216 protein-coding genes and 1 pseudogene (2 of these 217 cut by a window edge) are annotated in these 222,727 nt (G+C 67.0%); 117 read left to right on the top strand and 100 right to left on the bottom strand.

The annotated features are described in order from the left end of the window. Window positions 1-340: the 5' portion of a RusA family crossover junction endodeoxyribonuclease gene (locus ACI2KI_RS01330; protein ID WP_312064324.1), read on the bottom strand. It extends 11 nt beyond the left edge of the window; only the first 340 of its 351 coding nucleotides appear in the window; its start codon is at window positions 338-340; its stop codon lies beyond the left edge, outside the window. A gap of 103 nt (window positions 341-443) precedes the next feature. Between ACI2KI_RS01330 and fumC the strand changes: the two genes are divergently transcribed. Together fumC and ACI2KI_RS01320 are read left to right on the top strand one after the other, a co-directional pair. Beyond that, on the top strand, window positions 444-1,835 hold the full coding sequence (gene fumC, locus ACI2KI_RS01325) for a class II fumarate hydratase (RefSeq protein ID WP_404617096.1): 1,392 nt from the start codon (window positions 444-446) through the stop codon (window positions 1,833-1,835). Window positions 1,836-1,840: 5 nt separating this feature from the next. Continuing rightward, window positions 1,841-2,158, top strand: a complete 318-nt coding sequence (locus ACI2KI_RS01320) for a hypothetical protein (protein WP_404617094.1) — start codon at window positions 1,841-1,843, stop codon at window positions 2,156-2,158. Between the two features lie 6 nt (window positions 2,159-2,164). Here ACI2KI_RS01320 and ACI2KI_RS01315 read toward each other — a convergent pair whose 3' ends face one another. Further along, the gene (locus ACI2KI_RS01315) at window positions 2,165-2,557 is read right to left on the bottom strand and encodes a YccF domain-containing protein (protein ID WP_404617092.1); all 393 of its coding nucleotides are present in this window, start codon (window positions 2,555-2,557) and stop codon (window positions 2,165-2,167) included. Window positions 2,558-2,656: 99 nt separating this feature from the next. Next, window positions 2,657-2,890 carry a DUF2171 domain-containing protein gene (locus ACI2KI_RS01310; protein WP_404617090.1) on the bottom strand — a complete coding sequence of 78 codons (234 nt, stop codon included), beginning with the start codon at window positions 2,888-2,890 and terminating at the stop codon, window positions 2,657-2,659. An 87-nt stretch (window positions 2,891-2,977) separates the two neighbouring features. Here ACI2KI_RS01310 and ACI2KI_RS01305 point away from each other — a divergent pair, with 87 nt between their 5' ends. Then, window positions 2,978-3,571 (top strand): glutathione S-transferase family protein, encoded by a 594-nt coding sequence (locus tag ACI2KI_RS01305; RefSeq protein WP_404617088.1) that lies wholly within the window; start codon window positions 2,978-2,980, stop codon window positions 3,569-3,571. Further along, complete coding sequence (locus ACI2KI_RS01300) at window positions 3,571-3,753, top strand: DUF4169 family protein (protein ID WP_404617086.1); 183 nt, start codon at window positions 3,571-3,573, stop codon at window positions 3,751-3,753. The genes ACI2KI_RS01305 and ACI2KI_RS01300 overlap by 1 nt, the downstream gene beginning before the upstream one ends. A gap of 114 nt (window positions 3,754-3,867) precedes the next feature. Here the strand turns inward: ACI2KI_RS01300 and ACI2KI_RS01295 are convergent, their stop codons facing one another. Beyond that, window positions 3,868-4,788, bottom strand: coding sequence for a DMT family transporter (locus tag ACI2KI_RS01295; protein WP_404617084.1), 921 nt, complete (start codon window positions 4,786-4,788; stop codon window positions 3,868-3,870). 142 nt (window positions 4,789-4,930) lie between these two features. Between ACI2KI_RS01295 and ACI2KI_RS01290 the strand changes: the two genes are divergently transcribed. From ACI2KI_RS01290 to ACI2KI_RS01280, 3 genes are read left to right on the top strand one after another with little or no spacing between them, the layout of a single operon-like run. Next, complete coding sequence (locus ACI2KI_RS01290) at window positions 4,931-5,341, top strand: YbaY family lipoprotein (protein WP_404617082.1); 411 nt, start codon at window positions 4,931-4,933, stop codon at window positions 5,339-5,341. A gap of 3 nt (window positions 5,342-5,344) precedes the next feature. Next, window positions 5,345-5,581 (top strand): ribbon-helix-helix domain-containing protein, encoded by a 237-nt coding sequence (locus ACI2KI_RS01285; RefSeq protein ID WP_105563465.1) that lies wholly within the window; start codon window positions 5,345-5,347, stop codon window positions 5,579-5,581. After that, window positions 5,578-6,297, top strand: coding sequence for an SIMPL domain-containing protein (locus tag ACI2KI_RS01280; RefSeq protein ID WP_404617080.1), 720 nt, complete (start codon window positions 5,578-5,580; stop codon window positions 6,295-6,297). Before ACI2KI_RS01285 ends, ACI2KI_RS01280 begins: the two co-directional genes overlap by 4 nt. Before the next feature lie 12 nt (window positions 6,298-6,309). Here ACI2KI_RS01280 and ACI2KI_RS01275 read toward each other — a convergent pair. Together ACI2KI_RS01275 and ACI2KI_RS01270 are read right to left on the bottom strand one after the other, a co-directional pair. Then, a pseudogene (locus ACI2KI_RS01275) lies at window positions 6,310-6,648 on the bottom strand (DUF488 domain-containing protein); the annotation flags it as partial. Window position 6,649: 1 nt separating this feature from the next. Then, window positions 6,650-6,964: a hypothetical protein gene (locus ACI2KI_RS01270; protein WP_404617078.1), complete on the bottom strand. Its 315-nt coding sequence runs from the start codon at window positions 6,962-6,964 to the stop codon at window positions 6,650-6,652. A gap of 148 nt (window positions 6,965-7,112) precedes the next feature. Between ACI2KI_RS01270 and ACI2KI_RS01265 the strand changes: the two genes are divergently transcribed. Continuing rightward, the gene (locus ACI2KI_RS01265; RefSeq protein ID WP_404617076.1) at window positions 7,113-9,452 is read left to right on the top strand and encodes an ATP-dependent helicase; all 2,340 of its coding nucleotides are present in this window, start codon (window positions 7,113-7,115) and stop codon (window positions 9,450-9,452) included. Here ACI2KI_RS01265 and ACI2KI_RS01260 read toward each other — a convergent pair. After that, a complete protein-coding gene (locus tag ACI2KI_RS01260) occupies window positions 9,449-10,609 on the bottom strand; it encodes a low temperature requirement protein A (RefSeq protein WP_404617074.1) in 1,161 nt (386 codons plus the stop codon). The two genes, ACI2KI_RS01265 and ACI2KI_RS01260, sit on opposite strands and share 4 nt — an antisense overlap. A gap of 155 nt (window positions 10,610-10,764) precedes the next feature. Between ACI2KI_RS01260 and parE the strand changes: the two genes are divergently transcribed. Continuing rightward, the gene (gene parE / locus ACI2KI_RS01255; RefSeq protein WP_404617072.1) at window positions 10,765-12,864 is read left to right on the top strand and encodes a DNA topoisomerase IV subunit B; all 2,100 of its coding nucleotides are present in this window, start codon (window positions 10,765-10,767) and stop codon (window positions 12,862-12,864) included. Here the strand turns inward: parE and ACI2KI_RS01250 are convergent. From ACI2KI_RS01250 to ACI2KI_RS01215, 8 genes are all read right to left on the bottom strand, one after another. Then, complete coding sequence (locus ACI2KI_RS01250) at window positions 12,861-13,289, bottom strand: molecular chaperone DnaJ (RefSeq protein WP_313103418.1); 429 nt, start codon at window positions 13,287-13,289, stop codon at window positions 12,861-12,863. The two genes, parE and ACI2KI_RS01250, sit on opposite strands and share 4 nt — an antisense overlap. A 7-nt stretch (window positions 13,290-13,296) precedes the next feature. Beyond that, the gene (locus tag ACI2KI_RS01245) at window positions 13,297-14,145 is read right to left on the bottom strand and encodes a division plane positioning ATPase MipZ (protein WP_292082612.1); all 849 of its coding nucleotides are present in this window, start codon (window positions 14,143-14,145) and stop codon (window positions 13,297-13,299) included. Window positions 14,146-14,240: 95 nt separating this feature from the next. After that, window positions 14,241-14,882 carry an SPOR domain-containing protein gene (locus tag ACI2KI_RS01240; protein WP_404617070.1) on the bottom strand — a complete coding sequence of 214 codons (642 nt, stop codon included), beginning with the start codon at window positions 14,880-14,882 and terminating at the stop codon, window positions 14,241-14,243. Between the two features lie 69 nt (window positions 14,883-14,951). Then, window positions 14,952-15,713: a chorismate mutase gene (locus ACI2KI_RS01235; RefSeq protein ID WP_404617068.1), complete on the bottom strand. Its 762-nt coding sequence runs from the start codon at window positions 15,711-15,713 to the stop codon at window positions 14,952-14,954. Window positions 15,714-16,104: 391 nt separating this feature from the next. Further along, a complete protein-coding gene (locus ACI2KI_RS01230) occupies window positions 16,105-16,677 on the bottom strand; it encodes a prephenate dehydratase domain-containing protein (RefSeq protein ID WP_404617066.1) in 573 nt (190 codons plus the stop codon). Then, window positions 16,674-18,044 carry a class II 3-deoxy-7-phosphoheptulonate synthase gene (locus tag ACI2KI_RS01225; RefSeq protein ID WP_292082607.1) on the bottom strand — a complete coding sequence of 457 codons (1,371 nt, stop codon included), beginning with the start codon at window positions 18,042-18,044 and terminating at the stop codon, window positions 16,674-16,676. Before ACI2KI_RS01225 ends, ACI2KI_RS01230 begins: the two co-directional genes overlap by 4 nt. A 60-nt stretch (window positions 18,045-18,104) precedes the next feature. Then, on the bottom strand, window positions 18,105-19,163 hold the full coding sequence (locus tag ACI2KI_RS01220) for an enoyl-CoA hydratase/isomerase family protein (protein ID WP_404617063.1): 1,059 nt from the start codon (window positions 19,161-19,163) through the stop codon (window positions 18,105-18,107). Then, window positions 19,160-20,296 (bottom strand): isobutyryl-CoA dehydrogenase, encoded by a 1,137-nt coding sequence (locus ACI2KI_RS01215; RefSeq protein WP_313103410.1) that lies wholly within the window; start codon window positions 20,294-20,296, stop codon window positions 19,160-19,162. The genes ACI2KI_RS01220 and ACI2KI_RS01215 overlap by 4 nt, the downstream gene beginning before the upstream one ends. A gap of 262 nt (window positions 20,297-20,558) precedes the next feature. On the opposite strand from ACI2KI_RS01215, the gene hemB reads away from it, so the two are divergent. Continuing rightward, entirely contained in the window at window positions 20,559-21,563 is a 1,005-nt protein-coding gene (hemB, locus tag ACI2KI_RS01210; RefSeq protein WP_404617060.1) for a porphobilinogen synthase, read from the top strand. A gap of 172 nt (window positions 21,564-21,735) precedes the next feature. Here the strand turns inward: hemB and ACI2KI_RS01205 are convergent, their stop codons facing one another. Together ACI2KI_RS01205 and ACI2KI_RS01200 are read right to left on the bottom strand one after the other, a co-directional pair. Then, a complete protein-coding gene (locus tag ACI2KI_RS01205) occupies window positions 21,736-22,230 on the bottom strand; it encodes a flavin reductase family protein (RefSeq protein WP_404617058.1) in 495 nt (164 codons plus the stop codon). Window positions 22,231-22,297: 67 nt separating this feature from the next. Next, window positions 22,298-22,900 (bottom strand): DUF922 domain-containing protein, encoded by a 603-nt coding sequence (locus tag ACI2KI_RS01200; protein ID WP_404617056.1) that lies wholly within the window; start codon window positions 22,898-22,900, stop codon window positions 22,298-22,300. 113 nt (window positions 22,901-23,013) lie between these two features. Here ACI2KI_RS01200 and ACI2KI_RS01195 point away from each other — a divergent pair, with 113 nt between their 5' ends. Continuing rightward, the gene (locus ACI2KI_RS01195) at window positions 23,014-23,913 is read left to right on the top strand and encodes a flagellar motor protein MotB (protein ID WP_404617054.1); all 900 of its coding nucleotides are present in this window, start codon (window positions 23,014-23,016) and stop codon (window positions 23,911-23,913) included. Between the two features lie 111 nt (window positions 23,914-24,024). Then, window positions 24,025-24,762 carry an arginyltransferase gene (locus tag ACI2KI_RS01190; RefSeq protein ID WP_404617052.1) on the top strand — a complete coding sequence of 246 codons (738 nt, stop codon included), beginning with the start codon at window positions 24,025-24,027 and terminating at the stop codon, window positions 24,760-24,762. A 162-nt stretch (window positions 24,763-24,924) separates the two neighbouring features. On the opposite strand, the gene ACI2KI_RS01185 is transcribed toward ACI2KI_RS01190, so the two are convergent. The 3 genes from ACI2KI_RS01185 to parC form a co-directional block, all read right to left on the bottom strand. Beyond that, window positions 24,925-25,941, bottom strand: a complete 1,017-nt coding sequence (locus ACI2KI_RS01185; protein WP_404617050.1) for a M48 family metallopeptidase — start codon at window positions 25,939-25,941, stop codon at window positions 24,925-24,927. A gap of 6 nt (window positions 25,942-25,947) precedes the next feature. Continuing rightward, on the bottom strand, window positions 25,948-26,517 hold the full coding sequence (locus ACI2KI_RS01180; protein WP_404617048.1) for a LemA family protein: 570 nt from the start codon (window positions 26,515-26,517) through the stop codon (window positions 25,948-25,950). Window positions 26,518-26,607: 90 nt separating this feature from the next. After that, a complete protein-coding gene (gene parC, locus ACI2KI_RS01175; protein WP_404617046.1) occupies window positions 26,608-28,821 on the bottom strand; it encodes a DNA topoisomerase IV subunit A in 2,214 nt (737 codons plus the stop codon). A gap of 112 nt (window positions 28,822-28,933) precedes the next feature. On the opposite strand from parC, the gene ACI2KI_RS01170 reads away from it, so the two are divergent. Both ACI2KI_RS01170 and ACI2KI_RS01165 read left to right on the top strand, forming a co-directional pair. Then, on the top strand, window positions 28,934-30,004 hold the full coding sequence (locus tag ACI2KI_RS01170) for an NAD(P)H-dependent flavin oxidoreductase (protein ID WP_404617044.1): 1,071 nt from the start codon (window positions 28,934-28,936) through the stop codon (window positions 30,002-30,004). Window positions 30,005-30,068: 64 nt separating this feature from the next. Next, window positions 30,069-31,799 carry a cytochrome c biogenesis protein DipZ gene (locus ACI2KI_RS01165; RefSeq protein ID WP_404617042.1) on the top strand — a complete coding sequence of 577 codons (1,731 nt, stop codon included), beginning with the start codon at window positions 30,069-30,071 and terminating at the stop codon, window positions 31,797-31,799. On the opposite strand, the gene recO is transcribed toward ACI2KI_RS01165, so the two are convergent. Together recO and ACI2KI_RS01155 are read right to left on the bottom strand one after the other, a co-directional pair. Then, window positions 31,796-32,527, bottom strand: coding sequence for a DNA repair protein RecO (gene recO / locus ACI2KI_RS01160; protein ID WP_404617040.1), 732 nt, complete (start codon window positions 32,525-32,527; stop codon window positions 31,796-31,798). The two genes, ACI2KI_RS01165 and recO, sit on opposite strands and share 4 nt — an antisense overlap. Beyond that, window positions 32,527-33,006 (bottom strand): nuclear transport factor 2 family protein, encoded by a 480-nt coding sequence (locus ACI2KI_RS01155; RefSeq protein WP_404617038.1) that lies wholly within the window; start codon window positions 33,004-33,006, stop codon window positions 32,527-32,529. The genes recO and ACI2KI_RS01155 overlap by 1 nt, the downstream gene beginning before the upstream one ends. Window positions 33,007-33,266: 260 nt before the next feature. On the opposite strand from ACI2KI_RS01155, the gene ACI2KI_RS01150 reads away from it, so the two are divergent. After that, window positions 33,267-33,707: a VOC family protein gene (locus ACI2KI_RS01150; RefSeq protein WP_404617036.1), complete on the top strand. Its 441-nt coding sequence runs from the start codon at window positions 33,267-33,269 to the stop codon at window positions 33,705-33,707. A 114-nt stretch (window positions 33,708-33,821) separates the two neighbouring features. Beyond that, on the top strand, window positions 33,822-35,330 hold the full coding sequence (locus ACI2KI_RS01145; RefSeq protein WP_404617034.1) for an acetyl-CoA hydrolase/transferase family protein: 1,509 nt from the start codon (window positions 33,822-33,824) through the stop codon (window positions 35,328-35,330). 44 nt (window positions 35,331-35,374) lie between these two features. On the opposite strand, the gene ACI2KI_RS01140 is transcribed toward ACI2KI_RS01145, so the two are convergent. The 12 genes from ACI2KI_RS01140 to folK all read right to left on the bottom strand — a co-directional run bounded on the left by ACI2KI_RS01140 (window position 35,375) and on the right by folK (window position 46,341). Further along, a complete protein-coding gene (locus tag ACI2KI_RS01140; RefSeq protein ID WP_404617032.1) occupies window positions 35,375-36,616 on the bottom strand; it encodes a serine hydrolase domain-containing protein in 1,242 nt (413 codons plus the stop codon). 17 nt (window positions 36,617-36,633) lie between these two features. Then, window positions 36,634-37,587, bottom strand: a complete 954-nt coding sequence (gene era / locus ACI2KI_RS01135) for a GTPase Era (protein WP_292082589.1) — start codon at window positions 37,585-37,587, stop codon at window positions 36,634-36,636. Beyond that, window positions 37,584-38,297 carry a ribonuclease III gene (gene rnc / locus ACI2KI_RS01130; RefSeq protein WP_312061994.1) on the bottom strand — a complete coding sequence of 238 codons (714 nt, stop codon included), beginning with the start codon at window positions 38,295-38,297 and terminating at the stop codon, window positions 37,584-37,586. Before rnc ends, era begins: the two co-directional genes overlap by 4 nt. Next, complete coding sequence (gene lepB / locus ACI2KI_RS01125) at window positions 38,297-39,223, bottom strand: signal peptidase I (protein ID WP_313103562.1); 927 nt, start codon at window positions 39,221-39,223, stop codon at window positions 38,297-38,299. Before lepB ends, rnc begins: the two co-directional genes overlap by 1 nt. Window positions 39,224-39,280: 57 nt before the next feature. Further along, window positions 39,281-39,682, bottom strand: a complete 402-nt coding sequence (acpS, locus tag ACI2KI_RS01120; protein ID WP_404617029.1) for a holo-ACP synthase — start codon at window positions 39,680-39,682, stop codon at window positions 39,281-39,283. Further along, the gene (locus ACI2KI_RS01115) at window positions 39,679-40,437 is read right to left on the bottom strand and encodes a pyridoxine 5'-phosphate synthase (protein WP_404618897.1); all 759 of its coding nucleotides are present in this window, start codon (window positions 40,435-40,437) and stop codon (window positions 39,679-39,681) included. The genes acpS and ACI2KI_RS01115 overlap by 4 nt, the downstream gene beginning before the upstream one ends. Before the next feature lie 658 nt (window positions 40,438-41,095). After that, window positions 41,096-41,680: an orotate phosphoribosyltransferase gene (pyrE, locus tag ACI2KI_RS01110; protein WP_404617027.1), complete on the bottom strand. Its 585-nt coding sequence runs from the start codon at window positions 41,678-41,680 to the stop codon at window positions 41,096-41,098. A gap of 47 nt (window positions 41,681-41,727) precedes the next feature. Next, window positions 41,728-42,507, bottom strand: coding sequence for a TIGR00730 family Rossman fold protein (locus ACI2KI_RS01105; RefSeq protein ID WP_404617025.1), 780 nt, complete (start codon window positions 42,505-42,507; stop codon window positions 41,728-41,730). Window positions 42,508-42,535: 28 nt separating this feature from the next. After that, window positions 42,536-44,689 carry a bifunctional (p)ppGpp synthetase/guanosine-3',5'-bis(diphosphate) 3'-pyrophosphohydrolase gene (locus tag ACI2KI_RS01100; protein WP_292083356.1) on the bottom strand — a complete coding sequence of 718 codons (2,154 nt, stop codon included), beginning with the start codon at window positions 44,687-44,689 and terminating at the stop codon, window positions 42,536-42,538. A 188-nt stretch (window positions 44,690-44,877) separates the two neighbouring features. Next, entirely contained in the window at window positions 44,878-45,237 is a 360-nt protein-coding gene (gene rpoZ, locus ACI2KI_RS01095) for a DNA-directed RNA polymerase subunit omega (RefSeq protein WP_292082582.1), read from the bottom strand. 93 nt (window positions 45,238-45,330) lie between these two features. After that, window positions 45,331-45,750, bottom strand: a complete 420-nt coding sequence (locus ACI2KI_RS01090) for a cupin domain-containing protein (protein WP_312062002.1) — start codon at window positions 45,748-45,750, stop codon at window positions 45,331-45,333. A gap of 51 nt (window positions 45,751-45,801) precedes the next feature. Next, window positions 45,802-46,341: a 2-amino-4-hydroxy-6-hydroxymethyldihydropteridine diphosphokinase gene (folK, locus tag ACI2KI_RS01085; RefSeq protein ID WP_404617023.1), complete on the bottom strand. Its 540-nt coding sequence runs from the start codon at window positions 46,339-46,341 to the stop codon at window positions 45,802-45,804. Window positions 46,342-46,371: 30 nt separating this feature from the next. On the opposite strand from folK, the gene ACI2KI_RS01080 reads away from it, so the two are divergent. Continuing rightward, window positions 46,372-46,950 carry an NYN domain-containing protein gene (locus ACI2KI_RS01080; RefSeq protein ID WP_404617021.1) on the top strand — a complete coding sequence of 193 codons (579 nt, stop codon included), beginning with the start codon at window positions 46,372-46,374 and terminating at the stop codon, window positions 46,948-46,950. Next, window positions 46,950-47,594, top strand: coding sequence for a uracil-DNA glycosylase (locus ACI2KI_RS01075; RefSeq protein WP_404617019.1), 645 nt, complete (start codon window positions 46,950-46,952; stop codon window positions 47,592-47,594). The genes ACI2KI_RS01080 and ACI2KI_RS01075 overlap by 1 nt, the downstream gene beginning before the upstream one ends. Window position 47,595: 1 nt before the next feature. Here ACI2KI_RS01075 and ACI2KI_RS01070 read toward each other — a convergent pair whose 3' ends face one another. Continuing rightward, complete coding sequence (locus tag ACI2KI_RS01070; protein ID WP_404617017.1) at window positions 47,596-48,813, bottom strand: N-acetylmuramoyl-L-alanine amidase; 1,218 nt, start codon at window positions 48,811-48,813, stop codon at window positions 47,596-47,598. Window positions 48,814-49,266: 453 nt separating this feature from the next. Between ACI2KI_RS01070 and ACI2KI_RS01065 the strand changes: the two genes are divergently transcribed. Genes ACI2KI_RS01065 through ACI2KI_RS01055 form a run of 3 tightly spaced genes read left to right on the top strand, consistent with a single transcriptional unit; the run spans window position 49,267 to window position 54,258 of the window. Further along, window positions 49,267-51,969: an Rne/Rng family ribonuclease gene (locus ACI2KI_RS01065; RefSeq protein WP_404617015.1), complete on the top strand. Its 2,703-nt coding sequence runs from the start codon at window positions 49,267-49,269 to the stop codon at window positions 51,967-51,969. Between the two features lie 54 nt (window positions 51,970-52,023). Then, complete coding sequence (locus tag ACI2KI_RS01060) at window positions 52,024-53,436, top strand: M48 family metalloprotease (protein ID WP_404617013.1); 1,413 nt, start codon at window positions 52,024-52,026, stop codon at window positions 53,434-53,436. 30 nt (window positions 53,437-53,466) lie between these two features. After that, window positions 53,467-54,258, top strand: coding sequence for a thioredoxin domain-containing protein (locus ACI2KI_RS01055; RefSeq protein WP_404617011.1), 792 nt, complete (start codon window positions 53,467-53,469; stop codon window positions 54,256-54,258). A 56-nt stretch (window positions 54,259-54,314) separates the two neighbouring features. On the opposite strand, the gene ACI2KI_RS01050 is transcribed toward ACI2KI_RS01055, so the two are convergent. The 4 genes from ACI2KI_RS01050 to ACI2KI_RS01035 form a co-directional block, all read right to left on the bottom strand. Further along, window positions 54,315-56,009 (bottom strand): tetratricopeptide repeat protein, encoded by a 1,695-nt coding sequence (locus ACI2KI_RS01050; RefSeq protein ID WP_404617009.1) that lies wholly within the window; start codon window positions 56,007-56,009, stop codon window positions 54,315-54,317. A gap of 84 nt (window positions 56,010-56,093) precedes the next feature. Beyond that, window positions 56,094-56,882 (bottom strand): thiazole synthase, encoded by a 789-nt coding sequence (locus ACI2KI_RS01045; protein ID WP_404617007.1) that lies wholly within the window; start codon window positions 56,880-56,882, stop codon window positions 56,094-56,096. A 182-nt stretch (window positions 56,883-57,064) separates the two neighbouring features. Next, window positions 57,065-57,262, bottom strand: coding sequence for a sulfur carrier protein ThiS (thiS, locus tag ACI2KI_RS01040; protein WP_292082571.1), 198 nt, complete (start codon window positions 57,260-57,262; stop codon window positions 57,065-57,067). Between the two features lie 130 nt (window positions 57,263-57,392). Continuing rightward, on the bottom strand, window positions 57,393-57,965 hold the full coding sequence (locus ACI2KI_RS01035) for a hypothetical protein (RefSeq protein ID WP_404617004.1): 573 nt from the start codon (window positions 57,963-57,965) through the stop codon (window positions 57,393-57,395). Between the two features lie 83 nt (window positions 57,966-58,048). On the opposite strand from ACI2KI_RS01035, the gene aroQ reads away from it, so the two are divergent. From aroQ to aat, 4 genes are read left to right on the top strand one after another with little or no spacing between them, the layout of a single operon-like run. Further along, window positions 58,049-58,504, top strand: a complete 456-nt coding sequence (gene aroQ, locus ACI2KI_RS01030) for a type II 3-dehydroquinate dehydratase (protein WP_404617002.1) — start codon at window positions 58,049-58,051, stop codon at window positions 58,502-58,504. A 40-nt stretch (window positions 58,505-58,544) separates the two neighbouring features. Beyond that, the gene (gene accB / locus ACI2KI_RS01025; RefSeq protein ID WP_404617000.1) at window positions 58,545-59,042 is read left to right on the top strand and encodes an acetyl-CoA carboxylase biotin carboxyl carrier protein; all 498 of its coding nucleotides are present in this window, start codon (window positions 58,545-58,547) and stop codon (window positions 59,040-59,042) included. 8 nt (window positions 59,043-59,050) lie between these two features. Continuing rightward, window positions 59,051-60,403 (top strand): acetyl-CoA carboxylase biotin carboxylase subunit, encoded by a 1,353-nt coding sequence (accC, locus tag ACI2KI_RS01020; protein ID WP_292082567.1) that lies wholly within the window; start codon window positions 59,051-59,053, stop codon window positions 60,401-60,403. 6 nt (window positions 60,404-60,409) lie between these two features. Then, complete coding sequence (gene aat / locus ACI2KI_RS01015; protein WP_404616998.1) at window positions 60,410-61,105, top strand: leucyl/phenylalanyl-tRNA--protein transferase; 696 nt, start codon at window positions 60,410-60,412, stop codon at window positions 61,103-61,105. On the opposite strand, the gene ACI2KI_RS01010 is transcribed toward aat, so the two are convergent. Together ACI2KI_RS01010 and ACI2KI_RS01005 are read right to left on the bottom strand one after the other, a co-directional pair. Next, complete coding sequence (locus tag ACI2KI_RS01010) at window positions 61,072-61,761, bottom strand: DUF2155 domain-containing protein (RefSeq protein WP_292082565.1); 690 nt, start codon at window positions 61,759-61,761, stop codon at window positions 61,072-61,074. The genes aat and ACI2KI_RS01010 overlap by 34 nt on opposite strands. Continuing rightward, window positions 61,758-62,150 (bottom strand): NADH:ubiquinone oxidoreductase subunit NDUFA12, encoded by a 393-nt coding sequence (locus ACI2KI_RS01005; protein WP_292082563.1) that lies wholly within the window; start codon window positions 62,148-62,150, stop codon window positions 61,758-61,760. Before ACI2KI_RS01005 ends, ACI2KI_RS01010 begins: the two co-directional genes overlap by 4 nt. Before the next feature lie 218 nt (window positions 62,151-62,368). Between ACI2KI_RS01005 and ACI2KI_RS01000 the strand changes: the two genes are divergently transcribed. From ACI2KI_RS01000 to ACI2KI_RS00990, 3 genes are all read left to right on the top strand, one after another. Then, window positions 62,369-65,032 (top strand): TSCPD domain-containing protein, encoded by a 2,664-nt coding sequence (locus tag ACI2KI_RS01000; protein WP_404616996.1) that lies wholly within the window; start codon window positions 62,369-62,371, stop codon window positions 65,030-65,032. A gap of 59 nt (window positions 65,033-65,091) precedes the next feature. Then, entirely contained in the window at window positions 65,092-65,583 is a 492-nt protein-coding gene (locus ACI2KI_RS00995) for a pentapeptide repeat-containing protein (protein ID WP_404616994.1), read from the top strand. A 65-nt stretch (window positions 65,584-65,648) separates the two neighbouring features. Then, window positions 65,649-66,563: a pentapeptide repeat-containing protein gene (locus tag ACI2KI_RS00990; protein ID WP_404616992.1), complete on the top strand. Its 915-nt coding sequence runs from the start codon at window positions 65,649-65,651 to the stop codon at window positions 66,561-66,563. A gap of 72 nt (window positions 66,564-66,635) precedes the next feature. Here the strand turns inward: ACI2KI_RS00990 and aspS are convergent, their stop codons facing one another. Beyond that, entirely contained in the window at window positions 66,636-68,465 is a 1,830-nt protein-coding gene (aspS, locus tag ACI2KI_RS00985) for an aspartate--tRNA ligase (RefSeq protein ID WP_404616990.1), read from the bottom strand. A 175-nt stretch (window positions 68,466-68,640) separates the two neighbouring features. Between aspS and ACI2KI_RS00980 the strand changes: the two genes are divergently transcribed. The 3 genes from ACI2KI_RS00980 to ACI2KI_RS00970 are packed head-to-tail and all read left to right on the top strand — an operon-like array spanning window position 68,641 to window position 73,100. Beyond that, the gene (locus ACI2KI_RS00980; protein ID WP_292082558.1) at window positions 68,641-69,318 is read left to right on the top strand and encodes a DnaA ATPase domain-containing protein; all 678 of its coding nucleotides are present in this window, start codon (window positions 68,641-68,643) and stop codon (window positions 69,316-69,318) included. 48 nt (window positions 69,319-69,366) lie between these two features. Continuing rightward, window positions 69,367-71,598 (top strand): RNA degradosome polyphosphate kinase, encoded by a 2,232-nt coding sequence (locus ACI2KI_RS00975; RefSeq protein ID WP_404616988.1) that lies wholly within the window; start codon window positions 69,367-69,369, stop codon window positions 71,596-71,598. Further along, window positions 71,598-73,100, top strand: a complete 1,503-nt coding sequence (locus ACI2KI_RS00970) for a Ppx/GppA family phosphatase (RefSeq protein ID WP_404616986.1) — start codon at window positions 71,598-71,600, stop codon at window positions 73,098-73,100. Before ACI2KI_RS00975 ends, ACI2KI_RS00970 begins: the two co-directional genes overlap by 1 nt. 165 nt (window positions 73,101-73,265) lie before the next feature. Here the strand turns inward: ACI2KI_RS00970 and rnd are convergent, their stop codons facing one another. Beyond that, window positions 73,266-74,417, bottom strand: coding sequence for a ribonuclease D (gene rnd, locus ACI2KI_RS00965; protein ID WP_404616984.1), 1,152 nt, complete (start codon window positions 74,415-74,417; stop codon window positions 73,266-73,268). An 81-nt stretch (window positions 74,418-74,498) separates the two neighbouring features. On the opposite strand from rnd, the gene purM reads away from it, so the two are divergent. Beyond that, a complete protein-coding gene (gene purM, locus ACI2KI_RS00960) occupies window positions 74,499-75,536 on the top strand; it encodes a phosphoribosylformylglycinamidine cyclo-ligase (RefSeq protein WP_292082553.1) in 1,038 nt (345 codons plus the stop codon). Window positions 75,537-75,603: 67 nt separating this feature from the next. Here the strand turns inward: purM and ACI2KI_RS00955 are convergent, their stop codons facing one another. Next, window positions 75,604-77,196, bottom strand: a complete 1,593-nt coding sequence (locus ACI2KI_RS00955; protein WP_404616981.1) for a S10 family peptidase — start codon at window positions 77,194-77,196, stop codon at window positions 75,604-75,606. Window positions 77,197-77,364: 168 nt separating this feature from the next. Between ACI2KI_RS00955 and purN the strand changes: the two genes are divergently transcribed. Both purN and ACI2KI_RS00945 read left to right on the top strand, forming a co-directional pair. Further along, the gene (gene purN / locus ACI2KI_RS00950) at window positions 77,365-77,955 is read left to right on the top strand and encodes a phosphoribosylglycinamide formyltransferase (RefSeq protein WP_404616979.1); all 591 of its coding nucleotides are present in this window, start codon (window positions 77,365-77,367) and stop codon (window positions 77,953-77,955) included. Window positions 77,956-78,086: 131 nt separating this feature from the next. Beyond that, window positions 78,087-80,153: a M13 family metallopeptidase gene (locus ACI2KI_RS00945; protein WP_404616977.1), complete on the top strand. Its 2,067-nt coding sequence runs from the start codon at window positions 78,087-78,089 to the stop codon at window positions 80,151-80,153. Window positions 80,154-80,236: 83 nt separating this feature from the next. On the opposite strand, the gene ACI2KI_RS00940 is transcribed toward ACI2KI_RS00945, so the two are convergent. Continuing rightward, on the bottom strand, window positions 80,237-80,446 hold the full coding sequence (locus ACI2KI_RS00940) for a glycine zipper 2TM domain-containing protein (RefSeq protein ID WP_404616975.1): 210 nt from the start codon (window positions 80,444-80,446) through the stop codon (window positions 80,237-80,239). Between the two features lie 124 nt (window positions 80,447-80,570). Beyond that, on the bottom strand, window positions 80,571-80,990 hold the full coding sequence (ndk, locus tag ACI2KI_RS00935; RefSeq protein WP_292082548.1) for a nucleoside-diphosphate kinase: 420 nt from the start codon (window positions 80,988-80,990) through the stop codon (window positions 80,571-80,573). Between the two features lie 104 nt (window positions 80,991-81,094). On the opposite strand from ndk, the gene ACI2KI_RS00930 reads away from it, so the two are divergent. The 3 genes from ACI2KI_RS00930 to ACI2KI_RS00920 all read left to right on the top strand — a co-directional run bounded on the left by ACI2KI_RS00930 (window position 81,095) and on the right by ACI2KI_RS00920 (window position 83,685). Beyond that, window positions 81,095-82,978 carry an ABC-F family ATP-binding cassette domain-containing protein gene (locus ACI2KI_RS00930; protein WP_404616973.1) on the top strand — a complete coding sequence of 628 codons (1,884 nt, stop codon included), beginning with the start codon at window positions 81,095-81,097 and terminating at the stop codon, window positions 82,976-82,978. Next, entirely contained in the window at window positions 82,975-83,223 is a 249-nt protein-coding gene (locus ACI2KI_RS00925; RefSeq protein ID WP_404616971.1) for a DUF2164 family protein, read from the top strand. The genes ACI2KI_RS00930 and ACI2KI_RS00925 overlap by 4 nt, the downstream gene beginning before the upstream one ends. A 69-nt stretch (window positions 83,224-83,292) precedes the next feature. Continuing rightward, window positions 83,293-83,685, top strand: a complete 393-nt coding sequence (locus ACI2KI_RS00920) for a hypothetical protein (protein ID WP_313103801.1) — start codon at window positions 83,293-83,295, stop codon at window positions 83,683-83,685. Window positions 83,686-83,691: 6 nt separating this feature from the next. Here ACI2KI_RS00920 and ACI2KI_RS00915 read toward each other — a convergent pair whose 3' ends face one another. From ACI2KI_RS00915 to ACI2KI_RS00900, 4 genes are read right to left on the bottom strand one after another with little or no spacing between them, the layout of a single operon-like run. Next, window positions 83,692-83,985, bottom strand: coding sequence for a hemolysin (locus tag ACI2KI_RS00915; protein WP_404616969.1), 294 nt, complete (start codon window positions 83,983-83,985; stop codon window positions 83,692-83,694). Window positions 83,986-84,007: 22 nt separating this feature from the next. After that, window positions 84,008-84,319 (bottom strand): hypothetical protein, encoded by a 312-nt coding sequence (locus ACI2KI_RS00910; RefSeq protein WP_404616967.1) that lies wholly within the window; start codon window positions 84,317-84,319, stop codon window positions 84,008-84,010. Between the two features lie 17 nt (window positions 84,320-84,336). Beyond that, window positions 84,337-84,798: a DNA polymerase III subunit chi gene (locus ACI2KI_RS00905; protein WP_404616965.1), complete on the bottom strand. Its 462-nt coding sequence runs from the start codon at window positions 84,796-84,798 to the stop codon at window positions 84,337-84,339. A gap of 27 nt (window positions 84,799-84,825) precedes the next feature. Next, on the bottom strand, window positions 84,826-86,301 hold the full coding sequence (locus ACI2KI_RS00900; protein ID WP_404616963.1) for a leucyl aminopeptidase: 1,476 nt from the start codon (window positions 86,299-86,301) through the stop codon (window positions 84,826-84,828). Between the two features lie 154 nt (window positions 86,302-86,455). On the opposite strand from ACI2KI_RS00900, the gene ACI2KI_RS00895 reads away from it, so the two are divergent. From ACI2KI_RS00895 to ACI2KI_RS00860, 8 genes are all read left to right on the top strand, one after another. Then, window positions 86,456-87,589 carry an LptF/LptG family permease gene (locus ACI2KI_RS00895; RefSeq protein ID WP_404616961.1) on the top strand — a complete coding sequence of 378 codons (1,134 nt, stop codon included), beginning with the start codon at window positions 86,456-86,458 and terminating at the stop codon, window positions 87,587-87,589. Continuing rightward, entirely contained in the window at window positions 87,586-88,689 is a 1,104-nt protein-coding gene (lptG, locus tag ACI2KI_RS00890) for an LPS export ABC transporter permease LptG (RefSeq protein WP_404616959.1), read from the top strand. Before ACI2KI_RS00895 ends, lptG begins: the two co-directional genes overlap by 4 nt. A gap of 40 nt (window positions 88,690-88,729) precedes the next feature. After that, window positions 88,730-91,162 carry an LPS-assembly protein LptD gene (locus tag ACI2KI_RS00885; RefSeq protein WP_404616957.1) on the top strand — a complete coding sequence of 811 codons (2,433 nt, stop codon included), beginning with the start codon at window positions 88,730-88,732 and terminating at the stop codon, window positions 91,160-91,162. Window positions 91,163-91,286: 124 nt separating this feature from the next. After that, window positions 91,287-92,633 carry a peptidylprolyl isomerase gene (locus ACI2KI_RS00880; RefSeq protein ID WP_312062066.1) on the top strand — a complete coding sequence of 449 codons (1,347 nt, stop codon included), beginning with the start codon at window positions 91,287-91,289 and terminating at the stop codon, window positions 92,631-92,633. After that, window positions 92,630-93,646: a 4-hydroxythreonine-4-phosphate dehydrogenase PdxA gene (gene pdxA, locus ACI2KI_RS00875; RefSeq protein ID WP_404616955.1), complete on the top strand. Its 1,017-nt coding sequence runs from the start codon at window positions 92,630-92,632 to the stop codon at window positions 93,644-93,646. The genes ACI2KI_RS00880 and pdxA overlap by 4 nt, the downstream gene beginning before the upstream one ends. A 9-nt stretch (window positions 93,647-93,655) precedes the next feature. Then, the gene (gene rsmA, locus ACI2KI_RS00870; protein WP_404616953.1) at window positions 93,656-94,465 is read left to right on the top strand and encodes a 16S rRNA (adenine(1518)-N(6)/adenine(1519)-N(6))-dimethyltransferase RsmA; all 810 of its coding nucleotides are present in this window, start codon (window positions 93,656-93,658) and stop codon (window positions 94,463-94,465) included. A gap of 8 nt (window positions 94,466-94,473) precedes the next feature. Then, window positions 94,474-95,631, top strand: a complete 1,158-nt coding sequence (locus ACI2KI_RS00865) for a pyridoxal phosphate-dependent aminotransferase (RefSeq protein WP_404616951.1) — start codon at window positions 94,474-94,476, stop codon at window positions 95,629-95,631. 36 nt (window positions 95,632-95,667) lie between these two features. After that, a complete protein-coding gene (locus ACI2KI_RS00860; RefSeq protein WP_404616949.1) occupies window positions 95,668-96,717 on the top strand; it encodes a L,D-transpeptidase in 1,050 nt (349 codons plus the stop codon). A gap of 47 nt (window positions 96,718-96,764) precedes the next feature. Here the strand turns inward: ACI2KI_RS00860 and gmk are convergent, their stop codons facing one another. The 9 genes from gmk to ACI2KI_RS00815 form a co-directional block, all read right to left on the bottom strand. Continuing rightward, on the bottom strand, window positions 96,765-97,406 hold the full coding sequence (gene gmk / locus ACI2KI_RS00855; protein WP_404616948.1) for a guanylate kinase: 642 nt from the start codon (window positions 97,404-97,406) through the stop codon (window positions 96,765-96,767). Further along, the gene (locus tag ACI2KI_RS00850; RefSeq protein WP_404616945.1) at window positions 97,396-98,292 is read right to left on the bottom strand and encodes a YicC/YloC family endoribonuclease; all 897 of its coding nucleotides are present in this window, start codon (window positions 98,290-98,292) and stop codon (window positions 97,396-97,398) included. Before ACI2KI_RS00850 ends, gmk begins: the two co-directional genes overlap by 11 nt. After that, a complete protein-coding gene (gene mltG / locus ACI2KI_RS00845) occupies window positions 98,289-99,482 on the bottom strand; it encodes an endolytic transglycosylase MltG (RefSeq protein ID WP_404616943.1) in 1,194 nt (397 codons plus the stop codon). Before mltG ends, ACI2KI_RS00850 begins: the two co-directional genes overlap by 4 nt. Window position 99,483: 1 nt before the next feature. Then, the gene (gene fabF, locus ACI2KI_RS00840) at window positions 99,484-100,764 is read right to left on the bottom strand and encodes a beta-ketoacyl-ACP synthase II (protein ID WP_404616941.1); all 1,281 of its coding nucleotides are present in this window, start codon (window positions 100,762-100,764) and stop codon (window positions 99,484-99,486) included. Window positions 100,765-100,882: 118 nt separating this feature from the next. Further along, window positions 100,883-101,122 carry an acyl carrier protein gene (locus ACI2KI_RS00835; RefSeq protein WP_105564338.1) on the bottom strand — a complete coding sequence of 80 codons (240 nt, stop codon included), beginning with the start codon at window positions 101,120-101,122 and terminating at the stop codon, window positions 100,883-100,885. 183 nt (window positions 101,123-101,305) lie between these two features. Continuing rightward, on the bottom strand, window positions 101,306-102,046 hold the full coding sequence (gene fabG / locus ACI2KI_RS00830; RefSeq protein ID WP_404616939.1) for a 3-oxoacyl-[acyl-carrier-protein] reductase: 741 nt from the start codon (window positions 102,044-102,046) through the stop codon (window positions 101,306-101,308). 19 nt (window positions 102,047-102,065) lie between these two features. Continuing rightward, window positions 102,066-103,010 carry an ACP S-malonyltransferase gene (fabD, locus tag ACI2KI_RS00825; RefSeq protein WP_404616937.1) on the bottom strand — a complete coding sequence of 315 codons (945 nt, stop codon included), beginning with the start codon at window positions 103,008-103,010 and terminating at the stop codon, window positions 102,066-102,068. A 90-nt stretch (window positions 103,011-103,100) separates the two neighbouring features. Next, window positions 103,101-104,534 carry a fibronectin type III domain-containing protein gene (locus ACI2KI_RS00820; RefSeq protein WP_404616935.1) on the bottom strand — a complete coding sequence of 478 codons (1,434 nt, stop codon included), beginning with the start codon at window positions 104,532-104,534 and terminating at the stop codon, window positions 103,101-103,103. A 93-nt stretch (window positions 104,535-104,627) separates the two neighbouring features. Next, the gene (locus tag ACI2KI_RS00815; protein WP_404616933.1) at window positions 104,628-105,917 is read right to left on the bottom strand and encodes an Nramp family divalent metal transporter; all 1,290 of its coding nucleotides are present in this window, start codon (window positions 105,915-105,917) and stop codon (window positions 104,628-104,630) included. A 236-nt stretch (window positions 105,918-106,153) separates the two neighbouring features. Here ACI2KI_RS00815 and rpsF point away from each other — a divergent pair, with 236 nt between their 5' ends. The 8 genes from rpsF to alr all read left to right on the top strand — a co-directional run bounded on the left by rpsF (window position 106,154) and on the right by alr (window position 113,938). Further along, on the top strand, window positions 106,154-106,534 hold the full coding sequence (rpsF, locus tag ACI2KI_RS00810; RefSeq protein ID WP_292082521.1) for a 30S ribosomal protein S6: 381 nt from the start codon (window positions 106,154-106,156) through the stop codon (window positions 106,532-106,534). Window positions 106,535-106,545: 11 nt separating this feature from the next. Further along, on the top strand, window positions 106,546-106,824 hold the full coding sequence (gene rpsR / locus ACI2KI_RS00805; RefSeq protein ID WP_105564333.1) for a 30S ribosomal protein S18: 279 nt from the start codon (window positions 106,546-106,548) through the stop codon (window positions 106,822-106,824). A 1-nt stretch (window position 106,825) separates the two neighbouring features. Further along, window positions 106,826-107,410, top strand: a complete 585-nt coding sequence (gene rplI / locus ACI2KI_RS00800; protein WP_292082520.1) for a 50S ribosomal protein L9 — start codon at window positions 106,826-106,828, stop codon at window positions 107,408-107,410. A gap of 364 nt (window positions 107,411-107,774) precedes the next feature. Continuing rightward, complete coding sequence (locus tag ACI2KI_RS00795) at window positions 107,775-110,171, top strand: TonB-dependent receptor plug domain-containing protein (protein WP_404616931.1); 2,397 nt, start codon at window positions 107,775-107,777, stop codon at window positions 110,169-110,171. Then, window positions 110,165-110,809 (top strand): DOPA 4,5-dioxygenase family protein, encoded by a 645-nt coding sequence (locus tag ACI2KI_RS00790; protein ID WP_404616929.1) that lies wholly within the window; start codon window positions 110,165-110,167, stop codon window positions 110,807-110,809. Before ACI2KI_RS00795 ends, ACI2KI_RS00790 begins: the two co-directional genes overlap by 7 nt. A 64-nt stretch (window positions 110,810-110,873) precedes the next feature. Beyond that, window positions 110,874-111,239 carry a hypothetical protein gene (locus tag ACI2KI_RS00785; protein ID WP_404616927.1) on the top strand — a complete coding sequence of 122 codons (366 nt, stop codon included), beginning with the start codon at window positions 110,874-110,876 and terminating at the stop codon, window positions 111,237-111,239. A gap of 114 nt (window positions 111,240-111,353) precedes the next feature. Continuing rightward, a complete protein-coding gene (locus tag ACI2KI_RS00780; RefSeq protein WP_404616925.1) occupies window positions 111,354-112,850 on the top strand; it encodes a replicative DNA helicase in 1,497 nt (498 codons plus the stop codon). A 50-nt stretch (window positions 112,851-112,900) separates the two neighbouring features. Then, the gene (gene alr / locus ACI2KI_RS00775) at window positions 112,901-113,938 is read left to right on the top strand and encodes an alanine racemase (protein WP_404616923.1); all 1,038 of its coding nucleotides are present in this window, start codon (window positions 112,901-112,903) and stop codon (window positions 113,936-113,938) included. 3 nt (window positions 113,939-113,941) lie between these two features. On the opposite strand, the gene ACI2KI_RS00770 is transcribed toward alr, so the two are convergent. Then, entirely contained in the window at window positions 113,942-114,583 is a 642-nt protein-coding gene (locus ACI2KI_RS00770) for a YIP1 family protein (RefSeq protein ID WP_404616921.1), read from the bottom strand. Between the two features lie 161 nt (window positions 114,584-114,744). Between ACI2KI_RS00770 and radA the strand changes: the two genes are divergently transcribed. The 6 genes from radA to ACI2KI_RS00740 all read left to right on the top strand — a co-directional run bounded on the left by radA (window position 114,745) and on the right by ACI2KI_RS00740 (window position 120,807). Then, on the top strand, window positions 114,745-116,118 hold the full coding sequence (gene radA / locus ACI2KI_RS00765; protein WP_404616919.1) for a DNA repair protein RadA: 1,374 nt from the start codon (window positions 114,745-114,747) through the stop codon (window positions 116,116-116,118). Between the two features lie 34 nt (window positions 116,119-116,152). Further along, the gene (locus ACI2KI_RS00760) at window positions 116,153-116,689 is read left to right on the top strand and encodes a CvpA family protein (RefSeq protein WP_312063608.1); all 537 of its coding nucleotides are present in this window, start codon (window positions 116,153-116,155) and stop codon (window positions 116,687-116,689) included. 80 nt (window positions 116,690-116,769) lie between these two features. Continuing rightward, window positions 116,770-118,275, top strand: a complete 1,506-nt coding sequence (gene purF, locus ACI2KI_RS00755; protein WP_404616917.1) for an amidophosphoribosyltransferase — start codon at window positions 116,770-116,772, stop codon at window positions 118,273-118,275. A 6-nt stretch (window positions 118,276-118,281) separates the two neighbouring features. Next, window positions 118,282-118,623, top strand: coding sequence for a VOC family protein (locus tag ACI2KI_RS00750; protein ID WP_312063607.1), 342 nt, complete (start codon window positions 118,282-118,284; stop codon window positions 118,621-118,623). A gap of 49 nt (window positions 118,624-118,672) precedes the next feature. Then, window positions 118,673-119,434 carry an SDR family NAD(P)-dependent oxidoreductase gene (locus ACI2KI_RS00745; RefSeq protein WP_404616915.1) on the top strand — a complete coding sequence of 254 codons (762 nt, stop codon included), beginning with the start codon at window positions 118,673-118,675 and terminating at the stop codon, window positions 119,432-119,434. Window positions 119,435-119,532: 98 nt separating this feature from the next. Further along, window positions 119,533-120,807, top strand: coding sequence for an O-antigen ligase family protein (locus ACI2KI_RS00740; protein ID WP_404616913.1), 1,275 nt, complete (start codon window positions 119,533-119,535; stop codon window positions 120,805-120,807). A gap of 104 nt (window positions 120,808-120,911) precedes the next feature. Here ACI2KI_RS00740 and der read toward each other — a convergent pair whose 3' ends face one another. The 6 genes from der to ACI2KI_RS00710 form a co-directional block, all read right to left on the bottom strand. Continuing rightward, on the bottom strand, window positions 120,912-122,537 hold the full coding sequence (gene der, locus ACI2KI_RS00735) for a ribosome biogenesis GTPase Der (RefSeq protein ID WP_312063603.1): 1,626 nt from the start codon (window positions 122,535-122,537) through the stop codon (window positions 120,912-120,914). Between the two features lie 31 nt (window positions 122,538-122,568). Further along, a complete protein-coding gene (locus tag ACI2KI_RS00730) occupies window positions 122,569-123,990 on the bottom strand; it encodes a PQQ-binding-like beta-propeller repeat protein (RefSeq protein WP_404616911.1) in 1,422 nt (473 codons plus the stop codon). Window positions 123,991-124,013: 23 nt separating this feature from the next. Beyond that, window positions 124,014-124,793 (bottom strand): tetratricopeptide repeat protein, encoded by a 780-nt coding sequence (locus ACI2KI_RS00725; protein WP_404616909.1) that lies wholly within the window; start codon window positions 124,791-124,793, stop codon window positions 124,014-124,016. A 145-nt stretch (window positions 124,794-124,938) separates the two neighbouring features. Then, window positions 124,939-125,364: a hypothetical protein gene (locus ACI2KI_RS00720; RefSeq protein WP_404616907.1), complete on the bottom strand. Its 426-nt coding sequence runs from the start codon at window positions 125,362-125,364 to the stop codon at window positions 124,939-124,941. Continuing rightward, complete coding sequence (locus ACI2KI_RS00715; RefSeq protein WP_404616905.1) at window positions 125,354-125,911, bottom strand: RNA polymerase sigma factor; 558 nt, start codon at window positions 125,909-125,911, stop codon at window positions 125,354-125,356. Before ACI2KI_RS00715 ends, ACI2KI_RS00720 begins: the two co-directional genes overlap by 11 nt. A 24-nt stretch (window positions 125,912-125,935) precedes the next feature. Then, complete coding sequence (locus ACI2KI_RS00710) at window positions 125,936-126,547, bottom strand: DUF6249 domain-containing protein (RefSeq protein WP_404616903.1); 612 nt, start codon at window positions 126,545-126,547, stop codon at window positions 125,936-125,938. Between ACI2KI_RS00710 and ACI2KI_RS00705 the strand changes: the two genes are divergently transcribed. Together ACI2KI_RS00705 and ACI2KI_RS00700 are read left to right on the top strand one after the other, a co-directional pair. Continuing rightward, window positions 126,546-127,040 (top strand): hypothetical protein, encoded by a 495-nt coding sequence (locus ACI2KI_RS00705; protein ID WP_404616901.1) that lies wholly within the window; start codon window positions 126,546-126,548, stop codon window positions 127,038-127,040. The two genes, ACI2KI_RS00710 and ACI2KI_RS00705, sit on opposite strands and share 2 nt — an antisense overlap. 10 nt (window positions 127,041-127,050) lie before the next feature. Then, window positions 127,051-127,290 (top strand): DUF2188 domain-containing protein, encoded by a 240-nt coding sequence (locus ACI2KI_RS00700; protein ID WP_292082501.1) that lies wholly within the window; start codon window positions 127,051-127,053, stop codon window positions 127,288-127,290. Here the strand turns inward: ACI2KI_RS00700 and ACI2KI_RS00695 are convergent. Beyond that, a complete protein-coding gene (locus ACI2KI_RS00695; protein WP_404616899.1) occupies window positions 127,287-127,640 on the bottom strand; it encodes an ArsC family reductase in 354 nt (117 codons plus the stop codon). The two genes, ACI2KI_RS00700 and ACI2KI_RS00695, sit on opposite strands and share 4 nt — an antisense overlap. A 124-nt stretch (window positions 127,641-127,764) precedes the next feature. Between ACI2KI_RS00695 and ACI2KI_RS00690 the strand changes: the two genes are divergently transcribed. Continuing rightward, on the top strand, window positions 127,765-128,118 hold the full coding sequence (locus ACI2KI_RS00690; protein ID WP_404616897.1) for a hypothetical protein: 354 nt from the start codon (window positions 127,765-127,767) through the stop codon (window positions 128,116-128,118). 24 nt (window positions 128,119-128,142) lie between these two features. Further along, window positions 128,143-128,790 (top strand): glutathione S-transferase family protein, encoded by a 648-nt coding sequence (locus ACI2KI_RS00685; protein ID WP_404616895.1) that lies wholly within the window; start codon window positions 128,143-128,145, stop codon window positions 128,788-128,790. On the opposite strand, the gene ACI2KI_RS00680 is transcribed toward ACI2KI_RS00685, so the two are convergent. Then, window positions 128,787-130,106 (bottom strand): Hsp70 family protein, encoded by a 1,320-nt coding sequence (locus ACI2KI_RS00680; protein WP_404616893.1) that lies wholly within the window; start codon window positions 130,104-130,106, stop codon window positions 128,787-128,789. The two genes, ACI2KI_RS00685 and ACI2KI_RS00680, sit on opposite strands and share 4 nt — an antisense overlap. A gap of 111 nt (window positions 130,107-130,217) precedes the next feature. On the opposite strand from ACI2KI_RS00680, the gene ACI2KI_RS00675 reads away from it, so the two are divergent. The 8 genes from ACI2KI_RS00675 to ACI2KI_RS00640 all read left to right on the top strand — a co-directional run bounded on the left by ACI2KI_RS00675 (window position 130,218) and on the right by ACI2KI_RS00640 (window position 139,497). Continuing rightward, window positions 130,218-131,393 (top strand): DNA cytosine methyltransferase, encoded by a 1,176-nt coding sequence (locus ACI2KI_RS00675; protein WP_404616891.1) that lies wholly within the window; start codon window positions 130,218-130,220, stop codon window positions 131,391-131,393. A gap of 276 nt (window positions 131,394-131,669) precedes the next feature. Next, window positions 131,670-132,704, top strand: a complete 1,035-nt coding sequence (locus tag ACI2KI_RS00670; RefSeq protein ID WP_404616889.1) for a UDP-glucuronic acid decarboxylase family protein — start codon at window positions 131,670-131,672, stop codon at window positions 132,702-132,704. Between the two features lie 71 nt (window positions 132,705-132,775). Continuing rightward, window positions 132,776-134,209 carry a glycosyltransferase family 2 protein gene (locus ACI2KI_RS00665; RefSeq protein WP_404616887.1) on the top strand — a complete coding sequence of 478 codons (1,434 nt, stop codon included), beginning with the start codon at window positions 132,776-132,778 and terminating at the stop codon, window positions 134,207-134,209. An 11-nt stretch (window positions 134,210-134,220) separates the two neighbouring features. Further along, window positions 134,221-135,357 (top strand): NAD-dependent epimerase/dehydratase family protein, encoded by a 1,137-nt coding sequence (locus tag ACI2KI_RS00660; RefSeq protein ID WP_292082490.1) that lies wholly within the window; start codon window positions 134,221-134,223, stop codon window positions 135,355-135,357. A gap of 92 nt (window positions 135,358-135,449) precedes the next feature. After that, window positions 135,450-136,175: a cellulose biosynthesis protein BcsS gene (bcsS, locus tag ACI2KI_RS00655; protein ID WP_404616884.1), complete on the top strand. Its 726-nt coding sequence runs from the start codon at window positions 135,450-135,452 to the stop codon at window positions 136,173-136,175. 202 nt (window positions 136,176-136,377) lie between these two features. Further along, window positions 136,378-137,484, top strand: a complete 1,107-nt coding sequence (locus ACI2KI_RS00650) for an endo-1,4-beta-xylanase (RefSeq protein ID WP_404616882.1) — start codon at window positions 136,378-136,380, stop codon at window positions 137,482-137,484. A 127-nt stretch (window positions 137,485-137,611) separates the two neighbouring features. Further along, window positions 137,612-139,123, top strand: coding sequence for an HWE histidine kinase domain-containing protein (locus tag ACI2KI_RS00645; RefSeq protein WP_404616880.1), 1,512 nt, complete (start codon window positions 137,612-137,614; stop codon window positions 139,121-139,123). Beyond that, window positions 139,120-139,497: a response regulator gene (locus ACI2KI_RS00640; protein ID WP_292082485.1), complete on the top strand. Its 378-nt coding sequence runs from the start codon at window positions 139,120-139,122 to the stop codon at window positions 139,495-139,497. Before ACI2KI_RS00645 ends, ACI2KI_RS00640 begins: the two co-directional genes overlap by 4 nt. On the opposite strand, the gene ACI2KI_RS00635 is transcribed toward ACI2KI_RS00640, so the two are convergent. The 5 genes from ACI2KI_RS00635 to ACI2KI_RS00615 are packed head-to-tail and all read right to left on the bottom strand — an operon-like array spanning window position 139,498 to window position 147,457. Next, window positions 139,498-141,084 (bottom strand): phytoene desaturase family protein, encoded by a 1,587-nt coding sequence (locus tag ACI2KI_RS00635; RefSeq protein WP_404616878.1) that lies wholly within the window; start codon window positions 141,082-141,084, stop codon window positions 139,498-139,500. Window positions 141,085-141,120: 36 nt separating this feature from the next. After that, window positions 141,121-144,594, bottom strand: coding sequence for a class I SAM-dependent DNA methyltransferase (locus ACI2KI_RS00630; protein WP_404616876.1), 3,474 nt, complete (start codon window positions 144,592-144,594; stop codon window positions 141,121-141,123). A gap of 57 nt (window positions 144,595-144,651) precedes the next feature. After that, window positions 144,652-145,866 (bottom strand): imidazolonepropionase, encoded by a 1,215-nt coding sequence (gene hutI / locus ACI2KI_RS00625; protein ID WP_404616874.1) that lies wholly within the window; start codon window positions 145,864-145,866, stop codon window positions 144,652-144,654. Continuing rightward, entirely contained in the window at window positions 145,863-146,753 is an 891-nt protein-coding gene (locus ACI2KI_RS00620) for an agmatinase family protein (protein ID WP_404616872.1), read from the bottom strand. Before ACI2KI_RS00620 ends, hutI begins: the two co-directional genes overlap by 4 nt. 5 nt (window positions 146,754-146,758) lie before the next feature. Then, window positions 146,759-147,457, bottom strand: a complete 699-nt coding sequence (locus ACI2KI_RS00615) for a UTRA domain-containing protein (protein WP_404616870.1) — start codon at window positions 147,455-147,457, stop codon at window positions 146,759-146,761. Window positions 147,458-147,546: 89 nt separating this feature from the next. Between ACI2KI_RS00615 and hutU the strand changes: the two genes are divergently transcribed. The 3 genes from hutU (at window position 147,547) to ACI2KI_RS00600 (ending at window position 151,429) form a co-directional block, all read left to right on the top strand. Then, window positions 147,547-149,211 (top strand): urocanate hydratase, encoded by a 1,665-nt coding sequence (gene hutU / locus ACI2KI_RS00610; protein ID WP_404616868.1) that lies wholly within the window; start codon window positions 147,547-147,549, stop codon window positions 149,209-149,211. 4 nt (window positions 149,212-149,215) lie between these two features. Continuing rightward, window positions 149,216-150,748 (top strand): histidine ammonia-lyase, encoded by a 1,533-nt coding sequence (gene hutH / locus ACI2KI_RS00605; RefSeq protein ID WP_404616866.1) that lies wholly within the window; start codon window positions 149,216-149,218, stop codon window positions 150,746-150,748. 198 nt (window positions 150,749-150,946) lie between these two features. Continuing rightward, the gene (locus ACI2KI_RS00600; protein ID WP_404616864.1) at window positions 150,947-151,429 is read left to right on the top strand and encodes a hypothetical protein; all 483 of its coding nucleotides are present in this window, start codon (window positions 150,947-150,949) and stop codon (window positions 151,427-151,429) included. A gap of 22 nt (window positions 151,430-151,451) precedes the next feature. Here ACI2KI_RS00600 and ACI2KI_RS00595 read toward each other — a convergent pair whose 3' ends face one another. The 3 genes from ACI2KI_RS00595 to ACI2KI_RS00585 all read right to left on the bottom strand — a co-directional run bounded on the left by ACI2KI_RS00595 (window position 151,452) and on the right by ACI2KI_RS00585 (window position 155,162). Then, window positions 151,452-152,213, bottom strand: a complete 762-nt coding sequence (locus tag ACI2KI_RS00595) for a peptidase (protein WP_404616862.1) — start codon at window positions 152,211-152,213, stop codon at window positions 151,452-151,454. Window positions 152,214-152,275: 62 nt separating this feature from the next. After that, complete coding sequence (fni, locus tag ACI2KI_RS00590; RefSeq protein WP_404616860.1) at window positions 152,276-153,307, bottom strand: type 2 isopentenyl-diphosphate Delta-isomerase; 1,032 nt, start codon at window positions 153,305-153,307, stop codon at window positions 152,276-152,278. A gap of 19 nt (window positions 153,308-153,326) precedes the next feature. Further along, entirely contained in the window at window positions 153,327-155,162 is a 1,836-nt protein-coding gene (locus ACI2KI_RS00585) for a PPC domain-containing protein (protein WP_404616858.1), read from the bottom strand. Window positions 155,163-155,257: 95 nt separating this feature from the next. On the opposite strand from ACI2KI_RS00585, the gene folD reads away from it, so the two are divergent. From folD to ACI2KI_RS00560, 5 genes are all read left to right on the top strand, one after another. Next, entirely contained in the window at window positions 155,258-156,181 is a 924-nt protein-coding gene (folD, locus tag ACI2KI_RS00580; protein ID WP_404616856.1) for a bifunctional methylenetetrahydrofolate dehydrogenase/methenyltetrahydrofolate cyclohydrolase FolD, read from the top strand. Between the two features lie 90 nt (window positions 156,182-156,271). Then, entirely contained in the window at window positions 156,272-156,976 is a 705-nt protein-coding gene (locus tag ACI2KI_RS00575; RefSeq protein WP_404616854.1) for a LemA family protein, read from the top strand. Window positions 156,977-156,986: 10 nt separating this feature from the next. Continuing rightward, a complete protein-coding gene (locus ACI2KI_RS00570; protein ID WP_404616852.1) occupies window positions 156,987-157,838 on the top strand; it encodes a TPM domain-containing protein in 852 nt (283 codons plus the stop codon). After that, window positions 157,838-158,536: a TPM domain-containing protein gene (locus tag ACI2KI_RS00565; protein WP_404616850.1), complete on the top strand. Its 699-nt coding sequence runs from the start codon at window positions 157,838-157,840 to the stop codon at window positions 158,534-158,536. The genes ACI2KI_RS00570 and ACI2KI_RS00565 overlap by 1 nt, the downstream gene beginning before the upstream one ends. A gap of 44 nt (window positions 158,537-158,580) precedes the next feature. Next, a complete protein-coding gene (locus ACI2KI_RS00560) occupies window positions 158,581-159,321 on the top strand; it encodes an endonuclease/exonuclease/phosphatase family protein (protein ID WP_312065480.1) in 741 nt (246 codons plus the stop codon). Here the strand turns inward: ACI2KI_RS00560 and ACI2KI_RS00555 are convergent. After that, window positions 159,306-160,778, bottom strand: coding sequence for a phospholipase D-like domain-containing protein (locus ACI2KI_RS00555; RefSeq protein WP_404616848.1), 1,473 nt, complete (start codon window positions 160,776-160,778; stop codon window positions 159,306-159,308). The two genes, ACI2KI_RS00560 and ACI2KI_RS00555, sit on opposite strands and share 16 nt — an antisense overlap. A gap of 155 nt (window positions 160,779-160,933) precedes the next feature. On the opposite strand from ACI2KI_RS00555, the gene ACI2KI_RS00550 reads away from it, so the two are divergent. The 3 genes from ACI2KI_RS00550 (at window position 160,934) to ACI2KI_RS00540 (ending at window position 164,545) form a co-directional block, all read left to right on the top strand. Then, a complete protein-coding gene (locus tag ACI2KI_RS00550; RefSeq protein WP_292082464.1) occupies window positions 160,934-161,116 on the top strand; it encodes a hypothetical protein in 183 nt (60 codons plus the stop codon). A gap of 148 nt (window positions 161,117-161,264) precedes the next feature. Beyond that, window positions 161,265-163,835 carry a tipN gene (locus tag ACI2KI_RS00545; protein WP_404616846.1) on the top strand — a complete coding sequence of 857 codons (2,571 nt, stop codon included), beginning with the start codon at window positions 161,265-161,267 and terminating at the stop codon, window positions 163,833-163,835. Window positions 163,836-163,951: 116 nt separating this feature from the next. Next, the gene (locus ACI2KI_RS00540; protein WP_312065483.1) at window positions 163,952-164,545 is read left to right on the top strand and encodes a hypothetical protein; all 594 of its coding nucleotides are present in this window, start codon (window positions 163,952-163,954) and stop codon (window positions 164,543-164,545) included. Here the strand turns inward: ACI2KI_RS00540 and ACI2KI_RS00535 are convergent. After that, window positions 164,542-165,702: an MFS transporter gene (locus tag ACI2KI_RS00535; protein ID WP_404616844.1), complete on the bottom strand. Its 1,161-nt coding sequence runs from the start codon at window positions 165,700-165,702 to the stop codon at window positions 164,542-164,544. The genes ACI2KI_RS00540 and ACI2KI_RS00535 overlap by 4 nt on opposite strands. Window positions 165,703-165,752: 50 nt before the next feature. Here ACI2KI_RS00535 and ACI2KI_RS00530 point away from each other — a divergent pair, with 50 nt between their 5' ends. After that, window positions 165,753-166,124: a DUF423 domain-containing protein gene (locus tag ACI2KI_RS00530; RefSeq protein ID WP_404616842.1), complete on the top strand. Its 372-nt coding sequence runs from the start codon at window positions 165,753-165,755 to the stop codon at window positions 166,122-166,124. A gap of 31 nt (window positions 166,125-166,155) precedes the next feature. Continuing rightward, window positions 166,156-167,130, top strand: a complete 975-nt coding sequence (gene pip / locus ACI2KI_RS00525) for a prolyl aminopeptidase (protein WP_404616840.1) — start codon at window positions 166,156-166,158, stop codon at window positions 167,128-167,130. Window positions 167,131-167,286: 156 nt separating this feature from the next. Here the strand turns inward: pip and ACI2KI_RS00520 are convergent, their stop codons facing one another. The 7 genes from ACI2KI_RS00520 to ACI2KI_RS00490 all read right to left on the bottom strand — a co-directional run bounded on the left by ACI2KI_RS00520 (window position 167,287) and on the right by ACI2KI_RS00490 (window position 174,863). Then, window positions 167,287-167,766 (bottom strand): DUF6173 family protein, encoded by a 480-nt coding sequence (locus tag ACI2KI_RS00520; RefSeq protein ID WP_404616838.1) that lies wholly within the window; start codon window positions 167,764-167,766, stop codon window positions 167,287-167,289. Between the two features lie 28 nt (window positions 167,767-167,794). After that, window positions 167,795-168,952: a rod shape-determining protein RodA gene (gene rodA / locus ACI2KI_RS00515; protein ID WP_292082458.1), complete on the bottom strand. Its 1,158-nt coding sequence runs from the start codon at window positions 168,950-168,952 to the stop codon at window positions 167,795-167,797. Beyond that, window positions 168,949-170,955, bottom strand: a complete 2,007-nt coding sequence (mrdA, locus tag ACI2KI_RS00510) for a penicillin-binding protein 2 (protein WP_312065474.1) — start codon at window positions 170,953-170,955, stop codon at window positions 168,949-168,951. Before mrdA ends, rodA begins: the two co-directional genes overlap by 4 nt. Next, complete coding sequence (locus ACI2KI_RS00505) at window positions 170,952-171,470, bottom strand: hypothetical protein (RefSeq protein WP_312065473.1); 519 nt, start codon at window positions 171,468-171,470, stop codon at window positions 170,952-170,954. Before ACI2KI_RS00505 ends, mrdA begins: the two co-directional genes overlap by 4 nt. Then, a complete protein-coding gene (gene mreC / locus ACI2KI_RS00500) occupies window positions 171,467-172,660 on the bottom strand; it encodes a rod shape-determining protein MreC (RefSeq protein ID WP_404616836.1) in 1,194 nt (397 codons plus the stop codon). The genes ACI2KI_RS00505 and mreC overlap by 4 nt, the downstream gene beginning before the upstream one ends. 116 nt (window positions 172,661-172,776) lie before the next feature. After that, window positions 172,777-173,817 (bottom strand): rod shape-determining protein, encoded by a 1,041-nt coding sequence (locus ACI2KI_RS00495; protein WP_292082454.1) that lies wholly within the window; start codon window positions 173,815-173,817, stop codon window positions 172,777-172,779. 332 nt (window positions 173,818-174,149) lie between these two features. Continuing rightward, window positions 174,150-174,863, bottom strand: coding sequence for a TVP38/TMEM64 family protein (locus ACI2KI_RS00490; RefSeq protein ID WP_292082453.1), 714 nt, complete (start codon window positions 174,861-174,863; stop codon window positions 174,150-174,152). Between the two features lie 121 nt (window positions 174,864-174,984). On the opposite strand from ACI2KI_RS00490, the gene ACI2KI_RS00485 reads away from it, so the two are divergent. Both ACI2KI_RS00485 and ACI2KI_RS00480 read left to right on the top strand, forming a co-directional pair. Beyond that, a complete protein-coding gene (locus ACI2KI_RS00485; RefSeq protein WP_404616833.1) occupies window positions 174,985-176,190 on the top strand; it encodes a pyridoxal phosphate-dependent aminotransferase in 1,206 nt (401 codons plus the stop codon). Window positions 176,191-176,289: 99 nt separating this feature from the next. Beyond that, window positions 176,290-177,516, top strand: coding sequence for a hypothetical protein (locus tag ACI2KI_RS00480; protein WP_404616831.1), 1,227 nt, complete (start codon window positions 176,290-176,292; stop codon window positions 177,514-177,516). On the opposite strand, the gene ACI2KI_RS00475 is transcribed toward ACI2KI_RS00480, so the two are convergent. Beyond that, a complete protein-coding gene (locus tag ACI2KI_RS00475) occupies window positions 177,513-178,487 on the bottom strand; it encodes a polyprenyl synthetase family protein (protein ID WP_404618895.1) in 975 nt (324 codons plus the stop codon). The genes ACI2KI_RS00480 and ACI2KI_RS00475 overlap by 4 nt on opposite strands. A 143-nt stretch (window positions 178,488-178,630) precedes the next feature. On the opposite strand from ACI2KI_RS00475, the gene ACI2KI_RS00470 reads away from it, so the two are divergent. Continuing rightward, the gene (locus ACI2KI_RS00470) at window positions 178,631-179,401 is read left to right on the top strand and encodes a tRNA1(Val) (adenine(37)-N6)-methyltransferase (protein WP_404618893.1); all 771 of its coding nucleotides are present in this window, start codon (window positions 178,631-178,633) and stop codon (window positions 179,399-179,401) included. Between the two features lie 191 nt (window positions 179,402-179,592). Continuing rightward, window positions 179,593-180,204, top strand: a complete 612-nt coding sequence (locus ACI2KI_RS00465; RefSeq protein ID WP_404616829.1) for a TIGR02466 family protein — start codon at window positions 179,593-179,595, stop codon at window positions 180,202-180,204. Between the two features lie 38 nt (window positions 180,205-180,242). Here the strand turns inward: ACI2KI_RS00465 and ACI2KI_RS00460 are convergent, their stop codons facing one another. Further along, on the bottom strand, window positions 180,243-180,485 hold the full coding sequence (locus ACI2KI_RS00460; protein ID WP_404616827.1) for a hypothetical protein: 243 nt from the start codon (window positions 180,483-180,485) through the stop codon (window positions 180,243-180,245). A 165-nt stretch (window positions 180,486-180,650) separates the two neighbouring features. On the opposite strand from ACI2KI_RS00460, the gene ACI2KI_RS00455 reads away from it, so the two are divergent. Continuing rightward, entirely contained in the window at window positions 180,651-181,565 is a 915-nt protein-coding gene (locus ACI2KI_RS00455; RefSeq protein ID WP_404616825.1) for an alpha/beta hydrolase, read from the top strand. On the opposite strand, the gene ACI2KI_RS00450 is transcribed toward ACI2KI_RS00455, so the two are convergent. Continuing rightward, the gene (locus ACI2KI_RS00450; protein ID WP_404616823.1) at window positions 181,562-183,070 is read right to left on the bottom strand and encodes a serine hydrolase; all 1,509 of its coding nucleotides are present in this window, start codon (window positions 183,068-183,070) and stop codon (window positions 181,562-181,564) included. The two genes, ACI2KI_RS00455 and ACI2KI_RS00450, sit on opposite strands and share 4 nt — an antisense overlap. A 178-nt stretch (window positions 183,071-183,248) precedes the next feature. On the opposite strand from ACI2KI_RS00450, the gene ettA reads away from it, so the two are divergent. The 7 genes from ettA (at window position 183,249) to metH (ending at window position 192,460) form a co-directional block, all read left to right on the top strand. Next, the gene (gene ettA, locus ACI2KI_RS00445; RefSeq protein ID WP_404616821.1) at window positions 183,249-184,916 is read left to right on the top strand and encodes an energy-dependent translational throttle protein EttA; all 1,668 of its coding nucleotides are present in this window, start codon (window positions 183,249-183,251) and stop codon (window positions 184,914-184,916) included. A gap of 98 nt (window positions 184,917-185,014) precedes the next feature. Beyond that, window positions 185,015-185,944 carry a 2-hydroxyacid dehydrogenase gene (locus tag ACI2KI_RS00440; RefSeq protein WP_404616819.1) on the top strand — a complete coding sequence of 310 codons (930 nt, stop codon included), beginning with the start codon at window positions 185,015-185,017 and terminating at the stop codon, window positions 185,942-185,944. A 115-nt stretch (window positions 185,945-186,059) separates the two neighbouring features. After that, window positions 186,060-187,022: an ArsR/SmtB family transcription factor gene (locus tag ACI2KI_RS00435; protein ID WP_404616817.1), complete on the top strand. Its 963-nt coding sequence runs from the start codon at window positions 186,060-186,062 to the stop codon at window positions 187,020-187,022. Further along, on the top strand, window positions 187,022-187,996 hold the full coding sequence (gene metF, locus ACI2KI_RS00430) for a methylenetetrahydrofolate reductase [NAD(P)H] (protein ID WP_404616815.1): 975 nt from the start codon (window positions 187,022-187,024) through the stop codon (window positions 187,994-187,996). The genes ACI2KI_RS00435 and metF overlap by 1 nt, the downstream gene beginning before the upstream one ends. Next, window positions 187,997-189,103, top strand: a complete 1,107-nt coding sequence (locus tag ACI2KI_RS00425) for a homocysteine S-methyltransferase family protein (protein WP_404616813.1) — start codon at window positions 187,997-187,999, stop codon at window positions 189,101-189,103. It begins immediately after the preceding gene. 10 nt (window positions 189,104-189,113) lie between these two features. Next, window positions 189,114-189,794: a class I SAM-dependent methyltransferase gene (locus tag ACI2KI_RS00420; RefSeq protein WP_404616811.1), complete on the top strand. Its 681-nt coding sequence runs from the start codon at window positions 189,114-189,116 to the stop codon at window positions 189,792-189,794. After that, window positions 189,794-192,460, top strand: coding sequence for a methionine synthase (metH, locus tag ACI2KI_RS00415; RefSeq protein ID WP_404616809.1), 2,667 nt, complete (start codon window positions 189,794-189,796; stop codon window positions 192,458-192,460). The genes ACI2KI_RS00420 and metH overlap by 1 nt, the downstream gene beginning before the upstream one ends. A gap of 126 nt (window positions 192,461-192,586) precedes the next feature. Here metH and ACI2KI_RS00410 read toward each other — a convergent pair whose 3' ends face one another. After that, complete coding sequence (locus ACI2KI_RS00410; protein ID WP_313412922.1) at window positions 192,587-195,742, bottom strand: TonB-dependent receptor; 3,156 nt, start codon at window positions 195,740-195,742, stop codon at window positions 192,587-192,589. A gap of 239 nt (window positions 195,743-195,981) precedes the next feature. Between ACI2KI_RS00410 and ACI2KI_RS00405 the strand changes: the two genes are divergently transcribed. Beyond that, a complete protein-coding gene (locus tag ACI2KI_RS00405) occupies window positions 195,982-196,383 on the top strand; it encodes a TIGR01244 family sulfur transferase (protein WP_292082438.1) in 402 nt (133 codons plus the stop codon). A 228-nt stretch (window positions 196,384-196,611) separates the two neighbouring features. Continuing rightward, window positions 196,612-197,538, top strand: a complete 927-nt coding sequence (locus ACI2KI_RS00400; protein WP_404616806.1) for an MBL fold metallo-hydrolase — start codon at window positions 196,612-196,614, stop codon at window positions 197,536-197,538. On the opposite strand, the gene ACI2KI_RS00395 is transcribed toward ACI2KI_RS00400, so the two are convergent. After that, complete coding sequence (locus ACI2KI_RS00395; RefSeq protein WP_404616804.1) at window positions 197,535-198,230, bottom strand: DUF1499 domain-containing protein; 696 nt, start codon at window positions 198,228-198,230, stop codon at window positions 197,535-197,537. The two genes, ACI2KI_RS00400 and ACI2KI_RS00395, sit on opposite strands and share 4 nt — an antisense overlap. A 17-nt stretch (window positions 198,231-198,247) precedes the next feature. Beyond that, entirely contained in the window at window positions 198,248-199,879 is a 1,632-nt protein-coding gene (locus tag ACI2KI_RS00390) for a long-chain-fatty-acid--CoA ligase (protein WP_404616802.1), read from the bottom strand. Between the two features lie 271 nt (window positions 199,880-200,150). Here ACI2KI_RS00390 and udk point away from each other — a divergent pair, with 271 nt between their 5' ends. Continuing rightward, on the top strand, window positions 200,151-200,795 hold the full coding sequence (udk, locus tag ACI2KI_RS00385; protein WP_404616800.1) for a uridine kinase: 645 nt from the start codon (window positions 200,151-200,153) through the stop codon (window positions 200,793-200,795). An 87-nt stretch (window positions 200,796-200,882) separates the two neighbouring features. Beyond that, window positions 200,883-201,497 (top strand): TetR/AcrR family transcriptional regulator, encoded by a 615-nt coding sequence (locus tag ACI2KI_RS00380; RefSeq protein ID WP_404616798.1) that lies wholly within the window; start codon window positions 200,883-200,885, stop codon window positions 201,495-201,497. 9 nt (window positions 201,498-201,506) lie between these two features. Here the strand turns inward: ACI2KI_RS00380 and pdxH are convergent, their stop codons facing one another. Then, window positions 201,507-202,169, bottom strand: a complete 663-nt coding sequence (pdxH, locus tag ACI2KI_RS00375) for a pyridoxamine 5'-phosphate oxidase (protein ID WP_313105571.1) — start codon at window positions 202,167-202,169, stop codon at window positions 201,507-201,509. A gap of 143 nt (window positions 202,170-202,312) precedes the next feature. Between pdxH and ACI2KI_RS00370 the strand changes: the two genes are divergently transcribed. From ACI2KI_RS00370 to ACI2KI_RS00345, 6 genes are all read left to right on the top strand, one after another. After that, window positions 202,313-203,050: a DnaJ C-terminal domain-containing protein gene (locus ACI2KI_RS00370; RefSeq protein WP_404616795.1), complete on the top strand. Its 738-nt coding sequence runs from the start codon at window positions 202,313-202,315 to the stop codon at window positions 203,048-203,050. Window positions 203,051-203,060: 10 nt separating this feature from the next. Then, window positions 203,061-204,146: a chorismate synthase gene (gene aroC / locus ACI2KI_RS00365; protein ID WP_404616793.1), complete on the top strand. Its 1,086-nt coding sequence runs from the start codon at window positions 203,061-203,063 to the stop codon at window positions 204,144-204,146. Between the two features lie 211 nt (window positions 204,147-204,357). Further along, entirely contained in the window at window positions 204,358-205,053 is a 696-nt protein-coding gene (locus ACI2KI_RS00360; RefSeq protein WP_404616791.1) for a pirin family protein, read from the top strand. 208 nt (window positions 205,054-205,261) lie between these two features. Continuing rightward, window positions 205,262-205,534, top strand: a complete 273-nt coding sequence (locus ACI2KI_RS00355) for a hypothetical protein (protein ID WP_404616789.1) — start codon at window positions 205,262-205,264, stop codon at window positions 205,532-205,534. Window positions 205,535-205,615: 81 nt separating this feature from the next. Next, the gene (locus ACI2KI_RS00350) at window positions 205,616-206,392 is read left to right on the top strand and encodes a hypothetical protein (protein ID WP_404616787.1); all 777 of its coding nucleotides are present in this window, start codon (window positions 205,616-205,618) and stop codon (window positions 206,390-206,392) included. A gap of 101 nt (window positions 206,393-206,493) precedes the next feature. Continuing rightward, window positions 206,494-207,087: a DJ-1/PfpI family protein gene (locus tag ACI2KI_RS00345; RefSeq protein WP_404616785.1), complete on the top strand. Its 594-nt coding sequence runs from the start codon at window positions 206,494-206,496 to the stop codon at window positions 207,085-207,087. A 226-nt stretch (window positions 207,088-207,313) separates the two neighbouring features. Here the strand turns inward: ACI2KI_RS00345 and ACI2KI_RS00340 are convergent, their stop codons facing one another. The 3 genes from ACI2KI_RS00340 to queC form a co-directional block, all read right to left on the bottom strand. Then, window positions 207,314-207,667 carry a hypothetical protein gene (locus ACI2KI_RS00340; RefSeq protein WP_404616783.1) on the bottom strand — a complete coding sequence of 118 codons (354 nt, stop codon included), beginning with the start codon at window positions 207,665-207,667 and terminating at the stop codon, window positions 207,314-207,316. Between the two features lie 85 nt (window positions 207,668-207,752). Then, complete coding sequence (queE, locus tag ACI2KI_RS00335) at window positions 207,753-208,388, bottom strand: 7-carboxy-7-deazaguanine synthase (RefSeq protein WP_404618891.1); 636 nt, start codon at window positions 208,386-208,388, stop codon at window positions 207,753-207,755. Then, a complete protein-coding gene (gene queC, locus ACI2KI_RS00330; protein WP_404616780.1) occupies window positions 208,385-209,104 on the bottom strand; it encodes a 7-cyano-7-deazaguanine synthase QueC in 720 nt (239 codons plus the stop codon). Before queC ends, queE begins: the two co-directional genes overlap by 4 nt. Window positions 209,105-209,312: 208 nt before the next feature. Here queC and ACI2KI_RS00325 point away from each other — a divergent pair, with 208 nt between their 5' ends. The 6 genes from ACI2KI_RS00325 (at window position 209,313) to ACI2KI_RS00300 (ending at window position 213,616) form a co-directional block, all read left to right on the top strand. Further along, a complete protein-coding gene (locus ACI2KI_RS00325; RefSeq protein WP_404616778.1) occupies window positions 209,313-210,929 on the top strand; it encodes a response regulator in 1,617 nt (538 codons plus the stop codon). Between the two features lie 120 nt (window positions 210,930-211,049). Then, window positions 211,050-211,535, top strand: coding sequence for a PaaI family thioesterase (locus tag ACI2KI_RS00320; protein WP_404616776.1), 486 nt, complete (start codon window positions 211,050-211,052; stop codon window positions 211,533-211,535). Beyond that, the gene (locus ACI2KI_RS00315) at window positions 211,532-211,939 is read left to right on the top strand and encodes a PaaI family thioesterase (RefSeq protein ID WP_404616774.1); all 408 of its coding nucleotides are present in this window, start codon (window positions 211,532-211,534) and stop codon (window positions 211,937-211,939) included. The genes ACI2KI_RS00320 and ACI2KI_RS00315 overlap by 4 nt, the downstream gene beginning before the upstream one ends. Before the next feature lie 112 nt (window positions 211,940-212,051). Beyond that, entirely contained in the window at window positions 212,052-212,399 is a 348-nt protein-coding gene (locus tag ACI2KI_RS00310; RefSeq protein WP_292082419.1) for a hypothetical protein, read from the top strand. A 128-nt stretch (window positions 212,400-212,527) separates the two neighbouring features. Next, the gene (locus ACI2KI_RS00305) at window positions 212,528-212,923 is read left to right on the top strand and encodes a hypothetical protein (protein WP_404616772.1); all 396 of its coding nucleotides are present in this window, start codon (window positions 212,528-212,530) and stop codon (window positions 212,921-212,923) included. Window positions 212,924-212,980: 57 nt separating this feature from the next. After that, window positions 212,981-213,616: a helix-turn-helix transcriptional regulator gene (locus ACI2KI_RS00300; RefSeq protein WP_292082417.1), complete on the top strand. Its 636-nt coding sequence runs from the start codon at window positions 212,981-212,983 to the stop codon at window positions 213,614-213,616. A 119-nt stretch (window positions 213,617-213,735) separates the two neighbouring features. On the opposite strand, the gene ACI2KI_RS00295 is transcribed toward ACI2KI_RS00300, so the two are convergent. Together ACI2KI_RS00295 and ACI2KI_RS00290 are read right to left on the bottom strand one after the other, a co-directional pair. Then, window positions 213,736-214,215 (bottom strand): SH3 domain-containing protein, encoded by a 480-nt coding sequence (locus ACI2KI_RS00295; RefSeq protein ID WP_312062332.1) that lies wholly within the window; start codon window positions 214,213-214,215, stop codon window positions 213,736-213,738. A gap of 265 nt (window positions 214,216-214,480) precedes the next feature. Then, window positions 214,481-216,151, bottom strand: coding sequence for a lysine--tRNA ligase (locus ACI2KI_RS00290; RefSeq protein WP_404616770.1), 1,671 nt, complete (start codon window positions 216,149-216,151; stop codon window positions 214,481-214,483). 112 nt (window positions 216,152-216,263) lie between these two features. On the opposite strand from ACI2KI_RS00290, the gene ACI2KI_RS00285 reads away from it, so the two are divergent. Beyond that, window positions 216,264-216,743 carry a hypothetical protein gene (locus ACI2KI_RS00285; protein ID WP_404616768.1) on the top strand — a complete coding sequence of 160 codons (480 nt, stop codon included), beginning with the start codon at window positions 216,264-216,266 and terminating at the stop codon, window positions 216,741-216,743. An 84-nt stretch (window positions 216,744-216,827) separates the two neighbouring features. Here ACI2KI_RS00285 and ACI2KI_RS00280 read toward each other — a convergent pair whose 3' ends face one another. Beyond that, entirely contained in the window at window positions 216,828-217,394 is a 567-nt protein-coding gene (locus tag ACI2KI_RS00280) for a MaoC family dehydratase (RefSeq protein WP_404616766.1), read from the bottom strand. Here ACI2KI_RS00280 and queA point away from each other — a divergent pair. From queA to tgt, 3 genes are all read left to right on the top strand, one after another. Continuing rightward, window positions 217,393-218,484, top strand: a complete 1,092-nt coding sequence (gene queA / locus ACI2KI_RS00275) for a tRNA preQ1(34) S-adenosylmethionine ribosyltransferase-isomerase QueA (RefSeq protein WP_404616765.1) — start codon at window positions 217,393-217,395, stop codon at window positions 218,482-218,484. The genes ACI2KI_RS00280 and queA overlap by 2 nt on opposite strands. Continuing rightward, window positions 218,481-218,948, top strand: coding sequence for a hypothetical protein (locus tag ACI2KI_RS00270; RefSeq protein ID WP_404616763.1), 468 nt, complete (start codon window positions 218,481-218,483; stop codon window positions 218,946-218,948). The genes queA and ACI2KI_RS00270 overlap by 4 nt, the downstream gene beginning before the upstream one ends. Window positions 218,949-219,153: 205 nt before the next feature. After that, window positions 219,154-220,269 carry a tRNA guanosine(34) transglycosylase Tgt gene (gene tgt, locus ACI2KI_RS00265; protein ID WP_404618889.1) on the top strand — a complete coding sequence of 372 codons (1,116 nt, stop codon included), beginning with the start codon at window positions 219,154-219,156 and terminating at the stop codon, window positions 220,267-220,269. On the opposite strand, the gene ACI2KI_RS00260 is transcribed toward tgt, so the two are convergent. Further along, window positions 220,266-220,832: a hypothetical protein gene (locus ACI2KI_RS00260; protein ID WP_404616761.1), complete on the bottom strand. Its 567-nt coding sequence runs from the start codon at window positions 220,830-220,832 to the stop codon at window positions 220,266-220,268. The two genes, tgt and ACI2KI_RS00260, sit on opposite strands and share 4 nt — an antisense overlap. Window positions 220,833-220,885: 53 nt before the next feature. Next, entirely contained in the window at window positions 220,886-221,218 is a 333-nt protein-coding gene (locus tag ACI2KI_RS00255) for a hypothetical protein (RefSeq protein WP_404616759.1), read from the bottom strand. A gap of 329 nt (window positions 221,219-221,547) precedes the next feature. On the opposite strand from ACI2KI_RS00255, the gene ACI2KI_RS00250 reads away from it, so the two are divergent. Beyond that, on the top strand, window positions 221,548-222,727 hold the 5' portion of the coding sequence (locus ACI2KI_RS00250; protein ID WP_292082408.1) for a site-specific integrase. 143 nt of this gene lie beyond the right edge of the window; the window shows 1,180 of its 1,323 coding nt (coding positions 1-1,180); it begins with the start codon at window positions 221,548-221,550; the stop codon falls past the right edge of the window.

Here is a 222,727-nt window from a genome sequence, read left to right as displayed (position 1 = left end):
GGAAGACCCGGATCATGATCCGTTCGCGCTCGCCTTCATGGCGCTCGACCAGCAGGCGCGCGACCTGGCTGTCGTCGTGGAACAGATAGCCCTTGATGGCGTCCAGCAGGGCCTTGGCTAGGTTGTCCAGGTCCATCCACGGCGCGTCCCCGACGTGCTCCATGGTGATCTCAACGACATAATCACCCCACGCCGGGCGGGCGCTCCACTCCTTGCGGAAGAATTCATAGGCCAGCGGCTTGTAGTATTTGGCCTGGGTAGTCAGGCCGTCGATGGTGATTTCCACCGTGTCGCCGACCTCGCGTCCGCGCACCTTTCCCGTGCCGATCCAGCCTTCCACGCGCGCCTTGCTCCCTTAGCCAATGGTCGGGCCGCCTTGCCCCGTCGTGTCCGCGTGCTACACCGCCCGGCATCTTCCCGCCACGTCTGAGAACGAGCCCGCGATGAGCAACGTCCGCATTGAAACCGACACCTTCGGCCCCATCGAGGTCGCCGCTGATCGCTACTGGGGCGCTCAGGCGCAGCGCTCGCTCGGCAACTTCAAGATCGGCTGGGAAAAGCAGCCCCTGCCGGTCGTCCGGGCCCTGGGCATCGTCAAGCGCGCCGCCGCCGAGACCAACCGCGATCTGGGCAAGCTGGACGCCAAGCTGGCCGAGGCCATCATCGCCGCCGCCAATGAAGTGATCGAAGGCAAGCTGAACGACCACTTCCCGCTGGTCGTCTGGCAGACGGGGTCGGGCACCCAGTCGAACATGAACGCCAACGAGGTGATCTCGAACCGCGCCATCGAGATGCTGGGCGGCGAGATGGGCTCCAAGACGCCGGTCCACCCCAACGACCACGTCAACATGAGCCAGTCGTCCAACGACACCTATCCGACGGCCATGCACGTCGCCTGCGCCGAGCAGGTGGTCAACGACCTGCTGCCCGCGCTGAAGCACCTCCACGCCGCCCTGGACGCCAAGTCCAAGGCCTGGGCCCACATCATCAAGATCGGCCGCACCCACACCCAGGACGCCACGCCCCTGACCCTGGGTCAGGAGTTCGGCGGCTATGCCCAACAGGTCGCCAACGGCATCGAGCGCATCGAGCAGACCCTGCCCAAGCTGATGGAACTGGCCCAGGGCGGCACCGCCGTCGGCACCGGTCTGAACGCCCCGGTCGGCTTTGCCGAAAAGGTCGCAGAGAACATCGCCGCCATCACGGGCCTGGCCTTCACCACCGCCCCGAACAAGTTCGAGGCCCTGGCCGCCCACGACGCCATGGTCTTCAGCCACGGCGCCATCAACACGGTGGCCGCCTCGCTGTTCAAGATCGCCAACGACATCCGCTTCCTCGGCTCCGGCCCGCGTTCGGGTCTGGGCGAACTGGCCCTGCCGGAAAACGAGCCGGGCTCGTCGATCATGCCGGGCAAGGTCAACCCGACCCAGTGCGAAGCCCTGACCCAGGTCTGCGCCCAGGTGTTCGGCAACAACGCCGCCCTGTCGTTCGCCGGTTCGCAAGGCCACTTCGAGCTGAACGTCTACAACCCGGTCATGGCCTACAACTTCCTGCAGTCGGTCCGCCTGGTCGCCGACGCCGCCATCAGCTTCACCGACAACTGCGTCGTCGGCATCGAAGCCCGCGAGGACAACATCGAGCGCGGCCTGAACAACTCGCTGATGCTGGTCACCGCCCTGAACGGCAAGCTGGGCTACGACACCTGCGCCAAGATCGCCAAGACCGCCCATAAGAACGGCACCACCCTGCGTCAGGAAACCGTCGGCGGCGGCTACCTGACAGACGCCGAGTTCGACGAAGCCGTCCGCCCCGAGAAGATGATCTCGCCGGGCTGAGGATCATGAGCAAACGCCACGTCCTCATCGCAACTGTCGCCGCTATCGGTCTGAGCGGTTGCGATGGGACGTGGCCGAAGCCGCAAGGCAGCGACAGGGCATGGCCGATGTTGCAAGACACCTGCGACTACGACGAGATCGCTTCTACGGCCATTAAAGAGCGCTATCCGTGGTTCGTCCCGCCCGGTAAGCTGGCTTCCACTCAGTATCAGGACGTTATCATCGCCTTCTACCCGCTGCCCCACGTGATGCCCGGCGGCACCGCGCACGCCACGGTCGGTGTCCGCGACTGCAAGATCAAAGAGGTCTGGATCACCCAGTAGCCACGGCTACCTGTCCCTGATCGACCGCCCTACCGGCGCCAGCGACAGCTTGGCCAGTTCGACGTTCTTCAGCGCAAACGGGATGCCGATCAGGCTGACGAACTGCGGCACAGCGATCAGGATATGGGCCAGGGCGATGTACCAGCCGGCCAGCACCAGCCAGATCACGTTCAGCCCGACGCCCAGACAGCCGACGCCCAGATCGGCCGGGTTGGGCTCACGCCAGACGATCTCTCGCCCGAACGGCCAGAAGGAATAGCTGGCGATCCGCCAGGCCGAAAACGCCCACGGCAGGCCCACCACCGTCAGGGCCAGCAACAGCCCGCCGAACAACCAGGCCACACCCGAGGCGAAGCCGCCCAGGACGAACCACAGCAGGTTCAGGATCAGTCGGATCAAGGTCGTCTCCCCATGCGCCACGCGGCGCAACGTCCCTGATATGGCCAAAGGCCCCGCCTGTGACAGCGGGGCCCGGGTGAATTCGCGGTAAGGCGAAGCCTAGTGCTTCACGACCCAGCGCGCCTTGGCTTCATCCTTGGTCATGCTCAGGTGAACGTGCTCGTCGACATGATCGACCCAGCTGACCGGGATCATGTGATGCTTCAGGCCGGAGCCGAGGTCCATCTTTGCCAGCTCGATCTGATCGCCCATCACATGGTCCACGCGACCGACATGCTTGCCGTCCGAACCGACGACTTCCAGATGTTCCTTGATCATCGAGGTGTCTATCATGACGCTCTCCATTGCTGTTCGAGGTCAGGGTGAAACGGCCCGCGCCACGAACGGGTTCATCACAATCGCCGTCCAAGGGAGTTCACGATGTCGCTGACCGTCCATCACGCGCCCCAGTCCCGCTCCACGCGCCTGCTCTGGCTGCTGGAGGAATTGGGCGCCGACTATGACATCCACTACGTCGACATTGAGCGACAGGGCGGCCACGGCCACGCCGATCCGACCAACCCCCACCCGCTGAAGCAGGCGCCCGCCGTCAGCGTCGACGGCCAGTTGCTGATCGAGTCGGTGCTGATCTTCCTCTTCCTGACCGACCGCTTCCCCGCGGCGAAGATGGCGCCCAGCCCCAATGATCCCCGCCGCGCCGAGTATCTGTCGTGGCTGGGCCTCTACAACAATGTGCTGGAAAGCGTCCTAACCTCCGGCCCGCCCGATAGCTGGAATGATCTGAGGAAGGCCGGGTACGCTGCTCTGGACCAGCGCTGGCGCGCCGCCATCAAGGACGGCGGCTACATCCTGGGCGAGTTCTCGGCGCTCGACATCCTGTTCGGCAGCCTGCTGCAATGGTTCCGGGGCGCCATGCCGCCGGGAGAACCCTATGACGCCTATGCCCAGCGCATCGGCGGTCGTCCGGCCCTCAAGCGCGCCTGGGCCAAGGACAGCCCCGAGGGCCACGTCTGATGGGCGAGGTCGTCAATCTGAACAAGGCGCGCAAGGCCCGCGACAAGGCTGACGCCAAGCGCGCGGCCGACGCCAACCGCACCGCCTTCGGCCGCACCAAGTCCGAACGCCTGACGACGCAGAAAGAGCGCGACCGCGACGCCGCGCGCCTGGACGGCCACAAGCTGGACGAGCCGGAGTAGACCCTCTCCTCCCGTCATCCCGGCCGTAGCGTAGCGAAGAGCCGGGACCGCCACAGACGCCGCCGCTTGATGCGGTCCCGGATAGCCCTACGGGCTTTCGGGATGACGCTTCGCCTAGGCCGCCGACCGCTTCGGCGCCCGGATCAGGAACAACTGCCCCGCCAGCACCAGCGCCAGCCCGACAAAGGCGATCCAGCCGAACTTCGCCCCTTCGAACAGCACCGACACCAGCATGGCGATCGGCGGCGTCAGCGCCGAGATATAGCTGGCCAGCGCATAGCCGCGCGCGCGGGCGATGGTGAAGTACAGGCCAAAGGCGATCACCGAGCCAAACAGCGACAGATACAGTAGCGAGATGACATAGGCCGGGCTCCACGCCACCGACCACGACACCCCGGTCGCCAGGCCATAGAGCGCCAGCGCCCCCGTGCCGTAGGCCATGGCCCAGGCCGTGCCGGGCAGGACCTGAGCCCCCGCCTGCTGCCCCTTCCAGGCGAACCAGTTGCCGAAGGCCGAGGCCACCACGGCGATGACGGCGAAGGTCACGCCCTCGACCGCGTGCAGGCCCAAGCCCGCGCCCATGACCTCGCCGCCCGACAGGACCGCCACCCCGATCACCCCCATGCCCGCACCCAGCCAGGCCGCCGGCGCTGCCTTCTGCTTGGAGGCCACGCGGAACAGGATCAGGTTGAGGAAGGCCAGGGCAGCGAAGATCACCGCCACCACGGCCGAGGCGATCTTCTCCTCCGAGGCATAGACGAAGGCGTAGCTGATCGCGAACGAGAACAGCCCCTGCCCCATGGCCATCAGGTGCTGCGGCCGCGTCATGGCCAGCCGCCCGCCCGTCGCCTTGACCACCAGGGCCAGCACCACGGCGGCGATAGCGAAACGCATCACCACCGACACCACCGCATCGACCGCGCCCAGCTGGAAGGTGATCGCATACCAGGTCGTGCCCCAGATCAGGGCGCAGACGCCGATCCCGCCGATTGCCAGAGCAGCCGGAGACAGAGAGCTTTTTGCAGACTGGGTCACAGGCGGGGCCTCAAGGCGACTCAACGGAAACGAAACCGGAACCCCCGTTATCATCGGTTTTCGAACGGCGCCGCCATGATCTTGCAGCCTTATGCCTTCATTGGGCGTTCTGCTAAGCTACACCCTCAAAGGACACTCCGTCATGCGCTTCCTCCCGCTGATCGCCCCGCTCGCCCTCGTGGTCGCCGCCTGTTCCAGCATGCCGGGCGCCGAGAGCGCCACGACCCAGGTCGACGTCACCGCCGCCTATCGCGAGCGTATCATGCTGCCGCCCGGCCATGTGCTGACGGTCAAGGTCGAGGATGTCAGCCTGATGGACGCCCCCGCCCGCGTCATGGCCGAAACGACGATGCCTCTGGAAGGCCGCGCCCCACCCTACGCCGTCACCCTGTCGGTGCCGAACGCGCGGATCGATCCACGCCACACCTATGCCGTCCGCGCCGAGATCCGTGACCCGGCCGGCGCCCTGCGCTTCACCACCGACACCCGCCATTCGGTCCTGACCAACGGCGCGCCCAATACGGCGAACATCATGATGGTCGGCGTCCGTTAAACCGTGAGCAGCCTCGCCAAGCGATCCGTCCTGCTGTCCGGCCACGCCACCTCGGTGGCGCTGGAGCCGGAGTTCTGGGCCGTGCTGGACGCTATCGGGGCTGAACTGAACCTCGGCCGCGCCGCTCTGTTGATCCGTATCGACGCCTGGCGCGGCCGTCGTCCCCTCGCCTCGGCCTGCCGGGTTCTGGCCTTGCAGTGGGCCGGCGGCGACCGCAGCTTCGCCGGAGAAGACGCATGACCACGGACAGCCGCCTGATCCCCGCCGCCGTCTTCGGCGGCCTTCTGGCTGTCGGCCTGATCGGTGGCGGCGCCCTGATCGGTCAGGGCGTGGTCAACGCCCGCGCCGGCGACCGCTCCGTCACCGTGCGCGGTCTGGCGGAAAAGGACGTGAAGGCCGATCTGGCCGTCCTGCCAATCCGCTTCACCGCCTCGGGCGACGTCCTGTCCGAGGTCCAGGCCCGCATCGACGGCGACCTGGCCATCGTGCGCCAGTTCCTCAAGGCCCAGGGCTATCCCGACACCGCCGTCGATCTGGGCCAGCTCGGCGTCGCCGACACCCGCTCACGCGAATACGCCAGCCAGACCGGCGGCCCGCGCTTCATCCTGACCCAGACGGTGATCGTGCGCACCAATGACGTGGATCGGGTCCAGACCACCACCCGCAACCTGAATGACCTGGTGCGTCAAGGCGTGGTGCTGCAGGACTTCCAGGGGCCGTCCTACATCTTCACCAAGCTCAACGACGTGCGTCCCGCCATGATCGCCGAGGCCACGGCCGCCGCCCGCACCGGCGCCGTCCAGTTCGCCAAGGACTCCGGCGCGCCCTTGGGTCCAATCAAGTCGGCCGGTCAAGGCTCGTTCGAAATCCTGCCACGCGACAGTTTCGGCGACGAAGCGACCTCGCTGAACAAGAAGGTCCGCGTCGTCACCACCATCAGCTATCGGCTGAAATAACCCGGCCAGATAGTCCGCCCGCACCACGGCGTCATTGTGCGCCTCGTCCCGCGCGCCATAGACCAGAGTGGTCCTGCCCTTGCGGATCACGTCCCTCAGTTGCTCGACCGCTTCGTCGTTGGGGGCAAGTTCGGCGCGATAGCGCCGCCGGAACTCGTCCCACCGCTTGGGATCATGGCCGAACCATTGGCGCAGGGCTGTGCTGGGCGCGACCTCCTTCAGCCACAGATCGACCGCCGCCTTCTCCTTGTTGACGCCGCGCGGCCACAGGCGATCGACCAGCACGCGCCGCCCGTCGTCAGGCGAGGCGGCTTCATAGGCCCGTTTCAGGATGACTAGGCTGGCGGGCACGTCACCCCTGCGGTTCCGGGCTGCTCGGCGCGGTCACGGTCGGCGGCTCGGCCGGTCGCGGCACATCCGGCAGGCGCGGCGCTTCCGGCAGCTTGGGCGCCGGGACATTGATGTCCAGGTTGACCTCTGGCGCTTCCGGCGCGGCGGGCGGGTTCCCGCCCGAGTAGAGGAACCAGCCGATCACTGCGACAGCCACGACCAGCCCCCCGATAATGAAAGCAAGCAGCCCGCCTCCGCCCTTTCGTTCAGGGCTCGCGGTGTTGATCGTCGTCTGATGCACGACGCGTTCCGGCGGCGGGACATTGGGATCCGTCATTCGCAGGCTCCTCATCGCTTCGCTAAGGCCGAATGAACGGCGGTCAGGCTTGGCGGTTCCCGAAAGCCATTTTCCATCGGGGCCTGACTTTGGCCTCTGTGCTGCTTATGTTCTCCTCCGAATCCGCCTTGCGTGAGCCGCTTATCCAGTGACCGACCTGCCCGCCCCCCGCATTTCCGACCTCGCGCGCGGCCAGTCGCCGCAAGGCGCGGCCGATTACCTGTCCGGTCTGAACCCCGAACAGAGGCTGGCGGTCGAAACGACCGAGGGGCCGGTCCTGGTCCTCGCCGGCGCCGGCACCGGCAAGACCCGCGTCCTGACCACCCGTCTGGCCCATATCCTGGCCACGGGCCGGGCCAAGCCCTGGGAACTGCTGGTCGTCACCTTCACCAACAAGGCCGCGCGCGAGATGCGCGAGCGCATCACCCACTTGATAGGCCCCTCGGCCGAGGGCCTGCGCTGGCTCGGCACCTTCCACTCGGTCGCGGCCCAGATCCTGCGCCGCCATTCGGAATTGGTCGGGCTGAAGTCCAGCTTCACCATCCTCGATACCGACGATCAGGAGCGGCTGCTGAAACAGCTGCTGGAAGCGGCCAATATCGACACCAAGAAGCACACGCCCAAGTCGCTGGCCCACCTGATCGACCATTGGAAGAACCGCGGCTGGACGCCCGAGAAGCTGCCGCCGAGCGAGGACTTCGCCGACGGCAAGGGCCACGCCCTCTATGCCGCCTATCAGAGGCGGCTGGCCACGCTGAACGCCTGCGACTTCGGCGACCTGCTGCTGCACAACCTCACCATCCTGTCGCAGCACGCTGATCTGGCTGAGGAATATCGTCGTCGCTTCCGCTACATCCTGGTGGACGAGTATCAGGACACCAACGTCGCCCAGTACCTGTGGCTGCGGCTGCTGACTTCCTCGACCGGCAATGTCTGCTGCGTCGGCGACGATGATCAGTCGATCTACGGCTGGCGCGGGGCCGAGGTGGACAACATCCTGCGCTTCGAGCGCGACTTCCCCGGCGCGAAGATCGTCAAGCTGGAGCGTAACTACCGCTCGACCAAGCATATTCTGGGCGCCGCCTCGGCTCTCATCTCGACCAATCAGGACCGACTGGGCAAGACCCTGTGGACCGAGGACGACAGCGGCGACAAGGTGCGCGTGCGCGGCGTCTGGGACGGCGAGGCCGAGGCCCGCCTGATCGCCGACGAGATTGAAACCGCCCGCAAGCAGGGCATGAAGTACAGGGACATGGCCGTCCTGGTCCGCGCCTCCTTCCAGATGCGGGCCTTCGAAGAACGCTTTGTCATGCTGGCCGTCCCCTATCAGGTCATCGGCGGCCCCCGCTTCTTCGAGCGCGCCGAGATCCGCGACGCCCACGCCTATCTGCGCCTGATCCAGTCCGAGGACGACGATCTGGCCTTTGAGCGCATCGTCAATGTGCCCAAGCGCGGCATCGGCGACACCAGCGTTCAGAAGATCCTGCACATCGCCCGCGAGAACGGCGTCTCGGCCATGCAGGCGGTCCGCCATCTGATCACGACCGACGAGCTTCAGGCCCGCACTCGCACGCCCCTGGCCAACTTCGTGCGCGACCTCGACCGCTGGCGCGATCTGGCTAGCATGGGCACGCCCCACTGGCAGGTGACGGAAACCCTGCTGGACGAGAGCGGCTACACCGATATGCAGAAGGCCGACCGCACAAGCGGCCAGACGCGCCTGGACAACCTCAAGGAACTGACCCAGGCCATGCAGGCGTTCGACACGCTGCAAGCCTATCTGGAGCATGTCTCACTGGTCATGGACCTCGACCGGGCCGCGCCCGAGTCCGAAAGCGGCGCAGTACAGATCATGACCCTGCACGGCGCCAAGGGGCTCGAGTTCCCGCTGGTCTTCCTGCCGGGCTGGGAGGAAGGCGTCTTCCCCAGTCAGCGCAGCATCGACGAGAAGGGCATGAAGGGCCTCGAGGAGGAACGCCGACTGGCCTACGTCGGCGTCACCCGCGCCAAGCGCGACGCGCGCATCAGCTTTGCCGCCAACCGTCTGGTCTATGGCCGCTGGACCTCGCAGCTGCCCAGCCGCTTCGTCGACGAACTGCCCCTGGCCCACGCCGATCCGCAGTCCGACACCGGCTACTATGGCGCTTCGACCGGCATGAAAGAGGCCAAGAGCCGCTGGGACGATACCCCCTCCTTCGGCAGCGGTTACTCGAGCCCAGGCTGGAAACGCGCACAGAGCTTCACCTCCAGCCAGCCGGCGCGTTCCGCATCCACGCCTGCCCGCAAGGCGGTTATCGAGGGCGACGGCCGCCTGATCGCCACCGCCGTCCCCAAAGCCGGCTCCAACTGGTCGCGCGGTGACCGCGTCTTCCATCAGAAGTTCGGCTATGGCGCCGTTCGCGCGATCGAGGGCAACAAGCTGGTCGTCGCCTTCGACAAGGCAGGCGAGAAAAAGGTCATCGACAGCTTCGTAGAGAAAGCTTCCTAAGCCTTCTTTTCGCGGCCCTCGACAGACTCCCAGATCGCAGCAAGCACCAGAACAACCGTCGACACCAGAGTGAGAACCAGGGGTTGCAACAGCGGAGAGACCCCAGCTGCCGCCGCCAGCAAGCCTATGCCCGCCACGCGCGGCCAGGCGATCCTGCCCCAGATCGCCAGGATCGACAGACTGGTCCCCAGCAGGAACAGCAGCGGGCCGCCGAGCAGCACTGCAGTTGTCGCCATGGTCGTGGCCCCCAGCGGGTGCGCCAGCGCCAACTCGTCGCCGACCGCCGTCACCACGATCCCCGCCACCACGATGATCGGACAATAGGTATAGACCCGACGCGCGATCGCGCCGGGATCGGAGGCGTGAACAAAGGTCTCTGCCGCCGCTTCGTGCGCCTCGTTGAAGAACAGCCACCACATGGTGATCGCCGTGGTCAGGGCAGAAGCGAAGGCGACCACGACCGGCGGCGTCCAGGTCAGGTTCGCGAATGTCGCCCCGGTGACGACGATCGACTCGCCCAGGCAGATAATGACGAACAGCCCGACTCGCTCGGCCAGATGCGCGCCCTCGACATCCCACTCCGCCGTGTTGGAGCGCCCCAGTCCCGGCACGACGTAGCCGACCGCCGGCGCGGTGAACTCCAGCAGCAAGGCGACCAGCCAGATCAGCAGCCGCGTCTGCCCCTCCGCCAGCCCGCCGCCGATCCAGAAGATGGCACCCAGCAGCGACCAGGCTGAAATTCGCAGGAAATTCGCCTTCTGCATCGGCGAGCCGCGCACGGCCCACAGGGTGAACAGGCTGCGCCCTACCTGAATGGCCGCGAAGGCGCAGGCGAAGGTCAGCCCCTTGTCGCCAAACGCCTCCGGCAGCGAGGTCGACATGACCAGGCCCGCCGCCATAAGGCCGAACAGCATCAGCCGCACCGGCCCGCGCTCAGGGTCCAGCCAGTTGGTGATCCAACTGGTGTCGATCCACACCCACCACACCGCCGCCAGCAGGATCGCTGCCTCCAGCGCCCCCAGCGGCGTCAGATGCGCCAGCAACAGGTGACTGACCTGGGTGATGGCGAAGACGAAGACCAGATCGAAGAACAGCTCGACGAAGCCGACCTTGGCGTGTTCACCCGCCCTGCGGGCGCGCATCAGGCTGGCGTTCATGGTCGGCTCCGGGGCGTCGTTTCCGTCAAGCTTGCGACCATCGGTCTTGTGCGTCCAGCCAATCAGTGAATAGCGGGTGTAAAAGGTCGCAAAGCTTGCCCCGGCGCGGCGCGGGGCCTACCTGTCCGGTCCCCGAATCATCGCAGACTGCGTAGATGGCTGACCTTTTCTCCACGCTCGACGACGCTGAACCCACCCAACCGAGCGTTCCTGAAAAAGCGCCCGCTCCTGCGCCGGTCGCAGCGCCCGCGCCCGCGCCGGCGCCCGTCGCGCACGAGCCCAAGATCGAACTGGCCAGCCACGCCAGCACGGCGACAGCGGCCGCCACCGGCTATTCGGCCTCCTCGATCGAGGTGCTGGAGGGGCTGGAGCCCGTCCGCAAACGCCCCGGCATGTATATCGGCGGCACCGACGAGCGCGCCCTGCACCACCTCTTCGCCGAAGTCCTCGACAATGCGATGGACGAGGCCGTCGCCAAGCACGCCAAGCTGATCACCGTCGATCTGGACGCTGAGGGCTTCCTGTCGGTCCGCGACGACGGCCGCGGCATTCCCGTCGACCCGCACCCCAAGCACCCCGGCAAGTCGGCGCTGGAAGTGGTCATGACCGTGCTGCACTCGGGCGGCAAGTTCTCGGGCAAGGCCTATGAGACCTCCGGCGGCCTGCACGGCGTCGGCGTCTCGGTTGTCAACGCCCTGGCCGAACAGCTGGACGTCACGGTCTGGCGCGACGGCTTCGAATGGCGTCAGTCCTTCAGCCGCGGCCACGTCCTCGGTCCCATCCAACAGGTCGGCCCCTCGAAGAAGAAGGGCACCCTGATCCGCTTCAAGCCGGACGAGCAGATCTTCGGCGTCGGCGCGGCCTTCAAGCCCGCCCGCCTGTTCCGCATGGCCCGCGCCAAGGCCTATCTGTTCCGCGGCGTCGAGATCAAATGGACCTGCGCGGCGGACCGCATCACGGACGCCACGCCCGAACAGGCCCTGCTTCATTTCCCCGGCGGTCTGGCCGACGCCCTGGCCGAGCGCGTGGGCGAGCTGGAGACCGTCACCCCCGTCTTCGCCGGCCGCGCCGAGCGCAAGGGCGAGGCGGGCGCGCTGGAATGGGCCGTCACCTGGTCGCCCATCGGCTTCGGCGACGCCGACAGCTTCATCGGCTCCTACTGCAACACCGTCTCGACCCCCGACGGCGGCACGCACGAGGCGGGCTTCCGCGCCGCCCTGGTCAAGGGCCTCAAGGCCTACGGCGAACTGATCAACGAGAAGCGCGCGGCCCAGATCACGGCCGAGGACGTCATCGCCAACGCCGGCGCCCTGATCTCCATCTTCATCCGCAACCCGGAATTCCAGGGCCAGACCAAGGACCGCCTGTCCTCGCCCGAGGGCCAGAAGCTGGCCGAACAGCTGCTGCGCGACCCCTTCGACCACTGGCTGACCGAAAGCCCGAAGCAGGCCAACGCCCTGCTCGGCTTCGTCATCGACCGCGCCGAGGACCGCCTGCGTCGCCGCAAGGACAAGGAAGTCCAGCGCGCCGCCGCCACCCGCAAGCTGCGCCTGCCCGGCAAGCTGTCGGACTGCAGCCGCCAGGCCGCCGAAGGCACCGAACTCTTCATCGTCGAAGGCGACTCGGCCGGCGGCTCGGCCAAGCAGGCGCGTGACCGCACCACCCAGGCCATCCTGCCCCTGCGCGGCAAGATCCTGAACGTCGCCTCGGCCACGGCGGACAAGCTGCGCGCCAACGTCGAACTGTCGGATCTGGCCCTGGCCCTGGGCGTCCAGCCGGGCAGCCGCTTCAACATCGAGGACCTGCGCTACGACCGCATCGTCATCATGACCGACGCTGACGTGGATGGCGCCCACATCGCGGCCCTGTTGATCACCTTCTTCTACCGCTCCATGCCTGAGACCATCCGTCAGGGTCGCCTCTTCATGGCCCTGCCGCCGCTCTATCGGATTTCCGCTGGCCCCTTGTCGGAGTACGCCCGCGACGACGCTCACCGCGACGAGCTGCTGGCCACCGTCTTCAAGGGCAAGAAGGTCGAGATCGGCCGCTTCAAGGGCCTGGGCGAGATGATGGCCTCCCAGCTGAAAGAGACCACCATGGATCCGAAGAAACGGACCCTGGCCCGCGTCTCCTTGCCCGACAGCGAGGAAGAGATCGAGGATCTGGTGGAGCGCCTGATGGGCCGCAAAGCCGAGGCCCGCTATCAATTCATCCAGGACAACGCCCGCTTCGCCATGGCGGATCTGGACGTCTAGGACTTCAACAGGCGGTCGCGTGCGGCGTTGACGCGCGCGGCCAGCCCCTCCGTCCCGCCTTGGTCAGGATGCGCCCGCGCCATCAGGCGGCGCCAGGCGGCCTGAACCTCTTGCGGCGTCGCATCGGCGGACACGCCTAGAATGGCCCGCGCCTCGGCTTCGGAAAGCCGTTCAGCCACAGGCGCGCGCGGCGGCACGGTGCGCACCCGCGACTGCACCGCCAGCCAAAGCCCGGCCCCCGCCATGCCCACGGCCGCCAACCAGACCCCGCGTGACGCAGCCAGAACCGCCCCTCCGAACAGGGCCGTGCTGAGGATGGTCGCGGAAATGCGCCAGTGGCCGCGCCGCGCGCGCTCGGTCTGACGGCCCAGCCGCACCAGCGCCCAGACCGCCACGGCGGCCAGCGCCAGCCAGATCAGGCCCATCAGGAAATCAGGCCGCCGCCGCGTCCAGCGGAGCCAACGATCCGCCCGCCGCGTCGTCCAGACCCATGGCCTGCATCAGATTGCGCATTTCCTGACGCGCGGCGACGTGGGCCAGCGACACCGACACGGGGCGGATGTCGTTTGACAGGTCGGCGACCGTCAGGCCGAAGGGGAACAACTCGCGATAGATGACCCGGTCGCGCAGACCCGGCCCGACGCGGAAGCCGACGCGCTTGGCCAGCTTCATCATCCGTTCTTCCAGGCGGCGACGGTTGCGCGCCTCGGCCACGGCCAGACGGTTGGTGACGACGATCCAGTCGATCGTCACCTGACGCCCCTCGGTGATGGCGCGATGCTTGCGCGCCTCCCAGACGCTCTCGGAATAGATGGAGGGCTTCTTCAGCTCCAGCGTCACCGGATCGACCTCGCCCAGCAGGTCGAAGTCGACAAAGCTGTCGTTCATCGGGGTGACGATCTGGTCGGCGCGGCCGTGCGCGGCGCGCGACAGGGCGGTGTCCCCGCCAGGGGTGTCGATCAGGATGACGTCGGCCACGGCCTGCGCTTCGGCATAGGCAGCCTCGAACTTCGCCAGTTGCTCGGCCTCATCGGCCTTGGCCAGGGCCTTGCCGTCGCCCATGTCGGGCACGATCGGCAGGGGCAGGTCATGGCCGTTGGCCGCCGTCCAGGCGGCGCGGTTCGAGAAGAAGCGCTCCATCGACCGCTGGCGCAGGTCCAGATCGATGATGGCGACCTTCTTGCCCGCGTGCAGCAGGCCGGTGACGATGTGAATGGCCAGGGTGGACTTGCCGGCCCCGCCCTTTTCATTGCCGATGACGATGACCTGAGGCTGCGCCATGTTGGACCCCGATGTTTCGACGGCCGCGACTCAAGCGGTCGCGATCCATCCCAGACCCCTAGATCGGGCCAAGGGCGTCAGTCGTCAACGAAACCTTAAGCCGCGCCTGTGGACGACGCCGCCTCTGCGGCCCGCACGCACCACGGGTCGGACGCCGCCGCGCGTTCGCACAGCGCCTTGGCCTCAGCCGATCCGGCGCGAACCTTCAACCGGACCAGACGCCGACCATTGACCTCGACCGGCTCGAAGACCGGGTTCAGGCCCTTGCTCCCCTGCCCCAGACGCTCCCACGCCGCCTGGGCCGAAGCCTGACTGGCGTAGGCGCCCAACTGGATCAGGACGGCGGGCGCGGGCGAGGCGGCGACTGCGACGGGCCGCGACGGCCGGACCTCAGCCCGCTGTGCGGCCTGCACCTCCGCCGGTGCCTCGGGATCATGAAAAACAGCCGGCATGGCGGGCAAGACAGCCGCAGCCTTGGCCGTCAGCCCGTCGCAAGCGTCCCAGAGTTGATGCGGCGTCAGAAGCTCGACCTTCAGCGGACGAAGCCCCGCCTCCTCGGCGTTGCGCGGCCCGGCGGGCTCGTGTCCGGCCTCAGGCCTGGCCGACAAGGGAATGGCGGCGATGCTCTCGGCCACGCCCTCGAAACGGTGGGGATCCGCCTCCGCCATGCCGCAGCCGGCCAGCAGCGCCGCAAGGGCGCCGACCGATCCGAACCGCGGGATGACGGAAGCGTTCATGCCGTCATGCTGAACCCAGTCTTTTGAGACAGGGTTGAGGAACAGGCTTAACGCCCGTTCACACCTTCATCAGCCGATGGCGCCGACGCAGCCTTCGACGTCGCCCGGCGCCACGTCGGCGTCGGTCAGGGCCAGGGTCCAGCCGTGGTTGGTGTTCAGGCCCCAGCGCCGCGCGCCCGAGCCGTCGCCGGCGTCGCCGCCGACCGTCACCACCACGCGGCGGCCCGTCGGCAGGGCCGGCGGATCAATCTTGCCCACGGCCAGCGAGGTCGGGGTCTCGCCGCCGTAGCCGTCGAAGACGCTCAGCATCGACCACTCGCGACGCAGACCCATCCACCAGGCGTCCTCGGTGTTGATGGACAGCACCGACACGCCATGACCTTCGGCGGCGTGGGCCAGCGCGGCCTGAGGATCGCGCACCAGCTTGATGTCGGCGGCGGCGCCGAAGCGCAGACGGGCGCCGTCCACAGCCTTGGACGGGTCGATGGGGGCCCAGACGTGGACCTGCAGGCGGCCCTGACGGGCCAGCCCCCAGCCGACGATCTCGCGCCACAGGTGCTCGACCGCCTCGCGGTTTTCCGGTTCGCACTGCTTCAGGACCCGGGCCTGAACGGCCTGTTCGCGGTCGGGACGCAGCTTGGTGTGGGGACCGGTCGGCGCGTCCTTGGCCTTGCCGACCTGGGCGGCGACGGCCAGACGGCGCTCGAACAGTTCAAGGATCTGGTCGTCCAGGCTGTCGATCTCGGCGCGCAGGGCGGCCAGCGCCTTCTGCTCGGGCGACAGTTCGGCGGTTTCAGCGGGCCAGACTTGCTGGATGTTGGATTGCGGCATGGGATTGGGCTTTCGGCATGGAATTTCGATGGGAGATCGCGTCCGCCGAACATCAGGCAGGGACGCGTGCAGGGGCCGCTCAGGAGAAGCGGTCGCCAGCGAGACTGTCAGGGTTGGTTAGAAGCCCGACGCCTCAGCCGGCGTATCGAAAGCCGTAATAGCCGTAGCCAAAATAGAAGCCGGCCACCGCGCGCGTGGTGGTTTCAAGGGTCAGTTGTGCGCGCAGCGAGGACATGAATCCGGTCCGGTTTCAGGATCAGGGTCGATCCGATCAGACCTTAAAGACGCAAACTTCGTGCGCGGTCAACCTTCAGAGCGAAATCGGTTCGAATGTTTTCACATTCGAACCCGGATATCCGCGCCAGAATTATCCGAAAGCCTGTTTCGCCGATCAGGCTTGAGGGGCCGTGAACAGGACAAATCGCGTCCGGTTGTCGCTAGAATCCTGCAGATCGTTGCGCAGGACCGTCAGGCCGTAAACCTCGGCGGCACGGGCAGGCGCCACGGCGGCGCGGGTCAGGTCCTCGGCCTCGGCCACGGCGGCGGCGGCCCCGCCTGTGTCAAACACCTCGACCGGGGTGATCCGCATCTCCCCCAAGGCCTTGGAGCATTGCTGCAGGGCGACCGGATGGCTCTCGGCCGTCCTGATGTCCGACAGCCGAGCGTCCGGCAGGCCCAGCAGGGCCAGCCGGATCGGCCGCCAGGCCTCGCTGACCACCGTCAGTCCCGCCTCGCGCACGAGGGTGGCGGCGGGCTCGACCACGCCGATGGTCGAGTTCTCGACCGGGATCAGCGCCGACTGGCAGTCGCCCGACAGCAGGGCCTCGATGGCCCCGGCGAAGGTCTCAAAGCCGACCGCCTCGTCCCACGGGCGCAGGTCGAGGCAGGCTTCATGGCTGAAGGCGCCGGGCGCGCCCTGATAGGCGACGCGGCCCGGCCCTTCGTCTTCGGTCGGCGTGGTCACGCGGCCTCGGCGCGGGCCTGACGCCCGGCCTTGAGGCGCTCGGCGACCAGGAAGGCCAGCTCCAGCGCCTGATCCGCGTTCAGGCGCGGGTCGCAGTGGGTGTGATAGCGGCTCGACAGGTCGTCCTCGGTCACCGCCTGGGCGCCGCCCAGGCATTCGGTCACGTTCTGGCCGGTCATCTCCAGGTGGACGCCGCCGGGGTGGACGCCCTCGGCCTCGGCAACGTCGATGAAGGTGCGAACCTCGCCCATGACGCGGTCGAACGGCCGGGTCTTGTAGCCGTTGGCGGCTTTCAGGGTATTGCCGTGCATCGGGTCGATCGACCAGATGACGCGCTTGCCCTCGGCCTTCACCGCCCGCATCAGGGCCGGCAGTCGATCGCCAACCTTGTCGTGACCGAAGCGGCCGATCAGGGTCAGACGGCCCGGAACATTGTTCGGGTTCAGGGCGTCGATCAGCGGCAAGATGTCTTCCGCCGTCATGGTCGGTCCGCACTTGACCCCGATGGGGTTCGAGATGCCGCGCATGAACTCGATATGCGCCCCGTCCAGCTGACGGGTGCGCTCGCCGATCCACAGCATGTGGGCCGAGGTGTCGAACCACTCGCCCGACGACCCTTCCAGGCGCGTCAGCGCGCTCTCGACGTTCAGCAGCAGGGCTTCGTGGCTGGTGAAGACCTCGACGCGCGACAGGTCGGGATGGGTCTCGGGCGTGACCCCGACCGCTTCCATGAAGGCCAGGGCCTCGGTGATCTTGTCGGCCAGTTCGCGGTAGGCCGCGCCCGCGCCGTTGTCGGCGAAGCCCAGGGTCCAGCGATGGATGTTGTACAGGTCGGCATAGCCGCCGCCGGCGAAGGCGCGCAGCAGGTTCAGCGTCGAGGCCGACTGGTTATAGGCCTTCAGCAGACGCTGCGGATCGGGCACGCGCTCTTCTGCGGTGAAGCCCATGCCGTTGATGATGTCGCCGCGGTAGGACGGCAGCTCGACGCCGCCGATCTCTTCCAGCGGGGACGAGCGCGGCTTGGCGAACTGACCGGCGATGCGGCCGACCTTCACCACCGGCTTGCGGCCGGCGAAGGTCAGGACCACCGCCATCTGCAGGATCAGGCGGAAGGTGTCGCGGATATTGTCGGTCGAAAACTCCTTGAAGCTCTCGGCGCAGTCGCCGCCCTGAAGCAGGAAGGCGTTGCCCGCCTCCACCTGCGCGAGATGCTGGGTCAGTTTGCGGGCTTCGCCAGCAAAGACCAGGGGCGGCATGGCCCGCAGCTCGTCTTCGACACGGGCCAGTTCGGCCATGTCAGGATAGTCCGTCGGCATATGCACGACGGGCTTGTTTCTCCAGGATTCAGGGGTCCAGCGCTTACTCATGCCGCCTAGATAGCCCTACAGGCGTTCCGGAACAACAAATGTTGCGCCGCAGCGACCTTTTCAGAGCAGCGACCAGGCCTCGTCGGCGGGCAGAGGCGCGAACAGGGCGTCCAGCGTCGCATCGCTGACGCCCGCCAGCTCGGCGGGCGACCACTTCGGCGCATTGTCCTTGTCGACGATGACGGCGCGCACGCCTTCCTGGAAGTCATGGGTCTGCACCACGCGCCCGCCCAGCGCGTATTCCATCGCCATGTTGTCGGCGAAGGTGGCCAAGGTCGCGCCGGTGCGGATCTGGCGCAGGCTGACTTTCAGCGACTGCGGCGACTTGGTCTTCAGGGTCCCAAGCTGCTTCAGCGCCCAGTCCGAGCCGTCGGCCTCCAGCGCCGCGAAGATCTCCTCGACCGTGTCAAAGGCGAACAGCCGGTCGATAGCCTCGCGGTGGGCGTCCAGCGGCGCGGGACCCGCGTCGCCCGCCAGACGATCCGCCACAAGCTTGGGATCGGCCGGTGCGGCCAGAAGTTCGGCCTTCATCGCCTCGACGCCTTCGCTTGGCGTGAAATGGGTATGGATGCCCAGGGCCACCGTATCCGCCGCCTTCAGCCGCGCGCCCGTCAGCGCCAGCCAGACGCCGGTCTGCCCCGGCAGGCGCGGCAGGAACCAGCCCCCGCCCACGTCAGGGAACAGGCCGATGCCGGTCTCCGGCATGGCGTAGGTGGTCCGCTCGGTGGCGATGCGGACATCCGCCGGCTCGCTGATCCCTACGCCGCCGCCCATGACGATGCCGTCGACGATGGCCGTGATCGGCTTCGGGTATTCGAACATCAGATGGTTCAACTGATACTCGGTCTTGAAGAAGGCCTTGGCCTCAGACGCGTCCCCTGCCCCGCTCTCGGCGATCATGCGGATGTCGCCGCCGGCGCAGAAGCCGCGCTCGCCGGCATGGTCGATCAGCACAGACCTCACGGCCTCATCGCCGCGCCAGGCCAGCAACGCCTCGATCATCGCCTCGCACATGCCCCGGTTCAGCGCATGGATCGCCTTGGGCCGGTTCAGGGTGATGCGGCCTACGCCGTTTTCGACGCGGGTCAGGACTTCGGGTTGGCTCACTTGATCGTTCATCGCGCCAACTCCCGCGCGATGATGACGCGCATGATCTCGTTGGTGCCTTCCAGGATGCGGTGGACGCGCAGGTCGCGCACGATCCGTTCCAGCGGATAGTCCTTCAGATAGCCGTAGCCGCCGTGGATCTGCAGCGCCTCGTCGGCGATGTGGAAGCAGGCGTCGGTGGCCAGGCGCTTGGCCATGGCGCACCACTTGGTCTTTTCCGGGTGGTCGTTGTCGATGGCCCAGGCCCCGCGCAGCACCATCAGACGCGCCGCCTCCAGGTCCGTCGCCATGTCGGCCAGACGGAACTGCAGGGCCTGGAAGTCGCCAATCGCCTTGCCGAACTGCTTGCGCGTGGCGACGTAGGCCTGGGCCGTTTCCAGCGCCAGCCGCGCCCCGCCCAGCGAACAGGCCGCGATGTTCAGACGCCCGCCATCCAGACCGGCCATGGCGTATTTGAAGCCCGCGCCTTCCTGACCCAGCAGATTGGCGATCGGGATGCGACAGTCGTCGAACTGGACCACGGCCGTCGGCTGGGCGTTCCAGCCCATCTTGCGTTCCTGCGCGCCGAACGACAGGCCGGGCGTTCCGGCCTCGACCACCACGGCGCTGACGCCCTTGGCGCCTTCGCCGCCGGTGCGGACCATGACGACGTAGACATCCGACGTCCCCGCGCCCGAGATGAAGATCTTGGACCCGTTCAGCACCAGATGATCGCCGTCGCGCACCGCCGTGGTCCGCAGCGCCGCCGCGTCCGACCCCGAGCCGGGCTCGGTCAGGCAGTAGCTGGCGATCTTGTCCATCGTCGTCAGCGACGGCACGAAGCGCGAGCGCAGGTCGTCAGACCCGAACTTGTCGATCATCCAGGTCGCCATGTTGTGGATCGAGATGAAGGCCGCCGTCGCCACGTCGCCGCGCGACAGTTCCTCGAAGATCACCGCCGCCTCAACGCGGCCCAGGGCCATTCCGCCGTGCTCTTCGCCCGTATAGATGCCGCAGAAACCCATCTCGGCCGCATGACGCATGACATCGACGGGGAAGTGCTTGTCCTCGTCCCACTTCGCCGAGTTCGGCGCCAGTTCGGCGTCGGCGAAAGCCCGCGCCGCGTCCTGAATCGCGCGCTGGTCGTCGTTGAGGGCGAAGTCCATGATCAATACTCCCGACTGTGGCCTGCCCTCTGACGGGGCGTTCATGCTGCTTTTATCCAAGCGGTTGAGAAACGTCACCCCGCCAGCGCCCCGCGCCGCATCTTGCGCCCGCCAATGACGCAGGCACGCGCTAGTCTCTGCCTCTCGACGCCGCGATTTCAGACGATTCAGACGAATTGGACTCTGTTTTTTCCGACCCTGGGTCCGATATGCGACCTCCAAGGTCGTTTCCCTGCCCCGCCTACCGGACTATGAGCCCTGCATGACCATGCCGTTCCAGCCCGCCGCCTTCCCCTACGCCCGCCCGCGTCGCCTGCGCTCGCAGCCCTGGGTGCGCCGTCTGGTCGCCGAGACGACCCTGACGCCCGCCGACCTGATCTGGCCGATCATCGTCCATGACGGCGCCGAGGACCGCGTTCCGGTCGCCTCCATGCCGGGCGTCTTCCGCCTGTCGCCGAAGGAGGCCGCCAAGGCCGCCGTCGAGGCGCGCGATCTGGGCATTCCCATGATCGCCCTGTTCCCGAACGTGAATGAGAGTCTGAAGGACAGCGTCGGCACGGCCGCCAGCGACCCGGACGGCCTGATCTCCGACTGCATCAAGGCCATCAAGGACGCCGCGCCCGAGATCGGCGTCATGACCGACGTCGCCCTCGACTGCTACACCGACCACGGCCACGACGGGGTTCTGGAGAAGGGTCGCATCGTCAACGACCCGACGCTGGAGCGCCTGGCCGAACAGGCCTTCATCCACGCCCACGCCGGCGCCGACGCGGTGGCCCCCTCCGACATGATGGACGGCCGCGTTCAGGCCATCCGCGAGGCGCTGGAAGCCAACGGCCTGTCGGACACCCTGATCATCAGCTATGCGGCCAAATACGCCTCGGCCTTCTACGGCCCCTATCGCGACGCGGTGGGCTCGTCCAAGTCGCTGACCGGCGACAAGAAAACCTATCAGATGGACTACGCCAACGCCGACGAGGCGCTGCGCGAGGTGGCGATGGACATTTCCGAAGGCGCCGACGCCCTGATCGTCAAGCCGGGCCTGCCCTATCTCGACATCGTCCGGCTGGTGTCCGACACCTTCAAGATCCCGACCTTCGCCTATCAGGTGTCCGGCGAGTACGCGATGATGCAGGCCTCCATCGCCAACGGCTGGCTGGAGGAAGACCGCGCCATCCTGGAAACCCTGCACGCCTTCAAGCGCGCCGGCGCCTCAGGCGTCCTCAGCTATTTCGCGCCCAGGGCGGCCCGTCTGCTGGGGGCGTAGGGCCCGCCTGTTCCGCTCATCCCGGCGAAGGCCGGGATCCAGATTATATGGAGCAAGCTCAGAACACACGGGCGCTGCACCGGCTCTTCAAACTGCCGATGTCGCGTCTGTATCTGGATCCCGGCCTTCGCCGGGATGAGCGAAATATTCAGAAGGTGCGGAAAGTTAGGCCTCACGCCGTCGGATCGACGGCCTGTCCGTACCTGCCGCGGAAATAGGTCAGGGCGTCGCCCGGATGGGTCTCGAAGGCGGCGACCCGCCCGACGATGACCAGGTGGTCCCCCATGACGATACGGTCGTGGGTCGTGCAATCCAGCCGCGTCACGGCGTTGCGCAGGCGTGGCGGGGCCGGGTCGCCGACCTCGAACTCGTCGTTGGACAGGGTGCATACGCCCCAGGCGAAGCGGTCCGACATGGCCTGATCCTGGACCGGCAGCATGTGCACGGCGAAGCGCTCGGCCCCGGCGAAGGCGTCATGCCGGTCCGACTTCACGTCCAGGCACCACAGCACCAGCGGCGGGTCCAGCGACACCGAGGTGAAACTGTTCACCGTAATGCCCAGCGGCCCTTCGGCCGTATGGGCCGTCACCACGCAGACGCCGGTGGCGAAGCCGCCCAGCGCCTTGCGATAGGCCTTGGCGTCGAATTCGGAAGGAGAAAAGGTCACGGACACAAGCCTGACCTAAGGCGTGGTGCGCCGGCGAGCAAGGCCGGACGGACGCCGACAGGCGCCGTCAAGGGAAGACGGCGCCCTCACGTTTGCCGTGCTGTGTCAGACGATCATATTCACGGCTTGCGGCGCTGACCTCCTCCGCAACCCGGGCGACCGCCGCCTGCATGTCTTCACAGCCTGAGGCGGCCTTCATGGCTCTCTCGATCTCCTGCCGCCCATGCAGCGCGATCCGGGCGTGGTTCATCTCGTGGGTCGCCAGGGCCTTGAAGTAGCGATCCCAGGCTTCACGATCCCGACGCCCCAGCCGGTCGGCCTCGGCCAGGTCCGGCAGAATGACGGTGATGGCCACGATGGCCTCGGCCGTCTCGGGCACGCAGCGCACGTCGCCCCGCCCTCGCCAGCGCGTCGAATAGCGCCACCGCGTTACCGCATCGAAGCGTTCGCCGCCGTCAGCCTCGGCCGGACGCACCGCGTTCATGGCCGTCCGAATGGCGCGCGGATTGCGGCCGCCGACCAGATAGGCCTCAAGCGTGACCTCGGGCATGGCCGCCAGCTCAGGCGCCGCCTCCCGCAGCCGCAGGGCGCCCTCCGCATCGGCTCGCGTCAGCGCAGCGCCTTCCCCATGGCCGCCCAGCGCCGCCATCATCGCCAGTTCAAGAAACATCGCGCCCCTCCCGGATTTTTCGCTTGAACAACACGACGCGGCGGCAAGGCAACCGCTTCTTAACGGCCGCATGGGATTCACAGCTAACAAACGACGTTAAGATTGGCCTGCCCATGTCCGCGAGCGATCGCCCGATCCTCATCAAGAAGGTGAAGAAGGTGACCGCCGGCGGCCACCACGGCGGCGCATGGAAGGTCGCCTACGCCGACTTCGTGACGGCCATGATGGCCTTCTTCCTGCTGATGTGGCTAATCAACACAACCGACCCGGAACAGAAACGCGGCATCGCTGAATACTTCGCCCCGGCCAACGTCTCGGCCTCGACCTCCGGTTCGGGCGGCATTCTGGGCGGCACGGCCCTGGGCGACGACGGCGCCAAGAGCTCGGGCTCCATGTCGGTCATCGAGCAGCTCGCGCCCGAAGCGCCTGATTCTTCAGAAACCGCGGGCCAGAGCGCCAACCTGGCCGCCGCCAGCGAATCCGCCCTGCGCGCCGAGATCGCCCGCCGCGAAGCCGCCGACTTCGCCAGCGCCGCCGAGAGCCTGCGCCAGGCCATGCAGGCCATGCCCGAGCTGGCCGAGCTCTCGAAACAGCTGATCATCGACCAGACCCCCGAGGGTCTGCGCATCCAGTTGATCGATCAGGAAGGCCGCTCGATGTTCGAAAACGGCTCCTCCCGCCCCAACCCGCGCGCCCAGATGCTGCTGCGGGCCATCGCCAAGGTCATCAACCAGCTGCCCAACCGCATCTCGATCACCGGCCACACCAGCGCCGTCGCCGGCTCCAGCCGCGCCAGCGGCGCCGGCGACTGGGCGCTGTCCTCGGCGCGCGCCGACGCCTCGCGCCTGACGCTGCAGGCTGCGGGCGTGAACGCCGACCGGGTCTATTCGGTGGCGGGCAAGGCGGGCTCGGACCCCCTCTACCCCGACGATCCGTCTCTCGCCGGCAACCGCCGCATCGCCATCGTCCTGCTGCGCGAGGCGCCGGTCCTGCCCACGGACACCAGCCTGTGACCTCCAGCGCCGCACTCACGGCGCTTGCGAAATCCCCCGGTTGCGCGCCAAATCGGGACATGACGATCCGCTCGCAAATCCGCCGACACGATCGGGACTGGACGTAAGGCCGTGACCCAGCACTTCCCGACCCGGCAGTTGCGGTTCTTCATGACCGCCAATGCGCCCTGCCCCTATCTGCCGGGCCAGTTCGAGCGCAAGGTCTTCGCCAACCTGCCCTTCAGCGACGGCGCCGACGTCAACGACGCCCTGACCCAGGCCGGTTTCCGCCGCAGCCAGAACATCGCCTATCGCCCCGCCTGCGAGGCCTGCGCGGCCTGCGTCTCGGTGCGCATCCCTGTTGCCCAGTTCGCCTTCTCAAGATCGCAGCGCAAGATCCTCAACCGCAACGCCGACCTGTCGCGCGATCTGGTCGAGGCCGAGGCGACGATGGAGCAGTTCGACCTGCTGCGCCGCTACCTGTCCGCCCGCCACCCCGGCGGCGGCATGAGCGACATGGGCTGGTCCGACTATGTGTCCATGGTCGAGGATACGGCCGTCCGCACCCACCTGATCGAATATCGCCTGCCCGCGACCGACGACGGCCCCGGCGACCTGGTCGGAGTGTGCCTGACCGACCTGCTGCACGACGGCCTGTCCATGGTCTACAGCTTCTTCGAGCCGGAGCTGGAGCGCCGCAGCCTGGGCCAGTTCGCCATCATGGATCACCTGCGTCAGGCGGCGCTGGTGGGCCTGCCCTATGTCTATCTGGGCTACTGGGTCCAGGGCTCGCCCAAGATGGACTACAAGGCGAAGTTCCGCCCCATGGAGGCCCTGCGCCCGCAGGGCTGGGAACGCCTGAAAGATTAGCAGCACGTTTCTCCCTCCCCTTCTGGGGAGGGTGGTCGCGAAGCGACCGGGTGGGGAGGGCGAGGTGATCCTGGGCGCGGCGTTTGAGTAGCCAAGCCGCCCCCACCCGGTTTCGCCCTGGCGGGCTCAACCACCCTCCCCGAGACGGGGAGGGAGAAAACGTCAGGTCGTCGGAACCGCTGTGTTCGCCCTACCCCACGGTCCCTCGTCATGACCGCCCGCGAACTTCACCAGGGCCGCGATCCGCTTCTCGATCGGCGGGTGGGTGGCGAACAGACCGGCGAAGTCCGCCTTGTCCGCCGTATTGTCCAGGAACATGCCGCGCAGTTCGTCGGGCGCCTCGATCTTCGACTGACCCGACACCTTGCGCAGCGCCGAGATCATGGCGTCAGGGTTCTTGGTCAGCTCCACTGCGCCGGCATCGGCCACATATTCCCGCGTCCGCGACAGGGTCATGCGGATGACGGTGGCCAGACCAAAGCCGATCACCCCGATGGCCAGGCCGATAAGGATCAGCGGCATGGCGTTCTTGTTGTCCCGGCTGCGCCCGCCGCGCATGTAGAAGAGGCTGCGGAACACCAGTTCCGCGATCACGCTGATGATGCCCGCGAAGATCGAGGCGATCACCATGGTGCGCACGTCCTTGTTGATGACGTGGGTCAGTTCGTGCGCCAGCACGCACTCCATCTCGTCTCGGCTGAGGGTCTGCATCAGCCCGCGCGTGACGGTGACGCTGTAGTTGCCCTCATGCAGACCGGACGCATAGGCGTTCAGCGACGGGCTCTCGATGATCCGCAGCGTCGGCGTTTTCATCCCTCGCGAGATCGCGAGGTTTTCCAGCAGGTTGTAGAGCTCGGGCTCGGCCCGGCGCTCGACCTTGCGCGCCCCGGTCATGGCGTCGATCATCATCTGATTGCCGAAATAGGCGATGACGAACCAGACGGCCGCCGCGACCAGCGCCGCCGGCACGGTCCAGCCCAGCATGGACGCCGCCAGCCCCAGATCCTGCGACAGACTGCCGCCCGAGTTGGGCAGCAGGCCGAACCCCATCATCAGCACCTGAACGCCGAACAGCAGGCCGACCAGCAGCACCGGAAACCCGGCCAGCAGGATCGCCGACCGGGTGTTGTTTTGCCAGATGTGGGTCTTGAGGCCGACGGCCTGACCGAAAACCGCCATTGGGGCTTAGAACTTCACCGTCGGCGGGGCGGCATTCAGGGCGGCGCGTTCGCCCTCGCCCACGTCGAAGAAGGGCTTGTCGGCACCAAAGCCGAACATGCCGGCGAACAGCACGGTCGGGAACTGACGGCGCACGGCGTTGAACTCGCTCACCGCGTTGTTGAAGAAGCGGCGCGCGGCGGCCAGCTTGTTCTCGATGTCCGACAGGTCCATCTGCAGCTGCTGGAAGTTGGCGTTGGCCTTCAGGTCCGGATAGGCCTCGGACACCGCGAACAGGCGGCCTAGCGCCCCGGTCAGCATGTTCTCGGCCTGCACCTTCTCATCGACCGTGCGGGCGCCGGCGGCGGCGGCGCGGGCCTGGGTCACGGCGTCCAGGGTGCCGCGCTCGTGCGTGGCGTAGCCCTTCACCGTCTCGACCAGATTGGGGATCAGATCCTGACGCTGCTTCAACTGCACGTCGATGTCGGCAAACGACTGATTGGCCGTCTGATCCAGCGCCACCAGCTTGTTGTAGGCGCCGACGACGACGAACAGCAGAACGACGACGATGACGCCGATGATGATCCAGGTGATCATTGAAATCTCCAGCCCCGGCCGGATCGGCCTTGGTCGGGATTATCGCAAGGGCTGACGGCGACCTCCAATGAAATCGCCGTCACCTTGGCGTCAGCGGAACTTGCGCATCCCGCGCGGGCCCTGGCGTCCGGCCCCGGCGCGCTTGCCCAGCCAGTCCTTCCAGTCGGGCCAGTTGCGGCGACGACCGCCGCCGTCAGCCCACTCCGGCCCCGCCTCGGCGTTGAACACCGCCACATCGACCAGACCGCCCTGCTTGTAGTTCTGCAGCTTCACGCCCTTGCCGCGGCCCATTTCGGGCAGTTCGGCCAGCGGGAAGATCAACGCCTTGATGTTCTCGCCGATGACCGCGACGTGGTCGCCCTGCGGGTTCGACGGGATGCGCAGCATGGCCAGCATCTCGCCGTTCAGCACCTGCTTGCCGCCGCGCTTCTGCGCCAGAAGGTCGTTCTCCGGCGCGATGAAGCCGTAGCCGGCCTTGGATGCGACCAGAAGCTTCGCATTCGGTTCGTGCGCCACGACATTGATAATCTCGGCCTTTTCATCGAGATCGATCATCAGGCGCAGCGGTTCGCCGTGGCCCCGCCCGGAGGCCAGCTTGTCGGCCCCGATGGTGAAGATGCGCCCGTCCGAGGCCCCGATCAGCAGCTTGTCCGTCGTGAAGGCCGGGACCAGGAAGCCCAGGCTGTCGCCTTCCTTGAACTTCAGCTCCGACGGATCCTCCACCTTGCCCTTGGCGGCGCGGATCCAGCCGCGTTCCGACAGGATGACGGTGATGGCTTCACGCGGGATGAAGGCCTCGGGCGCGACGAAGGCCGAGCTGTCCACCGCCTCGCCGATGGTCGTGCGACGCGGCGAGATCAGCGCCTTGCGGACCGCCTCCAGCTCCTTGCCGATGGCCTTCCACTGCTTGGCCTCGGACGAGGTCAGCGCCTTCAGCGCCGCCAGTTCCTCAGCCAAGGCATTGTATTCCTTGTCGATCGCCATTTCCTCGATCCGCGCCAGCTGACGCAGGCGGGTGTCGAGGATGTAGTCGGCCTGGGGCTCGCTCAGGCCAAACCGCGCGATCAGGACAGCCTTCGGCTGCTCCTCCTCGCGGACGATGCGGATCACCTCGTCCAGGTTGAGGAAGACGATACGCAGACCTTCCAGCAGGTGCAGTCGCTTCTCGACCCGCTCGATCCGCCATTGCGAGCGGCGGTTCAGCACCACGCGGCGGTGATCCAGGAAGGCCTGCAGGCAGTCCTTCAAGCCCATGACGCGCGGCGTGCCCGTGGCGTCCAGCACGTTCATGTTGATCGGGAAGCGGACCTCCAGATCGGACAGCTTGAACAGGCTCTCCATCAGCATCTCGGGCTCGATGGTGCGGTTCTTGGGCTCCAGGATCAGGCGGATGTCCTCCGCCGACTCGTCGCGGACGTCGCCCAGCAGCGGCGCCTTCTTGTTCTCGATCAGGTCAGCCAGAGCCTCGATCAGGCGGCTCTTCTGCACCTGATAGGGCATCTCGGTGACGATGATGCGCCAGACGCCGCGGCCCAGGTCCTCGGTCTCCCAGCGCGCGCGCAGGCGCACCCCGCCTCGGCCGGTCTCATAGGCGTCCAGGATGGAGGCGTGGCCCTCGACCGAGACCCCGCCGGTCGGGAAGTCCGGCCCCGACACGATCTGCACAAGCTCCGTCGTCGTCGCCTCAGGGCGCTCCAGCAACAGCTGGCAGGCGTCGATCAGCTCGCCGACGTTGTGGGGCGGGATCGAGGTCGCCATGCCCACGGCGATGCCCGAAGAGCCGTTGGCCAGCAGGTTGGGGAAGCCGGCCGGCAGGACCACCGGCTCTTCGTCCTGATCGTCATAGGTGGGGCGGAAGTCGACAGCGTCCTGATCGATGCCGTCCAGCAGCAGGACCGCGGCGGGCGTCAGCTTGCACTCGGTGTAGCGCATGGCCGCGGCGCTATCGCCGTCGATATTGCCGAAGTTCCCCTGCCCGTCGACCAGCGGATAACGCTGGGCGAAGTCCTGGGCCAGACGGACCAGGGCCTCATAGATCGAGGCGTCGCCGTGCGGGTGATAGCCGCCCATGACCTCGCCGACGACCTTGGCGCATTTACGCGCCGCCGCCTGCGGGTTCAGCCGCATCTGGTGCATGGCGTACATGATGCGCCGGTGCACCGGCTTGAAGCCGTCGCGCACGTCGGGCAGGGCGCGGTTGGTGATCGTGGACAGGGCGTAGGCCAGATAGCGCTTCGACAGCGCGTCGCCCATCGGCTCTTCAACGATGCGGCCGCCTTCGGGCGTCGGGGTGTGGATGGTCATGCGACTTCGAATCGGTGATCTGGACGACAAAGTCTAGCGTAGCGCGCGGCTGACGCGGGGACGATCCGCGCCTATCTGTGGAGGGTCGCCGTCGAAAAGGCAGGAACCGCACATGAAGACCGCCCTCACCGACCGCCTCAAGCTGGACCTGCCCATCGTTCAGGCGCCCATGGCCGGGACCTCTACGCCCGAACTGGCGGCGGCGGTGTCGAACGCCGGGGCGCTGGGCTCCATTTCGCTAGGCTCAGTCGATGCTAGCGAGGGGCGGCGTCAGATTCAGGCCCTGAAAGCCCTGACGACGCGACCGATCAATGTGAACGTCTTTTGCCATGCCCCGACGCCGCCCGATCCGTCGCGCGACCGCGTCTGGATCGACAGCCTGCGGCCCATCTTCGCCGAGTTCGGCGCCGCGCCGCCCGAGACCCTGAACGAGATCTACCAGAGCTTCCTGATCGACGACGCCAAGCTGGCCGTTCTGCTTGAGGAAAGGCCCGCCGTGGTCAGCTTCCACTTCGGACTGCCTCAGCCCGAGAAAATCGCCGCGCTGAAGGCCGCTGGCTGCATCCTCCTCGCCAGCGCCACCACGCCGGAAGAGGGCCGACAGGCCCAGGCGGCGGTGATCGACATGATTGTGGCTCAAGGGGTCGAGGCCGGCGGCCACCGCGGCGCCTTCGATCCCGCCGACGACCCGCGCTTCGCCACCCTGGCCCTGACGCGCCTGCTGGCGCGCGAACTGGACATTCCGGTTATTGCAGCGGGCGGAATCATGGACGGCGCCGGGATCGCAGCCGCGCTGGCGTTGGGCGCGGCAGGCGCGCAGCTGGGCACCGCCTTCGTCTCCTGCCCGGAGTCCGCCGCCAACCCCGCCTATCGCGCCGCCCTCGCCGGTCCGCGCGCCGAACGCACCCGTGTCAGCCCGGTCATCTCGGGCCGCCCTGCGCGCGGCGTCGAAAACCCCTTCATGCAGCGCGCCGACGAAGCCCTGACAGCCGGCTATCCCTACGCCTACGACCTCGGCAAGGCGCTGAACGCCGCCGCGAGCGCACAGGGCGACGACGGCTACGCCCCGCAATGGGCCGGTCAGGCGGCGCCTCTGTGCCGCGCCCTGCCCGCCGCCGAACTGGTCGAGGCTCTGGCGCAGGAAACCCGCGCCGCCATCCGCGACCTGCAAAGCCTTTTGTAACCCAACGCCATCCGACGCGTTGTCCGCAGCGTAACGTCAGGGCCTAAGCCCCGAGGACGACACGATGCTTCTGATCCTGCTGTCCTATCTGGCCGGGGCGCTGACCATTCTCAGCCCCTGCATCCTGCCGGTCCTGCCTTTTGTCTTCGCCCGTGCAGGACAGCCCTTCATGAAAAGCGGCCTGCCCCTTCTGCTGGGCATGGCCCTGACCTTTGCAGCGGTGGCGACGCTGGCCGCGGTCGGCGGCGGCTGGGCGGTTCAAGCCAATCAGGTCGGTCGCTGGGTCGCGCTCGCCGTCATGGCGGTGCTGGGACTGACCCTGGTGTTCCCGGCACTGGCGGACCGGCTAACCCGGCCTCTGGTCACGCTGGGCTCACGCCTGACCGAGAAGGCCAGCGCGGAGCAACAATCCGGCGGCGGCGTCTGGCCCTCCTTCCTGCTGGGCGTGGCCACCGGCCTGCTGTGGGCGCCCTGCGCGGGGCCGATCCTGGGCCTGATCCTGACCGGCGCAGCGCTGCAAGGCGCCAGCGTCGGCACGACTCTGCTGCTGGTCGCCTACGCCGCAGGGGCCGCCACCTCGCTGGCCCTGGCCTTGCTGATCGGCGGTAAGGTGTTCCAGACGATGAAGAAGTCTCTGGGCGTCGGCGAATGGGTGCGGCGAGGTCTGGGCGTTCTGGTCCTGATCGGCGTCGCCGCCATCGCCCTGGGTCTCGACACCGGCCTGCTGACCCGCCTGTCGAGCAGCAGCACCAACCGGATCGAGCAGAGCCTGCTCAGCCGTTTCGGCGCGGGCCAGCCCGTGAACGCCCCGTCCGCCCCCCTGAACGCCCTGCCGGTCGAAGGGACCATGCCGCCGCTGACCGGCGCGACCGAGTGGATCAACAGCCCGCCCCTGACCGCCGAACAGCTACGCGGCAAGGTGGTGCTGGTCGACTTCTGGACCTACTCCTGCATCAACTGCGTGCGCACAATCCCCTATGTCCGCGCCTGGGCCGAGAAGTACCGCGATCAGGGACTGGTGGTAATCGGGGTCCACACGCCCGAGTTCGCCTTCGAGAAGTCGCCCGCCAACGTCCGCGACGCCGTGCGCCGCTTTGGCGTCACCTACCCCGTGGCGATGGACAATGACTTTGCCATCTGGCGGACGTTCGACAACAAGTACTGGCCGGCCCACTACTTCATCGATGCCAGGGGCAACATCCGCTACCACCACTTCGGCGAGGGCGACTACGAACACTCCGAGCGGGTCATCCAGCAACTGCTGAAGGAGGCCGGAGCTTCAAACGTCGATCAGGCTGTAGTTCAGGTGCGCGGACAGGGCGCCGAGGCCGCCGCCAACATGGCCGAGGTCGCCTCGCCAGAAACCTATGTCGGCTATGCCCGCGCCGAGCATTTCGTCTCGCCCGGCGGCTTCGGTTTCGACGTGCGCAAGACCTATGCGGCCGCGCCTCTGAAGCTGAACGACTGGAGCCTGAGCGGCGACTGGATCGTGCGGTCCGAACACGCCGACCTTCAGGCGGCGGGCGGACGACTGGCCTTCCGCTTCAAGGCCCGCGACCTGCATCTGGTCATGGGGCCCAGCAACATGGGCAAGCCGGTGCGTTTCCGCGTCCGCATCGACGGCCAGGCGCCGGGCGCTGACGCCGGCGTGGACATCGACGCGCAAGGCTTGGGCCGGATCGACAGCCAGCGCCTGTATCAACTGGTGCGCCAGTCAGGCGGCGCGCGTGAACGGACATTCGAGATCGAGTTTCTCGGCTCCGGGGTTCAGGTCTTCGCCTTCACCTTTGGCTAGAGCCGCCCGGCCTCGGCCAGCCGTTCGATCATCCACACCCGCGCGGGCGGCAGCGGCTTGTTCAGGGCGTGGAAGACGAACTGCTCGAGGAAGTGGCCGGTCAGGTCCAGCCCGGCCTTCACGTCGCCTTCGCTCAAGCCCGCCTGCGCCCCCAGCATGAAGGGCGGCAGGGTCAGCAGCTTGTCGGCATAGGGCGCGCCCGCCTCGCGGCTGACGGCGCGACCCGTGCGCGGACTGACGTAGATCAGGTCGTCCATCGACCCGGTGGCCGCACACCGCGACAGATCCAGACCAAAGCCCAGGTCTTCCAGCAGCCCCGCCTCGAACCGCACGAAGATAGCCGGCCAGACCTCCGGCAGGGCGAACGCCCCCATCATGGCCTCGAAGGCCAGGAAGGCCCCCGGATGCGGCTCGCGCTCAGGCAGCGCGCCTTGCGCCACCGCCGCGGCGGCGTTCAGCCCGACCAGGGCCAAGGGATCATCGAACAGGGCCGCCGGCCCCTCGCCCACCGGCTCCAGCCGCGCCGACCCCAGCTGGTCCGAGGTCCGCGACCTCAGGTCCGCCACCACCCGCGCCCCGGCCTGCAAGAAGGGCCGCATCTTGCGCGACGCCCCGCCCGCGACATAGGCGGCGCGACGGCCGTGCCGCTCGGTCAGCAGTTCGACCACCGCCCCCGTATCGCCATGCGCCCGCGCCGACAGGACAAAGGCGTCGTCCTGAACCTCCATCAGTCGGCCTTGATGGCGCTGACGACAGCGCGCGCCTTGTCGTTCGGCACGGCGAAGCTGAGGACGTATTGTTCGATCTTCCAGCCATCCTCGGTCAGGCGCAGCACGCCAGAGCCCCGAGTGGTCCCATAGGCGTCGTTGTCCAGCACCTCGTCGAACCAGGCGACGCAGCGGCAGTCGATCGGGGCGATGGTCACGGTCCGTATAACGGGCCGATAGGTCCAGCCCTTGCCTTGCGAGAAGTAGGGCATGGCGTAGGCCCGGAACTCCGACAGGGTCCACCGCTCGGTCGCGTCCGTGCCGATGAAGCGGCCATCGGGCGTGAAGGTCGCGAAATGGGCCTCGCCGTCGGCCTTTGACGCCGCGGCGTGCATGGCGTCCAGCGTGCGCTCGACAGGGGCGGTTTCGGCTTCGACGGCAGGCACAGCCTGAAGCGGCGCGGCGGAAACCTGGAGCATCATCAGGGCGGCGGTGATCATGGATTTGTTCTAGTCCTGTTCTCGCACGGGTGAAAGCACCCACACATCCGCTCATCCCGGCGAAGGCCGGGATCCAGATTGTAAGACGCGGGGCTTGTTGCAGATGGCGCAATCCCGCCCTTGGACCCCGCTGATCCGTCATATGATCGGGATCCCGGCCTTCGCCGGGATGAGCGTGGAGGGGGTTAGCCTAGGGGGCTAAGGGAAACGACGACCGCCCCGCGCGTTCAGACCTCCACCCGACAACCCGGAGAGGTCTCATGAAGATCGTCACCAGCCTCAGCTTCAAGGGCCAGTGCCGCGAGGCGCTAGAGTTTTACGCCCGCGTGCTGGGCGGCAAGGTCACCGCCGCCTTTCCCTTCGGCGACGGCCCGCCCGACATGCCGGTGGACGCCAAGTACAAGGACTGGCTGATGCACGGCTGGCTGGAGGTCGGGGACCAAGCCATCATGGGGGCCGACATGCCGCCCGAGTTCGCGCCGAACATCGACAAGCCCAAGAACGGCTTCGACGTCTCCTATCACACCGACGACCTCGCCAAGGCGCGGCAGGTCTTCGACGCCCTGTCCGAAGGCGGCAAGGTGTCCATGCCCTTCGCCGAAACCTTCTGGTCGCCCGGCTTCGGCTGTCTGACAGATCGGTTCGGCATCCCGTGGATGGTCAACACCAACCCCGCCGAGGAGTGGAAACCGGGCGGCTGACAAGCTTGTGATCACGGACTGTTACGACCAAAGCCGTATTGGAATCAGGGTGATGCGGCGCCTATGTCCGGCCATCTCCCCGCGCCCTCCTGGGCCGCAGCCGTCAGGTTTCCGATGTCCCGCGTCCGCAACGCCGCCCTGCAGTCGAAAATCATGTCCGCCCAGGACGCCGCCGCCCTGATCCCGGCCAATTCGACCGTAGGCATGAGCGGCTTCACCGGCTCGGGCTATCCCAAGGTCGTGCCGATGGCCCTGGCTGAGCGGATCGAGGCCGAGCACGCGGCGGGCAATCCCTTCAAGCTGAAGGTCTGGACCGGCGCCTCGACCGGGCCAGAGCTGGACGGCGCCCTGGCCAAGGCTGACGGCATCGAGTTCCGCCTGCCCTATAACTCCGACCCCATCGCCCGCGAAAAGATCAACAAGGGCGAGATGGAATACCTGGACATGCACCTGTCGCAGGTGGCGCCGGTAGCCTGGCAGGGCTTCCTCGGCCCGCTGGAGACGGCGGTGGTCGAGGTCTCGGGCATCCGCGAGGACGGTTCGCTGATCCCTTCCTCCTCCATCGGCAACAACAAGACCTGGCTGGACCGCGCCGACCGCATCATCCTGGAGGTCAACAGCTGGCAGAACCCGGCGCTGGAGGGGATGCACGACATCTACTACGGCACGGCCCTGCCCCCCGCGCGCGTGCCGATCCCGCTGACCAGCCCCACCGACCTGATCGGCGAGACGGTCTTCCGCGTCGATCCGTCGAAGATCGCCGCCATCGTCGAGACCGACAGCCCCGACCGCAACCTGCCCTTCGCCGCGCCGGACGCCAGCGCGACGGCCATCGCCGGGCATCTGATCGAGTTCCTGCAGCACGAGGTGAAGCTGGGCCGCCTGCCCGCCCATCTGCTGCCCCTGCAATCGGGCGTGGGCAATGTCGCCAACGCCGTGCTGGCGGGTCTGGCCGACAGCCCGTTCGAAAACCTGACCGCCTACACCGAGGTGCTGCAGGACGGGATGCTGGACCTGCTGGACAGCGGCAAGCTGACCGTCGCCTCGGCCACCGCCTTTTCGTTGAGCCCCGAGGCCGCCGCTGATCTGAACAGCCGCATGGAGCAGTTCCGCGGCAAGATCATCCTGCGTCCGCAGGAGATCTCAAACCACCCGGAGATCATCCGCCGCCTGGGCTGCATCGCCATGAACGGCCTGATCGAGGCCGACATCTACGGCAACGTCAACTCGACCCACGTCATGGGCTCGCGCATCCAGAACGGCATCGGCGGCTCGGGCGACTTTGCGCGCAACGCCTACATCTCCTGCTTCGTCACGCCGTCGACGGCCAAGGGCGGCAAGATCTCGGCCATCGTCCCCATGGCCAGCCATGTCGACCACATCACCCAGGACGTACAGGTCATCGTCACCGAACAGGGCCTGGCCGACCTGCGCGGCCTGTCACCCAAGCAGCGCGCCCAGGTCATCATCGCCAACTGCGCCCACCCCGACTACCGCGACGCGCTCAGCGACTACTACGCGCGGGCGCTCAAGGGCTCCTACGGCCTGCAATCGCCGCACCTGCTGACCGAGGCCCTGTCCTGGCACCAGCGCTTCATCGAAACGGGGTCGATGAAGGCCTGACCATCGCAGTCCTCCCCCGCTCGCGGGGAAGGATTATCTGATTTCTAACGGTTCATGCTCGTCGGGAACTCACGCCCCAGAGCCTCGGCCATGGCCTGCTGGCTCAGCATGAAGACCAGGTCGCGCTGGTGGTAGTTGTTGGACAGGACCACCACGGTCACATCGGCCTCGGGCTGATAGAGGACCAAGTTGCGGAACCCGGCCCAGCTGCCCGTGTGATAGATCTGCCTGTCGTCAAAGGCGGGCTTCACCTGCTCGCCCAGGCTGTTGACGTAGATGCCATAGCCATAGGCCCGGTGCGCGCGGCCCCGCTCCTTGGGCGTGCCCTCAGGCGCATGGTCAGCGATCATCTGGGCATAGGAGGCGTCGCTGAGGAGATGGCCCTTATGCAGGGCCTGGTTCCACACCAGCATGTCGTCCAGCGTCGAATACAGGGCGCCGGCGCCGAAGACGACGCTGACGTTGGCGATCGGCTGGGCCGCCAGTCCGGCGGGGAAGTTGGCGTAGCCCATGGCCAATCCCCGCGCGTCGGCATGGGCGTCCGATCCCGTGTCCTTCAACCCCAGCGGCTTCAGGATGGCGTCGTTCAGATAGGTCTCGAACGGCTTGCCGCTGGCCTTGCTGACGATCTCGGCGGCCAGGTTATAGGCGGCGTTGTCGTAGCGGATCTTGGTGCCCGGCTCGAACTGCAGGCCATAGCGGGCCGAGGTCTCGGTCAGTTCCTGCGGCGTGCGCGGGGTGACGCGGATGCGACCCCATTCGGACTGCGCCATCAAGTCGGGAATGCCCGAGGTATGCGACAGCAGGTGGTGGATGCGCAGCGGCTTCCACGCGTCCGGGCAGGCTTCAATCCATTTGCAGACCGGGTCGTTGACCGACAGCCTGCCCTCGTCCTGCAGCTTCAGGATGGCGGCGGCGGTGAACTGCTTGGACACCGAGGCCAGGCGGAATCGGGTGTCCAGCTTCAGCGGCTCATCGTTTTCGTAGTTCGCCTTGCCATAGACCTGACGGAACAGGACCTGATCGCCCTTGGCCACCAGGATGGCGCCCATGAACTGCTTGTGCTCGCCCAGATAGTCCAGCCGCGCCTTCAGTTGCGGCAGGGCCTCGACGACCTCGACCGGCGGCCGTTCGGGCAGCTTGGCCTTGGTCGCCGTGGCCGCCTGAGTCTCAGGCGCGATGGCGTGGACGATCCAGGCGCCGGCGCCGGCGGAAACAAGGGCGACCGCGGCCAGGGATCCGAGGAACCAGGGCCGCCCGCCTGCGGACTTGGGAACTACAAACACGATACTGAACTACGTTCCTAGACGTCGAACTCCAGCCCGAACTGGGCGTAAAGGGCGCGGCTGTCCTGCCACTTGGGATCAACCTTGACGGTCAGGAACAGGTGCACGGGACGGTCGAGCAGCTCGATCAGCTCCTCGCGCGACTTCTGGCCGATCCACTTCAGGGTCTGGCCGCCCTTGCCCAGAACGATGGGGCGCTGACTCTCGCGCTCGACATAGATGGTCTGCTCGATGCGCACCGAACCGTCGGGCTTCTCGTCAAAGGCCGTGGTCTCGACCGCCGCCGAATAGGGCAGTTCCTCGTGAACGCGCAGATAGACCTTCTCGCGCGTGATCTCGGCGGCCAGGACGCGGACCGGCACGTCGGCCGACTGATCTTCCGGGTAGAGCCACGGCCCGGCGGGCATGGAACGCGCCAGACGCTGCTTCAGATCGTCCACGCCGTCGCCGCTGAGGGCAGAGATCATATAGACCTCTTCATAGACGCCGGTTTCGAACAGGCGGTGCGACAGGGCCAGAAGGGTGTCACGGCGCATCCCGTCGATCTTGTTCAGGACCAGGATGACCTTGGTTCCCGTCGCCTTCAGGTTGGCGATGATGGTCTCGGTGTCCTCGGCCGACTTCCGGTCGGCGGCGGTGCCGTCACGGCCTTCGGACGCGATGTGCGAAGGGGCGTCGATCAGATGGACCACCACGTCGGCATCCTCGGCGCCGCCCCAGGCCGAGGCGACCATGGCGCGGTCCAGGCGACGGCGCGGCGTGAAGATGCCGGGCGTGTCCACCAGGACGATCTGGGCGTCGCCCTCGATGGCGATGCCGCGCACAGGGAAGCGCGTGGTCTGGACCTTCTGGGTCACGATCGAGACCTTGGAGCCCGTCAGGCGGTTCACCAGCGTCGACTTGCCGGCGTTGGGCGCGCCAATGATGGCGGCGAAGCCCGCGCGCTGGTTCGGGTTGAGGGTCTCGGTCAAATTACGCCTTCTCGTTTCAACAGCGCCGTGGCGGCGGCTTTCTCCGCCTCCTGACGCGAACGTCCTGTTTGTTTCACGGGGTCGAAGCCGACCACCGTCGCTTCGACCACAAAGGTCGGAGCATGATCTGATCCGGTGCGTTCCACCACCCGATAGGTCGGCAGCGGACGCCCTTGCGCTTGAGCCCACTCCTGCAGAGCGGACTTGGGATTGGTCACGGCCGGCGCCGGGGGCGACGCGAACTCCTCGGCCCAGGCGATGTCGAACATGGCCTTGGCCGCCGTCAGGCCGCCATCGCGATAGACAGCCGCCAGAACAGCCTCGACAGCATCGGCGATGACTCCGGCCTTTCTGCGGCCGCCCGTTTTGGTCTCGCCCGCCGACAGGCGCAGCGCCGGGCCGACGCCCAGACGTTCGCCGACGCGTGCGCAAGCGCTCTTGTCGACCAAGGCGTGCAGCCGCGCGGACAGCTGGCCCTCGTCGGCCGAGGGAAACTCGCGCGTCAGGCGGTCGGCGACCAGCAAACCCAGCACGCGGTCGCCCAGAAACTCCAGCCGCTCGTTGTCAGCGGGACGGCGGCCGTCGGCCTGTCCCCCGCCCTCGCCCACGCTGGCGTGGGTCAGGGCCCGTTCCAGCAGGGACGGGTCGCTGAACTCATGGCCCAGCCGACGCCGGAGCGCGGCGACGGCCTCGGCCCGAAGGTTCGCCATCAGTCCAGGATCTTGAAGAACCGGCTGGGACGCAGGTTCGCGAACCAGCTGACCGGGTTAAACAGCGACGCGCCCGGCGACCAGGAGAACATGATGATCTCGGCCTTGCCGACCAGGTTCTCGGCCGGGACCATGCCCACGCCGGCCGACATCTCGACGCGGCTGTCGATCGAGTTGTCGCGATTGTCGCCCATCATGAAGAAGTGGCCGGCCGGTACTTCATAGACAGGGGTGTCATCCAGATCGCCGCCGGGGCCGAAGTCCTGGGTCATGAAGCTCTTGCCGTTCGGCAGGGTCTCGCGGACCTGGGTCACGGGACGCGGGCCGAACATGTCGGCCATCTCGGCGCGGCTGACGACGACGTCCTTCACCGGAGCGCCGTTGATGTAGAGCTTGTTGGAGACCATCTGCACCTTGTCGCCCGGCAAGCCGATCACGCGCTTGATGTAGTCGGTCTTGTTGTCGCGCGGCAGCTTGAACACCACGATGTCGCCGCGCGTGGGATCCTTGCCCATGATCCGGCCGTCGAACAGCGGCGGGCTCCACGGGATCGAGTGTTTCGAGTAGCCGTACGACCACTTCGACACGACGATGTAGTCGCCCTCATAGAGGTTGGGCTCCATCGAGGCCGACGGGATGGTGAAGGGCTGGAACAGCAGCACCCGCAGCACGAAGGCGATCAACAGGGCGAAGACGATGGTCTTGATGATCTCGACCGTCTCGTTGCTCGCGGACTTCTCTTTTTTCACACGTTTGGCTTTCTTGGGACGCGGCGTGGCGTAGATCGGCTTGTCGCTGTCGAGGGCTTCGGGATCGTCGCCCATATCGAAGGGGGCGTCGCCGTCGTCGCTCCAGATCGGTCGCGGATCGGTCGGGTCGATGGCAGGATTGCCGGCGCCGCCGTTCGCCTTGGGGTCGTCGCTCATGGTCTGCTCGAATCCCCCGCCGAACGCGGGGTTGGATGCCTGAGGCGTAAAGGCTGATTACGCCACGGGCAAGGCTTCGATGACCACGAAAGCGAGAGCATAAGGGTGTTCGTCGCTGAGGGTCAGGTGGATGCGTGGTTCGTGCCCCCGCGGGGTCAGCCGCGCCAGATGCTCGGCGGCGTGCCCGGTCAGGGCCAGGGTCGGCTGGCCCGACTTCAGGTTCACCACACCCATGTCGCGCCAATAGACATCGGCGCGCATCCCGGTGCCCAAAGCCTTGGCGCAGGCCTCCTTGGCCGCGAACCGCTTGGCGTAGCTCCAGGCCGGGTCCGGCTTGCGGTCCGAACGGGTGCGCTCGATCTCGGTGAAGACGCGGTTCTTGAACCGGTCTCCGAACCGGTCCAGCGACGCCTCGATGCGCCGGATGTCCGACATATCAGCGCCGATGCCGATGATCACCGGCCTGCTCCGCTGACGGCTTCATCCATCGCCGTTCGCATCCGGCGGATGGCGGCGTCCAGACCAACGAAGACCGCCTCCCCGATCAGGAAGTGGCCGATGTTCAGCTCCTTGATCTCGGGGATGCCCAGGACGACGCTGGCGGTAGCGTAGTCGAGGCCGTGGCCGGCGTGGACCTCCAGCGCCAGGATATCGGCCTGAGCGGCGGCGGCGGCCAGCCGGTCCAGCTCGAAGGCGCGCTCGGCCGGATCGATCAGATGGCAATAGCGGCCGGTGTGGAACTCGACCACCTGCGCGCCCACGGCGGCGGCGGCCTCGACCTGGGCCTCCGACGGCTCGATGAACAGGCTGACGCGGATGCCGGCGCCGGCCAGGGCCTTCACCACTGGGGCGATGCGCGCCTCGTGACCGGCGACGGCCAGACCGCCCTCGGTCGTGACCTCCTCGCGCCGTTCCGGCACCAGACAGGCGGCGTGCGGACGGTGACGCAGGGCGATGGCCAGCATCTCGTCAGTCACCGCCATCTCGAAGTTCAGCGGCTTGCCCGCGCGACGGCACAGGGCCGTCAGCACGTCGATGTCGGCGTCGGTGATGTGGCGGCGATCCTCGCGCAGGTGGGCGGTGATGCCGTCCGCTCCTGCCGCCAGCGCCGCCTCGGCCGCGCGGGCCGGATCGGGATGAGCGCCGCCGCGCGCGTTACGAACCGTGGCGACGTGGTCGATGTTGACGCCCAGACGAACCCGCTCGCGCTTCATCTCGATCCCTTTCTTATCATGCACTCAAAAGCTATCCCGGTGCACCGTTCCACGATCATCAAGAAGGGCCCATAGTCCTGGGTGGATCAGGCTGCCAGCAATCAGCAAGCGTTGCCTTGAACCGGTTCGCCCAATCAGCCAGCGGCGACCCGAAGCTACTCTCGAACGCGACCTCGTAGCCATATGCAGTCGGCCAGGTTGGCCCACGGCTCCACAGTTTGAACGAGCCTCCGTCCATGCCGGGACCTTGCTCATCATCTCGACCAAACCCCGGGATGTCTATCGCTGGAGCAGGCAGGCGCTCCAGCTCCAGAACTACCTCCTGCGCGCCCGGACACTCACTAATGACCGCCCACGAAACACGCTGGCCTCCGCGCGTGTTGATCGCCCGACGAGCGGCCAAATGACGGCGCCCACCCGCTTGTGCGAAATAGGGGTAGATGCTGAAGGTTTCCAACGCCGACAAGGGGTGACGGGAGACCTCTAGCACCACCACCGGCGCCAATTGGTCGAATTTCACATCTCGCGCATCTTCGACTTGCGGTTGCGGCGCCGTTTGAAGGCCAACGGCCAGAAACGTCACTAGCCCAATCATTCACGCCTCCCCTGAAGTTTGGCCGCTTGAATCGTCAATCGGACTACGCTCGGCTAATCTGGCTTACTTGGACAGCCGGCGGCTGCCCGGATCCTCGACCGGCAGGGCGGCCAGTTCGGGCGGCAAGGCGTCGGCTGGATAGGCCGGCACGTCCAGCGTCGCCAGGGCGATCAGCGGCACGCCCACGTCGGCGCGACCGCCCGAGCGATCGACGATGCAGGCGGCGGCGACGACTTCGCCCCCGGCCTTCTGGATGGCGGCGATGCATTCGCGCGACGACAGACCCGTCGTGACGATGTCCTCGACCATGACGACCTTCTCGCCTGGCTCGACGGTGAAGCCGCGACGCAGCTTGAACTCGCCGCCTTCGCGCTCGACGTAGAGCGAGCGCACGTTCAGGTGCCGCGCCGTCTCATAGCCGGGAATGATGCCGCCGACGGCAGGCGAGATGGCCACGTCGACCGGACCGACCGTGGCGACGATCTTGTCGGCCAGAGCCTTGCACAGGCGCTCGCAGCGACGACCGTCCATGAAGACCAGGTTCTTCTGCAGGAAGACCGGGCTGTGCAGGCCGGACGACAGGACGAAATGGCCTTCGCGCAGGGCGCCGGCGTCGCGGAATTCGTTGAGGACGTCTTCAGTGTTCATGAGAGCGTCCCTTAGACCCTGCATCTCCGCCCCTCAAGCCGAGCGACCTACTTGATGTCGCAGTTCGGCTTCAGCCCACCTTCCAGCAGCCTGGTCCAGACGGTTTCGGCGTCGTCGGCGAAGGCGAACAACTCCATGTCAGACGCCTTGACCATGCCGTGCTCGATCAGCGTGTCGAAGTTGATGACCGAGCGCCAGTAGGCCTCGTCGAACAGGACGATGGGGATCGGCGGTGCCTTGTCGGTCTGACGCAGGGTCAGGATTTCGAACAGTTCGTCGAGTGTGCCGAAGCCGCCAGGGAAGACCACCAGACCATTGGCCCGCATGGCCAGATGCATCTTGCGCATGGCGAAGTAGTGGAACTGGAAGGTCAGCTCCGGCGTCGACCAGGGATTGGGCACCTGCTCGTGCGGCAGGGTGACGTTGAAGCCGATCGACGGGGCGCCTGCTTCATGCGCGCCCTGATTGGCCGCCTGCATGATGCCCGGGCCCCCGCCGGTTGCGATGACGTTGTCGCGCACCTCGCCCGGCGAGCCGCGGAAGGCCCCGCCCCGCTCCGAGGCGATGCGGCCGAACAGACGAGCCTGCTCGTACCAGTAGCTGTGCCGACCGCCGCCGTTGGCGCCGACGCGGGCGCTGCCGAACACCACCAGGGTTGAGCGCACGCCCCAGGCCTTCAGCGCCTCCTCGGCCTTCTCATACTCCATCAGGAAGCGCACGCCGCGCATCGATTCGCCCAGCAGGAAGTCCTGATCCAGGGCGGCCAGACGATAGGAGGGCGACGCCAATTGAGCGGCGTTGGCGAGAGCTTGCTGTTCGGGAGACATTTCGGCCTTCAGTCAGACGCGCCGGCGATCAGCCGCGCGCGCGGTCCACGGTGTCGACGGACGGATTGGCGCGCAGCGCCGCGATGATCATGGTGGCGTGACGGGCGTCCTCGACCTCCACATCGATGTCGACGTCGAAGAAGTCCTGCTGACGATGCGCCATCGACAGGTTCAGGATGTTGCCGCCGGCCTCACCGATGATGGTCGCCACCTGCCCCAGCACACCCGGCGCATTGCGGATGGTGGCGCGCAGACGGGCCGAGGCCACCGCGTCCTGCTCGGCTTGCGGCGTCCATTGCAGGTCCTGCCAGACGCTGTCGTCGTCGGCGAAGTCGGCCAGGGTCTGGCAGTCGATGGTATGGACCGTCAGCCCTTTGTCAGGCTCCAGGATGCCGACGATGCGATCGCCCGGCACCGGGCTGCAACAGGCGCCGAAGTGAATGCTGACGCCCGGCGTCAGGCCGCTGCCGCGCACGAACAGGCGGGCCTGGTCATTGCCGATCCGCTTGCGTTCGGGGCCCGCCTTCAGCTGGCCCTTCAGCGCCGGAAACATGGTCTCGGCGATCTTGGTCGCGGCCAGACGGCCCCGCCCGATGGCGTCGAACATATCCTCTTCGGTGGCGATGGCATGGGTTTCCAAGACCGGCTTCAGCGAGACCTCGGCCAGCGACTTGCCCGCCCGCTCCAGCGTCTGCTCCAGCGTCGCCTTGCCCAGGCGCACGAACTCGTCGCGCTCCGAAGTGCGGATATGACGGCGAATGGCCGAACGCGCCCGGCCGGTGACGGTCAGGCTGCGCCAGTCGGTCGGCACCTCTCGCTTGGTGCCGCGAATGATCTCGACCACGTCGCCGTTTTGCAGCGCCGTGCGCATGGGCTTCAGTTCGCCGTTGATCTTGACGCCCACGGCCGTGTCGCCGACCTCGGTGTGGACCGCATAGGCGAAGTCCAGGGCCATGCCGCCGCGCGGCAGGGTGATCAGCGCGCCCTTGGGCGTGAAGACGAAGACCTGATCCAGGTACATCTCGAGCTTGGCGTGCTCGACCCAGTCCTCGCCGCCCTCGCCGTGCTCGATGACCTGAACCAGATGGCGCAGGTTCAACAGCGGGTCGCGCCCGCCGTCGGCCTCCATCGCCTCGCGGTCGAAGCCGTAGGAGTGGTTCTTGTAGGCCCAGTGCGCGGCCACGCCGTCTTCGGCCACGCGGTCCATGATCTCGGTGCGGATCTGCATCTCGATGCGCAGGCCGCCGGGACCGACGACCGTGGTGTGCAGCGAGCGATAGTTGTTCGACTTGGGCGTCGAGATGAAGTCCTTGAACCGCTCCGGCACCATGGGCCAGGCCCGGTGGATGACCCCCAGCGCGCGATAGCAGTCATCCTCGGCCTCGACGATCACCCGGAAGCCGTAGATGTCCGACAGGGAGGAGAAGCCGACCGACTTCCTCTGCAGCTTGCGCCAGATCGAATAGGGCGTCTTTTCCCGCCCCTTCACATGAGCCGTTATGCCCGCCTCGCTCAGGACAGTCTCGATTTCGCGCGAAACGCCCTCAATTGCGCGGCCATGTTCCAGCTTCAACGCCTCCAGACGGCGCTGGATCGCCACGCGAGCCGTAGCGTTCAGATGTTCGAACGCCAGTTCCTCCAGTTCGGAGGCGATAGAGTGGATGCCGATGGAACGGCCCAGCGGGGCATAGACTTCCAGGGTCTCGCGGCTGATGCGCTCGCGCTTCTCCGGCTTGACGTACTGGAGGGTGCGCATGTTGTGCAGGCGGTCGGCCAGCTTGACCAACAGGACGCGCACGTCCTTGGAAATCGCCAGGATGAACTTGCGCAGGTTCTCGGCCTGGCGCGTGTGCTCGGCCTGAAGCTCCAGCCGCGACAGCTTGGTCACGCCCTCGACCAGGACAGCGATCTCCTCGCCGAACATGGCGGCGATGTCGTCACGCGTGGCCGAAGTGTCCTCGACCACGTCGTGCAGCAGGGCCGTGACGATGGTCGCCGTGTCCAGCTTGTAGTCGGTCAGGATGCCCGCGACCTGGATCGGGTGTGCGAAATAGGGATCGCCCGAGGCGCGCAGCTGCGAGCCGTGCATCTTCATCGCATAGACGTAGGCGCGGTTCAGCAGGGCTTCGTCGGCGGTCGGGTCGTAGGCCTTGACCGCCTCGATCAATTCGAACTGGCGCATGATCGGCGCGCGCTTGGCTTCAGACACTTGGGACACGGACGGCAGGGACTCGGCGACTTCAGACGACAACGGCGTCGCCCCGGGAAGGAGCGACGCCGTCTGGTCTATCTGATTCGCGACTTCGTCCGGCGACGGGTCCGCGGGGGACCGCGCCGGAAGAATGGTTACGCCGTTGACTGGCTCAGCCGTCAGTAGCGTTCCTCCTGGCCGCCATCCCGGTCGCTTTGCAGCGCGCGGATCAGTTCGGCCTCGGCCATGTTCATGTGCTGCGGCTCGGCCAGCAGGGCCACGACTTCGGCTTCATCCTCGGCCTCGGTGCGCTCGTCGACGCGTTGCAGCGTGGTGATGATGTTCTCGCGCAGCTCTTCCGGGACGACCGTCTCGTCGGCCAGCTCGCGCAGGGCCACGACCGGGTTCTTGTCGTTGTCGCGGTCGATGGTCAGGGCGGCGCCGTTGGCGATATTGCGGGCGCGATGACCGGCCAGCAGAACCAGACCAAAGCGGTTCGGAACCTTCTCGATGCAGTCTTCGACAGTGACGCGGGCCATGAAATTCCTCTGGCGGCAGGGAGAACCGCACAAAATATAGGGTTAGGCGTGATTGTGCAACGCCGCGAAGGCCGGAATGCGGCGCAAAACGCCTCAGTTCTTCCTTTGGGCCAGCGGATAGCTGATGATCAGCACCAGGTCCACCTCTCCGGTCTGGCGGATGCCCACGACATTGCCGTCGAACAGATAGGCGGCGTCACCGGCGCGCATCGGCGTCGTCACCCCGTCCGACGTCACCTCGCCTTCACCGCTGACGACATAATAGACCTCGTCATGAGCGATGGGGTGCAGACCGATGGCCGCGCCGGGATGCAGCACCCGCTTGCGGAACTCCATCGCCCGATTGGGGACGCCGTCGGAAATGCGATAGGCCGTGCTCATCCCCTCGCCGTTATGCGGCGGAACCTGACGCACCATGGTGTCGGCTTCGCGGATCACCACCCCCGTCCCGGCGGGCGGCGAAGCGGGTTGGGTCTGCACGGCGACGAGCAGCGCAAGAGCGGTCAGCAGCACAAAATGTCCTCCGGTGTCATTTCGAAGAACCTAACCGGCCGCAAGCCGGCGTCAACGGGGCAAAGGACGCGCGTCGGTTCCGACAGATGCTTGCTTCGCCAGCGTCGCGGCGTCGCCCTTGACCGTCGGATGCTTCCAGCCCGGCGCAATCTCAGCCAGAGGCCCCATGACGAACAGACGCTCGGCGGCGCGCGGATGCGGCAGGATCAGCCCGTCCAGATCACCGCTCAGACGACCGTAGGCGATCAGGTCCAGGTCCAGGGTCCGCGGCGCATTGCGAACACTGCGCCGACGGTCGAACACGTCCTCCATACGTGACAGCTTGCTCATAAGCACGCCGGGATCATGCTCCGTCCGCACGATCACCACCCCATTCAGGAAGGGGGGATCAGAAGGGTCCGGCCAGGCCTTGGACGACCACCAGGACGACCGCGCCAGAATGTCGATGCCCTCGGCCCGGAACCGCGCCAGAGCCGCCTCCAGCGACTCTTCGCAAGACGACCAGACGCCCTTGTCATTGCAGCCCAGGGCGACGATGACTGCGCCGTCCAGATCGAGGGCGCCCTCGGGAATTTCGGTCGGGACGCTCATATTCTCGACCATTTCCACGGACTCATATTCATGACCGGCCATACGGGCGACCGCATCGCCTTGTTCATCGACGGCGCCAACCTCTATTCCGCGGCCCGCGCGCTCAACGTCGATCTCGACTTCAGAAAGCTGTCCGACTGGTTCGGCCAGAAGGGCCAGCTGGTGCGGGCCTATTATTACACGGCGGTGGTCGAGGGCGAAGAGTTCTCGCCGGTCCGTCCGCTGGTCGACTGGCTCGACTACAACGGCTTCACAGTCGTGACCAAGCCGGTCAAACGCTTCACCGACGCCCAGGGCCAGTCGCGCATCAAGGGCAATATGGACATCGAGATCGCGGTCGACATGCTGGAGCTGGCGCCGCGGCTGGATCACATGATCCTGTTCTCGGGCGACGGCGACTTCCGCCGACTGGTGCAGGCTGTTCAGGCGAAAGGCGTGCGCGTCACCGTCGTCTCGACCACCAGAACCCAGCCACCCCAGATCGCCGACGAATTGCGGCGCCAGGCCGACGCTTTCGTCGAACTGGCCGACGTCATGACCCACTTCAGCAAGCCCAAGACCGCCATGAATCAAGGCGTCGCCCGCACTCTCGACCGGAACGACCGTTGATGAGCCGCCCCCTGAATCCCGAACCTGCGCGCGACTGCCCCCTGTGCCCGCGCCTGGTCGCCTATCGTCAGGAGAACATCCGCCAGAACCCGGACTGGTGGAACGGCCCCGCGCCTTCCTTCGGTGACCCGAACGCACGACTGCTGGTGGCTGGACTTGCGCCGGGCCGAATGGGCGCGAACCGGACCGGCCGCCCCTTCACCGGCGACCATGCCGGCTGGCTGCTGTTCGACACCCTGAGGAAAGCCGGCTTCGCACAGGGGGCCTACGACCCCGACGGAAACGACGACCTGACGCTGGTCGACTGCATGATCACCAACGCCGTGCGCTGCGCCCCGCCGCAGAACAAGCCGACGGGCGATGAGGAAAACACCTGCCGCCCCTTCCTGATCGATCGGCTGGCCGCCCTGCCCCGGCTCAAGGTCATCGTGACCCTGGGCGACGTGTCCCGGCGCAGCATCCTGCGGACGCTCGGCTACCCCGGCACAGCCATCCCCGCCGGGCACGGCGTCGAGGGCAAGGTCGGCGGCTACACCATCATCAACAGCTATCACTGCTCGCGGCTGAACACGAACACGGGTCGCCTGACGCCGGAAATGTTTGAGGAGATCTTCCACCGCGCCAGGCTGGCGCTGGAAGCCTAGATCAGCCGCCGCCGGCGACATCGCCGGCCACCATCACCGGCGCCGAGGGTTCGCGGAAGTAGCGGTCGATGCCCTCGGCGACCGAGCGCATCAGGCGGCGACGCGCACGCTCGTCGGTCAGGACGCGCTCGTCCTCCGGGTTGGTGATGAAGCCCATCTCCAGCAGGATGGCAGGCACGTCGGGGGCCAGCAGAACCGCCAGACCGGCGTCGCGGTGGCTGCGACGCAGCAGCGGATGGTTGTCGCCCTCCAGATGGGTCAGCAGGACCCGCGCGAACTGGGCCGAGCGGTTCTGGGTGGCGCGCTGGGTCATGTCCAGCAGGATGCGGTCGACCGAGGGGTCGCGGCCCGGCAGGCGCAGATCGCGCTGCCAGTCATCGCCGCGTGTGTATTCGCGCACCGCGCGGCCCGCGCCCTGTTCCGACAGGGTATAGACGCTAGCCCCGCGCAGGGCCGGATCGGTCCCCGCGTCGGCGTGCAGGGAAATGAACAGGTCAGCCCCGGCGTCGCGGGCGATCTGCACCCGACGGCCGTGAATGACATAGACGTCGCTGTCGCGGGTCAGGCGCACGCGATAGCGGCCGGTGCGCTCGATCGCAGCCTTCAGTTCACGCGCGGCGGCCAGGGTGACGGCCTTTTCCTGAGCATGAACGCCCTGGGCGCCCGGATCGCGGCCTCCGTGGCCTGCGTCGATAACGATAAGCGGCTTTTCCTTGCGCGCCTGCTCGCGGCGCGGCGGCGTGCTGGCGGCGACCGCAGCGGCGGCGCCTGTGGCCTTCAGGTCGATGACATAACGATAGTGCTGGACCCCGTCGCCAGGCGGCAGCAGGAAGCGGCGCTCGATCTCGGCGCCCCGCGCCAGGTCCAGCCGGATGCGCGACGACGTGCCCGCCGACGCGACCTCATAGCCGCGGACGAGGCCAGAGCCATTGCCGTCCAGCCCCCGGCCCGGCGCCACGTCCGACAGAGCAACGACAACGCGGCCGGTCGTGCCGTCCTCGATCACCTGTCCGCGCGTGGTCTTGCCCAGGTCCAGCACGACCCGCGTGCGCTGGGCGTCGCCGCCGAAACGAATGCCGGAAATCTGACCGTCCGGACCAAAGGCCAGGCCGCGCCCAGCCGTCAGCACGACGCCGCAGATCACGACGAAGGCCAAGCCCGTCATCGCCCATTCGCGCACGCCCCAACGGGCCAGATTGTCACGCCACCGGCCATACATGGACGGACTTCACCCTTCTGGTTCGGATGGCAGCATGAACCGAGCGATTAAGGATTTCGTTAAGACCTGTAACGGCGGTGGTTCTTTTATTTTCCGCTACATATGCCTATGATCTGGTCCGCAAGCGAATGATCGCGCCCTCTGTATTTCCTGCAGAGCCGGGCGCGCCCTCCTCGCGGCGCTGACTTTCACCTCATTCCGAGGATCGCCCGGCCTGGCCGACGATCCGAAGAACGGGTCCGGGACGCGGCCTTGAACGGCGCGTTCGGATCCAGGACCGACAGAACCTCATGGGCCGACCCGCCTGCGCTCCCGACCGGCAATTTGATGCCGCTCTCGCCATCCGCGAGGGGATGACGCGCGCCCTGGCCCCCATTTCCATTCGGCGAGCCGCCCCCTTGTCCGCGGATGTATCCGCAGGGCCCGGCCTGGCGCGCCAGAGAGAGACTTTTGATGTCAAAGACAATGCTGATCGATGCGGCGCACGCGGAAGAAACCCGCGTCGCCATCGTGGACGGACGCCAGGTTGAGGAATTCGATTTCGAATCCACGGCCCGCCGCCAGCTTCGCGGCAACATCTATCTCGCCAAGGTCACCCGCGTAGAGCCCAGCCTCCAGGCGGCCTTTATCGAGTACGGCGGCAATCGTCACGGCTTCCTGGCCTTCAACGAGATCCACCCCGACTACTATCAGATCCCGGTCGCCGACCGCGAAGCCATCATGGCCGAAGCGACCTCGGACGACGACGATCACGACGATCTTGGCCGTGAAGGCGACGACGAGTCCGAAGGCGGTCTGGCCGACGAGGAGCGCCTGAAGCGTCGCCTGATGCGTCGCTACAAGATCCAGGACGTCATCAAGCGCCGCCAGATCCTGCTGGTGCAGGTCGTCAAGGACGAGCGCGGCGCCAAGGGCGCGGCCCTGACCACCTGGCTGTCGCTGGCCGGCCGCTACTGCGTCCTGATGCCGAACACCGGCAAGGGCGGCGGCATTTCGCGCAAGATCACCAACACCTCGGATCGCCGCCGCCTGAAGTCCGCCGCCGCCGCCCTGAAGGTGCCCAAGGGCATGGGCCTGATCATCCGCACGGCCGGCGCCAAGCGCACCCGCGCCGAGATCAAGCGCGACTATGAATACCTGCTGCGCCTGTGGGAGACGATCCGCGAGACGACGCTGAAGTCGAACGCCCCGGCCGTCATCTACGAAGAAGAAAACCTGGTCCGTCGCGCCGTGCGCGACATGTACGACAAGGACTTCGACGGCATTCAGGTCGAGGGCCTGGAAGGCTTCAAGGAAGCCCGCGACTTCATGCGCGTGCTGATGCCGTCGCAGGCCAAGAAGATTCACCTCTATCAAGGCTCCAAGCCCCTGTTCGCGGCCAACGGCATCGAAGAGGTGCTGACCCAGATTCACCAGCCGGTCGTGCCGCTGAAGTCGGGCGGCTATCTGGTGATCAACCAGACCGAGGCCCTGGTCGCCATCGACGTGAACTCGGGCCGCTCCACCAAGGAGCGCAATGTCGAGGCCACCGCCACCAAGACCAACCTGGAAGCCGCCGTCGAGGCCGCTCGCCAGCTGCGTCTGCGCGACCTGGCCGGCCTGATCGTCATCGACTTCATCGACATGGATGAAGGCAAGAACAACCGCGCCGTCGAGAAGGCCCTGAAGGACGCCCTGGCCAAGGATCGCGCCCGCATCCAGATGGGCCGCATCTCGGGCTTCGGCCTGATGGAGATCAGCCGCCAGCGCCGTCGCCTCGGCGTGATCGAAGGCGCCACCGAGGTCTGCGCCTGCTGCCAGGGGGCCGGACGCATCCGTTCCGCGGAAAGCGCCGCCCTGACCACCCTGCGCGCCGTGGACATCGAAGCCGGTCGCAACGGCGCCGGCTCGATCAACCTGCGCGTCTCGACCGCCGTCGCCCTCTACATCCTGAACCACAAGCGCAGCTATCTGCAGCGCCTGCTGGATCAGCGCGGGCTGAACGTGGTCATCCAGATCGACGACAGCCTGGCCCAGGGCGAACACGCCATCGAGCGCACCTCGACCAACGAGGACTTCATCCCGGTCGTCACCCACATCTCGGCCGCCGAGTTGGACGACGGCTTCGACGACAGCGCCTTCGACCATGAGGACGACGACGAGGACGACGAAGTCATCGAAAGCGACGACGAGGACGACGCCGACCTGGACCGCGAAGACGGCGACGACGACGAAGCCCGTGAACGCGCCGAGCAGCACGACGGCGAAGGCCGCGGCCGTGGCCGCCGTCGCCGCCGTCGCGGCGGCCGCCGTGACGAGGAAGGCTCGGACGAAGGTTCGGTCGATACAGTTTCCGCCGACAGCGAGGACGAAGACGGAGATGCTGGTCGTCGCCGCCGTCGCGGCCGTCGTGGCGGTCGCCGGATGCGCGAGGACGGCGAACGCGACGCCTTCACCTGGGTGCGCGGCCGCACGCCGTCGCTGGAAGATCCCTACGTCTGGTTCGACCCGATCAACCCTGCACCGCGCGCCGAGCGCGCGCCGGTCGAGGTCTCGGAAGCTCGTGACGTTGAAGCCCTCGCCAACGAACGTCCGGAAGGCGAACGCGCCGAACGTGAAGGCGGCCGTTCGCGTCGTCGTCGCGGTCGCGGTCGCGGCCGGGACCGTGGCGGCCTGCCGCACGAAGCCAAGGTCGAGGACCGCGCGGTCAACGAAGGCCTGCCCCCCGTCGGCTCGCCGGACACGCCCATCGCCACGGTCATCCCGACCGAGGAAGCGGTGGTTGACGCGCCTGAAATCGTCGCCGAAGCCGCCGAGGCGCCGAAGCGTCGCCGCGTCCGCCGCAAGGTCAGCGCCGATGTCGCCGCCGAAGCCGTTACCCAAGCCCCTGCCGAGGCCGAGGCTGAAGTCGTGGCCGAGGCTGAGCCGGTCGTCGTGCCCGCTCAACTGGATGTGGAACCGGTCTTCGCCGCCAAGGTCGAGGCCGCCATCGAGCATGCCCTGAGTCCTGAACCCGCGCCTCAGCCGGCCGCTGAACCGACGCCTGCGCCGATCACAGTCGTCGAGCCGACGCTCGCGCCGACGCCGGAAGTCGACGTGGCCGCCATGATCGCCGAAGATCCCAATCAGATCGTCGCTCCGCCCGAGAAGCCGAAGCGCGGCTGGTGGCGCCGTTGATCGGACACGATTAGGCTTGAAGACACGGGGGAGACTGTCGCTCTGGAGTACGTCATGACCAGGCTTCCCCGTGTCGCATCCCGCATCCTTGCCACCGCCACGGCCATTGTGGCGGTGCTGGGTGCGGCTGAATCAGCTTCGGCCCAGAGTCTGATCCGCGACACCGAGATCGAAGGGATCATCCATGACTGGTCCGAACCGGTCTTCGTCGCCCTGGGGCTGGACCCGACCGAGGTCGAGATCCTTCTGGTCAACGACAACGACCTGAACGCCTTCGCCACGCGCGGGCGGATCATGGGCCTGAACACCGGCCTGATCCTGCAGACCAAGACGCCCAACCAGCTTCTGGGCGTGATCGCCCATGAGGCGGGTCACATCAAGAACCGCCACACCTTGCGCGACGGCGCCCAAAACGCCGGCATGCAGCCCATGATCATGACCATGGCCCTGGGCGCCCTGGCCGCGATCGCGGGCGCGCCGGACGCCGGCGCGGCCCTGCTGGCCTCCAGCCAATATTTCGGGACCCTTGGCGCCCTGCGCTATATGCAGAGCCAGGAAGGCGAGGCCGACATCACGGGCGCCCGGGCCCTGGAACGCGCAGGGGAATCCGGCAGGGGCATGGTAGAGTTCTTCGAGAACTTCCGCTCGCAAGAAGTCTTCTCGGACCAGCGCCGCTATCCCTATTTCCGCAGCCACCCCCTGTCGTCGCAGCGCATCGAATCCCTGCGTCGCCCGGTTGAAGCGGCCGCCCATTACAATCACCAGGACAGCCCCGAGCGGATGGCCCAACACGCCTTGGTCGTCGCCAAGATCCGCTCCTTCATGGACACGCCGAACGCGACCTTGCGCGACTATCCATCGTCCAACACCTCCCTGCCCGCCCGCTACGCCCGCGCCATCGCCTGGTATCGCGACGGCCAGACGGACAAGGCCCTCGGCGCCGTTGACGACCTGCTGACCGAACAGCCCGCCAATCCCTACTTCTGGGAACTGAAGGGCCAGATCCTGTTCGAGGAAGGCCGGCCGGCCGAGGCCATCGGCGCCCATCAGAAGGCGGTCGAGTTGAAGCCCGACGCCCCCCTGCTGAAGATCAACCTGGCCCACGCCCTGATTGAAACTAGTGACGCCGCCAATCTGGACGCAGCCGTCGATCAGTTGAAGCGCGCCGTCGCGTTGGAGAGGGACAACACCCTGGCCTGGCGCCTGCTGGGCCAGGCCTACGCCAGCCAGGGCAAGGAAGGCGAGGCCCGCCTGGCCTCGGCCGAATACTGGTTCGCCCTGGGCCGGACCGAACAGGCCAACCAGTTCGCCATGCGCGCTCGCGACATGCTGGACCGCAACTCCATCGAATGGCGACGCGCCACCGACATCGTCCTGTCGTCCGGGGCCTCGGAAAAAGACATCACCGACGCCGAGCGCCGCAACGAGCAGCGCAACAATCGCGGCGTCATCCTGCCCAATGGCTAACGCCGTCCGCCTACTGCTGCCGAGACCTTCATGACCGACAACGCCCCCCAGACTCCGTCACCCACCCCGAAAGGCAGCATCCTGTCGTCTCTGTCCGGCAAGACCCTGGCCGGCGCGGCCCTGGCCGTTTCGGTTGTGGCGCTGGGCGTGTCCGCCGTCCCTTATCTGACTGGCGGCGATTTCGGCGGGCGCGTCCGCGCCTATCTGATCGAGAACCCGCAGGTGCTGGACGAGGTCCTGGCCGCGCGTCAGGCAAATGAGGAGCAATCCCGCGTCCAGGCCATCAACGCCGCCGTCAAGGCAAACCCGGCGCTATTGGCCCATGACGCCCGCGACCCCAGCTTCGGCCCCGCCGACGCCAAGGTGACGGTGATCGAGTTCTTTGACTTCCGCTGCCCCGGCTGCAAGGCCGTGGCCCACGACTACCGCGCCCTGATGGCCGCCCACCCCGAGGTCCGTTTCGTCTTCAAGGACTGGCCCATCCTCGACCGGGGCGAGGACGTCACCTCGCAATACGCCGCCCGCGCCGCTCTGGCCGCGCATCAGCAGGGCAAGTATCTGGAGGTCTACGACGCCCTGATGACCGAGCGCGCCCTGGACCGCGCGGCCATTGACGCCATCCTGGCCGCGCACGGCGTCGACATGACCAAGGCCCAGGCCGCCATCGCCTCGCCCGAAATGACCCGTCACGTCACCGACATCCACACCGTCGCCGCGACTCTGGGCCTGCAAGGCACGCCGACCTTCTTCATCAACGGCAAGGCCAGCGCCAGCATCGAGCCCGCAGCCGTCGCCAAGATGATCGAAGAAGCCAAGCGCTGATCTTTCCCGTCACCCTCGGGCTGGTCCCGGGGGGTGACGTCACGCGTGTTAGGGCGCTAAGCCGCCGCCAGCGTCCGTTCGCCGCCGATCCACTCGATGTTTGAACGCCGCGTCGCCTCGGCGGCGGCACCCACGTTACCCAGCGACCTCTCAGCCTCGGCCAGCACGAAGTAGCTGTAGGGGTCGCTGGGCCAGTCGATCAGCAGCTCCTCGATCTTGGCCTTGGCCCCGGCGGCGTCGCCACTGGCCAGCATTGCCGCCGCCAGACTGCGCCGCGTCGGATACCAGATGATCGGCGGATCGCCGCCCTCGTCGTCCATGGCCTGGATCTGGGCGGCACGGGTGAAGGCGGCGACGGCCGCGCTCGCATTGCCCTCGATCATGGCCGCCCGGCCTTCCAGAATGCGCTGGGACAGTTCGGTGAAGACCGCCCGCTGCTCCGCCATCGGCCCGGTGAAGGGCGTGGCTTCGCGCAGGGCCTTGATGGCGTCCGCCTCGGCGCGCACGGCGGCGGCGTCCCCGGCCCGGGCTGCGGCCTCGCCCCGCGCATAGCGCCAACTGATGCGCAGCAGAGGATGGGTCGCCGGCGGCTCCTTCAGCGCCGCCACCTGTTCCGGCGCGCCGAACCGGCCATAGAGGGCATAGGCGTTGTTGGCGACGATCTGGCGCCAGTATTCATGGGTCCCGATGTTCGGATAGGTGGCCAGGAACCAGTCGGCGAGCTTCAGCCCCTCCTCGCCGCCCCCGGCCATCAGGGCGCCGCCCATGCCGAAGTGGATGTTGTGGGCGTGCAGCCGCATCGCCGGCACCCCGCCGGGCGGCTTGGCCAGAGCGTCATAACGCCGGTCCAGCGCCACGGCGTTGACGTTGCTCTCCATCGCATCGCGATAGCGGCCGACGCGGTAATAGGTATGCGACGGCATATGCACCAGGTGGCTGGCCGCCGGGGCCAGAAGCGCCAGCTTTTCGCCGTAGGGGATGGCCTTGTGCGGGTCGTCAGACCATTCGGTCAGATGGATATAGAGGTGGATCGCGCCCGGATCGTTCGGGTCCTTGGCCAGCGCCTGCTCCAGCAGGCCCATGGCGCGCGGAATGGCCGGATCGGCCGCCTTGCCCTCGTCGTCCCACCATTCATCAGCGGCCAGCAGCCAGGCGTCGGCGGTGATGTTGGCGATGGCCCCGTCATTGGGGTTTTGACGCGCGATCCGGTCCATGCGCTGGGCGAAGCGGTCGGCGCGGCTCTTTTCCGAACCGGAATAGCGCTGGATCAGGGCGTCGATCATCTGGCGCTGCACCGGCGTCGCGTCACGGGCCAGACGGCGGGCGTCGCGCGCGGCTTTGCGCGCCGCCTCGATCGAGGCCTTGTCCTGACCGCCCCCGTTCAGATTGGGACCGATGGCCCAGGCCTCGCCCCAGGCGCACATGCCGCACGACGAATCCAGCGCCCGCGCCTTGCGGAAAGCGCGCACCGATTCGGTGTGCTCGAACGCCCAGCGCAGCCGCACCCCATGGTCGAACCAGGCCTGGGCCTCGGGGTTGGCCGTGTCGATCTTGAAGCCGCCTGTACCGAAGCCCTCGACCATGACGATGTCATTGGTCGGTACAGCCTCGATAGCCGAACCGCCGGGCCCGCAGACCTGCGGCTGGTCCAGCAGGTCGCGCACGGCCTTGTCCGCCGTGGCGTCCGCCACCGCCATCGGCCCGATCATGCAGGCCGCCAGGGCCGTGCAGGCCATCAATCCGAAACGCATCGTCCCTCTCCCTCAGTCGCCGGGAGAGTGCGCGCCGGACAGCGAGGCCGCAAGCGGCCCCAAGGTCGCGGACTGGGTTGCGCCCTAGATCAGACCGGCCAGCGGCGAAGACGGATCGGCGTAAAAGCGCTTTTTCATGCGTCCGGCCAGATAGGATTCCCGCCCGGCGATGACCGCGTGCTTCATGGCGCTGGCCATCAGGATGGGGTCGCGCGCCTCGGCGATGGCCGTGTTCATCAGCACGCCGTCACAGCCCAGCTCCATGGCGATGGCGGCGTCCGAGGCCGTGCCCACGCCCGCATCGACCAGAACCGGCACCTTGGATTGCTCGACAATCAGGCGGATGTTGATGGGGTTCTGCACGCCCAGACCCGAGCCGATCGGCGCGCCCAGAGGCATGATGGCCACGGCGCCCGCGTCTTCCAGCTTGCGCGCATAGACGGGATCGTCGGTGCAATAGACCATGACCTCGAAGCCCTCTGCGGTCAGCAGCTTCAGCGACCGCAGGGTCTCTTCCATGTCGGGGAACAGGGTGCGCTGGTCCGACAGGACTTCCAGCTTCACCAGGGTCCAGCCGCCCGCCTCGCGCGCCAGGCGCAGGGTCCGCACCGCGTCCTCGCCGGTGAAGCAGCCCGCCGTATTGGGCAGATAGGTGTATTTCTTCGGGTCGATGAAGTCCGTCAGCACCGGCTGGTTCGGATCGGTCAGGTTCACCCGGCGCACGGCCACGGTGACGATCTCGGCGCCCGAGGCCTCAGCGGCGGCCGCGTTCTGGGCGTAGTCCCGGTACTTGCCGGTGCCCACGATCAGGCGCGAGTTGAAGGTGCGGCCGGCGACGGTCCAGCTGTCGGTGCGGGGGGCTGTATCGGTCATGCTCCTGACCTAGCGCCGCCATGCGCCGGGGGGAAGCGGCGTTGCGGGATTTGATCTCCCCCTTCCCGCTCATCCCCGCGGAGGCGGGGACCCAGTGAGAGCCCCACGCACCACCTTCAAACAACAAGCTTGTTTGCCAAAGAACTGGGTCCCCGCCTCCGCGAGGATGAGCGGACTAATTGTCAGCCGCCGCCCACGAACTGCACCAGCTCGATCTTGTCGCCCTCGGCCAGCGCCGTTTCACCGTGCAGCGACCGCGGCACGATCTCCAGATTGCGCTCAACCGCCACCTTCTTGGGGTCCAGCGACAGCTCCTGAACCAGGCCCAGAATGGTCGTAGCGGCGGTGTCCCGCCCCTCGCCGTTGACTTCGATACGCAAACTGTTCGCTCCAAGGGTGCGTGCGGAGGCCTAGCCTCTCTCAAGTGACGCGCATAATAATGAGGGTTCAGGTCAGAGACATCAAATCCTCAAGCCTATGGCCGCTTTCGACCCGTTGCGAACCTACAGACTATGAACGCCTGGACTTTTGGAAATCGCGCAATCCGAGAGAGCTGGCGCTGAAAAGCAAGGCTACAGAGAGCATTACAGCCGCATCAGCCACGTTTATTGCGATAATGTCAGCAGGAAGCCAATGCAATGGAACGCCAGCATCGATTAGTCGATTTAGCGCCAATGCAGAGTATCCGCCCAATACAATTATTGGAAAGATCGCGCTGAACAAACACAAGCGCGACTGCAATCGTTCATCGACAAACAACGCCACCAAGTTTGTAAGAATCATAACTGTCACGGCCACTGCAATGCCGCGCACGGATTCAGGCTCAAGCGTTCGCAATAAATAAAATAGACTGGCATCAGGCACCCAGAACGCGAGCATGGCCCACGCGAAAACAGCGAACGCGATTCCTCCAACGGCGAAGCCAACTGGCATTTCTATCGCTCCGACACCACGGCAATCATCAACATATTGAACCGCGTTATGTCCTTTTTCCACTCTTAGCGGACATTCATGCCGTCCGCTCTGCGGTGCCTCTAAACCCCATCCGTCGCCCCGCTGCTGCCCCAGCGTCACCCTTTTCAACCACCCGCTTTGCGCCGCGCGCCACCTGAGCTACAACGCGCGCTCGATTCCGCGCGGACACGGCGCGTCTGTTTTGCGAGCGAATGCCCGAAACCCTGACCCTGTATGTCCTGAACGGGCCCAACCTGAACCTTCTCGGGGTTCGGGAGCCGGACATCTATGGCCATGAGACCCTGGCCGACGTTCAAGCCATGTGCGAGGCCGCGGCCGAGGGCGCGCGCGTGGTGTTCAAGCAATCAAACCATGAAGGCCAACTGGTCGACTGGATTCAGGAAGCCCGGTCCGAGGCCGACGCCCTGGTCATCAATCCGGCCGCCTTCACCCATACCTCGGTGGCCCTGCTGGACGCCCTGAAGACGTTGAGCATCCCCGTCGTGGAGTGCCACCTGTCGAACCCCGCCGCGCGCGAGGCGTTCCGGCATCACTCCTATGTTTCCCTGGTCGCGACCGGCGTCATCGCCGGCTTCGGCCCTCGCAGCTACGAACTGGCCGTCCGGGCCGCTCTGGATCTGGCGCGCCGCGCCGGAGCCAAGGGCTGACCCCCTCGCGCCGAACGAAGATCAAGTAGAAGAGACCCCCATGTCCGACGACAAGCACAAGAACGACGCCATCGACGCAGGCCTGATCCGCAGCCTGGCCGACATTCTGAACGACACTGACCTGACCGAAATCGAAGTCGAGCGCGGTGATCTGAAGATCAAGGTGAAGCGCGAAGTCACCGTCGCCGCCGCCCCGATCCATTACGCCGCCGCCTCGGCCCCGATCGCCCACGCCGCGCCGGTCGCCGCCGCCGCCCCGGCCTCGATGCCGTCGGACCCGGCCACGATCGTTTCGCGCAAGGGCGAAGAGGTGAAGTCGCCGATGGTCGGAACCGCCTACCTGCAGCCGTCGCCGGAAGCCCCGCAGTTCGTGAAGCCGGGCGACAAGGTCAAGAAGGGCCAGACCCTGCTGATCGTCGAAGCCATGAAGACCATGAACCCGATCCAGGCCCCGCGCGACGGCGTCGTGTCGGAAATCCTGGTCGGCGACGCCCAGCCGGTCGAGTTCGGCGAAGCCCTGGTTCTGCTGGAAGCCTGAGACCAGCCATGTTCACCAAGGTCCTGATCGCCAACCGCGGCGAAATCGCCCTGCGCATCCACCGGGCGTGCAAGGAGATGGGCATCTCCACCGTCGCCGTGCACTCGGAAGCCGACCGCGGCGCCATGTGGGTGCGGCTGGCCGACGAAAGCGTCTGCATCGGCCCGGCCCCGGCGGCCAAGTCCTATCTGAACATCCCGCAGATCATCGCGGCGGCGGAAATCACCGGCGCCCAGGCGATCCACCCGGGCTATGGCTTCCTGTCGGAAAACGCCCGCTTCGCCGAGATCATCGAGGCCCACGGCCTGACCTTCATCGGTCCCAAGCCCGACCACATCCGCGTGATGGGCGACAAGATCACCGCCAAGCAGACGGTCAAGGACGCGGGCATCCCCGTCGTCCCCGGCTCTGACGGCGAAGTCGAAACCGTCGAGGCCGCCATCGAGGCGTCAAAGTCGATCGGCTTCCCGCTGATCGTCAAGGCCGCCGCTGGCGGCGGCGGTCGCGGCATGAAGGTAGCCATGACGCCCGACGATCTGGTCGAGGCCGTCCAGACCGCCCAGACCGAGGCCAAAGCCGCCTTCGGCAACGGCGCCGTCTATATGGAGCGCTACCTCCAGAAGCCGCGTCACATCGAGATCCAGGTGATCGCCGACAGCCACGGCAACGTCGTCCACCTGGGCGAACGCGACTGCTCGCTGCAGCGCCGCCACCAGAAGGTCCTGGAAGAGGCCCCCTCGCCCGCCCTGTCGGCCGAGGGCCGCAAGAAGATCGGCGAGACGGTCAACAAGGCCATCGCCGCCATCGGCTACCTGGGCGCCGGCACCATCGAGTTCCTGTGGGAAGACGGCGAGTTCTTCTTCATCGAGATGAACACCCGCCTGCAGGTCGAGCACCCGGTCACGGAAATGATCACGGGCGTCGATCTGGTCCGCGAACAGATCCGCATCGCCGCTGGCCTGCCGCTGTCCTTCACCCAGGAGGACATCCACTTCGAGGGCCACGCGATCGAGGTCCGTGTGAACGCCGAGAACGCCGAGACCTTCACCCCGTCGCCGGGCACGATCACGGACTTCCACGCCCCGGGCGGCCTGGGCGTGCGTCTGGATAGCGCTATCTACGCCGGCTATTCGATCCCGCCCTACTACGACAGCCTGATCGGCAAGTTGATCGTTCACGGCCGCGACCGCGAGGAGGCCCTGGCCCGCCTCAAGCGCAGCCTGAACGAGATGGTCATCGGCGGCATCGACACCACCATTCCCCTGTTCCAGAAGCTGCTGCAGGAGCCGGACATCCTGTCGGGCGACTACGACATCCACTGGCTGGAGAAATGGGCCGCCGCCCAGAAGGCCAAGGCCTAACCCCTCTTGGACGAACCCGAGTTCAGCGCCAGCAGCCCCTCCAGCGTCTTCGGACCCGAGGAGTTGCTGGCCTGCTACGCTCGCGGCGTCTTTCCCATGGCGGAGGCGCGCGACGACCCGCGTGTCTTTCTGGTCGAGCCGGACCAGCGGGGCGTCGTCCCGCTCAATCGTTTTCACATTCCCAGCCGTCTGCGCCGCACCATTCGGGGCGAACCGTTTCAGGTGCGCGTCGACACGGCCTTCGACGCCGTCCTGAGCGCCTGTGCCGCGTCCGCCGAGGGCCGCGAGGACACCTGGATCAATGACCCGATCCGCTCGCTCTACCTGCAACTGCATTTGCGCGGCTGCGCCCACAGCATCGAGTGCTGGCGGGACGAGGTTCTGGTCGGCGGCCTTTATGGCGTGACGCTGGGCGGCGCCTTCTTCGGCGAGAGCATGTTCAGCCGGGCGCGCGACGCATCCAAGGTCGCTCTGGTGCATCTGGTGGCGCGACTGCGCAAAGGCGGCTGGAGCCTGCTGGACGCCCAGTTCCTGACCGAGCACCTGAGCCAGTTCGGTGCGGTGGAGACGCCGCAAGCGGCCTACCTGCGGCTGCTTAAGCCGGCGCTGCGCCTGACGCCGGACAAGTCCCTCCTGACCGCGCCCATGACAGGCGCAGAGGCCGTGGACTATGCCTTACAGCCAATCACCCAGGCGTCGTAGATTGGATGTTGCAGACCGCTAACGCCGGGCGATGACGCGAACATCCAGCCCTTGAAGATCTGACGCGCCTCGGTCGGCACGACCACGCCGCGCGGCTGAACCCCGACTTCCAGATAGGCGATGGCGTCCTCGGTCTGCTCGTCCGAGGCCGAGACCTCGCAGGCGCGTGCGCTGAAGATCAGGGTCTTGTTGAAGCGGACCGGACGACCGCCGACCTCGACTTCGAATCGCATGGATTCGGCCGTGACCTTGTCGATGGCGTGAATGATGGCGACCGGGCGACGTTGGCGACGGCCAGGCGTGACGACGGGCCCGGAAGCGGCCTTGGGCGTCTCGGCTTCGGCCTCGGGCGGCACATCTTCCTGAACAGCGGCGATCTCAGCCTCAGGCGTCACCACGACGACCGGCGTGCCAGGCGCGGCCACGGGAGCGGCCGTCGATGGCGTAGCGCCCTGCGGCGTCGTGGCAGGAGCCGGGGGCGTGGCCTGCGGATTCTGCAAGGGCGTGCGGTTGGTGTCGCGCAGCAGATCGCCGACCGGATCCTGAACCGGCACGGCGTCCTGCGGCAGGTCCATCAGGGCGCTGGTCATGCCGGCGCCCGCGACCGCCAGTCCCGCTGCGGCCACGCCGACGAGCAGGAGGCGGCGTGCGGTCATTCCGGGCTCCAGGCCTGATAGTCGCCGGTGGCGGCGGGGCGCTTGCCTTCGTTGGCCAGCGAGCCCTGCGGACGCCAAGCCATCGGCGTGCCGGTCAGGTTGGGCAGGTGATCCTTTTCCCAGGCGCGGCGCGGCAGCGGCTTCTCGACCGGGGTCTCGTCATAGGTGTAGCGCAGCCAACCCTGCCATTCCGGCGGAACCTTCGACGCCTCGGCATAGCCATCATAGATGACCCAGCGACGCTGGCGGCCGTCATAGCTGACGCTATCGCGCGACTGATAATAGCGGTTGCCGAACTCGTCCGTGCCGACCAGTTGGCCGCGTTTGCCGACGGTGAACAGGGTGCCGATCGTGGCGCCGTTCCACCAGGTGAAGATCTTGCTCAGCACGTCGTCGAACCTACTCGAATCCCGTCGCCCAGGGAGGTCCGGCGACGCGGCGCGATCATAGAAACCGGAGCCGCCCGCGTCCAGCCCGAGACCGGTTTCCGGTATCCCTGCCCGACATCAACATCTTGGGGGTAACCCGCGCCAAGGCCCCAAGATTTATTGAAACGCCGTTCGAGGCGTCGTTAATGTCGCGATCAGGACACGCGCGGAGACGTCAGATGCGCATCAAGCCCCGTTTTTCCGAGCTCGCCGACCTCGTCGCATTGGAGCTGCGCACCATCGAACGTCCGGGCGTCGTGACGTCCGTTGTCGCTCCCGCGAACTGGACCGATGTTCGCGTCGAGGCCTGGTTGGACTGGTGCGAAAGCCTTCCGACCGACCTGCCCGTCGGCGTCTTCCCCCTCGGGGAAGCCCCCGACGCCTGGCTGGGCGGAGCCGCCGAGCGCTGGGCGCATCGCCTCGGCGCATGGGGACTGGCGCAAGGGCTGTTCGTGGCGAGCGAGGACGCCGACACCTTCGCCAGCGAGCTGTCCGCCACGCTCCTTCTGGGCGTCGCCGCGCCGGGCGCTGCGAACCTTGTAGAGGCAGGCGCTCCCGGCGTCGTCGCCCTCGACGACCCCGGCTCGGCCAAGCGGCTGGCCGATCTAACCGCCGCTCGACGCGGCGAACGCCTGTCGGCGCGCGCCGCCGAGGCGCTGTCCGACGCCCTGCGCGGCGTTGCAGACGCAGTTGATCGTTGCGAAGGCCCGCCGGCGGCCTGCGCCGATCCCGCCCGCAATCCAGCCTTGGCCCGCGCCGCCCTGACCGCCCGTCGCTGTGGCGCGAGCGACGCCGAGATCATCCGCGCGGCTGAAGGCCAGAGCTTCACCATTGCCCTGCCCGAACGCGCAACCCCTCCGGTCCAACCCGTTCTGGCTCATCGCGACGCCGTCGCCTCGGGAAGCCCCGAAGCCCTTGCCGTCGCTGCGGCGGCGCTCGAGGGCGATCTGGCGCTGACCTTCTCCCCGCGCGACGCCGACGCTCTGGCGGACGCCGCACTAGAGGCTCGCGCCGCACTAGATCTGCAGACCTTAGCGTCCGTCGCCGGCGACGCCTTCGACGCTGCCCTGGATGACCTGACGCGGCTCTGGGTCATCGCTCTCGAGATTGAGACCGGCGGCGGCATCGGCTCGAACGCCGCCAACGCCGGCCGCCGCGACGCGGCGCGCCCGATCGGGCTCGGCCTGTTCGGCCTGACCGACTGGGCCGTCGCGAACGACGCCGAGAACGCCTTCCCCCTGGCGGCATCGGCCGGAGCCCGCGTCTCGGCCGCCGCCAGCGCCGTCTCGGTCGAAATCGCCGCCGAACGCGGCTCCTGCGCCGAATGGGACGTCATTGGCGACGAAGTCATCGAAATGACCAGTCAGCGCGGGTTCGACACCAAGGTCATGAGACAGCATGGGCGTCGACATGCCGCGATCAACCTGTTCGTGCGCGATGCGGAGCTGGAGCTGCGCCTCGGCGCCTCGCCCTTTGGCGCCACCGACCTCTTCCAGACCGAAGACGGCGAGCCCGAGCGTCGGTTGCGACCTTCGCTGGCTCGGGCCATCGCCCGCGCGGGCGGCGACATCGAGGACGCCGAGCGCCAACTGTTCGGCCGCCGCAGTCTGATGGGCGCGCCAGGCGTCAACCACTCGGCCCTGCGGGATCTCGGCTTCACTGATGTCGAGCTTGAAGCGGTCGAACTCGCGCTGTCGCAAACAAATCAACTGGCCGCCGCCTTTACCCCGCCCGTTCTGGACGCGGGATTCATAGGCGACGTTCTGGGCCTTTCAGTCGAAGACGGGGACGACCTGTTGCCCCGTCTGGGCTTTGATGACCAGGCGATCGAAGAGGCTCGAACCGCCGCCTTCGGCCATTCCGACCTGTCCGGCTGGGCGGCGGCGCCTGAGGCGCTACGCGACCTCTTGACCGCCGACCCCGCACATTTCGAAGCCGAGCTGCGTCGCGCCATCGAACCTTATAGCGATGCGCCCGATATCACGCCGGACCTGATCGACTGGCGCGCCGGACCTCTTCAGGCCGCCCGCGCCCTGGGTCAGGCCGCCCGCGACGGTCGCCGCGCCGTGGTCCTGCGGCGCGCCGCGCCGCCCGCCGACTTCCGCCTGGAGCTGGTCGAGGCCGACGCGCCTGTGCAGCGCCGTATCGAGCCCGAGGCGCAGCCCGTCGAACGGGTGATCGAGAAGGTCATCGAGCGCGACCGCACCCGGCGCAAGCTGCCGGACCGCCGCAAAGGCTATATCCAGAAGGCGGCCGTCGGCGGGCACAAGGTCTATATCCACACCGGCGAGTACGAAGACGGCGAACTGGGCGAGATATTCATCGACATGCACAAGGAAGGCGCCGCCTTCCGCAGCCTGATGAACAACTTCGCCATCGCCATCTCCATCGGCCTGCAATACGGCGTGCCGCTGGAGGAGTTCGTCGACGCCTTCGTCTTCACCCGCTTCGAGCCGGCGGGCCGCGTGACGGGCAACGACTCGATCCGCTCGGCGACCTCGATCCTCGACTACATCTTCCGCGAACTGGGCGTCTCCTATCTGGAGCGGCAGGAACTGGCCAACGCCGAACCCGAGGGCCTCAACCCCGACGGCTTGGGCGCCGCTGCGACCAACGACGCCGAGCCGGTGCCGGCGGCGCGCTTCATCTCCAAGGGCTTCGCCCGCGGCGCCGCGCCCGACAACCTCGTCGTCGTCCCGTTTGGGCGCAAACCCGAGGCTCTGCGCGCGACGCCGCCGACCGAGGCCGTCGCCTGTCCCCAATGCGGAGACTTCGCCTTGCAGAATCGTGGCGGGGGCTGGATTTGCGACACCTGCGGCGCGGCTCCGCAGATGCAGGGGTGATTGAGACGCTGTTTCGGCCCGCTTCTTGCTGAGGCGAAGTCAAAGCCCGGAGTCTTCGCATGAACCGTCTCGCAATCGCACTCGCCGCCTCGCTGGTCGCCGCCACGGCCTTGCCGGCGGTCGCACAGAACGCCTCGCAGATCAGCCGCGTGCGCGCCGGCGCCAGCTGCCCCGGCTGCAACCTTTTCCAGGGCGACTTCTCGGGCATGGAGGTGCGCGGCCTCAACCTGGCGGGCGCCCGGCTGCGTCAGGCCGATCTCAGCCTGTCGGTCATGAACCGCACCCGCTTCTCGCGAGCCGACATGCGAGACGTGGAAGCCTATGGCGGCGTCTTCTCGGGCTCCAACTTCGCCGGCGCCGACCTGACCAACGCCAGCTTCGTCGGCGCCTATCTGGACGGCTCCACGATGTCGGGCGCCAAGCTCAACGGGACCAATCTGTCGGGCGCGCAGCTCGCGCGCGTCGTCGGCCTGACCCAGGGCCAGCTCAATCAGGCCTGCGGCGACGACGCCACGGTCCTGCCGCGCGGCCTGCGCATTCCGGCCTGCTGACGGTCTCCATCGTTACCACGATTTAAGTAGGGTTTTTCAGGCGACAGGCGCATCTAGGGATCGTGATGAAACGCCCGCTCGCCCTTCTCCGTCCCCTGGCTCCCGCAGCCGCCGCCCTCTCCGGGCTGCTGGTCGCTGCGCCCGCTTTCGCCGGGACGATGACCCTGTCTCAGATGCAGGATCGCGACGTCGCCCGGATGGTTTCGCTGGGCGGCAGCTGCAATCGCTGCGAACTGTCGGGTCGCGACCTGTCGGGGGCTACCTTCACCGGCGCCAGCTTCACCAACGCCACCCTGGTCGGCGCCACCCTGCGCGGGGCCGAACTGCTTGGTTCCAATTTCGCCGGCAGTGATTTCAGCCGTGCTGACATGCGGGGCGTGGAAATGATGGGCGCCAACTTCACCAACGCCGTCTTCACCAGCGCCAATCTGACCGGCGCCGAAGCCACCGGGGCCAACCTGATCGGCACGTCTTTCCAGGACGCCAACCTGTCCTCGGCCGAGTTGAACGGCGCCAATTTCAACCGCGCCATCCTGACCCGCACCAGGTTCAACAGCAGCGAGATGTTCGGCTCGACCCTGGCCAATGTCCGCGCCAACGGCGCCGACTTCTCCAATGCCGAGATCAACGCGTCCAACCTGAGCAACGGCGTGTTCGACGGCGCCAAGTTCAACAACGCCTCACTGGACAGCGCCCGCCTGACCGGCGCCAGCTTCGATCGCGCCAACTTCTCCGGCGCCTCGATGAACCGCACGGACATTCGCGGCGCCGACCTGTCGGGCGCGCGCGGCCTGACCCAGGATCAGATCCACGACGCCTGCGGCGACGGCGCGACCCGCCTGCCCAATGGCCTGACGGTGCGGTCGTGCGGCGGCGTCGGCGGCATCCGCGTCATTCGCAAACCGCCAGCGCCTCCGGCCCCGCCCGCGCCGCCCATCCCGCCGCGTCAGCGCAATCTGGTCATCGCCTCGGGACACTAGGCCAACCGAACAGACCAACAAAAAGGGCGGCTCTCGCGAGCCGCCCTTTTCAATTCAACGCCGCGACACCGCCTATTTGAGCGGCAGGGCCGTGCGGATCAACAGTTCCTTCAGTTGCTTGTCGGCGGCCTCGGCGGGCGCGCTCATCAGCAGGTCCTGGCCCTGCTGGTTCAGCGGGAAGGCGATGACCTCGCGGATGGCCGTCTGGTTGGCCAGCAGCATGACGATGCGGTCGATGCCCGGGGCCAGACCGCCGTGCGGCGGGGCGCCGAAGCGGAAGGCGTTCAGCATGCCGCCGAACTGCTCCTCGACCACCGAGGCGTCGTAGCCCGCGATTTCGAAGGCCTTGAGCATGATCTCGGCCTTGTGGTTCCTGATCGCGCCCGAGCACAGCTCATATCCGTTGCAGACGATGTCGTACTGATAGGCGCGGATGGTCAGCGGGTCCTGGGTCTCCAGGGCCTCCATCCCGCCCTGCGGCATCGAGAAGGGGTTGTGGCTGAAATCGACCTTCTTCTCTTCTTCCGACCATTCGAACATCGGGAAGTCGACAATCCAGCAGAATTTGAACTGATCCTCATCGACCAGCTTCAGCTCGGCGCCGACGCGGGTGCGGGCCAGACCGGCGAACTTGGCGAAGACGGCGGGGTCACCGGCGGTGAAGAAGGCGGCGTCGCCCTTGCCGAGGCCCAGCGAGGCCATCAGGGCCTCGGTCGGCTCCTGGCCGAGGTTCTTGGCGATGGGGCCGCCCCAGGCCTGCTGATCGTCCGACCAGAAGATGTAGCCCAGACCCGGCTGGCCCTCGCCCTGCGCCCACGAGTTCATACGGTCGCAGAAGGCGCGCGAACCGCCGGTCGGCGCCGGGATGGCCCAGACGGCGTTCTTGGCGTCAGCGCCCAGGATCTTGGCGAACAGGCCGAAACCGCCGTCACGGAAGTGCTCGGACACGTCCTGCATCTTGATCGGGTTGCGCAGGTCCGGCTTGTCCGAACCGTACCACTTCATCGACTGGGCATAGGTCAGACGCTCGAAGCCCTTGTGCTCCATGGTCTGGCCGAAGTCGTTGGTGAAGGTATGGGTCCCGTCGATGGGCGAAACCGGCTTGCCCTCGCCGAACTCGTTGAAAACGCCGTTCATCAGCGGCTCGATGGCGGCGAAGACGTCTTCCTGGGTCACGAAGCTCATCTCGACGTCCAGCTGGTAGAACTCCAGCGAACGGTCAGCGCGCAGGTCTTCGTCGCGGAAGCAGGGCGCGATCTGGAAGTAGCGGTCGAAGCCCGAGACCATCAGCAGTTGCTTGAACTGCTGCGGGGCCTGCGGCAGGGCGTAGAACTTGCCCGGGTGCATACGGCTCGGCACCAGGAAGTCGCGCGCGCCTTCCGGCGACGAGGCCGTCAGGATCGGGGTCTGGTACTCGAGGAAGCCCTGCTCCACCATGCGCTGACGGATCGAGTGGATCACCTTGGAGCGCAGGACGATGTTCTTGTGCAGGGTCTCGCGGCGCAGGTCGAGGAAGCGGTTCTTGAGACGAATCTCTTCGGGGTATTCCGGCTCGCCGAAGACCGGCAGCGGCAGCTCGGCGGCTTCCGACAGCACCTCGACCGACAGGACGCGCACTTCGATCTCGCCCGTGGGCAGGTTGGCGTTGGTGGTTTCGGCCGAGCGAGCCACGACTTCACCGTCGATCTTGATGACGCTTTCGGCGCGCAGGCGCTCGACGGCCTCGAAGCCCGGCGTCTCCGGGTGCAGCACCAACTGGGTCAGGCCGTAGTGGTCGCGCAGGTCGATGAACAGCAGGCCGCCGTGGTCGCGCTTGCGGTGAACCCAGCCCGACAGACGAACATTCGCGCCCGCATCCGTCGAACGGAGGGCGCCGCAGGTATGGGTGCGATAGGCGTGCATGATCGGATATCGTCTGAAAACGGCTGCAGAACAGCGTGAATTAGGAGGGGCGAAAGGCCCATCATCGCCCCGGAAAGTCAAGGCTGGCGGCTAAATCCACAGCGCCGCGCGGTTGTCCACCGCCGCCGGGAACCTGCCCACAGCGCGTCCGATCGCCTCTGCTATGGTTCAGCTCATGACCGCCCTCGGTTCCGACATCCAGCAATTGCGCCTGCCGCTGCGGCAGGAGGCGTCGCAACGCGCGGCGGATTTCGCGGTGTCCGATTCCAATGCCGCCGCCACGTCGGTGCTGGCGACCTGGCCCGAGATGGCGGGCTCGATCCTGTCGATCTTCGGACCGCCCGGCAGCGGCAAAAGCCATCTGGCCGCCGCCTGGGTCGAGCGCACGGGCGCCCTCGCCCTGCACGGCGCCGAGGCCGCCCTGGTCGATCCGCTGGAGCTGGAAGGCCAGTTCGTCCTTCTGGACCGCGCCCAGGACGCCGATGACGAGAGCCTGTTCCACCTGATCAACCTGACCCAGTCGGGCGGCGGCGCCCTGCTGCTGGTGTCACGCGATCCGCCTGGGGCCTGGGCCTGCGATCTGCCGGATCTGCGCTCGCGCCTGAACGCCATCCGCACCGTGGGCATCGAAGCGCCCGACGACGTCGTGTTGGGGGCCATGCTCAAGCGCGCCTTCGCCACCCGCAACATCACGCCGGGCGAGGAAGTCGTGGACTATCTGGCCCGTCGCATCGACCGCTCGGCCGACGCAGTCGAACGCATTGTCGATCAACTGGACGCCTACCACCGCCCCGTCACGCGCGTTCTGGCCCGTCAGGTTCTGGGCGACAGCGACGAACTGTCTGACGGATAACTTCATATCGCGGTTGCAGCCGTCACAGGCCCGCGCGACAACAGTCAAATGACTGAAATCGCGCCGATCGCCGTCGATAACACCGGTGAGGAAGTCCCCTCCTCGCGCGCGCCGCAGCTGGAGCTGTCCGAGGCGTTGATGAACTCGCCCGAGCGCTTCATCAACCGCGAGCTGTCCTGGCTGGCCTTCAACGGGCGTGTGCTGGAAGAAGCCGCCAACGAGGGCCATCCCCTGCTGGAGCGGGTGCGCTTTCTCTCCATCTCGGCCAACAACCTGGACGAGTTCTTCATGACCCGCGTGGCAGGCCTGAAAGGTCAGGTGCGCGAGCGCGTCCGCGTCGTCTCGCCCGACGGCCTGACGCCCGCCGAACAGCTGGAACAGGTCAACGCCGCGGCCGGGGGCCTGATGGCCGAACAGCAGCGCCGCTGGCGCGTCCTGCGCAAGGAAATGGCCGCCGCAGGCATCGAGGTGGTCGAGGCCGCCAAGATCACCCGCACCGAACGCGAGCGGCTTGAGCCGGAATTCCTCAATCAGTTGTTCGCCGTCTTGACGCCGATGGCGATCGATCCCGCCCACCCCTTCCCCTTCCTGCCCAACCTCGGCTTCTCACTGGCGCTGAAGCTGCGCCGGAACAGCGACCACCGTGTCCTCTACGCGCTGGTGCCGGTGCCAACCCAGGTGCGGCGCTTCTGGGCCCTGGCCACCGACGGCCGTTCGGCGCCGGGCCGCAAGCGTTACGTCTCGCTCGAGAACATGCTGCTGCTGTTCATCGACCACCTCTTCCCAGGCTGCGAAATCCTGGAGAAGGGCCTGTTCCGCCTGATCCGCGACTCGGACATCGAGATCGAGGAGGAGGCCGAAGATCTGGTCATGGAGTTCGAGGAAGCGTTGAAGCAGCGCCGCATGGGCTCGGTCGTCCGCATCAAGATCCAGGCCTCCATGCCCGAGGACCTGCGCGATTTCATCATCGCCGAACTGCACGCCCAGCCGCAGGACGTGGTTCTGGTGGAGGGGATGCTTGGGCTGGCGCAACTGGCCGAACTGATCCCCGGCGGGCACCCGGACCTGAAGTTCAAGGGCTATGAGCCGCGTTACCCCGAGCGGGTGCGTGACAACGGCGGCGACATCTTCGCGGCGGTTCGCGAAAAGGACATGCTGATCCACCACCCGTTCGAGAGCTTCGACGTGGTGGTCCAGTTCCTGCGACAGGCCGCGCGCGATCCCAACGTCATCGCCATCAAGCAGACGCTGTACCGCACTTCCAAGGACAGCCCCATCGTCGCCGCCCTGATCGAGGCGGCCGAGAACGGCAAGAACGTCACCGCCCTGATCGAGCTGAAGGCGCGCTTTGACGAAGAGGCCAACCTGCGCTGGGCGCGGCAGATGGAACGGGCCGGCGTCCACGTCGTCTTCGGCTTCGTGGAATACAAGACCCACGCCAAGCTGAGCGTGGTGGTGCGGCGCGAGGGCGACGCCCTGCGCACCTACTGCCACTTCGGCACCGGCAACTACCACCCGACGACGGCCAAGATTTACACCGACCTCAGCCTGTTCACCTGCAACCCCGTCCTGGGTCAAGACGCCACGCGGGTGTTCAACTACATCACCGGCTATGCCGAGCCGGATGAGCTGGAAGCCCTGGTCGTCTCGCCGCTGAACATGAAGACCAGCCTGCTGGAAATGATCGGCAAGGAGATGTCCGCCGCCGCCAAGGGCAAGCCCGCCGCCATCTGGGCCAAGATGAACGCCCTAGTCGATCCGGAGATCATCGACGCCCTGTACCGCGCCAGCCAACAGGGCGTTCGCATCGAACTGGTCATTCGCGGCATCTGCTGCCTGCGTCCCGGCGTGCCGGGTCTGTCGGAGAATATCCGGGTCAAGTCGATCGTCGGCCGCTTCCTGGAGCACAGCCGCATCGTCGCTTTCGCCAACGGCCACGACCTGCCCAGCAACAAGGCCAAACTCTACATCTCGTCCGCCGACTGGATGCCGCGCAATCTGGATCGCCGCGTCGAACTGATGACGCCCATCCTGAACGCCACGGTCCATGATCAGGTGCTGGATCAGATCATGGTCGCCAACCTGAAGGACGACGCCCAGAGCTGGACCCTGGCCGCCGACGGGACCTATCGCCGTGTCACGCCCTCCGGTCCCGAACGGCCCTTCTCGGCCCACAAGTACTTCATGACCAATCCCAGCCTGTCGGGCCGCGGCCGCAAGGTGAAGACCCTGCCCGGCGCCCTGTCCTACGCAGGGCTCAAGCCCCGGAAGCATCGCTGATGGGCGTCGAGGCCGAATACCCCTCGCGCCAGATCGCCGTCATCGACATCGGCTCCAACTCGGTGCGTCTGGTCTTGTATCGGCTGGAAGGCCGGGCGGTCTGGACCATGTTCAACGAGAAGGTCCTGGCCGGTCTGGGTCGAGATCTGGCCGCGACCCGACGCCTGTCCGTGCCCGGCGTCGTCGCGGCTATGACGGCGCTGCGCCGCTTCGCCGCCGTCATTGAGGGCGTCCAGCCGGACCAGACCATCATCGCCGCCACCGCCGCCGTGCGCGAGGCCGAGGACGGCGCCGACTTCTGCGCCCGCGTGGCCGCAGAGACTGGGCTGCAGGTCCGCGTCCTCAGCGGCGAGGAGGAAGCCCGCTATTCAGCACTTGGCGTTCTGGCCGGCGCCCCTGGCTCGCAAGGCGTGGCAGCCGATATGGGCGGCGCGAGTCTGGAGCTGACCCGGATTGGCAACGGCGGACGCAACCGTCCGCTGGACAAGGGCGTGACCCTGCCGCTAGGCCCCTTCTCACTGGTTGACCCCAAGGGATTCGACGTCGACCGCCTGCGCACCCGTATCGCCAAGCGGCTGGCCCCGGTCGCCGACGCCTACGCCACGACCGAACTGCACGCCGTCGGCGGGGCCTGGCGCAGTCTGGCCCAGATGCACATGGCCCAGACGGACCATCCGCTGCGGATCGTCCACGAATACGCCATGAGCGCCGCTGACGCGCGCGATCTGGCCCGATTGGTGGCGCGTCAGTCCAAGGCCTCGCTGGAAAAGCTGCCGGGCGTGTCCAAGCGCCGGGCCGAGACCCTGCCCTACGCCGCCCTGGTGCTGGACGGACTGATCGAGGCCTTGGGCCTGAGATCCATCACCTTTTCCGCCTGGGGCGTGCGCGAGGGTCTGCTCTACGCGGGCCTTTCGCCCGAGATGGCGGCGGTCGACCCCCTGCTGGCCGGCTGTTCCGCCTGGGGCGGACGGCAAGGCGTGGACCCGGCCCTGCCGCGCGCCCTGGACGGCTGGCTTCAACCGGTCGTCTCGGCCATGCCCGAGGCCTTTGGCGAGGAGCGCGACGCCCTGCTGACCGCCTCGGTCTGTCGTCTGGCCGACCTCGGCGCCCGCTTGCATCCCGACCACCGGGTGGATCTGGTCTTCGATCAGGTGCTTCGTTCGCCCATTCCGGGCCAGACCCACGCCGAGCGAGCCTTCCTGGCGGTGGCCATGAACGCCCGTTACGGCGGCGAGGCCAAGACGCCGTCGCCGGACGCCGTCGATCGTCTGCTGTCGGCGCCTGGCCAGAAGCGCGCCCGCGCCCTGGGCCTGGCCATGAGGCTGGCCTGCGACCTGTCGGGTCGCTCGCCGCAACTGCTGGCCAACGCCGCAGCCACGGTCGAGAAGGGCGCGCTGCGGATCACCGCCGCCGAGGGCTACGCCGACATGCTGCTGGGCGAACAGACCCGCCGCCGCGCCAAGGCCCTGGCCGAAGCCATGGGGCTGGCGCTGAAAATTTAGAGGAACGCCTCTCCCTCCCCTTCATGGGGAGGGTGGTCGCGTAGCGACCGGGTGCGGAGGGCCGGGCGATACGGGGCTGGTCGCTTGAATAGCCAAGCCGCCCCCACCCGGCTTCGGCTATGCCTCAGCCACCCTCCCCCTAAGGGGGAGGGAGAATTCCGAGACCTAGCCTTCGATCTCGACCACTTCGACCCGCGAGCCGTTCAGCACCAGGGCGATCTCGCCCTTCTTGAGCTTCAGGGCGTCGTCGCCGAACAGCTGACGGCGCCAGCCCTTCATGGCTTCGACGTCGGCGTTGTCGTCATTGGCGATCTTTTCCAGATCAGCGACGTTGGCGATCAGCTTGGTGGCCACGCCAGCGTTGTCGCTCTTGGCCTTCAGCAGAACCTTCAACAGTTCGACCACCGAGGGCGGGGCCGGCTGGCTGTGGGCCGGGCGCTCCAGCTTGGGCGCATGGGCTTCCGGGTCGGCCAGGACGCGCTTCAGCTCGGCGGCCAGTTCCAGACCCAGGCGCGAACCGCCAAAGCCCTTGGGCACCGAACGCAGGCGGTTGAAGGCTTCGGGGTCGGTCGGGGCCTGGACCGCGATCTCGTCGATGCCCTCGTCCTTCAGGATGCGGCCGCGCGGCTGGTCGCGTTCCTGGGCCGCGCGCTCGCGCCAGACGGCGGTGGCGACGAAGGCGGCCAGGTATTTGGCGCTGAACTTCTTGGGCTTCAGCCGCTTCCACGCGTTCTCGGGCGTGGTGTCATACAGGGCCGGATCGGTCAGGGCGCCCATTTCGGACATGACCCAGTCCAGACGGCCTTCCTTCTGAAGCCGATCGCGCAGCTTGGGATAGAGGGCCGCCAGGTGGGTCACGTCGCCCAGGGCATAGACCAGTTGCGCGTCCGACAGCGGGCGACGCGCCCAGTCGGTGAAACGGCTGCCCTTGTCCAGTTCCTGGCGCAGCATCTGGCGGACCAGCTGTTCATAGCTGACCTGATCGCCGAAACCGGCGGCCATGGCGGCGACCTGGGTGTCGAACATGGGTTTGGGCATAGCGCCCAGGCGGTTGAAGATTTCGACGTCCTGACGGGCGGCGTGGAAGACCTTGATGATCGATTCGTCGCGCAGCAGGGCGAGGAAGGGCTCCAGGTCCAGATCCTCGGCCATCGGGTCGATGATGGCGGCGTCCGTGGGCGAAGCGGCCTGGATCAGGCACAGCTTGGGCCAGTAGGTCGTCTCGCGCATGAATTCGGTGTCGACCGTGATGAACGGGGCCTTGGCCAGGCGTTCGCAGAAGTCGATTAGCGCGTCATTGGTGGTGATTGGCGTCATTCCGATGCTATAGCCCCGCGCGACGCCGTCGTGGCAAGAGCGCTGCGACAGATTTTCGCCCCCGATTTCGAGCCGTGACCGATGAGCGACACCCCCGAAGCCCTGAAAAACGGCCTCACCTACGCCGATGCGGGCGTGGATATCGACGCCGGAGAAATGTTGGTCGACGCGATCAAACCTCTCGCCAAGTCGACGCGCCGCCCCGGCGCCGAGGCTTCGCTGGGCGGATTCGGCGCCCTGTTCGACCTCAAGGCCGCCGGTTTTGAAGACCCGCTGATCGTCACCACGACGGACGGCGTCGGCACCAAGCTGAAGATCGCCATCGAGACCGGCCGTCATGACGGCGTGGGCGTCGATCTGGTCGCCATGTGCGTCAACGACTTGCTGGCCCAGGGTGCCGAGCCGCTGATGTTCCTGGACTACTACGCCACCGGCAAGCTGGACGTGGACGCCGCGCGTCGCGTCGTCGCCGGCATCGCCGAGGGCTGCCGCCAGTCGGGCAGCGCCCTGGTGGGCGGCGAGACGGCCGAAATGCCGGGCATGTATTCGGGCGGCGACTATGACCTGGCCGGATTCTCGGTCGGCGCGGTCGAGCGCGGTCAGGTCCTGCCCTATCTGGACCAGCAGAAGGCCGGCGATATCATCATCGGCCTGGCCTCCTCGGGCCCGCACTCGAACGGCTATTCTCTGATCCGCAAGGTGGTCGAGAAGTCCGGCCTGGCCTGGGGCGACGACGCCCCCTTCGCCAAGGACTGCTCGCTGGCCCAGGCCCTGATGGAGCCGACCCGCATCTATGTGAAGCCCGTCCTGCCGCTGATGAAGGCGGGTCTGGTCAAGGGCGCGGCCCACATCACGGGCGGCGGCCTGATCGAAAATCCGCCGCGCTGCATCGCCGAGGGCCTGCAGGCCGCGTTCGACTGGAACGCCTGGGCTCTGCCCCCCGTCTTCGAATGGCTGGGTCAGGTAGGCGGCATCTCCGACCATGAACTGCGCCGCACCTTCAACTGCGGTGTCGGCTTCATCCTGATCGTCTCGCCGGAAAACGCCGAGCCGGTCCTGGCCGCCCTGCTGAACGCAGGCGAAGAAGCCTTCATCTGCGGACAGCTGGAAGCCGCCTGAGCTTCCCCCGCCTGAAACGACAAAGGCCCCGGTCGCGAGACCGGGGCCTTTTTCTTTGGCACTGTTGTCAGCGAACCCCGCCGTTCTGGGTCTCATCGTAGAACTTCGCCAGATCGACGTGCAGTTCCTCCAGCGCCTTGCGGCTCGTGTACATCATGTGTCCGCCCTCATAGTAGGTGAACTCCAGGTTCTGGCGCAGCTTGGGCTCCAGCATCATCTGGGCCAGGTCGAACTCGGTCGAGAAGAAGGGCGTGGCGGCGTCGTAATAGCCGTTCAGCGCCAGCACCTTCAGATGCGGATTGCGCCGCATGGTCGTGGCCAGGTCGACCGCCGTGTTCGGCGTGGTCTGCGGACCACCGACCGGCGGACGGTGGCTCCAGTTCCAGTTGAAGCCCGGCAGGCCGCGCGCCGACTGGCGATAGTCCATGTCGGTGCGGAAGTTCAGCGTATTGGCGATGTAGTCGTTGAAGACGCCGAAATAGGCCCCGGTGATGGCGCTGCTCGACGGGTCTTCTTCCGGCTCGCCGCCCACGGCGTCGGCGTCCATGCCCAGATAGCGGGTGTCCAGACGGCCGATGGTCTCGCGACGATCGCGCAGCAGCTCCTTGCGGAACGGCGACAGCTCGACCCGCAGGTTGGCGTTGTCGATGAAGGTCGGCGAGACGCCGATCAGTTCGCTCATCTGCTGGGCGATCTGGGCGCGTTCGGCGTCCGAGATCATGTGCCCCTTGGCCAGGGCCGCCGCATAGGGGCCCATGGCGAAGTCGCGGGCGCGTTGGACGTGAGCCTCGACCGTGGCCGGACGGTTCGGCACCTTGTTGTGATACCAGGCCGTCGCCGCATAGGTCGGCAGCAGGGTGATGAAGTTCTGAGCATAGCCCGGTTGGCGCACGCCATAGTTCATGATCGACGACAGCAGGATGACGCCGTTCAGCGACATCCCCCGGCTTTCCAGCTGATGCGCCACCGCGCCCGTGCGCAGGGTGCCGTAGCTCTCGCCCAGCACGTACTTTGGGCTGGACCAGCGGTTGAACTTGCTCGTGTAGCGCATGATGGCGCGGGTGAAGGCGTCAGCGTCCTGATCCACGCCCCAGAAGGTCGAACCCGGCGTTTCGGCCAGGGGGCGCGAGTAACCGGCGCCGACCATGTCGATGAAGACCAGGTCGGTTTTGTCCAGCAGGGTCATGTCGTTGGGGCCGACGTTGAACGGCGCCGGGCGCTCGACCACCGGGTCGTCCGTCAGCACCCGCACCGGGCCGAAGGCGCCCATGTGCAGCCAGACCGTCGGCGAGCCCGGCCCGCCGTTGTAGAGATAGGTCACCGGGCGGCGGCCGACCGGCTGACCGTCCAGGGTGTAGGCGACGTAGAAGAGGCTGGCCGTCGGCATCCCGGCGTCGTCGCGAATGGTCAGGGTGCCGGCCGTGGCCTTGTAGCGCATAGCGCGGCCGTGGGCGGTGATCGAATGGCTGGTCGTCACCTCCTTCTCTTCCGGCGTGGCGCGAGCCCAGTTGCGCTCGACCTGCTCGGCATTGGCGTTGCGCAGGCGGTCCGAAGCCGAGCGAACCGGGCCGGAACCCCCGCCGGAGGCTTCCTGAGCCGTGGAAACCATCGGCACGGCCAGGATTGCCGCAGCACAGGCAGCAGTAAGCAGATGACGCATTTTGAAACTCCCCCTCACGCGCCGGACAGCCCGGCGGCGGGACGCTAACGCCAAGCGGGGCCGTCCGGCAACGGACTTTATGACGCCCTGATCAGCGGCATGGGCTTGCCAAGAGGCGACGACGGTCGCATCCCTCCCGCCTCCCCGATCCGTCGCCCGAGCCGCTCCATGACTGAAACCCGCAAGCCCAAGACGCGCGTGGCGGTGCTGATCTCCGGCTCCGGCTCGAACATGGCCTCGCTGATCGCCGCAGGTCAGGCCGCCGACGCCCCTTATGAGGTGGTGGTGGTCGTTTCCAACATCGCCGACGTGGCGGGGCTGGAGAAGGCCCGCGTCGTCGGGGTGGAGGCCCTGACGGTCGAGCACAAGGCGTTCGGCAAGGACCGCGAGGCGCATGAGCGCGCCATCGACGCCCTGCTGGTCGAGCGGAACGTCGAGGTCATCGCCCTGGCCGGCTACATGCGCCTTCTGACGCCCTGGCTGGTGCAGAAGTGGGGGGGGCGGATGCTGAACATCCACCCGTCGCTGCTGCCTCTCTATCCCGGTCTGAACACCCACGCCCGCGCCATTGAGGCCGGCGACGCAGAGGCAGGCTGCACCGTCCACGTCGTGACTGAAGGCGTTGATGAAGGCCCGGTCCTGGGTCAAGCCCGCGTGCCGATCCTGGCGAGCGATACGGCTGAGACCCTGGCCGAGCGGGTCAAGACTGCGGAGCATGTGCTGTATCCGCAAACACTGGCGGCTTTCGTCGCGCGCTAGGGCGACGTCCACCTTAACGATTTTTAATGCGACAGGCGGTCGCAGGCAGGAGCAGTTTCCCCGCGAACGATCGGATCGGTCCAGCCTGAGTGGACCGGCGACCGCTTGATGTTTCCACATGGGAAGACCCGATGTCCAAGACCCGCCTGATGGGCGCCGCCGGCCTGGCGCTCGCCCTCGCGCTCTCCGCCCAAGCCGCCTCGGCCCAGAACGCCCACGCCGGCCACGCCGCCGCTGCTGCGGCTGACGCCCCGCAAATCCACCCCTGGGGTTTTGACCTGAACGGTCGCGACCTGGCGGTGAAGCCGGGCGACGATTTCAACGAATACGCCAACGGGACCTACCTCAAGAACACTGATATCCCCTCGGACAAGGCCCGCTTCGGCCCGTTCGACGTCCTGTACGAGAACGCCCAGAGCCAGCTGAAGTCGATCATCGAAGCCAGCGCCGCCAACCCGACCAACGCCAATGCGCAAAAGGTCGGTGCCCTCTACGCCAGCTTCATGGACGAGGCCCGCGTCAATCAACTGGGCGCCCAGCCGCTGGCCGCCGATCTGGCCGCCGTGCGAGCCGTGACGGATCACAGCGGCATGGCCCGCCTGATGGGCGAAAGCCACGCCGGCTTCGGCGGCTCCCTGTTCGGCGTCGACGTGTTCGAGGACCTGCAGAACCCCAACCTCAACTCGGCCTATATGGGCCAGGGCGGTCTCGGCCTGCCCGATCGCGACTACTACCTGAAGGCCGACTTCGCGCCTCAGCGTGAGGCCTATGTCGCCTACATCACCCGCGCCCTGACGGCTGCGGGCTGGTCGAACCCGGCTCAGGCCGCCGCCGACATCCTGGCCTTCGAAACCAAGGTGGCCGAAAAGCACTGGACCACGGTCGAGCGTCGCCAGATCGACAAGATCTACAACCCGGCCTCGACCGCTGACCTGGCCAGGCTGGCCCCCGGCTTTGACTGGACCGCCTTCCTGCAAGGCGCCCAGATCGCTGATGTGCCGACCGTCGTCCTGATGGAAAACACCGCCATCCCGGGCATCGCCCAGGTCTTCGCCGACACCTCCCTGGACACGTTGAAGGCGTGGGAAGCCTTCCAGATCGTCGATCAGGCCGGCCCCTACCTGTCCGACGCCTTCGTGAACTCGCGCTTCGAGTTCCGCGGCAAGACCCTGCGCGGTCAGCCCGAGAACCGTCCGCGCTGGAACCGCGGCGTGGCCCTGGTCGACGGCCAGCTGGGCGAGGTGCTGGGCCAAGAGTACGTCCGCCTGCACTTCCCCGCCTCGTCCAAGACCCAGATGGAGGCCCTGGTCGCCAACCTCAGCGCCGCCATGACCGAGCGACTGAAAAACCTCGACTGGATGAGCGAGCCGACGCGCGAGCAGGCCCTGCTCAAGATGTCCAAGTTCGGCGTAAAGATCGGCTATGCGGACAAGTGGCGTAGCTATGACGGCCTGGAGCTGTCGGCGACCGACCTTTACGGCAATGTCGAACGCGCCTCGGCCTTCGACTGGGCCTGGAAGCGCGGCAAGATCGGCAAGCCGGTCGATCCGCTGGAATGGGGCATGACGCCCCAGACGGTGAACGCCTATTACAACCCGCCGCGCAACGAGATCGTCTTCCCGGCCGCCATCCTGCAGCCGCCCTTCTTCGACCCCAACGCCGATCCGGCCGTCAACTATGGCGGCATCGGCGCCGTGATCGGCCACGAGATCACCCACGGCTTCGACGATCAGGGCCGCAAGTCGGACGCCAACGGCGTGCTGCGCGACTGGTGGACGCCGGAAGACGCCGCCCGCTTCGAGGAACGCGCCAAGGTTCTGGGGGCCCTCTACGACGCTCAGGAACCTGTTCCCGGCGTCCACATCAACGGCGCGCTGACGATGGGCGAGAACATCGCCGACCTGGGCGGCCTGCTGATGGCGCTGGACGCCTATCACCGCAGCCTGAACGGCCAGCCGGCCCCGGTCATCGATGGTCTGACCGGCGACCAGCGCGTCTTCCTCGGCTGGGCTCAGGTCTGGCGCGAGAAGTCGCGTGAGGCGGCGCTCAAGGAGCAGTTGACGACCGACCCGCATTCGCCGGGCGCCGCCCGCGCCGCCACCCCGCCGCGCAACATCGACGCCTGGTACGCCGCCTTCGGCGTCACCCCGGATCAGGCGGAATACATCGCCCCTGAAAGCCGCGCCCGCATCTGGTAAGCGGCGCGTCCGAATAGCGAACGCGAAAACGGCGTCAGCTTCGCAGCTGACGCCGTTCTTCTATCTGGAAGGCCCGGGCGAAATCAGTTCGGCTTCTTGGGGGTCGTAACGGCGCCTGCAACCGCACCGATCGCGGCGCCGGCGACGGTCGCGCCCGTATTGCCGCCGATGGCCTGGCCGGCGACAGCGCCGCCGAGAGCGCCCGAAGCCGCACGTTGTTCCGTAGTGGTGCCGCAGGCGGCCAGAAGGCCCAAGAGGCCGATGGCCGGCGCCAGTTTGAGGATCGTCTTCATGGCGGTCTTCCTTGGTGGCTGAACAGGTAACAGGACCGTGAAAACGAAACGGCCCGCCTCCGGTTCCGGAGACGGGCCGTCTTTATGCTCTCGCTAGGCCGCGCAAGGGCGGCCTATTCAAACCTTAGCCAACGATGTCGGCGTCGGTGAAGAACTGAGCGATTTCGATGCCGGCGTTTTCCAGCGAGTCCGAACCGTGGACCGAGTTCTCGCCGATCGACAGGGCGAACAGCTTGCGGATCGTGCCTTCAGCGGCGTCGTTCGGGTTCGTGGCGCCCATGACTTCGCGGTACTTGGCGACGGCGTTGTCGCCTTCCAGCACCTGGACGACGACCGGCTCGGCGATCATCTGGCCGACCAGTTCGCCGTAGAAGGGACGCTCGGCGTGCACTTCGTAAAACTTCTTGGCCTGGGCTTCGGTCAGCTTGATGCGGCGTTGACCGACGATGCGCAGGCCGGCGCCTTCGATCACGGCGTTGATGGCGCCCGTCAGGTTGCGGCGCGTGGCGTCGGGCTTGATGATCGAGAAGGTACGTTCGGTCATGGGAAGTGACTTCTTGTTTGGGAGTTTGAGGGTCGGCGGCTTATAGCGAGCGCCGCACATCTTTCCAATATCCCCGCGCGTAAGCCTTTTTCTTTCCGGTTCCCATGCTGCAGATCAAAAACCTGACCTACAATGCCTGGGGCCGCGAGTTCCTGGACGACGCCTCCGTCAGCCTGCCCCCAGGGTCCAAGGTCGGTCTGGTCGGCCGCAACGGCATCGGCAAGTCGACCCTGTTCAAGCTGATCCTCGGCGAACTGGCCGCCAACGGCGACGAAATCTCCCTGCCCAAGACCGCGCGCATCGGCTCGGTCGATCAGGAACATCCCGCCACGCCGGTCAGCGTGCTGGACACCATTCTGGAAGCCGACATCGAGCGCCACGACCTGCTGACCCGGCTGGAGACCGCTGAACCGGAAGAGATGGGTGAGATCTGGGGCCGCCTGATCGAGATCGACGCCGACAGCGCCCCGTCGCGCGCCTCGGAAATCCTGGTCGGCCTGGGCTTCAGCCAGGACGACATGCACCGCCCGATGGCCGAGTTCTCGGGTGGCTGGCGAATGCGCGTGGCCCTGGCCGCCGCACTGTTCGCCGAGCCGGACATGCTGCTGCTGGACGAACCAACCAACTACCTCGACCTGGAAGGCGCCCTGTGGCTGGAGCAGCGGCTCAAGCGCTATCCGCACACGGCCCTGATCATCAGCCACGACCGCGAGCTGCTGAACGGCGTCTGCACCCACATCCTGCAGCTGTCGAACCGCAAGCTGGACCTCTACACTGGCAACTACGACACCTTCGAAAAGACGCGGGCCGAGAAGCTGCGCCTGATGGAGGCCAACAAGTCCAAGCAGGACGCCGAACGCGCCCACCTGCAGAAGTTCATCGACCGCTTCAAGGCCAAGGCCTCCAAGGCGACCCAGGCCCAGTCGCGCGTCAAGCGGCTGGAGAAGATGCAGCGCATCGAGCTGCCGCCGGAAGAGCGCGTCGCCCCCTTCACCCTGCCGTCGCCGGAACGTCCCCTGCCCCCGCCGCTGATCCGGCTGGAGAAGGCCAACGTCGGCTATGAGCCGGGCAAGCCGATCCTGAAGAACCTGAACCTGCGGATGGACCTGGACGACCGCATCGGTCTGCTGGGCGTCAACGGGGCGGGCAAGTCGACCTTCGCCAAGCTGATCGCCAAGGCCCTGACCATCGAGACGGGCGAGTTCCACCGCGACGGCAAGATGCGCGTGGGCTGGTTCCACCAGCACCAGATCGAGGCCATGGACCCGACGGACACGCCGCTGGAGATCATCCGCCGCGCCATGCCGGACGCCTCGGAGAGCAGCCGCCGCAGCCGTCTGGCCCAGTTCGGCCTGCCGTTCGAGAAGCAGGAGACCACCGTCGGCTCCTTGTCGGGCGGCGAGCGGGCGCGCCTGCTGCTGAATCTGGTGGCGATGGATGCGCCGCACATCCTGATCCTCGACGAACCGACCAACCACCTGGACATCGACAGCCGCCGCGCCATGCTGGACGCGCTCAATGAATATACGGGCGCGGTCATCCTGATCACCCACGACCGCTCGTTGATGGAACTGGTGGCCGACCGCCTGTGGCTGGCCGCCGACGGATCGGTGAAACCCTTCGACGGCGACATGGACGACTATCAGAAGTTCGTCCTGGACCGCGCCAAGCAGGCGGGCATGAAGCCGACCCAGGTGCGCGAGGAGGTCACGGCCTCCGCCCCGACGCCCGCCGCTGCGCCCAAGGTCGAGAAGAAGAAAGGTCCCTCGCCGTCCACCCTGCGCCATGCGGTTAAGAAGGCCGAGGATCGCATGTCCCAGTTGACCGCCGACCTGGCCCGTCTGGACGACGATCTGGCCAACGCCGCGGTCAAGGACCCGAAAAAACTGGAGGGCCTGACGCGCGCCCGCGCCAAGACCCAGGCGGAGCTCGATCAAGCCGAGGCCGAGTGGATCGCCGCCGAGGAAGCCCTGGCGGAGGTCGCATGACGAAGAAGCAGCCTTCTTCCGTCCTGACACGTGAAGAGTTGCAGGAGGCGGCCAGCCGTCTGCGCGCCTATCTGCGCGATGACATGGAAGTCGAGGTCGGCCAGCTTCCCGCCGAAATGTTGGTCGAGTTCATTGAGCGCGACGTCGGTCGGCTGTTCTACAATCGCGGTCTCCGCGACGCCGAGATCGTGGTCCGTCAAAAGGTCGAGGACGTCGCCGACGCCCTCTACGGCCTGGAGCGCTGAGGCCTTTCCATATCGACGTTCTACGTGAATCACAGCACCTAGACGCTGCTCGCTTGAAAGGACGCCGACATGAACCACCTGTTCGCCGCGATGACGCTCGCGTCCGCGCTGATCGCGCTCCCCGCCCTGGCCCAGGACGCGACGCCTCAGCGTTACGCGGTGGAGCTGCAATTGATGGAAGCGGGCAAGGAGGTGGTTCTGGCCAGCACCTTCGTCGCGGTCGGCGGCACGGCGAACCTGACCCTGAACGGCGACCAGGATGCGCTTGATTTCAACACCACCGTCTACGCCCAACAGGGTGACGGCGCCGAAGATATGCTCGTCACCGAGGTGAACCTGTTCCGCAACGGCGAGGAAATCGCCGCCCCGCGCATGATGATGCGGCGCGGCGGCACGGCCCGTTATGAAGTCGGGACCGAGGGGGCGGACGTGGTCCGGGTCACGGTCAAGCCCGCCCCCTGAATCACGTCAGCCGCAGCTGACGCGCGTCACGACCTCGGTCTTGTCGTCGTAAGTGAAGTTCACGCGGTTATCGCGATAGTCCATGGTCGCCGCGCAGCTGCTGCACAGGACGCGGAAGATGCGGCCGCGCGGGGCGGCGGCGGGAATGGTCGAGCGATTGCGGCCGACATATTCCTGATAGTCGCCAGCCTTGCAGGCCACAGGCGTCGGTTCAGCCCCCGGCGCCGCATCATGGGTAGGAGCGCAGGCAGAGAGCGTCACAGCGCCCGCAAAAGCCGTCAGCATCACGATCGTCTTCATGGCGTTCCTCTTTGTTCCGGGCTTAGCCGCAGCTCACGCGCTCGACGATGCCGGTTTGCTGATTGTAGAAAATATTCAGGCGGTAAGGCGAATAGTCTTCAGTGACGGGACAGGTGGTGCAGGCCACCCGACGGTTCACCACGTCCACCGGAACGGGAATCTCGGTCCGCGGTTTCCCGACCACCCACTGCAGTTCGCCCGCCTTGCACATGTCGGCGTCGTTCTGAGGCAGGCGTGTGCCGACCGGCTGGTTCTGACGCGCCTGCTCAACGATGCGGGGCGCGGTCGGCGTGGGAGGTGACGAGGAGCAACCGGCGACCGTCAGCAGCCCCAAGGCGCTCAGGGAGACGATCAGGCCGCCTTTTCCCAGCGCCCTTCGTCCGTCTGTTTCCAGTAGGCCAGGTTGGCGTTGGCCGCCTTCAGCGTGCGCCAGCGCTCGCGGGCGTGCTGCAACGCCTGTTCGTTTCGACCGTCGAAAATGATGAAGCACCGCTCGTACCCTTCCGTGGCCCCCAGCTCTGACTCATCGACGATGAACAGCGCCTGAGCACCATTCAGGTTCTCGCCTGATTCGGACAGAAGGATGGGCTGACGGGCCGCGTGAGGCTCCGACGCCAGACCGTGCGGCAGGAAGCTGTCGGCGCGATAGGTCCACAGGTGCTCGTCGATGTCGTCGAGGCGGTGCGAGACCGCCCCGCGCACGAGGGCGCGCCAGCCCCGCTGGAGGGTCTTCTCCAGCAGGCCCGGCAGCACCTGATCCAGCGTCGAGCGCTCCAGGTGGTAGAACCAGATTTCCGGCTTTGCGTCAGACACCCGGCCCTACCCTCTGAATGCGTCGGATCAGGCTTCGTATTTGTCGGCGACCATGCGGTCCAGCAGACGCACGCCATAGCCCACGGCGCCGTCCGGCACGGTCGGGTTGCGGCTGTCCTTGACCCAGGCGGTCGAGGCGATGTCGATGTGCGCCCACGGCACGCCGTTGGTGAAGCGCTGCAGGAACAGGGCGGCGGTGATCGAGCCGCCGGCGCGGCCGTTGCCGGTGTTCTTCACGTCCGCGATCGGGCTGTCGATGTGACGCTCATAAGCGGCAGGGATCGGCAGGCGCCAGACATTCTCGCCAACCTTGGGACCAGCAGCCAGGATGCCGTCAGCCAGGTCGTCATTGTTCGAGAAGACGCCGGCGTATTCCAGACCCAGCGAGATGATGATGGCGCCCGTCAGGGTGGCCAGGTCGATCATGAATTTCGGCTTGAAGCGCTCCTGCGTGTACCAAAGCGCGTCGGCCAGCACGAGGCGGCCTTCGGCGTCGGTGTTCAGGACTTCGACGGTCTGGCCCGACATCGACACGACCACGTCGCCCGGACGCTGGGCCTTGCCGTCAGGCATGTTCTCGACCAGGCCGAGGACGCCGACCACGTTGACCTTGGCCTTGCGGCCCGCCAGGGCGTGCATCAGGCCGGCCACGGCGGCGGCGCCGCCCATGTCCCACTTCATCTCTTCCATGCCGTCAGCCGGCTTCAGGCTGATGCCGCCGGTGTCGAAGCAGACGCCCTTGCCGACGAAGGCGATGGGGGCCTCGCCTTCCTTGCCGCCGTTCCACTGGATGACGGCCAGCTGGCTTTCACGCTCCGAGCCCATGCCGACGCCCAGCAGGGTGTGCATGCCCAGCTTTTCCATCTCGGCTTCGCCCAGGATCTCGACCTTGGCGCCCAGGGCTTCCAGTTCCTTCACACGGCGCGCGAACTCGGCCGGATACAGGACGTTTGCCGGTTCCGACACCAGGTCGCGCGAGAACAGGACGGCGTCGGCCACGGCCGACAGCGGCTGGAAGGCGGCTTCGGCGGCGGCGGCGTCCGAGGTGACGACGCGAACCGTCGTGACCGACGGAATCTTGTCGGCCTTCTGCTTGGTCAGATATTTGGCGAAGCGGTAGGCGGCCAGGCGCACGGCGAAGCCGACGCGAGCGGCCTGTTCGGCCGACAGGTGCGCCGCGTCGATGGTCAGGACTTCGGCGCCAGACAGTTTGGCGGCGTGATAGGCGGCGGCGGCGGCGGTCTCGACCGCCAGATCGTCGAACTTGTCAGCCGCGCCCGCGCCCACCAGCAGCACCGAATTGGCGTCGACGCCGGCCGGGGCCGCAACGGCGAGATTGGTGTTCGCGGCGCCGGTGAAACGGCTGTTCGCCATGGCCTTGGTCAGTGCGCCCGAAGCGGCGGCGTCCAGGGCAGAGCCCGTACCGGCCAACGCACGGCCTTCGTGGACCAGAACGGCAAGGATTTGAGCGGCGCTGGGGGAAGCGACGAACTCGATTTTCATGAAACCTACTCCAGGCCAGGGTTCCATGCCCCGGTCGTGCTTGAATCAGACATAACGCTGCGGCTGTTCCACCGTCGCGTTGGGATGTGTATTACATGGCCCGCATCGCTCGCGGCTGCAACTCGCTCGCCCCCGAAACCCTTTCTTTCCGACCATGACGCTGATTCAAGGCTACCTCTTTCGCCAGATCGGCCTGCCCGTCGTGGCGGCGTGCGCGGCGCTGGCCGGAATCGGGCTGCTGAGCCAAAGCCTCGACCAACTCGAAGTCATAGTCGAGCGCGGCCAGAGCATCTGGGTCATGGCCAAGCTGACCCTTCTGGCCCTGCCCCAATTGATCGCGGTCATCCTGCCCATCGGCCTGTTCGTCGGCGCCCTGATCGCCCTGACCCGATTGCAGCGCGAACAGGAACTGACCGCCGCCTACGCCGCGGGCGTCAGCCGCTGGTCCCTGATCCGGCCGGCGATCCAGATCGCCGTCATCATCGCCGTGGTCGCCCTGATCACCAATGTCTTCGTCCAGCCCTGGGCCCAACGCGAGGCGCGTCGCCAGGCCTTCGCAATCCGCACCGACCTGGCCGCCCTGCTGGTCGAGGAAGGCCGTTTCGTTCAAGGCCCCGGCGGCCTGACCGTCTATGTCCAGCAGATCGAGCAAAACGGCCTGCTGAAGAACCTGTTCGTCTATCTGGACAACGGCAAGACGGTCACGACCTGGGACGCCGATTCCGCCCGCTTCGGTCGCGTCGACGGCCTGCCGGTCCTGACCATGCAGAATGGCTCCATGCAGCGCTACTCCTCGCGCGACGTTCTGAACCAGCTATCGTTCGACCAGCAGGTCTTCGACCTCTCGCCCTACACCAAGACGACGGAGCGCATCCGCTTCAAGCCGTCGGACCTGTGGCTGACAGAGCTGCTCGACCCGACGCCCGCCCTGCTGGAAAGCGCTGGCACGCGCGGCGAACTTCTGGCCGAGGCCCATTCACGGCTGGCGTCGCCCCTCTATGCACTAGCGGCCATGGCCCTGGCGCTGACCGCCATCCTCGGCGGGTCCTTCAGCCGAACCGGCTACAGCGGTCGCATCGCCAAGGCGGCGGGCGTCTTCCTAATCGTGCGCGTGTTCGGCTATGGGCTGGTCGCGGCCAGCGCCTGGAACGGCGCATTGAACCTGCTTCAATATCTGCTGCCGCTCGGTGTCAGTTTCCTGGCCCTGCGCCTGCTGTTCCGCGCACTCAAACCGCATCGGCGACGTAGTTGGGCGCCCTATGAACGTTTCAAGGCGAGGTTCGCATGAGGATCCGTCTCGGCCGCATCGAACGCTATGTGCTGATCCAGCAACTGCGCGCCCTGGCCGTCGCCCTGGCCGTCATTTCCGCCCTGGTGATGCTGATCGACTTTGTCGAGGTGTCGCGCGGGCTAAACTCATCCGGCGAACTGTCCAGCGCCCGCATCTTCGGCCTGGTGCTGCTGAAGTCGCCCAGCGTCGTCATCCAGTTGCTGCCCTTCGTCTTCCTTTTCGGCACCCTGGCGGCCTTCGTCGGCCTGAACCGGCGCAGCGAACTGATCGCCATGCGCGCGGCGGGCGTTTCGGCCTGGCGATTCGTACTGCCGGCCGCAGGGTGCGCCCTGGTGCTCGGCGTCCTGACCGTCACCGTTTTCGGCCCCATGGCCGCGGCCGGCGACGGGCTGTGGCAGCGTGAACGTGGCCGCATCTCCGGCACCTCGCCCGGCGCCGAAACCCAGCAGGCCGTCTGGCTGCGCGAAGGCGACGCCGCCCGCCAGATGATCATTCGCGGCGAACGGCAGGACCCGGCCAGCGGGCGGCTTCTGGACGCCAGCTTCTTCATCTACACGACCACGGCCAGCGGTCGTCGCACCTTCACCGAGCGGATCGACGCGGCCACGGCCTCGCTGACGGCCGGACGCTGGCGCCTGACCGACGCAACGGGCGCCCAGACGGGCCAGCGCGCAGTTCGCTACGCCACGCTCGACCTGCCCTCGAACCTGGCGGACAAGGAGGCCTTCCAGCGCTTCGCCCGGCCGCAATCGACGCCCTTCTGGTCGCTGCCGAACCAGATCCAGCGAATCGAGGACGCAGGCTTCGCCTCGACCGCCTATCGCCTGCGCCTTCAGCAACTGCTGGCCACGCCGTTGATGTTCGCCGCAATGTCGATACTGGCCGCCGCCTTCTCGCTGCGTCTGATGCGGCTCGGCGATCTGGCGCGAATGGCGGTGGCGGCCGTGGTGCTGGGCTTCGCCTTCTTCTTCGTGAACCAGTTTTCCTCAGCCATGGGCTCGGCCGAAGTCGTGCCGCCGGTTCTGGCCGCCTGGCTGCCGCCGGTGCTGACGGCGCTCGCCGCCTTCACCTTGCTGTTCTATACCGAAGACGGCTAATCGGACGGTTTCCGGTCGCCCGGCAAAGAGTGGATTCCGCATGAGTGATCGCCGCAAAATCCGTGAGGGAGCCCTGCGCGCCCAGCTCCTGGCCGGTGCGGCCGTCGTCGCCTGCCTGCCGGCCCTGCCCGCGATGGCCCAGATCGCCGCGGCGCCTGCCCCGGCGCCGACCACCCAGAACGCACCTGGAGCCGACGGCCTGACGCCCGACAGCCTCTATGTGAACGCTGACGCCGCAAGCCGCGAGGGCGACGTCGTGAGCGCCAACGGGACGCCCAACAATCGCGTCTACGCCCGGACCCGCGACCACAGCATCCGCGCCGAGGAGGTCACCTACGATCTCAAGACCGGCGTCGCCACCGCCGCCGGCCACGCCGAAATCGCAGCCCCTGACGGTACGGTCGTCCACGCCAGCCGCATCGAACTGGATGCGGACCTCAAGGCCGGCGTCGCGACCGATCTCGCCATGCGCCTCGCCAATGGCGCCAGCCTGATGGCGGCGACGGCGGTGCGCCGTTCCGAGAACGTCAGCGAGCTGAACCGCGTCATCTTCACCCCCTGCCCGATCTGCGACGTGAACGGGCCAAAGCAGCCCAGCGTCTCGATCCAGGCCGACAAGGCGGTGCAGGACCAGGACCTGCGCGCCATCCTGTATCGCAACGTCGTCTTCCGCGTCGGAGGGGTGCCGGTCTTCTACTTGCCGGCCTTTGCTCACCCCGACCCCAGCGTCGAGCGGGCGTCCGGCTTCCTGATTCCTTTCCCGGATTTCGATGAAGGCCGCGGCGCCTCTCTGGAGGTTCCCTACCTTCACGTCGTCTCACCGTCCGAAGACTGGCTGATCAGTCCGCAGATCAACACCAAGATCGCGCCCTTCCTGAACGCTCAGTGGCGTCGACGCTTCGACAGCGGCACGCTGGTCGTGCGCGGCGGCTACACCTATGAGCGCGATTTCGGCGATTTCGACCAGGACGGCGACGGCGACGCTGAAAGCAATGTCCGCTTCGGCGACCGCACCAATCGCAGCTATCTGCTGGCGCACGGCAAGTTCGATCTTCAAGGGCCGTGGCGCTGGGGCTTCACGGCCGAACGCACCTCGGACAAGAGCCTTTTCGACCGTTACAACGTCCGGGACACCTATCAGGACAACGGCCTCTATTATGGCGACCGTCGCCGCCTGATCAGCCAGATCTACGCCGAACGGCAGACCCAGAGGTCCTATCTTTCGGTCGCAGCCTTCTCGATGCAGAGCCTGCGGGTCGCGCAGTTTGACCCAGTCACGCCGGCCCTGAACATCTTCGAGGACGACAAGACCCTGCCCTTGGTCGCCCCGCTGATTGACGCACGATGGGAAGCTCAGAATCCCGTGTTCGGCGGCCGACTGCGCCTGAGAGGCTCCGCCGTCGCCCTGTTCCGCGACGCCTATGTCGGCTCCCCCACCCTGCCGCCGGAGCTGATCCCCCCCGGCCCGACCGACGGCTTGCCCGGCGTCGACAGCCGACGCATGACCGGGCAGGTCGACTGGCGCCGCACCTTGATCTCGCCGATGGGGCTGCGCTGGGAGCCCTTCGTGGACGCCCGCCTCGACGTCTATTCGGTCAATGACCTGCCGCCGATGATGGGCGTGAACTCGGACGTCTTCACGCGCGGACGCGCCAGCGCCGGGGTGGATGTCAGCTACCCGCTCTATCGCCGCCTCAGCGCCGAAGCCGACCTGATCCTGGAACCGATGGCCCAGTTGTCAGTGTCGAACGACGCCGACCTGGATCGCCGCATCCCCAACGAGGACAGTCAGACGCTGGAACTGGACCACAGCTCCCTGTTCCGCATGGACCGCTTCCCCGGCTACGATTTGCTGGAAGGTGGAGTTCGCTTCACGGCCGGCGCCCGCGCCACCCTGCGCTGGGACGACAAGCGTTCGGCCAGCCTGTTCATCGGCCGCAGCATTCGCGCCGACGATCAGAACGAGTTCCTGACGCCGATCCCGGACGATCCCGCGCGCCTCTACGACCCCTCCGGCCTGGCCGACCGCACGTCTGACTGGGTGGTCCAGGCGACCTTTGCTCCGTCCGACCGCATCCGCGGCTGGGCGCACGCCACCATCGACCCCAACGGCGACGTTCGCCGCGCGGAAACGACGGTTGACGGACGTTGGGGACGCCGCAACCAGGCCAGCCTGAGCTACATCATCGACCGCTCCAACCCGGTCAGCGGCCCATTGGACCGCAACTACGAGTTCGTCCAGTTGTCCGGCCACCAGTTCGTCTATGGCAACTGGGGCGTGGCGGTGAACGGCATCGCCGATCTGGAACGCGACATCATCACCCGCTCCGAAGTCGGCCTTCTGTTCGACGACGATTGCTTCCGCGTCGAGCTGGGATGGCGTCGCGACAACACCCGGGTGCGCCCGACCGGTCCCTCTGAAGGGGTCTATATTCGACTTAACCTCGCCACTTTTGGAGGTTCAGGCTATTGAACGCGATGATATGCGCTAAGCATGGCGTACAGGGGCGCGCGCCCTCCACGGCTCGGCATCGTCAATGACGCTGCTGAACGGGGGACGAGACGGCTTTAGGGAATCAGGACTGACGATGCGTTTGATGCGTTACACGACGGGCGTGGCCATGGCCGCCCTCATGGCCGGCACGGCTGTCGGTCAGTCTGCGGCCCAGACGGCCCCGACCCAACCGGCGCCTGCCGCCGGGACGCTGAACCCGGCCGCCGAGGAAGCGCCTCAACGCGCTGCGGCTGCTCCGCAGTTCCGCCTGTCGGACGGCATCATCGCCACCGTCAACGACCGGATCATCACCGGCTACGACCTGCGCCAGCGGATGCTGGTCGTCATGGCCATGGCCCAGGTCCAGCCCACGGAAGAAAATATCGGCGCCATCCAGCAGCAGGCGCTCAACGACCTTATCGAACAGCACCTGCAGGCCGCCGAGATCGCCAAGTTCGAATCGCTAAAAATCAGCGATCAGGAAGTCGATGAAGAGATCGCTGGCATGGCGCGCGAGGCCGGCACCACCGGCCCGAATTACATGGCCTTCCTGGAACAGGGCGGCATCCGTCCCCAAGCCTTCCGCGAGCAGCTGCGCACCGAGATCGGCTGGCGTGAACTGGTCGGCGGTCGCTTCCGCGATCGCGCCAAGGTGAGCCGCACCCAGGTCGACCAAGCCATGCGCCAGCTCACCGAGTCGGCCACCAAGCCCCAGTATCTGGTCGGCGAGATCTACCTCGAAGCCAGCCGTGTCGGCGGTATGCAGGAAGCCATGAACGGCGCCCGCCAACTGGTTCAGCAGATGGTCCAGGGCGCGCCCTTCATGGCCGTCGCCCGCCAGTTCTCGGCCGCGCCCTCAGCCGCCCGCGGCGGCGACGCCGGCTGGGTGGTCCAGGGCACGGTTCAGCCCGCGCTGGAGCAGGCGATGGCGGCGCTCGAGGTCGGCCAGCTTTCCAACCCCATTCCGGTCGATGGCGGGGTCTACATTCTCTACATGCGCGACAAGCGCTCCGGCGCGGCCACCAGCCTGGTTCAGATGAAGCAGGTCATGATCGAACTGCCGGAGACCGCCAGCGAAGCCGACGTGGCCGCCGCGACCCAGCGCCTCGAGACACTGCGCAGCGGAACGACCTGCGACAACATCCTGCAACGCGCCCGCGCCGAGCAAGGCATGCAGGGCGCCGACCTGGGCGAAAGCGACGTGGCCAACCTGCTGCCGCAGTTCCAGCAAGTCGCCCGCTCGGCAGAGGTCGGTACGGTCAGCAGCGTCGTGCGCACGCCGCTGGGCGTGCATATCCTGGCGGTCTGCGGTCGCCGCCTCGGCGGCCCCGAAGCGCCCTCGCGCCAGCAGGTCGAATCCCGCCTGCAGAATCAGAACTACGCCATGCTGGGCCGCCGCTACCTGCGCGATCTGCGAGCTGACGCCCTGATCGAAATCAAGCAAAGATGACCGGACGGCCGCTCATCGTCACGATGGGCGACCCCGCCGGCGTGGGGCCGGAGATCATCGCCAAGGCGTGGCCGGTTCTGGCCACGCCGCCCGGCCCGCTCGACCCCATCACGCCCTTCGTCGTCATCGGCGACGCCGACGTCCTGGCGTCCCAGGGCACGCCGGTCGAGCAGATCTTCAGCCCGTCCGACGCTCGCGGAGTCTTCGGTCGCGCCATCCCGGTTCTGCACCACCCGGCACCCGCCAAGGTCACGCCGGGCAAGCCCGATCCCCACAACGCGCCCGCCGTCGCCGACTGGATCGAGCGCGCTGTCGATCTGGTCATCTCGGGCGAAGGCGGAGGCGTCGTCACGGCCCCCATCGCCAAGGCGCCGATGTATGCGTCCGGCTTCCGCTTCCCCGGCCACACCGAGTTCATCGCTGAACTGACCGCCGACATGCCGTTCAGCGGCACGCGCGGCCCGGTCATGATGCTGACCGCCAAGGATCTGCGCGCCTGCCTGGTGACCATCCATGTCGCGATCGATCAACTGCCCGAGCTGGTGACCGCCGACCGCGTCATGCGCGTCGCTCGCGTCGTGCATGAATCCATGAAGCGGGATTTCGCCATCGCTGCCCCGCGCCTGGCCATGGCCGCTCTGAACCCCCATGCGGGCGAAGGCGGTTCGATCGGCCTGCAGGAAGTCGAGGTCCTGCGCCCTGCCGCCGCCGCCCTGCGCGCCGAAGGGCTGAACATCACCGATCCCCTGCCCGCCGACACCCTGTTCCACGACGAGGCTCGCGCCCGTTACGACGCCACGATCTGCCTCTATCACGATCAGGCCCTGATCCCGGTCAAGACGCTGGACTTCTGGGGCGGGGTGAACGCCACCCTCGGCCTGCCCATCGTCCGCACCTCGCCTGACCACGGCACGGGCTTCGACATCGCCGGCAAGGGCATCGCCCGCGCCGACAGCTTCATCGCCGCCGTGCGCCTGGCTTCAGAGATGGCGGCGGCGCGCGCCACGCGCTAAGGCGTGCGTATGACGGACCTTCCCTCCCTTCGCGAAACGCTCGACGCCCACGGCCTGCTGGCCAAGAAGAGCTTCGGCCAGCACTTCCTGCTGGACCTCAATGTAACGCGCAAGATCGTCCGCTACGCCGGTCCGTTCGAGGGCCGCGCCGTGATCGAGGTCGGCCCCGGCCCCGGCGGCCTGACCCGCGCCATCCTGGAAAGCGACGCCGGCAAGGTGGTGCTGGTCGAGAAGGACCCGCGCTTCATCCCTCTGCTGTCCGAACTGGATGACGGCTCCGGCCGCCTGACCATCGTCGAGGGCGACGCCCTGAACGTGCGCGAAAATCAACTGGTTGAGGGTCCCGCCCATCTGGTGTCCAACCTGCCCTACAACGTCGGCACGCCGTTGCTGATCAAGTGGCTGACCGGCCCGTGGCAGCCCTGCGCCCTGACCCTGATGTTCCAGAAGGAGGTGGCCGAGCGCATCGTGGCCGCCCCCGGCGACGACGCCTATGGCCGTCTGGCCGTCATCACCCAGGCCGTGGCCGACGCCCGCATCGTCATGCACCTGCCCGCCGCCGCCTTCACCCCGCCGCCCAAGGTGGCCTCGGCGGTCGTGCATGTGGTCCCGCGCGCCGAGCGCCCCTCGCCCGAGCGGCTGAAGAAGCTGGAACGCGTCACCGCCGCCGCCTTCGGCCAACGCCGCAAGATGCTGCGCTCCAGCCTGAAACAGCTCGGCGGCGCCGCCCTGTGCGAGGCCGCCGGCATCGAACCCGACGCCCGCGCCGAAGTCATCGACATCGCGGGCTTCCTGCGCCTCGCCGACGCCCTGAAGTAAAGCTTGATATGCCTGTTGAAATCGAACCCTTCCGCGCCATCAGCGTCAGCAGACTGGCCCATGAATTGAAGGCCCAGGGCCGCTCCATCATCCACGTGGAGTTCGGCCAGCCCTCGACCGGCGCGCCCCAGCCCGCCATCGCCCAGGCGCATCGGATTCTCGACAGCGAGCCCGGCGGCTACTGGGAAAGCCCGGCCTTGCGCGCCCGCATCGCCAAGCTTTACGACGACCGCTACGGCGTCACCGTCGATCCCGAGCGGGTGGTCATGACGGCGGGCGCATCCCCCGCCCTGGTGCTGGCCCTGATGATGCGCTTCCAGCCCGGCGACCGGGTGGCCATCGCCCGCCCCGGCTACGTCGCCTATCGCAACACGCTGAAGGCCCTGCACATGGAGCCGGTCGAGATCGACTGCGGCCCCGAGGTGCGCTTCCAGTTGACCGCCGAGGCCCTGCGCGCGCTCGATCCAGCTCCGGCTGGCGTCATCATCGCCAGCCCGGCCAACCCGACCGGCACCATCATCCCTGAGGATGAGCTGAAGGCCATCGCCCAGGTCTGCCGCGAGCGCACCATCTCGGTCATCTCGGACGAAATCTATCACGGCCTGTCCTACACCGGCCCAACCCCGTCCATGCTGCAGTTCGAACCGAACGCATTGATCGTCAACAGCTTCTCCAAATACTGGAGCATGGCGGGCTGGCGTCTGGGCTGGCTGATCCTGCCCGAGGCCGAGGTGCCGCAGGCCCGCGCCCGCGTCGGCAACATGTTCCTGACCCCCGCCACGCTCAGCCAGCACGCAGGTCTGATCGCCATGGACTGCGAGGACGAGCTGGAGGCCAATATCGACGTCTATCGCGCCAATCGCGCCCTGATGCTGGACGCCCTGCCGGCCATGGGCCTGCGCTCCATCGCCCCGCCCGACGGCGCCTTCTACATCTACGCCGACATCGGCCATCTGACCGACGACAGCATCGCCTTCTGTGAGGCCCTATTGCGCGAAACCGGCGTGGCGACGGCGCCCGGCGTCGACTTCGACCCGGTCAACGGCCACCGCTTCATCCGCTTCAGCTTCGCCGTCTCGACGCCCCAGATCGAAGACGCCCTGGCCCGGATCAAGCCCTTCTTCGCGGCCAGAACAGCGGCCGCCGAGGAACGCCTCAACGCCTAGGGGCGTTCGTCAGGGCCCGAAACCTTCGGAGCCTTCATGTCGAAATCGCGTCTCGTCGCTTCCGCCGCCCTGCCCTTCGCCCTGGTCGTCCTGACCGCCTGTGAATCGCCCGCCGAGACGCCAAAACCCGAACAGCCGCCCGCCGCTTCACCGACGCCTGCGCTCACGCGAGAGGCGATTGAAGCGGCGGTGTTCGAGGCCGCACCGACGCCCGCCCCGAACGGCCAGACGGCGCCCGCCGCGGCCGATCCCGCCATCGCCCGCGCCCAGATCCTGCTGGACCGCGCCAACTTCTCGCCGGGCGTCATCGACGGCCTGGGCGGCGACAACACGCGTCAGGCCATCGCCGCCTTCGAAAAGGCCGCCGGTCTGCCTGAGGACGGCGTTCTGGACGCCGAGGTCTTTCGTCGACTGACGGCAGGCGACACAGGCAAGGTCATGGCCGACTACACGATCACCGCCGCCGATCTGGCCGGGCCCTTCATCGGGCAGGTGCCGTCCGACCTTCAGGCCATGTCGAAGCTGCCGACCGTCGGCTACGCCACCCCGTTGGAAGCCTTGGCCGAGAAGTTCCACATGACCGAAGGCCTGCTGCGCGCCCTCAACCCCCGGGTCGATTTCGGCAAGGCGGGCCAGATCATCATCGTCGCCGCCGTGGCTCAGACCGACCTGGCCGGCGACGTGGCCCGCATCGTGGTGGACAAAACCGAACGCTCGGTTCGCGCCTATGACGCCAATGACCACCTGCTGGCCTTCTATCCCGCCACCATCGGCAGTTCCGCCCGTCCCGCGCCGTCCGGCGACCTGAGCGTGGTCGGCGTCGCGCCAGAGCCCAACTACACCTACGACCCTGACCGGGTCAGCTATGATCGGGGCGACCGCAAGGTCATCATCCCGCCTGGGCCGAACAATCCGGTCGGTTCAGTGTGGATCGACCTGTCGCGTGACACCTATGGCATCCACGGCACGCCGGACCCGTCAAAGGTCGGCAAGACCTTCTCCAGCGGCTGCGTACGCCTGACCAACTGGGACGCCGAACAACTGGCGTCGCGGGTCAAGCCGGGCGTGCGCGTGGTCTTCCGCTAGCTCTCGATTCCTGCCCTCTCCCAATGGGAGAGGGAAAAGCGATCAAGTCAGACCACTTCCTTCAGCAGCGCGGCCTTGTAGCCCTCGACCCACAGATTGCGGGCGCGGCGACTGCGTTCGGCGTGATAGATGTGCGCCAGCTCGGCGTAGCTGCTGTCGAAGTCCTCGTTGACCAGGACGTAGTCGAACTCGTCGCAGTGTTCGATCTCGCCCTTGGCGTTGGCGACGCGGCGTTCGATCACGTCGTCGGCGTCCTGCGAACGGGTCACCAGGCGGCGACGCAGTTCCTCAAGGCTCGGGGGGAGGACGAAGACGCGCACGGCGTCGCCGGGGCATTTCTCGGCCACGTCGCGGGCGCCCTGCCAGTCGATATCGAACAGGACGTCGCGGCCCTCGGCCAGGGCGCGATCCACCGGGGCGCGCGGGCTGCCGTAGCGGTTACCGTGGACGTCGGCCCATTCCAGGAAGGCGTCGGCGTCGATCAGACGCTGGAATTCCTCCTGGCTGACAAAGTTGTAGTCGCGGCCGTCGACCTCGCCCGGGCGGATGCCGCGCGTGGTCATGGACACCGACAGCTCCAGCCCTTTGTGGTCGGCCATCAGGCGACGGCACAGCGACGTCTTCCCGGCCCCCGACGGACTGGCCACGATCAGCAGGACGCCACGGCGGGGGGTGCGGTTATTCGACATTCTGAACTTGTTCTCGAAGCTGCTCGATGACGGCCTTCAGTTCGAGGCCGATTCCGGTGAGCGGCGTGGTAGCGGATTTCGAGCAGAGCGTGTTCGCTTCGCGCATGAATTCCTGCATCAGGAAGTCGAGTTTTCGCCCGGCGGGGGGTTGCTGCAACAGTGTCCGCGCGGAATCGACGTGCGCGGTCAGACGATCCAGCTCTTCGCGCACGTCCGCTTTGGTCGCCAGGGCGGCGGCTTCGAGGAAGATTCGCTCGTCCAGACCCGGCGCATCGGGGGCCAGTTCGCTGATCCGGCGGGTGAAGCGCTCGCGGATCGCCTCGGTCTGGCTTGAAGCTTCCAGTTCGGCGCGCGCGACCAAGGCCTCGATGGTCCCGACGAAGTCATGAATGACCGGCGTCAGTTGCTCGCCTTCGCGCTGTCGCGACTGCTTCAAGGCGTCCAGCGCCTGTTCGACGGTCGCGGCGATGGCGGCTTCGAGGGCGGCATGGGCCTCGGGGTCCTCGACCTCTTCGGCCACTTCGATGACGCCGCGCAGGGACAGCAGACCGTCGGCCGAGGGCGGCGTCGCCCCCTCCTCCGCCAACTGGTTCGCCAGCTTCAGATAGCTGGCCAGCACGGCTTCGTTGACGCGCGGGGCGGGCTCGCTGCCCTCGGCCCGCTTGGCCTGGACGCCCAGCGTCACCTGGCCCCGGTTCAGTCGCGCCTGCGCCGCCGCCTTGGTCAGCCGCTCCAGGTTCTCGAAGCTTCCCGGGCCGCGATAGCGGACCTCCAGCGAGCGCCCGTTGACCGAACGCGCCTCGACTGTCCAGGTCCAGCCGTCCAGCGTCCCGTCGGCCCGACCGAAGCCGGTCATTCCAGAGATGGGGCCGGAGATCGCACTCATGGCACGACCGGCGTGGGAACCGAGATGACCTTGGCGCCCGGCGGGATGGCCACCGGCGCAGCCTCGCTCATCGGCGTCGCCGTAACGCCAGGCACCGACGCCGCCTGACCGGGCGGCAGGCCCGCCTTGCGGCGCTCGATCTCGCGCCAGCGCGCCACGTTCAGCAGATGCTCGGGATAGGTGCGGGCGAAGACATGGCCGCCCGTGCCGTCGGCGACGAAGAAGACATATTCCGAACGCGGCGGGTTCAGCACCGCCTTCAGCGCCTCTTCGCCGGGATTGGCGATGGGCGTCGGCGGCAGGCCGTCGATCAGATAGGTGTTCCACGGGGTCTGGGCGCGCAGTTCCGAGGCGCGGATGCCGCGGCCCAGAGGACGGCCCCTGGTCACGCCGTAAACAATGGTCGGATCGCTCTCCAGCCGCATCCCCAGCCGCAGACGGTTGGTGAAGACCGCCGCCACCTCAGGCCGTTCCGAAGCCAGGCCCGTCTCCTTCTCGACGATAGAGGCCAGGACCAGGGCCTCTTCCGGCGTGGAGACGATGGTATTGGGCGAGCGCTGGGCCCACAGGGTGGCCAACTTGGTCTTGGCGGCGCGCTGCATGCGGGCCACGACCGAGGCCCGGGTCTCGCCGCGCGCCACCTCATAGGTGTCGGGCCACAGGCTGCCCTCGGCGGGCGCCTCGACCTCGCCGGTCAGGACCGGCTGTTTCATCAGGATGTCGACAGCCTGGGCCGAGGACCAGCCCTCGGGCAGGGTCACGTAGTGGCGCACCGCCTTGCCATCGACCAGCAGGCCGACCACGGTGGCCAGCGAGGCGCCCGACGGCACCTCATATTCGCCGGCGCGGATCTTGCGGTCGGCGCCGCTCAGGCTGACGGCGGCGCGGAACAGGTCGGTCGAGCGGATTACGCCCGCCGATTTCAGATTGGCGGCGATAGCCGAGACGCCCGCCCCCGACGGCAGGGTGACGATGGTCGCCTCGCCTTCCTTGGCCGACGGACCCGGCCCCCAATAGACGACCCACAGGCCGATCAGGGCGGCCAGCACAAAGACGCCCAGCGTCCCGGCGGCGGTGATCAGGCCGACGCCAAAGCTCGATTTGGCGGCTCCGCCGCCGCCCCGCTTCGGCACGCGGTTCTTGGGGATGCGAACCTTGGGCGCGGGGCGACGCGACGGAGCCTTGGCCAAATCAGTCGACCTTCTTGAAGATCACGGCCGCATTGGTGCCGCCGAAGCCGAAGCTGTTGGACATGGCGACGTCGATCTTCATCGGCTTGCCCTTGTGCGGGACCAGGTCAATCGGCGTCTCCATCTCCGGGTCGTCCAGGTTGATGGTCGGCGGGGCAATCTGGTCGCGGATGGCCAGGACCGAGAAGATGCTCTCGATGGCCCCGGCGGCGCCCAGCAGGTGGCCCGTCATCGACTTGGTCGAGGAGACGGCGACCTCCTTGGCGTGGTCGCCGACCAGACGCTCGATCGCCTTCAGCTCGATCCAGTCGGCCATGGTCGAGGTGCCGTGGGCGTTGACGTAGTCCAGGTCCGAAGGCTGCAGGCCCGCGCGCTTCAGCGCCGCCTTCATGGCCCGCAGACCGCCGTCGCCGTCCTCTGACGGGGCGGTGATGTGATAGGCGTCGCCGCTCATGCCGTAGCCGACGACCTCGGCGTAAATCTTGGCGCCGCGCGCCTTGGCGTGTTCGTACTCTTCCAGCACCATGACGCCGGCGCCTTCGCCCATGATGAAGCCGGCGTGGCCGCGGTCATAGGGGCGCGACGCCTTCTCCGGCGTGTCGTTATAGGCGGTGCACAGGGCCTTGCAGGCCAGGAAGCCGGCGATGCCGATCGGCACGACCGAGCTTTCAGCGCCGCCCGCCACCATGACCTCAGCGTCGCCCAGGGCGATCATGCGGGCCGCGTCGCCGATGGCGTGGGCGCCGGTGGCGCAGGCGGTGACGACCGAATGGTTCGGGCCCTTCAGACCGTGGCGGATCGAGATCTGGCCCGAGGCCAGGTTGATCAGGGCCGAGGGGATGAAGAAGGGGCTGACCCGGCGGACGCCCTGTTCCTTCAGCACGATGGCCGTGTCGGCGATGGGGCCCAGGCCGCCGATGCCGGAGCCGACCATGACGCCGGTCGCTTCCTTGTCGTCCTCGGTCTCTGGCTTCCAGTTCGCGTCGGCCAGGGCCTCGTCGGCGGCGGCGATGGCGTACAGGATGAAGTCGTCGACGCGCTTGCGGTCCTTGGCCGACATCACCTGATCGGGATCAAAGACGCCCGGCTGATCAGGCGCGCCCCTACCACGGCCGTCGACGGACGGCACCTCGCCGGCGATGGTGCAGCCATAGCCCTCGGTATCAAAGGCAGTGATCGGACCGATGCCCGAGCGCCCCTCGACGATGCCTTTCCAGACATGCTCCACGCCCGTGCCGAGCGGAGTGACAAGGCCGAGGCCCGTGATGACGACGCGGCGCATGGTTCGCGCTCCTTGGACTGCAGAATCGTGACCGGAAACAATAATGGCCGCCGGACGGTCCCGCTAGGGTCCCGCCACGGCGGCCATCATTCAGGAAGTGCGACGGATCGCAGCTGGATTAGCCAGCCAGCTTCTCGTCGATGAACTTCACAGCGTCGCCGACGGTCTGGATGTGCTCAGCGGCGTCATCCGGGATCTCGACGTCGAATTCTTCTTCGAAGGCCATGACCAGCTCGACGTTGTCGAGCGAGTCGGCGCCCAGGTCGTCGATGAAGGAGGCCTTTTCCGTGACCTTGTCCGGATCGGCGTCCAGGTGGTCGATAACGATCTTGCGGACGCGTTCGAGGGTGTCGGACATGAGTGTCTCTCTGCCTGTTTGTTTGTCGCCGTGAAGGCGGGGTCTCAGTGTTCGCCGTGTCACGGCAGCCCCTTGGAAGCAAGACCCGAAGGGACTCACCGCCGCGAAGCATTCCCGCCCTTTAGCACAGCCATCGGGGCGGGAAATAGATTGTTGCGCGTCGTGATCGCGACGCGCAACGCCTTAAATCATCGCCATGCCGCCGTTCACGTGCAGGGTCTGGCCCGTCACATAGGCGGCTTCGTCCGACGACAGATAGACGGCGGCGGCGGCGATTTCGTCGCCCGTGCCCAGACGGCCCGACGGAATCTTGGTCAGGATGGCCTCGCGCTGCTGGTCGTTCAGCACGTCGGTCATCGGCGAGGCGATGAAGCCGGGCGCGATGCAATTCACCGTGATCCCGCGCGAACCGACTTCCTGGGCCAGCGACTTGGAGAAGCCGATCATGCCGGCCTTGGACGCCGAATAATTGGTCTGGCCCGGGTTGCCGGTCACGCCGACCACCGAGGTCACGCCGATGATGCGGCCCGAACGGCGCTTCATCATCCCCTTCACCGCGGCGCGGGTCAGGCGGAAATAGGATTCCAGGTTGATCTGGATGACGGACTGGAAGTCCTCGTCCTTCATCCGCATCAGCAGGCCGTCCTTGGTGATGCCGGCGTTGGCGACCAGGATGTCCAGCGGACCGCCGGCGGCTTCCTCGGCGCGCGCGACCAGGCCGTCGACCGATTCCGAGTCCGACAGGTTGGCGGCGGCGAAGAAGGCGCGCTCACCCAGCTCCTTGGCCAGATCAGCCAGCACCGCCTCGCGCGTGCCCGACAGCACCACGGTCGCGCCCTGGGCGTGCAGCGAGCGCGCGATGGCTCCGCCGATGCCGCCAGTCGCGCCGGTCACCAGGGCGATCTTTCCCGAAAGGTTGAACATTGTTTCTATCCCTATGAAATCAGAGCGACTTCGCGAACGCTTCAAGGTCTTCCGGCGTATTCAGCGCCAGGCTCTCGGCGTCCGGCGCGATGCGCTTGGCCATGCCGGTCAGGACCTTGCCCGAGCCGATCTCGGCGAAACGGGTCACGCCACCTTCAGTGGCCATCCACTCCATGCTCTCGCGCCAGCGCACGCGGCCCGTGACCTGTTCGACCAGCAGGCGGCGGATCACCTCCGCGTCCGTTTCCGGGCGGGCGGTGACGTTGGCGACCACCGGCACGGCCGGGGCGACGATCTTCGCGTCCGCCAGGGCGGCGGCCATTTCATCGGCGGCGGGCTGCATCAGCGGGCAGTGGAAGGGCGCCGAGACGTTCAGCGGAATGGCGCGCGCGCCCAGTTCCTTGGCCTTCTCGATGGCGCGGTCCACGGCGGCCTTGTCGCCCGAGATGACGACATTGCCGTTGTTGTTGTCGTTGGCAACGACGCAGACGCCGACTTCCGAACCGGCCTTGGCCGCTTCTTCGGCCAGGGCCAGGTCGGCCTTGGGACCGATCAGCGAGGCCATCGCGCCCTTGCCCACCGGCACGGCGCGCTGCATGGCCTGACCGCGCAGCTTCAACAGACTGGCCGTGTCCGACAAGCTGATCGCCCCGACCGCCGCCAGGGCCGAGTATTCGCCCAGCGAGTGACCGGCGACGAAGCCAGCCTTGGTCACATCGACGCCGAACTCGACCTTCAGAACCCGCGCCGCCGCGGCGGAAACGGCCATCAGGGCCGGCTGGGCGTTCTCGGTCAGGGTGAGCTGGTCTTCCGGGCCTTCGCGCATCAGGTCGAACAGCTTCTGGTTCAGCGCGTCGTCGACCTCGGCGAAGACGTCGCGGGCGCTGGCGAAGGCCTCGGCGAGAGCTGCGCCCATGCCGACGCTCTGGCTGCCCTGACCGGGGAAGAGAAGCGCGAGGGTCATAGAGGAACGATCCGTGGTCCGTTGATTCAAGGCGCCGAGGGGTAGGCGAAACCCTCCCCAACGGCAAGAAGAACGGCGGATCGTCCCTCTTCAGTCCTTGATTTCAGCCGTGCAGGGTCGATTGTCCGGCCCCGCCGCGCCATCGCAACGACGCAACGCCAGCAGGCTCTGATCGCTCTCGGTCAGGCGATTGCGACCGTCCGAGCCTCGCGTCAGGGTGAAAGCGTCGTACAATTGCCCCGTAGCGGTAAAGGCGCGGAACGACAGGCGGTCGGCCTCGACGTCGATCAGTTGATACAGCTCGGTGTTCTCGGCGGCGCGCACCGGCTGGGTGTCTGCGCGATCATTCAGCCCGTACATCTTGGAGCCGGTGACCGAGACGACATAGACCGGCCCCTGCGGACGCCCCGCCGCGCTGTCGGCGCGCGAAGCCTCGGCGCCTGCCGGGTTGGAGACGCGGCCATAGCAGTGGTCATGGCCTTGCAGCACCAGGTCGATGTTGCGGGCGTCGAAGATCGGCTTCCATGCCGCCTTCAGTTCTTCGGTGTCCTGCGGTCGGGCGCAGGTGTAGATGGGCTGGTGGAACAGGGCGACGTTCCAGCGCGCAGGGCTGCTGGCCAGCGTCGCGTCCAGCCAGCGCGTCTGCGACTCCAGCCCACCCAGATCCAGCGCCGCCGTGCCGTCCAGAACGATGAAACGCACGCCCTGATAGTCGACGAAGTAGCTGGTCGCCTTGACGCCATCGGCGCCGTTGTCCGGCAGAGCGAACTGCAGCGCCCAGTGCGGCCCCAGGACGCGCGATTCCTCGCCGCCAGGCAGGATATGATCGACATACTCGTGATTGCCGGTCGCCGGCAGCTGCGGCGTCATGGCGAAGGCGCGACCGCCGGCCTCGGTCCATTCGCCCCACTCGTCGTCGTGAACCTTGACCTCGCGCTGAGCCACCAGATCGCCGGCATGGACAACCAGAGCCGCCGGTCCCGCCTCCTTGAAGGCCGAGCGGATCACGCGCGAGCCGATCTCGAGGATGTCGTTCTGGGTGTCGCCCAGATAGATGAAGCGGAAGGGCGCGAACTCCGCCTTGGCCGTGCGGAACGGCAGCCACTCGCTCCAGCCGTCGGCAGCGCGGACGCGATAGACGTAGCGGGTGTCCGGCTTCAGGCCGTCGAAGCGAACCTGATGATAGAGGGCCTGACCATTCTCGTTCTGGATCGGCCCTGTGGTTCCGGTCACGGTGCGGGCGGTAAAGCCCAGCAGCGGACCGTCGATTTCCTCGGCGATCTGGGCTTCGGCGGCGGTCTGACGCGCGTCGGTGCGCCAGGCTACGCCTGCGCCGCGCGCAGCATCGGCGGCGGGCGTCAGCACGATGCGGTCGGCCCAGCCCTTGGCGGCCCATCGCCCGTTCGGCGCGTGCAGCGGCGGCGGCAGCGGATCGGGGTCCGGCGGGGCGACAATCTGGGCCATCGACGGCGCGGCGGCCATCAGGACAGCGGCGGCAGCCAAGAAGGCGGCGGACAGTTTCATGAAAGTCTCCCCGATAGTCTGGGGCGACGAGGTAGCCACCTAATGCAACGGTTCGCCGGGGCTTTTGTGAAACTCCTGCGAGGATTGCGCCGCCTACGACGGGATCAGACCGATCAGTTCCTTGCTCGCCAGAACGGCAAACAGGATCGCCGCGGCCGCCAGCAGGCTGTTGGACACCCAGTGGCTGCGCCATTCCCTCGGCACGCGTTCGCTGTTCAACAGCCACAGCAATGTCCCGGCCAGAAAGGGCATGAACAGGCTGCCCAGCACGCCATAGGCCACGATCAGGCCGAACGGTCGCTCGATGAACAGCAGCGCCATAGGCGGGAAGGTCAGCCACAGGGCGTAAGCGCGGAACGCCCGGCTCTTGTCGCCCCGAGCTTTCGGATCGTCAGAGCGGCCCCGCACATGGGCGGTGAAGTCGGCGAACATCAGGCTGACGCCCTGCCAGACGCCCAGCAGGCTGGAGAAGCTGGTGGCCCAGAAGCCGACCAGGAACAGGATGGAGATCGGACGCCCGAACCGCTCTCTCAGCACCTGATCCAGATCCAGCAGGCCCCGTTCGCCGCCCTGCAGGGCTATGCCCGCGGCGTGCAGCAGCTCCGCCCCGACGATCAGCATGGCCACAACAAAGACGCCAGTGACCAGATAGGCGACCCGGTTGTCCAGCCGCATGACCGAAATCCAGCCCGGCCCCTTCCAGCCCTTGGCGTTCAGCCAATAGCCATAGGCCGCCATGGTGATGGTCCCGCCCACCCCGCCGATCAGACCCAGGGTGTAGAAGACCGACCCCTGCGGCAGGGTCGGCCACAGGCCGGTCAGCAGGGCAGGAATGTCGGGCGTCACGATGACGGCCAGACCCACGACAGTGACGAACATCACCCCGACACAGGCGGTCATCACCTTCTCGAACAGGCCGTAACCGCCGAACCAGACGAAGGTCAGCCCCGCGATCCCGCTCAACATGCCCCAGACCTTGAGATCCAACGCCGGGAACAGGGCCGCCAGCGGCAGGGCCGTCGCCGTCATGGCCGCCGCCCCGTAAACAAAGCCCCAGATGACGACGTAGAGGCCGAAATAGAGCCCGGCCCAGTTCAGCCTCCGGCCGATGGCGCCGGGCAGCAGCCCCCGTCCCAGGCTGGACCAGCCGTCGAAGATCGTTCGCTCGCTGGCCAGGGTCCATCGCCCCACGGCCTCGGCCAAGGCGATCTTCAGCACCGTGCCGACGATGGCCGCCCACAGCAGGGCATAGCCGAAGCGCGACCCTGCGATCAGGGTCGCCACCAGGTCCCCCGCCCCTACGCCCGTCGCCGCGACGACGATGCCGGGCCCGATCAGGGACCAGCGCCTTTTCAGAAGGGCGTTCGGCTCGGATGAAGTCATGCGGCGTCTCCGGTCAGGCGCAGACCATCCGCTGTTTCGGCTGCGCTTGGCAACGCGGGTCGGTCAGCCTTGCTCTGGCGGGCTTTTTCGCCTATACGCGCCGCCTTTCCAGGGCTTCGGTCCTGTTGCGGAACGCCAAAGGGTTCGGGAAGTCATCCCGGCCGCCGCTTCAGGAGCCATCGTGGACAGGACTACCCGGTCCCATTCACGCCGATGCCCACAAGGGAGACTACCGCATGGCTCTTTACGAGCACACGGTCATGACGCGCCAGGATATCTCGGCGCAACAGGCCGAAGCGCTGAACGACACCATCAAGGCTCTGATCGAAGAAGGCGGCGGCAGCGTCGCCAAGATCGAGTACTGGGGTCTGCGCAACCTGACCTACCGGGTCAAGAAGAACCGCAAGGCTCACTATTCCCTGCTCGCCATCGACGCCCCGGCCGCCGCCGTGGCCGAAGTCGAGCGTCAGCTGTCGCTGAACGAAGACGTTCTGCGCTGGCTGACCGTCCGCGTCGAGGAACTCGACCTGGAACTGTCGCCCCTGCTGGCCCGTCGTGAACGTGAGCGCGATCGCGATCGCGCCCCGCGCGCCGACGAAGCTGCGGCCTCGGAATAAGGAACCGGATCATGACCGACACCACCGCTCCCATCCCGGGCGCCCCGGCCGGCTCCGGCTCGGCCGGCCGTCGTCCCTTCTACCGTCGCCGCAAGGTCTGCCCGTTCTCGGGCGCCAACGCGCCGAAGATCGACTACAAGGACGTGAAGCTGCTGCAGCGTTACGTTTCCGAACGCGGCAAGATCGTGCCCTCGCGCATCACCGCCGTTTCCGCCAAGAAGCAACGCGAACTGGCCAAGGCCATCAAGCGCGCTCGCTACCTGGCCCTCCTGCCGTACGTGGTGAAGTAAGATGAAGGTCGTTCTGCTGGAACGCGTCGAGAACCTCGGCGCCATCGGCGACGTCGTCACCGTCAAGGACGGCTTCGCTCGTAACTACCTGCTGCCGCGCGACAAGGCTCGCCGCGCGACCTCGGCCAACCTCAAGGCGTTCGAACTCGACCGCGCGGCTATCGAAGCCCGCAACGAGAAGAACAAGGCCGAAGCTCAGAAGGTCGCCGACAAGATCGACGGCCAGACCTACGTCATGATCCGTCAGGCCGGTGAAACCGGTCACCTGTACGGTTCGGTCGCCGGTCGCGACGTGGCTGAAGTCATTCAGTCCGAAGGCGGCAAGGTCGAGCGTTCGCAAGTCGTGCTGAACGTCGCGATCAAGGCCCTGGGCGTCCACGAAGTGCCGGTTCGCCTGCACCCTGAGGTCCGCGCCACGGTCAAGATCAACATCGCCCGTTCGGCCGAAGAAGCCGAGCGTCAAGCGAAGGGCGAGGATGTCATCCGCGCCCAGTTCGACGACGAGCGTAACGCCGCCGAACAAGCCGCCCAAGAACTGATCGAAGGCGGCGCCGGTCAACAAGAAGGCTTCGGCGACGAAGCCTGATCTGTCGACTGACGGTATCGATCAAGGGGCGCGTCCTTCGGGACGCGCCCCTTTTTCTTGGCTCGAGTATTTAGTTTTTCTAATTGTTTGGCGATATATTCTCGATATTCTACGCCGCTTTCGCACCGCAATATTGCCATGGCTCATCCTCCCCGATGGGCAGGAGACGATGATGCGAATGCGCCTGTACGCCACAACACACCGCCCGGTCCTTCGACCGGCGCGATGTCCAGCCCGCCGCTGATCGCCTTTCGGCCGGTCCGCCGCCGGCCCTGACCACCCAGACAATCGACGCAGCCTCACGACGCCGCTCAACGGCGCCGCCCGCCGCCTTGCGTCCAATCAGAAAAGCTGACCTCTCGAGATGACCTTCGCCTATCGTTCCAGTCTGTTCCTCGCGGCATCCGGCGCCGCCCTGCTGATCGCGGGCGCCGCCTCGGCTCAAGAAACGCCCGACGACGCTACCTCGGTTGATGACATCGTCGTCACCGGCAGCCGCGTGCCCAGTCGCTCGCGCCTCGACACCCTGGCCCCCGTCGATGTTGTGACCGCCGAGACCCTGTCGAACCGGGGCACCACCGAGTTCGCCGCCGCCCTGGCCCAGACCGTGCCGTCGCTTAGCTTCGCCCGCCCTTCGGCCAATGACGGCTCGGACTCCATCCGTCCCGCCACACTGCGCGGCCTGTCGCCGGACCAGACCCTGGTGCTGGTCAACGGCACGCGCCGTCATGCCTCGGCCCTGGTCAATGTCAACGGCACGGTCGGTCGCGGCTCGGCCGCCGTCGATCTGAACGCCATCCCGACCGGGGCCCTGGACCGGGTCGAAGTCCTGCGCGACGGGGCCTCGGCGCAGTATGGCTCGGACGCCATCGCCGGGGTCATCAACCTGCGCCTGAAGGAAGCCCGCGAGGGCGGCGGCGCCAGCGTCACCTACGGCCAATACGCCACCACTGTGAAGACCGCTCGCGGCGAGCGCGACGAAACCGACGGCCGCACCATCACCGCCTCGGCATGGCAGGGCCTGGGCCTCGGGTCCGACGGCTTCCTGACCCTGTCGGCCGAGTATCTGAACCGTGAGCCGACCAACCGTTCGGATCTGGATCCGCGCGTCACCCCCAACGCCGTCACGGCGCGTCTGGGCGACCCCAAGGTCGAGCAGTGGACCGTCTTCGCCAACGCCGGCAAGCCTTTGGCTGCGGGTTGGGACGCCTACGGCTGGGCCGGCTATCAGGACCGCGACAGCGAAGGCGCCGCCTTCCCTCGCCTGGCTAACAACGCCAACAACGTGCCCGCCGTCTATCCCAACGGCTTCCTGCCCAAGATCGCCATCAACTCTCGCGATCTGTCGCTGTCGGGCGGCGTGAAGGGGGAGATCGCCGGATGGAACGCCGACTTCAGCCTGGTCTATGGCCGCAACGCCCTCGATTTCCGCACCGAGGACTCGCTGAACGCCACCTATGGCGCGGCCTCGCCGACCAGCTTCGATTCCGGCAGCCTGATCTATGACCAGCTGGTCTTCGGCGCCGACTTCACCCGTCAGTTCGAGGTCGGCCTCAGCGGCCCGCTGAACTTCGCCTGGGGTCTGGAGGCCCGTCGCGAAGGCTACAAGATCGAGGCCGGTCAGCCGGAATCCTGGAACCGCGGCCCGCTGGGCGCCAACACCGCTCTGGCCGGCGGCGCGCAGGGTTTCGTCGGCTTCCAGCCCTCGAACGAGGTGGACGAAGACCGCGACGCGGTCGCCCTCTACGCCGACGTGGAAATCCCGCTGACCGATAAGTTCACGGTCGAAGGCGCCCTGCGGGTCGAGGACTACTCCGACTTCGGCGACGCCCAGACCGGCAAGCTCGCGGCCCGCTATGACTTCAACCCAAGCTTCGCGCTGCGCGGTTCGGTCTCGACCGGCTTCCGCGCGCCGTCGCTGCAGCAGAGCTTCTTCACCTCGACCTCGTCGGTGATCCAGAACGGCGCCGTGGTCGAAACCGGCACCTTCCCCGCCACCAGCGCCGTCGCCACGGCCCTGGGCGCCAGGGCGCTGAAGCCCGAGACCTCGACCAACTATTCGCTGGGCGCGGTGGTCCGCCTGGGCGACTTCGATCTGACGGTGGACGCCTACAAGATCATCATCGAGGACCAGATCGTCCTGTCCGAACTGATCAACCGCAGCTTCTCGCCCCAGGTCGCCGGTCTGCTGGACCCGCTGGGCGTCCAGGCGGCGCGCTTCTTCCTCAACGGCGTGACGACCGAGACCGAGGGAGTCGATATCGTCGGTCGCTATCGCCTGCGCACCGAGAGCGTCGGCGACTGGGACTTCACCGTCGCCGCCAACGTCAACGACGTCAGCGTGACCAGGCTACCGACCTCCTCCTCGGTGCTGAACCCGGTGCCGACCCTGTTCGCACGCAGCCGCATCCTCACCATCGAGGAAGGCACGCCGGATACGAAGGTCTCAGGCTCGGCGGACTGGAAGTTCGGCCGCTGGGGCGCGACGGCGCGGGCGACCTACTACGCCGACGTGCTGCAGGCTGGCTCGACCCCGGCCAACGACTACTCGACCGGGGCCAAGACCACGGTCGATCTGGAAGGCCGTTTCCAGTTCACCGACCGCGTCGGCCTGGCCGTCGGCGTGGACAACGTCTTCGACGAGTACCCCGACTTCGTGCCCGAAACGCTGAACAGCAACGGGGTTCTGGGCTTCCCCTACTATTCTCCGTTCGGGTTCAACGGCCGCTACGGCTACGCCCGTCTGAGCGTGAAATGGTGACGACGGCGGGACCCGAGCGCGAGGGAGCTCTCCCCTCCGCCTCGCGTCGGGCCCTGCTGGTCGGGGGCGGCGTGGCGGCTGCGGCGGCGACCGCCGCGGCCGTCTCGTCCCGCCCGGCCGAAGCAGCGGTTCAGGTCGGCGACGACAGCACCCTCAGCCCCTGGGGCGCGCACCCCAAGGGCCCGCCCCAGCCGCTGCCGCGCGGCGTCGACTTGCCCTCGACGCCGCGCGCCTACACCGAGATCAGCAGCTATCACGCCCACATCTACTTCAACGAGGACACGGCCTACCGCGCGGCCCAGCTGCGCGACTGGGTCATCCATCGCTTCAAGGTCGAGCTGGGCGAGTGGAACGAAGGGCCGCGCGGGCCGCACACCACGCCCTCCTTCTACTTCGGCTTCGCCAGGGAACAGGTTCCGACCGTCATTCCCTGGCTGATGCTGAACCATCTGGGGCTGAAGATCCTGATCCACCCCAACACCGACGATCCCTATGCCGATCACCTGATCAACGCCCTGTGGATCGGCGAGACCCAGCCGGTGAACGCCTTTCGCATGGCGCGCTCGGCTAAGGCGGCGGGCGGGGACATCGAACGGATCTATCCCAACACCCTGCCGACTGTTCCGCTGGAGACCTGACAGCGTTCATCGAGCATTCATCGCCATGGCGAGAAGCTGGGCCGTTCCAATCGGAGGGGTCCGCATGAAGAAGGCCACGCTCGTCCTCGCTCTCGCCGCCAGCCTGTGGGCCGGCAGCGCCAGCGCCATGACGGTTCAGGAGTTCCTGACGTCCGCCAACCGAATCCCGCGCAATCCGACCGCCCTGCTGCGGTCGGATACGCGACGCCTGATGAACGAGGTCAAGCAGGCCTTCACCGCTGTGCGTGGAGAACAGGACGCCGCGCGGACCGCAGGTCGCCGCCCGGCCACCTGTATGCCCGAGAAGGTCAGCCTGTCCGCCGACGCCTTGCTGGCTCGGTTTAACGCCATCCCCCAGGCGCGCCGCAACATCAGCGTGACCCAGGCCGTGCGGGAATGGATGGCGGCGGAGCATCCCTGCCCTTCCTGACCACCGCTGATCCATCAGGGGTTTTCAGGACCGTCCACAGACGGCGTCGGATGGTCCCCATGACAGCGACGGCCGCATCTGACGTACGAGCCGGTTAGGGCTATGCGTATTTCAATGAACGCCTTCGCTCCCATGCCCTACGGAAACGCCGATCAGGTCTCCGTCTCGTCCATGCCCCACAACCTGGAGGCGGAGCAGGCGCTGCTGGGCTCGCTGATGTTCGACAACGCCGTGTTCGAGCGGCTGAGCGACCGCCTGCGCGGCTCGCACATGTACGAGCCCTTCCACCAGCGACTGTTCGAGGCGATCGAGGATCATATCCGCCAGGGTCTGCTGGCCGAGCCGACGATCCTGATGGAGCGCTTCAAGCAGGACCCCGCGTTTCATGAGTTCGGCGGTCTGCGCTACCTGGCCGATCTGGTGGACCGCGCGCCCCCGGCGGCCAATGCGCCCGACTACGCCCGTGTCATCTATGACCTGGCCCTGCGCCGCGACCTGATCCGCATCGGCGGCGAGATGATCAAGGAGGCGCCCAACCCGGACACGCCCGCCGACGAGCAGATCGAACAGGCCGAACAGACCCTCTATTCGCTGGCCGAGACGGGCAAGCCCTCGTCCGGCTTCGTCAACTTCTCCACCGCCCTGGCCGGCGCCGTCGAAATGGCGGGCGAGGCCTATCAGCGCGAAGGCAAGCTGGCCGGTCTGGCCACCGGCCTGGTCGACCTGGACCGCAAGCTGGGCGGCCTGCACCCGTCCGACCTTCTGATCCTCGCCGGCCGTCCGTCGATGGGTAAGACGGCGCTGGCGACCAACATGGCCTTCAACGTCGCCCGCGCCTATCAGTGGGAGCCGACGCCCGAGGGCCGCAAGACGGTCAACGGCGGCGTCGTGGCCTTCTACTCGCTGGAAATGAGCGCCGAACAGCTGGCCATGCGTATCCTGGCCGACGCCTCGGGCGTGTCGTCGGACAAGCTGCGCAAGGGCGAAATCGACGCCTCGGACTTCGGCAAGCTGCGCGACGCAGCGGTCGAGATCGGTGAAAGCCCCCTCTACATCGACGCCACCGGCGGCATTTCCATCTCCAAGCTGGCGGCGCGCGCGCGACGGCTGAAGCGGATGGAGCACGGTCTGGACCTGATCATCGTCGACTACCTGCAGCTAGTGACGACGGGCGAAGGCGGCGGCCAGAAGAACCGCGTGCAGGAAGTGTCCGAGATCACCGGCGGTCTGAAGGCCCTGGCCAAGGAACTGGGCGTGCCGATCATCGCCCTGTCGCAGCTGTCGCGTCAGGTCGAGCAGCGCGACGACAAGCGGCCCCAGCTGTCCGACCTGCGGGAATCCGGCTCGATCGAGCAGGACGCCGACTGCGTCATGTTCGTCTATCGCGAGAGCTATTACCTGGGCCGCGCCGAGCCGCGCGAAGGCACCGAAGAGCACCTGCAGTGGCAGCAGGACATGGACCGGCTGCAAGGCCAGGCTGAGGTCGTCATCGGCAAGCAGCGCCACGGCCCCATCGGCATCGTCAAGCTAGCCTTCGACGCGGACACCGTCCGCTTCGGCAACCTGGCCCACGATGATCGCTACGGCGCCTATGCGGATATTCCCGAGTAATTCGACCCAAGGGTCGTGGCGCCGCACAAATCTTGCGGCATAAGGTCTCCATGTCCCTCCCCGCCTCCCTCACCGTCGATCTCGGCGCCCTTGCGCGCAATTTCCACACCCTGCAGGGCCTGACCGGCGTGCCGGTCAATCCGGTCGTGAAAGCCGACGGCTACGGCCTGGGCGCCGCCGCCGTGGCCAAGCGGCTGATGGCCGAAGGCGCGCGGACCTTCTTCGTGGCGCGGGCGGCCGAGGGCGTGCTGCTGCGCGACGCCATCGGGCCTGAGCCGGTCATCTATGTGCTGGACGGCTGCCACGGGTCTTCGGCGGTCATGATCAAGGCGGCCAACCTGCGCCCCGTGTTGAACCAGCCGGGCCAGATCGCGGCCTGGACGGCGGCGGGCGGCGGGGCCTGCGGCCTGCAACTGGACACCGGCATGAACCGACTGGGCTTCCGCGTCGAGGACGCGCCCGAGCCCTTCGAGGGGCTGGAGCTGGTGATGACCCACCTGGCCTGCGCCGACGAGCCGTCCAATCCGCTGAACCGCGCCCAGCGCGACGCCTACGCGGCGGCGGTCACCCGCTATCCGGGCGTGACGCGCTCCTTCGCCAACTCGGGCGGCTGCTTCCTGGGACCAGACTTCGCCTTTGACGTGGCGCGGCCGGGCATCTGCCTCTACGGCGGCGGGCCCGAGGGCAAGCCCGACAGCCGCATCGCCCCCGTTGCCACCCTGAACGCCCAGATCATGCAGGTGCGCGACGTGCCTGCGGGCGAGACGGTCGGCTATTCGCAGGGCTATCGCGCCGAATCTCCGATCCGCGTGGCGACCTGCGGCACCGGCTATGCTGATGGCGTCATGCGCAGCAACAGCCCGCGCGGTCAGGTCTGGGTGGCGGGCGAGCTGCGCCCCATCATCGGCCGGGTGTCGATGGACGTGCTGGCGGTGGACGTCACCGGCCTGGACGTGGCGGCTGGCGACACGGTCGAGATCTTCGGCGCCAACCGTCTGGTGGACGACGCGGCGACGGCAGCGGGAACCATCAGCTACGAAATGCTGACCTCGATCACGCCGCGCGTGCCGCGCCTCTACGTCGGCTAGGCCCTAGCTCAGCGCCAGCGCGCCCAGACCGATCGTGCCGACCACGAAGCTGGCCACGACAGCGGCGGCGATGGCGCTGACCACCATCCACAGCACGATGGCCGAGATCACGACGACGGCGGTGTAGGCTAGGGCCTTGTCCTGCGGCGCCTTCATCACGGCCGGCAGACCGAGATAGAGCAGGTAGAAGCCGTAGAGGCCCAGCAGCCCGCCCAGCCAGGCCAGCGCCGGGAACAGATTGAAGATCGAGGCCGTCCACGCCGCCGTCATCGAATAGACGGCCACCTTCATCGACTGCACCTTGTCCTTGGTCCCGTTGAAGGTCGGGGCCAGGGCGTCGATGATCAGGCCCAGAACGAAGACCGACACCAGCGACAGACCCCAGGTGACGATGGCGCCCAGCAGGCCGCCGACCATCGGCGTGCGCATCACCGAGCCGAAGATGTGGATCGGGAACAGTTGCCCGCCGATCAGGCTCGCGACCGGACCGATGGCGGCCAGGATCATGGCGTAGCGAGCGAACAGGCTGCGCGTCGTGGCGTATTCCGCCTCGATGACCGGCCATTCCAGCTTGGGCCGCATCAGGATGTTCTGCACACGGGCGACGAGGCCCGGATCAATGGCGGGCGGGTTCGGAGCGGTCATGAAGGCCTCGGCGGGGGTTGAGTCGTAACGACGCTATAGCTTGGCAGGATGACGGGCATATGAGGCCTAATGCAACCCGCGCGCGTCGCCCTGCGTCAGAACTGGACGTAGCCCGACGCATGGCCCCTCGCCCGCGCCGCGATTCCTGCTAGGTCAGGGTCATGGCGCGCGACACCCTTCTCTATGTCTGTCAGTCCTGCGGGGCGGTTCATTCCAAATGGGCGGGCCAATGCTCGGCCTGCGGTGAATGGAACTGTCTGGCCGAGGAGTCCAAGTCGGCCCCGCCCGGCGCGATGAAGCCCGCCTCGACGTCGCGCGGACGCGGCCTGCAGTTCGAGACCCTGCAATCCGACACGCCCGAGCCGCCCCGCATCGTCACCGGCGTGACCGAGTTCGACCGCGTCTGCGGCGGCGGCGTGGTGCCCGGCTCGGCCATCCTGCTGGGCGGCGACCCCGGCGTGGGCAAGTCCACCCTGCTGCTGGAGGTCACGGCCAAGGCCGCTCGCAACGGCGCCCGCGTGGCCTATATCTCGGGCGAAGAAGCCATCGAGCAAATCCGCGCCCGCGCCAAGCGCATGGGGGTGGCCGACGCCGCCGTGTCGCTGGCCTCTGCAACGGCCCTGCGCGAAATCCTGACGACGCTGAAGCGCGACAAGTTCGACATCGTCATCATCGACTCCATCCAGACCCTGTGGTCCGACGCCCATGAGGCCGGGCCGGGCTCTGTGACCCAGGTCCGCGCCTGCGCCGCCGAACTGGTGCGGCTGGCCAAGGACGGCGGCCCGGCCATCGTCCTGGTCGGCCACGTCACCAAGGACGGCCAGATCGCCGGACCGCGCGTGGTCGAGCACATGGTCGACGCCGTACTCAGCTTCGAGGGTGAGCGCGGCTACCCCTTCCGCATCCTGCGCGCGGGCAAAAACCGTTTCGGCGCCACCGACGAGATCGGCGTCTTCGAGATGAGCGACGTCGGTCTGCGCGAAGTCACCAACCCCTCCGCCCTCTTCCTCGGCGAAGGCAAGGACCGGGCGCCGGGTGCCGCCGTCTTCGCGGGCATCGAAGGCTCGCGACCGGTTCTGGTTGAGATCCAGGCCCTGGTCGCGCCCTCGGCCTACGGCACGCCAAGACGCGCGGTCGTCGGCTGGGACAACGGCCGTCTCGCCATGCTGCTGGCCGTGCTGGAGGCGCGCTGCGGCCTCGGCTTCGGGGACAAGGACGTCTATCTGAACATCGCCGGCGGCTTGCGGATCAACGAACCCGCCGCCGACCTGGCCGCCGCCGCCGCCTTGATCAGTTCCGCGCTGGACAAGCCCCTGCCGCAGGGCTGCGTCGTCTTCGGCGAGATCGGCCTGTCGGGCGAGGTCCGCGCCGTCAATCGCGCTGAGGCGCGGCTGAGGGAAGCCAAGAAGCTGGGCTTCGATCGCGCCCTGGCCCCGGCCCAGGCCAAGGACAAGGTCAAGAAGGGCGACGTGGCCCTGACAACCGCCGGCCTGCTGACCGAGGTGGTCGAGCGAATCTCGCAAAACCGCTATTGAGGCGGCCTCTTCTCCTTCAGGAATTGCAGCGCGCGTGACCGGCTACGACGTCTTTGTCATCCTTGTGCTTCTGGCCTCCGGCGCCGCCGGCTGGTTCCGGGGCGGCGTGCGGGAGTTGACGGCCTTCTTCAGCTTTTTCCTGGCGGGGCTGCTGGCCCTGATCACCCTGCCCTGGACCGCCCCGTTCGGACGCTCGCTGGTCGACCCAGATTGGGCTGGCTCGGTGCTGGCCGTGGGCCTGACCTTCCTGATTCTCTACTTTGGCCTGCGCCTGCTCGGCGCGGCGATTTCCAAGGGCGCGCGCGGCAATGCGCTCGGCGCCTTTGATCAGATCTTCGGTCTGGCGCTGGGCGCCCTGCGAGCCCTGGCCCTGATCGGGGCGGTGCATCTGACCATCATGGGCGTGATGACCGACAATCCCCCGCGCTGGCTGACGGAAGCGGCCCTGTCGCCCGTCAGCGAAGGCTCGGCCAAGGCCATTCAGGTCGTCCTGCCGACTCTTGGAAAGGGCGCCGACGCCCTGACTCCCGTAGTCGGTTCTTCCGTCCGCGAAGGGTTTTCCGATCAATAGCCTTGCCCTCGACGCAATGGCGGACTACGTGCGCGGCGCCGCCGCCTGAGTTATCCTGTCCCGGTCATCGGAGCCTGACGATGCGCCACCATATCGCCGATCCCATCGTTCACCGCGAACACTGGCGCGAGCCGGAGGATGACCAGCTGCGGCTGGAATGCGGTGTCTGCGGCGTCTGGGGCGCGCCCGAGAATGAAGCCTCCTCCATCGTCGCACTGGGCCTGCACGCCCTGCAGCATCGGGGCCAGGAAGCCTGCGGCATCGCCAGCGTCAGCGACGAACGCTTCTACACCGAGCGCCATCAGGGCCTCGTCGGCGAGGCCTTCGGCAACGCCGAGTTGACCACCCGCCTGCCCGGCGGCGCTGCGGTCGGCCACACCCGCTATTCCACCGCCGGCGGCAGCTTCCTGCGCAACATCCAGCCCATGTTCGCGGATCTGGACCAGGGCGGCATCGCCATCGCCCACAATGGCAACCTGACGAATTTCAAATACCTGCACGCGCAGCTGGTCTCTGAAGGCGCCATCTTCCAGTCCACCTCGGACTCTGAGGCCATCCTTCACCTGATCGCCCGCAGCCGTAAGGCCAAGATCGTCGACCGGTTCATCGACGCCCTGGGCCGGATCGAAGGCGGCTACGCCCTGGTCGCCCAGACCCGCTACAAGATGATCGGCGCGCGCGACCCGCTGGGCATCCGCCCGCTGGTGCTGGGCAAGGTGGGCGAGGCCTGGGTGCTGGCCTCCGAGACCTGCGCGCTAGACACCATCGGCGCCACCTTCATCCGCGACATCGAACACGGCGAAGTCGTCGTGATCGACGAGGACGGCCTCACCTCGATCAAGCCCTTCCCCGCCCGCGCCGCCCGTCCCTGCCTGTTCGAGTATGTCTATTTCGCCCGCCCCGACAGCGTGGTGAACGGCCGCTCGGTCTACAACGTCCGCAAGGAAATGGGCCGTCGTCTGGCGCGCGAGTTCGAGGTCGAGGCAGACATTGTCGTGCCTGTGCCGGACTCGGGCGTGCCTGCCGCTCTCGGCTACGCGCAAGAAAGCGGCATTCCGTACGAAGTGGGCATCATCCGCAGCCACTATCTGGGCCGCACCTTCATCCAGCCCAGCCAGGGCGCCCGGCAAAAGGGCGTGCGCATGAAGCACAGCCCCAACCGTTCGGCGCTGGAAGGCAAGCGCGTGATCCTGATCGACGACTCGATCGTTCGCGGCACCACCTCGCTGAAGCTGGTTCGCGCCGTGCGCGCGGCCGGCGCCAAGGAGGTTCACCTGCGCTCGGCCAGCCCGCAGATCCTCTTCCCCGACTTCTACGGCATCGACATGCCCGAGCGGACGCAACTGATGGCCGCGACCCACACTATGGACGAGATGCGCGCCATCCTGGAGGTCGATTCGCTCGGCTTCCTGTCCATCGACGGCCTCTACGACGCTCTGGGCGCCGGGCCGCGTGACGCCGCCAATCCACAGTTCACGGACCACTATTTCACCGGCGACTATCCCACCCGCCTGCTGGACCGCGAAATCGAAGAAGGCGGCCGCGATGCGAAGGGCGGGCAACTTTCCCTGCTGGTGACCGCTTAAGGCGGTATGATCCAGCTCGGCTACTTCACCCTCGACACCCCTGACATCGAAAGGGCCCGCGCCTTCTACGCGGGCCTGTTCGACTGGACCTTCGACGAAGCCGCCTCGCACCCGGCCTATGCCCATGTGAAGGACTCGGACCCGGCCTTTGGAATCACCAAGGGCGAGCACCGGGCCTTTTCGCATCTCTACTTCCGCGTGGACGACATTCACGCCGCCTGCGACCGCGTCCGGGCGCTGGGTGGACACGCGGCCATGCCGGCCGAGAGCCCGTCGGGCCTGTCCGCCATCGCCAGTGACGATCAGGGCGTCAGCTTCAGCCTGTGGCAACCGGCGCCGGGATACTGAAGCGAGGCTGAGCCTTTCGCCCGACGTCGGGGCGCGCTATCAGCGGGCCATGTCCGAACACGCTTCCCTCCCCCTCGCCAACCGCATCGCCCTGGTCGTCGGGGCCTCGCGCGGCATCGGTTTCGAGACCGCCCTGGCTCTGGCCAAGGCCGGCGCCCACGTCGTGGCCGCCGCGCGTACCCAAGGCGGTCTGGAAGAGCTGGACGACGCCATCTTCGCCGCCACCGGCCAGCACGCCACCCTGGTCCCGTTCGACTTGGTCGATGGCGGCGCCATTGATCGTCTGGGCGGCGCCCTGTTCGAACGTTTCGGCAAGCTGGACATCTGGGTTCAGGCTGCCGCGACCATGGGCCCGTCGGGTCTTACGCCGGTCGCCCACGCCGAACCGCGCGAGTTCGCCAAGGTCGAGAAGATCAATTTCACCGGCGTCTATCGCCTGATCCGCTCGCTGGAACCGCTGCTGCGCGCCTCGGACGCCGGGCGCGCCATCTATCTGACCACCAGCGTCGCTGCTGACCCGCGCGCCTTCTGGGGCATGTACGCCGCCACCAAGGCCGGGGCCGAGAACCTGGTGAAATGCTGGGCCGACGAAGTCGAAAGCACGCCCATCCGCGTCGCCGTGGTCGATCCGAGCCGTATGCGCACCCAGTTGCGCGCCCAGGCCTTCCCGGGCGAAGATCCCGAAGTCCTGCCCCATCCTTCGGAGATCGGCCCCCTGATGGTCGAACTGGCCCGCCCCGACCTCACCCCGCCCCTGACCATCAGCTTCAAGGATTGGAAGCTGGGCCGGTCGGCGGATGCCCTGGTCTAGGCTCGTCCATGTCGATCCAGTCGCCGGGGGGGCGACTATCAGGACCGACGAGGCCAAACCTTCGATTGACGCCTGATGCGACGTCGCGTCCCGCCCCCGTGGCGCGCGCGACCCCCTATGGCGACATCCTGGCCTTTCTGGCCTCGGTGCTGATCGTTCTGATCTATTCCCAGGCCTGGGCCGCGCCGATGACCGGCTATGGTCTGAGGTCGGCCGACTTCCTGCGCAACGGCTTCTACCCCGCCTACGCCCTGGCGGTCGGACTGTTTCTGATCCGGCCCGGCACGGCGCTGAGGGCGCTTGCTTGCTCCCCCCTGCTGATCCTGCTGTTGCTGTTGACGACCGCCTCGGTGGCCTGGTCGATCATGCCGGACGTGACGCTGCGCCGGGTGTTCGCCCTTGTGTTCACCACCCTGGGCGGCGTGGCGCTGGCGGCGCGCTGGCGCTGGGCCACGCTGACCGAGATTCTCGCCTCTGCCATGGCCGTGATGATGGTCGCCTCCCTCTTCCTCGGCGCCCTGCTGCCTGACTGGGGCCGAATGCATGAGCTTTTCCCGGGGGCCTGGCGCGGCCTTTGGCTGGAAAAGAACGCCCTCGGCGAGAACATGGGGCTGGCGGCCATCTGCATGACCGCCGCCGCCGTCATGGTCCCGCAGCGACGTCGGCTGTGGCTGGTCTGCGCCGCCATCGCCTCGGCCCTCGTGCTCCTGTCGACCTCCAAGACGGGACTGGTTGTGCTGGTGCTGTCCTTCGCCAGCATGGGCTTCGTCGCCCTTGTTCAGGCCGGGCCGAAGCGCGCTATCGTCGGCACGTGGCTGGCTGTTGTGGTCGTTTGCGCCGCCCTCCTGATCGTCGCCACGCGCAGCGATCTGATCTTCGACCTGCTCGGCAAGGACGCCACCCTGACCGGACGCACGGAGATCTGGAGCGGCATCATGCACCAGATGCAGCAGCGACCGTGGACCGGTTTCGGCTACGGCGTGGTCTGGGACGACGCCTCGCCCGGGGGGGCCAAGGCCTGGATCGCCCACGAAGCCAAGTTCAGCGCCGCCCATGCCCACAGCGGCTGGCTGGAAGTTTATCTGGCCCTGGGCATACCCGGCGTCATCCTGCTTGCGGCCTGGATGATCGAGATGTGGGGTCGGGCCCTGTGGGCGGCCTACGCCCGGCCATCGGGCTGGCTGCTGATGCCGATGATGACGGCCTACACGCTGACCATGCTGACCGAGAGCATCACCATGAACTGGCACAACATCCGGTGGGTGCTGTTCGTGGCCCTGGCGCTAAAGGCGGTCATCGGCGATCAGGACTCCCCAACCCGCGTCGTTCCGGCGAACACGCGGACGCGCAGGACACGACGAGGGCCCGCCTGACCGTCGAAGCATCTCGACCCGTCTACGCCGTTGAGCCGCGAAAAAGAAAAAGGGCGAGCCGTCGTCGTTGACCGCTCGCCCTGATTTTTCCCAGACTGCGCGCCCTACTTCTTCGGCGCGTGCTTCTGACCGGTGCGGATGCGACCAGAACGCGAGACCTGTCGGGCGCCGCCGCGCGCGCCCTTCTGGACCGCGATGCTCTGGCCAGCCTTCTTGCTGGCGCCGGCTTTCAAACCGCCCAGGGCCTTCACCTTGGGCTTGATGCCCGACTTCTTCTGCTCCAGCGCCTTGCCGGGAAGATTGGACAGGGCTTCCGCGGCCTTCTCGGCCTTCAGCACCTTGCGCGGCGCGGTCTTGGCCGTACCCTTGTAACGCTCGGGACCGGACTTGGCGCCGCCCTCGGCATAGGGGTTGGCCGAGCCGGACTTGACCGTCAGCCGGATCGGCGTGCCGGGCAGATCGAAGCTCTCGCGCAGGCTGTTCACCAGATAGCGCTTGTAGTGCTCGGGCATGTCGCCGGCGCGGCTGGCCATCAGCACGAAGGTCGGCGGACGGGCCTTGGTCTGGGCCATGTATTTCGGCTTCACCCGCTTGCCGTCGACGGCGGGCGGCGGATGCCTCTGGGTGGCCATGGACAGCCAGGTGTTCAGGTCCTTGGTCTTGACCTTCACCGACCAGGTTTCATAGGCCTTGATGATGGCCGGCATCAACCGATCCACGCCGCGTCCATTGTGCGACGACAGGGCCACGAAGGGCGAGCCCTTCAATTGCGGCAGCTTGTCCTCAGCCAGGCGCTTCAGCTCGGCCATCCTGGACTGGGGCTCTTCTTCCAGATCCCACTTCGACGCGACATAGACCAGGGCGCGGCCTTCGCGCTCGACCAGGTCGGCCAGTTGCAGGTCCTGGGTGTCGAAGGCGTCGTCCTTGTCCATCACCAGCACGACAACCTCGGCGAAGGTGATGGCGCGGATGGTGTCGGCGACCGACAGCTTCTCCAGCTTCTCCTGGACGCGGGCCTTGCGGCGCATCCCGGCGGTGTCGACAAAGCGGATCGCCTTGCCTTCGTATTCCCAGTCGACTGAAATAGAGTCGCGCGTGATGCCCGCCTCGGGACCGGTCAGCAGGCGGTCTTCACCCAGCAGACGATTGATCAGCGTCGACTTGCCCGCGTTCGGGCGGCCGATGATGGCGATGCGGATCGGCTTGTCGGTCTCTTCCTCTTCCTCGATGAAGACATCTTCGGAAGCGACCACAAGGGCCTGATACAGGTCGGCCATGCCCTCGCCGTGCTCGGCCGAAATGGCGACCGGTTCGCCGAAGCCCAGGCTGTGAGCCTCGCCCACGCCGCCCGAGCTTTCGCGGCTCTCGGACTTGTTCGCCAGCAGGATGACCGGTTTGTGCACCTTGCGCAGGCGGTCCGCGAAGATGCGGTCCAGTTGGGTCACGCCCTCGCGGGCGTCCATAGTGAACAGGATGACGTCGGCGTCCTCGATGGCCGCCTCGGTCTGCTCGCGCATGCGCGCTTCAAGGCTTTCGTCGGTGACGTCTTCGTAGCCGGCCGTGTCGATCAGCGTCAGGTCCATGTCGCCGATATTGCCGTCGGCGTAGCGACGGTCACGGGTCACGCCCGGGCGGTCATCGACCAGCGCCAAACGCTTGCCGACGAGTCGGTTGAACAGTGTCGACTTGCCCACGTTGGGCCGGCCGACGATGGCGACTTTTAGAGCCATGTCGGCTTTCTAACTCAAATTCAGAAAAAGATCAGCGGATGCTGACCAGTTCGCCCTTGTCCGTCAGGACATAAAGGGCGCCGTTGTAGGCGGCCGGAGCGATATAGGCCGCCGCGCCCAGCCGGACGCTGGACTGCTGCGCGCCGGTTTTCGGATCAAAGGCCACGGCCTCGCCGTCTGAATTGACCAGCACCAGACGGTTCGAGGCCAGGATCGGACCCGACCAGGTCGGACGCACGGTGCGCTTGCCGAAGCCCAGAACGCCGCCTTCCTTGCGGACGCGGCCCTCGTTCAGGTCGCGGGTCCAGTAGACTTGGCCCGAGTCGCGGTTGACTACGGTCAGTTCGCCCGCCTTGGACACGACATAGACGACGTCGCCGACCGGCAGAGGGGCATTGACGCCGGCGACCGGCAGCGACCATTTGGCCTGACCCGAGCGGATGTCCATCGACTGCAGGACGCCCGACTGGCTGATAGCGTAGACGAAGCCGCGGCTGACGACCGGACGACCGGCGATGTCGCGGATTTCCGACAGGGCGCTGGTGCGGCTGGTGCGTGACAGGACTTCCTGCCAGACGGGCTGGCCGTTCGACGCACGCAGCGCCACCAGTTCACCCGAGGAGAATGGCGCCAGAACAGTGTCGCCGCTGACCGCCGGACTGGAGGCGCGCATGATGCGGGCCGGCTCGGTGATGCCGCGATAGGACCAGTCCTGCTGGCCCGTATTCACGTTGAAGGCGATCAGCTGGTTGTCGACGTCGATGACGAAGACGCGCTGCCCCTGCACCGTCGGCGCGCCGTGGATCGGCAGATCGACCTTAGACGTCCAGACCACCGCACCCGTCGCGGCGTCCAGCGCCGTCATGGAGCGATAGCCCGAAGAGACGAAGACCTTGCCGCTGCCTACGGCCACGCCGCCGCCGAAGCCGCCACCGCCTGCACCGCCGCCGAAGCCGATGCCCAGGAAGCGTGAACCGCGGTCGGCCTCGTCGACCTTGACGTCAGCCTTCCACAGGACCGCGCCCGTGCCGGCGTCGACGGCGGTCACTCCGGCCTCGCCGTCCAGAACGAAAACCTTGCCGTTGTCGGCCACGACGGGCGCCATGACCTGACGCGTCTTGCTGGAGCCGGCGCCGATGTTGCGCTTCCACGCGACCGTGAACTCAGGGGCGGCGATGACGTGCTCGACCGCGTTCTCGGCGTTGCCGCCGGGCTGGGTCCAGGCCGTCGCGGCCTGCGGTCCCGGCAGGAAGAAGTCACGGCCCGACAGGGCGGCCGACGGGGCCAACTGCTGTTCGAACTCGAGGATCGAGATGCGCTGACCTTCGGTCGCCTTGGCGGTGTCTTCCTTTTGTCCGCCCAGACCGAACGGCAAGGCGCTGCGCACCGTGCCGCAGGAAGCGACGGTCATGGCCAGACCGCACAGCAGGGCGACTTTCAGCGTTCGGTTCATGCGGGGCGTCCTGAAAGCGTCGATTACGGGCGAGCGGCGGCGGGCGCCGCTTCCGCAGATGCGGGAGCGGCCGGAGCTTGAGCCGCAGCGACGGCGGGCGCCGCAGTCGGCGTCGGCAGGGCCACGGCGGCGCGAACGATGTCGGCCAGAGCAGGCGCAGTGCCCGAATCAACCGCCTGCACGCCCGCCTGGGCGCGCTGGCGGATGTCGTCCGGCACGTTCTGACCCAGTTGCAGCTGAACGAAGATCTGACGCGCTTCGGCGGTCTTGCCATGTTGCAGCAGGGCCATGGCCTGGGCTTCCTGCGCGAAGGCGTGCAGCGGGCGCTTGTCGTTCGCCAGAGGCTCCAGACGCTTCTGGATATCGGCCAGCGGAGCGGTGTCCATCAGCAGGAAGACAGCCTTGATCGCGGCGGCGTCGGCGATGATCGGATCGCCAGCGGCCTTGGCGGCGTCGTCGAACAGCTTGACCGCATCCTCGGTCTTGTTGGCAGAAACGGCGATTCCAGCCTGCTGCATCAGGGCCAAGGCCTTGTAGGCGCCGTTGCCCGACTTGGCGGCTTCGGCGAAGGCGGCGTCAGCGCCCGACGGATTATTGGCCTGCAGGGCGATCATGCCGCGATCATAGGCGGCAGAGGCCTTGTCGGCCTGATTCGTCACATAGCTCTGCCAGCCCCACCAGCCCAGGGCGGCGACCAGGGCGACCGCCAGCAGACCTGCGCCGATCGGCAGCCAGGTGCGGGCCATACGCTTGTATCGATCGGAGCGAAGCTCCTCCTCGACCTGTTCGAAGACATCAACCACGAAACGTCGCCCCAAAAACCGCTGCCAAGACTGGTCGCTAAACCGGCGCGACCCTAGAGGGTCGTCGTCCTGCCCGCAACGCAGGCGTTTGCGCCGCGACCTGAAATTTCAGCAGTAGGTCGCGACTTCGGCAGGAAAACGGCGCTCAGATTTCCTGCGACAGCTTCACGACCCCGGCCGCAAGCAGCGCGACCAGAACCCCGGCCGTGGCCCAGAACATCTGCATTCCGCCCATGGAGCTCATATCCACCCCGGCCAGACCGACCCGATCCAGCAAGGACTGGAGGGCCTGAGCGCCATCCACGCCCGCCATGCTCAATCCCTGAACGACAGGCTGCGCGCCCGTCGATGCGGACGCCGACGACTCGGTGAAGTTGAAATTGACGTTCAGAACCTCGCGCACGGCGATGACGCCGCCGACCAGCCCCGCAATCGACAGGGCCACGGTCCGGAAACGCGAGGATTTATTCAGCTTCGCCGCCAGGGCAGCCTCGAACTGGGCCGAATCGGCAAAGGCCGGAGCCTTGGCGAACAGGCGCTCGATGGCAGGGTCGAACTCATCAACCGACATGGGACGCGCTCCCGTGAGCAACCGGCTCCGGTTGGAGCCGGGCCCGAAGTTTATCCAGACCACGCTTGACATGAGATTTCACCGTTCCAAGCGGCAAATTAATGGCGGCCGCGATTTCAGGATGGGACAGGCCCGCCCCGTGGCACAGGGAGACGCACAGGCGCTCCGGTTCAGTCAGCCCCTTCATCGCCTCGTCCAGATCCATGCGCCCGGCGCTGTCGACATTGGGCGCGATCTCGTCGTTCTCGACCTCGGCCACGTAGCGGGCGTCCTTCGAGCGACGCTTCAGATACAGACGGGCGGCGATCCGCTTGATCCAGGCGCCGAAGGTCCCCTCGCCCCTGAACTCGGCGCACTTCTCGAACGCCAACAGAAAGGCGTCCTGGGCCACGTCGTCGGCCAGGGCGGGCTGCGCCCCCATCCGACGCAGCAGGCCGCGCACCGCCGGACTGTGGCGACGCACCAGCTCCCCGAACTCGCGACGCCCGCCCGCCGCCGACAGGGCGGCGAGCTCGACATCGTGCAGATCGCGTAAAGGCTTGGCCATGACGGTCTCCCCTCCCGGCCCGCCTCAACCCTTGTTCTTGTTGAAGATGCTCAGAATGATGAAGGCCAGACCGATCATGCCGGGCACCGCGGCGCTGCCGGCGATCGGATAGAAGGCGTCCATCTCGGCGAAGCTGACCATGTAGCCAAAGAGGGCGACGCCCAGGCTGACCGCCAGCAGGATGACGCCGACACGCAGGTCGCGCGCCGCGGACGCCGGGGGCTTGATGTTGTCCTTGCTCAGCGAGTCGATGACTTCCGGCGGCAGCGGCTGGCCCTTTTCGATGGCCGAGCGCAAAGTCGCCTGCATCTCCTTGCGCTCCTTGCTCTTCAGCCAGCTCGGCACGATCACGATCGCACCGATCATGATGAAGAATGCAACGGGAATGAACTCTTCCATGGGTTTCGCCCCTTCTTGAACAGTGGAGCCGAGCGTGACGCTGCGGCCTTCTGATAACAAGAGGTCATGAGCGGGCCGATCAGATGCAGGATCGCGCATGAACTCTTTGTAAGGTGGCGCCGACGTCACCACAGCGTGACTCGACAGCGGCTCAAGGGCGGTCAACGGTGGCTGTGCGGCGTCGTTCGCGCGTGCAGTGGCCTTGATCCTTCCTCCTGACCCTGAGGTGTCCGCCATGCTGCCCCAACTGTCTGCGCTGGGCTGGTTTCATACGCTCGGCAGCCTGCCCGCCGTCCCCATCGGCCTCATCCTGCTGCTGATGCATGGACGGATCGACCCCGCCACGCGGTGGGGCAAGGCCTATCTGGCTTTCATGTTCATCGGCGCCATCTCGGCCATTTTCGTCATCAAGACCCCGCCGGGCGCGGCCGTCGCGGCGCTCAGCCTGATCTCGCTGACGGTCGGGGCGACGGTCGGCTTCATCAAGCCCCTGGCCCACTATCGCTGGTCGATCGAGACCATCGCGCTGAGCATTTCCTACTTCACCCTGCTGCTGCCCAGCGTCACCGAGACCCTGACCCGACTGCCGGCCGGCGATCCGGTCGCCTCCGGCGTCGAGGACCCGTTGGTGGTCGGTTTCCAGCTGACCCTGCTGGTCCTGCTGATCCTGGGCGTGACCCTGCAGCTTCTGTCCCGCCGTCGTCGCCTGTCGGCGACGGCTCTTGCCTGAAGGAAACCGCGTGACCCGTATCGTTTATCGCATCGTCCCCCACGACGGCGGCTGGGCCTACAAGCTGGGCGACAGCTTCTCCGAGACCTTCGCCACCCATGACGCCGCGCGCGCCGCCGCTGTCGCCGTGTCGCGCGAGCAGCAGGTGCCGGACCGCACTTCGTGGATCGAGTTCGAGGATACGTCGGGCCAGTGGATCACCGAGCGCGCCGACGGCCACGACCGCCCGGAAACCGCAGTCGAGGATTAGGCGGAAAATGCCTCGGCGTAGCGTTCGGGCTTGAAGCCCACCAGGGTCCGCCCGTCGCCCAGGTCCAGCACCGGTCGCTTGATCATCGACGGCTGGGCCAGCATCAGGGCGACCGCCTTGTCGGCGTTCAGGTCGGCCTTCTCCGCGTCCGACAGCTTGCGGAAGGTGGTTCCGGCGCGGTTCAGCACCGCCTCCCAGCCATGCTCGGCGATCCAGCGCTCCAGATCCGCCTTGTTCGCGCCCGCGGCCTTGTAGTCATGAAAGGCGTAGTCCACGCCCTGCCCGTCCAGCCAGACACGCGCCTTCTTCATCGTGTCGCAGGCCTTGATGCCGTACAGGGTGATGGTCATGGGGCGCTCCCTCGCTTGCTGAGGGCCGCGATCTGGCATCGGGAAGCGGAGGGGTCAAATTTCGTCCATTGTTCCAGCGCGGTGCTGGCTACCGACCTAGGCGACCTTGTGCGAGCATCCATCAATGGACAACGGCGAACCAGATATATCCTCTGCCTACGTTGACGGCCTCGCCACTGGTGAGGTCATTCAGTTCGGTACAGGCGATTGGCGCGATCGTTCGGTAAAGGGCGTCGCGGTCAGCGAAGATGCGTTCGACAGACTCGAACCTGCAATCGAGTTAGCTCTCTCGAATTGGCACCGAAGCGCTCGATACGACGTCACGGCGATTCCACAGGCGAGTTTGCCCGCCCTGATCGAAGCCATCCGCGACTTGGCCTACGACGATGCTGCTACCACCACGATGATCAATGAGGTGATCGCGTGGCTTTCGCGCGCGGCTGCACACGACGAGCAGGTCAGCATCTTTGGTCTTTGACCCTGACATTCCTTCGGATCGCCCATGAAGCTCTACGCCCACCCCTTCTCGTCCTACTGCCAGAAGGCGCTGATCGCGCTGTATGAGAACGACACGCCCTTCGAATTCCGGCTGCTGGAGGGCGAGGCCGCCTTCGCCGAACTGAAGACGCTATGGCCGGTCGGCAAGTTCCCGGTGCTGCTGGACGGCGACCGCACGGTTGTCGAGGCCACGGCCATCATCGAGGATCTGGCCGTGCATCATCCCGGCCCGGTGCGGCTGATCCCCGACGATCCGGCCGCCGCCGTCGAGGTGCGGATGATGGACCGGGTGTTCGACCACTATGTCTCGAGCCCGCAGCAGAAGCTGGTGGCCGACGCCCTGCGGCCCGAGGGCGACCGCGATCCCTATGGCGTGGCCGAGGCGAAGCGGATGCTGGAGACCGCCTACGCCTGGCTTGACGAACGGCTGGCGGGGCGGGAATGGGCGACCGACCACGGTTTCAGCCTGGCCGACTGCGCCGCCGCGCCCGCGCTGTTCTACGCCGACTGGTCGCACCCGATCGCGGATCGGTTCGCGACGCTGAAAGCCTATCGCGCCCGGCTGCTGACCCGGCCGTCGATGGCGCGGGCCGTGGATAAGGCCCGGCCCTACCGCGCTTATTTCCCGTTGGGCGCGCCCGACCGGGATTAAGCGGCCTTCTGGCTCCACAGGTCCAGATCGGCCTCGCGCCCGATCAGGGCCAGGCCCGAGGCGATGGATTCGAACTCGCCGCCCGTCTCGATGCGGTCAGCCCCGAAGCGGCGGATGAAGATGTCGCGCACCGCCGGCACGAAGGAGGTGCCGCCGGTCAGGAAGACGCGGTCGATCTGCGTCCCCTCCAGACCCGACTGGGCCATGGCTTCGTCGACGGCGGCCTCCATGGCCTGAAGCTCAGGCGCGATCCAGCCTTCGAAGTCGGTGCGCTTGACCGGCTTCTCGATCCGCACCGAACCGGCGACGAAGGAGAAGACCGCCTCCTCGTCCCGCGACAGGGCCTCTTTCAAACCCGACACGGCGCGGTAGAGGGCATAGCCGTGGTTGTCGTCCAGCACCTCGATCAGGCGCTCGATCTTCTCGGGCTCCAGCGCCGTCGTGGCCAGACCGCGAATGTCGCGCATATCCTTGGACGCCCGCAGCAAGGCCAGCTGATCCCAACGCGCAAAGGCGCTGTAGTATCGCTGCGGGATCGGCAGGCGGTTGTCGAAGGCCCGGTACAGGCTGCCCTTGCCCAGTTCCGGCGAGACCAGCTGGTCGATGATCCGATAGTCGAAGGCGTCGCCCGCCACGCCCACGCCCGACCGCGCCAACGGCGTGGACTTCAAGGCGCCGTCGGCTCGTTCGAACCGCACGATGGAGAAGTCGCTGGTGCCGCCGCCGAAGTCGGCGACCAGGACATTGGCGTCCTGTTTCAGCTCGCGCGCAAAGAAGAAGGCCGCGCCGACGGGCTCGTAGGCGTAGCGGATGTCGGTGAAGCCCAGACGTGCGAAGGCCGCCTCATACCGCTCCAGCGCCAGGGCCTCGTTGGGATTGCCCCCGGCGAAGGTCACGGGCCGACCGACGATGATGCGCGGCGGCAGGTCGTCCATCGCCCCGTCGGCATGGTGCTTCAGCCGCAGCAGGAAGGCTGACAACAGGTCCTCGAACTGATAGCGGCGGTTGTCGATCCGGGTCTCGGTGAAGGCGGCGCTGGCGGCGAAGGTCTTGAACGACTGGATGAAGCGGGTGTCCAGCGGGTCCTCGACATAGGCCTCGATGGCCCAGGGACCGGCTTCGATGACCCGTTCGGGCGCGCCGCCATCGCGCGCCTCGTGCAGTTGGAAGCTCAAGGCCGAGCGGAAGGCGAACAGATCCTTCTCGTCCGCCTGGAACCGCACCAGGGTCGCCGGGCCGTCGCCGTGGGTCAGCGACACCACCGTATTGGTCGTGCCGAAGTCGATGCCGATGGTGGCGGGCGTCGCGGACGTCATGGGGAGAACCTGCGGGGAGAGGGGCCGGGGTTCCTAGACCCCTGCCCGCTCACGTCAAGGGCGCGTGTGCCGAGCGTGGAAATGGAGGCCCGCCTGCGCCACAGTGCCCGGATGCGCGATTCGTCCCCCTCAGCCCCCAGCTTCTACGAGTTCTTCGCCGGCGGCGGCATGGTCCGCGCCGGTCTGGGGCCTGCCTGGACCTGCCTGTTCGCCAATGATTTCGACGCCAAGAAGGGCTTCTCCTATCAGGCCAACTGGGGCACCGGCGGCGAGCTGACGGTGGGCGACATCCGCGCCCTGGACGCGGCCCAGTTGCCGGGCACGGCCGCCATGGTCTGGGGCTCCTTCCCCTGTCAGGACCTGTCGCTGGCCGGCGCCGGCGCGGGGCTGAAGGGCGAGCGGTCCGGCACCTTCTACGCCTTCTGGGACCTGATCCACGGCCTGATTAAGGACAAGCGCGCCCCGCGCATGGTGGCGGTCGAGAACGTCTGCGGCGCCCTGACGTCGCACGGCGGCAAGGATTTCGAGGCCATCTGCCGGACCTTTGCCGAGGCCGGCTATCGATACGGCGCCCTGGTCATCAACGCCGATCTGTTCGTGCCCCAGTCGCGCCCGCGCCTGTTCGTCATCGGCGTGCGCGCCGACGTCGAGGTCGCGCCCGACCTGCTGTCGCCGGAGCCCATCGAGCCCTTCCACACCCGCGCCCTGCGCCGCGCGGTGGGGAACCTGCCCGAGGATGTGCGTGACAGCCTGCTATGGTGGAACGTGCCGACGCCCGAGCGCCGCATCATCACCTTCGCCGACATCATCGAGGACCGCCCCACCAGCGTCGCCTGGCACACCCAGGCGGAGACGAAGAAGCTGCTCGACATGATGTCGCCGGTCCACCTGGCCAAGGTCGCCGCCGCCAAGCGCGCCGGGCGCCGCATGGTCGGGGGCGTCTATCGCCGGACCCGCATCGATGAGACCGGCGCCAAGGTGCAACGCGCCGAGGTTCGCTTCGACGACGTGGCCGGCTGCCTGCGCACCCCCTCGGGCGGGTCCAGCCGTCAGGTCATCCTGGTGGTCGAGGGGCGCCGCATCCGTTCACGTCTGATCTCGGCCCGCGAGACGGCGCGGCTGATGGGGCTGAAGGACAGCTACGTCCTGCCCCGGCAATACAGCGACGCCTATCACCTGACCGGCGACGGGGTGGCGGCGCCGGTCGTGCGGCATCTGGCCGAGCATGTGTTCGAGCCGCTGGTTCACGGCGTGACCGCCGTCGTCAGGGACGTTCAAGCCGCCTGACTGGCCCCACCGTCTCGGACCTGACCGCCTGAGGCGCTTCGCCGCCTTCCGGTCCGCCCCGCGTCCAATCCTGTCCACACACCGATCATCCGGCGCCCGCGCGCCGGACCGTCGCCGCATTTCCGTCGAAATGCGGACGGAACCCATGGCCGCACCATTGGTTAACAAGTTCTTAATGTGCCGCTTGCGCTTTCGGGAATTCCCGCGTCAGATGAATGCAGTCGTAGATCTTTTCAGAACAGATTAAAGACACCTGATCACTTAGGATCGTAAGAGATGGTTGAAAATCGTCATTTCTACAATCGTAACGAGACCTTTTACGAATCCGACAAAGCAACAATCATTGTTGCTGGTGGAGCAGGTTTCCTTGGATCGCATCTCTGCGCGCGATTGATCGAAAATGGTCACACAGTGATCTGCATAGACAACTTCCATACAGGAAGACCGCAGAACGTCGAACACTTGGAATCATCGGGTCGATTTACCCTGATACATCACGACATCAACGACCCTGTTCCGGACGATCTGCCTGCCGTTGATCAGATATATAATCTGGCCTGCCCGGCGTCTCCTGTTCACTATCAGTATGATCGTGTCAAAACGGCCCTGACTTGCTCGCTCGGTACGCTCAATCTTCTGAACAGGGCCGCGACTGATCACGCGCGCTTCTTCCAGGCCTCGACGTCAGAGATCTACGGCGACCCCGAAGTTCATCCACAGACCGAAAACTACAGGGGCAACGTCAATACGGTCGGCCCCCGGTCCTGCTATGACGAGGGCAAGCGCTTCGCCGAAACCCTGGTCACGGACTTCGGCGCCCAGCACGGACTGACGACGCGGATCGTGCGCATCTTCAACACCTATGGCCCGCGGATGCACCCCGACGACGGGCGGGTGGTGTCGAACTTCATCGTCCAGGCCCTGCTGGGCGAGGACATCACCATCTACGGCAGCGGCGAGCAGACCCGCTCCTTCTGCTTCGTCGATGATCTGGTCGAGGGCTTCGTGCGCCTGATGAACGCGGACGCCGACATCGACGGCCCCATCAACATCGGCAATCCCAACGAGACCACAGTCAATGAACTGGCCGAGCAGATCCTGGCCATGGCGGGATCCAGCTCCAGGATCGTCTATCACCCCCTGCCGGAGGACGACCCTCGTCGACGCAAGCCGGACATTTCACGCGCCCTGGCGCGCCTGAACTGGTCGCCGCAGGTGCCCCTGCATGACGGCCTGTCCAGGACCATCGCCTACTTCATGGACGAGATGAGAAACAGCGGCCGCAGCCCGACAAGCGCGTTCGCCTCCTGACGCACCCTAAGAGAAACGCACGAAACGACTGGAACGACACTCCAACACGGAAATCCTGGGCGGGCCTTTCGATGCAAAACTACAGCGTTCCGACGATCCTGATCTGGCTGTTCGCCATATCCCAGCTGCTTTACCTGGGCTGCTTCCTGCTCGAGATGTATTTCCGCGCCCTGCGCGTCAATCGCGTGGACATGGACGCCCCCATGCCTGCCGAAGCGGAAATGCCGTTCATCGTCCTGCTCTACCCGGTTCTGCGCGAGCTCGAGCGCACGATGGAGACCACCTTCACCGCCCTGGCCAAGCTGGACTATCCGCGTGATCGCTATCGGGTGGTGGCCATTCCCAACGCTGACGACACTGAGACCATCGCCAGCCTGAGCCGGCTGACGGCGGCCTACCCCTTCGTCGAAATCCTCGAGGTTCCGCCGACGAGCGACCCGCGTTGGGATCCTGTCTGGAACGCCTGGGACGCCAACCCCAAGGCCTACTGGTGGCATCGCGGCAAGCGCGCCGGGGTCAAGGATCTGCCGCCCAAGAAGACCCGGCAACTGATCTACGCCCTCTATCAGGTCGCCGAGACCTATCGGGACAAGGCGAACCTGACCCTCAACTATATCGACGCCGACAGCTGCCCGCCGGCCGACCATTTCAAGGCCGCCGCCATCGGCCTGCAGACCTATGACGTGCTGCAGGCGCGCAACGTCGCCGGCAATCTGACGGCCAGCCTGCCCGCCGCCTTCCACGCCTTCGACCACATGACCTGGGACGGGGCCAAGTACGGCCACCTGTCGGACCCCAAGCAGCCCTTCTGGGTCCTGGGCAAGGGACTGTTCTTCAAGGTCGATGACCTCATCGCCCTCGGCGGCTTCCACCCGTGGATCACCATCGAGGACCCCGAGGTCGGCGAGCGCTTCTGGAAGAACGGCAAGACGCTCGGCATCATCGACAACTCCCTGATCGAAGAGGTGCCCGAAACCTTCGGCGAAGGCATCACGCAGCGGAAACGCTGGGTCGCCGGCTTCTTCCAGAGCCTCGGCACGCCCTTGAAGGAGATGGACTTCACCTTCGGCGAGCGCCTGCGCGCCTGGACCAACTTCCTGCCCTGCATGTCCCTGTGGGTGAACACCCTGGGCATCCCGCTGGGGATCTGGGCGGCGTGGCGCTTCTTCAACGGCGACGACTTCCTTCCCCTGTGGCTGGTGATCCTGTCGATCTTCAACATCATCGCCTTCACCGTCCTGATCGTCGGGCTCTACATGAGGACCTGGACGCGGACCGGACTGGTTCTGGAGCGCACCAGCGAGCGGATCGGCTACATGCTGATGGTCAATCCGATCTTCGTGATGATCTGGTGGTGCGTCTGGATCATTCCGCTGACGCTCGGCTTCGTCATGTACCTGAAGGACAGCGGCCAGGTCTGGCAGCGGACCGAGAAGGTCGACGCCAACAATACGCTCGTGCGGTCCAAGCTGGATCAGTACGGCGTCCTTCGCCACGACCATTGAGCGGATCGATCATGGACAAGCATATCCTGATCACGGGCGGCGCCGGCTTCATCGGTTCGCACCTGACGGACGCCATGTTGGCGCGTGGCTATCGCGTCAGCGTGCTCGACAACCTGTCACCCCAGGTCCACGCGGACGGCGAAATGGACGCCGACGGCTGGCCGACCTACCTCGATCCGCGCGCGCGCCGCATCAAGGGCGACCTGCTGGACGAGGGCGTGTTCGAGGCCGCGCTTGACGGCGTCACCCACCTGGCCCACCTGGCGGCCTCGGTCGGGGTCGGCCAGAGCATGACCAACATCGTCGACTACACCCGCAACAATGTCATGACCGCAGCCGTCATGCTGGAGGTGCTGTCTCAAAGGCCGCACACGATCCAGCGCATGGCCGTGGCCTCGTCCATGTCCATCTATGGCGAGGGCGACTACATCCGGCCCTCGACCAACACCCACGTCACCGCCGATGTCCGCCCGCACGCCCAGCTTGAGGCGCGACAGTGGGAAGTCATGATCGACGGCGAGGAACTGGAACCCGTCCCCACCGCCGAAGACAAGCTGCTGCAGCCCAACTCCATCTACGCGGTGAACAAACGCGACCACGAAGAGATGTTCCTCTCGGTCGGGCGGGCGCTTCAGATCCCCACAGTGGCCCTGCGCCTGTTCAACGCCTATGGCTCGCGTCAGGCCCTTAGCAACCCCTACACCGGGGTCGCCGCCATCTTCATCGCGCGCCTGCTCAACGACCAGCCGCCCCTGGTGTTCGAGGATGGACGGCAGATGCGCGACTTTGTTCACGTCCAGGACGTGGCCCGCGCCTTCGCGACTGTCCTCGACAGCGATCGTCAGACCTGGGACGTGTTCAACGTCGGCAGCGGAACCCCGATCTCGGTGAATGAAATCGCCGGCGTTCTGGCCCGCCTTCTGGGCAAGAACATCGCGCCCGAAGTGCTGAACAAGTATCGCGTCGGCGACATCCGCCACTGCTTCGGCGACATCTCCAGGATCGAGCAAGCCTACGGCTTCAAGCCGGAGCGGGACATGGAAACCGGGATGGCGGAACTGATCGACTGGGTCTCGCACACCAAGCCCCCGGTCGACCGTAGCGCCGAGAGTCTGGCTGAACTGGCGCGAGGAAAACTGGTCGTCTGAAAGTATTAACCAAAATGATCGAGCTTAGCTGAAGCGCCTTCCTCTGCGCCGCCGAGAACGCGACGCGCCGATACTATCGTCAGGGAAAGTTCATGACCGCCCATCGCCGTCGTTTCGCATCGAAAACCCTCTTCGCAGCGGCCCTGCTCATCCTCGGCGCAGCCGGCTCGGCCGGAAGCGCCGCGGCGCAGAGCGATGTGACGATCTTCGCCGGCGGCAAGCTGGACGTCGCGGATTCGGCCTATGCAGGCGCGACGGTCGGCCTGCCGGGCTCTGTCGACGGCAAGGGCTGGGCGGTGCGCGGGGCTGTCTATACCGGCGGCTATGACTATCGCAGCGGACCGACCACCATCGACGCGGACTTCACCGGCGGACAGGCGGAACTGATCTATCGCTACGGCTCCGGCCCGACCTGGGGCAACGTCGGCGTCGGCTATCGCTATGTCGACACCGACCTCAGCCCGGCAGACCCCGGCAATCGACGCGACGGCGGCGAGGGCGAGGTCATGGTCAGCCTGGACGGCGGTCATGTGGCCGGCCCCTGGCGGGTTGATTGGTACGGCTCCTACGGTTTCCAGCTCGACGACTACGACGCCCTGGTCAGCCTGACCCATACGGTCGGCGCCTCGGGCCGCCTGCGCGCGGGCCTGGAAATCGCCACCGACGGGGATTCCAACTACAGCGCCTATCACGTCGGCCCCGTTCTGGGCGTCAAGATCGGCGAAGAGGCCGAGTTCCAGATCTCGGCCGGGCTGAGCGACGGGGATGACCGCGACTCCGACGGCTATGTTCGCGTCGGCTTCTACCGCAGCTTCTGATCGCCGACGATCAACCGGACGTCGACAAGCTTAGCCTTAGAATAGGCCGCCAAACGGCGACTGCATTTCCGCCCTAAAACCACCCCTCGGCAATCGTTAACCCGGCGTTATCCCCGGGGAGCTTAACGATCACGCTTACTCTTCTCCGATTCTTGAGAAGGCTAGGCGTAGTATGCTGACGCTTCCGTCACGACGATCCGTATTGGCTGGTCTTGCGCTGACGCCGGCGCTCGCCGTTGCGCCGCATGGCGCATGGGCCGAGGGAGAAGGCGCCGCCCTGTCCGACGCCTCCAGCGCCCTGCCTTCCCTGTCTCACGCCGCCCGCAGCGGCGGCCGCTACTATGGCGCCGCCGCCCGCGCCGACCATCTGCGCCAGGACAAGGCCCTGCGCGCCGCCATTCTGCGCGACTGCGAGGTGCTGACCCCCGAGATCCACCTCAAGTGGAACTCGCTGGAGTGGCGCAAGGGGCAGTTCCACTTCGCCCCCGTAGATGATCTGCTGACGTTCGCCGACGACAATGGCCTGCGCGTGCGCGGCCATACCTTGCTGTGGGATCAGAGCACGCCGGACTGGGCCAAGCACGAGATGCTGGAACGCCGAGACTGGCGGCTGATGTCCGAGCATTTTTCGCGCGTGCTGGGCCGTTACGGCTCGCGTATCGAAGAATGGGACGTGATCAACGAGCCCATCGACACCCAGACCGGCGCCCGCAACTTGCGCCGCAACACCTTCTTCCGCGCTTTCGGCCCGACCTATATCGAGCGCGCGATGGAAGAAGCGCGGACCCATGCGCCCAAGGCCCATCTGGTCATCAACGACTACGGCTTCGAGTACGGCAATCCCGTCGACAAGGCCCGCCGCCAGGCTTTCGTCGCCCTCGCCCGTCGCCTGCGCGCGGCGAACGTTCCGCTGGACGGCGTGGGGGTTCAAGCCCACCTCGACCTGTCCAAGGGGCCGATCGACACCGTCGGCCTGCAGGAAATGACCAAGGCCCTGATCGATCTGGGCCTCGACATCACGGTGACCGAGCTGGACGTCAAGGAGTCGGAAGCCGCCGCCCCGACCACCGCACGTGATCAGAAGGTCGCGGACGAAACCCGCCGCTACCTCGACGTCATGCTGGCCTTCCCCGAGGTGCGCGGCGTGGTGACCTGGGGTCTGACCGACAAGTTCTCCTGGTTGACCGAACAGATCGACGCTCGCGCGCGCGCCGCGCACGGCGTCAACCGCGGCCTGCCCTATGACGACGCCTACAGCCCCAAGCCCATGTACTGGGCCCTGAACGAGTCCCTGGGCGCCAGCGCCTGACCGCTGATGTCAGAACTCGTCATTTCTCCTGGCGAGCGCCACCGCTGGACAAGCTGCAAGTTTTTGCGGCAGGAACACGCACCCTTTCTGTCTGGCTGGCGTTAGGGAAGCGAAGCCGGGGGCTAGGTTGCGTACACTCGCCAAAACAATTGATCTGGTCGCTGCGTTCGACGCCTCGCCCAACCCCTATATGCTGCTGGACGCCCAGCTGCGCTATGCGGGCATGAACCAGGCCTATCTCGACGTGACCCATCGGCGGCGCGAGGACCTGCTGGGTCAACCCGTGATGCAGGAATACGACGCCGGACCGGGCAAGGAAGCGACGGAAAACGCTCGTCAGCTTTTGACCTCCTTCCAAAAGGTGCTGGCGTCGGGCCAGCCCGATCATCTGGCTGTGCTTCACTATCCCATCCCGGTGCCGCAGGCTGACGGGACGACGATTTATGACGATCGGTACTGGAGTTGCACCCACACACCGATCAAGGACGCCGAGGGTCGCGTCACCCACATCCTGCAGCACACCAGCGACATCACCGAACTGGAGCGGCTGCGCCGTCAGGTCGGGCGCCTGAGGCCCGAAGAACCGACCTCTGCTCTGGACAGCCTCATCGGCGGCGGGATGTTCCGCCGCGCCATGAGCGTGCAAGCGGACAATCGCCGGCTGGAGACCGAGCGGCGACAACTGCTCGATATGTTCATGCAGACGCCGGGGTTCGTGGCGGTGCTGAACGGCCCGGAGCACGTGATCCAGCTGCACAACGGCGCCTACGGCCAGTTGATCGGCCATCGCGACGTGGTCGGAAAGCCCATCCGCGAAGCCCTGCCCGAACTGGCGGGTCAGGGCTACTACGACTTTCTCGACGAGGTGCTGGCGACCGGCGAGCCGTTCCACGGCCGCCAAAGCCCGGTGCAGTTGCAGCAAACGCCCGACGCCGCCCTGGCCACGCGGTATCTGAACTTCATCTATCAGCCGATCCGCGACAACGGCGGCGAGATCGTGGGAGTCTTCGTCCAGGGCCATGACGTCACCGACACCGTCCTGGCCGCCGAACGCCAGAAGCTGATGATCGATGAGCTGAACCATCGAGTGAAGAACACCCTGGCCACGGTCCAATCGATCGCCATGCAAACCGCGCGCTCGCACGAGGATCCGCGTTCCTTCGCAGAGACCTTCCAGTCCCGCATCCTGTCGCTGTCGCACACCCACGACCTGCTGACCCGCAGCCATTGGGAAGGGGCCGATCTGCGTGAGGTGCTGGAGCACGAAACGACGGCCCACGGTCTGCACCGCCTGACCCTGAACGGTCCCAATGTCGCGCTGGACCCCGCCATGGCCGTGTCTCTGGGCATGATCTTCCACGAACTGGCGACCAACGCCGCCAAGTATGGGGCCCTGTCGCCAGGCGAAGGGCGCGTGCTGGTCGACTGGTCGGTCGCGGACCAGACCAATCCACACCTTGGCATCGTCTGGCGCGAGACCGGCGGACCGTCGGTGGCCCAGCCTGAACGCCGGGGATTCGGCAGCCGTCTGATCGAACGCAATGTGCGACATGATCTGGCGGGCACGGTTCAGATGCACTATCGCGACGACGGCTTCACCGCCGAAATTACCATCCCCCTGAGCAAGGAAGCCGCATGACCAACGCTTTGCAGGGCCGTCGCGTGCTGGTGATCGAAGACGAGTCCCTGGTGGCCATGCTGCTGGAAACCATACTGGACGACATGGGCTGCGCCGTGGTGGGGCCGGAATCCAACATCGACGACGGCTTGCGGGCCGCGACGACTGAAGGCGGGCTGGACGCCGCCCTTCTGGACGTCAACGTCGCGGGTCGCGAAGTCTTTCCGGTGGCCGAGGCGCTGAAGGCGCGCGGCGTGCCCTTCGTCTTCTCGACCGGCTATGGCGAGGCTGGCCTTCCCGAACACTGGCGCGGCAATCCGACCATCCAGAAACCCTTTACCGAGGGCGCCATCCGCGACGCCCTGATGAAGGCGATGAACATCAGTCTGGCCTGATCAGCGCGGCTTGATGTCCTTCAGCACGGCGCGCGCTGCGTTGTGGCCCGGCGCGCCCGTCACCCCGCCCCCGGGATGGGCGCCGGATCCGCACAGATAGAGGCCCGGCACCGGCATCCGGTGATCGGCGTGGCCCAGCACCGGCCGGGCGCTGAACAGCTGATCCAGCGTCAACCGCCCGTGGAAGATGTCGCCGCCGATCAGGCCGAAGCGCCGCTCCAGATCGCGCGGCCCAAGCGCCAGCCGCCCGACCACCGAGGCCTTGAATCCCGGCGCATGGGCGTCGATCGTCTCGATCATCAGGTCGGCCACGGTGTCGCGATGCGCGTCGGCCAGATCGGGCGAGACGTGCTGGCAGAACAGGCTGGCGACGTGCCGCCCCGCCGGAGCCAGGCTGTCGTCCAGGGTCGAGGGGATCAGCATCTCGACAATGGGCTTCGACGACCAGCCGTTCAGCCGCGCCTCGGCGTGGGCGCGGTCCATATAGTCCAAGGTCGGCGCGATGATGATGCCCGCCGTCAGATGATCCCCCGCCTGCGGCAAGGCGGTGAAACGCGGCATTTCGGACAGGGCGACATTCATGCGGAAGGTGCCGGAGCCCGAGGCGTAGCGGCTCATCCGCGCGGTGAAGTCCGCCGGGACCACGGCCGGATCCACCAGCCGGTCGAACAGCAGACGCGGGTGCAGATTGGAGACGACGGCGCGTGCGCGAATGACGTCGCCCGCCTCGGTCACAGCCCCGACCGCCCTGCCCCGCTCGGTCAGCACCTCGACGACGGAGGCGTCCAACCGGATGTCGGCGCCCTGCTCGGCGCAGGCGGCGGCCATGGCCTGGGTGATGGCGCCCATGCCGCCGATGGCATGGCCCCAGGCCCCCTTCTTGCCGTTCACCTCGCCAAAGACATGGTGCAACAGGACATAGGCTGAACCGGGCGTATAGGGGCTGGCGTAGTGGCCGACCACGCTGTCGAAGCCGAACAGGGCCTTGATCGGGTCGCTCTCGAACCAGCCGTCCAGCCAGTCACCCGCCGACTTGGCGAACAGGTCCAGCAGGTCGCGCTGCGCCGCCAGACCCAGCCCCGAGACCCGCCGCCCCAGCGACGCCGCCTTCAGCATCTCCGGCAGTGCCGCCAGCCAGCCGCCTTCGACCACGTTCGGCGGGGTGGTCAGGATCAGGTCGCGCAGGATGGCAGCGACCGTCTCCAGCCGCGCCTCATAGTCGGGCAGACGTTCAGCATCGCGGATCGAGAACTTGGCCACCTCGGCCTGGGTCCGGCCCTCGCCGGTCAGCAGGTAACGTCCGTCGTCAAAGGGCAGGAAGTTGGCCGCCCGCCGCTCGACCACCCGCAGCCCGTGGCGCGGCAGTTCCATGTCGGCGATGACGCGCGGATTCAACAGGCTGACGGTATAGCTGGCCGTCGAGTTGCGGAAACCGGGATGGAACTCCTCCGTCACCGCCGCCCCGCCGACGACGCCGCGCCGTTCCAGCACCGTCACCTTCAGCCCGGCCCGCGCCAGATAGTAGGCGCAGACCAGCCCGTTATGCCCCCCGCCCAGGATGACGACATCCGTCTGTGATTGCGTCATGCCTTCCGCCCCCGATTCCAGAAGCGAACGCTAGCATCACACCCGACGCGGGGTGAACCATCCGTCCGGAGTGCGCTGCACCGACCCGGCCACGGCAAGAACCGCCAAGGTCTGTTCGATGCGATCCTCCATCCGCCGCCCGCGACGACCGCTGAACCGCGCCGCCAGAGCGCGGGGACCGACCGGCATGCCTTCCTGCCTCAACGCGTCGAGCAGGGCGGAAGCCATGGGCCCTGGCGCCTCGGGCAAGAGCGGCAAGCTGGCCGCGACATCGAGATTCGCCTCGACCTGCACCGCGCGACGGGATGTTTTCACGCGTCCGGACTGGAAGTCAGGCCGCAGGAACCGCACCTCGCCGCGCCCCTCCTCTACCGCCCGCTCGCGGTTCAGGGCGACAAGGCGCGTCACGGCCTCCTGTGCCGGGAGGTCGGCGGGCCAGCCATACGCAGACAGCACCGCCGCATCGAGACGTCGATGCAAGTGATCCAACAGGCCGATGCAGCCGGCCTCATGCACGGCGCGCTCCGCCTCGGTCAACGTCCCGCCGGCCGCCCACCGCGCCCGAGCATTGTAGAGGCCGGTCATGCTCAGGAAATCGTGCCGCTCCAGCACCTGGGCACGCAGAGCGTCGATCTCATCCGCCAGGATCGCGATCTCGGCTCTGACTCGCCCCGAAAGGTCAGGGAACGGGAAGGCGTCAAAACAGGGGCCTTTCGTATAGACAGGACGGTCTTCCAGCGTCCCGCCCTGCGCCAGCGCCCAGTCACCATGCAATCGCGACGACAGGACGCCCAGAACAGCCGCGTCATCCGACGCCATACAGATCAGCCGATTATCGGGCAGGATGTCCGCGTCGAGAAATCGGAACCACCGATGCTTGGCGGTTTCGACCGTGGCGATATAGCGCTCCAGCCCCTCAAGCGCCGGGCGCAACTCGCGGCGCGGCTCGCCAAAGACCCACCAGTTGTCGCGGTAAGAGGGGCGGTTGTTGCGGTCGCGCTCGGGCTTCACCGTCTCCAGCAGGTGCTGAAAGATAGCCGGGTGCCGCCGCCGCACCTCCGCCTCCTCCCAACCGAACAGGTCAATGACCTTCGCCCCCCGCGGTCGGTCCGCCAGATCCCGACCGTTGCGATAGGCGCGGATCGGCGAGACCGCCTCCATGTCGGACGCGGACAGCAGGGCCGCCGCCCGATCCGTCGCAACGATAAAGCCCGCGCCATGTAGCTTGACCCCCGGCGAACACAGCAGAGCGTTGGCCTTCAGTTCTACAGCCTCGGTCACGTCCACCCCCACGGTCAGGTCCGCCGCTATCGCGCCGCGCGCCTCCGCGAAGACGATCTCGGGCGCGTCGGTGTGCAGGCCCGCCTCCGAGATAACAGTCAAAAGCCTGCCTTGACCTTGCGTCTCGCCGCGTTCGGCCACGGTCATCGCGATCCGGACTGCGGCGCGATCCCCGCCCTTGATCCAGGGATGGTCCGGGATCGCGAAGACCAGCCGCATCGGCGGCGTGCCCTTCAGGTGATGTTCCAGAACACGCCGCGAAAAGGTCTGGGTGATCGAGTTGGTGGTGATGAAGCCGAAGCGGCGCAGGCTGGAGCCCTTCTCCGTCAGGATGTCCGCCGCCCGATCCCACCAGGCTGTCACCAGGTCGGCTGAACGGAACCGCCCCTGGCGCACATGCCACAGGGCGTCGACGTAGCCGTCGCCCAGTTCGCGCCTCAGGTCCTTGCCGCCGATGAAGGGCGGGTTGCCGATGATGAAATGCACGTCCGGCCATGGCGTCGGACGCGGATCGATCAGGCGCACGACCTCCCGCTCATCATCGTCCGCGACGAACAACACCGGTGCCCCGTCATTCGGGCGTCGAGGCCTCGATCGCGTGACAGGCCGCCCTGCGGCGTCGCGAACCAACTCCTCACGCGACCACGACAGCAGGGCGTCCGTTTGCCGGATCTTCTCGAAGTTGCGCAGGATCGGTTCCGATGGCTTGGCGTCGCCATAGACACGGAAATGCCACTGCAGATAGCCGATCCACATCACCATCTCGGCGATCCAGGCGGCGTAGGCGTTCTTCTCCAGTCCCCAGAACTGTTCGGGACTGACCGTATGACCGTCCAGAGCCAAAAATCCCTGCGCTTCGCCCATCTCGGCCAGGACCGCCAGGACCTCGCCTTCCAGCTCCTTCATCATGCCCATGGCGACATAGAGGAAGTTGCCGGTGCCGCAGGCCGGGTCCAGCACGCGGATGCGGCATAGATCCCGATGGAAATTACGCACCAACTTGCGCGCGGCCTTCTGGTCGCCTGCCGCATAGAGGCCCAGCGCGCTGCCCTCGGCGGCCTCCCAATCGGCGCGCAACGGCTCCATGATCGTCGGTTCGACCAGGCGCTCGACAAAAGCACGCGGCGTGTAGTGGGCGCCGAGTTCAGACCGCTCGTCCGGCGCCAAAGCCTGCTCCAGCAGGGCGCCGAAGATCGCCGGCTCGACGGACGCCCAATCGCGCCGGGCGGCGGCGATCAGGGCCTCGAGTTCGTCTTCCGTGATCGGGAGGGCCGCAGCATGGCGAAAGAGGCCCCCGTTGAACCGGCGCAGGGTCTGGCGAATGGCCGAGCAATGCCCGCCCTCGTCCATGCGCCGAAAGAAGTCGCCCGCCCCCAGATGGAACTGATCGGCGTGGCCGCGATAGCTTTCCAGGAAGCGCCGGAACCCCTTGTCCTCGATCAGGCCGACGCTGTCGGCGAACATGGCGAAGATGCACTGCATGACAAACAGGGCCGTCTGGTTGGCCCGCGCCGCCTTGGCCACTGAATCAGGCCGTCCATCCTCGCCAGCCGGAACCCGCCCGCCGATTGAGCGCACCAGCCAGGCCAGACGGGCGGCGATGTCGGTCGTCACCTCAGCCACGCGAGCGGCGGGGTCCAGGCTCATCGGATCGGACCAGACCCGCCTCAGCCGATCCCGCACCGCCTCATCGCGCAGCTGCGCCATCTCGATGCGATAGCGGGCGCGGTCGGGGAACGGGACATAGGCCTTGCCCTGCCGCCCGAAGTCGGACCACAGCTCGATGGCTCGCCCCACGTCCACAACGATGATGAAGGGCGGCCATTCATCCAGGGCCTTGGCGTAGCTCTCGGCCTGACGCTTGGCGTTGCGCATCAGAGCCTCAAGCGCGTGCGTCGGCGGCGGCGAAAGCCTGCGCCCGCGTCCGCCGAACAAGGCCAGTTGGGGCTGCGGGTCCAGCGCCCCGCCCGCCCCGCGCTTGCCCGACTGCTTGGCCTCCAGCACGAAGGCGCCGCGCCGATAGCAGTCGATATAGCCGGGGTGGCTGCCGCCGTCCTCGTGCAAGAACTTCACCGGGCGCTCGAAGCAGTAGTCGAGGTCGCCTGCCCGCTCGTCGTCCGGCGCCGGCACCCCGATCAGGCGGCAGAGCTGGGCGATGAAAGTCTGATAATGGGCGCGCTCGCTGATCGGCGCCTCGGACCAGCGGCGAATGAAGTCGTCTGCATCCATGGATTGTCGGCCTCCCCGCCGACAACCCTAGATTACAGTAACGATAAAATACAACCTTTAGGTGATATCACCATCCGAATAGCGACGGTGAAGCAGGGGCGCGCCCAGCCAGTAGCAGAGCTCAGCCGGGCGGGTGATGTCCCAAACGGCGAGGTCGGCGGCCTTGCCCGGCTCGATGGTCCCGACCTCGTCCTGCAAGCCCAGGGCGCGGGCGGCGTGGCGGGTGGCGCCGGCGATGGCTTCTTCGGGGGTCAGGCGGAACTGGACGCAGGCCAGGTTCAGCGCAGCTGTCATCGAGGCGACAGGCGAGGTGCCGGGGTTGCAGTCGGTCGCCACCGCCATGCGAACGCCGTGCTGGCGCAGCAGGGCCACCGGCGGCGCCTTGGTCTCGCGCAGCATCAGGAAGGCGCCGGGCAGCAGGACCGCGACGACACCCGCCTCGGCCATGGCCTGAACCCCCGGCTCGGTCGTGTGCTCGATGTGGTCGGCGGACAGGGCGTGATAGCGGGCGGCCAGGGCCGCCCCGCCGCCGTCCGACAACTGGTCGGCGTGCAGCTTGACCGGCAGGCCCAGCGCCTTGGCCTTGTCGAACAGGCGCGCCACCTCGTCCGTGGTGAAGGCGATGGGCTCGCAATAGGCATCCACCGCGTCGACCAGACCCTCGGCATGGGCGGCGGGCAGGATTTGATCCACAGCCTTGTCCACATAGGCGGCGCGGTCCGCCTTATGCTCGGGCGGGACGGCGTGCAGGCCCAGGTAGGAGGTGCGGACCCGCACCCCGGCATCCTTCCCGATGCGGCGGGCGACGCGCAGCATCTTCAACTCGCTGTCGTGATCCAGACCATAGCCGGACTTGATCTCAAGCGTGGTGACTCCGGTGGCCTTCAGCCCCTCCAGACGCTTGCAGGCCGAGGCGTAGAGCTCGTCTTCGCTGGCCTCGCGCGTCGCCTTGACCGAGGCGACGATGCCGCCCCCGGCGCGCGCGATCTCTTCATAGGTCGCCCCCTCCAGCCGCCGCTCGAACTCGCCCGAGCGGTCGCCGCCAAAGATCAGATGGGTGTGGCAGTCGATCAGGCCGGGCGTGACCCAGCGCCCGCCCAGGCTGTCGGTTTCCACAGCCTTGTGCACAGGCAGGTCCGCGCGCGGCCCGCACCAGGCGATGCGTCCGTCCTGGATCAGGATGGCGGCGTCCTCGATCGCGCCATAGGGGGCGCCGCCCTCGGTCATGGCGGCGACGTGGCAGTCGGTGATGAGACGGTCGGCGAGGATCATCGCGCGGCTGCTCCGCTGAGGATTTCGCAGAACCAGCGTCCGGCGGTCAGGGAGCCGAGGTCGCCGACTTCGAGCGAGGGGTCGTATTCGGTCAGATCGACGGCGCGGACCTTGGGATGAGCCCCAATTGCGCGGGCGGCGTCGAAGAAGTCGTGGACAGAAACCCCGCCGGGGCGGGCGCCGGGGCTGGCGGGCCACTGGCTGCGGTCGATGACGTCGATGTCGAAGTCCACGTAGATGACCTCGCACAGGGACGACAGGCGCTCCAGCTCCTCGACTACCACGGCGGCCAGACCGCGCTGGCGGCACTCGCGGGCGGTGCGGACACTGATGCCCGCCGCCTCGGCCTTTTCGTGGGCGCGGCGGGTGTTGGCGAAGGGGGCGAGGCCGACCTGGCTGATGCGATGGCCGTCCAGCCCATCGTCCAGCAGGGCCTGGATCGGGTTGCCGTTGGTCAGGCCTTGATCCGTGTCGCGCAGGTCGAAATGTGCGTCCAGCGTCACGACGCCGACGCGCTCCAGCCCGAGTGCATGGACGCCAGGCCGGGTGATGGCGTTGTTGCCGCCGACCAGAATGGTCAGGGCGCGGTGGCCTTGCGCCGCCACAGCATCGCGCACGGGCTCGAAGGCGTCGAAAGGCGAGACGGCCTTCAGCGCCACGTCGCCGGCGTCATGCACCTTGAGATCCAGCTCCAGCCCCGTCTCGACGTCATAGGTGGACAGGCGCGGCAGGACGGCGCGCAGGGCCTTGGGCCCCAGATCGCAGCGGCCCGGCGTCAACGACCGCTCGTTCAACGGCGCGCCGATCAGGGCGACGGGGGCGTCGGGATGGTTCCCCACCAGATCGCCGACAGAGCGCCATCCCAGGGCTTCAGACGGTTGGCTCATCGGGGTCATCCTTTGGTCGGAGAAAAGCGCGCGACCAGATCATAGGCCGCGCCGGGGAAGGTCTGCCACGCCCAGGTCACGCCCTGACCGTCGCGCCAGGTGCGGCGCTCCAGCCTGAGGCAAGCCGCGCCGTCGGCCAGCCCCAGATGGGTCGCGGTCTCGGGGTCGGCGCCGACAGCGGAGATCCGGTGCTCGGCCTCGGTCCAGGGCATGTGGGCCAGAAGCCAGCCGCCCGGCGGCTGGGCGGCGAAGTCGGCGGCCTCGGCCTCGGGCGCGGCGCTCAGAGAGATCAGACGTCGCTCGAAGACGAAGGGCAGGTCGTCGGCCAGGTGCAGGGTCTCCAGCTCGATCACTCGCTGGCCCAGCCCCTCGTCGGGTCGCGCCGGGCGAACGATGCGGCCCAGCAGGCGGTGGGCATAGGCCAGCCCCCTGCCTTCGATCTCGGACTGGATGTCGGGGATGGCGACCAGGGCCGACGAATGCACAGGCGGATGGGCCACCACCGTTCCGGCGCGACGGCGGCGCACCACCAGAGCCCGCGCCGACAGGTCCGTCATGGCGCGCGACACCGTCATGCGGGCGCAGCCGTATTCGGCCATCAGCTCGGCCTCGGTCGGGATGCGGAAACCCGGCCGCCACTCGCCCGAGGCGATGCGGCGCTCGATGTCCCCGGCGATCCGTCGATGAAGCGGCTCTTGATCCATGAATCGAAACTGCCCCTTGCGCGCAATAATGTCTAGACATAACACTGAGCCCAACATACGACGGCGGCCGACGCCGCATGGAGGATTCGATGGCCACTCCCAACACCCGCATCATCCGCAGCCCGCGCGGGTCTGAAAAGACCGCCAAGACCTGGGCCGCCGAGGCGGCCATGCGGATGCTGATGAACAACCTCGACCCCGAGGTGGCGGAGCGTCCCGAGGACCTGGTCGTCTATGGCGGCATCGGCAAGGCGGCCCGCAACTGGCAGGCCTTCGACACCATCGTCGAGCAGTTGCAGAAGCTGGAAGCCGACGAGACCCTGCTGGTCCAGTCGGGCAAGCCGGTCGGCGTCTTCCGCACCCATGCCGACGCCCCGCGCGTGCTGATCGCCAACTCCAACCTGGTGCCCAAGTGGGCGACCTGGGAGCATTTCAACGAGCTCGATAAGAAGGGCCTGGCCATGTACGGCCAGATGACCGCCGGGTCGTGGATCTACATCGGCACCCAGGGCATCGTTCAGGGCACCTATGAGACCTTCATGGAGGCCGGTCGCCAGCACTATGGCGGCGACTGGTCGGGCAAGTGGATTCTGACGGCGGGCCTGGGCGGCATGGGCGGCGCCCAGCCCCTGGCCGCGACCATGGCCGGGGCGTCGTGCATCACCATCGAGTGCCAGCGCAGCCGCATCGAGTTCCGCCTGCGCACCCGCTACGTCGACGTCATGGCCGAGACCCTGGACGAGGCCCTGGCCCTTCTGGAGCAGTCGTTCAAGGAGAGGAGAGCCTTGTCGATCGGCCTGTTGGGCAATGCGGCTGATCTTCTGCCCGAAATGGTCAAGCGCGGCGTCCGCCCCGATCTGGTGACCGACCAGACCAGCGCCCACGACCCGGTCAACGGCTACCTGCCCTCGGGCTGGACCGTCGCCGAATGGGAAGAGAAGCGCGTCAGCGACCCCGCCGCCGTCGAGGTCGCCGCGCGTCAGTCGATGGCCGTCCACGTCCAGGCCATGCTCGACTTCCACGCCCAGGGCATCCCCACCACCGACTATGGCAACAACATCCGTCAGGTCGCCTTCGATCAGGGTGTGACCAACGCCTTCGACTTCCCCGGTTTCGTCCCCGCCTATATCCGCCCGCTGTTCTGCCGCGGCATTGGACCCTTCCGCTGGGCCGCCCTGTCGGGCGATCCCGAGGACATCCGCAAGACGGATGAGGCGATGAAGAAGCTCTTCCCCGACAACGCCGGCCTGCACCGCTGGCTGGACATGGCGGGCGAGCGCATCGCCTTCCAGGGCCTGCCGGCGCGCATCTGCTGGATCGGTCTGGGCGACCGCCACCGCGCCGGCCTGATGTTCAACGAGATGGTGGCCTCCGGCGAACTGAGCGCCCCCGTCGTCATCGGCCGCGACCATCTGGACTCAGGCTCCGTCGCCAGCCCGAACCGCGAGACCGAGGCCATGATGGACGGCTCGGACGCCGTGTCCGACTGGCCCCTGCTGAACGCCCTGCTGAACACCGCGTCGGGCGCGTCGTGGGTGTCCCTGCACCACGGCGGCGGGGTCGGCATGGGCTATTCCCAGCACTCCGGCGTCGTCATCGTCGCCGACGGCACGCCGGAAGCGGCCAAGCGTCTGGAGCGCGTCCTGTGGAACGACCCGGCCACCGGCGTCATGCGCCACGCCGACGCCGGATACGACATCGCCAAGGACGCCGCGCGCGAACACGGCCTGAACCTGCCCTCGCTGGACCTGTAAGCCTATGACCACCGCCATCGAAATCGGCGCCGCGCCGCTCACCCTCGCCCAGCTTCGCGCCGCCCTGAACGGCCCGGTCACGGTCAGCCTGACCGACGCCGCCTGGGCCAATGTCGAAAAGGGCGCGGCGGTCGTCGCCGCCATCCTGGCCGAGGGCCGCACGGTCTATGGCATCAACACCGGCTTCGGCTTGCTGGCCAACACCAGTATTGCGACGGAAGACCTTGAAACCCTTCAGAAGAACCTGGTGCTCAGCCACGCCTGCGGCGTCGGCGAACCGCTGGACGAGAACGTCACCCGCCTTCTGATGGTGCTGAAGATCGCCAGCCTGTCCAAGGGCGCTTCGGGCGTTCGGCGGCACACGCTGGAGACCCTGATCGCCATGGTCAACGCCGAGGTCCTGCCGCTGATCCCGTCCAAGGGTTCGGTCGGCGCTTCGGGCGATCTGGCCCCGCTGGCCCACATGAGCTGCGTCCTGATCGGGGTCGGCGAGGCCCGCTATCAGGGCCAGACACTGGACGCCGTGACCGCCTTGGCCAAGGCCGGGCTGAAGCCGGTCGTCCTGGGCCCCAAGGAAGGCCTGGCCCTGCTGAACGGCACCCAGTGCTCGACGGCCCTGGCCCTGGCCGGCCTGTTCGCCGCCGAGGACGTCTTCGCCGCCGCCGTCGCCGCCGGCGCCCTGTCGGTGGACGCCCTTCTGGGGTCGGACGCGCCGTTCGATCACCGCATCCACGCCCTGCGCGGCCAGCCGGGTCAGATCGACGTGGCCCGTCGCCTGCGCGAACTGCTGACCGGCAGCGCCATCCGCGACAGCCACCGCCACGATTGCGCCAAGGTGCAGGACCCCTACTCGCTGCGCTGCCAGCCTCAGGTCATGGGCGCGACGCTGGACGTGCTGCGCAACGCCGCCGCCATGCTGGAGCGCGAAGCCAACGCTGTGACCGACAATCCGTTGGTCTTCATCGAAGACGGAGACGTCATCTCGGGCGGCAACTTCCACGCAGAACCTGTTGCTTATGCAGCAGATATGATCGCCATGACCCTGTGCGAGATCGGCAATATCTCCGAGCGCCGCACCTCCATCCTGGTCGACCCCAAGATGACCGACCTGCCCGCCTTCCTAGTCAAGGACAGCGGCGTGAACTCGGGCTTCATGATCGCCCAGGTGACGGCGGCGGCTCTGGTGGCCGAGAACCGCATGGTCGCCCACCCCTGCGTCATCGATACCGTGCCGACCAGCGCCAACCAGGAAGACCATGTGTCGATGGCCACCCACGGCGCGCGCCGCCTGCTGGATATGGCCGCCAATACGGCGACCGTGGTCGGCATCGAACTGCTGGCCGCGGCGCAGGGCATCGACTTCCGTCGCCCCCTGACCTCCTCGCCGGAACTGGAAGAGACCTACGCCATCGTGCGCGAGGCGGCCGAGCCCTACTCTGCCGACCGCTACTTCGCGCCGGACATCGCCCGTGCGACGGACGCGGTGCGGGCCGGACGTTACCGCGCCTTCGCCGGCGACCTGCTGCCCTCAGCGTAGATCTCGGCCAAGCCCCGCGCATCGACGACAGGCGTGTGCGGGGCTTGCACACTCCCCTTGATGGCGCGCCTGAACCTGGACGACGCCTCTTCATCTCCCCCTCAACAAGGTCGCGGAAACTCCGGCGTGAACCTCGGCCGCCTCTGACCCGTTGAGGACGTGCGCGGCGCTTTGGTCGCGCTGACGGGAGGCTTCTGAATGAAGGTCGTCGCTCTGAGCGGGCTAGCGCTTGGCATCATGACGCTGGGAGCCGGGGGCTGGGCGGCGTGGAACTCCACGGCCATCGCCCACCGCGACGTTGTCGGCGCCGCCATGCATATCGAGGTGGTCGCGCCCCAAGAACCGAACCTTCCGCCCCCTACCGCCCTGGCCGTCGGCAACCTGCGGGATGACTATGTTCATGACCCGGAGCGGCTACGGCCGCCCGCAGTGCTCGATGCAGAATACGCCTATCTCGAAGCGGACTGGTCCGACCCGCCTCCCGTAGAGGAGCCGCCGCTCGAGCGTACAGGCGGGCTAGTGTGGACGACCTTGCGCCCCGCACCGATCCAACTCGAGCCTCACGACTACAGCTTCGGCTTCGACCAGCCGCTACCGGCTCAAACGCCGGAGGATGATCGCTCGCCAACCCAGATCGCGGCCGCCGACACGGCCATCCGGGACGAAGGCGGCCTCGACTAGAGCTGTCGAGGCCGCCGCGTCATCAACGGCGCGAAGTGACGCTGAGGGTGTAGTCGCCCTCTTCCGAGGAGCCGAGCGTATTGGCGCGGATCGAATAGGTTCCCGGACGCAGGGTCTGGACGATCTGGGCGCTGGTGCCGCCGCCGCTGTCGTCGTCGGTGGCCAGGGAGTCGCCGTCGCACTGCGGCCCTTCATAGAGCCCCAGGTAGGCGTCGAAATCACCGGAATCGAGACGGAGGGCGACACTGCCCGCGCGCGCGATCGTCAGGGCGTAGCAGTCGTAGAAGGAGCCGTCGTCGGCGCGGCGGTCACTGAACTCCAGACGGCCAGAGCGGCTCTCACCAACGGAAATCGGCAGGACCTGGGTCGTCGGTCGGATGCGCTCGCCCGCCGAGACGCGCAGTTCATAGCGGCCGGTCTCGCCCTCGCTCAGGGTGTTGGCCTTGATGATCCACAGGCCGCCGCTCGAGGCGAAACGCAGCTGCGAGTTGGTGCCCATGTCGGGACCGTCGTCGTTGGTGATCGAGGTGTCGTCGCAGTCCGCTCCAGCGCCCGCCGACAGATAGGTGTCGAAGTCCGACGAGCTGAGCGTGACCGTATAGGCCTCGTCCGGGTTGGTCTGAACGACGTAGCAACGGTAGTGCGAGCCGTCGCCCATGCGGGCGTCCTTGGCGGTGAAGTTGCCCTGGATGGTCTGGCCGGGACGGATGGTGCTCTGGGCCGAGGCGGCGCCGGCGACGGCCAGAGCCGAGGCCAGAACGGTCGTCATCAGAAGGGTGCGCATAGAGGGGGAGTCTCCGTGGGGGTCCGAAACAGCGCCCTAACCCGAGCGCCTAAACAGTTGATTTATTTTACACTTAGCAAGGGAACGCGTTTCAGCGCCGCTACGCTGGCGGCGTTGGTGCAGAAGCAGACCGTGCGCAGCTGCCGGATCACGGTCTGGAAGTGGGCGACCACCGCCTCGGTCGACTCAGTCGCCGCCTGAATGACGCCCGAGGCCATGCCGACCACATCTGCGCCCAAACGAACGGCCTTGGCCACGTCGACACCGTCGCGGACGCCGCCCGAGCCGATGATCAGGGCCTCAGGCAAGGTGTTGCGCGCCTCGGCGATGGCGCGGGCGGTGGGGATGCCCCAGGCGGCGAAGGCAGCGGCGTGAGCCTTGTCCGCCGAATCGATCGCGCGCTCGCCCTCGATCAGGCCCCAGTTGGCGCCCCCGGCCCCGGCGACATCCACACCCGCCGCACCCATGGCGATCAGGCGCTGGGCGGTGACGGCGGAAATGCCTGCCCCCGTCTCCTTGACGATGACCGGCGCGTCCAGATCGCGGATCAGGGCCTGAAGGGCTGCGCCCACGCCCCACCAGTCTCGGTCGCCCTCGGGCTGACAGGCTTCCTGCAAGGGGTTGAGGTGCACGACCAGGGCGTCGGCGCCGATCATGTCCAGCGCCCGCCTCGCCTGCCCGACGCCGAAACCGCGCGTCAGCTGGGCCGCGCCGATATTGGCCAGAATCGGCGTGTCGGGCGCCCGGTCACGCAAGGACCGATCCAGTCCGCCGGTCGCCCCGCCCTCGATGGCCGCCCGCTGCGAGCCAACGGCCAGGGCGATGCCCAGATGCTGAGCGGCCTCGGCCAGACGGGCGTTGATGGCCTCGGCGCGAGCCGGTCCACCGGTCATGGCGCTGATCAGCAGGGGCGCTTGCAGACGCCGCCCGAGGAAGTCGGCGCCGAGGTCGATCTTGGCGTGGTCCAGATCCGGCAAGGCCTCATGTACGAAGCGCCAGTCGTCGAAGCCGGAAGCCAGAGCGTGACGCCCGCCGCCGGACAGCACCACGTCGAGGTGCTGGTCCTTGCGGCCCAGGATCAGGTCGTCGCTCATCGCGCCCTCCCCGTCAGCCTCAGGGCTGGCGCTCGACCGTCAGCACGTAATCGCCAGTCGAGGCGGCGGCGAAGCTGCGGGCGCGCACGACATAGGTCCCGTCGCGCGGCGCGGTCCAGTCCAGCCGGGCGTGGGTGTCCGACAGGCTGTCGTCGTCCTCAGCCAGACTGCGGAAGTCGCCGTCCTTGTCCTCGCCCACCTCGACGAAAGCGTCGAAAGCGGCTGAGATCATGGTGAAACGCAGCTTCTCGTCCGCCTTGGCCTTGAAGGTGTAGGCGTCGAAGGAAACGCCCTCGTCATTCATGGCGTCGTTGTCGGTCAGGCTGCCGCGCGCCGTCGATCCGACCAGCAGGCTGCCCGCGCCCGGTTCAGGCCCACGGTCGGCGAACTCCAGCGAATAGAGCCCCTTGCCGCTGCTGGAATAGGGCAGAGCGCGAATCACATAGTCGCCGTCTTCCGGCAGGGTGAAGGTCAGCCGGGCGTCCGTGCCCTGACGCAGGCCGTCGTCGTCGGAGGCGAGTTCCTCGAATTCGTCGCCCGCCTTGCCGACCTGCAGCAGGGCGTCGAAATCGCCCGAACGCATGATGGCTTGAACGCGCTGGCCCTCGGTCCCGCTGAAGGCGTAGCCGTCATAGAGGCGCCCCTCGTCATCGACCGCGCCGCCCAGCTTCAGGTCGCCCTGAACCGTCTGGCCGAAACTGATGGCGGTCGGCGGCGGCGGCGGCGCCACCTCTTCCAGTTTCAGATCGTAGCTGCCCGTGGCGTCCGAGAAGCCGCGCGCCTCGATCAGATAGTCGCCGTCGTCAGGCAGGACGAAAGTCAGGCGGGCGTTCAGTTCGCCGCCGCTGTCGTCGTCGGTGGCCAGGCTGTTGTGATTGGCGTCGAACAGTTCGAGGTAGCTGTCGAAATCGTCGGCCTTCAGACTGATCGCCACGCGTTGGCCCGCGCGACCAGTGAAGCGGTACAGGTCAGCAGGCGCGCCGGCGTCGCTCTGGGCGCTGTCGTCGTCCAGACGGCCGCTGACCTCTTCACCGATCGTGATGCTGCGCGCCTCTGGTGCGGGCGGGCCCTGCTCCAGCGACAGGCGATAATCGCCCTCGGCGCCCGAGCTCACTGATGCGGCCTGGATCACATACTCGCCGGCCTGAGGCGCGGTGAAGACCAGGTAGGAGTTCAGCCCCTTGCCCGCGCCATCATCGTTCTGGGCCGACTGCACGAAGGAACCGCCGACCATGCGGCCGATGCGTACCAGCGGGTCGAAGTCATCCGCTTCCAGCAGGATCGCCACCCGATCCCCGGCGTTTGCGCGGAAGGCGTAGGCGTCGAAGGTGTTTCCATCCTCGTCTTCGGCGTCGCCGTTGGTGAGGCGGCCCGAAACGTCTCCGCCGACGGAAATCCGGCCGGGACGCGGCTGACGCGGCGCCACGCGCTCGCTTAGCGCCAGGGTATACCCCCCGGTCTCGAGACCCGAATAGGGCCGTGCGCGAACAATATAAACTCCGTCACTCTCGGCCGTGAAGCGCAGGCGGGCGTTCATGCCGCTGCCTGCGCCGTCGTCGTCGGTCGCCAGCGGCTCGCCCGAGGTGCGGCCCTCAGCGTAAATCGCCAGGAAGGAATCGAAGTCGCTGCTGCGCAGTTCGGCCTGCAGACGCTGTCCTGCACGAAGCTGCACCCGGTAGTCGTCATAGCGGTAGGCGTCGCTGCCCCGGGTTCGCGCATCCCCTTCTTCCAGTCGTCCGCGAACCTCGGCGCCGATGCGGATGTCCGTCGCGCTCTGGGCGAAAACGGAGCCGGACGACAGCAGGGCGACGGCGCTGACCGCCCCGAACAGGGCCGCGAACTGAGAATGACGCATGAAAACCTCTTTGCTGGCGCTATCATAGACGCCGAACCGCAGCGGCTGTAAATCGCGCCCACGCTTTCACGTTCCCAAGCCTTTTGGAGCCGATCATGGCTGACGAACCCGCCCGCGCCTCGCTCATCGACGGCAAGGCCTTCTCGCAGACCCTGGTCGAGCGCGTGGCCGCGGCCGCCGCGCGCCTGGAAGCCGCTCACGGGGTCAAGCCAGGCCTGGCCGTGGTCATCGTCGGCGAAGACCCCGCCAGCCAGCTCTATGTCCGCAACAAGGGCGAAACGACGCTGAAGGCGGGGATGCGGTCGGACACCCACCGCCTGCCCGACACAACGACCCAGGCCGAGCTTCTGGCGCTGATCGCGGCGCTGAACGCCGACGCGGGCGTCCATGGCATTCTGGTGCAACTGCCCCTGCCCAGGCATATCGATTCGGCCGCCGTCCTGGGCGCTATCGACCCGGACAAGGACGTCGACGGCTTCCATGTGGTCAACGTCGGGCGCCTGGCGGTGGGTCTGCCCGGCATGATCCCCTGCACTCCTCTGGGCAGCCTGATGATGCTGAAGGACCAACTGGGCGACCTGTCGGGCCTGAACGCCGTCATCGTCGGTCGCTCCAACATCGTCGGCAAGCCGATGGCCCAACTGCTGCTGGGTGAAAGCTGCACCGTCACCATCGCCCACTCACGCACCCGCGACCTGCCCGCCCTGTGCCGCACCGCCGACATTCTGGTGGCCGCCGTGGGTCGCCCCGAGATGATCAAGGGCGACTGGATCAAGCCGGGCGCCACCGTCATCGACGTGGGCATCAACCGCGTCCCCTCGAAGGACCCGGTCAAGGCCGCCGAGGGCAAGACCCGCGTCGTCGGCGACGTGGACTTCAATGAAGCGGTCGAGGTCGCGGGCCGGCTCACCCCGGTCCCCGGCGGCGTCGGCCCCATGACCATCGCCTGCCTGCTGGCCAACACCTACACCGCCGCCTGCCGAGCCGCAGGCGTGACACCCGAAAACCTGAACAGCTAAACGTCTCGAAAAATCCAGCCTTGAAGCGGAGCCTTTCGGCCCCGATAGTCTTTACCGGATCAGCGGTCATCATGGCCGCCGGAGGAGCTCATGGCTGGATTCTCGCCCCGTCTCGCGGCCGTCGCCGCCGTCGTCGTCCTGACCCCCGCCGTGGCGGGCTGCGGCTACAACACCATTCCGACCAAGCAGGAGCGCGCCGAGGCCGCCTGGGCCGACGTCCAGAGCCAGTACCAGCGCCGCTCGGATCTGGTGCCGAACCTGGTCGCCACCGTCCAGGGCGCGGCCATTCAGGAACGCACCACCCTGACCCAAGTGATCGAGGCGCGAGCCAAGGCCACCAGCGTCAACATCGACGCCTCCAACCTCGATAACGCGGCCGCCTTCCAGCAGTATCAACAGGCTCAGGGCGAGCTGTCGTCCGCCCTGTCGCGCCTGTTGGTGACGGTCGAAGCCTACCCCCAGCTTCAGGCCAACCAGAATTTCCTGACCCTGCAGTCGCAATTGGAAGGCACAGAGAACCGCATCGCCGTGGCGCGTCGCGACTACAACGAGGCCGTGCGCGACTACAATACGTCGCTGCGCACCTTCCCGACCGTGATCTGGGCCAAGACCCTGCACGGCGGCTCCAAGCCCATGCAGCTGTTCACCGCCACCGCCGAGGCCCAGAGCGCCCCGACCGTCAACTTCAACCTCGGCGTTCCGGGCGCCCAGCCGGGAGGCGGCGCGCCTGCAATCACGCCCGGCGCCGCGCCGGGTTCTACGCCGCCTGCCGCTGCTCCGGCTCCGGCGGCGTAGTCAGCCTGACATGAGCCCTTCCGCCCTCGCCTCGAGGGAACGGCGAGCGTCGGGACTGATTCCGGCGCTGCTGCTCGGCCTTGTCCTGTTCTGGGCGGCGCTGCCCGCCTTCGCCGCCGAGATCAAGTTCCCGGCCCTGACCGGACGGGTGGTCGACGACGCCCAACTGCTGAGCCCGGAACAGGAACAGGCCCTGACCGGCAAGCTGGCCGCGCTGGAACAGCAGACCGGCGATCAACTGGTCGTCGTCACCCTGCCCTCGCTTCAGGATCAGGAGATCGAGGACTTCGGCTATCAGCTGGGTCGTCACTGGGGCATCGGTCAAAAGGAAAACGACGGCGGCGCCCTGCTGATCGTCGCGCCGAACGAGCGCAAGGTGCGCATCGAGGTCGGATACGGGCTGGAAGGCGTCCTGACCGACGCCTACTCCTCGCTGATCATCCGCAAAGACATCCTGCCCGCCTTCCGCCAGGGCGACTACGCCGCCGGCATCATCGCCGGGACCGACGCCATCATCGCCCAGCTGACCGCCGATCCCGCCGAGGCCCAGGCCCGCGCGGCCGAGGCCAAGAGCGCGGCCAGCGAGCGCGAGAAGCCGATCCTGCCGGCCCTGATCATCTTCCTGATCTTCTTCTTCCTGTTCATCAGCCTGGTCGGGGCGGCGGCGGGCGGTCGCAGACGTCACGGCAAGGGTGACGGCCTGACCCCCATTCTGATCTGGGCCGCCAGCGAGGCGCTGAAGAACCAGGGCCGCGGCGGTCGTGGAGGCGGCGGCTGGGGCGGCGGAGGCGGTTTCGGCGGCGGCGGATTTGGCGGAGGCGGCGGCGGCTTCGGCGGCGGCGGCGCCTCGGGGGGATGGTGATGCAGTTCACGACCGACGACCACGCCCGCGTCGCCGAGGCCATCGCCCGCGCCGAGGAGAACACCTCGGGCGAGATCTTCTGCGTCGTGGCGCGGCAGGTGTCCTCCTATCGCGACGTCAGTCTGGCCTGGGCGGCGGCGGCGGCCCTGTTGCTGCCGCTCGGCCTGATCCCCCTGGGCTTCGGGGCTCACTGGCTGCCCAATCTGGCGGGCCTGGGCAGCGCCGACTGGCAGGCGGCCCACGCCGCCGCGCGCGAGGTCGAGATCGGACAGGCTCTGGCCGCCTATGCCCTGGTGCAGGCGGCGGTCTTCGTCAGCGTCTTCCTGCTGAGCCTCATCCCCGCCGTGCGCCGGCTGCTCACCCCCGCCCCCTTGCGCCGCACCCGCGTGCGCCGCGCCGCCATGCAGCAGTTCCTGGCCCACGGCCTGCACGTCACCGAAGCCCGCACCGGGGTCCTGATCTTCGCCGCCCTGGCCGATCATCAGGTCGAGGTCATCGCTGACGAGGGCATCCACGCCTGCGTCAGCCCGGAGGTCTGGGCCGACGCCGTCGCCGCCCTGACCGCCGCCCTGCGCCGTAATCAGCCGGTCGAAGGGATGCAGCAGGCCATTGCCCTGTGCGGTCAGGTTCTGGCGGAACAGTTTCCGCCGCGAGCCGCTGATATCAACGAGGTCCCCGACCGTCTGGTTGTCATCTAGACTGTATAGACAGGCTGCGGGATCGACCGCGCCGACAAGGACCCATGCCCAGACTCGTCACCTATAATGTGCACCGCTGCGTCGGCGTCGACCGCAAGCTGGACGTGGCGCGCGTCGCCGCCGTCATCGCCGAACTGGAGCCGGACATCGTCTGTCTGCAGGAACTGGACGTCGGCCGCGCCCGCACCAACGGCGTCGATCAGGCCCACGCCATCGCCGAGCGGCTTTCGATGGGCTTCCGCTTCCATCCGGCCATGACCATCGAGGCCGAGTTGTACGGCGACGCCATCCTGACGGCGCGACCCGAGCGGCTGATCCGCGCCGCCGCCCTGCCGACCCTGCCCAATCTGCGAGGCCTGGAGCCGCGCGGCGCCCTGTGGTCGGCCATCGACTTCGACGGAACCATCCTGAACGTCTTCAACACCCACCTGGGTCTGGTGCCGCGCGAGCAGAGGCTGCAGGCGGCGGCCCTGGTCGGACGGGACTGGCTGGGCGATCCGGCCTGCAAGGGCCCAACCATCCTGACCGGCGACTTCAACGCCACCTCGATCACCCGCCCCTATCACGCCCTGACCCGACGGCTGGCCGACGCCCAGCGCGAACTGGGATTGAAGCCTTCGGTGAAGACCTTCCCCTCCAGCTTCCCGGCCATCCGCATCGACCACTGCTTCGTCAGCCCTGAGATCCGGGTGACGGGCGCGATGACGCCCCTGCACCCGCTGGCGCGGGCCGCTTCGGACCATCTGCCGCTGGCGATCGACTTCGAGTTTCAGCCCGGCGTTTGAGGCCCCTTGAGGCGGGGACGCTGCGAGCGATTCAATCGCCTCCAGGGCCGCCACGCATCCGTCGACGAGCCGGGATCACCCAGCTGCCATTCGGCGATCATCCGCTGGGCCTTGCTGGGCGGGTCCGAGCCCAGCACCGTCATCCGATCCGCGCCGAAGGTCTGGACCGCCTGCCCGACCGACCCCATGACCGCCTCTGCATGGGCGAAGTCCTCGCCCGATATACCGAGAAAATGGCCGATGGATTGCTGGCGGAAGCGGCGGATCGCCTCACGCCCCTCCTCCGTCGTCGGCTCGGCGGCCACGTCGCACTCGGTGTCCAGACCTTGCGAACGGTTGTTCAGATTGGTCGAGCCGATCCGCAGCAGCCGGTCGTCGATGACCGACATCTTGGCGTGGACGATGATCCGGTCGCCCTCGATGGTGCGCGGACTGAAGGCGAAGAAACGGTTGTATTGATCCGCCTGCTCCAGCCGGTACAGGACCTCGGCGCGGGCCGTGTCCATCGTCAGACTGTCGAACCAGCTGGGACTACGCCCGGTTGAGACCAGCACTACCTCCGGCCCCTCCGGCTCGGCCAGCCGTTCAGCGAGAGCGGCGGCGATAACGGGTGAGGTGAAATACTGGTTCTCGAGATAGATCAGCCGCTTCGCCCTGCGGATCGAGTCCAGATGCAGGGCCTCGTTCTCGCGCACCTCGGGCCGCCCTCGAACGCGCGGCTCGGTGCGTGCGATGCCGACGGGCACGTTGGTCAGGCTCGGCTCCACGCCGTCCGGCCAGGGGTCGCTCTCGACCACCTCCGGCAGGGTTCGTTCCCAGGTGGCGCGATACCAGCGCTCCCGCGCCAGATCGCCCAGAGCCTTGGCCGCCGGCCCGTCCATGACGCACATGACCTCGTGCCGGGGGGCGCTGAACAGGCCGGACGGCTGGCAGCGGCGCGGGTCGTTGTCGAGATGCTCGGCGGTGTCCCAACGGTCCGTGGCGATGTCGCCGCCGCCGCAAAAGGCCACCTTGTCGTCGATGACGATCACCTTCTGATGGTGGCAAGCCCCGAGGATGCCGGGGTTGTCGAGGCGGAATTCCACCGTGCGCTTACGGAACCAGCGCTGCGCCTTGTGCGGATAGAAGCCCTGGGATGCGGCGATCAGCAACGGCGACTTCCAGATCAGCAGCCGCACGTCCAGATCAGGCTTTTCACGCACCAGCATCCGCAGCTGATGGCCGATCTCGCCGCGCCGGTCGGTCAGCGGGGATTCAGGGTCCAGCCGCGTCCTCGGGTCGAACTGCCAACCCAGGACGACGATGGAGGTAGTCGCCTTTTGCAAGGCCGAAGCCAGGGCGTCGAAGTAGGCGTTATTCTCCATCAGCGGGGTGAACCGGCTGGCTGTCGCCACGCGCCAGCAGTCGCGCCCGGGATCGAGCAGGCTGCCTTCATAGGTGTCGCCCTGGTCGTGCATGCGGCCTTAGCTGTCTGATTCGCGTGACGATCCGCCCAGCGTCCGATGTTACAGTGACGCTGCCACGATTTTCGTTCCACGACCGGCGGTCAATGGCTCCGCTTCATATTGCCGCCTCATTGTAATACGGCCCTGCGTCTGTCATAACGCCGACCATGCAAATGCTGCTGGAAATGCTGGCTGGCCTGATTGCGATGCTCGCTGCGGCGGCGTTGTCGCAGTTCGGCGTCGATTTGCACGCCCCGCGCAACGCTGATCGTGAGATCCAGCGCGTGCAGGACTGCAGCAAGGACAAGCCCGCCGCCGCCATCACCGTCGCCGCGCCCAGCGACTGCTGATACGGCCGTTTCAGCGGCGATCATCCCCGATCTTCCCGTTAAATCCCTGCGTCCGAGCCTTTGCGCGACCGGATCCAGCCGCTAGGGTTCAATCCCTCCGCGCGCCCTCGCCGCGTATCCGGCGAATAGTGATCGAGATCGACGCCCCATGAAGTCCAGCCATCGGCCGCCGCTCAACCTCTCCGACCCGGAACCGGGCGAGGGTCACGACGAGTCCAGTCCCTTTGTGACATCCGAAGAGGATTCGGCGCTCGCTTCCGACGACTCGCTGGAGCTCGAGCGGACGCTCGAGCCCGAACGTCCCATGTCCGAGCGTCGTCGTCGCCGCCTGCTCGAGGAGCAGCGTCTGGCCGAAGAGCGCGCCGCCGCGCTGCACGCCCAGCCCGAACTGTCCATTTCGGCCGATGCGCCACCCGCCGTCGTCGATGACACGTCGCCCCCCGCCCCTATCACCACCGCTTCGAGCCGCCGCTCCGCCGCCGCGCGCCCCGGCGGCAACGCCTATATGATCGCCGGCCTGGCCTCGGCCCTCTGGATCGGCGGCGTGGCCTCCTGGTTCGCCTATGAGTTCGGATCGGGCGCGGTGCAGTTGGAGCCGCTGCGGCTGGCCGTCTACGCCCTGATCGCTCTCGCCCCTGCGGGCCTCGCCATCATGCTGGCCCACGCCGTGCGTCAAGGCGCCAATCTGGCGAACGAGACCCGTCGCGCGCGTGACATGGCCGAGTCCCTGGTCGGACCGACCGCCCTGGCCGCCCATCAGACGGGCCAGGTTCTGACCAGCCTGCGCGGCGACATAGATCAGGCGGCCCTGGCCGCCGAACGCGCCCGCAACGACATGGCCCTGCTGCGCGAAGCCCTGGCTCAGGAAACCGTCCGCCTGAACGAGGCCGCCGAGAGCGCCGGCCGCACAGCCCGCCGTCTGGCCGACCAGTTGGGCCGCGAGCGCGAACAGATGGGCGCCCTCGGCGTGCAACTGGACAGCCAGGCGACCGGCGTCATCGACGCCGTCGAGCGCCAGTCGCGCATGGTGGTCGACGCCTCTGACCTGGCCCAGACCCAACTGCGCGAGGCCGAGGCCGCCCTGGCCGCTCGCGCCGCCGATCTGGCCGCAGCCGCCGGCGAGGCCCAGGACGCCGCTCGCGCCGCCGCCGACGATCTGGCCCGCCAGACCCTGCGTCTGGAAACCGCCGGAACCGGCGTCGCCGAGCAGATCCAGTCGGTCGAGGAAGGCCTGAGTCAGCAGCGCGCGTCGCTGGTCACCGCCGCCTACGCCCTGCGCACCGATCAGGAAGACTTCTCGGCCCAGATCGAGAGCCAACGCGCCCAGTTCACCGAGCAGTTGTCCCTGACCCGCAGCGCCGCCGGCGAGCTGGCCCAGACCAGCGGCGACGTCAGCGACGCCCTGAAGGCCCAGGTCGAGGCCGTGACCGATCAGTTCCGCGCCCTGGTGGACCTGTCGCAGCGCGAGGCCGACGGCTTCGACCACGCCACCAAGCTGGCGCTGGACCGCTTCGAGGCCCTGGCCGCCGAGGCCCGCGATCTTCTGGTCGAGGAAACCCGCCGCGCCCTGTCGGCCCTGCAGGCCACCGCCGAGGAGCAGCGCGCCGCCGCCACCGCCGCGATCGAACAGGCCCAGATCCGCGCCGACCGACTGGGCGAGTCCCTGTTCGACGCCGCCCAGAAGGCCGACGAAGCCGCGGAGGCCCGCATCGACGGCGCCCGCAAGATCGTCAACCAGACCGCCGACATGGTCGATCTGACCGGCGAGAAGGTCATCGAGCGGCTAGAGGGCACGCTGGAGCGCATGACCGCCGCCCTGGCCCAGGTCGAAACCGTCGTCGCCGAAATGGACGACCGCGCCAGCCGCCTGCCGGAAGAAGCCGCCGCCCGCGTCAACGCCGTGCGGGCCTCGGTCGAGAGCGGCCTGTCGGCCCTTTCCGCCGCCTCGCGCAAGGCCGCCGAGGACACGGAAGCCCTGGAGTCGGGTTTCCAGGACCGCGTGCGCCGCAACTACGAGATGCTGACCGAGGCCGTCCGCGTCATGGGCGTAGTGTCGGGCGACACGCCGACCAGTCGTCGCCGCGAGCCCCTGCTGTCTGCGGCCGCGCCGGAAACGCCGCGCTACAAGCCGCGCCCGGTCGAACCGAAGCCCGAACCCAAGCCGGAGGCCAAGGAGCGTGGCTTCGGCCTGCGCGGCCGCCTGCGGCTGGAGCCGACCGGCGACGAAAGCCCGGCCGCGCCGCCCGCGCCGACGCCCGCCAAGGACGAGGCCCTGGACTGGAACGATCTGGCCAAGGATTACGATCAGGAAGCCTACGAAGCGCCGCTGGAGCTGGACGCGCCTGTCGCGGCGCCGGTCGACGCCGCCGCCCTCGCCGACCGCATCACCGCCGCCATCCGTCGCATGGGGGTCGATCCCAATGCGCTGCTGCCCCGCGCCCGCATTGAGGAAGCCGCCCGCGCCCTGGCCGCACAGGACCCCGACCGGGCCCGCCAGATCGTGCGCCGCGTCGCCCCCGCCGCCGTGCGCAGCGTCTCGCGCCGCATTCTGGCCGACGCCGAACTGCGCGCCGACGCCGACGCCTATGTCCGCGCCTTCGGTCTGGAAATGCAGGATCAGGCGCGCCGCGGCGACGCCCACGACGTGCAGGCGCGACTGGCGACCGACGAGGGCCGCGCCTTCATGCTGCTGGACGCCGCCATCGGCGACCTCGGCTAAGCTTGCCGCAAAGCTGTCACATTTTGCCCCGGCGGGCTTGACCTCCCGCCGGGTTTGACCGCACCGTTCCGGCCGCTGTCGCGTTAGTGTCACACAGGGTGGACTCCTTGCTGGATATGGACAACGGGCTTCGCCCAGATCGACGTCCCGCCATCGCCATCTGCGCCTGGGACCCGAGCTTCACGGCCTGGGACCCGGTCGAAGACCTGTCGGGCGATCCCTGGAACCCGATCGGCGCCCGTACCCTGCCCGTTGCCGGCTCGGCCGAGGCGGACGCCCTGGCCGCCCAACTCAGCGACCTGCTGGCCAAGGGCGAATGCGGCGCCCTCCTTCTGGTTGGGCGAACCGCCCACACCGGCGTCTTCCGCGTGCAGATGCGGGCCGAAAACCGATGTCTGGACAGGGCCGACCGGCTGGATCACACCGGCCCCGGCGTGGCCCGCGCCACCGCTCCGACCGCCGAGATCGTCCGTGACCTCAGCGCAGCGGGACTAAACGCCGTGGCCGCCTCGGACGCCGAGGAGGATGCGGGCAGCTATATCCTCTATCGCATTCTGAACGACCTGCCGGACGGCCCGGCCTCGCCCGCCATCGGCCTGATCCGCGCGCCGTCCGATGTCACCAACGCCAAGGTGCAGTTGGCGGTCAAGACCGCGGCCTCGGCCATCGCGCGCCACCTGGCGCCCCTGCCCCGTCCCAGCGCCGCCTAGGCCTTCCTCAGTCGCATCTGCAGGACCACGCCGGCCAGCCCTCCGCTCGCCGCCAACCCGGCCATGGCCAGATAACCCTTGAGGCCGAAAGCGTCATACAGGGGCCCAGACACCGCCGTCGCCAGGCCGATCAGCAGTCCTGCCGACAGTACGGAGCCCAGCGTCTGCGCCGCTGTGTGATCGTCCGGCGGAGAAAGACGCTCAACGATCTGCACCCCGGCCAGATAGGTGGCGGCGAAGCTGAACGCGTGCAGGGTCTGCAACGGCCACAGCGCCCACAGCGGCGGCGCGAAGGCCATCAACGTCCAGCGCACGACCGCCGCGCCCGCGCCGATGGACAGCATCAGCCACGGTCCGATCCCGGCGCGCCGTCGCCACGGTTCGACCACCCACATGAAGCCGATCTCAACCAGAACGGAAAAGGCCCAAAGCAGGCCGGTCACGCTCTCGGGAATGCCCTGCGCCTTCCAGGCGATGGCCGAGAAGCCGTAGTAGAAGGCGTGCGCCGCCTGCACCGCGCCGATGGCGAAGACCGCAGCCATGAAGAGAGGGTCGACCACCAGCCGCCCCAATCCCTTGAAGCGTTCCAGCCCCGGCACGCGGGGACCATCCGTGACCGGCTCGGCCGGCAGGACGCGCCAGGCCGTTGCTGCGATCAGAACCGCCGCCGTCGCAATCCAGATGATGACCACGTCGGGCGAGGTGCGCGTCAGCAGGGCCCCCATGCCGATAGTGGCGACCACGAAGGCCGCCGAGCCGCAGCCGCGCGGCAGGGAGAAGTCGAAGCCCTCGCGCTTGGCCACCCGCAAGGTCATGACGTCGCTGAGCGGGATGAGCGCCGCCGCCGCCGTGGCCCCGACGAACCAGCAGACGGCCCAGGCGGCGAAGCCCTGCACCAGGCCCGCCCCCCCGTAGCCAAGCGCCATGGCCAGCCCCAGCAGGGCGATCGGCGTGCGCCTGTATCTGAACCCGTCCGCCCAGACCGCCAGCAGCGGGCCGGTCAAGACCCGTCCCAGCATGGGGATGGCCAGCAGGGCGCCGATCTCGGCCCCGCTCAGCCCCTGCTCGCGAAACCACAGGCCCGCGAACGGCAGGGTTACCCCGCTGGCGGCGAACAGCAGGACGTATTGCAGGGCCATGCGCGGGGCGGACTTCATCGCTGCTGCGATAGCAGACTCCGGTAAAGTTGTGGTCTAGACATTAGGTCATGAGCCATGACCGCAACCTGCTTGTCTTCGCCGCCTTCAACGGCGCCATGGCCGTGGCGCTTGGCGCCTTCGCCGCCCACGGCGCCGGTCCGGCGGTCAAGAGCCTGCTGACCACGGGTGCCCAGTATCAGATGGTCCACGCCGTCCTGGCGGTCGTCTGCGCGACCTGGGCCGCGGGCGACAAGATCGCGCGGATCGCCGGCTGGCTGGCGGCGAGCGGCGGGCTGATCTTCTGCCTGGCCCTGGCCATGATCGGCCTGCTCAGCCTGCCCGTCATGGGGACTGTCGCCCCTGTCGGCGGAACCCTGATGATCGCCGGATGGATCGTGCTGGCCGTCGCCGCGTTCCGCTCACACATCGTCAACGCCTGACCGGCCAATCTGAAAACCCCTCATTTCTGACATGGCGTTTCCCTTGACCGACACCCCCCGCCGCGACCTCTACCCCGAGTTGGAAGCCAATGCCTCGGGTTGGATGCAGACCGACAGCGTCCACGAGATCTATTACGAGGAAAGCGGCAACCCGCACGGCGTGCCGGTCATCGTCCTGCACGGCGGCCCCGGCGGGGCGGTCAATCCGGGGATGCGCCGCTACTTCGATCCGGCCAAGTACCGCATCGTCATGTTCGACCAGCGCGGCTGCGGTCTGTCGCGACCCAACGCCTCGCTGGAAAGCAACACCACCTGGGATCTGGTCGCCGACATCGAGCGCCTGCGCGAGATGCTGGGCATCGACAAATGGGTCGTCTTTGGCGGCTCGTGGGGGTCGACCCTGTCGATGACCTACGCCATCAAGCATCCGGACCGCTGCCGGGCACTGATCCTGCGCGGCATCTTCCTGCTGACGAAGAAGGAGCTGCACTGGTTCTATCAGGACGGCGCCTCAATGATCTTCCCTGACGCCTGGGAACGCTTCGTCGCCCCCATCCCCGAGGCCGAGCGCGGCGACCTGATGGCCGCCTACAACAAGCGCCTGCTGGGCGACGACATCGCCGAGCGCAATCGCTGCGCCGTGGCATGGTCCAGCTGGGAAGGCGAAACCGTCAGCGTCCAGGGCCCCTCGGGCAAGCCGGACAAGTTCGCCGAGCCCGAGTTCGCCGTGGCCTTCGCCCGGATCGAGAACTGGTACTTCACCAACGGCGGCTTCTTCGACAGCGAGCACTGGATCCTCGAGAACATCGACACCATCCGCCATATCCCCTGCTGGATCGCGCAAGGGCGCTTTGACGTGGTGACGCCGATCTCGGGTGCCTGGGCCCTGCACCGCGCCTGGCCCGAGGCCAAGCTGGACATCGTCGGCGACGCCGGCCACGCCTCCAGCGAGCCCGGCATCATCGACAGCCTGATCAAGGGCACGGACTGGGCGGCGACGCTTTAGATCGTCGCACCGCCTTCCTCGTCGTCCCGGAAAGGGCGCAGCCCTTATCCGGGAGCGCCGGAAGCACAGCCGCCTGACCTCGGCTAATGGCAAACCGCCGCGTCCTTGGCGGTCCCGGCTCGGCGCGGCTTGCGCCGCTGGGCCGGGATGACGGCTCTATGCGGCCGGCTGCGGATTGGTCTTCATAACCATTTCATTGAGCTGGAAGCCGATGCGGCGGGCCTCGCGCTCCTCGGGCTTCTTGATCGCAGCCAGGACCACGTTGAGCTGGGTGTAGTGCTGGATCAGACGCACCGGCTTTCCGTCGGCGTTGCGCCCGAAGAAGATGATCAGGTCCGGGCCCCAGAAGCCGACATCGACGATCTGCATCGTGCCTTCGCCCGGCAGGCCGACCACGCGGGCGCCGATCTCCTCGTCCTTGTCCAGCTTGGCCTCGAACTCCTCGATCAGCTTGGACAGGCGCACAAAGGCCCATTCGGCCGGATTGTTGCGCATCCTCACGCCCTCGGCCAGGGCCGCCGCCTCGTTCTTGGGATCGGCCATGACCGGCTGCGGACAGGGCGTGTCGCCGCAGTCCGAGAACATCGAGGGATCGGCTTTAGGGATGGCGTCGGGTTCGGTCGCTTTGTCGGTCATGGCCTTAGCCTAACGCCTGAAACCGCGATCAGAACAGGCCCTGCCCCTTCGGCAGTTCGACATAGCGGTGCACGTGGGTCGACAAAATCAGACCAAAGCCGATCATCACCGTCATCATGGTCGAGCCGCCATAGGACAGCAGCGGCATGGGCACGCCCACGACCGGCGCCAGCCCCATCACCATGGCCCCGTTGATCAGGATGAAGATGGCCAGAAAGGCGGTCATGCCCGCCGCGCTGATCCGGCCGAAATGGCTGTGCGACAGCGAGGCGATCCGCAGCGAGATCAGGATCAAGGCCAGATAGCAGGCCAAGACGGTGAAGGAACCCAGGAAGCCGAACTCCTCGGACACGGTCGAGAAGATGAAGTCGGTGTGGCGTTCCGGCAGGAACTCCAGCTGGCTCTGGCTGCCCAGGCCGTAGCCCTTGCCCAGCAGCCCCCCCGAACCCAGGGCGATCTTGGACTGGATGATGTTGTAGCCCGTGCCCGAGGGGTCGGCCTCGGGATTCAGGAAGGTCAGGACCCGGTTGCGCTGATAGTCGTGCATGACGAACATGACGAAGGGCGGAATGATCGCCACGGCCGCCGCGGCGCCCGCCGCGATGACCCGCCAGCTCAGTCCCGCCATGAACATGACGGCCGCGCCGGTCAGGCCGATCACCATGGCCGAGCCCAGGTCCGGTTGCTTGGCCACCAGCAGGAAGGGCACGCCGATCATGCCCGCCGGGATCAGCAGCTTCCACGACCAGCGGGCATCCTGAGCCGAGTGGCCGTGGTACCAGCGCGCCAAGGCCAGAACCAGGCCGATCTTGACGAACTCGGCGGGCTGGATGCGGATGAAGCCCAGGTTCAGCCAGTTCTTGGCGCCGCCCGCCGTATAGCCCAGCGGTGTGAACTCGATCATCAGCACCAGCAGCAGCAGGACGCCGTAAACCGGATAGGCCGCGTGGAACCACCACTTCGGGTGGACCATGGCCAGGCCGATCATGGCGACCAGCAGAACGCCGAAGCGCAACAGATGCTTCCACGCCCATGGCGACCAACTGCCCCCGGCGATAGAATAGAGCATGGCCGTGCCGATGCCGGCCAGGACGCACAGCAGGCCGATGACCCGCCAGTCTAGTTCGGCCAGCTTGCTGGAGATCCGGTCGCGTTCACCGGGACGGGACAGGGCGGAGGCGGTCACTGTACAGGCTCCGGCGGCGGGGCGGCTTGGTCAACGATCGGCGCCTCGACCGTCAGCCCGTCAATGGGCTCTCCGCGGGCCTCGGCCTCGCGAGCGCCGGCGTCTTCGGGGGCCTCGAAGCCCGCCTGTTCGATACGGGCGCGGATCTCGGGGTCTTTGAGCAGGGCCACCTTCATCACTTCACGCGCGCGCGGCGCGCCGGCCGTGCCTCCGCCCAAACCGCCGTGCTGCACGATCACGGAGACGGCGTAGCGGGGATTGTCGGTCGGGGCGTAGGCGATGAAGAGGTTGTGGTCCTTCTGGGCCCAGGGGCGCCCCGCCCCCTTGCGCGATCCTGCGCCATAGTTCTGCGCCTGGGCCGTGCCGGTCTTGCCGGCCATGCGCACGGCGCCCAGCCCCAGCTGGCTGTTGCGGAAGCCGGTGCCGCCCACGTCGGTCACCGCCTCCATGCCGTCGCGCAGCACCTGCAGCATGGCGGCGTCGAACGGCAGGTCCGCGAAGTCCGTTCCGGCCGTCTGCTCGACGCCGCCGATCGACTTGATCAGGCGCGGCGTGACCGCCTTTCGCCCATTGGCGATGCGGGCCGTATAGACCGCGAGCTGCAGGGCGTTGACGTTCAACGCGCCCTGTCCGATGCCATAGCTGGGCGTTTCGCCCGGATACCACTTGCCATCGCCGCGCACGGGGTTCCGCCGCCGCCATTCGCGGTCCGGCACCAGCCCCGCCTTCTGTCCCGTCAGGCCGATGTCGAAGGTCTGACCAAAGCCCATTTCACGCGCGGTTTCGGCGATGGCGTCGGGGCCGAACTCGGTCGCCACGGTCATGAAGTAGACGTTGCACGAAGCCTTGATGGCGCCGCGCATGTCCAGCGCCCCGTGACGCCCCAGGCAGGCGAAGCGACGTCCCAGGAAGAAGCTGCCGTTGCAGACCACGCGGCGGTTCGGGTCCCATCCCCGCTTCATCGCCGCCAGGCCCACCACCGGCTTGAACGTCGAGCCCGGCGCGAAGGTGCCGCCCAGGGCCTTGTCCAGCAGCGGCCGCCGTTCATAGTCGGCCAGCGCCCGATAGATCTTCGACGGAACGCCCGACACGAACAGATTGGGATCGAACGACGGCGACGAGACCATGGCCAGGATGTCGCCGTTGCGCACATCCATGACGACGCAGCTGCCCGCTTCCTCGCCGAACACTTCCAGGGCGCGGTTCTGGACGTCGTTGTCCAGGGTCAGCATGACCTCGGCGCCCTGAACAGGGGGCTTTGACCCGGCGACATCCTCGGCCACGACCCGGCCGCGCGCGTCCACCTCGACCCGCTTGCCGCCGGCCTCGCCGCGCAGGTCGGTGTCCAGGGCCTTCTCGATGCCCTGACGGCCGATACGAAAGCCCGGATTGAACAGGATGGAGGGCGGCTGTTCGCCCCTGTCGCGGATCGCCTTGACGTCGCGGTCCGACACCTTGGCCACATAGCCGATCACATGGGCGTAGGCGCCGCCGAACGGATAGTAGCGGGCCTCGTTCATATCAGCCATGACGCCGGGAAGCTCGGCCGCGTGCAGATTGACCTTGGAGAACTCCTCCCAGGTCAGGTCGGCCTTGACCGGCACCGGCGAAAAGCGCGGGGCGGCGTTGATCTCGCGGATCAGGGTCCGACGGCGCTCCAGGGTGTCCGGCAGCAGCTGACCCAACAGGTCCAGGGTCTGGTCCAGATCCTTGGTCTCGTCACGCACGACCAGGACGCGGAAGCTGGGCCGGTTTCCCGCCACGACCACGCCGTTGCGGTCCTTGATCAGGCCGCGCGGCGGCGGGACCAGGCGGAAGTTGAACTGGTTGTTGGTGGCGAGGGTGGCGTATTCCTCGGCCTTGACGATCTGCAACTGCGCCAGGCGACCGACCAGGGCCACCGTCCCCAGCGCCATGCCCCCGCCCAGCAGGAAGGTGCGCCGCAGGAAGGACCCCTGCCGCTCATTGACGTCCGAAAAGAAGATATGAGGTTCGCTGCTCATCGGAACCGCACGTCGGCGTCGTCAAACCGCTGGATCAACCAATCGGCCAGAGGGAAGAGCAGCAGCGTCGGCACGACCTGACCCAGAACCGCGAGGATGCTCGGTGCATTCCCCAGGCTCAAGGTAGTGATGATGTAGGCCAGCAAGAAGGCGAAGCCCGTCGAGGCGGCGTAAAGGGCGAACAGAACGATGGTCGCCTGCCCCGCCATGAAGTTCGAGGCCAGCAGGACGGCGCCATAGACGGCCATCAGGCTCAGCGCCCACAGGCCCATGGGGGCGCCCCAGAACAGATCCAGGAACAGCCCCAGGCCGAACAGGACCGCCGGCGCCAGCATCGAGGGCCGGATCAGCGGCCAGGCGAAGGCGAGGACGATGGGGAAGACGGGCTCGGGCAGGTTCAGACCGAACAGCCGGAAGGGAACGGCCAACAGCACCGTCGCCGCTATGGCGATCAGCGCCGGATAGACGATCCATTGCAGCGGGCCGACGACGCGGACCGTGATCGCCCGTCTCACTCTGCCGCTCCCGCAGGGGTCGCCGCGGCGTCAGGCGTGACGGCGGGCTGAACCGGCGCGGGCGCCGTCGGCCGAGGCGTGGCCGGACGCGGTTGGGGCGTCGCCGGGCGGGTAGATGCGGGACGGGTCGTCGTCGCAGGAACCGTGGACGTCGGGGCCGGCGCAGCGGCTACGGGGGCGGGCGGCGGCGCGGCGTTGGCGGCGCGGACGCGCTCGGCGGTCGCCGCCGCTGCGGCGGCCCGGCGCGTGGCCACGTCCTGAATGGCGGCGGCCTGGGCCGGGGTCGGCGGCGGCGCGGCGGCCAGGCTGGCCAGCGGCGGCGCGTTCAGAGCGTTCTGGTCGGCCAGCTGACCGAAGTCCTGGAACAGAAGGACGCGGACATAGTCGATGGCCGTGCGGTCGCTGAACAGCTTGACCCGCCAGGTCCCGTCCACGCCTTTGGCGGCCACGCCGATGGGCAGGCCGCGCGGGAACCCGCCGCCGTCGCCCGAGGTCATGATGCGGTCGCCTTCCTTGATCGACCCGGCGCCGCGCACATAGTCCAGACGCGGGCTGCCGCTGCCGTCGCCGGTCAGCATGGCGCGAGCGTCGGTGCGCTCGACCAGAACCGGCGTGCGCGAGGCCACGTCGGTGAGCAACAGCATACGGCTGTTGCCCCCCGAAACGCCCATGATGCGGCCGACCAGGCCGTGCTCGCTCAACACCGGATTGCCGACGCGGATGCCCTTGGCGGCGCCGATGTTCAGCAGGCGCGACCGGGCGAAGGGCCCGCGCGCGTCGGTGATGGCCAGGCCCGTGACCATGGGGATCGGCGGCTCGGTCTTGACGCCGAGCATCTGTTCATAGCGGCCATTGATGTTCTTCAGCGCCAGCGCCTCGTCGCGCCAGGCGCTCAGCTCGACCACCTGCTGACGCAGCCTCCGGTTCTCCGACACGGCAAAGAAGTAGCCCTTGACGTAGTCGACGACGTTGCCGGTCCACCGGACGGGCGCGGACAGTCCGGCGCCGACCGGAGCCGCGCCGGCCTCGAAAGCCGCCCGCGCGGGGGCGTATCCGTCAACGTCCTGAGCGCCCCGGCGGTCGCCAAGCAGAAGCATGGCGGCGCCGATCAGGCCGACAATGACCACGACCGCCGCCGTCCAGGCCAGCGGCACCTTGATGTTCTCGAACGGTCCGTCGCGAAACGCCACGGCCAGCCTTCCTACCTAGAGATCCGGGACCGGCGAAGTCTGCTCCGCCGATGGTGAGAGCCTATCGCAAAAACCGATTCCCGAAGAACCCGGTCCCTACGACAGACTGATCAGCCTCAGAGCGAGGACTCGAGGACGCCCTTCATCCACGACGGGTGCTCCAGCACCTTGCCACAGCCGATGGCGACGCAGGACAGCGGATCGTCAGCGACCTGGACCGGCAGGCCGGTGTGATCGCGGATCTCGACATCCAGACCGCGCAGCAGGGCGCCGCCGCCCGTCAGCATGATGCCCTTGTCGGCGATGTCGGCGGCCAGTTCCGGCGGCGTGGCTTCCAGCGCGACCTTGACGGCCTCGACGATCTGCGAGACCGGCTCGGCCAGGGCCTCGGCGGCCTGACGCTCGCTCATCTTCACTTCGCGCGGCACGCCCTGCATCAGGTCGCGGCCCTTGACCTCGATCGACAGGCCTTCGCCGTCGGCCGGGATGCGGGCGGTGCCAATGTCCTTCTTGATGCGCTCGGCGGTCGTTTCACCGATCAACAGGTTATGGTTGCGGCGCATGTAGCTGATGATGGCGTCATCCATCATGTCGCCGCCGACGCGGACCGAACGCGAATAGACGATGCCCGACAGCGACAGGACGGCCACTTCGGTCGTGCCGCCGCCGATGTCGACGACCATCGAGCCGGTCGGCTCGTGGATCGGCAGGCCGGCGCCGATCGCGGCGGCCATGGGCTCGTCGATCAGACCGACGCGGCGGGCCGAGGCGTTCAGGCAGGAATCATTGATGGCGCGGCGCTCGACGGCCGTGGCGCCCGAGGGGACGCAGACGATCATCTTGGGGTTCACGAAGCCCTTGCGGTTATGAACCTTGCGGATGAAGTGCTTGATCATCTCCTCGGCGACTTCGAAGTCGGCGATGACCCCGTCGCGCATCGGACGGATGGCTTCCATGTGGCCGGGCGTGCGGCCCAGCATCTGCTTGGCTTCCAGGCCGACGGCGTGGACGATCTTGCGGCCGCCAACGTTGCGCAGGGCGACAACCGACGGCTCGTTCAGGACGATGCCCTTGCCACGCATGTAGATCAGGGTGTTGGCCGTCCCCAGATCCATCGCGATGTCGTTGGAGATCATGCCGAAGAGGGGTGAAAGCATGGGCGTAGGTTACCGCTTGTTCGGGCCTGCTAGGGCGTGAGTCTTGTTCGTCCGCTCTGGCGACGCCCCTGCCCCGCGCACCCGTGTGCACAGCGCTGTCCTGATCGTCCTCGCCTGGCCGACTACAGGCCCGTTTGCCCTCATGCCGCGTCGATTGCAAGCGCCTATGACTCGTCGATCACAGCCTTGTCACGGCAAGGCTTGAAAGCCTATCCGCTCAAGCTTTTTCGGCCCCGCTTGCCGGTCGCGCCCTCGGGTCCCGGACACGACCCGCTCGTTGAACGCCGAAAGGCCGCTTCAACGGCCGAGAAGCGGCTCGCCTCACGCCGATGTCAGTCCGCGCGCGCCGCCTCCCGACGCTTCACGATCTCGCGTACCGCCAGCATAAGCCCCAGCCAGACGACGGCGACACCCGCCAGGATCAACGAGGTCCACACCCCGTCGCCGGACACCGCCGCCATGAAGGATCCGCCGAAGAAGGCGACGAGAGCGGTCTTGGGCAGAACCCCCAGGGCGCAGCCCGCCAGATAGCCCGGGAAGGACGCCCGCACCGCCCCGAACGCCATGTTGACGACGATGAAGGGCGCCGAGGGCACGTTGCGAATGATGAAGCTGGCGGAAAAGGCGTTGCGTCCGACGAAGCGCTGCAGCCGCTCCGTCACTCCGCCGCCGAAACGCTCCAGCGCCCGCGCCGTGGGGCCGCGCCCCAGCCAGTAGGTGACGGCCGCCGAGGCTACGGTCGCGATCCAGCTGTACAGAAAACCGAACCACGGCCCGAAGGCCACCACGCAGGCGGCGATCAGGATGAACTGCGGCACGCCCAGGAAGGCCGACAAGGTGAAGACGATGATGGCCGCGACCAGACCCCAGGGCCCGACGCGATAGCCGGCCAGCCAGGCCTCCAGCTTCTCTTCGGCGCCGAGCGTGAAGTGCGCCTTGCCGAAGGCGAACAGGGCGATGATTCCCGCCAGAAGCAGCAGGCTGACCAGCAGGGTTCGCCACCGCTGGGCTTCCATATTCAGCAGAAAATCGACGATCCGCCGCATAAATTTCGCCCAAATCGCCTTTTGATCGTCCGCAGGACGCACAAACATTGTGCGCCCGCGCCGGGTTGCGTATCAAGCCTCGCCTCCCCGGCTCTCACCACATCCACCAGACGGGATAGACATGTCCAGCCTTCAGTCCGCCTCCCTCGCCCGCGTCAAGCCTTCGGCCACCCTGGCCGTGACTGCTCAGGCGCGCGAGCTGAAACGCCAGGGACGCGACGTTATTGGTCTGGGCGCCGGCGAGCCGGACTTCGACACCCCCGACAACATCAAGGCGGCGGCCATCGAGGCCATCCACCGCGGCGAGACCAAGTACACCGACGCCGACGGCATGCCCGAGCTGAAGGCCGCCATCGTCGCCAAGTTCGCGCGCGAAAACGGCCTGACCTACGCCTCCAACCAGATCCACGTCGCCTCGGGCGGCAAGCCGGTGATCTACAACGCCTTCGTGGCCACCCTGAACCCCGGCGACGAGGTCATCGTGCCGGCGCCCTACTGGGTCTCTTATCCGGACATGGTGCTGCTGGCCGGCGGCGAGCCCGTCACCGTGATCGGCGAGGAAGCCGACGGCTTCAAGCTGCGCCCTGAGGTTCTGGACGCCGCCATCACGCCCAAGACCAAGTGGCTGATCCTCAACTCGCCGTCGAACCCGACCGGCGCCGCCTATACCCGCGCCGAGCTGGAAGCCCTGGCCGTGGTGCTGCGCAAGCATCCGCAGGTCTGGATCCTGACCGACGACATGTATGAGCACCTCGTCTATGGCGACTTCGACTACGTCACCATCGCCCAGGTCGCGCCCGACCTCTACGACCGCACCCTGACCTGCAACGGCGTGTCCAAGGCCTATGCCATGACCGGCTGGCGCATCGGCTATGCGGGCGGCCCCAAGCCGCTGATCGACCTGATGCGCAAGGTGGCCAGCCAGACGACGTCGAACCCGTCGTCGATCAGCCAGTGGGCCGCCGTCGAGGCCCTGAACGGGCCGCAGGACTTCCTGACCGAACGCGCCGCCGCCTTCGAGAAGCGCCGCGATCTGGTGGTGTCCATGCTGAACCAGGCCACGGGCATCCGCTGCCCGACGCCGGAAGGCGCCTTCTACGTCTATCCTTCGATCGAGGGCCTGATCGGCAAGACGACGGAAGCCGGCGTGGTCATCACCGACGACGAGGTCTTCACCGCCGAACTGCTGAACCAGGAAGGCGTGGCCGTGGTCCAGGGTGCCGCCTTCGGCCTCAGCCCCTATTTCCGCATCAGCTACGCCACCTCGGAAGCCGTGCTGGAAGAAGGCTGCCGCCGTATCCAGAAGTTCTGCGCCAGCCTGAAATAGGCATTCCTCATAGAGCGGCGGTCGCGTCTCTGGCGCGATCGTCGCGAGAGGCGTAGCGTTCGAAGATCGTCGATACTCGATCCTTCGGAGGCTAGTCTCATGAAGCGTTTGACGACAGCCAGCGCCCTGGCGCTGACCGCCGCCCTGACTGCGCCCGCCCTCGCCGCCGCCCAGTCCCAGCCCACCACCGGCCCGGTCGCCACCTACTGGATGACCGCCCAGACCAGCAGCGGCCTGCCCGGCATGGGCGGCGCTGGCGGTCGCGGGTTCAACCCCATGGCGATGATGTCCGGCGGCGGCGTCCACAAGTCGCTGACGCTGCAGCTTCAATCCAGCCGCACCACGGCCTCGCCCCACGCCGAGCACCTGCCGCCCGCCGCCCTGGGCGTCGGCCCCAGCCTGCCGCTGATCACGCCGGACATGCCCGAACCTGGACCCGATTACGACCGCGACGCGCCGCAGGACTACGGCGGCTCGTTGCGGATGCTGATCTATCACGGCTGCGGCGAGGCGACCGGCGCCGGCCAACCCGTCGTGATCGAACTGTCTCGCAACAGCGCCAGCCAGTTCGGCGCCCTTGCGAACAACATCCGCCTGTCCTCGCCCACGCCGCCCTCGCCCGGCTCGGGCCGCACCTACGGCGACTGGCCCAACAGCCGCGACAGCCAGACCGTGCCGCCTGACGGCTCCCTGGTCGGCGAGCACAAGGTTCAGGGCGACTACACCCCCGACATCGCCTTCAGCCTGAACGGCGATCAGGACTTCCTGGCCCCGCTGCAACTGACGGGCGTCGGGCCGAACGACGGCTCGGGCCTGGGCTGGCAGATCGTGCCGAACGCGCGCGGCTACTTCGCCCTGACCATGGGCGCGAACGAGGCCGGCGACGTCGTCATCTGGAGCTCCAGCGACATCGCCATCTCGCCCGGCATGATCCCCGACTTCCTGTCGCCCGGCGATCTGGACCGGCTGATCGCGCAGAAGGTGGTTCTGCCCGCCACGACGACGCGCTGCCCGATCCCCGGGGCCGTCCTGGCCGCCTCGCCACAGGCCATGGTGAAGGTCACGGCCTTTGGCGGAGAGGCCGACTTCACCTATCCGCCGCGCCCGGCCAACCGGCGCGAGGCCTGGAACATCGAGCACGTGGTCAAGGTGCGCTACGGCTCGACCGCCGCGACCATGTTGGGCATGGACATGTCGGACATGGACATGGACGACGGGGCCGACGGCGCGCGCGCTCAGGAACGCAGTGTTCCCACGCCGCCCACCGTGGGCGACGCCGCGCGTTCTCTTCTGAGAGGGCTAGGCGGTCTGCGGCGTCGAAACTAGGCCGCGCGGCTGACAGCGAAGTCAGCCAGGTCTTCCAGAGCCGCGCGCCAGTCGCTGGCCGGCAGCACCGACAGCGCCGCCTTGGCCCGATCGGCATAGTCGCCGGCGGCGTCCAGCGTCGCCTCGACCGCGCCCGTGCCCAGGATCAGTTCGCGGGCGCGGGTGAAGTCCTCAGGCGTGCGCTCGCCCTTGGTGATGACGCGGTCCCAGAACAGGTCTTCCTTGCCCTTGGTGCGCTGGACGGCCAGCAGCAGCGGCAGGGTGGCCTTTCCCTCGTTAAAGTCGTCGCCGGCGTTCTTGCCAAGCGTCGCGGTGTCGCTGCCGTAGTCCAGCGCGTCGTCGGCCAGCTGGAAGGCGATGCCCAAGGCCATGCCGTAGTCGCGCAGCGCCCTGACCTGCTCCTCGGTCGCGCCGGCGCCCACCGCGCCTGACTCGGCGGCGGCGGCGAACAGTTCGGCGGTCTTGGCGCGAATGATCTGCAGATAGGTGTCCTGGTCCAGGTTCAGGTCGTGGGCGCGCGTCAGTTGCAGCACCTCGCCCTCGGCGATGACGCTGGACGCCGTGGCCAGAATGCCCAGAGCACGCAGGGAATCGGTTTCGACCATCAGTTCAAAGGCGCGCGCGAACAGGAAGTCGCCGACCAGGACCGATGAAGCCGCGCCCCAGATCAGGTGCGCCGCCACCTTGCCGCGCCGCATCTCCGAGCTGTCGACGATATCGTCGTGCAGCAGGGTCGCGGTGTGGATGAACTCGACCGAGGCCGCCAACTTCTTGGGTCCTTCGATCTCGCCCGTCGCGCCGATGGCGCGGGCCGCGGCGACGGTCAGCAGCGGGCGCAGACGCTTGCCGCCCGCCGAGACCAGATGCTCGGCCAACAGCGGGATCACCGGCACGTCGGACTGCATCCGGGCGATGATCAGGGCGTCGACCGCCGCCATGTCGTCCTTGGCCAGACGAACAAGAGCGTCCACATCGCCCTTGGGGCGGGGAGCGGCGACGAGAGCTGCGTCCACGAAAATCTCTTTCAACTCAGGGGGCGAAGGGGAAGATTCGCCCGGAAATCACTCGCATCCGCTTGCCCGAACGCGATGCGGCGCACAATGGTGGCGGCGTCATGATGGGTCAAGCCGGGTCAACCCTTACCGCCGCAGCGGATGTTGCGGAATCCGCCCTGCTGGGCGGCCGCGTCCGGCTGCGCCAACCGGTAAAGGGCTATCGCGCCGGCATGGACGCCGCCCTGCTGGCCGCCGCCGTGGACGCCAAGCCGGGCGAACGGCTGATCGAAGCGGGCTGCGGCGCGGGCGCGGTCTTGATGCAGGTCGCCGCCCGTCGCCCCGGCGTGATCCTGGCCGGGCTGGAGCGCGATGCGACCGCCGCCGGACTGGCCCGCGAAAACGCCTCCCTGAACGGCGTCGATGACCGCACCACCATTCTCAGCGGCGATGTGGCGCAGGGGTTTCGCGCCCTGGACCTGCCGGCGTTCGACTGGGCGGTCAGCAACCCGCCCTTCTTCGACGACCCCGGCGCGCTGCGGGCGCCCGCTCCCGGCAAGCAGGGCGCATGGATGGCCGACGACGGGCTGAAGGCCTGGACGGGCTTTCTGCTGAAGGCCGTCCGCGAGGGCGGCAAGATCGTGGTCATCCACCGCGCCGACCGCCTGGCCGACCTGCTGGCCCTGCTGGGCGAGAAGGCCGGTTCCTTCGCCATCCGCCCCATCCAGCCCTACGCCGACCAACCCGCCAAGAGGGTGCTGGTCCAAGCCATCAAGACCGGCAAGGCGCCGCTGCGCCTACTGCCGCCCCTGGTCCTGCACGACCGCACCGACGCCAAGCACAGCCCTGAGGCCGAGGCGATTCTGCGCGGGGAATCTGCGCTCCCCTTCTGACCCCCGAAGCCGCTCATCCCGGCGAAGGCCGGGATCCAGATTGTATGTCGCGACCTGAAGAAAACCGGGCTCCCGTCGCGCCTTCATGAAAGGTCATCGGCGTTTGCATCTGGATCCCGGCCTTCGCCGGGATGAGCGGGTTTACTGGCAACGCCCTCCCCAAACCGGCGACGGAGCGGTATGGAACCGCCATGTCCCTGCGCCCCCTCTTCCCTACCCAGGTTTATGAAGCCTCGCTGGCCGAAACCGCCGCCTGGCCCGAACTGCACGAGGAAATCCTCGACCTCTGCCTGGTCATGGCCGAGGAGGACGAGGCCGGGATCGAATGGTGCAAGACCAACCACTATCCCGGCTACACCTCCTACGGCTCGATCAACGATCTGCCCAACCGCTTCCCCGAGTTCGCCGAGCTGAAGAAGCTGCTCGACAAGCACGCCGCCGCCTATGCCAAGGCCCTGCACTTCGATCTGGCGCGCAAGCCCAAGCTGGACAATCTGTGGGTCAATGTCCTGATGCCCGGCGGCGGCCACACCGGCCACATCCACCCGCACGCCATCATTTCCGGCACCATCTATATCCACGTCCCCGACGGCGCCTCGTCGCTGAAGATCGAGGATCCGCGCCTGGTCATGATGATGGCCCGCCCCGGCCTGACCGCCGAGGCCAGCGAGGCCGAGAAACCCTTCGTCTATCTGAAGCCCGCCTCGGGCACGATCCTGATGTGGGAAAGCTGGCTGCGCCACGAGGTCCCGGCCAACCGCGCCGAGGAACAGCGCATCTCGATCAGCTTCAACTACGCCTGAAGCGCCCGCACCGCACGGTGCGAGCGCCCAGCCCGGCATCAGCAGTCGAAATAGAAGGTCTCGATGTGCTGCCCCATGATCAGAGGGTCATGGTAAAAACTGCCGTCACAGTTCTGACCCGATACGGCGACGAGAATCCGCGGCTCCAACTCCTGATTGTAGTGGTACGACACGTGGCCTTGCTCAACCGGGCCTGGCCACGGCCGTTGCTGGGCGCTGGCGACGCTGGACAGGGCAGCCACGGAAAGCGCGGCAAAAACCGTAAGACGCGAAATTTTCACGATATTCTCTCCTGGTGCGCAGGATCGCGCGGGTCGAAGGGACTACAGTCAACACACAACTTCAAGTTGAATTCTGAAAAACCGACACGCATAGCGCCGCACCTTCGCCATATTCATCCGCAGCTATGGCCACCAAAGTGAAGCTTAGGGCCGGGGAACCGCAGTATGTCATTCGTCACAGGCAATGCCGTGCTCGCGCTGATGATAGCCTCCGTCATCGCCCTGGCAGGCTGTTCGCCTCGCGCAGACGCCGCCGTATCCCCCGCCGAGGGCGCGCCCTATGTGCTGAAAGGCACTCAGGTCTGGTCTGTGCCTGATCCGGTTTCGGGTCGCGACTACGAGGTCTTCGTCAGCCTACCCGCCAGCTATGAGGCCGAGCCGAACCGCCGCTATCCGGTCCTCTATGTCACCGACGCCGACTACGCCTTCCCCATCATCCGCCAGATCGCGCGGCGCGTGAATCTGGAGGGGCCGGTGATCGAGGAGTTCATCCTGGTCGGCCTGTCCTACGCCAAGGGCGACGGCGGCGCCGACAGCCGCCGCCGCGACTACACCCCCACGCCAAACGGCCCGCGCAACTCCGCCGGCTCCGTGCATGGCGGCGGCGCGGCCTACCAGACCTATCTGAAGACCCAGGCCCTGCCCTTCGTGGATCAGAAGTTCCGCACCGATCCGGCGCGCCGCGTCCTGCTGGGCCATTCCTACGGCGGCCTGCTGGGCGCCCAGATTATGTTCACCGACCCGACGCTGTTCAGCGGCTACGTTCTGGGCAGCCCCTCCTTCTGGTACGACAAGCGCCACATGATGAGGATGGAGACGGACTACGCCCGCACCCATCGCGACCTGCCCGCCGAGGTCTTCATGTATGTCGGAGCCTTCGAAGGCCCCGGCCCCACCGCCCGGCACGACAACGAAACGGACATGGTCGGCGACATGCGCACGATGGAGCAGACGCTGAAATCGCGCGCCTATCCGAGCCTGAGCATCCAGTCGACGGTGCTGGAAAACGAGGACCACCTGACCGTCGCCCCGGTCGGCTTCACCCGCGCCCTGATGGCGGTCCTGCCCGCCAAGCCCTAGTTCCGCACGAACACCGCATCCTGATAGACCAGCGAGGCGGGGCGACCGTCGGCGTCCAGTTTGAACACGATGCCTTCTCCTCGGAATGGAGTCAGTTCGACACGCAGACCTTCCGGCTCGGCGAGATAGTCCGCCAGCGCCTGCTGCACGCCCATGGCGACCGACAGCCGGTCCCCAGCCTCACGGATCGTCAGGGTCCCATAGGCCGGGTTGACGTAGTCGCCGACATAGGCGGCGTTTGGCAGCGACAGGGTGCGGGGTCGTTTCGCCCGCGCCTCCACGGCGCCGGCAATGCCGGTGCGGCGACGGTCGCGCTCGACGATCAGGGCGTCGAGCCTGGCGCCATAGACGGCTTCAATGTCGGGCAGACCGGCGAACCAGTCATAGGCGTAGTTGGCGACCACATCGGCCAGATCGCCGGCGAAGGCGTCTTCGTTGACCATGACGGCCACGCCCAGACGCCGCTGCGGCATAAAAGAGACATGGGCGCGCGAGCCCGAGAAGTTGCCGAAGTGGTGGATCAGCACGTCGTCGCCATACCGCCCCACCTGCCAGCCCAGACCGTAGCCGGTGCGGGCATAGGGGCCGAAGGTCGTATCCTGCCCCACCCGCGACGCATGGGTCGAGGCGACCAGCCCCGCCGGAAAGACCTGGCGCCCGCCGACACGGCCGTCGTTGATCTGGGCCTCCAGCCACAGGGCCATGTCGCGGGCGGTGGAGATCAGCCCGCCCGCCGACTGCATCGTCGCGTCGGTCTTCTGCAAGGGCGACCGCTCGGGCTGGCCGGGGATCCGTCCGAAATGTCCGACGGCGACCACCGCGCCCGACGCGCGCGCTTCATCAATACGGGCGGTCGTGGCCGTCATGCCCAGCGGCGTCAGCACCTCGTCCTCGACCCTCTCGCGCCAGTCGCGGCCCCAGCGGCGCTCGCTCAGGACAGTCGCGAGGTTGTAGCCGGAGTTGGCGTAAACGAACTGACCATAGGGGGTGTCGCGCGGCGCCGTCTCCGCCGTCAGCCGCCACAGGACCTCGGGCGTCCAGTCGCCGGAATAGGCGAGGCGGAAGGCGATCGGGGCGTTGTCCACGCCCGAGCGGTGGCTCAGCAGATCGGTCAGGGTGATCCGCGCGGCAATGTCCGCCGGCACGCCGGACGGCGGCGCCCAGTCGGCAAGGGGCGCGTCCAGATCCACCTCGCCTCGGTGCGCCATGGCGGCGAACGACAGAGCGGTGAAGCTCTTGGTGGCCGAGGCGATGTAGAATTGGGTGTCCGTCGTGACGGCTGCGCCCGTCGCCACGTCCGCCACGCCGAAACCCGCCGCATGAACCAGCCCGTCCCGGTCGACCACGGCGACGGCCAAACCGGGCGCCGCCTCGACCCGCTGCATCGCCCGGCTGGCAAAGGCGTCCATCGCCGCGCCGAAGGCCGCGCGGTCCTGCGCGCTCGCCCCGCCCGCCGTGCCGGCCAGCGTCCCCGCCAACAGTACTCCCATCGCCAGTGATTTCATAAACGCCGCTCCCCTGCCCTCAACGGGCTGACGGGTAGAGGCCACGAGCGGGCGGAACGGATGCACCGCCTTCAAACCGCCCCGCGTTACGTCTAGAGATTTGCCCAAAGGGTCCGCGACGGCTACATCCCGCGCCAACCTCCCCATCAGATCAGACGACAGGGCGAAACCGCACCTCATGGCGCAGCAATATATTTTCCAGATGCAGGGTCTGACCAAGACCTTCCCCGGCGGCAAGAAGATCTTCGAGAACATCTGGCTGAGCTTCTACAACGACGCCAAGATCGGCGTCGTCGGGGTCAACGGTTCGGGTAAGTCCACCCTGCTGAAGATCATGGCCGGCCTGGACAACGAGTTCCAGGGCGAGGCGCGCGCCGCCGACGGCATCAAGCGCGGCTATCTGGAGCAGGAGCCCCAGCTGGATCCCGCCCTGAACGTTCGCCAGAACGTCGAAGCCTGGTGTGAAGAGAAGCAGTGGGTCAACCGCTTCAACGAAGTCGCCAACGAGCTGGGCGAAAACTACACCGACGAACTGATGGAGGAGATGACCGCCCTCCAGGAGAAGATCGACGCGGGCGACGTCTGGGACATCGACAGTCGCATCGAAATGGCCATGGGCGCCCTGCGCTGCCCGCCGGATGAATGGGAAGTCACCAACCTGTCGGGTGGTGAAAAGCGCCGCGTGGCCCTGGCCCGCCTGCTGCTCAGCAAGCCCGACATGCTGCTGATGGACGAACCGACCAACCACCTGGACGCCGAATCCGTCGCCTGGCTGCAGCACCACCTGGAGAACTTCCCGGGCTGCGTCATCCTGGTCACCCACGACCGCTACTTCCTGGATCAGGTCACCAAGTGGACGCTGGAGCTGGACCGCGGCAAGGGCCACCCGCACGAGGGCAACTACTCCTCGTGGCTGGAAGCCAAGCAGAAGCGCGTCGTCCAGGAGCAGTCGGAATCGGAAGCTCGCCAGCGCGCCCTCACCCGTGAACTGGAATGGGTCCGCTCGGGCGCCAAGGCCCGTCAGGCCAAGTCCAAAGCCCGTCTGGCCGCCTACGAGAAGATGGTCTCCGAGCAGGAAAACTCGCGTCAGGCCCAGTCCTTCGCCGTCATCCAGATCCCGCCTGGCCCGCGCCTCGGCAACGTGGTGCTGGAAGTCGAGGGCCTGAAGAAGTCCTATGGCGACAAGACCCTGTTCGACAACCTGACCTTCAAGCTGCCGCCCAACGGCATCGTCGGCGTCATCGGCCCCAACGGCGCCGGCAAGTCGACCATGTTCAAGCTGATCACCGGCCAGGAAACCCCCGACGGCGGCACGATCAAGGTCGGCGAAACCGTCAAGCTGGCCTATGTCGACCAGTCGCGCGACGACCTGAAGCCGGACGACACCATCTGGCAGGCCATCTCGGGCGGCACCGACATCATGCTGGTCGGCAAGCGCGAGATTAACAGCCGCGCCTATGTCGGCAGCTTCAACTTCAAGGGCGGCGACCAGCAGAAGAAGGTCGGTCAACTGTCCGGCGGTGAGCGCAACCGCGTGCACCTGGCCAAGACCCTGGCCGCCGGCGGCAACCTGATCCTGCTCGACGAACCGACCAACGACCTGGACATCGAGACCCTGCAGAACCTCGAAGAGGCTCTGGAAGAGTTCGCCGGCTGCGCCGTGGTCATCTCCCACGACCGCTGGTTCCTTGACCGTCTGGCCACTCACATCCTCGCCTTCGAGGGCGACGGCCACGTGGAATGGTTCGAGGGTAACTTCGAAGCCTACGAACAGGACAAGATGCGCCGCCTGGGTGCGGACAGCATCATTCCCAAGCGCATCCAGCACCAGAAGTTCGGTCGCTGATCCAGCGCTAAGCTAGATGAAACGGCCCTCCGATCCGCTCGGGGGCCGTTTTTCTTTGGCCGCTGGCGAAGTGGCGGAACCGGGTTAGTCTGCGGCCCATGACCCAGCGCCCCGCCATCCTGATCATGCAGCGGCACCTCGGACCGCTCAGCGCCTTTCTCGAAAGCGCCTACGACGTCTATCGCTTCTGGGAAGGACCGCCGGTCGAGGCCGCCGCCGACGTGCGCGTCCTGGTCGTGGCGGGCGAGTTCGAGCTGGACAAGGCCCTGATCGAACGCCTGCCCAACCTGTCGCTGATCGCCTGCTTCACCTCCGGCTATGACGGCATCGACGTGGACTGGTGCCGCGCGCGCGGCCTGCCCGTCACCCACGCCCCCGCCATCAACCATGAGGACGTGGCCGATCACGCCGTTGGCCTGATCCTGGCCGCGCGGCGTCAGATCGCTGAGGGGGACCGCCAGGTCCGCGCGGGCGGCTGGACCCCTGCCTCCAAGACCATCACCCCGTCGATGGGCGGTCAGACCTTGGGCATCGTAGGCCTGGGCGCCATCGGCGAAGCCGTGGCCCGCCGCGCCGAGGTCATGCGCATGAGCGTCCAGTGGTGGGCGCCGCGCGCCAAGGACGCCGCCTGGCCCCGCGCCGATAGTCTGCTCGCCCTGGCCCGTGCTTCGGACGTCCTGGTCGTCGCCTGTCGCGCGGATGAAACCAATCGCGGCCTGATCTCGGCCGAGGTGATCGAAGCGCTCGGCCCGTCCGGCCTGCTGGTCAATGTCGCGCGCGGCCAGTTGGTGGACGAGGACGCCGTCATCGCCGCCCTGCGCGACGGACGCCTCGGCGGCGCCGCGCTCGACGTGTTCGAAATCGAGCCGACCGACGCTGCACGCTGGGCCAGCGTGCCCAACACCGTGCTTACGCCCCACACCGCCGGAGCCACGACCGAGGCGGTGCAGGGCATGCTGATGCTGCTGTTGCAGAATCTGACCGCCCATTTCGCGGGCGAACCGCTCAAGACGCCCGTCACGACCTGAGCCCGCACGATCTCACGGGTCTCTGAATGATCCATGCGGCTTGACCGTCGCATCGCGCCCGCTTGCGGTCAGATTTTGCTTGCATAATCGTATAAGGATATCTTTATACGAGCTCATGACACTGACTGCTGACCAGACCGTCGAGGCCCTGCGCGCCGCGGGCGAACCGACCCGTTTACGCGTGCTGTCGCTGCTGGCCGCCGAGGAGCTGTCGGTTATGGAGCTGTCGCGGGTTCTGGACCAGAGCCAGCCGCGCGTGTCGCGTCACCTGAAGCTGATGGCCGACGCCGGGCTTATCGAACGATTCCCTGACGGGGCGCGGGTCTTCTACCGCCTGTCCCACGACGCCCTGTCGCGGCGGCTGATCGACACCGTTCTGGACCTGCTGGACGACGCCGAGGGCGAGGCCGACCATCGCCGTCTGGACGAGGTGCGCAAGGAGCGCGCCATCGACGCCGCCCGCTATTTTGAGCAGGTCGCGCCCCAGTGGGACCAGATGCGCAGCCTCTATGTCTGCGAAAGCGCGGTCGAGACCGCCGTCGAGCAGGCGGCGGGTCCCGGCCCGTTCGAGCGTGTCGTCGATCTGGGCACCGGCTCGGGTCGGATGCTGACCCTGTTCGGCAAGAAGGCGAAGATGTCGGTCGGGCTCGACCTCAGCCAGAACATGCTCAACATCGCCCGCGCCAATGTCTCCAAGGCCGGGCTGGACAAGGTCGAGCTGCGTCACGGCGACATCTTCTCGACCCGCCTGCCCCACGCCAGCGCCGACCTGGTGATCGTGCATCAGGTCCTGCACTACCTGGCCGATCCCGCCGCCGCCGTGGCCGAGGCCGCGCGTCTGGTCATGCCGGGCGGCAAGCTGCTGATCGTCGACTTCGCCCCGCACCAGCTGGAGCAGTTGCGCGAGGCGCACCAGCACCGCCGGCTGGGCTTCGCCGACGAGGAAATCCAGGGCTGGCTGGCCGACGCGGGCCTGGCCGCCGACGCCCCGGTCGCCCTGCCGCCCGACACCGAGGGCCTGACCGTCCACATCTGGACCGGCGAGCGCGCCGACGTCCCTGCTCGAAAGACCGCCTGATGGCTCCCTCCTCCGCTTCCTCGCTGAATTTGGCCGAAGCCCGCGCCCTGCTGCTGTCGCCGCTGGGCCCGGTCGCGCGCGCCGGCTCGAACCACAACGCCGTCAACGTCTCCTTCGAGTTCTTCCCGCCCAAGTCGGACGAGGCCGAGGCCAATCTGTGGTCCGCCATCCGTCGGCTGGAGCCGCTCAACCCCGCCTTCGTCTCGGTCACCTATGGCGCGGGCGGCTCAACGCGGGAGCGCACCCACCGCACGGTCCAGCGCATCATCAGCGAGACGACCCTGCGCCCCGCCGCCCACCTGACCTGCGTCGAGGCCAGCCGGGACGAGGTGGATGAGGTCATCGAGGGCTACAAGGTCATCGGCGTCGATCACATCGTGGCCCTGCGCGGCGATCCACCGGGCGGACATGATAATTCTGGGGGCATCGGCGGCGCCTATGCCCCTCGCGCCGACGGCTACGCCAACGCCACCGAACTGTCCCGGGCCATCAGCCGCGTCGGCGGCTTCGACATCACCGTCGGCGCCTATCCCGAGAAACACCCGGAAAGCCCGTCGATCGGCCACGACATCGACGTGCTGAAGGCCAAGGTGGACGCGGGCGCCACGCGCGCGGTGACCCAGTTCTTCTTCGACATCGAGGCCTTCCTGCGCTTCCGCGACCGGGTGCGGGCGGCGGGCGTGAACATCCCCCTGATCCCCGGCATCATGCCCGTGTCCAACTTCAAGGGCCTGAGCCGCATGAGCGCGGCCTGCGGCGCCTCCATCCCCGACTGGCTGGCGGCCCACTTCGACGGCCTGGACGACGATCCCGAGACCCGCAAGCTGCTGGCCGCCTCCATCGCCGCCGAAACCTGCGCGCGACTGCAGGAAGAGGGCTTCTCGGACTTCCACTTCTACACCCTGAACCGCGCCGAGCTGGTCTATGCCATCTGCCGTGTGCTGGGCGTGCGTGAAACCAAGGCTGTTGCGTAAATGACTTCCCCCCTTTCGTCCCCCTTGGCCCGCCAAGACCGCATCGCCGCCCTGCACGCGGCGGCCAAGGAACGCATCCTGGTCCTCGACGGCTCCTGGGGCGTCATGATCCAGCGGCGCGGGCTGGAGGAAGCCGACTTCCGCGGCGACCGCTTCGTCGCGGCCAAGGGCTATGACGAAAAGCAACAGATGAAGGGGAATAACGACATCCTCTGCATCACTCGCCCCGACATCATCGCCGACCTGCACGACCAGTATTACGGCGCGGGCGCCGACATCAGCGAGACCAACACCTTCTCCGGCACGGTGCTGGCCCAGGACGACTATCATCTGGACGCCCAGGCCGTCTGGGACATCAATCTGGAAGGCGCCAAACTGGCCCGCGCCGCCGCCGACCGCTGGACCGAGAAAGAGCCGCACAAGCCCCGCTTCGCCGCCGGCTCCATCGGCCCGCTGACCAAGATGCTGTCCATGTCATCGGACGTGAACGATCCCGGCGCGCGCAGCGTGACCTTCGATCAGGTCTATGAGGCCTATCGCCATCAGGTGCAGGCCCTGAACGAGGGCGGCGTCGACCTCTATCTGATCGAAACCATCACCGACACGCTGAACTGCAAGGCCTGCATCAAGGCCATCAAGGACCTTGAGGACGAGGGCCTGCCCGCCCTGCCTATCTGGATTTCCGGCACCATCACCGACCGTTCGGGCCGGACCCTGTCGGGCCAGACCGCCGAGGCCTTCTGGAACAGCGTGCGTCACGCCAAGCCCTTCGCCGTCGGTTTCAACTGCGCCCTCGGCGCCGACCTGATGCGGCCCTTCATCGCCGAACTGAGCCGCGTGGCCGACACCCTGGTCGCCGCCTACCCCAACGCCGGCCTGCCCAACGCCATGGGCCAGTACGACGAGCAGCCGCACGAAACCGCCCACTTCATCGAGGAATGGGCCGCCTCGGGCCTGGTCAACATCGTCGGCGGCTGCTGCGGCACCACCCCCGACCACATCAAACACGTTGCCGAAGAGGTCGCGCCGCTGAAACCGCGCGAAATCCCGGAACGCCCCGTGGCCATGCGCCTGGCGGGGCTTGAGCCGTTCGAGCTGGTGGCCTGAGGACGACATAATGACCGACAAGATGGCCGACCTGTTCAAAGACCCTGAACACGCAAAGACCTACGCCGAGCGCCCCAAGAAGATCATTCCCGGCTTCGACGGCCTGCACCGCATCATGGCGCAGCTGATCGCCGAAGCGTCGCCCGCGAACACGCTTGTGGTCGGCGGCGGCGGCGGGCTTGAGCTCAAAACCCTGATCGACGCCCTGCCCGAGGCCCGATTCTGCGCCGTCGATCCGTCCGCCGAGATGGTCGCCCAGGGCAAGGCCTACCTTGGCGACCCGGCCTGCGTGAATTGGGTCGAAGGCTATGTCTTCGATGCGCCGGAAACGCGCTTCGACGCGGCGACCTGCATGCTGACGCTGCACTTCGTACCCGATGACGGCGCCAAGCTGGACACCCTGAAGGCCATTCACAGTCGCCTGAAACCCGGCGCACCGTTCGTCATGGCGCATATCAGTATCGACAAGAACGATCCCGCCTCTGACCGCCAGTTCGACCGCTACATCCGCTTCTCCAGCGACAGCGGCCTCGACCCCGCAGTGATTGAAAAGGCCCACGAACGCGTGCGCACCCAACTCAACTGCGTCGGCCCCAAGCGCGACGAGGAACTGCTGCGCGAAGCCGGCTTTGGCGAGATTGAGCAGGTCTTCCAGGGCCTGTCGTGGCATGGCTGGGCGGCCTACGTCTGATGCGTCCTGTCTTCATCAACGTCGGCGAGCGGACCAATGTCACCGGCTCGGCCAAGTTCCGCAAACTGGTGGTGGACGGCGACTACGCCGCCGCTCTCGACGTCGCCCGCCAGCAGGTCGAGGCGGGTGCCCAGATCATCGACATCAACATGGACGAGGGCCTCCTGGACGGCGCCGTCGCCATGCGCACCTTCCTCAACCTGATCGCCGCCGAGCCCGACATCGCGCGCGTCCCGGTCATGATCGACAGCTCCAAGTGGGAGGTTATCGAGGCCGGTCTGAAGTGTGTTCAGGGCAAGCCGATCGTCAACTCGATCAGCATGAAGGAGGGCGAGGCCGCCTTCCGCGAGCACGCAATCAAGTGCCTGCGCTACGGCGCCGCCGTCGTGGTCATGGCCTTCGATGAAGTGGGCCAGGCCGACACCGCCGCGCGCAAGATCGAGATCTGCACCCGCGCCTACAATATCCTGGTCAACGAGGTCGGTTTCCCGCCCGAGGACATCATCTTCGACCCCAATATCTTCGCCGTGGCGACGGGGATCGAGGAGCACGACAACTACGCCGTCGACTTCATCGAGGCGACTCGCGAGATCAAGCGCACCCTGCCCTACGCCCGCGTCTCGGGCGGGGTGTCGAACGTCTCGTTCAGCTTCCGCGGCAACGAGCCGGTGCGCCGGGCCATCCACAGCGTCTTCCTGTACCACGCCATCAACGCCGGCATGGACATGGGCATCGTCAACGCCGGCGACCTGCCCGTCTATGACGACATCGACCCGGTTCTGCGCGAGGCGGTCGAGGATGTGATCCTGAACCGGCCGCAGCGGACCAATGTGTCCAACACCGAGCGGCTGGTGGACATGGCGCCCAACTACAAGGGCGAGAAGGGCGCGGCCCGCGTCGTCGACCTGACCTGGCGCGAGCAGCCCGTCGCGGCCCGCATCGCCCACGCCCTGGTCCACGGCATCACCGAGTTCATCGAGGCCGACACCGAGGAGGCCCGCCTGGCCTCCGAACGTCCCCTGCACGTCATCGAAGGTCCTCTGATGGACGGGATGAACGTGGTCGGCGACCTGTTCGGCTCGGGCAAGATGTTCCTGCCGCAGGTGGTGAAGTCCGCCCGCGTGATGAAGCAGGCCGTGGCCTGGCTGGAACCCTTCATGGAGGCCGAAAAGGCCGGCAAGCCGCGCGAGCAGGCGGGCCGCATCCTGATGGCCACCGTCAAGGGCGACGTCCACGACATCGGCAAGAACATCGTCGGCGTCGTGCTGCAGTGTAACAACTACGAGGTCATCGACCTGGGCGTCATGGTCCCGGCCGACCGCATTCTGGACGCCGCCATCGAGCACAAGGTGGATATCATCGGCCTCAGCGGCCTCATCACCCCCTCGCTGGACGAGATGGTTTTCGTCGCCCGCGAGATGGAGCGGCGCGGCTTCGACATTCCCCTGCTGATCGGCGGGGCCACCACCAGCCGCACCCATACGGCGGTCAAGATCGAGCCCGGCTATCGCAAGGGTTCGACCACCTATGTCATCGACGCCAGCCGCGCCGTCGGCGTGGTCTCGGGTTTGCTGTCGCCGACCGAAAAAGCCAACAACGAAGCCGCCACCCGCGACGAATATATCCGCATCCGCGAGCAGTACGCGCGCGGACAAGAGGCGAAGGCCCGCGCCACGATCCAGCAGGCGCGCGAAAACCGCTTCCAGCCCGATCCGGCAGCCCCCATGCCGGGCAAGCCCTCCTTCCTGGGCGTTCGCAGCTTCGACGCCTGGGACCTGCAGGATCTGGCCGACCACATCGACTGGACCCCCTTCTTCGCCAGCTGGGAGCTGATCGGCCGCTACCCGCTGATCCTCGAAGACGAGATCGTCGGCGAAGCGGCCAAGGACCTGTTCCGCGACGCCCAGGCCATGCTGAAGCGGATCATCGACGAGAAGTGGTTCACGGCGAAGGGCGTCGTCGGCTTCTGGCCCGCTCAGGCCGTCGGCGACGACATCGCCGTCTATGCCGATGAGGACCGCGCCGAAGAAATCGCCCGTTTCCACACCCTGCGCCAGCAGATCAAAAAGTCGAACGGCAAGCCCAACCTGGCCCTGTCAGACTTCATCGCGGAAGAAGGCCAGGACTACGTCGGCGCCTTCGCCGTCACGGCGGGCCACGGCGAACTGGAAGTCGCCAGGAAGTTCAAGGACGCCGGCGACGACTACTCCTCGATCATGGCCACAGCCCTGGCCGACCGCCTGGCCGAAGCCTTCGCCGAAGCCCTGCACAAGAAGGTGCGGACCGAACTGTGGGGTTATGCGCCCGACGAAGCGACCTCGGTGCAAGACCTGATCGAAGAGAAGTACCAGGGCATTCGCCCTGCCCCCGGCTACCCGGCCCAGCCCGACCACACGGAAAAGGCCACCCTGTTCCGCCTGCTCGACGCGGGTGCCAACGCCGGCATGGCCCTGACCGAAAGCTACGCCATGACGCCCCCGGCCTCGGTCAGCGGCCTCTACTTCGGCCATCCGGGCAGCCACTACTTCGGCGTCGGCAAGATCGACCGCGATCAGATCGAGGACTACGCCCGCCGCAAGGGCTGGGACGTGGAAACCGCCGAACGCTGGCTGGCCCCCATCCTCAACTACGATCCAAGTACAGCGGCGCGTGAGACGGCGGCCTAGCCCATTCTCGACCACATCACCGCACGGAGCGTCACCTGTCGTCCCATCTGACGCCGGGCGCGCGCAACCGAATTCAAAAAAGGGCGGCGAACCGAAGTTCGCCGCCCTGATCAGACTACCTCAAACTTAGAAGCGGTAGCGCAGACCGAAGCGAAGCGTACGCGGAGCCTGGTAGCTGCGCGCCATGCCGAAATAAGGCGCACGAGCATTCGGGGCATTGCTGCCGGTGCGGACCAGACCCTGCTCCACGACTCGCGTGACTTCGTCATTGTCAAAGACATTGAAGATGTCGACCGAGGCCGTCAGAGCGCCCTTCGTCTCGTCCTGGAGCAGGTTGAAGTTCATGCTCAGGTCAAGCTGATAGGTCCAGGGCGTTTCCCCTTGCGAACCGCGCGGCGTAGAAATGACGGCATTGTTCGCGCCAATCGGGCAGTACCAACCCGACGGGGTCCCGACTTGAGGCGACAGCGGATCGACCGACACCGGCACACGGCCCAAGCAGCCATAATAACGGCCCGACTGCGCCGTGAAGTTGGCACCGATGTTGAAGAAGTCGTTCGGCGCATAGGAACCGAACAGCTTGATCGTGTGGGCGTGATGGTTCGGCAGATAGCCATAGGCGCCCAACGAGTTGGCCGCGTGGTCGTAGTCCTGGGTGATCGACGTATCGGTCTGACCGATGTCGGACTTCACAGCGCCTTCGTAGTTACCCTTGGACTCGGCCAAGGTGTACGATCCTTGGAGCCCCCAAGTACCGTCAAACGGACGCTGGAAGGTGAACTCCAAAGCCTGATACTTGCGCTCAACTTCCGGCAGCGACAAATCCGCCGCCGTCAGATTGATCTGCTGAGGATTGTAGGCCGGATTCGCCGCCCCATTGGCCAGCGTACGCGTATCGCCCTGAAGGTCGATGAAGACCGAAGCTCCATCGCCCGGGTTCACCAGCACATAGGGGAACAGCGAAGCGAAATCAGCATCGCCCGGTCCGGACTGGCCGCAGGCCGTATTGGTGCGGATGCAATAGCGGACGATGGCGTCACCGATCGCCGTGTCCTCGATCGCTTCTTCCAGGTTGCGGTTGACATAACGAACGCCTGCAGACCAGTCGGCGAACATGCCGTCCACGAAGCTGTGTTCGTAGCCAAGCACAAACTCGCGCTCATACATCGGCTTCAGGTCGGCTTCGGCGACCGTGCGCGGATCCGGAGCGCCCGGAGGGCTGAGGTAGTCGATCTGACGGCGCGTACCGAGAACCGGGTAGTTGCCGTTCAGGGTCAGAGAGCCATTCGGATTGCGAGTCGCATCAAAGAACTCGTCCGTATAGACCTCACCCGAGGAAGCACGAATGGACGTATTGGTCGCGATCGGCAGATAATAATCACCGAACGAACCATAGATACGATTCACGCCATCACTGAGCGGGTCCCAGTTGAAGCCAAGACGCGGAGCCCATTGGTCGTCGACCTTGATATAGCTCTCGCCATCGACGTTCTTGTAATCGTATTGGTCGTTGCGGACACCCAACTGCAGCGTCAGGTTGGGCAGAATGTCCCACGAGTCCTGAACATACAGCGCGGTCTGCTCAGCCGTGAAGCGGCCGTTGTTGGCGAAGGTCAGCACTTCGACGCAACCGGCAGCGGGCGTACCGGCCGGGCAATCAGCCTGATCCAGCGCATAGTAGAGAGCCCCGCCCGAATAGGCGCTGCGCGCCGTGGACGTCAGATCTTCCTTGTCATAGCCCACACGGAGATGGTGCTCGCCAAGCAGGTTGACGTAGAAGTCGGCATCCACACGATAGGTCTTGCGGATATCCTCGCCTTCCAGATTGTAGGGGCCAGCATGAATACCTGACGTAATATAGCCCCCACCATTCGCCACATAGTCGCGAATGCCCGGAATGTTGATTGGATCACCATAATCCAGTTGAGAATTTTCTTGACGACCAAACAGCGCCGACAAGGTGAACCAATCGGTGAAAACGCCCGTGTACTTGTAAATCTGCGTCAGACCGCCGGCATCGGCGTAGATCGGCGCAGTTTCGCGCAGGTATGCATCGGTGGTGGCGTCAAACGTCTTGGTGACAGTGGTGGTGGTCGTTTCGTCGTTGATAAGCGTTGCTTCAAGACGATGCTGCGGGTTCAAAACAAAGTCCAGCTTCACCGCCCAGCGGGGATCGTCATAAGACGCATAGCTCTGGGTTCGCGTTGCGCCGGCAACGCCATCCGGGTTCGCGGCGCTGTACGCATATGTCCGCGAACGAGCGCCGGCCGTTTCGACATCACGAATGTTGTAGACGCCGAACAGGAAGAGATGATCTTTCCAGAGCGGACCGCCGATATAGGCGGTATAGTCCTTCACATCGCTCTCAGAATACTGGTTGAAGTTCTGAATGCCGGCGGCGTTGTTGCCGCCAGCCTGGTAGGAAACGCCTCGCGAGCTACGCAGACCGTTCGGAGTCCAATAGGTGCTGACCCCCCCGGTCCACTCATTGCTGCCAGAGCGGGTCACGATGTTGACGACGCCGCCGGTAGCGCGGCCGTACTCAGCTTGATAGCCGCCCGTCTTGGTGTCGATCGTCTGGATAAAATCAAACGGAAGTTCGCCGTAACCGAGGAAGCTGCGCTGATCGGTGACGTTCAGACCGTTAATATAATAGACGCTTTCAGCAGCCGAAGTGCCCGACAGCGAAACCAGCGACTGGTTGCGGCGCGAACTCGCCGCGATCGTGGCATCGGGGGCGCTGGCTCCCGGAGTGAACAGGGTCACAGCATTGATGCTGCGGCCGGTAGGCACCCGATCAGCGAATTCCTGCACATCAACGCTCAGGCCGGTATCGGTGCGGCTGAAGTCCTGCGTCTTGCGTGCGCCAGTGACGATCACGTCACCCACGGTCGTCGCTCCGCCCGCGTTGGCCACGGTAAAGGCATAGCTGCTGCCGCCCGGCGACACCGACACGCGATCGGTGGCCGAGCCAGCGGAGGATGAAATGCTGACCTCATACGAGCCGACAGCCAGAGCCGGCAGGCGGAATGAGCCGTTGGCGTCGGTCGTCGTCGTCCGCACAGTTCCCTGAGCCGACGTGGTGGTGACCGTGGCCCCCGCCACCCGCGCGCCAGAAGCATCCGAGACCGTGCCGGTCAGAACGCCGCTGGTGTAATCCTGTGCGGATGCAACTGTAGGCGCTGCGAGCGTCCCGACCGATACAGCCGTCAACGCCATGAGCGCCGTGCCGCCAATCATAGTAGACTGAAGCAGACGCTGCCGAATGTTTCTAATCTTCAAGATATCCTCCTCTGGAAGCATCCAATAAGCCGCTACCCGCCCTATCAGGGAAAGTTCATGGGCATCTGCAGCCGGGCCGGTCACCCCTCACGCTCCCTAAAGACCCATGTTAGCGGGACGCTGAAAGCGCCGCATGGAAATTTCTGCTTCGTCGCACGATGTGTGTCATATCGTCACATCCTCGCCACACTATTACTTAACGTGCTGATTTTTAGCCACATTGAGCAAAGAAAGTTGCAATGCACCCCCTAGATGAAGCCACATTTGTCGCTGGCCAGATCGACTTCAATGACCTCGCGGAAGCCGCAAGGGCCAATGTGAAGGTCGTGGTCAGCCATCGAACTCAAGGCGAAGACCCAAATCAGCCCACGTCTGCGGAAATGGCGGAGATGACCGCCAAGGCCGGCATGCGCTACTTGGAAATTCCAGTCTCGGGCCTTCCGGATCAGGCCGCTGTTCTTCGCACGCTTGAAGCTATGAACAGCCTGTCTCCGGGAGAACGCATCCTTCTCTTTTGCCGGTCAGGCATGAGATCCACCGCCGCCTGGGCCATGGCCGAGCGTCTGCGGGGCGCGAATGCGGATGATCTGCGAGCGACGGCGCTGGCCGCCGGCTACGACCTGAGCCGCCTGCCGCTTTAGCGGACGGCGGCCCGCGCCGCATAGGGCGTCGCGGGTTCCGGCGTACATGAGGCGACGATCCACTGCGTCGTCGCAAGACACAGCAAGGCGGCGATCACGGCCGGAAGCCGATTTGAGACAGGAAAAGCAGCAGTTCGGATCACGGCGACGGCTCCTGAATGGATTACAAGCGTTGAACGCAAGGTCGGCGCCACGTCGGCCCCCGCTGCACGCCGAGGACGCCCGCCCGTGATCCCCTATGTCCGACAGTTCGACTTCACCTACGGCCATCGTGATCAGGTGTCGCCGCTGATCCAGCGGGTCATCGCCGACAATCCGGGACCGTTCACCTTCACCGGAACAGGGACCTATATCGTCGGGCGCGACATGCCGGGGGCGAGTGTGGCGGTGATCGACCCCGGCCCCGAAGACGAGGCTCACCTGCACGCCCTGTTGCGCGCAGTGAAGGGGCGGACCGTCAGCCATATCCTGGTGACCCACACCCATCGCGACCACGCCCCCCTGTCGCGCGCCCTGGCCGAGGCGGTCGGCGGCGCGCCGATCCTGGCGGCGGCGCCGCAAGGGCCGACCATCCACGCCTCGGACGCCATGGATGAGGCCTCGATGGACGAGGACGACGATGCGGACTTCACGGCGGACGTCATCCTGAGCGACGGCGACAGAATCGAAGGCGACGGCTGGACCCTCGAGGCCATGGCCACGCCGGGCCATGCGTCCAACCACATGGCCTTCGTCCTGCGCGAGGAGAACGCCCTGTTCAGCGGCGACCATGTCATGGGCTGGTCCACCACCGTCGTCGCCCCGCCGGACGGCGACATGGCCGCCTATATGGCCAGTCTTGACCGGGTGCTGGCGCGCGGCTTCTCGACCATCTGGCCGACGCACGGCCCGGCCATCACTCAGGTCGCGCCCTTCCTGAAGGCCTATCGCGACCATCGGCTGGAGCGCGAGGCGCAGATCATGGCGCGGCTGGCGGCGGGCGACGAGACGATCGCCCAGATGGTCCCGGCCCTCTATGCCGCCGTCGATCAGCGGCTGTGGCCGGCCGCCAGCCTGTCGGTGCTGTCACACCTGATCAAGCTGGTGAAGGAGGGCCGCGCCGCGGCCACGCCGGAACCGACGCTGGCCGCCAGCTACAGCCTGACCGCCGACTAGGGCTGCAGACCGTCCGTAATGGCGCGGGCCAGTCGGCAAGCCTCGTCGCCGACCGCCACGCCCTCTCGCTGGGCCACGCGCACGTCAGTGCGGCCCGGACGAATGCGAATGGCGGCGTCATGGGTCAGGCCGAACCAGAAGCCTTCCTTGGAGCCGTCCGCCCTGAAAGCCGCCGCGCCGCGAGGCGTAAATCCCGCCGCCTCCAGCGCCGCCGCCGCCGTTTCGGGCGCCACCTGGCGCGGAACGGAAACCAGATCAGGACAGGCGACGGATGGGGTCGCCCCCCCCTGCCCGCCGCGCATGGCCAGCACCGCACGGGAGAAGGCGGGAGGCTCGCCCGCGTCGGTGGTCACATCATTAGCGGCCAGGACGGCGAAGCGCTGCCCCTGCACCATGAACAGGGCCACGGCCGCGCCGGCTACGACCAGTGAAACCGCGGCGTAGAGCCCGCGGCGCCTCATGTCCTTCATCGCGACGATGACGGCGACCAAAGCCGCCGCCAGCCCGACAAAGGCCAGGATGCGTCCGATCCTCAGCGTCAGCACCTCCAGGCCGAACTCGGCGCTCCACAGACCGAGCCGCGTCCCGAAGACGGCGGCCAGCACCAGCAGAGGCGCCGCGAACGCCGCCAGCGTCAGCCAGCGCAGACGGATTTCAGCCGTTCGCGCCTGCGTTCGGGATGGTTCAGCCATGCGGCCCTCCTGAAAGATCAGCCTGCGGTCGGCAGACGGTAATCCTTCATCTGCTCGCGCAGCAGCTTCTTGTCGATCTTGCCCGTGGCGCCCAGCGGAATATCAGCCAGGAAGACCACGTCGTCCGGCATCCACCACTTGGCGATCTTGCCGACCAGGAAGTCCAGATGCTCCTGCTTGTCCTCGGTCTCGCCCTCCTTCAGCTTGATCAGCAGGACCGGGCGCTCATCCCATTTCGGGTGGGCCGAGCCGATGACGGCGGCCAGGGCGACCTTGGGATGGCCCACGGCCAGGTTCTCGATCTCGATGGAGCTGATCCATTCGCCGCCCGACTTGATGACGTCCTTGGCGCGGTCGGTGATCTGCATGAAGCCGTGGTCGTCGATGGTCGAGACGTCGCCGGTGTCAAAGAAGCCTTCGTTGTCCAGGATCTCGCCGCCCTCGTCGCGGAAATAGGCGCGGGCGATGGTCGGCCCCTTGATCATCAGTCGGCCGTAGGTCGAGCCGTCGTGCGGCATCTCCTGACCGGCGTAGTTCTTCAGCTTCAACTCGACACCCAGCGGCGGCGTGCCCTGCTTGACCCGCCACTTCAGCTGCTCCTCAAACGGCAGGGCGGCCAGTTCCGGCGTCATGTTCGACAGGGTGCCGATGGGCGAGGTCTCGGTCATGCCCCAGCCCTGCAGAACCTCGACGCCGAACTCGTCGTGGAAGGCGCGGATCATGCTTTCCGGCACGGCGGCGCCGCCGATCAGCACGCGCTTGACCGTCGAGAGCTTCAGATTGTTCTCGCGCAGGTGGTTCAGCAGCCCCTGCCAAACGGTCGGCACGGCGGCCGAGAAGGTGACGCCTTCGGTCTCCAGCAGTTCATAGATGGCCGGGCCGTCCATACGCGCGCCCGGCATGACCAGCTTGGAGCCCGCCGCCGGCCCGCCGAAGGCGATGCCCCAGGCATTGGCGTGGAACATGGGCACCACCGGCAGGATGACTTCCTTGGGCGTGGCGCCCAGGACCGTCGACTGCAGGCCCAGCAGGGTATGGATGAAGTTTGAGCGGTGCGAGTAGAGGACGCCCTTGGGGTTCCCCGTCGTGCCCGAGGTGTAGCACAGGCCGCAGGCGGTCTGCTCGTCGAAGCCGCCCCACTCGATGTCTTCCGAGGATTGCTCCAACACGGTCTCATAGCACTCGACCACCGGCAGCCTGGTCTGCGGCATGTGGTCCGGGTCGGTCATGATGACGACGCGCTCGACCGAAGGACAGTGCGGCAGGATGGCGTCCAGCAGCGGCACGAAGGTCAGGTCGACGAAGATGATCCGGTCACCGGCGTGGTTGATGATATAGACCAGCTGCTCCGGGAACAGGCGGGGGTTCAGGGTGTGGCACACCGCGCCGATGCCCATGATGCCGTACCAGGTCTCGATATGGTCGCCGGTGTTCCAGGCCAGGGTAGCGATCCGGTCGCCAGGCTGCACGCCCCAGGCCTTCAGGGCGTTCGACACCCGCTTGGCCCGACCGTGGATGGCTCCATAGGTGGTGCGCTCGATCGGCCCCTCGACGGATCGCGTCACGACCTCGCGGTTCGGGTGCCAATTCTTCGCGTGATCGAGAATCTTGTCGACCGTCAGCGGCCAGTCCTGCATCAAACCCAGCATCGCATTCCCTCGTCTCGCACCCTCTAGAACGTGGCGCTTTGCAGCGACGCTATCTAGGTGAACAGCGATAAGCAACGTGCCGCTAGGGAAACAAAGTCGCAGTTTCTATCGACGGCTTGCCAAACTCGACGGCTGATCTCGCGCCTTGGCCGCCGCCGCTCGTCTGACGATCTTTCTTCGGCGAACGCGCCTCTCCTCGCTTCTGCGGCCCTGGCCTGTCGTCAATCGCGCGCGATCCGCCTAAAAGCCGCCGGAACGCACGGAGATCCCCATGACCATCCTCATCGCCATCACTGGAGGCTCAGGCTCCGGCAAGAGCACACTGGCCGAAGCCCTGGTCGCCTCCCTGCCCGCCGGCGTGGCCGTGCTGATGCGCGAAGACTCCTATTATCTGGACGCCGCCAGCGTGCCGGGCTTTGACGCCGAGACTCATGATTTCGACGATGTCGCCGCTCGCGACCACGACCTGCTGATCCAGCACCTGAAGGAGTTGAAGGCCGGCCGTCCCGTCGTCGCCCCCCTCTATTCCTTCATCCACCACGGCCGCGATCCGGGCGGTGAACCCATCCCGGCGGCCGAAGTGGTGATTCTGGAAGGCACCCACGTGCTGTGCGACCCGGCTCTGACCGCCCTGTTCGACATCAAGGTCTTTGTCGACACCCCCGCCGACATCCGCTTCATCCGCCGACTGCTGCGCGACCAGACCGAGCGCGGCCGCACCGCCGAATCCGTCATTCACCAGTACCTGCTGACGGTGCGGCCCGGGCACGAGCGCCATACGGAACCTTCGCGCACCCACGCCGATTTCATCGTCGCTGACGCTACGGCGGCCGTACGGCTGGAAGATCCGCAGGCGGTCATTCGCCTCGCCGCTCCGGTTCTCGCCCACCCGCTCCTAGCGGCTTGGCATCATTAATTGATTTCGATTCGCAGAACTTCGTTACCTGTTGCAATCGTGGCATTTTAAAGGCACGTTATCCATAGTCCTTACGGGTATGTAACGATGACTGCTTTGGCCCAAGATCTCGATGATCCTCGACGCGCCGCCATTGTGCGCCAGGCCCGATTGCACTTCATCAACGAAGGCTACGCTGGCACACGAATGGAGCCGATCGCTCGGGAATCCGGCGTCTCAACGGCCACCCTCTATGCCTTTTTCGACAGCAAGGCGGTGCTCTTCGAAGCGGTGATCAACGACGCTTCGGAGGACTTCGCCCGCCACATGGGCGCCGTGCCCATCGTCAGCGGCACGCCGCGCGAGCGGCTGGCGGCCTTCATGAGCGCCTATGCGGAGTTCATGAGCGACACCTTCGTTCGCTCCGTGTTTCGACTGGTGCTGGCGGAACGCCCGCGCTTTGAAGCCATCGCCATGCATTTCTTCGAGCGGGGACGAAACGACTTCGGCGCCGTCCTGATCGGAATGCTCATGGAAATGACAGCCGATGGCCAGATAAAGGTCGACAAGCCTTCATGGGCGGCGGGGCAGTTGATGGGGATGATCGAACACCCCGTCTTCTTCGTCCCGCTGGTCACGGGCGACGACGTCGTCGCTGAACGTGCGCCGCGCGCGATCGCCGAGGACGCAGTCGAAACCTTCCTCGCCCGCTACGCCGTCTAGTAGAGCCCCTTACGGCCAGAGGCGCGTCCGGCGCCAGGCCTCGCCTTCGCGGTCAAACCGCAACCGATCGTGCAGCCGGAAAGCTCGATCGCGCCAGAACTCGATCTGCTGCGGCACGACTCGCCAGCCCGTCCAGCGATCCGGGCGCAGCACTTCCTGCCCGTCAAAGCTCGCCGTCTTTTCAGCCACGCGCGCTTCCAGCATCGCCCGACTGGCCAGCGGCCGCGACTGATCAGAAGCCCAGGCCCCGATACGGCTCTCGCGCGCACGGCTGGCGAAGTAGGTGTCGGCCTCGGCCACACTGACCTGCTCGACAACACCACGAACGCGCACCTGCCGACGCAAACTCTTCCAGTGGAAGACCAGGGCCGCCGACGGATGGGCCCACAGCTGCTCGCCCTTGGCGCTTTCCTGGTTTGAGAAGAAGGTGAAGCCGCGCCCGTCCACATCCTTCAGCAGGACGATCCGCGCATCCGGCATTCCCTCGGCGTCGATCGTCGCCAGGGTCATGGCGTTGGCGTCGTTCGGCTCGGACGCCTTGGCCGCCTCCAGCCACTCGGCGAACAGGCCATAGGGCTCGACTTGCTCGAACATGGTCTCGTCCGCATTGGCCGCCAGTTGCGCGGCGTAGTCCTGAACAGACGGGCTGGGCGGGATCAGGGGCTGGGTCATGCGTGATTCTCTACACCCGCATTTCCCCTACGTCATCAGCCGTAGACTAAGGCGGGACACCAAGCTTCACCATAAACTGAAATTCTCGTTTCAGTCGACAAGGTTAACCCAGTCTTGACCATATTGGCCCGAGGCTGGTCGCCATGTGCGCGGACGCCCTCACCCCTGAACACGCCCGGTCGCTGATGGGCCTGACCGGGCCCGTCGGTCCTGAAGGCCTGACCGCTGCCTTCCGTACGGCGGTCAAGGCCGCGCGTCCCGACGCGCACGGCGGCGACGCCGACAGGTTCCGCCGCGTCATCGCCGCCTATCGCCTCTTGCAGGCCCAGACCCTGGCCCTGCCCGCCCCCGCATCGCACGCCAAGTCGGCGCCCTTCACGCCGCCGCCCGCCCCTGCGCCCCTGCTGACCCTGACGCCGATGCAGGCGATCAGCGGCGGCTGCGTCCGCGTGGTCGTCGGATGTCGCACCCTGCTGATCCACGCTCCGCCGGGCGTCCGCAGCGGCGACACGATCCGGCTGAAACGCGGCGCCGCGAACGGCGGCGACCTTCTGCTGCCTGCCCTGATCCGGCCCGCCGACGGCCTGTCGGTCCTGGGCGGCGACCTGTTCATGACCTGGGCCGTGCCGCAGCGGATGATGGACGACGGCGGTCGCATCGAGATCATGACCCACGCCGGTCCGCGCTCGTCCTGGCTGGTTCCCGACATGGTCGAGCCGGTGCGTCTGCGCCTGAAAGGCCTGGGCCTGCCCGCGCGCGGCAGTCGGCCCGCCGGCGACCTGTTCGTCAAGCTGGAGGCCTCGGCCGATCTGCCCTCGGCGGCCGAAGACCTGCTGCTGCGCTTCACGCGGGTCTGGACGCCGGAGCGCATCGCGGCCTAAGCCGTATTCCATGTCGCACAATACCTTCGGTCATCTGTTCCGCGTCACCACCTGGGGCGAAAGCCACGGCCCGGCCATCGGCTGCGTCGTCGACGGCTGCCCGCCGCTGATCCCGCTGACCGAGGCCGACATCCAGCCCCTGCTCGACCTGCGCAAGCCCGGCGGCAGCCGCTTCGTCACCCAGCGGCAGGAGGCCGATCAGGTCCGCATCCTGTCCGGCGTCTTCGACGACGGAAACGGTCCCGTCACCACCGGCACGCCGATCAGTCTAATGATCGAGAACACCGACCAGCGCTCCAAGGATTACGGCGAGATCGCCCGCGCCTTCCGTCCCGGCCACGCCGACTTCGCCTATCAGGCCAAGTACGGGGTGCGCGACCACCGCGGGGGCGGGCGTTCGTCCGCACGCGAAACGGCCAGCCGGGTCGCGGCGGGGGCCGTGGCGCGCAAGGTGTTGGGAGAGAACGTCCGCATCCGCGCCGGCGTGGTCCAACTGGGCCCGCACCGCATCGCCGACGAGGCCATCGACTTCGACGCCGTCTATGACAACGCCCTGTTCGCCGCCTCGGCTGAGGTCGTCCCCGCGTGGGAGGCCTATCTGGACGGCGTACGCAAGGCCGGCTCCTCCATCGGCGCCGTCGTGGCGCTGGAGGTCACGGGCGTGCCCGCCGGCTGGGGCGCGCCGCTCTACGCCAAGCTGGACGCCGAACTGGCCTCGGGCCTGATGTCGATCAACGCGGTCAAGGGCGTCGAGATCGGCGCGGGCTTCGGCGCCGCCGAACTGACGGGCGAGGACAACGCCGACGAAATGCGCCTGGGCGACGACGGCCTGCCGGTCTTCCTGTCCAACAAGGCGGGCGGGGTCCTCGGCGGCATCTCGACCGGCCAGCCGCTGACGGCGCGCGTGGCCTTCAAGCCCACCTCCTCCATCCTGACCCTGCGCCAGACCATCAACCGCGACGGCGCCGAGGTCGACCTGCGCACCAAGGGCCGCCACGACCCCTGCGTCGCCCTGCGCGGCGTCCCGGTGGTCGAGGCCATGGCCGCCATCGTGCTGGCCGACGCCATGCTCCGCCACCGGGCGCAGGTGGGGTAACGCCCCCTCTCTTCCGTCATCCCGGCCGAAGCGCAGCGCAGAGCCGGGACCGCAACGAACGCCGCCGTCAGCACTTCTCGCGGTCCCGGATAGCGGCTCCGCCGCTTCCGGGATGACAAGCTTTGCGCCACACCCCTTTTCGCAACAGTCATTGTTACCTATATAGGTCTCGAGCGGCGCGGCATAGGCTGCGCCACAGGGAGACCGCACCATGATCGACGTCAGACCTTTCAACACCCTCGGCGGCGCCAACCACGGCTGGCTGAACGCCAAGCATCACTTCTCGTTCGCCAACTACTATGACCCCAAGCGTATGGGCTGGGGCCGTCTGCGCGTCTGGAACGACGACGAGATCGGCGCCCGCTCGGGCTTCCCGCCCCACCCGCACGCCGACATGGAGATCATCACCTATGTCCGCACCGGCGCCATCACCCACGAGGACTCGATGGGCAACAAGGGCCGCACCGGCGCGGGCGATGTTCAGGTGATGAGCGCTGGCACGGGCGTGCGTCACTCCGAGTTCAACCTCGAGAACGAGACGACCACCCTGTTCCAGATCTGGATCGAGACCGACAAGCCGGGCGCTCCGCCGTCCTGGGGCCAGCGTGAGTTCCCCAAGAGCGACCGCTCGGGCCGCTTCACCGTCGTCGCCTCGGGCGATCCGGCGGACGAGGCCCTGTCGATCAACGCCGACGCCAGGATCCTGGCCGCGACGCTGAAGGCGGGCGAGAGCCTGACCTATGACCTGGCCGCCGGTCGCCGCGCCTACCTTGTCCCCGCCGTGGGCCGGGTGGACGTCAATGGAACGACGCTGAACGCCCGCGACGGCGCCGGCATCGTCGACGAAGCCGTGATCACCATCACGGCCAGCGAAGACGCCGAACTGGTCATGGTCGACAGCCTGTAGCCCCCTCCGTCATCCCGGAAACGGCGTAGCCGTTATCCGGGACCCAGGCGGGGGCTCTTGTCGCTTTCCCGCCCGCTCAGCCTCCACCGTCTGGGTCCCGGGCTCCGCTTCGCGGCCCCGGGATGACGGCAAAAGGATGTGGGCCACGATCTAGCCCTCAGCCTCTGTTCACTTCCTAGGCGCAAGATCAGCGCCTCGGGAGATTCTCATGACCAAACCCTTCGCGCGGGCGACCGCCCTTCTGGCCGTCATCGGCGGCTCTCTGCTGCTGCAGGGCTGCGTCGTCGGGGCCGTGGTCGGCACCGGCGCGGCCGTCGTCGGCGGCACGGTCAAGGCCACTGGCGCCGTGGTCGGCGCGGGCTTCGACGCCGTCACCACCTCGGACGAGGAAACCAAGGCCAGGCGCGAGCGCGAGCAGCGCGAATGGGAACGCGAACAGCGCCGCTGCGAACAACGCCGGCGCCAGGGCAAGGACTGCTAGGGCCTTGTTCAAGCCGTTCTCACAGTCTTGACGACTTCACCCGCCAGACCCCAAATCCTCAGCCGGAAGAGGGGATCGGCGATGCGTGGATTGAGGCACGGACTTGCAGCGCTGGCGATCGCTGGCCTCGGTCTTGGGGGAACAACAGCGGCGGCGGGTCAGGCCGATGACGACTGGGAATTCGCCGAGGACGCCGCTCGCAGCCTGACCGTCGCCGCTGTCCGCTACGACTCGGGCCACGCCGTCATCGCCCAGTGCGCCAATGGCCAACTCCGGGTTCTGTTGGCCGGCCTGCCGGCGACCACCGAAACGTCGCGCCTTCTCACCGCCACCCGTTCAGGCGGCGCAACCGACACCCAGTCGTGGACCATGGATGAAGGCGGCTCCCTGACCAGCACCCTGCCTGCCCGCGATGCGCGGTTCCTGCGCGCGGGCGGCGGATTGCGGCTTCGGTCCGCTCCCGGAGACAGCGCACCGATCAACGCCGCGTTCGATCTTCCAGCCCAGTCCGCCAATCTCGATCGCGTGCTGACAGCCTGCGGATACCCGCTTGTGGACGACCGGGACGCCATACCCAGGGCAGCGCCGGACCTGCGACTGCAAAGGCCTCCGCGCGAAGGCGACGTCGGCGGTCGCCCCGGACGTTCTCTGGAACTGAGCTGCATCATTCAGAACGGCGCCTACAGCCAATGCCATGCCGACCACTTTCCAAAGGCCATGAACGTCCGAAGCGCGCGAAGCGAAGCCCTCAACAGAAACGGCTCGCGCCTTCACCCCGACGACGCCGCCGCCAACGAAGGCAAGGTCGCCTATATCTTTGTCCCTCTGCTGATCGCCGTTGCGAGAGAAGGCCTCTGACAGCCCCTTGGCTGTGATCAGGCCGCTCACGCGCCAAGCGGCCCTGTCGGACCGCGCCATTTGCGGCCTAGGGTGAGCCTTCCTCCCCAAGCGAGCCAAGCATGCAGATCGCCATCCTGCCCCTCGACGGCTTCAACGAGCTGGACAGCTTCATCGCGGCGGGCATCCTGAACCGGATGAAAACGCAAGGCTGGGCCGCCCACATCACCTGCCCCACGCCCGAGGTCACCTCCATGGCCGGCGTCACCATCCAGCGCCAGAAGCCGCTGGAGTTTCTGGCCGAGGCCGACGCCGTCCTGATCGGCAGCGGGATCAAGACCCGCGACTACGCCGCCGATCCCGCCTTCCTGTCACAACTGGAACTGGACCCGGCGCGCCAGTTGATCGGCGCCCAGTGCTCGGGAACCCTGTTGCTGGCCAGACTGGGCCTGATCGGCGACCTGCCCGCCTGTACCGACCTGACCACCAGGCCCTGGGTGGTCGAGGCCGGCGTCAATGTCGTGGACGCCCCCTTCGTCGCGCACGGCAATGTCGCCACAGCCGGCGGCTGCCTCGCCTCGCAATACCTCGCCGCCTGGATGATCGCCCGCCTGGCGACAGTTCAGGACGCCGAAGACGCCATCCACTACGTCGCCCCCGTCGGCGAAAAGGCTGAATACGTCGCGCGCGCGATGGCGGCGATGGGCCGCTTCTAAAGCCCGAGGGCGCTCAGCATTAGCCTAAGCAGGGCGACAAGCCGTTGAGCAAACAATCAGGGCCGAAGCGAGCCCCTATCGCGAAAAGCCCCTCAATATACTTACTCTACTACCAAAAAGGCACATGGCCCCGCTAACGCAGCGAAACTGAATACGTCGCGCGAAATTCAAGATCACCCTGAACCCGCGCGACGCATTAATACAATGAGACGCGACATTCGTCCCTTTATGATACGCTGCCATTGCTACAGACATCAGCAACGCGCTGAGCCATATCGCGATCCTCCTCAAGCAATGCTTGCTTGAATGCATCATCGCACCGCCCGCCATTGATCATCCTGGCAAGACGCTGAGCCCGCCTGAATTTCTGACGCTCATCACGGGCCGCCTCACGATTCCCCCGTACGCCGATTTCCCACTCAGAGATCCGCATCTCCATGACATTGCGCCAATTCGGATCGGGGATCCTTTGCACCACCGGTGGCGACTGTGGCGGCAGCAACATTGGCTGAACAGGGGGATTTGAGGTTTGCGCCGAAGCGCCGACCGCCCCCACCGATATACAAATGAGGAAGCCCAACGCAGAACATCTCATTAGCCCACTCCTTGAGAAAGGAGCACACAGTCATTCAAAGAACGATGGTCGTCAACCTTGCGCTTCGCGCCTATCGCACCCCGATGTATTTGTGCGTCTGGACGCTGAGCCGCCATTGCGGGTGGGTCAGGCAGTATTCGATGGCGGCGGCGGTGTTGGCGGCCTGGTCGGGGCCGTCCATGGGTTGCAGCCAGAAGCGTTCGAAGTCGAGACCCTCGAACCGCTCGGGCATGGCCAGGGGCTGCGGATAGACCAGCTTCAGCTCCTGACCCGAGGTCTGGACTACCGGCGCGTCGGCCTTGGGGCTGATGCAGATCCAGTCGATCCCCTCGGGCGCCGCCAGCGTGCCGTTGGACTCGATGGCGACCTCGAACCCGCGGGCGTGCAGGGCCTCGATCAGGGGCGCGTCCAACTGCATCAGCGGCTCGCCGCCGGTGCAGACCACCAACTTGGGATCGCCCTCGCGACCCCGCCACATGCCGGCGACATGGTCGGCCATCAGGTCGGCGGTCTTGAACTTGCCGCCCCCGTCGCCGTTCACGCCGACGAAGTCCGTGTCGCAGAAGCTGCAGACGGCGGTGGCGCGGTCCCGCTCCAGCCCGCTCCACAGGTTGCAGCCGGCAAAGCGCAGGAAGACGGCGGGCCTTCCGGCCTGACCACCCTCGCCCTGCACCGTCAGAAAGACTTCCTTGGCCGAATAGGTCACGCGCGCGCCGCCCATTCGCCATAGCCCGCCGCCCGCAGTTCGCAGGCCGGGCAGGTTCCGCAGCCATAGCCCCAGTCGTGGCGATGGGTCCGGTCGCCCAGGTAGCAGGTGTGGCTGGCCTCGACGATCATATCCACCAGCGCCCGCCCGCCGATCCGCTCGGCCAGGGCCCAGGTCTGGGCCTTGGTCAGGAACATCAGCGGCGTCTCGATCGGCGACGGCCTGGCCAGCCCCAGGGTCAGGGCCTGACTCATGGCCTGGATCGTATCGTTGCGGCAGTCGGGATAGCCCGAGAAGTCGGTCTCGCACATGCCGCCGACCAGGACCGCCAGCCCCCGGCGATCCGCTAGCGCCGCCGCCGCCACCAGAAAGATCAGATTACGCCCCGGCACGAAGGTGTTGGGCAGGCCGCGCGCGTCGGCCTCGATGGCGCGATCCGTGGTCATGGCCGTCTCGCCGATGGCCCCGAAACCGGTCAGGTCGACCACGTGATCCGGCCCCAGCCGCCCGGCCCATTGCGGCAGGACGTTCACCATTTGCTCGCGCACCGTCTGGCGCGCCGACATCTCGACCGCGTGACGCTGACCATAGTCGAAGCCGATGGTCTCGACCCGCTCATACCGTTCCAGCGCCCAGGCCAGGCAGGTGGCGCTGTCCTGCCCGCCCGAAAACAAAACAAGGGCCGATTTTTCAGAAGCTTGCGGCGTAACGCTCATGACGAACCTGCGGTCGGCCGGCGGCCGCGCGCATCCAGAAGGAGACAGGGAAAGATTGGATCAGCCCTCCCTATACGCCACTCGGCGTCGCGCCGCAAAACACGACCGACCGACCCTTTTCGTCAGTTTGAGCAAATTCGGTTCGCTCTTAACCCTTTCGCAAAGCGTTCTCACAGAATGTAAAACTCCATATTGGAGTGCCGGCCGTATGCCGACGATCGAAGTGCTGACCGAGCGCGTAGAGCCGGTGACCGCCGCCACCATGGCGAGCGCGGTCCTTGCTCGGTTTGAGCGCGAACCGGACACCCTGGTCATCCCGGTCGTCGATGGCGAACGCCCTCTGGGTCTGATCGAACGCAGCGACTTCCTGATGAAGCTGTCCAGCTCGCTGGGTCAGAGTCTGTACGGCGCCCGCGAAGTCACCCACGTCATGGACGCCGAACCCGCCGTGGTCGAGGCCGGGGTCCGCATCGACGCCTTTTCCGACATCATCCTGAAGAGCGGACCCGGCGCCCTGATGCGCGGCTTCATCGTCACCCGCAACGGCGCCTATCGCGGCGTCGGCACGGCGGTGTCCCTGCTGCGCGCGGTCAACGCCATCCAGCGCCAGAATAACCACGACCTGAGCGAGCAGGTGCGCGCCCTCAGCGACGCCGAGGTCCAGGCCGCAGCCTCGGCCCGCGCCAAGAGCCAGTTCATGGGCCTGATGAGCCGCGAACTGCGCACGCCGATGAACGGCGTCCTGGCCGTCGCCGAATTGCTGCGTCGCCAGCCTCTGAGCGAAGCCGCTCTCGCCCACGTCCAGACCATCATCGATTCCTCGGAAACCCTGCTCGACACCCTGCAGGACGCCCTGGACCTGGCCCGAGCCCAGGCCGGCGAGCTGGAGCTGAAGCCCGAGCCGACGCCGCTGCGCGCCGTGATGGACGAGGTTCAAGCCCTGTGGGCGCCCCGCGCCGCCCAGGACGGCGTGACCCTGATGGTCGGCTATGAAGGCGACACCGAGTTGGCCGGCGTGCTGGATGGCGCGCGCCTGACCCAGGTGTTCAACAACCTGATCGGCCACGCCCTGAAATTCGCCCGCAACGGCATGGTGGAAGCCAGCCTCAAGGCCATGGTGATCGGCGACCATGTGCGCCTGGAAGCTCGCGTTCGTGACGACGGCCCCGGCGTAGACTCGACGCGCATCGACCAGATTTTCGAACAAACGGAAGGTGCGGACGGCGCAGGCCTGGGCCTGGCGATCAGCCGCCACCTGATCGAGCAGATGGACGGCCGCATCTGGGCCGAGAACAATATCGGCCGCGGCGCCACCTTCGCCTTCGACCTGTCGGCCCCGCGCGCCGTCATTGAACAGGAAGAGCCGTCCAACGTCTCCACCCTGGACGAACTGGATCTGCAGGCCCGCCCGCACGTCCTGATCGCCGACGACAACGCGACCAACCGCGTCGTGGCCCAGGCCCTGTGCGAAATGTTCGGCTGCACCTCGGAAACCGTCGAGGACGGCCAGGAAGCGCTGGAAGCCGTTCAGATTCGTCCGTTTGACCTGATCCTGATGGACATCAAGATGCCGCGCATGGACGGCGTCCAGGCGACTCAGGCCATTCGCGCCCTGCCCGGTGACAGCCGGAACATTCCCATCGTGGCCTTGACCGCCAACGCCGATCCTGAGGACGCCAAGCACTATCTGGCCGTCGGCATGGCCGCCGTGGTGGAAAAGCCCATCAAACCGGAGCGCCTGCGCATGGCGATGAACGCGGCTCTCGCCGCCGACCCCGCCGTCGCGTCGGACGCGCCGAGGGCGCGGAAACGTCCCGCCGCCTGATCCCTCGCCTTCCGGCGGCCTGACCCGCGGCCACTGGACAAGCCCCCGCGCCACGGGCCACCAAGGCGAGCGCTGTCACGCTCGGCCTGACCGTCGACAGCCTTAGCCAAGGGCGTCTCGATGACGGATATGTTTTTGACCAACCTGCTGCCGCAACTCGCCGCGGGCGCGGCTCACACCCATGCCCTGGGCTTTCAGTATGAAGGTCTGGACGGCGACCGCGTGCGCCTGCGCGTGCCCTATCGCGACGACCTGGTCGGCGATCCCGAGACCGGCGTCCTCGCCGGGGGGCTGGTCACCACCCTCCTGGACCATGTCGGCGGCCTGGCGGTCTGGGTCGGCCTTGGGACCTATCAACCCATCGCCACCCTCGATCTGCGGGTCGATTACATGCGCGCCGCCATGCCCAAGCGCGATCTGATCGCCGAGGCGCGCTGCTACCGGTTGACGCGCAGCATCGGTTTCGTCCGCGCCTGGGCTTTCGAGGACGACCCCGCCGATCCCGTGGCGGCCGCCCAGTCCGCCTATGTCATCAGCGCCGAGGGCGATCACCGCGCCGGCGCCAACCTGCGCCCTCGGGCCAGCCACACTGGAGACGCTGCATGAGCGCCCCCCTGCTCGACAGTCTGCCCTACGCCCGCTTCCTGGGCCTGCGGACGCAGTTGAACGGGGACGAACTGACGGTCGTCATGCCCTTTGCCGACCATCTGATCGGCAATCCCATGCTGCCGGCCCTGCACGGCGGATCGACCGCCGCCCTGCTGGAGATGACCGCCGTCGCCCAGGTGGCGCTCAGCTATCCGCGCCTGCGTCTGCCCCGCCCGATCAACGTCACCGTGGCCTATCTGCGTTCGGGACGCCCGAACGACGTCTTCGCCCAGGCCCGGATCAACAAGGCCGGCCGGCGCGTCGCATACGTGGTGGCCGAGGCCTGGCAGCAAGGCCGCGACCAGCCCATCGCCGCCCTGACCGCCCACTTCCTGCTCGATGACGATGAGGGCTCAACCTAGGGCGGCGAAAACAACTTAAGATTGAAACGTAACCCTTGGTAAACAAACCCCTACCAAACACCCTTAATACGCGTTAAGAAATGACGGTGTTTCTTTATTGAGGGGTAAAGCCATGGATCGCTCTGAAGTCATCGCCAGCGTCGCTGGCGACCTCTACGCCACCGAAAAGGCTGTGGATGACGCCATCACCCACGCCACCACCCTGGTTCAGTCGATGATCGGCGCCCGCGCCGCCCTGTCGATCTCTCCGGTGTCCGGCGCTGCTTCGCAAGCCAAGGCCATCGAGGCCATCATGGCTCTCAGCACCGCCCGCGACGCCGTCGTCGCCTGCCACGCCGAGCTGCAGAAGGATCACCGTCGCCTCGGCTACGGCGTCTACGCCGCCGGCCCGCTGAACAAGCCCGACGAGTGGGACGACCGCCCGATGACCCGCAAGAGCGATCATCTGCGCGTCGCTTAATTCGGCGTAATCTAGGATATCGAGGCTCCGGTTCTCGATAACTCTGCTGTATGTTGGCCCCCATTGTCATGGCGACAGTGGGGGCCTTCGTGTTTGAAACCATTGCTGGCTACGTTGGTGCCGGATTCATGGTCATTGTAGGCCTGTTCGCCCTGCTCAAGGGCGGAGAACCCGAGCGCATAGGCGCCGGCGCCTATCTGTTCGCTTGGTTTGCGTCGCTGATGGCGCAAACTTCGGGCGGCTATTTCGGCGTGCAATGGGGCGTCTTCGCAATCGACGTCGTGCTGCTGATAGTCTTCGGCACCATGGTCTGGAAGGCGCCGCGTTCGTGGCCGGTCTGGGCCTGCGCCCTGCAGCTTCTGGCCGTGACCAGCCACATCATGATCATGGCGGACCTGCGCACCCCCATCTCGGCCTTCTATACCGTCGTCAACATGACCGGTTACGGCATCATGCTGGCCATCGCCATCGGCACCTTCTGGGCGTGGCAAGAACGCCGCGCCATCGGCGACGAAGTCGAATAGGTGGATATTCCTATCACTCCGCGATAGATTGCTGGCGTCGCCGTTGCAGGAACGCCCTTGCCCCTCTCCCACGCCAGACTCTGGAAGGCCCTGGACGCCCTGGCGCGTCGCGAGGGAACCTCGCCGTCCGGCCTGGCGCGTCGCGCGGGCCTGGACGCCACCAGCTTCAATCCGTCCAAACGCTTCGGCCCCGGCGAGCCGCCCCGTCCGCGCTGGCCTTCGACCGAGAGCCTGACCCGAGTTCTGGAGGCGACTGGCCTTTCCCTGGCCGCCTTCGCCGCACTCGCCGACGACGCCCCGGCCGAAGACCGCTCCATCCCCCTGCTGGGCCTGGCCAAGGCGGGCGCCGACGGCTTCTTCGACGACGCCGGCCTGCCCCTGGCCGAGGGCTGGGACCAGACCAGCCTGCCGACGCACAAGGACAGCCTGTTCAGCCTGACCATCGACGGGGATTCCATGGCGCCCCTCTATCGCCCCGGCGACCGGGTGATCGTGGATCTGGAGGCTTCAGATGTGCGGCGCGGCGACCGGGTGGCGGTGCGAACCGCTCAAGGCGAGACCCTGGCCAAGGAGATCGCAGCGATGAATGCGCGCGAAGTGACCCTGGCCTCGATCAACCCCGCCTATCCGCCCCGCGCCCTGCCCCGCCGCGACATCCTGTGGATGGCCCGCATCCTCTGGGTCAGCCAGTAGCCCAAGGCCGGCACAGCCACGAAACTTGCGCTCAAGTAGGCCGAACGGCCGATAGCGCCCCAAAAAAAGAGAGCCGCCCCCGGTCAGGGACGGCTCTCTCCATTCAGACTGTCAGTCGCTTAGTTCGGCGCGACGTGGTGGGCGTTCACCCAGCCGCCGCCGGCGATCTGGACCCACTCGCCTTGCGAACCCACGGCGGTGAAGGGCTGGCCGGCCGACAGGCTGCCGGTCTGGCGATAGCTGGTGCCCGGACCCGTGCGGATGCGCAGGTTCGACGTGGCGCGGTAGGAGTTGGCGGCCGCCTGGTTGGCCGATCGCGCGCGCTGCTGGTTGCAGCCGATGTAGGAACCGGCGGCGGCGCCGGCGCCCGCGCCGACCACGGCGCCGAGGGCGCGCTCATTCTTGGACACCTGGCTGCCGGCCAGGCCGCCCAGCACGGCGCCGATCGCGGCGCCGGCGCGCTGACGGCCGCCTGGCGCGTCACAGTTGGTGACGCCGTTGGCTTGCGGCATGGCGCTGGCGGTCATCGGCACGGCGGCCGAACCCAGAGCGGCGAACATAGCGGTGGCGGCCAGACCCGCCTTGAAGAACTTCGACATGTCTCTCTCCTGTCATCGAGTGTCGTGAGGAGGACAATGCCCCGGCGAAGCTGAAGGCTCCCCCCGCCTCGCCGTTATTTTCGGTTCATCTTTCCTGGGCCTAACGCCCTTCGGGCTACTTGAGGCCCGTAGAGCGCCCACGCCCACGTCATCCCGGAAACGGCGCAGCCGTTATCCGGGACCGCAGGAAGCACCGCCTTCAGCGTCCTGGGCGGTCCCGGCTCTTCGCCCTCGCTGTGCGAGCGCTACGGCCGGGATGACGCGCTTAACCGGCCAGTTCGCCGTTCGCGCCCGCTTCGATCAGGGCGATGGTCTGGGGCAGACCATAGATGGCTGCGAACGACCCGAAGCGCGGCCCCTGCGAAGCGCCCAGCAGCACCTCGTAGAGCGCCTGGAACCAGGCCCGCAGCGGCTCGAACTCGTGCGCCTTGCCCACGGCGTAAACCTCGCCCTGGATGATCTCGCCGTCGGTCGTGTCGGCCGGCAGGGCCTTCAACCGTTCCGCCAGATCCAGCAGCGCCGCCTTCTCCTTGCCATCGGGCAGACGATAGGTCTTCGAGGGCTTCACGAAGTCCTCGTAGTAGTTCAGCGCATAGCCCATCAGCCGGTCCAGCACGGGCTCGCTCGTCGGCGTGGCGTCCGGCAGGTACTTGGCGAAATAGGCCCACAGCTGATCCTTGCTGGAGGCGTTGGCCACCCCCACCAGGTTCAGCAGCAGGGCGAAAGACACCGGAGAGGCGCTCTCGGGCGGGGTCCCTGAGTGAATGTGCCAGACGGCGTTGTCGATCTGCTTGGCCGGTTCCTGCGTCCTGTACTGCTCGATGAAGGACAGATAGTCGTCCGTCGCGCGCGGGATGACGTTGAAGTGCAGGCTCTTGGCCGACTTCGGCGACTGGAACATGTACCAGCTCAGGCTCTCGGGCGTGCCGTAACGCAGCCACTCGTCCATCGTCAGGCCGTTGCCCTTGGACTTGGAGATCTTCTTGCCCTCGACGTCGAGGAAGAGCTCGTAGTTGAAGCCTTCCGGCGGCGTGCCGCCCAGGGCGCGACAGATCTTGCCGCTCTCGCGCACGCTTTCGATCAGGTCCTTGCCCGACATCTCGTAATCGACGTCCAGCGCCGTCCAGCGCATGGCCCAGTCGGGCTTCCACTGCAGCTTCACATGACCGCCGGTGACGGGGACCTCGGTACGGCCGCCGGCGGGGTCGTCGAAGACGATGGTGCCACGCTCGACGTTGCGCTCCAGCGTCGGCACCTGCAGCACATGGCCGGTGATCGGGCTGATCGGCAGGAAGGGCGAATAGGTGGCGCGGCGCTCCTCGCCCAGGGTCGGCAGCATGATGCCCATGACCTTGTCGAAGCGTTCCAGCAGGGTCAGCAGGGTCGCGTCGAACCGGCCCGACCGATAGGTCTCGGTCGAGGACATGAACTCGTAGTCGAAGCCGAAGCTGTCGAGGAAGGCGCGCAGACGGGCGTTGTTGTGCGCGCCAAAGCTGTCGTGCGTGCCGAACGGGTCGCGCACCTTGGTTAGCGGCAGGTGCAGGTCCTCGCGCAGCATCTCCGGGTTCGGCACGCCCTCCGGCACCTTGCGCAGGCCGTCCATGTCGTCGCTGAAGGCGATCAGGCGCGTGCGCCAGTGATCGCCGGTCAGGGCGCGAAACGCATTGCGCACCATGGTCGTGCGCGCGACCTCGCCGAAGGTGCCCATGTGCGGCAGGCCCGACGGGCCGTAACCCGTCTCCAGGATCACCGGCCGGTTCAGCGCCTCAAAGGTCGCCAGAGCCTCATCCGCCTTGCCCGCGTCGATCAGCAGCTTCGCCGCATCGCGCTCCGCGTCCGACAGCCGTTTCTTGAGCACGTGGGCCAGCAGGTTGCGCGCTTGCTCAAACGGCCACGAACGGGCCTCACGGGACAGGGTTTCAAGGTTCTGAAGCATCCACGGGCTTTGACGCGTCAAGCGCGTGGGGTCAACGACCTCATTGGAAACTCTGGTCGCCTCAAGCTATTGAATGGATCGAAAATCCAGATCCTCACTGCTGAGCCAAATCATGCGTTTCATGTTTCTGCGTCTCACGACCTTCATGTTGGCTCTGGCGACCGCCCCGGTCGCTACGGCCTCGAGCAAGCAGTTGCCCCAGGGCCCTTTCACCTTGTTCGCTGGCAACAGCATCGCTGCAAATTTCATAGTAGAGAACTCGCGCAAGCGCTCCGGCGACATGGTTTCGGTTACAAACTACCGAGTTTATGCAGACACCATTCCCAGCCCAGGTGGGACGATTGACCAAGACACGACGGAATTAGAGATCGATTGCTCGGCCCGGACCTATCGACAGATATCCGTCAATGCGTTTGGCCCTAACGGCAACTGGATCGTTTCGTTTCCTGCAGAACCAACCAAGCCGATAGAATCCGAGCAAACTTGGGATTTCATTGCACGTGTAGTCTGCGACAATCTTCAATTGCCGGCTAGCGCTAAGGTGGATGGCGCAAGCGCCGCTCGGTCGCTGGGGTTGTCCCGGCTTAAATAAGATTGGCGCGAATAAGGGCGACCCGCCACACTTTGCGGGCGTCCGCGTCAGCGGCATCAGCCATCCACGCCCGACAAGACCTGTTCAAAGTCGCGCCGACGGGTCCTTGGGCAACTGCATCAGGTTCTCGAAGGTCATGACCAGGTCGCCCTCCTGATTGCGGACCCAGGTCCTAGTCTTGACCGTGCCCCGGTCGGGGCGGCTCTGCGAGGGGGTGACGGCCAGGATTTCGCGGCGGACGGTCAGCGTGTCGCCGGGCCGCACGGGGCGCAGCCAGCGCAGGTCGTCGATGCTGATGCCCAGCATGGGCGTGGCGCCGAAATAGGCGGCGTCGACATATTCCCGCATCACCCGCGAGGCGACGTGCCAGCCGCTGGCGATCAGGCCGCCGAAACGCCCACCCTCCGCCGCCACCTTGTCGATATGCATGGGCTGGGGATCGAACTGCTGGGCGAAGGCGATCACCTCGGCCTCGGTGATGGTGAAGGGCGCGCCCTCCCAGCTCTCGCCGACCGTCAGGTCGTCCAGATAGCGATCGGCCATGTCGTCTTCCTCATGCGAACTGCGGGTCAGATAGTCGCTTCGCGCGGCGCGGCCAACCGCCCTGCGCCTTGACCCGGCGGCGCGGGCATGGCCTTTGCCCGTCCTCATGCTGACCTCCGATTTCGACTTCGACCTGCCCGATGCCTGCATCGCGCTGCGCCCCGCCGAGCCGCGCGATTCCGCGCGTCTGCTGGTGGTCAGGGACGGCGCGCTGGACGACCGGATCATCCGCGACCTGCCGGACTTCCTGCAGCCCGGCGACGCCCTGGTGTTCAACGACACGCGGGTGATCCCGGCCCGCCTGTCCGGCGTGCGTCAGCGCGTCGGACCGGAAGGCGAGACCCTGACCGTCGAGGTCGAGGCCACCTTGCACCACCGCGACGCCCCCGATGTCTGGTCCGCCTTCATGAAGCCGGGCAAGCGCATCAAGCCGGGCGACCGCATCCATTTCGGCCGCAGCAACGACGCCGCCTGCGAGCTGGGCCGCCTCGACGCCACGGTCGAGGCGAAGGACGAAGACGGCCTGATCACCCTGCGCTTCGACTTGGCCGGGCCGGCGCTGGACGACGCCATACGCGACGTCGGGGTCATGCCCCTGCCCCCCTATATCGCGGCCAAGCGGCCCGAGGACGACCGCGACCTGAGGGATTATCAGACGGTCTTCGCTGCGTATGACGGTTCGGTCGCAGCGCCCACGGCGGGCCTGCACTTCACCCCGGCCCTGCTGGACGCCATCCGCGCGCGCGGCGTCAGCACCCACGCCGTGACCCTGCACGTCGGCGCCGGCACCTTCCTGCCGGTCAAGGCCGACGACACCGCCGACCACAAGATGCACTCCGAGTGGGGCGAGGTCTCGCCCCAGACCGCCGCCGCCCTGAAAGCCGTCCGCGCCGCCGGCGGCCGCATCGTCTGCGTCGGCACCACCAGCTTGCGCCTGCTGGAAAGCGCCACGACCGAGGACGGCGTGGTCCAGCCCTTCCACGGCGACACCGCCATCTTCATCACGCCCGGCTACCGCTTCCGCGCCTGCGACGTGCTGATGACCAACTTCCACCTGCCGAAATCGACCCTGTTCATGCTGGTCAGCGCCTTCGCCGGGCTGGAGACCATGCGCGCCGCCTACGCCCACGCCATCGACAACGGCTACCGCTTCTATTCCTATGGCGACGGGAGCCTGCTGTTCAGGAAGGACGCATGACCGAGAACCTGCCCGACGATTTCGCCGCCTCCCTGGACATCCTCGCCTCGGCGGCGAACGAGATGCAGGATCCGTGGTGGATCTTCGGCGGCGCGGCCATGGTGCTGTGGGGGCTGCAGGACTGGCGGGCGCCGGACATCGACATCCTGTGCAGTCCGCGTGACGCGCGCCGCCTGATCGAGGGTCTTCACGGCGAGGTCACGCCCGATCCCGGCGAGGGTCTGTTCCGTTCGCAGGTCTTCGGCCAGATCCTGACCACGCCCGTGCCGCTGGACGTCATGGCCAATATGGACGTGCGCGCCGGCGGCGACTGGGTTCCCGTCACCTTCTCGACCCGCGTGCCGATCGTGCTGGAGGACTTCACCGTCTTCACGCCCTCGATCACCGAGCAGATCGAGACCTGCCGCCTGTTCGGCCGCCCCAAGGACCTGCAGCGCGCCGAAATGCTGGAAAGCCTGCGCTAGTCCCAACAGGTCGTCATCCCGGAAACGGCGAAGCCGTTATCCGGGACCGCTCAAAACGCGACGCCTGCCGCGATCCCGGCTCAAGGCCGGGATGACGATGTCGGGGGTGACAGGGCGGACCCGCATATGCTTGAGAGCCACGAGCCAGCCGCATGGACATGGCTAAAGCCTGGGTCCCCGCCTCCGCGGGGATGAGCGGAGTTAACTGTTGCCCTTTCCTTTCCAGATCAACGCCACCGAAGGCCGCGCCCGCACCGGCGTGCTGAAGACCCCGCGCGGCGACATCCGCACCCCCGCCTTCATGCCGGTCGGCACCGCCGCCACGGTCAAGGCGCTGACGGTGGATCAGGTCAAGCAGACCGGCGCGGACATCCTGCTGGGCAACACCTATCACCTGATGCTGCGCCCCGGCCCCGAGCGGATGGAGCGCCTGGGCGGGCTTCACAACTTCATGCGCTGGGACAAGCCGATCCTGACGGACTCCGGCGGTTTCCAGGTCATGAGCCTGTCGGGCATCTCCAAGCTGACCGAGGAGGCCGTGACCTTCTCCAGCCATATCGACGGGTCGAAACACGTCCTGACGCCGGAACGCTCGATCCAGATTCAGGCCGACCGCCTCGGCTCCGACATCGTCATGCAACTGGACGAGTGTGTCGCCTGGCCCGCCGAGGAAAAGCGCGCCCGTCAGGGCATGGAGCTGTCGGCCCGCTGGGCCCAGCGCTCCAAGAACGCCTTCGGCACGCGCGATACGCAGGCCCTGTTCGGCATCCAGCAGGGCTCGACCTATGAGAACCTGCGCCGCGAATCCTCGGAACGCCTCCAGGAGATCGGCTTCGACGGCTACGCCATCGGAGGCCTGGCCGTCGGCGAGGGGCATGAGGCCATGTGCGAGGTGCTGGACTTCGCGCCTGAGTTCCTGCCCAAGGACCGCCCCCGCTATCTGATGGGCGTCGGCAAGCCGATCGATCTGGTCGAGGCCGTCTATCGCGGCGTTGACATGTTCGACTGCGTCCTGCCTACCCGCGCCGGTCGCCACGGTCAGGCCTGGACCTGGGACGGGCCGATCAACATCAAGAACGCCCGCTTCGCCGAGGATCAGGACCCGCTGGACATGGGCGTGCCCTGCCCCGCGTCCAACGACTATTCAAAGGCCTACCTGCACCACCTGATCCGCGCCGACGAGATTCTCGGCAAGATCCTGCTGAGCTGGCACAACATCGCCTTCTTCCAGGCCCTGACGGCGGCCATGCGCGACGCCATCAGCGAAGGTCGGTTCGAGCAGTTCCGGCGCGACTTCCGCGCCCGGCACCTGAAAGCCTAGCGCGCGCCGCGGGTCTGACGGGGCACGAACCCCCCCGGCGCCGCCGGCGGGGCGCAGTTGCGCTGCATCCCGACCCCCTTGAGGAAGGACCGACGGCGCAGCCCGGCCTGAATGGCCGACTGTACGTGCTTGCTGTGGGCGTCCGCGCCGCTCAGACGCCGCACCCAGCTGCGCGCGGGAATGAAGTCGGTCACGGCCCCGCGCACGGCATCCAGCGTGGCCCCGGCGGCGGCGTCCGCCGCCCGCTCGCTGAGATAGGAGCCGTCCTGCGACGGCGGCGCATCCGTATCCGGCCCCAGGGCGTCGTCCAGCCGCGCGATCTCGGCGGCGATGGTGCGGCAGTGGTTCAGGTTGCGCAGGTCGTAGGGGTTGCTCTCCGCCTGCAGCAGAACAGTTGGAATCTCCTGCCGACGCAGGTTCAGATCATCCAGCGGCGCCGTGACGGCGTTGCCCAGCCCCGCGCCGACCTGTTCAGCTCCGCCGCGCGCCGAGGCTCCGGCGTTGCAGCCGGCCAAGGCCAGCGAAAGGGACACGGCGGCGACGGCATGGGAAATCTGGCGCATCCCGCCTTAAACCATGCCCCACCCCCATGGTGAAGCCTCTCCCACGGTGAAGGCTATTGCGGCCGACGGCCGAAGCGCTCGTGGTTGGCTTGACGCGTCTTGCGGCCCTGACCGTTGTGCGACTCGGTGCGGATCGGGCGAACGCTGTGGTTTCGGCCCTGCTGCTGGCCCGACATCCCCATGGCCTCGCCCTCGTCGGCATAGTCCGCAACCTCTCCGGCCGCCGGCCCCGCCAGGGTCGAATCAACGACGTCATGCGCGGCGTAGGATCGCGGCTCGGGATGAACCGACCGATTCTGCTCACGTGCCTGATCGTTGGGCGCGATCGGGTCGTTCACGGCGTTCTGGGACGTGGCTTTGGACGAGGTGGTGTTCTGATGCGGCATGGCCGATCTCCCGTGGCTTCCTGAACAGAACCAAGGGCGCCGAGCGGTCGTTCCGCAGTCGAACGAAGCACTTCAGAAAAAAGGGGAGATGGTACGCCCCCTCGGGCTCGAACCGAGGACCCTCTGATTAAAAGTCAGACGAAATATTGATTTCATTGGGTTTCAGGCCATTTCACGATAATCCAGTACTCACTGTTTTTATTATCTTTTCTAATTCAGATGTCGTCAGGGGTGTTCAGGCTGCTTCTGCTTTCTGTGTCCCATATGTGTCCCAAACCGCTTTGGGACACAGACAAATCTGGCATACTCGTCGGATGCCCAAAGTCAGATTGACAGACAAGTTCGTCGCTTCGGTCGTCGCGCCGGCCAGGGCACGCATTGAGATCTATGATGAAAACCCACTTGGCGCGGGTCTCATGCTGAGAGTCAGCGAGACGGGGAGAAAAACCTGGGCGATCCGCTACCGGACGGAAGACGGCGACGAGCGCCGCTTCAGTCTGGGCCTCTACCCCGACCTTTCGCTCGCCGATGCCCGAAAACGCTGCGCTCAAGCTCGCCTTCAGGCCTTGGATGGGGTGGATCCCGCAGGAGAGAAGCGCCGCAAGAAGGTCGAGCGCCGCTCCCAGACCATCAAGACATTTCGGGACCTCAGCCTCGCCTATTTCGAGGCCACCGAGCGCGGCGAGTGGAAGCCGCGCGGAAAGCGCAAGCGGGCGTCCACGATCGCTGGCGAGAAATGGCTTTGGACCAAGCACATCGAGCCGGCCCTGGGGTCGCTTCGCCTTGAGGACGTCACTCCAGCCGCGATCAAGACGCTCCTGCGCGCGCTGATCACAAAGGGCCAGGACACGAGCTCCAATCGAGTCCGCGCCCAGATCCGTCAGATGTTCAACTACGCGATCCTCGAGGCCGAAGCCGTAACCGCGAACCCTGTCGCAAGAGTGCCGGCCCTGGGTGACGAGTCCCCTCGTGAACGCGTATTGCGCGATGCGGAGATCGGCGCGATCTGGCGAGCCTTGGATGACCCCACTGCGCTGACGTGCGCGAAAAGCGCACGTCGCAAGAACCAGCGCGTCTACGTCAGCCGTCCGGTCGGCATTGCGATCAAGCTGCTGCTGCTCACCCTGCAACGCCGCCACGAGGTCGCATGCATGACCCGAGCGGAGGTGGACCTCGAACAGGCGGTCTGGACCATACCGGGATCGAGAACCAAGAACGGCCGACCTACGCTGGTGCCGCTGTCGCCGGGGGCCGTGGCGCTCATTCGGGAGGCCATGACCCTCGTCAACGAACCCACGCAGTTTATCTTCCCTGCCCGCTGGGACCGTGAGAAATCCCTGACGCCCGCCGCATTGAGCCGCGCCCTGCGCGATGTGAGAAGCGCTCTTTCGTTGCCCGCCCTGACCCCGCATGACCTGAGACGCACGGCGGCGACCAGCATGGCGAGCGAACGCCTGCGGATCTCACCTTTCGTCATCGGTCGAATCCTCAATCACACGAGCGAAAAGG

It is taken from the genome of Brevundimonas sp. NPDC046655, from assembly GCF_044901625.1.
Lineage (GTDB): Bacteria > Pseudomonadota > Alphaproteobacteria > Caulobacterales > Caulobacteraceae > Brevundimonas.
The sequence above is the reverse complement of the archived record's forward strand: the minus strand, read 5'-3'. Positions and strand labels throughout refer to the sequence as shown.

What these genes read in the sequence shown, in the direction of transcription:
- fumC (WP_404617096.1), top strand. Translation starts at nt 444, where the DNA reads ATGAGCAACGTCCGCATTGAAACCGACACCTTCGGCCCCATCGAGGTC.
- ACI2KI_RS01320 (WP_404617094.1), top strand. Translation starts at nt 1,841, where the DNA reads ATGAGCAAACGCCACGTCCTCATCGCAACTGTCGCCGCTATCGGTCTG.
- ACI2KI_RS01310 (WP_404617090.1), bottom strand. Translation starts at nt 2,890, where the DNA reads ATGATAGACACCTCGATGATCAAGGAACATCTGGAAGTCGTCGGTTCG.
- ACI2KI_RS01305 (WP_404617088.1), top strand. Translation starts at nt 2,978, where the DNA reads ATGTCGCTGACCGTCCATCACGCGCCCCAGTCCCGCTCCACGCGCCTG.
- ACI2KI_RS01300 (WP_404617086.1), top strand. Translation starts at nt 3,571, where the DNA reads ATGGGCGAGGTCGTCAATCTGAACAAGGCGCGCAAGGCCCGCGACAAG.
- ACI2KI_RS01290 (WP_404617082.1), top strand. Translation starts at nt 4,931, where the DNA reads ATGCGCTTCCTCCCGCTGATCGCCCCGCTCGCCCTCGTGGTCGCCGCC.
- ACI2KI_RS01280 (WP_404617080.1), top strand. Translation starts at nt 5,578, where the DNA reads ATGACCACGGACAGCCGCCTGATCCCCGCCGCCGTCTTCGGCGGCCTT.
- ACI2KI_RS01270 (WP_404617078.1), bottom strand. Translation starts at nt 6,964, where the DNA reads ATGACGGATCCCAATGTCCCGCCGCCGGAACGCGTCGTGCATCAGACG.
- ACI2KI_RS01260 (WP_404617074.1), bottom strand. Translation starts at nt 10,609, where the DNA reads ATGAACGCCAGCCTGATGCGCGCCCGCAGGGCGGGTGAACACGCCAAG.
- parE (WP_404617072.1), top strand. Translation starts at nt 10,765, where the DNA reads ATGGCTGACCTTTTCTCCACGCTCGACGACGCTGAACCCACCCAACCG.
- ACI2KI_RS01250 (WP_313103418.1), bottom strand. Translation starts at nt 13,289, where the DNA reads ATGGGCCTGATCTGGCTGGCGCTGGCCGCCGTGGCGGTCTGGGCGCTG.
- ACI2KI_RS01245 (WP_292082612.1), bottom strand. Translation starts at nt 14,145, where the DNA reads ATGGCGCAGCCTCAGGTCATCGTCATCGGCAATGAAAAGGGCGGGGCC.
- ACI2KI_RS01240 (WP_404617070.1), bottom strand. Translation starts at nt 14,882, where the DNA reads ATGAACGCTTCCGTCATCCCGCGGTTCGGATCGGTCGGCGCCCTTGCG.
- ACI2KI_RS01235 (WP_404617068.1), bottom strand. Translation starts at nt 15,713, where the DNA reads ATGCCGCAATCCAACATCCAGCAAGTCTGGCCCGCTGAAACCGCCGAA.
- ACI2KI_RS01225 (WP_292082607.1), bottom strand. Translation starts at nt 18,044, where the DNA reads ATGAGTAAGCGCTGGACCCCTGAATCCTGGAGAAACAAGCCCGTCGTG.
- ACI2KI_RS01220 (WP_404617063.1), bottom strand. Translation starts at nt 19,163, where the DNA reads ATGAACGATCAAGTGAGCCAACCCGAAGTCCTGACCCGCGTCGAAAAC.
- ACI2KI_RS01215 (WP_313103410.1), bottom strand. Translation starts at nt 20,296, where the DNA reads ATGGACTTCGCCCTCAACGACGACCAGCGCGCGATTCAGGACGCGGCG.
- hemB (WP_404617060.1), top strand. Translation starts at nt 20,559, where the DNA reads ATGACCATGCCGTTCCAGCCCGCCGCCTTCCCCTACGCCCGCCCGCGT.
- ACI2KI_RS01200 (WP_404617056.1), bottom strand. Translation starts at nt 22,900, where the DNA reads ATGTTTCTTGAACTGGCGATGATGGCGGCGCTGGGCGGCCATGGGGAA.
- ACI2KI_RS01195 (WP_404617054.1), top strand. Translation starts at nt 23,014, where the DNA reads ATGTCCGCGAGCGATCGCCCGATCCTCATCAAGAAGGTGAAGAAGGTG.
- ACI2KI_RS01185 (WP_404617050.1), bottom strand. Translation starts at nt 25,941, where the DNA reads ATGGCGGTTTTCGGTCAGGCCGTCGGCCTCAAGACCCACATCTGGCAA.
- ACI2KI_RS01180 (WP_404617048.1), bottom strand. Translation starts at nt 26,517, where the DNA reads ATGATCACCTGGATCATCATCGGCGTCATCGTCGTCGTTCTGCTGTTC.
- parC (WP_404617046.1), bottom strand. Translation starts at nt 28,821, where the DNA reads ATGACCATCCACACCCCGACGCCCGAAGGCGGCCGCATCGTTGAAGAG.
- ACI2KI_RS01170 (WP_404617044.1), top strand. Translation starts at nt 28,934, where the DNA reads ATGAAGACCGCCCTCACCGACCGCCTCAAGCTGGACCTGCCCATCGTT.
- ACI2KI_RS01165 (WP_404617042.1), top strand. Translation starts at nt 30,069, where the DNA reads ATGCTTCTGATCCTGCTGTCCTATCTGGCCGGGGCGCTGACCATTCTC.
- recO (WP_404617040.1), bottom strand. Translation starts at nt 32,527, where the DNA reads ATGGAGGTTCAGGACGACGCCTTTGTCCTGTCGGCGCGGGCGCATGGC.
- ACI2KI_RS01155 (WP_404617038.1), bottom strand. Translation starts at nt 33,006, where the DNA reads ATGATCACCGCCGCCCTGATGATGCTCCAGGTTTCCGCCGCGCCGCTT.
- ACI2KI_RS01150 (WP_404617036.1), top strand. Translation starts at nt 33,267, where the DNA reads ATGAAGATCGTCACCAGCCTCAGCTTCAAGGGCCAGTGCCGCGAGGCG.
- ACI2KI_RS01145 (WP_404617034.1), top strand. Translation starts at nt 33,822, where the DNA reads ATGTCCCGCGTCCGCAACGCCGCCCTGCAGTCGAAAATCATGTCCGCC.
- rnc (WP_312061994.1), bottom strand. Translation starts at nt 38,297, where the DNA reads ATGGCGAACCTTCGGGCCGAGGCCGTCGCCGCGCTCCGGCGTCGGCTG.
- lepB (WP_313103562.1), bottom strand. Translation starts at nt 39,223, where the DNA reads ATGAGCGACGACCCCAAGGCGAACGGCGGCGCCGGCAATCCTGCCATC.
- ACI2KI_RS01115 (WP_404618897.1), bottom strand. Translation starts at nt 40,437, where the DNA reads ATGAAGCGCGAGCGGGTTCGTCTGGGCGTCAACATCGACCACGTCGCC.
- pyrE (WP_404617027.1), bottom strand. Translation starts at nt 41,680, where the DNA reads ATGAACACTGAAGACGTCCTCAACGAATTCCGCGACGCCGGCGCCCTG.
- ACI2KI_RS01105 (WP_404617025.1), bottom strand. Translation starts at nt 42,507, where the DNA reads ATGTCTCCCGAACAGCAAGCTCTCGCCAACGCCGCTCAATTGGCGTCG.
- ACI2KI_RS01100 (WP_292083356.1), bottom strand. Translation starts at nt 44,689, where the DNA reads ATGCGCCAGTTCGAATTGATCGAGGCGGTCAAGGCCTACGACCCGACC.
- rpoZ (WP_292082582.1), bottom strand. Translation starts at nt 45,237, where the DNA reads ATGGCCCGCGTCACTGTCGAAGACTGCATCGAGAAGGTTCCGAACCGC.
- folK (WP_404617023.1), bottom strand. Translation starts at nt 46,341, where the DNA reads ATGAGCGTCCCGACCGAAATTCCCGAGGGCGCCCTCGATCTGGACGGC.
- ACI2KI_RS01080 (WP_404617021.1), top strand. Translation starts at nt 46,372, where the DNA reads ATGACCGGCCATACGGGCGACCGCATCGCCTTGTTCATCGACGGCGCC.
- ACI2KI_RS01075 (WP_404617019.1), top strand. Translation starts at nt 46,950, where the DNA reads ATGAGCCGCCCCCTGAATCCCGAACCTGCGCGCGACTGCCCCCTGTGC.
- ACI2KI_RS01070 (WP_404617017.1), bottom strand. Translation starts at nt 48,813, where the DNA reads ATGTATGGCCGGTGGCGTGACAATCTGGCCCGTTGGGGCGTGCGCGAA.
- ACI2KI_RS01065 (WP_404617015.1), top strand. Translation starts at nt 49,267, where the DNA reads ATGTCAAAGACAATGCTGATCGATGCGGCGCACGCGGAAGAAACCCGC.
- ACI2KI_RS01060 (WP_404617013.1), top strand. Translation starts at nt 52,024, where the DNA reads ATGACCAGGCTTCCCCGTGTCGCATCCCGCATCCTTGCCACCGCCACG.
- ACI2KI_RS01055 (WP_404617011.1), top strand. Translation starts at nt 53,467, where the DNA reads ATGACCGACAACGCCCCCCAGACTCCGTCACCCACCCCGAAAGGCAGC.
- ACI2KI_RS01050 (WP_404617009.1), bottom strand. Translation starts at nt 56,009, where the DNA reads ATGCGTTTCGGATTGATGGCCTGCACGGCCCTGGCGGCCTGCATGATC.
- ACI2KI_RS01045 (WP_404617007.1), bottom strand. Translation starts at nt 56,882, where the DNA reads ATGACCGATACAGCCCCCCGCACCGACAGCTGGACCGTCGCCGGCCGC.
- aroQ (WP_404617002.1), top strand. Translation starts at nt 58,049, where the DNA reads ATGCCCGAAACCCTGACCCTGTATGTCCTGAACGGGCCCAACCTGAAC.
- accB (WP_404617000.1), top strand. Translation starts at nt 58,545, where the DNA reads ATGTCCGACGACAAGCACAAGAACGACGCCATCGACGCAGGCCTGATC.
- accC (WP_292082567.1), top strand. Translation starts at nt 59,051, where the DNA reads ATGTTCACCAAGGTCCTGATCGCCAACCGCGGCGAAATCGCCCTGCGC.
- ACI2KI_RS01010 (WP_292082565.1), bottom strand. Translation starts at nt 61,761, where the DNA reads ATGACCGCACGCCGCCTCCTGCTCGTCGGCGTGGCCGCAGCGGGACTG.
- ACI2KI_RS01000 (WP_404616996.1), top strand. Translation starts at nt 62,369, where the DNA reads ATGCGCATCAAGCCCCGTTTTTCCGAGCTCGCCGACCTCGTCGCATTG.
- ACI2KI_RS00995 (WP_404616994.1), top strand. Translation starts at nt 65,092, where the DNA reads ATGAACCGTCTCGCAATCGCACTCGCCGCCTCGCTGGTCGCCGCCACG.
- ACI2KI_RS00990 (WP_404616992.1), top strand. Translation starts at nt 65,649, where the DNA reads ATGAAACGCCCGCTCGCCCTTCTCCGTCCCCTGGCTCCCGCAGCCGCC.
- aspS (WP_404616990.1), bottom strand. Translation starts at nt 68,465, where the DNA reads ATGCACGCCTATCGCACCCATACCTGCGGCGCCCTCCGTTCGACGGAT.
- ACI2KI_RS00980 (WP_292082558.1), top strand. Translation starts at nt 68,641, where the DNA reads ATGACCGCCCTCGGTTCCGACATCCAGCAATTGCGCCTGCCGCTGCGG.
- ACI2KI_RS00975 (WP_404616988.1), top strand. Translation starts at nt 69,367, where the DNA reads ATGACTGAAATCGCGCCGATCGCCGTCGATAACACCGGTGAGGAAGTC.
- ACI2KI_RS00970 (WP_404616986.1), top strand. Translation starts at nt 71,598, where the DNA reads ATGGGCGTCGAGGCCGAATACCCCTCGCGCCAGATCGCCGTCATCGAC.
- rnd (WP_404616984.1), bottom strand. Translation starts at nt 74,417, where the DNA reads ATGACGCCAATCACCACCAATGACGCGCTAATCGACTTCTGCGAACGC.
- purM (WP_292082553.1), top strand. Translation starts at nt 74,499, where the DNA reads ATGAGCGACACCCCCGAAGCCCTGAAAAACGGCCTCACCTACGCCGAT.
- ACI2KI_RS00955 (WP_404616981.1), bottom strand. Translation starts at nt 77,196, where the DNA reads ATGCGTCATCTGCTTACTGCTGCCTGTGCTGCGGCAATCCTGGCCGTG.
- purN (WP_404616979.1), top strand. Translation starts at nt 77,365, where the DNA reads ATGACTGAAACCCGCAAGCCCAAGACGCGCGTGGCGGTGCTGATCTCC.
- ACI2KI_RS00945 (WP_404616977.1), top strand. Translation starts at nt 78,087, where the DNA reads ATGTCCAAGACCCGCCTGATGGGCGCCGCCGGCCTGGCGCTCGCCCTC.
- ACI2KI_RS00940 (WP_404616975.1), bottom strand. Translation starts at nt 80,446, where the DNA reads ATGAAGACGATCCTCAAACTGGCGCCGGCCATCGGCCTCTTGGGCCTT.
- ndk (WP_292082548.1), bottom strand. Translation starts at nt 80,990, where the DNA reads ATGACCGAACGTACCTTCTCGATCATCAAGCCCGACGCCACGCGCCGC.
- ACI2KI_RS00930 (WP_404616973.1), top strand. Translation starts at nt 81,095, where the DNA reads ATGCTGCAGATCAAAAACCTGACCTACAATGCCTGGGGCCGCGAGTTC.
- ACI2KI_RS00925 (WP_404616971.1), top strand. Translation starts at nt 82,975, where the DNA reads ATGACGAAGAAGCAGCCTTCTTCCGTCCTGACACGTGAAGAGTTGCAG.
- ACI2KI_RS00920 (WP_313103801.1), top strand. Translation starts at nt 83,293, where the DNA reads ATGAACCACCTGTTCGCCGCGATGACGCTCGCGTCCGCGCTGATCGCG.
- ACI2KI_RS00915 (WP_404616969.1), bottom strand. Translation starts at nt 83,985, where the DNA reads ATGAAGACGATCGTGATGCTGACGGCTTTTGCGGGCGCTGTGACGCTC.
- ACI2KI_RS00900 (WP_404616963.1), bottom strand. Translation starts at nt 86,301, where the DNA reads ATGAAAATCGAGTTCGTCGCTTCCCCCAGCGCCGCTCAAATCCTTGCC.
- ACI2KI_RS00895 (WP_404616961.1), top strand. Translation starts at nt 86,456, where the DNA reads ATGACGCTGATTCAAGGCTACCTCTTTCGCCAGATCGGCCTGCCCGTC.
- lptG (WP_404616959.1), top strand. Translation starts at nt 87,586, where the DNA reads ATGAGGATCCGTCTCGGCCGCATCGAACGCTATGTGCTGATCCAGCAA.
- ACI2KI_RS00885 (WP_404616957.1), top strand. Translation starts at nt 88,730, where the DNA reads ATGAGTGATCGCCGCAAAATCCGTGAGGGAGCCCTGCGCGCCCAGCTC.
- ACI2KI_RS00880 (WP_312062066.1), top strand. Translation starts at nt 91,287, where the DNA reads ATGCGTTACACGACGGGCGTGGCCATGGCCGCCCTCATGGCCGGCACG.
- pdxA (WP_404616955.1), top strand. Translation starts at nt 92,630, where the DNA reads ATGACCGGACGGCCGCTCATCGTCACGATGGGCGACCCCGCCGGCGTG.
- rsmA (WP_404616953.1), top strand. Translation starts at nt 93,656, where the DNA reads ATGACGGACCTTCCCTCCCTTCGCGAAACGCTCGACGCCCACGGCCTG.
- ACI2KI_RS00865 (WP_404616951.1), top strand. Translation starts at nt 94,474, where the DNA reads ATGCCTGTTGAAATCGAACCCTTCCGCGCCATCAGCGTCAGCAGACTG.
- ACI2KI_RS00860 (WP_404616949.1), top strand. Translation starts at nt 95,668, where the DNA reads ATGTCGAAATCGCGTCTCGTCGCTTCCGCCGCCCTGCCCTTCGCCCTG.
- gmk (WP_404616948.1), bottom strand. Translation starts at nt 97,406, where the DNA reads ATGTCGAATAACCGCACCCCCCGCCGTGGCGTCCTGCTGATCGTGGCC.
- ACI2KI_RS00850 (WP_404616945.1), bottom strand. Translation starts at nt 98,292, where the DNA reads ATGAGTGCGATCTCCGGCCCCATCTCTGGAATGACCGGCTTCGGTCGG.
- fabF (WP_404616941.1), bottom strand. Translation starts at nt 100,764, where the DNA reads ATGCGCCGCGTCGTCATCACGGGCCTCGGCCTTGTCACTCCGCTCGGC.
- ACI2KI_RS00835 (WP_105564338.1), bottom strand. Translation starts at nt 101,122, where the DNA reads ATGTCCGACACCCTCGAACGCGTCCGCAAGATCGTTATCGACCACCTG.
- fabG (WP_404616939.1), bottom strand. Translation starts at nt 102,046, where the DNA reads ATGTTCAACCTTTCGGGAAAGATCGCCCTGGTGACCGGCGCGACTGGC.
- fabD (WP_404616937.1), bottom strand. Translation starts at nt 103,010, where the DNA reads ATGACCCTCGCGCTTCTCTTCCCCGGTCAGGGCAGCCAGAGCGTCGGC.
- ACI2KI_RS00820 (WP_404616935.1), bottom strand. Translation starts at nt 104,534, where the DNA reads ATGAAACTGTCCGCCGCCTTCTTGGCTGCCGCCGCTGTCCTGATGGCC.
- ACI2KI_RS00815 (WP_404616933.1), bottom strand. Translation starts at nt 105,917, where the DNA reads ATGACTTCATCCGAGCCGAACGCCCTTCTGAAAAGGCGCTGGTCCCTG.
- rpsF (WP_292082521.1), top strand. Translation starts at nt 106,154, where the DNA reads ATGGCTCTTTACGAGCACACGGTCATGACGCGCCAGGATATCTCGGCG.
- rpsR (WP_105564333.1), top strand. Translation starts at nt 106,546, where the DNA reads ATGACCGACACCACCGCTCCCATCCCGGGCGCCCCGGCCGGCTCCGGC.
- rplI (WP_292082520.1), top strand. Translation starts at nt 106,826, where the DNA reads ATGAAGGTCGTTCTGCTGGAACGCGTCGAGAACCTCGGCGCCATCGGC.
- ACI2KI_RS00795 (WP_404616931.1), top strand. Translation starts at nt 107,775, where the DNA reads ATGACCTTCGCCTATCGTTCCAGTCTGTTCCTCGCGGCATCCGGCGCC.
- ACI2KI_RS00790 (WP_404616929.1), top strand. Translation starts at nt 110,165, where the DNA reads ATGGTGACGACGGCGGGACCCGAGCGCGAGGGAGCTCTCCCCTCCGCC.
- ACI2KI_RS00785 (WP_404616927.1), top strand. Translation starts at nt 110,874, where the DNA reads ATGAAGAAGGCCACGCTCGTCCTCGCTCTCGCCGCCAGCCTGTGGGCC.
- ACI2KI_RS00780 (WP_404616925.1), top strand. Translation starts at nt 111,354, where the DNA reads ATGAACGCCTTCGCTCCCATGCCCTACGGAAACGCCGATCAGGTCTCC.
- alr (WP_404616923.1), top strand. Translation starts at nt 112,901, where the DNA reads ATGTCCCTCCCCGCCTCCCTCACCGTCGATCTCGGCGCCCTTGCGCGC.
- ACI2KI_RS00770 (WP_404616921.1), bottom strand. Translation starts at nt 114,583, where the DNA reads ATGACCGCTCCGAACCCGCCCGCCATTGATCCGGGCCTCGTCGCCCGT.
- radA (WP_404616919.1), top strand. Translation starts at nt 114,745, where the DNA reads ATGGCGCGCGACACCCTTCTCTATGTCTGTCAGTCCTGCGGGGCGGTT.
- purF (WP_404616917.1), top strand. Translation starts at nt 116,770, where the DNA reads ATGCGCCACCATATCGCCGATCCCATCGTTCACCGCGAACACTGGCGC.
- ACI2KI_RS00750 (WP_312063607.1), top strand. Translation starts at nt 118,282, where the DNA reads ATGATCCAGCTCGGCTACTTCACCCTCGACACCCCTGACATCGAAAGG.
- ACI2KI_RS00745 (WP_404616915.1), top strand. Translation starts at nt 118,673, where the DNA reads ATGTCCGAACACGCTTCCCTCCCCCTCGCCAACCGCATCGCCCTGGTC.
- der (WP_312063603.1), bottom strand. Translation starts at nt 122,537, where the DNA reads ATGGCTCTAAAAGTCGCCATCGTCGGCCGGCCCAACGTGGGCAAGTCG.
- ACI2KI_RS00730 (WP_404616911.1), bottom strand. Translation starts at nt 123,990, where the DNA reads ATGAACCGAACGCTGAAAGTCGCCCTGCTGTGCGGTCTGGCCATGACC.
- ACI2KI_RS00720 (WP_404616907.1), bottom strand. Translation starts at nt 125,364, where the DNA reads ATGTCGGTTGATGAGTTCGACCCTGCCATCGAGCGCCTGTTCGCCAAG.
- ACI2KI_RS00715 (WP_404616905.1), bottom strand. Translation starts at nt 125,911, where the DNA reads ATGGCCAAGCCTTTACGCGATCTGCACGATGTCGAGCTCGCCGCCCTG.
- ACI2KI_RS00705 (WP_404616901.1), top strand. Translation starts at nt 126,546, where the DNA reads ATGCTGCCCCAACTGTCTGCGCTGGGCTGGTTTCATACGCTCGGCAGC.
- ACI2KI_RS00710 (WP_404616903.1), bottom strand. Translation starts at nt 126,547, where the DNA reads ATGGCGGACACCTCAGGGTCAGGAGGAAGGATCAAGGCCACTGCACGC.
- ACI2KI_RS00695 (WP_404616899.1), bottom strand. Translation starts at nt 127,640, where the DNA reads ATGACCATCACCCTGTACGGCATCAAGGCCTGCGACACGATGAAGAAG.
- ACI2KI_RS00690 (WP_404616897.1), top strand. Translation starts at nt 127,765, where the DNA reads ATGGACAACGGCGAACCAGATATATCCTCTGCCTACGTTGACGGCCTC.
- ACI2KI_RS00685 (WP_404616895.1), top strand. Translation starts at nt 128,143, where the DNA reads ATGAAGCTCTACGCCCACCCCTTCTCGTCCTACTGCCAGAAGGCGCTG.
- ACI2KI_RS00680 (WP_404616893.1), bottom strand. Translation starts at nt 130,106, where the DNA reads ATGACGTCCGCGACGCCCGCCACCATCGGCATCGACTTCGGCACGACC.
- ACI2KI_RS00675 (WP_404616891.1), top strand. Translation starts at nt 130,218, where the DNA reads ATGCGCGATTCGTCCCCCTCAGCCCCCAGCTTCTACGAGTTCTTCGCC.
- ACI2KI_RS00670 (WP_404616889.1), top strand. Translation starts at nt 131,670, where the DNA reads ATGGTTGAAAATCGTCATTTCTACAATCGTAACGAGACCTTTTACGAA.
- ACI2KI_RS00665 (WP_404616887.1), top strand. Translation starts at nt 132,776, where the DNA reads ATGCAAAACTACAGCGTTCCGACGATCCTGATCTGGCTGTTCGCCATA.
- ACI2KI_RS00660 (WP_292082490.1), top strand. Translation starts at nt 134,221, where the DNA reads ATGGACAAGCATATCCTGATCACGGGCGGCGCCGGCTTCATCGGTTCG.
- bcsS (WP_404616884.1), top strand. Translation starts at nt 135,450, where the DNA reads ATGACCGCCCATCGCCGTCGTTTCGCATCGAAAACCCTCTTCGCAGCG.
- ACI2KI_RS00640 (WP_292082485.1), top strand. Translation starts at nt 139,120, where the DNA reads ATGACCAACGCTTTGCAGGGCCGTCGCGTGCTGGTGATCGAAGACGAG.
- ACI2KI_RS00635 (WP_404616878.1), bottom strand. Translation starts at nt 141,084, where the DNA reads ATGACGCAATCACAGACGGATGTCGTCATCCTGGGCGGGGGGCATAAC.
- ACI2KI_RS00630 (WP_404616876.1), bottom strand. Translation starts at nt 144,594, where the DNA reads ATGGATGCAGACGACTTCATTCGCCGCTGGTCCGAGGCGCCGATCAGC.
- hutI (WP_404616874.1), bottom strand. Translation starts at nt 145,866, where the DNA reads ATGATCCTCGCCGACCGTCTCATCACCGACTGCCACGTCGCCGCCATG.
- ACI2KI_RS00620 (WP_404616872.1), bottom strand. Translation starts at nt 146,753, where the DNA reads ATGAGCCAACCGTCTGAAGCCCTGGGATGGCGCTCTGTCGGCGATCTG.
- ACI2KI_RS00615 (WP_404616870.1), bottom strand. Translation starts at nt 147,457, where the DNA reads ATGGATCAAGAGCCGCTTCATCGACGGATCGCCGGGGACATCGAGCGC.
- hutU (WP_404616868.1), top strand. Translation starts at nt 147,547, where the DNA reads ATGGCCACTCCCAACACCCGCATCATCCGCAGCCCGCGCGGGTCTGAA.
- hutH (WP_404616866.1), top strand. Translation starts at nt 149,216, where the DNA reads ATGACCACCGCCATCGAAATCGGCGCCGCGCCGCTCACCCTCGCCCAG.
- ACI2KI_RS00600 (WP_404616864.1), top strand. Translation starts at nt 150,947, where the DNA reads ATGAAGGTCGTCGCTCTGAGCGGGCTAGCGCTTGGCATCATGACGCTG.
- ACI2KI_RS00595 (WP_404616862.1), bottom strand. Translation starts at nt 152,213, where the DNA reads ATGCGCACCCTTCTGATGACGACCGTTCTGGCCTCGGCTCTGGCCGTC.
- fni (WP_404616860.1), bottom strand. Translation starts at nt 153,307, where the DNA reads ATGAGCGACGACCTGATCCTGGGCCGCAAGGACCAGCACCTCGACGTG.
- ACI2KI_RS00585 (WP_404616858.1), bottom strand. Translation starts at nt 155,162, where the DNA reads ATGCGTCATTCTCAGTTCGCGGCCCTGTTCGGGGCGGTCAGCGCCGTC.
- folD (WP_404616856.1), top strand. Translation starts at nt 155,258, where the DNA reads ATGGCTGACGAACCCGCCCGCGCCTCGCTCATCGACGGCAAGGCCTTC.
- ACI2KI_RS00575 (WP_404616854.1), top strand. Translation starts at nt 156,272, where the DNA reads ATGGCTGGATTCTCGCCCCGTCTCGCGGCCGTCGCCGCCGTCGTCGTC.
- ACI2KI_RS00570 (WP_404616852.1), top strand. Translation starts at nt 156,987, where the DNA reads ATGAGCCCTTCCGCCCTCGCCTCGAGGGAACGGCGAGCGTCGGGACTG.
- ACI2KI_RS00565 (WP_404616850.1), top strand. Translation starts at nt 157,838, where the DNA reads ATGCAGTTCACGACCGACGACCACGCCCGCGTCGCCGAGGCCATCGCC.
- ACI2KI_RS00560 (WP_312065480.1), top strand. Translation starts at nt 158,581, where the DNA reads ATGCCCAGACTCGTCACCTATAATGTGCACCGCTGCGTCGGCGTCGAC.
- ACI2KI_RS00555 (WP_404616848.1), bottom strand. Translation starts at nt 160,778, where the DNA reads ATGCACGACCAGGGCGACACCTATGAAGGCAGCCTGCTCGATCCCGGG.
- ACI2KI_RS00550 (WP_292082464.1), top strand. Translation starts at nt 160,934, where the DNA reads ATGCAAATGCTGCTGGAAATGCTGGCTGGCCTGATTGCGATGCTCGCT.
- ACI2KI_RS00545 (WP_404616846.1), top strand. Translation starts at nt 161,265, where the DNA reads ATGAAGTCCAGCCATCGGCCGCCGCTCAACCTCTCCGACCCGGAACCG.
- ACI2KI_RS00540 (WP_312065483.1), top strand. Translation starts at nt 163,952, where the DNA reads ATGGACAACGGGCTTCGCCCAGATCGACGTCCCGCCATCGCCATCTGC.
- ACI2KI_RS00535 (WP_404616844.1), bottom strand. Translation starts at nt 165,702, where the DNA reads ATGAAGTCCGCCCCGCGCATGGCCCTGCAATACGTCCTGCTGTTCGCC.
- ACI2KI_RS00530 (WP_404616842.1), top strand. Translation starts at nt 165,753, where the DNA reads ATGAGCCATGACCGCAACCTGCTTGTCTTCGCCGCCTTCAACGGCGCC.
- pip (WP_404616840.1), top strand. Translation starts at nt 166,156, where the DNA reads ATGGCGTTTCCCTTGACCGACACCCCCCGCCGCGACCTCTACCCCGAG.
- ACI2KI_RS00520 (WP_404616838.1), bottom strand. Translation starts at nt 167,766, where the DNA reads ATGACCGACAAAGCGACCGAACCCGACGCCATCCCTAAAGCCGATCCC.
- mrdA (WP_312065474.1), bottom strand. Translation starts at nt 170,955, where the DNA reads ATGAGCAGCGAACCTCATATCTTCTTTTCGGACGTCAATGAGCGGCAG.
- ACI2KI_RS00495 (WP_292082454.1), bottom strand. Translation starts at nt 173,817, where the DNA reads ATGCTTTCACCCCTCTTCGGCATGATCTCCAACGACATCGCGATGGAT.
- ACI2KI_RS00490 (WP_292082453.1), bottom strand. Translation starts at nt 174,863, where the DNA reads ATGCGGCGGATCGTCGATTTTCTGCTGAATATGGAAGCCCAGCGGTGG.
- ACI2KI_RS00485 (WP_404616833.1), top strand. Translation starts at nt 174,985, where the DNA reads ATGTCCAGCCTTCAGTCCGCCTCCCTCGCCCGCGTCAAGCCTTCGGCC.
- ACI2KI_RS00480 (WP_404616831.1), top strand. Translation starts at nt 176,290, where the DNA reads ATGAAGCGTTTGACGACAGCCAGCGCCCTGGCGCTGACCGCCGCCCTG.
- ACI2KI_RS00470 (WP_404618893.1), top strand. Translation starts at nt 178,631, where the DNA reads ATGATGGGTCAAGCCGGGTCAACCCTTACCGCCGCAGCGGATGTTGCG.
- ACI2KI_RS00465 (WP_404616829.1), top strand. Translation starts at nt 179,593, where the DNA reads ATGTCCCTGCGCCCCCTCTTCCCTACCCAGGTTTATGAAGCCTCGCTG.
- ACI2KI_RS00455 (WP_404616825.1), top strand. Translation starts at nt 180,651, where the DNA reads ATGTCATTCGTCACAGGCAATGCCGTGCTCGCGCTGATGATAGCCTCC.
- ACI2KI_RS00450 (WP_404616823.1), bottom strand. Translation starts at nt 183,070, where the DNA reads ATGAAATCACTGGCGATGGGAGTACTGTTGGCGGGGACGCTGGCCGGC.
- ettA (WP_404616821.1), top strand. Translation starts at nt 183,249, where the DNA reads ATGGCGCAGCAATATATTTTCCAGATGCAGGGTCTGACCAAGACCTTC.
- ACI2KI_RS00440 (WP_404616819.1), top strand. Translation starts at nt 185,015, where the DNA reads ATGACCCAGCGCCCCGCCATCCTGATCATGCAGCGGCACCTCGGACCG.
- ACI2KI_RS00435 (WP_404616817.1), top strand. Translation starts at nt 186,060, where the DNA reads ATGACACTGACTGCTGACCAGACCGTCGAGGCCCTGCGCGCCGCGGGC.
- metF (WP_404616815.1), top strand. Translation starts at nt 187,022, where the DNA reads ATGGCTCCCTCCTCCGCTTCCTCGCTGAATTTGGCCGAAGCCCGCGCC.
- ACI2KI_RS00425 (WP_404616813.1), top strand. Translation starts at nt 187,997, where the DNA reads ATGACTTCCCCCCTTTCGTCCCCCTTGGCCCGCCAAGACCGCATCGCC.
- ACI2KI_RS00420 (WP_404616811.1), top strand. Translation starts at nt 189,114, where the DNA reads ATGACCGACAAGATGGCCGACCTGTTCAAAGACCCTGAACACGCAAAG.
- metH (WP_404616809.1), top strand. Translation starts at nt 189,794, where the DNA reads ATGCGTCCTGTCTTCATCAACGTCGGCGAGCGGACCAATGTCACCGGC.
- ACI2KI_RS00405 (WP_292082438.1), top strand. Translation starts at nt 195,982, where the DNA reads ATGCACCCCCTAGATGAAGCCACATTTGTCGCTGGCCAGATCGACTTC.
- ACI2KI_RS00395 (WP_404616804.1), bottom strand. Translation starts at nt 198,230, where the DNA reads ATGGCTGAACCATCCCGAACGCAGGCGCGAACGGCTGAAATCCGTCTG.
- ACI2KI_RS00390 (WP_404616802.1), bottom strand. Translation starts at nt 199,879, where the DNA reads ATGCTGGGTTTGATGCAGGACTGGCCGCTGACGGTCGACAAGATTCTC.
- udk (WP_404616800.1), top strand. Translation starts at nt 200,151, where the DNA reads ATGACCATCCTCATCGCCATCACTGGAGGCTCAGGCTCCGGCAAGAGC.
- ACI2KI_RS00380 (WP_404616798.1), top strand. Translation starts at nt 200,883, where the DNA reads ATGACTGCTTTGGCCCAAGATCTCGATGATCCTCGACGCGCCGCCATT.
- pdxH (WP_313105571.1), bottom strand. Translation starts at nt 202,169, where the DNA reads ATGACCCAGCCCCTGATCCCGCCCAGCCCGTCTGTTCAGGACTACGCC.
- ACI2KI_RS00370 (WP_404616795.1), top strand. Translation starts at nt 202,313, where the DNA reads ATGTGCGCGGACGCCCTCACCCCTGAACACGCCCGGTCGCTGATGGGC.
- aroC (WP_404616793.1), top strand. Translation starts at nt 203,061, where the DNA reads ATGTCGCACAATACCTTCGGTCATCTGTTCCGCGTCACCACCTGGGGC.
- ACI2KI_RS00360 (WP_404616791.1), top strand. Translation starts at nt 204,358, where the DNA reads ATGATCGACGTCAGACCTTTCAACACCCTCGGCGGCGCCAACCACGGC.
- ACI2KI_RS00355 (WP_404616789.1), top strand. Translation starts at nt 205,262, where the DNA reads ATGACCAAACCCTTCGCGCGGGCGACCGCCCTTCTGGCCGTCATCGGC.
- ACI2KI_RS00350 (WP_404616787.1), top strand. Translation starts at nt 205,616, where the DNA reads ATGCGTGGATTGAGGCACGGACTTGCAGCGCTGGCGATCGCTGGCCTC.
- ACI2KI_RS00345 (WP_404616785.1), top strand. Translation starts at nt 206,494, where the DNA reads ATGCAGATCGCCATCCTGCCCCTCGACGGCTTCAACGAGCTGGACAGC.
- queC (WP_404616780.1), bottom strand. Translation starts at nt 209,104, where the DNA reads ATGAGCGTTACGCCGCAAGCTTCTGAAAAATCGGCCCTTGTTTTGTTT.
- ACI2KI_RS00325 (WP_404616778.1), top strand. Translation starts at nt 209,313, where the DNA reads ATGCCGACGATCGAAGTGCTGACCGAGCGCGTAGAGCCGGTGACCGCC.
- ACI2KI_RS00320 (WP_404616776.1), top strand. Translation starts at nt 211,050, where the DNA reads ATGACGGATATGTTTTTGACCAACCTGCTGCCGCAACTCGCCGCGGGC.
- ACI2KI_RS00315 (WP_404616774.1), top strand. Translation starts at nt 211,532, where the DNA reads ATGAGCGCCCCCCTGCTCGACAGTCTGCCCTACGCCCGCTTCCTGGGC.
- ACI2KI_RS00310 (WP_292082419.1), top strand. Translation starts at nt 212,052, where the DNA reads ATGGATCGCTCTGAAGTCATCGCCAGCGTCGCTGGCGACCTCTACGCC.
- ACI2KI_RS00305 (WP_404616772.1), top strand. Translation starts at nt 212,528, where the DNA reads ATGGTCATTGTAGGCCTGTTCGCCCTGCTCAAGGGCGGAGAACCCGAG.
- ACI2KI_RS00295 (WP_312062332.1), bottom strand. Translation starts at nt 214,215, where the DNA reads ATGTCGAAGTTCTTCAAGGCGGGTCTGGCCGCCACCGCTATGTTCGCC.
- ACI2KI_RS00290 (WP_404616770.1), bottom strand. Translation starts at nt 216,151, where the DNA reads ATGCTTCAGAACCTTGAAACCCTGTCCCGTGAGGCCCGTTCGTGGCCG.
- ACI2KI_RS00285 (WP_404616768.1), top strand. Translation starts at nt 216,264, where the DNA reads ATGCGTTTCATGTTTCTGCGTCTCACGACCTTCATGTTGGCTCTGGCG.
- queA (WP_404616765.1), top strand. Translation starts at nt 217,393, where the DNA reads ATGCTGACCTCCGATTTCGACTTCGACCTGCCCGATGCCTGCATCGCG.
- ACI2KI_RS00280 (WP_404616766.1), bottom strand. Translation starts at nt 217,394, where the DNA reads ATGAGGACGGGCAAAGGCCATGCCCGCGCCGCCGGGTCAAGGCGCAGG.
- ACI2KI_RS00270 (WP_404616763.1), top strand. Translation starts at nt 218,481, where the DNA reads ATGACCGAGAACCTGCCCGACGATTTCGCCGCCTCCCTGGACATCCTC.
- ACI2KI_RS00260 (WP_404616761.1), bottom strand. Translation starts at nt 220,832, where the DNA reads ATGCGCCAGATTTCCCATGCCGTCGCCGCCGTGTCCCTTTCGCTGGCC.
- ACI2KI_RS00255 (WP_404616759.1), bottom strand. Translation starts at nt 221,218, where the DNA reads ATGCCGCATCAGAACACCACCTCGTCCAAAGCCACGTCCCAGAACGCC.